The organism is Thiomicrorhabdus sp. ZW0627, from assembly GCF_029767005.1.
In the GTDB taxonomy this organism is placed as follows: domain Bacteria; phylum Pseudomonadota; class Gammaproteobacteria; order Thiomicrospirales; family Thiomicrospiraceae; genus Thiomicrorhabdus.
Genome location: NZ_JARUQR010000002.1, coordinates 61338 through 267229, shown reverse-complemented (window position 1 = coordinate 267229; position 205892 = coordinate 61338). Strand labels below are relative to the sequence as shown.

Annotated in this window: 183 protein-coding genes, 1 tRNA gene, 1 other RNA gene and 1 riboswitch (1 of these 186 only partly in view); of the genes, 50 read left to right on the top strand and 135 right to left on the bottom strand. The window is 47.8% G+C overall.

Features of this window, described 5'->3' with window-relative positions; genetic code table 11:
• Positions 1–66: 66 nt before the first annotated feature.
• Positions 67–384: a pyrimidine/purine nucleoside phosphorylase gene (locus QCB45_RS07505; RefSeq protein ID WP_279420268.1), complete on the bottom strand. Its 318-nt coding sequence runs from the start codon at positions 382–384 to the stop codon at positions 67–69.
• A 144-nt stretch (positions 385–528) separates the two neighbouring features.
• Between QCB45_RS07505 and QCB45_RS07500 the strand changes: the two genes are divergently transcribed.
• Positions 529–936, top strand: coding sequence for a hypothetical protein (locus tag QCB45_RS07500; RefSeq protein ID WP_279420267.1), 408 nt, complete (start codon positions 529–531; stop codon positions 934–936).
• On the opposite strand, the gene QCB45_RS07495 is transcribed toward QCB45_RS07500, so the two are convergent.
• The 8 genes from QCB45_RS07495 to QCB45_RS07460 form a co-directional block, all read right to left on the bottom strand.
• Positions 933–1589, bottom strand: coding sequence for a carbonic anhydrase (locus tag QCB45_RS07495; RefSeq protein WP_279420266.1), 657 nt, complete (start codon positions 1587–1589; stop codon positions 933–935). The genes QCB45_RS07500 and QCB45_RS07495 overlap by 4 nt on opposite strands.
• 98 nt (positions 1590–1687) lie before the next feature.
• Positions 1688–3952, bottom strand: coding sequence for a VWA domain-containing protein (locus QCB45_RS07490; protein WP_279420264.1), 2265 nt, complete (start codon positions 3950–3952; stop codon positions 1688–1690).
• Positions 3953–4136: 184 nt separating this feature from the next.
• Positions 4137–4937, bottom strand: a complete 801-nt coding sequence (locus tag QCB45_RS07485; protein WP_279420263.1) for a CbbQ/NirQ/NorQ/GpvN family protein — start codon at positions 4935–4937, stop codon at positions 4137–4139.
• A gap of 209 nt (positions 4938–5146) precedes the next feature.
• Positions 5147–6526, bottom strand: coding sequence for a ribulose-bisphosphate carboxylase (locus tag QCB45_RS07480; RefSeq protein WP_279420262.1), 1380 nt, complete (start codon positions 6524–6526; stop codon positions 5147–5149).
• Between the two features lie 191 nt (positions 6527–6717).
• Positions 6718–7662, bottom strand: coding sequence for a LysR substrate-binding domain-containing protein (locus QCB45_RS07475; protein ID WP_279420261.1), 945 nt, complete (start codon positions 7660–7662; stop codon positions 6718–6720).
• Positions 7663–7767: 105 nt separating this feature from the next.
• Positions 7768–8001, bottom strand: a complete 234-nt coding sequence (locus tag QCB45_RS07470; RefSeq protein WP_279420260.1) for a DUF2798 domain-containing protein — start codon at positions 7999–8001, stop codon at positions 7768–7770.
• 135 nt (positions 8002–8136) lie between these two features.
• Positions 8137–8715, bottom strand: coding sequence for a YceI family protein (locus QCB45_RS07465; RefSeq protein ID WP_279420259.1), 579 nt, complete (start codon positions 8713–8715; stop codon positions 8137–8139).
• Between the two features lie 46 nt (positions 8716–8761).
• Positions 8762–9316 carry a cytochrome b gene (locus tag QCB45_RS07460; RefSeq protein WP_279420258.1) on the bottom strand — a complete coding sequence of 185 codons (555 nt, stop codon included), beginning with the start codon at positions 9314–9316 and terminating at the stop codon, positions 8762–8764.
• A gap of 299 nt (positions 9317–9615) precedes the next feature.
• Here QCB45_RS07460 and QCB45_RS07455 point away from each other — a divergent pair, with 299 nt between their 5' ends.
• On the top strand, positions 9616–10545 hold the full coding sequence (locus QCB45_RS07455; RefSeq protein WP_279420257.1) for an MBL fold metallo-hydrolase: 930 nt from the start codon (positions 9616–9618) through the stop codon (positions 10543–10545).
• A gap of 181 nt (positions 10546–10726) precedes the next feature.
• Here the strand turns inward: QCB45_RS07455 and gloA are convergent, their stop codons facing one another.
• Genes gloA through aroC form a run of 4 tightly spaced genes read right to left on the bottom strand, consistent with a single transcriptional unit; the run spans position 10727 to position 13587 of the window.
• On the bottom strand, positions 10727–11122 hold the full coding sequence (gene gloA, locus QCB45_RS07450; protein ID WP_279420275.1) for a lactoylglutathione lyase: 396 nt from the start codon (positions 11120–11122) through the stop codon (positions 10727–10729).
• A gap of 23 nt (positions 11123–11145) precedes the next feature.
• A complete protein-coding gene (locus QCB45_RS07445; RefSeq protein ID WP_279420256.1) occupies positions 11146–11328 on the bottom strand; it encodes a hypothetical protein in 183 nt (60 codons plus the stop codon).
• Positions 11325–12530, bottom strand: a complete 1206-nt coding sequence (locus QCB45_RS07440; RefSeq protein WP_279420255.1) for an MFS transporter — start codon at positions 12528–12530, stop codon at positions 11325–11327. The genes QCB45_RS07445 and QCB45_RS07440 overlap by 4 nt, the downstream gene beginning before the upstream one ends.
• Positions 12487–13587 carry a chorismate synthase gene (gene aroC / locus QCB45_RS07435; RefSeq protein WP_279420253.1) on the bottom strand — a complete coding sequence of 367 codons (1101 nt, stop codon included), beginning with the start codon at positions 13585–13587 and terminating at the stop codon, positions 12487–12489. The genes QCB45_RS07440 and aroC overlap by 44 nt, the downstream gene beginning before the upstream one ends.
• Before the next feature lie 62 nt (positions 13588–13649).
• Between aroC and QCB45_RS07430 the strand changes: the two genes are divergently transcribed.
• Positions 13650–14126 (top strand): acyl-CoA thioesterase, encoded by a 477-nt coding sequence (locus QCB45_RS07430; RefSeq protein WP_279420252.1) that lies wholly within the window; start codon positions 13650–13652, stop codon positions 14124–14126.
• Positions 14127–14201: 75 nt separating this feature from the next.
• Here the strand turns inward: QCB45_RS07430 and QCB45_RS07425 are convergent, their stop codons facing one another.
• The 16 genes from QCB45_RS07425 to mog form a co-directional block, all read right to left on the bottom strand.
• Complete coding sequence (locus QCB45_RS07425; RefSeq protein ID WP_279420251.1) at positions 14202–14885, bottom strand: arginine N-succinyltransferase; 684 nt, start codon at positions 14883–14885, stop codon at positions 14202–14204.
• Between the two features lie 200 nt (positions 14886–15085).
• Positions 15086–15577: a DUF4411 family protein gene (locus tag QCB45_RS07420; protein WP_279420250.1), complete on the bottom strand. Its 492-nt coding sequence runs from the start codon at positions 15575–15577 to the stop codon at positions 15086–15088.
• Positions 15574–16707: an XRE family transcriptional regulator gene (locus QCB45_RS07415; RefSeq protein ID WP_279420249.1), complete on the bottom strand. Its 1134-nt coding sequence runs from the start codon at positions 16705–16707 to the stop codon at positions 15574–15576. The genes QCB45_RS07420 and QCB45_RS07415 overlap by 4 nt, the downstream gene beginning before the upstream one ends.
• A gap of 120 nt (positions 16708–16827) precedes the next feature.
• A complete protein-coding gene (gene hypF, locus QCB45_RS07410) occupies positions 16828–19131 on the bottom strand; it encodes a carbamoyltransferase HypF (protein ID WP_279420248.1) in 2304 nt (767 codons plus the stop codon).
• Positions 19132–19140: 9 nt separating this feature from the next.
• Entirely contained in the window at positions 19141–19716 is a 576-nt protein-coding gene (locus QCB45_RS07405) for a HyaD/HybD family hydrogenase maturation endopeptidase (protein ID WP_279420247.1), read from the bottom strand.
• Positions 19717–21417 (bottom strand): nickel-dependent hydrogenase large subunit, encoded by a 1701-nt coding sequence (locus QCB45_RS07400; RefSeq protein WP_279420246.1) that lies wholly within the window; start codon positions 21415–21417, stop codon positions 19717–19719. It lies immediately after the preceding gene.
• Positions 21414–23855 (bottom strand): hydrogenase small subunit, encoded by a 2442-nt coding sequence (locus QCB45_RS07395; RefSeq protein ID WP_279420244.1) that lies wholly within the window; start codon positions 23853–23855, stop codon positions 21414–21416. The genes QCB45_RS07400 and QCB45_RS07395 overlap by 4 nt, the downstream gene beginning before the upstream one ends.
• A 69-nt stretch (positions 23856–23924) precedes the next feature.
• Positions 23925–24269 (bottom strand): hydrogenase/urease nickel incorporation protein HypA, encoded by a 345-nt coding sequence (gene hypA / locus QCB45_RS07390; protein ID WP_279420243.1) that lies wholly within the window; start codon positions 24267–24269, stop codon positions 23925–23927.
• 25 nt (positions 24270–24294) lie between these two features.
• A complete protein-coding gene (gene hypE, locus QCB45_RS07385; protein ID WP_279420241.1) occupies positions 24295–25302 on the bottom strand; it encodes a hydrogenase expression/formation protein HypE in 1008 nt (335 codons plus the stop codon).
• Entirely contained in the window at positions 25299–26459 is a 1161-nt protein-coding gene (gene hypD / locus QCB45_RS07380) for a hydrogenase formation protein HypD (RefSeq protein ID WP_279420239.1), read from the bottom strand. Before hypD ends, hypE begins: the two co-directional genes overlap by 4 nt.
• Complete coding sequence (locus QCB45_RS07375) at positions 26456–26716, bottom strand: HypC/HybG/HupF family hydrogenase formation chaperone (protein ID WP_279420238.1); 261 nt, start codon at positions 26714–26716, stop codon at positions 26456–26458. The genes hypD and QCB45_RS07375 overlap by 4 nt, the downstream gene beginning before the upstream one ends.
• Before the next feature lie 24 nt (positions 26717–26740).
• A complete protein-coding gene (gene hypB / locus QCB45_RS07370; RefSeq protein WP_279420237.1) occupies positions 26741–27490 on the bottom strand; it encodes a hydrogenase nickel incorporation protein HypB in 750 nt (249 codons plus the stop codon).
• A gap of 34 nt (positions 27491–27524) precedes the next feature.
• Positions 27525–28166 (bottom strand): hypothetical protein, encoded by a 642-nt coding sequence (locus tag QCB45_RS07365; RefSeq protein WP_279420235.1) that lies wholly within the window; start codon positions 28164–28166, stop codon positions 27525–27527.
• A 249-nt stretch (positions 28167–28415) separates the two neighbouring features.
• Entirely contained in the window at positions 28416–29399 is a 984-nt protein-coding gene (locus QCB45_RS07360) for a carbonic anhydrase family protein (protein WP_279420233.1), read from the bottom strand.
• Positions 29400–29497: 98 nt separating this feature from the next.
• Entirely contained in the window at positions 29498–30430 is a 933-nt protein-coding gene (gene prmB / locus QCB45_RS07355) for a 50S ribosomal protein L3 N(5)-glutamine methyltransferase (RefSeq protein ID WP_279420231.1), read from the bottom strand.
• Positions 30431–30435: 5 nt separating this feature from the next.
• Complete coding sequence (mog, locus tag QCB45_RS07350; RefSeq protein ID WP_279420229.1) at positions 30436–30987, bottom strand: molybdopterin adenylyltransferase; 552 nt, start codon at positions 30985–30987, stop codon at positions 30436–30438.
• A gap of 77 nt (positions 30988–31064) precedes the next feature.
• Here mog and lon point away from each other — a divergent pair, with 77 nt between their 5' ends.
• On the top strand, positions 31065–33659 hold the full coding sequence (gene lon / locus QCB45_RS07345; RefSeq protein WP_279420227.1) for an endopeptidase La: 2595 nt from the start codon (positions 31065–31067) through the stop codon (positions 33657–33659).
• Positions 33660–33780: 121 nt separating this feature from the next.
• On the opposite strand, the gene QCB45_RS07340 is transcribed toward lon, so the two are convergent.
• On the bottom strand, positions 33781–34611 hold the full coding sequence (locus QCB45_RS07340; RefSeq protein WP_279420226.1) for an HDOD domain-containing protein: 831 nt from the start codon (positions 34609–34611) through the stop codon (positions 33781–33783).
• 222 nt (positions 34612–34833) lie between these two features.
• Here QCB45_RS07340 and QCB45_RS07335 point away from each other — a divergent pair, with 222 nt between their 5' ends.
• A complete protein-coding gene (locus tag QCB45_RS07335) occupies positions 34834–37443 on the top strand; it encodes a methyl-accepting chemotaxis protein (RefSeq protein ID WP_279420225.1) in 2610 nt (869 codons plus the stop codon).
• A 33-nt stretch (positions 37444–37476) separates the two neighbouring features.
• Here the strand turns inward: QCB45_RS07335 and QCB45_RS07330 are convergent, their stop codons facing one another.
• Positions 37477–38151, bottom strand: a complete 675-nt coding sequence (locus QCB45_RS07330) for an arylesterase (protein ID WP_279420224.1) — start codon at positions 38149–38151, stop codon at positions 37477–37479.
• Here QCB45_RS07330 and QCB45_RS07325 point away from each other — a divergent pair.
• Both QCB45_RS07325 and QCB45_RS07320 read left to right on the top strand, forming a co-directional pair.
• Positions 38140–38856: an ABC transporter ATP-binding protein gene (locus tag QCB45_RS07325; protein WP_279420223.1), complete on the top strand. Its 717-nt coding sequence runs from the start codon at positions 38140–38142 to the stop codon at positions 38854–38856. The two genes, QCB45_RS07330 and QCB45_RS07325, sit on opposite strands and share 12 nt — an antisense overlap.
• Positions 38853–41345: an FtsX-like permease family protein gene (locus tag QCB45_RS07320; RefSeq protein WP_279420222.1), complete on the top strand. Its 2493-nt coding sequence runs from the start codon at positions 38853–38855 to the stop codon at positions 41343–41345. Before QCB45_RS07325 ends, QCB45_RS07320 begins: the two co-directional genes overlap by 4 nt.
• A 49-nt stretch (positions 41346–41394) precedes the next feature.
• On the opposite strand, the gene QCB45_RS07315 is transcribed toward QCB45_RS07320, so the two are convergent.
• A complete protein-coding gene (locus QCB45_RS07315; RefSeq protein ID WP_279420221.1) occupies positions 41395–41925 on the bottom strand; it encodes a DUF3087 domain-containing protein in 531 nt (176 codons plus the stop codon).
• A gap of 245 nt (positions 41926–42170) precedes the next feature.
• On the opposite strand from QCB45_RS07315, the gene QCB45_RS07310 reads away from it, so the two are divergent.
• Entirely contained in the window at positions 42171–42503 is a 333-nt protein-coding gene (locus tag QCB45_RS07310) for a hypothetical protein (protein WP_279420220.1), read from the top strand.
• Between the two features lie 23 nt (positions 42504–42526).
• Here QCB45_RS07310 and QCB45_RS07305 read toward each other — a convergent pair whose 3' ends face one another.
• The 18 genes from QCB45_RS07305 to QCB45_RS07220 form a co-directional block, all read right to left on the bottom strand.
• Complete coding sequence (locus QCB45_RS07305) at positions 42527–42751, bottom strand: GDCCVxC domain-containing (seleno)protein (RefSeq protein ID WP_279420219.1); 225 nt, start codon at positions 42749–42751, stop codon at positions 42527–42529.
• Between the two features lie 76 nt (positions 42752–42827).
• Complete coding sequence (locus tag QCB45_RS07300; RefSeq protein WP_279420218.1) at positions 42828–43397, bottom strand: NTP transferase domain-containing protein; 570 nt, start codon at positions 43395–43397, stop codon at positions 42828–42830.
• The gene (locus QCB45_RS07295) at positions 43394–44620 is read right to left on the bottom strand and encodes a molybdopterin molybdotransferase MoeA (protein ID WP_279420217.1); all 1227 of its coding nucleotides are present in this window, start codon (positions 44618–44620) and stop codon (positions 43394–43396) included. Before QCB45_RS07295 ends, QCB45_RS07300 begins: the two co-directional genes overlap by 4 nt.
• Positions 44614–45639, bottom strand: coding sequence for a glycosyl transferase family protein (locus tag QCB45_RS07290; protein ID WP_279420215.1), 1026 nt, complete (start codon positions 45637–45639; stop codon positions 44614–44616). The genes QCB45_RS07295 and QCB45_RS07290 overlap by 7 nt, the downstream gene beginning before the upstream one ends.
• Positions 45636–47087: a siroheme synthase CysG gene (cysG, locus tag QCB45_RS07285; RefSeq protein WP_279420214.1), complete on the bottom strand. Its 1452-nt coding sequence runs from the start codon at positions 47085–47087 to the stop codon at positions 45636–45638. The genes QCB45_RS07290 and cysG overlap by 4 nt, the downstream gene beginning before the upstream one ends.
• Positions 47088–47127: 40 nt before the next feature.
• Positions 47128–49818 (bottom strand): nitrate reductase, encoded by a 2691-nt coding sequence (locus QCB45_RS07280; RefSeq protein ID WP_279420213.1) that lies wholly within the window; start codon positions 49816–49818, stop codon positions 47128–47130.
• Positions 49819–49835: 17 nt separating this feature from the next.
• Entirely contained in the window at positions 49836–50159 is a 324-nt protein-coding gene (nirD, locus tag QCB45_RS07275; protein ID WP_279420212.1) for a nitrite reductase small subunit NirD, read from the bottom strand.
• A 21-nt stretch (positions 50160–50180) separates the two neighbouring features.
• Positions 50181–52721 carry a nitrite reductase large subunit NirB gene (gene nirB / locus QCB45_RS07270; RefSeq protein ID WP_279420211.1) on the bottom strand — a complete coding sequence of 847 codons (2541 nt, stop codon included), beginning with the start codon at positions 52719–52721 and terminating at the stop codon, positions 50181–50183.
• Entirely contained in the window at positions 52718–53944 is a 1227-nt protein-coding gene (locus tag QCB45_RS07265) for an FAD-dependent oxidoreductase (protein WP_279420210.1), read from the bottom strand. The genes nirB and QCB45_RS07265 overlap by 4 nt, the downstream gene beginning before the upstream one ends.
• Before the next feature lie 251 nt (positions 53945–54195).
• Entirely contained in the window at positions 54196–54990 is a 795-nt protein-coding gene (locus tag QCB45_RS07260) for an ABC transporter ATP-binding protein (RefSeq protein ID WP_279420209.1), read from the bottom strand.
• Positions 54991–55022: 32 nt separating this feature from the next.
• Positions 55023–56021, bottom strand: a complete 999-nt coding sequence (locus QCB45_RS07255) for an ABC transporter permease (RefSeq protein ID WP_279420208.1) — start codon at positions 56019–56021, stop codon at positions 55023–55025.
• Between the two features lie 81 nt (positions 56022–56102).
• Positions 56103–57518, bottom strand: coding sequence for a CmpA/NrtA family ABC transporter substrate-binding protein (locus QCB45_RS07250; RefSeq protein WP_279420207.1), 1416 nt, complete (start codon positions 57516–57518; stop codon positions 56103–56105).
• Between the two features lie 303 nt (positions 57519–57821).
• Positions 57822–58991, bottom strand: a complete 1170-nt coding sequence (locus QCB45_RS07245) for a CmpA/NrtA family ABC transporter substrate-binding protein (protein WP_279420206.1) — start codon at positions 58989–58991, stop codon at positions 57822–57824.
• A gap of 9 nt (positions 58992–59000) precedes the next feature.
• Entirely contained in the window at positions 59001–59591 is a 591-nt protein-coding gene (locus QCB45_RS07240; protein ID WP_279420205.1) for a response regulator, read from the bottom strand.
• 158 nt (positions 59592–59749) lie between these two features.
• A tRNA-Pro gene (locus QCB45_RS07235) sits at positions 59750–59826 on the bottom strand.
• 139 nt (positions 59827–59965) lie between these two features.
• Positions 59966–61432 (bottom strand): efflux transporter outer membrane subunit, encoded by a 1467-nt coding sequence (locus QCB45_RS07230; protein WP_279420204.1) that lies wholly within the window; start codon positions 61430–61432, stop codon positions 59966–59968.
• Complete coding sequence (locus tag QCB45_RS07225; RefSeq protein ID WP_279420202.1) at positions 61429–64596, bottom strand: multidrug efflux RND transporter permease subunit; 3168 nt, start codon at positions 64594–64596, stop codon at positions 61429–61431. Before QCB45_RS07225 ends, QCB45_RS07230 begins: the two co-directional genes overlap by 4 nt.
• Positions 64597–64618: 22 nt before the next feature.
• On the bottom strand, positions 64619–65797 hold the full coding sequence (locus QCB45_RS07220) for an efflux RND transporter periplasmic adaptor subunit (RefSeq protein WP_279420201.1): 1179 nt from the start codon (positions 65795–65797) through the stop codon (positions 64619–64621).
• Between the two features lie 188 nt (positions 65798–65985).
• Between QCB45_RS07220 and QCB45_RS07215 the strand changes: the two genes are divergently transcribed.
• A complete protein-coding gene (locus QCB45_RS07215) occupies positions 65986–66633 on the top strand; it encodes a TetR/AcrR family transcriptional regulator (RefSeq protein ID WP_279420200.1) in 648 nt (215 codons plus the stop codon).
• A 58-nt stretch (positions 66634–66691) separates the two neighbouring features.
• Here QCB45_RS07215 and QCB45_RS07210 read toward each other — a convergent pair whose 3' ends face one another.
• The 9 genes from QCB45_RS07210 to QCB45_RS07170 all read right to left on the bottom strand — a co-directional run bounded on the left by QCB45_RS07210 (position 66692) and on the right by QCB45_RS07170 (position 75379).
• A complete protein-coding gene (locus tag QCB45_RS07210) occupies positions 66692–67081 on the bottom strand; it encodes a MerR family transcriptional regulator (RefSeq protein ID WP_279420199.1) in 390 nt (129 codons plus the stop codon).
• Complete coding sequence (locus tag QCB45_RS07205) at positions 67068–67364, bottom strand: integration host factor subunit alpha (protein ID WP_279420198.1); 297 nt, start codon at positions 67362–67364, stop codon at positions 67068–67070. Before QCB45_RS07205 ends, QCB45_RS07210 begins: the two co-directional genes overlap by 14 nt.
• A 24-nt stretch (positions 67365–67388) precedes the next feature.
• A complete protein-coding gene (gene pheT / locus QCB45_RS07200; RefSeq protein ID WP_279420197.1) occupies positions 67389–69779 on the bottom strand; it encodes a phenylalanine--tRNA ligase subunit beta in 2391 nt (796 codons plus the stop codon).
• A 24-nt stretch (positions 69780–69803) separates the two neighbouring features.
• Positions 69804–70802, bottom strand: coding sequence for a phenylalanine--tRNA ligase subunit alpha (gene pheS, locus QCB45_RS07195; protein ID WP_279420196.1), 999 nt, complete (start codon positions 70800–70802; stop codon positions 69804–69806).
• A 232-nt stretch (positions 70803–71034) separates the two neighbouring features.
• Entirely contained in the window at positions 71035–71391 is a 357-nt protein-coding gene (gene rplT, locus QCB45_RS07190; RefSeq protein WP_279420195.1) for a 50S ribosomal protein L20, read from the bottom strand.
• 14 nt (positions 71392–71405) lie between these two features.
• Complete coding sequence (rpmI, locus tag QCB45_RS07185) at positions 71406–71603, bottom strand: 50S ribosomal protein L35 (RefSeq protein WP_279420194.1); 198 nt, start codon at positions 71601–71603, stop codon at positions 71406–71408.
• A gap of 179 nt (positions 71604–71782) precedes the next feature.
• A complete protein-coding gene (gene infC, locus QCB45_RS07180) occupies positions 71783–72334 on the bottom strand; it encodes a translation initiation factor IF-3 (RefSeq protein ID WP_279420274.1) in 552 nt (183 codons plus the stop codon).
• Between the two features lie 54 nt (positions 72335–72388).
• Positions 72389–74314: a threonine--tRNA ligase gene (gene thrS, locus QCB45_RS07175; protein ID WP_279420193.1), complete on the bottom strand. Its 1926-nt coding sequence runs from the start codon at positions 74312–74314 to the stop codon at positions 72389–72391.
• Between the two features lie 180 nt (positions 74315–74494).
• Positions 74495–75379: an HDOD domain-containing protein gene (locus QCB45_RS07170; protein WP_279420192.1), complete on the bottom strand. Its 885-nt coding sequence runs from the start codon at positions 75377–75379 to the stop codon at positions 74495–74497.
• A 123-nt stretch (positions 75380–75502) separates the two neighbouring features.
• A riboswitch (TPP riboswitch) is annotated at positions 75503–75610 on the top strand.
• Between the two features lie 69 nt (positions 75611–75679).
• Between QCB45_RS07170 and QCB45_RS07165 the strand changes: the two genes are divergently transcribed.
• From QCB45_RS07165 to pnuC, 3 genes are all read left to right on the top strand, one after another.
• Positions 75680–77713 carry a TonB-dependent receptor gene (locus QCB45_RS07165; RefSeq protein WP_279420191.1) on the top strand — a complete coding sequence of 678 codons (2034 nt, stop codon included), beginning with the start codon at positions 75680–75682 and terminating at the stop codon, positions 77711–77713.
• 81 nt (positions 77714–77794) lie between these two features.
• Positions 77795–78064: a YkoF family thiamine/hydroxymethylpyrimidine-binding protein gene (locus QCB45_RS07160; RefSeq protein ID WP_279420189.1), complete on the top strand. Its 270-nt coding sequence runs from the start codon at positions 77795–77797 to the stop codon at positions 78062–78064.
• Positions 78051–78680, top strand: coding sequence for a nicotinamide riboside transporter PnuC (gene pnuC / locus QCB45_RS07155; RefSeq protein ID WP_279420188.1), 630 nt, complete (start codon positions 78051–78053; stop codon positions 78678–78680). Before QCB45_RS07160 ends, pnuC begins: the two co-directional genes overlap by 14 nt.
• A gap of 3 nt (positions 78681–78683) precedes the next feature.
• On the opposite strand, the gene QCB45_RS07150 is transcribed toward pnuC, so the two are convergent.
• Entirely contained in the window at positions 78684–79613 is a 930-nt protein-coding gene (locus tag QCB45_RS07150; RefSeq protein ID WP_279420187.1) for a phosphotransferase, read from the bottom strand.
• A gap of 219 nt (positions 79614–79832) precedes the next feature.
• On the opposite strand from QCB45_RS07150, the gene QCB45_RS07145 reads away from it, so the two are divergent.
• From QCB45_RS07145 to QCB45_RS07120, 6 genes are all read left to right on the top strand, one after another.
• Positions 79833–80480 carry a protein-L-isoaspartate O-methyltransferase gene (locus tag QCB45_RS07145; RefSeq protein WP_279420186.1) on the top strand — a complete coding sequence of 216 codons (648 nt, stop codon included), beginning with the start codon at positions 79833–79835 and terminating at the stop codon, positions 80478–80480.
• A 307-nt stretch (positions 80481–80787) separates the two neighbouring features.
• Complete coding sequence (locus QCB45_RS07140; protein ID WP_279420185.1) at positions 80788–82245, top strand: cytochrome c; 1458 nt, start codon at positions 80788–80790, stop codon at positions 82243–82245.
• Positions 82245–83492: a hypothetical protein gene (locus QCB45_RS07135; RefSeq protein WP_279420184.1), complete on the top strand. Its 1248-nt coding sequence runs from the start codon at positions 82245–82247 to the stop codon at positions 83490–83492. Before QCB45_RS07140 ends, QCB45_RS07135 begins: the two co-directional genes overlap by 1 nt.
• Before the next feature lie 13 nt (positions 83493–83505).
• Positions 83506–83913, top strand: coding sequence for a c-type cytochrome (locus QCB45_RS07130; protein WP_279420183.1), 408 nt, complete (start codon positions 83506–83508; stop codon positions 83911–83913).
• On the top strand, positions 83910–85208 hold the full coding sequence (locus QCB45_RS07125; protein ID WP_279420182.1) for an FCSD flavin-binding domain-containing protein: 1299 nt from the start codon (positions 83910–83912) through the stop codon (positions 85206–85208). Before QCB45_RS07130 ends, QCB45_RS07125 begins: the two co-directional genes overlap by 4 nt.
• A gap of 30 nt (positions 85209–85238) precedes the next feature.
• A complete protein-coding gene (locus QCB45_RS07120; RefSeq protein WP_279420181.1) occupies positions 85239–85919 on the top strand; it encodes a c-type cytochrome in 681 nt (226 codons plus the stop codon).
• A gap of 213 nt (positions 85920–86132) precedes the next feature.
• Here QCB45_RS07120 and hxpB read toward each other — a convergent pair whose 3' ends face one another.
• The 7 genes from hxpB to orn form a co-directional block, all read right to left on the bottom strand.
• On the bottom strand, positions 86133–86798 hold the full coding sequence (gene hxpB / locus QCB45_RS07115; RefSeq protein WP_279420180.1) for a hexitol phosphatase HxpB: 666 nt from the start codon (positions 86796–86798) through the stop codon (positions 86133–86135).
• Between the two features lie 77 nt (positions 86799–86875).
• Positions 86876–87355 carry a GNAT family N-acetyltransferase gene (locus QCB45_RS07110; RefSeq protein ID WP_279420179.1) on the bottom strand — a complete coding sequence of 160 codons (480 nt, stop codon included), beginning with the start codon at positions 87353–87355 and terminating at the stop codon, positions 86876–86878.
• 136 nt (positions 87356–87491) lie between these two features.
• On the bottom strand, positions 87492–88736 hold the full coding sequence (locus QCB45_RS07105; RefSeq protein WP_279420178.1) for an OFA family MFS transporter: 1245 nt from the start codon (positions 88734–88736) through the stop codon (positions 87492–87494).
• A 333-nt stretch (positions 88737–89069) separates the two neighbouring features.
• Complete coding sequence (ilvC, locus tag QCB45_RS07100) at positions 89070–90086, bottom strand: ketol-acid reductoisomerase (protein ID WP_279420177.1); 1017 nt, start codon at positions 90084–90086, stop codon at positions 89070–89072.
• Positions 90087–90212: 126 nt separating this feature from the next.
• Entirely contained in the window at positions 90213–90704 is a 492-nt protein-coding gene (ilvN, locus tag QCB45_RS07095) for an acetolactate synthase small subunit (protein WP_279420176.1), read from the bottom strand.
• Positions 90705–90714: 10 nt separating this feature from the next.
• Positions 90715–92418 (bottom strand): acetolactate synthase 3 large subunit, encoded by a 1704-nt coding sequence (locus tag QCB45_RS07090; protein ID WP_279420174.1) that lies wholly within the window; start codon positions 92416–92418, stop codon positions 90715–90717.
• Between the two features lie 237 nt (positions 92419–92655).
• Positions 92656–93204 carry an oligoribonuclease gene (gene orn, locus QCB45_RS07085; protein WP_279420173.1) on the bottom strand — a complete coding sequence of 183 codons (549 nt, stop codon included), beginning with the start codon at positions 93202–93204 and terminating at the stop codon, positions 92656–92658.
• 62 nt (positions 93205–93266) lie between these two features.
• On the opposite strand from orn, the gene QCB45_RS07080 reads away from it, so the two are divergent.
• Genes QCB45_RS07080 through rsgA form a run of 3 tightly spaced genes read left to right on the top strand, consistent with a single transcriptional unit; the run spans position 93267 to position 95956 of the window.
• Positions 93267–94544, top strand: coding sequence for a M48 family metallopeptidase (locus tag QCB45_RS07080; RefSeq protein ID WP_279420172.1), 1278 nt, complete (start codon positions 93267–93269; stop codon positions 94542–94544).
• Positions 94544–94897: a 4a-hydroxytetrahydrobiopterin dehydratase gene (locus QCB45_RS07075; RefSeq protein ID WP_279420171.1), complete on the top strand. Its 354-nt coding sequence runs from the start codon at positions 94544–94546 to the stop codon at positions 94895–94897. The genes QCB45_RS07080 and QCB45_RS07075 overlap by 1 nt, the downstream gene beginning before the upstream one ends.
• A gap of 9 nt (positions 94898–94906) precedes the next feature.
• Complete coding sequence (gene rsgA / locus QCB45_RS07070) at positions 94907–95956, top strand: ribosome small subunit-dependent GTPase A (protein ID WP_279420170.1); 1050 nt, start codon at positions 94907–94909, stop codon at positions 95954–95956.
• A 27-nt stretch (positions 95957–95983) separates the two neighbouring features.
• Here the strand turns inward: rsgA and QCB45_RS07065 are convergent, their stop codons facing one another.
• A complete protein-coding gene (locus QCB45_RS07065; RefSeq protein ID WP_279420168.1) occupies positions 95984–96157 on the bottom strand; it encodes a hypothetical protein in 174 nt (57 codons plus the stop codon).
• A gap of 256 nt (positions 96158–96413) precedes the next feature.
• On the opposite strand from QCB45_RS07065, the gene QCB45_RS07060 reads away from it, so the two are divergent.
• Positions 96414–96719, top strand: coding sequence for a c-type cytochrome (locus tag QCB45_RS07060; protein ID WP_279420167.1), 306 nt, complete (start codon positions 96414–96416; stop codon positions 96717–96719).
• 157 nt (positions 96720–96876) lie between these two features.
• A complete protein-coding gene (locus QCB45_RS07055) occupies positions 96877–97176 on the top strand; it encodes a cytochrome c (RefSeq protein ID WP_279420166.1) in 300 nt (99 codons plus the stop codon).
• Between the two features lie 112 nt (positions 97177–97288).
• Here QCB45_RS07055 and QCB45_RS07050 read toward each other — a convergent pair whose 3' ends face one another.
• The 12 genes from QCB45_RS07050 to QCB45_RS06995 all read right to left on the bottom strand — a co-directional run bounded on the left by QCB45_RS07050 (position 97289) and on the right by QCB45_RS06995 (position 110533).
• Positions 97289–101149, bottom strand: a complete 3861-nt coding sequence (locus tag QCB45_RS07050) for a DUF3683 domain-containing protein (RefSeq protein ID WP_279420165.1) — start codon at positions 101147–101149, stop codon at positions 97289–97291.
• Positions 101150–101226: 77 nt separating this feature from the next.
• Positions 101227–102654, bottom strand: a complete 1428-nt coding sequence (gene der / locus QCB45_RS07045) for a ribosome biogenesis GTPase Der (RefSeq protein WP_279420164.1) — start codon at positions 102652–102654, stop codon at positions 101227–101229.
• Between the two features lie 3 nt (positions 102655–102657).
• On the bottom strand, positions 102658–103881 hold the full coding sequence (bamB, locus tag QCB45_RS07040) for an outer membrane protein assembly factor BamB (RefSeq protein ID WP_279420163.1): 1224 nt from the start codon (positions 103879–103881) through the stop codon (positions 102658–102660).
• A gap of 50 nt (positions 103882–103931) precedes the next feature.
• Positions 103932–104573 carry a tetratricopeptide repeat protein gene (locus tag QCB45_RS07035; RefSeq protein WP_279420161.1) on the bottom strand — a complete coding sequence of 214 codons (642 nt, stop codon included), beginning with the start codon at positions 104571–104573 and terminating at the stop codon, positions 103932–103934.
• A 47-nt stretch (positions 104574–104620) separates the two neighbouring features.
• Positions 104621–105892, bottom strand: a complete 1272-nt coding sequence (gene hisS / locus QCB45_RS07030) for a histidine--tRNA ligase (RefSeq protein WP_279420160.1) — start codon at positions 105890–105892, stop codon at positions 104621–104623.
• 68 nt (positions 105893–105960) lie between these two features.
• The gene (locus QCB45_RS07025; RefSeq protein ID WP_279420159.1) at positions 105961–106356 is read right to left on the bottom strand and encodes a helix-turn-helix domain-containing protein; all 396 of its coding nucleotides are present in this window, start codon (positions 106354–106356) and stop codon (positions 105961–105963) included.
• Positions 106357–106385: 29 nt separating this feature from the next.
• On the bottom strand, positions 106386–107483 hold the full coding sequence (gene rlmN, locus QCB45_RS07020; RefSeq protein ID WP_279420273.1) for a 23S rRNA (adenine(2503)-C(2))-methyltransferase RlmN: 1098 nt from the start codon (positions 107481–107483) through the stop codon (positions 106386–106388).
• A 21-nt stretch (positions 107484–107504) separates the two neighbouring features.
• Positions 107505–107927, bottom strand: coding sequence for a nucleoside-diphosphate kinase (gene ndk, locus QCB45_RS07015; RefSeq protein ID WP_279420158.1), 423 nt, complete (start codon positions 107925–107927; stop codon positions 107505–107507).
• 124 nt (positions 107928–108051) lie between these two features.
• Positions 108052–108378 carry an iron-sulfur cluster assembly accessory protein gene (locus tag QCB45_RS07010; RefSeq protein ID WP_279420157.1) on the bottom strand — a complete coding sequence of 109 codons (327 nt, stop codon included), beginning with the start codon at positions 108376–108378 and terminating at the stop codon, positions 108052–108054.
• Between the two features lie 23 nt (positions 108379–108401).
• Positions 108402–108842, bottom strand: coding sequence for an Rrf2 family transcriptional regulator (locus tag QCB45_RS07005; protein WP_279420155.1), 441 nt, complete (start codon positions 108840–108842; stop codon positions 108402–108404).
• 123 nt (positions 108843–108965) lie between these two features.
• Entirely contained in the window at positions 108966–109769 is an 804-nt protein-coding gene (gene cysE / locus QCB45_RS07000) for a serine O-acetyltransferase (protein ID WP_279420272.1), read from the bottom strand.
• Positions 109770–109771: 2 nt separating this feature from the next.
• Entirely contained in the window at positions 109772–110533 is a 762-nt protein-coding gene (locus QCB45_RS06995; protein WP_279420154.1) for an RNA methyltransferase, read from the bottom strand.
• A gap of 108 nt (positions 110534–110641) precedes the next feature.
• Here QCB45_RS06995 and QCB45_RS06990 point away from each other — a divergent pair, with 108 nt between their 5' ends.
• Complete coding sequence (locus QCB45_RS06990) at positions 110642–111448, top strand: inositol monophosphatase family protein (protein ID WP_279420153.1); 807 nt, start codon at positions 110642–110644, stop codon at positions 111446–111448.
• 21 nt (positions 111449–111469) lie between these two features.
• Here the strand turns inward: QCB45_RS06990 and rimI are convergent, their stop codons facing one another.
• The 9 genes from rimI to QCB45_RS06945 form a co-directional block, all read right to left on the bottom strand.
• Positions 111470–111949 carry a ribosomal protein S18-alanine N-acetyltransferase gene (gene rimI, locus QCB45_RS06985; protein ID WP_279420152.1) on the bottom strand — a complete coding sequence of 160 codons (480 nt, stop codon included), beginning with the start codon at positions 111947–111949 and terminating at the stop codon, positions 111470–111472.
• 10 nt (positions 111950–111959) lie between these two features.
• Positions 111960–112562, bottom strand: coding sequence for a hypothetical protein (locus QCB45_RS06980; protein WP_279420151.1), 603 nt, complete (start codon positions 112560–112562; stop codon positions 111960–111962).
• A 17-nt stretch (positions 112563–112579) separates the two neighbouring features.
• Positions 112580–114124, bottom strand: coding sequence for a 2-isopropylmalate synthase (locus tag QCB45_RS06975; RefSeq protein ID WP_279420150.1), 1545 nt, complete (start codon positions 114122–114124; stop codon positions 112580–112582).
• Positions 114121–114921 (bottom strand): CDP-diacylglycerol--serine O-phosphatidyltransferase, encoded by an 801-nt coding sequence (gene pssA / locus QCB45_RS06970; RefSeq protein WP_279420149.1) that lies wholly within the window; start codon positions 114919–114921, stop codon positions 114121–114123. Before pssA ends, QCB45_RS06975 begins: the two co-directional genes overlap by 4 nt.
• A gap of 89 nt (positions 114922–115010) precedes the next feature.
• The gene (locus QCB45_RS06965) at positions 115011–116321 is read right to left on the bottom strand and encodes a UDP-glucose/GDP-mannose dehydrogenase family protein (protein ID WP_279420148.1); all 1311 of its coding nucleotides are present in this window, start codon (positions 116319–116321) and stop codon (positions 115011–115013) included.
• Positions 116318–117949: a glucose-6-phosphate isomerase gene (pgi, locus tag QCB45_RS06960; RefSeq protein WP_279420147.1), complete on the bottom strand. Its 1632-nt coding sequence runs from the start codon at positions 117947–117949 to the stop codon at positions 116318–116320. Before pgi ends, QCB45_RS06965 begins: the two co-directional genes overlap by 4 nt.
• Before the next feature lie 47 nt (positions 117950–117996).
• Positions 117997–118881 (bottom strand): UTP--glucose-1-phosphate uridylyltransferase GalU, encoded by an 885-nt coding sequence (gene galU / locus QCB45_RS06955; protein WP_279420146.1) that lies wholly within the window; start codon positions 118879–118881, stop codon positions 117997–117999.
• A 41-nt stretch (positions 118882–118922) separates the two neighbouring features.
• Positions 118923–119447, bottom strand: a complete 525-nt coding sequence (locus QCB45_RS06950; protein WP_279420145.1) for a DsrE/DsrF/DrsH-like family protein — start codon at positions 119445–119447, stop codon at positions 118923–118925.
• The gene (locus tag QCB45_RS06945) at positions 119440–119673 is read right to left on the bottom strand and encodes a sulfurtransferase TusA family protein (protein WP_279420144.1); all 234 of its coding nucleotides are present in this window, start codon (positions 119671–119673) and stop codon (positions 119440–119442) included. Before QCB45_RS06945 ends, QCB45_RS06950 begins: the two co-directional genes overlap by 8 nt.
• Positions 119674–119856: 183 nt before the next feature.
• Between QCB45_RS06945 and QCB45_RS06940 the strand changes: the two genes are divergently transcribed.
• The 5 genes from QCB45_RS06940 (at position 119857) to soxA (ending at position 123698) form a co-directional block, all read left to right on the top strand.
• The gene (locus tag QCB45_RS06940; protein WP_279420143.1) at positions 119857–121329 is read left to right on the top strand and encodes a M48 family metalloprotease; all 1473 of its coding nucleotides are present in this window, start codon (positions 119857–119859) and stop codon (positions 121327–121329) included.
• Between the two features lie 187 nt (positions 121330–121516).
• A complete protein-coding gene (soxX, locus tag QCB45_RS06935) occupies positions 121517–121894 on the top strand; it encodes a sulfur oxidation c-type cytochrome SoxX (RefSeq protein ID WP_279420142.1) in 378 nt (125 codons plus the stop codon).
• A 41-nt stretch (positions 121895–121935) separates the two neighbouring features.
• Positions 121936–122403 (top strand): thiosulfate oxidation carrier protein SoxY, encoded by a 468-nt coding sequence (gene soxY, locus QCB45_RS06930; RefSeq protein WP_279420141.1) that lies wholly within the window; start codon positions 121936–121938, stop codon positions 122401–122403.
• A gap of 60 nt (positions 122404–122463) precedes the next feature.
• Entirely contained in the window at positions 122464–122775 is a 312-nt protein-coding gene (gene soxZ / locus QCB45_RS06925; protein WP_279420140.1) for a thiosulfate oxidation carrier complex protein SoxZ, read from the top strand.
• A gap of 92 nt (positions 122776–122867) precedes the next feature.
• Positions 122868–123698 carry a sulfur oxidation c-type cytochrome SoxA gene (gene soxA / locus QCB45_RS06920; protein WP_279420139.1) on the top strand — a complete coding sequence of 277 codons (831 nt, stop codon included), beginning with the start codon at positions 122868–122870 and terminating at the stop codon, positions 123696–123698.
• A gap of 179 nt (positions 123699–123877) precedes the next feature.
• On the opposite strand, the gene QCB45_RS06915 is transcribed toward soxA, so the two are convergent.
• Together QCB45_RS06915 and ilvD are read right to left on the bottom strand one after the other, a co-directional pair.
• The gene (locus tag QCB45_RS06915) at positions 123878–124279 is read right to left on the bottom strand and encodes a TerB family tellurite resistance protein (RefSeq protein ID WP_279420138.1); all 402 of its coding nucleotides are present in this window, start codon (positions 124277–124279) and stop codon (positions 123878–123880) included.
• Between the two features lie 22 nt (positions 124280–124301).
• Positions 124302–126158, bottom strand: coding sequence for a dihydroxy-acid dehydratase (gene ilvD / locus QCB45_RS06910; protein ID WP_279420137.1), 1857 nt, complete (start codon positions 126156–126158; stop codon positions 124302–124304).
• A gap of 227 nt (positions 126159–126385) precedes the next feature.
• Here ilvD and argA point away from each other — a divergent pair, with 227 nt between their 5' ends.
• Together argA and rnt are read left to right on the top strand one after the other, a co-directional pair.
• The gene (gene argA, locus QCB45_RS06905; RefSeq protein ID WP_279420136.1) at positions 126386–127675 is read left to right on the top strand and encodes an amino-acid N-acetyltransferase; all 1290 of its coding nucleotides are present in this window, start codon (positions 126386–126388) and stop codon (positions 127673–127675) included.
• Positions 127676–127723: 48 nt separating this feature from the next.
• A complete protein-coding gene (rnt, locus tag QCB45_RS06900; RefSeq protein WP_279420135.1) occupies positions 127724–128338 on the top strand; it encodes a ribonuclease T in 615 nt (204 codons plus the stop codon).
• A gap of 161 nt (positions 128339–128499) precedes the next feature.
• On the opposite strand, the gene grxD is transcribed toward rnt, so the two are convergent.
• Both grxD and QCB45_RS06890 read right to left on the bottom strand, forming a co-directional pair.
• Positions 128500–128859 carry a Grx4 family monothiol glutaredoxin gene (grxD, locus tag QCB45_RS06895; protein WP_279420134.1) on the bottom strand — a complete coding sequence of 120 codons (360 nt, stop codon included), beginning with the start codon at positions 128857–128859 and terminating at the stop codon, positions 128500–128502.
• Between the two features lie 98 nt (positions 128860–128957).
• Positions 128958–130778, bottom strand: coding sequence for an N-acetylglutaminylglutamine amidotransferase (locus QCB45_RS06890; protein WP_279420133.1), 1821 nt, complete (start codon positions 130776–130778; stop codon positions 128958–128960).
• A 235-nt stretch (positions 130779–131013) separates the two neighbouring features.
• On the opposite strand from QCB45_RS06890, the gene QCB45_RS06885 reads away from it, so the two are divergent.
• The 3 genes from QCB45_RS06885 to coaE are packed head-to-tail and all read left to right on the top strand — an operon-like array spanning position 131014 to position 134800.
• Complete coding sequence (locus QCB45_RS06885; RefSeq protein ID WP_279420132.1) at positions 131014–131892, top strand: alpha/beta hydrolase; 879 nt, start codon at positions 131014–131016, stop codon at positions 131890–131892.
• 8 nt (positions 131893–131900) lie between these two features.
• The gene (locus QCB45_RS06880; RefSeq protein WP_279420131.1) at positions 131901–134138 is read left to right on the top strand and encodes a GGDEF domain-containing phosphodiesterase; all 2238 of its coding nucleotides are present in this window, start codon (positions 131901–131903) and stop codon (positions 134136–134138) included.
• Positions 134139–134152: 14 nt separating this feature from the next.
• The gene (coaE, locus tag QCB45_RS06875; RefSeq protein ID WP_279420130.1) at positions 134153–134800 is read left to right on the top strand and encodes a dephospho-CoA kinase; all 648 of its coding nucleotides are present in this window, start codon (positions 134153–134155) and stop codon (positions 134798–134800) included.
• Here the strand turns inward: coaE and QCB45_RS06870 are convergent.
• A complete protein-coding gene (locus tag QCB45_RS06870) occupies positions 134793–135761 on the bottom strand; it encodes a Nudix family hydrolase (protein WP_279420129.1) in 969 nt (322 codons plus the stop codon). The two genes, coaE and QCB45_RS06870, sit on opposite strands and share 8 nt — an antisense overlap.
• Before the next feature lie 125 nt (positions 135762–135886).
• On the opposite strand from QCB45_RS06870, the gene hisC reads away from it, so the two are divergent.
• A complete protein-coding gene (hisC, locus tag QCB45_RS06865) occupies positions 135887–136951 on the top strand; it encodes a histidinol-phosphate transaminase (protein WP_279420128.1) in 1065 nt (354 codons plus the stop codon).
• Between the two features lie 155 nt (positions 136952–137106).
• Here the strand turns inward: hisC and argJ are convergent, their stop codons facing one another.
• The gene (gene argJ / locus QCB45_RS06860; protein ID WP_279420127.1) at positions 137107–138315 is read right to left on the bottom strand and encodes a bifunctional glutamate N-acetyltransferase/amino-acid acetyltransferase ArgJ; all 1209 of its coding nucleotides are present in this window, start codon (positions 138313–138315) and stop codon (positions 137107–137109) included.
• Positions 138316–138441: 126 nt separating this feature from the next.
• Positions 138442–141177, bottom strand: a complete 2736-nt coding sequence (gene secA, locus QCB45_RS06855; protein ID WP_279420126.1) for a preprotein translocase subunit SecA — start codon at positions 141175–141177, stop codon at positions 138442–138444.
• Positions 141178–141323: 146 nt separating this feature from the next.
• On the opposite strand from secA, the gene QCB45_RS06850 reads away from it, so the two are divergent.
• Entirely contained in the window at positions 141324–141755 is a 432-nt protein-coding gene (locus QCB45_RS06850; RefSeq protein WP_279420125.1) for a DUF721 domain-containing protein, read from the top strand.
• A gap of 56 nt (positions 141756–141811) precedes the next feature.
• Here QCB45_RS06850 and lpxC read toward each other — a convergent pair whose 3' ends face one another.
• The 12 genes from lpxC to QCB45_RS06790 all read right to left on the bottom strand — a co-directional run bounded on the left by lpxC (position 141812) and on the right by QCB45_RS06790 (position 154543).
• Positions 141812–142732 carry a UDP-3-O-acyl-N-acetylglucosamine deacetylase gene (gene lpxC / locus QCB45_RS06845; protein ID WP_279420124.1) on the bottom strand — a complete coding sequence of 307 codons (921 nt, stop codon included), beginning with the start codon at positions 142730–142732 and terminating at the stop codon, positions 141812–141814.
• A 235-nt stretch (positions 142733–142967) separates the two neighbouring features.
• Positions 142968–144215, bottom strand: coding sequence for a cell division protein FtsA (gene ftsA / locus QCB45_RS06840; protein WP_279420123.1), 1248 nt, complete (start codon positions 144213–144215; stop codon positions 142968–142970).
• An 8-nt stretch (positions 144216–144223) separates the two neighbouring features.
• Positions 144224–144973: an FtsQ-type POTRA domain-containing protein gene (locus QCB45_RS06835; protein ID WP_279420122.1), complete on the bottom strand. Its 750-nt coding sequence runs from the start codon at positions 144971–144973 to the stop codon at positions 144224–144226.
• Positions 144974–145009: 36 nt separating this feature from the next.
• Positions 145010–145912, bottom strand: coding sequence for a D-alanine--D-alanine ligase (locus tag QCB45_RS06830; protein WP_279420121.1), 903 nt, complete (start codon positions 145910–145912; stop codon positions 145010–145012).
• On the bottom strand, positions 145912–147306 hold the full coding sequence (gene murC, locus QCB45_RS06825; protein ID WP_279420120.1) for a UDP-N-acetylmuramate--L-alanine ligase: 1395 nt from the start codon (positions 147304–147306) through the stop codon (positions 145912–145914). Before murC ends, QCB45_RS06830 begins: the two co-directional genes overlap by 1 nt.
• A 144-nt stretch (positions 147307–147450) precedes the next feature.
• Positions 147451–147795 (bottom strand): hypothetical protein, encoded by a 345-nt coding sequence (locus tag QCB45_RS06820; protein ID WP_279420119.1) that lies wholly within the window; start codon positions 147793–147795, stop codon positions 147451–147453.
• Positions 147796–147818: 23 nt separating this feature from the next.
• Positions 147819–149048, bottom strand: a complete 1230-nt coding sequence (locus QCB45_RS06815) for a cysteine desulfurase (RefSeq protein WP_279420118.1) — start codon at positions 149046–149048, stop codon at positions 147819–147821.
• A 5-nt stretch (positions 149049–149053) separates the two neighbouring features.
• On the bottom strand, positions 149054–150418 hold the full coding sequence (gene sufD / locus QCB45_RS06810; protein ID WP_279420117.1) for a Fe-S cluster assembly protein SufD: 1365 nt from the start codon (positions 150416–150418) through the stop codon (positions 149054–149056).
• The gene (gene sufC, locus QCB45_RS06805) at positions 150384–151142 is read right to left on the bottom strand and encodes a Fe-S cluster assembly ATPase SufC (protein WP_279420116.1); all 759 of its coding nucleotides are present in this window, start codon (positions 151140–151142) and stop codon (positions 150384–150386) included. Before sufC ends, sufD begins: the two co-directional genes overlap by 35 nt.
• Positions 151143–151199: 57 nt before the next feature.
• The gene (sufB, locus tag QCB45_RS06800; RefSeq protein ID WP_279420115.1) at positions 151200–152687 is read right to left on the bottom strand and encodes a Fe-S cluster assembly protein SufB; all 1488 of its coding nucleotides are present in this window, start codon (positions 152685–152687) and stop codon (positions 151200–151202) included.
• 118 nt (positions 152688–152805) lie between these two features.
• A complete protein-coding gene (locus QCB45_RS06795; RefSeq protein ID WP_279420114.1) occupies positions 152806–153549 on the bottom strand; it encodes a hypothetical protein in 744 nt (247 codons plus the stop codon).
• A 4-nt stretch (positions 153550–153553) separates the two neighbouring features.
• On the bottom strand, positions 153554–154543 hold the full coding sequence (locus tag QCB45_RS06790; RefSeq protein ID WP_279420113.1) for a zinc ABC transporter substrate-binding protein: 990 nt from the start codon (positions 154541–154543) through the stop codon (positions 153554–153556).
• Between the two features lie 93 nt (positions 154544–154636).
• Between QCB45_RS06790 and QCB45_RS06785 the strand changes: the two genes are divergently transcribed.
• Positions 154637–155446, top strand: coding sequence for an ATP-binding cassette domain-containing protein (locus QCB45_RS06785; protein ID WP_279420112.1), 810 nt, complete (start codon positions 154637–154639; stop codon positions 155444–155446).
• 5 nt (positions 155447–155451) lie between these two features.
• Complete coding sequence (locus QCB45_RS06780; RefSeq protein WP_279420111.1) at positions 155452–156246, top strand: iron chelate uptake ABC transporter family permease subunit; 795 nt, start codon at positions 155452–155454, stop codon at positions 156244–156246.
• Between the two features lie 73 nt (positions 156247–156319).
• On the opposite strand, the gene QCB45_RS06775 is transcribed toward QCB45_RS06780, so the two are convergent.
• The 18 genes from QCB45_RS06775 to rnpB form a co-directional block, all read right to left on the bottom strand.
• Positions 156320–158500, bottom strand: a complete 2181-nt coding sequence (locus QCB45_RS06775) for a methyl-accepting chemotaxis protein (protein ID WP_279420110.1) — start codon at positions 158498–158500, stop codon at positions 156320–156322.
• A gap of 122 nt (positions 158501–158622) precedes the next feature.
• The gene (folA, locus tag QCB45_RS06770) at positions 158623–159111 is read right to left on the bottom strand and encodes a type 3 dihydrofolate reductase (protein ID WP_279420109.1); all 489 of its coding nucleotides are present in this window, start codon (positions 159109–159111) and stop codon (positions 158623–158625) included.
• Complete coding sequence (locus tag QCB45_RS06765; RefSeq protein ID WP_279420108.1) at positions 159108–159941, bottom strand: thymidylate synthase; 834 nt, start codon at positions 159939–159941, stop codon at positions 159108–159110. Before QCB45_RS06765 ends, folA begins: the two co-directional genes overlap by 4 nt.
• A gap of 17 nt (positions 159942–159958) precedes the next feature.
• On the bottom strand, positions 159959–160768 hold the full coding sequence (gene lgt, locus QCB45_RS06760; RefSeq protein WP_279420107.1) for a prolipoprotein diacylglyceryl transferase: 810 nt from the start codon (positions 160766–160768) through the stop codon (positions 159959–159961).
• 161 nt (positions 160769–160929) lie between these two features.
• Positions 160930–162960, bottom strand: coding sequence for a methyl-accepting chemotaxis protein (locus QCB45_RS06755; protein ID WP_279420106.1), 2031 nt, complete (start codon positions 162958–162960; stop codon positions 160930–160932).
• 178 nt (positions 162961–163138) lie between these two features.
• Positions 163139–163918: an SDR family NAD(P)-dependent oxidoreductase gene (locus QCB45_RS06750; RefSeq protein WP_279420105.1), complete on the bottom strand. Its 780-nt coding sequence runs from the start codon at positions 163916–163918 to the stop codon at positions 163139–163141.
• Positions 163919–163967: 49 nt separating this feature from the next.
• Positions 163968–165047 carry an undecaprenyldiphospho-muramoylpentapeptide beta-N-acetylglucosaminyltransferase gene (murG, locus tag QCB45_RS06745; RefSeq protein WP_279420104.1) on the bottom strand — a complete coding sequence of 360 codons (1080 nt, stop codon included), beginning with the start codon at positions 165045–165047 and terminating at the stop codon, positions 163968–163970.
• Positions 165044–166216 (bottom strand): putative lipid II flippase FtsW, encoded by a 1173-nt coding sequence (gene ftsW / locus QCB45_RS06740; protein WP_279420103.1) that lies wholly within the window; start codon positions 166214–166216, stop codon positions 165044–165046. Before ftsW ends, murG begins: the two co-directional genes overlap by 4 nt.
• A gap of 2 nt (positions 166217–166218) precedes the next feature.
• Positions 166219–167571: a UDP-N-acetylmuramoyl-L-alanine--D-glutamate ligase gene (gene murD, locus QCB45_RS06735; protein WP_279420102.1), complete on the bottom strand. Its 1353-nt coding sequence runs from the start codon at positions 167569–167571 to the stop codon at positions 166219–166221.
• Between the two features lie 70 nt (positions 167572–167641).
• A complete protein-coding gene (mraY, locus tag QCB45_RS06730; RefSeq protein WP_279420101.1) occupies positions 167642–168724 on the bottom strand; it encodes a phospho-N-acetylmuramoyl-pentapeptide-transferase in 1083 nt (360 codons plus the stop codon).
• 29 nt (positions 168725–168753) lie between these two features.
• The gene (murF, locus tag QCB45_RS06725; RefSeq protein WP_279420100.1) at positions 168754–170247 is read right to left on the bottom strand and encodes a UDP-N-acetylmuramoyl-tripeptide--D-alanyl-D-alanine ligase; all 1494 of its coding nucleotides are present in this window, start codon (positions 170245–170247) and stop codon (positions 168754–168756) included.
• Positions 170244–171839, bottom strand: a complete 1596-nt coding sequence (locus QCB45_RS06720; protein WP_279420099.1) for a UDP-N-acetylmuramoyl-L-alanyl-D-glutamate--2,6-diaminopimelate ligase — start codon at positions 171837–171839, stop codon at positions 170244–170246. The genes murF and QCB45_RS06720 overlap by 4 nt, the downstream gene beginning before the upstream one ends.
• Before the next feature lie 24 nt (positions 171840–171863).
• A complete protein-coding gene (locus tag QCB45_RS06715) occupies positions 171864–173813 on the bottom strand; it encodes a penicillin-binding protein 2 (RefSeq protein WP_279420098.1) in 1950 nt (649 codons plus the stop codon).
• Positions 173803–174141, bottom strand: coding sequence for a cell division protein FtsL (gene ftsL / locus QCB45_RS06710; protein ID WP_279420097.1), 339 nt, complete (start codon positions 174139–174141; stop codon positions 173803–173805). Before ftsL ends, QCB45_RS06715 begins: the two co-directional genes overlap by 11 nt.
• Before the next feature lie 94 nt (positions 174142–174235).
• Positions 174236–175468 (bottom strand): cell division protein FtsZ, encoded by a 1233-nt coding sequence (ftsZ, locus tag QCB45_RS06705; RefSeq protein ID WP_279420096.1) that lies wholly within the window; start codon positions 175466–175468, stop codon positions 174236–174238.
• Between the two features lie 87 nt (positions 175469–175555).
• Complete coding sequence (rsmH, locus tag QCB45_RS06700; RefSeq protein ID WP_279420271.1) at positions 175556–176488, bottom strand: 16S rRNA (cytosine(1402)-N(4))-methyltransferase RsmH; 933 nt, start codon at positions 176486–176488, stop codon at positions 175556–175558.
• Positions 176489–176515: 27 nt separating this feature from the next.
• Entirely contained in the window at positions 176516–176974 is a 459-nt protein-coding gene (gene mraZ, locus QCB45_RS06695; protein WP_279420095.1) for a division/cell wall cluster transcriptional repressor MraZ, read from the bottom strand.
• Positions 176975–177600: 626 nt separating this feature from the next.
• Positions 177601–177983: RNase P RNA component class A (rnpB, locus tag QCB45_RS06690), an RNA gene on the bottom strand.
• A 103-nt stretch (positions 177984–178086) separates the two neighbouring features.
• Between rnpB and QCB45_RS06685 the strand changes: the two genes are divergently transcribed.
• Entirely contained in the window at positions 178087–178293 is a 207-nt protein-coding gene (locus QCB45_RS06685; protein ID WP_279420094.1) for a YjfB family protein, read from the top strand.
• Positions 178294–178351: 58 nt separating this feature from the next.
• Here QCB45_RS06685 and QCB45_RS06680 read toward each other — a convergent pair whose 3' ends face one another.
• Positions 178352–179623, bottom strand: a complete 1272-nt coding sequence (locus tag QCB45_RS06680) for a D-alanyl-D-alanine carboxypeptidase (RefSeq protein ID WP_279420093.1) — start codon at positions 179621–179623, stop codon at positions 178352–178354.
• A 223-nt stretch (positions 179624–179846) separates the two neighbouring features.
• Here QCB45_RS06680 and QCB45_RS06675 point away from each other — a divergent pair, with 223 nt between their 5' ends.
• Complete coding sequence (locus tag QCB45_RS06675) at positions 179847–180659, top strand: class I SAM-dependent methyltransferase (protein ID WP_279420092.1); 813 nt, start codon at positions 179847–179849, stop codon at positions 180657–180659.
• A gap of 12 nt (positions 180660–180671) precedes the next feature.
• On the opposite strand, the gene recQ is transcribed toward QCB45_RS06675, so the two are convergent.
• The 3 genes from recQ to QCB45_RS06660 all read right to left on the bottom strand — a co-directional run bounded on the left by recQ (position 180672) and on the right by QCB45_RS06660 (position 185325).
• Positions 180672–182510: a DNA helicase RecQ gene (gene recQ / locus QCB45_RS06670; protein WP_279420091.1), complete on the bottom strand. Its 1839-nt coding sequence runs from the start codon at positions 182508–182510 to the stop codon at positions 180672–180674.
• A gap of 132 nt (positions 182511–182642) precedes the next feature.
• On the bottom strand, positions 182643–183554 hold the full coding sequence (locus tag QCB45_RS06665; protein WP_279420090.1) for a LysR family transcriptional regulator: 912 nt from the start codon (positions 183552–183554) through the stop codon (positions 182643–182645).
• A gap of 172 nt (positions 183555–183726) precedes the next feature.
• A complete protein-coding gene (locus QCB45_RS06660; protein WP_279420089.1) occupies positions 183727–185325 on the bottom strand; it encodes a hypothetical protein in 1599 nt (532 codons plus the stop codon).
• A gap of 439 nt (positions 185326–185764) precedes the next feature.
• Between QCB45_RS06660 and QCB45_RS06655 the strand changes: the two genes are divergently transcribed.
• The 6 genes from QCB45_RS06655 to QCB45_RS06630 all read left to right on the top strand — a co-directional run bounded on the left by QCB45_RS06655 (position 185765) and on the right by QCB45_RS06630 (position 190373).
• Positions 185765–186613, top strand: a complete 849-nt coding sequence (locus QCB45_RS06655) for a pirin family protein (RefSeq protein ID WP_279420088.1) — start codon at positions 185765–185767, stop codon at positions 186611–186613.
• 42 nt (positions 186614–186655) lie between these two features.
• The gene (locus QCB45_RS06650) at positions 186656–187636 is read left to right on the top strand and encodes a glutathione S-transferase family protein (protein ID WP_279420087.1); all 981 of its coding nucleotides are present in this window, start codon (positions 186656–186658) and stop codon (positions 187634–187636) included.
• A 48-nt stretch (positions 187637–187684) separates the two neighbouring features.
• Complete coding sequence (locus tag QCB45_RS06645; RefSeq protein ID WP_279420086.1) at positions 187685–188395, top strand: pirin family protein; 711 nt, start codon at positions 187685–187687, stop codon at positions 188393–188395.
• Between the two features lie 121 nt (positions 188396–188516).
• A complete protein-coding gene (locus QCB45_RS06640) occupies positions 188517–189020 on the top strand; it encodes a hypothetical protein (RefSeq protein ID WP_279420085.1) in 504 nt (167 codons plus the stop codon).
• A gap of 42 nt (positions 189021–189062) precedes the next feature.
• Positions 189063–189599, top strand: coding sequence for a hypothetical protein (locus QCB45_RS06635; RefSeq protein WP_279420084.1), 537 nt, complete (start codon positions 189063–189065; stop codon positions 189597–189599).
• A gap of 210 nt (positions 189600–189809) precedes the next feature.
• Positions 189810–190373: an HPF/RaiA family ribosome-associated protein gene (locus QCB45_RS06630; RefSeq protein ID WP_279420083.1), complete on the top strand. Its 564-nt coding sequence runs from the start codon at positions 189810–189812 to the stop codon at positions 190371–190373.
• 130 nt (positions 190374–190503) lie between these two features.
• Here QCB45_RS06630 and rsmI read toward each other — a convergent pair whose 3' ends face one another.
• Positions 190504–191367, bottom strand: coding sequence for a 16S rRNA (cytidine(1402)-2'-O)-methyltransferase (gene rsmI, locus QCB45_RS06625; RefSeq protein ID WP_279420082.1), 864 nt, complete (start codon positions 191365–191367; stop codon positions 190504–190506).
• Between the two features lie 72 nt (positions 191368–191439).
• On the opposite strand from rsmI, the gene QCB45_RS06620 reads away from it, so the two are divergent.
• Both QCB45_RS06620 and QCB45_RS06615 read left to right on the top strand, forming a co-directional pair.
• The gene (locus tag QCB45_RS06620) at positions 191440–193143 is read left to right on the top strand and encodes a penicillin-binding protein activator (protein ID WP_279420081.1); all 1704 of its coding nucleotides are present in this window, start codon (positions 191440–191442) and stop codon (positions 193141–193143) included.
• Positions 193121–193498 (top strand): YraN family protein, encoded by a 378-nt coding sequence (locus QCB45_RS06615; RefSeq protein ID WP_279420080.1) that lies wholly within the window; start codon positions 193121–193123, stop codon positions 193496–193498. The genes QCB45_RS06620 and QCB45_RS06615 overlap by 23 nt, the downstream gene beginning before the upstream one ends.
• A gap of 17 nt (positions 193499–193515) precedes the next feature.
• Here QCB45_RS06615 and ppsA read toward each other — a convergent pair whose 3' ends face one another.
• Together ppsA and QCB45_RS06605 are read right to left on the bottom strand one after the other, a co-directional pair.
• Positions 193516–195996 carry a phosphoenolpyruvate synthase gene (gene ppsA, locus QCB45_RS06610; protein WP_279420079.1) on the bottom strand — a complete coding sequence of 827 codons (2481 nt, stop codon included), beginning with the start codon at positions 195994–195996 and terminating at the stop codon, positions 193516–193518.
• Positions 195997–196247: 251 nt separating this feature from the next.
• A complete protein-coding gene (locus QCB45_RS06605) occupies positions 196248–196931 on the bottom strand; it encodes a class I SAM-dependent methyltransferase (protein ID WP_279420078.1) in 684 nt (227 codons plus the stop codon).
• Between the two features lie 299 nt (positions 196932–197230).
• Between QCB45_RS06605 and QCB45_RS06600 the strand changes: the two genes are divergently transcribed.
• Positions 197231–198142 carry a phosphate/phosphite/phosphonate ABC transporter substrate-binding protein gene (locus QCB45_RS06600; RefSeq protein WP_279420077.1) on the top strand — a complete coding sequence of 304 codons (912 nt, stop codon included), beginning with the start codon at positions 197231–197233 and terminating at the stop codon, positions 198140–198142.
• Positions 198142–201300, top strand: a complete 3159-nt coding sequence (locus tag QCB45_RS06595; RefSeq protein WP_279420076.1) for an EAL domain-containing protein — start codon at positions 198142–198144, stop codon at positions 201298–201300. The genes QCB45_RS06600 and QCB45_RS06595 overlap by 1 nt, the downstream gene beginning before the upstream one ends.
• Before the next feature lie 39 nt (positions 201301–201339).
• Here QCB45_RS06595 and QCB45_RS06590 read toward each other — a convergent pair whose 3' ends face one another.
• Positions 201340–204933 (bottom strand): UvrD-helicase domain-containing protein, encoded by a 3594-nt coding sequence (locus tag QCB45_RS06590; RefSeq protein ID WP_279420075.1) that lies wholly within the window; start codon positions 204931–204933, stop codon positions 201340–201342.
• Positions 204930–205892: the end of a PD-(D/E)XK nuclease family protein gene (locus QCB45_RS06585; protein ID WP_279420074.1), read on the bottom strand. The gene runs 1788 nt beyond the window's last position; the window shows 963 of its 2751 coding nt (coding positions 1789–2751); its start codon lies off the right edge, out of view; it ends in the stop codon at positions 204930–204932. The genes QCB45_RS06590 and QCB45_RS06585 overlap by 4 nt, the downstream gene beginning before the upstream one ends.

Genomic DNA, 205892 nt, shown 5'->3' with positions numbered 1-205892 from the left:
CCCGAAATGGACAGGCCTGTCCATTTCGGGCTTTTTTAGTTGTTACCGGAAATTTCCGGTCATGGATTAGCAGGTAAGGTAAGAACAGCAGTAATCCGCAATCGAATGCACCTTGATACCGAATTTCGATTTTGCAGGTACCTGGAAACTCTCACCGTTCGGAATCGCTTTCCATTCGGTCTCACCCGGCAACAAGACTTCCACGTCACCAGACATCATTTCCATGATTTCAGCCGCATCCGTACCAAACTCATATTCACCCGGCATCATGATACCCAAAGTCTTCTTAGAGCCGTCCGCAAACAGAACCGTACGACTGGTCACCTTACCGTCGAAATAAACGGAAGCTTCTTTCAGAACGGTTACATTTTCAAATTTTGACATCTTATTTCCTTGTGAAATTATGTAGGGTTATTCGTTTGGCAATTATAACGACAAACCAGTCAAGATACACTGACTATTCAACCGCTTTTCTCACTGAGATATAATAGCCAACTTCAAATTAAGTAAATGCCATCGGAAAACACATTGAAAAATACGATCATTGTCAAAATCCCGTTCCATTTCAAAGGTGAATTACAGGAACCTTCTACCCTATTCGATCTGGACGACTGGGTAATGCGCCATGAAAACGAACTGCCGGATTTCCCTGTGGCTGTTGCCAAAGCCAACAATATCAGCAGCTATTCCTACGAACTGGAAGTAATGGAGATGTCGGAAGTCCTGTTTGAGCAGCCGACCGGCATAGCGGCCGACTTCTATTCTGAGGAAGATTCAAGCTTCGACTTTGAAGGCTTCAAACAACACTGGTTGGCCGAACAGTCATTCGACACCCTCAAACAGATCGCCAAACAGTATTTAGGGGAAGATCTACAAAAAAATTCCCCTATGCATCAGGCATTGACGGCCGCCTATATCGCCGGCAAACAGAGTTAAAGGTCGTTTGCCCGTAACACGGCGTTTTCTGCAGATTCCAGGTCGCTGACACTGACGTTCAGGTTTTTCAAACGTCCATCACGGATATTGTAGATAAATCCGTGGATCGATAGCTCCTGGCCTTTTTTCCAAGCGTTGCGAACAGCAGGAACATGACAGATGTTGCGTACCTGCTCCGTCACATTGATTTCGCACAGGCGGTTAACCTTCTCCTCGTAAGGCAACTGATCCAATTCCGTCTGCATACGCTGATAGTATTTACGAATCGGTCGCACCCAGTGGTCTATCAGATCCGGGTTATTCTCTTCCATCGAAGCCATGACGCCACCGCAACCGTAATGGCCGTTGACGATGATGTGCTTGACCTTCAACACCTCAACGGCGTATTGGATGACGGTCAAGACATTCATATCACTGGAGTTCACCAGATTAGCGATATTACGATGCACAAAAATCGTACCCGGATCCATCTTCACCAGTTCGTTGGCGGGAACGCGACTATCCGAACATCCTATCCATAGGTATTCAGGCTTCTGCTGGTGGGACAGGGTTTCAAAGAAATTGGGACGGTTGGCGTTGACTTCGTCAACCCAAGCTTGGTTGTTTTGCAATAACTGTTCAATCGACTTATCGCATTCGCACTGCTGGCACATATTCATCCTTTTTGAGTATATTCTGCGGATACAAAAATGCCCTTAAACAAGGGCATTTTCATTAAAGGCCTACCTCAAAATGAGAATTATACACAAATTTAGTGCGTTAGCTTCATAAAGACTTGAGGTAACTGCTCCGGCAGCTTGTCGACATGATCGATCACCGTATATTGGTGACCGAAAATATCGGAAACATACTCGTCCGCTTTCGGATCCAGCGTGATGCAGTAAGAGAAGATACCTTTACCTTGTAACTCATCCACCGCTTTACGCGTATCCTGAATCAACATCTGAGGATCTTTGGTGTCGATGTCCGCAGGCTCACCGTCGGTAAGAATCAACATCAGCTTCTTCTCGGCCTTCTGAGCTTCCAGATAATGCGCCGCGTGACGCATAGCCGCACCCATTCGGGTCGAGTAGGAAGCTTCCATCGCCGCGATACGCGCCTTGACCTCGTCACCGTAACTCTCCGAATAGCCTTTGATGTGCTGATAACGCACTTCATGTCGGGTATCCGAACAGAAACCGGCAATGGCAAACTTGTCGCCTAACTGCTCGACCGTCCAGGCGGTAATCGCCAAAGCTTCTTCGGACAATTCCAATAAGGTCTGACCGGTTTCGTCATTACGTTCGTTCAACGACTGCGAGGTGTCTACCAACAGCATCACCGCGATGTTACGGCTGTCCGTTGTGTGGCTGTAATTGATTCGTGGATCGGGTGCCTGCCCGCTTCGGAAATCGATTACGGAACGCAACGCGATATCCAAATCAAGTTCCTCACCCTCTTCCTGGAAGCGAATACGCTTCTTGTTTTGAGGTTTAAGCATCTCGATCATCTTCTTCAACCGTTTCGCCAGACCGTCATGCTTCTCCATCAAACGATCGATCTTGCCCGCATCTCCGGACGGATGAAGCCGCTCATACACCGTTGCCCAATCCGGACGATAGGTTTCGGAGATATAATCCCACTCATCGTAATGACGCGGCGGCAAACTGTCAGCATCATCAACAACCTTCTCTTCCGACTCGTATTCGTTGTTATGGAAGTCTTCGGATTCGTCGTTTTCTTCGTAATGGAACCAGATGTAACGGTTATCGTCGCGGTAACTGACTTCGGTATCGTCGAAGAAAATATCCGGCAAGCTGTCCGAAGATTGCTTACGCGACTTCACATAGAAACCGGTTCCCAATTTCGCCATATCCTGAGTGGTTGAATTCTCGCCCTTTTCCGCCATCACGGCATGGAACTGCTCGCGGAAGTCCTCAATCAACGGGTTTTCAGAATCAAAATTCGGATCCAACAAGGCACGAGACAATCGGGTCGCACGGTAGCGCAGACAAGATTGTTTACTGTCGTCACAAGCACCCTTTTCAGGGTAAGGGTGCAACGCCATGAACAATTTTCTCAAGCCCGGATAACGCTGCATCGCCAGATATTCAACACGGCTATCTTCGAAAACGGAAATAAACAGCTGCATATGCGGGGCGAAGTTGTCCGCCATCAATTTGGTCGACCACTCCTTGTGTGCCATCATATGCGACAACATCGCACGGTAACGATCAACGCCCGATACGCCATTTTCAATGTCGTAGACGTCAGGAATCGCAATCAATTCCTCATCCAGATAAGGAACCGGCTTTCGAAGCTGATCAAACGCGGTCGAGAAGACCGAGAACGGCAGGTCGCAGTTCCACATACAATCCTTCAACATATCCAAATGACGTTCAACGTCTTTGAACACGGTACCTTCTCGCTCACGCTGAATGATGCTCTTGGCGTCATGCGAACTCAAAGAGAAGTATTCGATCTGCTGATCCGGAGAATCCTTGTAGTTGCGTGCACCGTAATCCACGAAGTTACGGATACCCGACAAGGTCAACTTGGAAATTAACTGCGGTACGCTTTCCATAAACGGAATCATACCTGGGCTTTCATGGATCGAATGGTGACCATGAATCACGGTCTGGGTCTTATCGACGTAGTCGTCGATGATATCGAAGTAACGCTGTAGATCCTCGATGGTGTCGATTCGACGACATACGCTACTCAAAGATTCAAGGAACGGAATCATCGCCTTCTTGTTCGGGCTTCGCGCAATCGTATAGGCGTAGTCCGACACCATCTTCATGGTGCCCTTACCGATATGCGAAGCGATTTCCGGCATTACTTCCAGATAAACCAGCACAGGCTCAACGCCCATACCGATCTTACACAGGAAGTTTGCGCCATCCAGATACGCCTGAACACCTTCGGGCGAAAGGATCTGGTGCGCTTCCTCAATACATGCCGGAAAAACATCCTTGGCCTTTTCGAACCCACAGGTAAACTGCGTTTGATATTCGGCTAGTAATTCTGCATCCATAATGATTTCAACTCGGTTTTAACGGATAAAAAATTGAACGTCTTTGTTCAATCACATCAATAAAATCATGAGATTGATTCATCTGATTTTGGCGCTAATCAAGGCTGGAAAAAGGGAGTGTACAACTAGTACACGACCGTTTCCAACGAAGAGTAGCGCCTAAAGCGGGTGAATCAGCTCGTGATTAGCCGAAAATCATTTCGATTGCGTTGTCTAGAGTCTGGCGGATATCTGCATCATCGGTAATCGGACGAACCAACGCCATCTTACATGCTTCAATCGGAGTGATACCGTTGTTGATCAAAGTCGCTGCATACACCATCAAACGGGTAGAGATACCTTCATCCAAACCGTGACCTTTCAGGTTACGAGCGGTTTCACCGATCTGAACCAGCTTCTTGGCGGTATCAGCATCGACACCACCTTCCTTCTGAAGGATGTGGGCTTCGACTTCCGGCTCTGCGTAATCGAAATCCAACGCACAGAAACGCTGCTTGGTTGACTGCTTAAGGTCTTTCATCAGAGACTGGTAACCAGGGTTATAAGAGATAACCAACTGGAAGTCCGGATGTGCTTTGATCAATTCACCTTTCTTGTCCAGAGACAATTCACGACGGTGGTCAGTCAAAGCGTGGATAACAACCATGGTATCCTGACGCGCTTCAACGATCTCATCCAAGTAACAGATTGCGCCGTAACGGGCTGCCATAGTCAAAGGACCGTCTACCCAACGCGTTCCGTTAGCATCCAAAAGATAACGGCCAACCAAGTCGGAAGCGGTGATGTCTTCGTTACAGGAAACAGTGATGATCGGCTTGCCTAATTTCCACGCCATGTGCTCGACGAAACGTGATTTACCGCAACCGGTAGGCCCTTTGACCATAACCGGCAAACGTGCTGCGTAAGCTGCTTCGTAAAGTTCTACCTCATTAGACTGCGCATCATAAAATGGCTCGTTATCAATTTTGTATTGTGTAATATCCATATCAGTCCCCGTAACATTTATGGTAATTATATATATAAGAAAGTTCTTAAGTGATTTAACACTGTATTCCCGCCGGTTTCAAGACAAAAACAGAGTATTAAATAACCTAGAAAACAGGTAGGTAATAAATTTTGGATTTAAAAAAACCCCTGCCCGAAAGCAGAGGTTTTTTCTTAGGTTCTTCAAATAAACATTCGTAAACGAATATCTTATTTGTGAGCACCCAATTGATCTCTCCAGCCTGGGAAGATCTTGTCTGCATCGCCTGGGAAAGACTCGAACGCACGCGCGAATTCTTTGTGTTCTTTCGCGAATTCGATTGGGTCTGCACCAGACTTCCAGCACTCGTACGACTGGCGTAGAGAGATCGCACCAGCAGCAGGAGAATCGATGTGACCGTAAGATCCACCACCAGAAGTGTTGATAACGTTACCGTGACCTAGGTTCTCGAAGAAACCAGGTAGACGTAGAGCGTTCATACCACCAGAGATGATAGGAGTAGTAGGCTTCATACCGTTCCACTTCTGGTAGAAGACTGGTCCTTGACACTCGTCACGTTCGATCATGTATGCGATGTTCTTATCAGAAGCATCACCTTCCATCTTACCGTAACCCATTGTACCCACGTGGATACCAGAAGCACCCTGTAGACGAGAGATCTTAGCAAGAACGAAAGCAGTGTAACCACGCTTAGAAGACGGAGAAGTAATCGCTCCGTGACCTGCACGGTGATAGTGTAGGTACTGAGAAGCATACTCACGACGAGCAGTAGTGATCATACCTGGACCACCAACGTAACCGTCAACTAGGAATGCAACCTTAGGTGCATCTTCACCGAAAGTTTCTAGGATGTAGTCAGCACGGTAGCACATTTCGTGGTGGTCATCAGCAGTGATGTTCGCAGAGAACAACTTAGCTTCACCAGTTTCGTCCTGTGCACGCTTCATAGCGTCTGCAACTAGAGGAATAACTTTCTTCATTGGGCAGAAAACCTGGTTACCTTGTGGCTCATCGTTCTTGATGAAGTCACCACCTAGCCAGAACTGGTATGCAGCGTCAGCGAATGGCTCAGGACGTAGACCTAGTTTAGGCTTGATGATCGTACCAGCGATGTAACCACCGTTCTCAACAGGACGGCCAAGCATGCGCCACATGTCAGAGATATCAACAGATGGACCGTCGTATAGGTATAGCTTAGATTCTGGAACCCAGAAATCGATCATCTGAAGGTTCTTAACGTCACCCATACCTTGGTTGTTACCGATAGCCAAAGTTAGGAAAGAAACCAACATTGTCTTACCATCAGTTCCGTTACGGTCGAACAGATCAAATGGGTAAGCGATCTTGATCATTTGGTTAGCTTCGTCGATTTCATAAACCAATGCATCAACACCACGAGTGAAGTCATCAGTTGTACAAACTTCAACGTTAGTACCAGTAGAAGATTCAGCAGCGATGTGAGCCGCAACTTCTAGGTAACCGTAACCTGCAGCAGGTTCCATTTTGTAAGCAACCAAAATGTGGTTTTGACCTGCAATCAGATCTTCTTCTTTCAAAGACAAGTCAGCATAACGATTAGACTGATCCATTTTTCTTACCTCAATTTTAGGGACGCTTCAGCGATGAAGTAATCGCCCTTATTTTTTTGTCAAACCAAACTAAGATTTTGATTTGACCCCGAAATTTATTTAACGGAGCCTATTATAGAGATATGATCGATAACTTCAAATCAATAATTCTTATTTCTTTGATAGACTATCGTCTATTGAAAATCGAGAAATCAATTTAGCTTATTAAATGCTTGTTCGCTAAGAGACTCGCCTTCCAACTTGAGAAGCTCAATCAACTTCTCTGCGGCGATCGATAGGATTTTTCCGTTGGGATAGGTTAGATACCAATGACGGTTGATTGGAAAACCGCGGACATTCAAAATCGCGATTTCCCCTCGGTTGATCTCATTCATCAAGGTCGGAACAGAGGTGACGGTGATACCGAGATTTTGCAACAGACCGAGACGCAATGCCTCGTTTCCGCCCAGTACCATCTTGACGCTCGGCTGGAAATCAAACTGGTCAAACACCTTCTCGACTTGGGCACGAATACCCGAACCGGTCTCCCTCATCAAGAAAGGTTCGTCCTTCAAATCCTCTACCGTCAGAGATTTGCCCACCAGAGGATGGTTGGCGTTGGCCACAAAAGCCAATGGATTGACTGCCACTGGTTCAGAGGTAACGTTCAACCCCTCCGGAGGTTGTCCCAACAGGTAGAAATCGTCTTTGTTCTTTGCAATTCGATCTAATAAAGTTTCTTTATTACCTACACGCATGACAACCGTCACATCCGGATAGGCCTGATTGAATTCATGAATCACTTTGGGAACAAAATACTGCGCCGTCGAAATAACCGATAATTTCACACTACCGCCGGAAAACCCTTTCAAATGATTGATTTTCTGCTCCGCCGTATTCAGTTTTCTCAGAATCGCCTCGGCCGCTTCATACAAGGCCTCACCTGCGCTGGTCAGAAACACCTTACGCCCGATCTGTTCGAATAACGGCGCTTCCAGTACGTCCACCAACTTCTTCACCTGCATCGATACCGTAGGCTGCGTCAGATGCAATTCCTTCGCGGCTTTGGTAAAACTCTGATTGCGGGCAATGCTCTCAAACACTTGCAACTGGCGTAAAGTGGCATTCCTCGCAAGGATGGAATCTTTTTCAGGCATACTCAATTCCTAAAGTAGCTACAACAAAACGCGCCGGATAGACGCGAACATATATAAATATTACACCATCAAGCCCTAGTAAGCAGGCCTGTCGAATTTAAAAACTTAAACCTCGTCGGTACGAATCAATTTAGCAACAATCCGTCCAACCATCGGCCCAACAAAGATGACAATCGGAAAGGCGATCACAAATGCGCTTAACCAGGCATGCATCCAGATATGAATGAAGTTTTCAGGAATTCCGACATTGATGATGCTGATAGCGGCGGACATCAGAAAAGACATGAAAAACGACATAAAAAACGCAAAGATAATGTGTCTGTATTTTGGATGGAACATTTGCGCACCTTAATTAACTACAAATAACAATAACAAAAAAGCCGGACTGGTCAGGCCTGCTGACTATCCGGCTGTATAAAAAACTAAGTAAGTGGATATAGTGTAATGGATATTACACTAGATTATAACCATTCCTTATTTTTTTATTCCTTCGATATTCAAGTCCAAAAACACTTCCGTAGAAGCAGGCCCTAAATCATAGGTGATGCCATAATCGGCCAGTTTGATTTTAGTGGTGCCGCTGAATCCACTACGGTAACCACCCCAAGGGTCTTTTCCTTCCCCGATCTTATGCGCGTCGATAACAATCTCTTTGGTCACACCGTTCAAAGTGAACTTTCCTTTAACCTGCATGGCCTTATCAGAACCGCTGATTGAATCACTGACAAACGTCGCTTCCGGGAACTTCTTGGCATTCAGAAAATCCGCACTGCGAAGATGCTTGTCACGCTCCGCGTGGTTTGTATTTATGCTGTCCGTGTCGATCTTGACCGAAATTTTACTGTTCGCCAACTTCTCGGGATCATAACTGAAATCCCCTGAAAAATTATTGAAACGTCCCGTCAACCAACTGTAACCCAAGTGCTGGATCTTAAAGTTGATCGACGCATGCATTCCTTGAGTGTCGACCACATACTTGGAAGGCGATGCGAACGCCACGGAAGACACCAACATAATGCCGGCTGCCAACCATAATTGCTGTAATTTTTTCATGATAAATCTCCTGTTCAATTTAAGGTGTAAGTGTGTAAAAACTTCATTATTTCCCGCTTGGCTTCAACATGCGTTTCAGCGTGTTGTCCCGATTGATGAAATGGTGTTTCAAAGCCGCCAAAGCATGCAGAACAACCAAGCCGATCAATACAAACGCCAACAACTCGTGAATTTCACCGGCCAGATCCGCCTGATCTTCAAAAGGTTCGATCAAGGCGGGCACGGTAAACCAATCAAATACACTAATGCCGTGCCCTTCCGCCGTTGAAATCAAATAGCCGCTAACGCCCAATAGAAAAACCAATAGATACAAAACCGCGTGCATTGCACTAATCAAAAAAGCGACTGCGCGGCTAGAAACAGAAGCCGGTGCCGGTTTTGGATTAACAAGCGTCCAAACCCAGCGAAACAGCATCAGCCCCACCAGCAGAACGCCGACCGACTTATGAATAAACGGTGCATCGTGATACCAGTCCGAGTAATAACTCAGATCCACCATCCAAATCCCCAGCGCAAACAATCCCAGTACGGCGACGGCAACCAGCCAGTGCATCACGATGGTGATCCATCCATAACCTCTGGCGCTATTAGTCAAATTCATTAAACGTCCCCATTGATTCGTTTTAAAAACTTAAGGACATCTTACAAATCTCGAAGTGACAGAAAAATAGGCAAAAATTCAAAATACTGTTGCCAATAGGAGAACAATTAGCGGAACTGAAGACATAAAAAAACCAGCAGGCCTAGTAGGTTTGATTCTTTACTCGATTACCTTTACTAGGGAATCGCCATTATTATTTTTTATAATATTTGCCTACACGAATATTATAATTAAATCTTAACTGGAGTCGCTTAGCGCATTCCGCCGAATAAACGGATTTTGCATAAAGAGGATAATCTATGAAAAATCTACTGAAACTTTTGGTGACCTTTATCGTTACAGTGTCGTCATGGAATGCCTTTGCATTGGAATTCAAAGCACAAAAAGTGACCGATGGTGTCTATGCCTATGTAGGCCCTCTTACAGACCGCACGCCGGAGAACTTAGGCCTTAACAACAATATCGGCTTCATCGACACCAAAGCCGGTTGGGTGTTGGTTGATTCCGGTGCTGGTGATGCCGCCGCTCAAAAACTCGAAGCCATCGCCAAAGGCATCAAAGATCAGCCGATTGTCGCCGTCATTAATATAGGAAGCCAAGACCACCGCTGGCTGGGAAATGACTATTTTTCAAAACATGGTGCCAAAATCTACGCTTACAAAAAAAGCGTTAAAACCCAATCTTCCATGTTCAATCAAGAGGTAGACAACCTTGTGTCTAAAGTCCCTGCACTAAAGGGCGTAAAGATGAAAACCGCAGATGTCGTATTGGAAAAGGATTCCAACACTCTGACGATTGGCGGTGTGGAAATGCAGCTTAACTTCTACGGCGACGCCCACTTCCCCGGCGATTCCGTGCTTTGGTTGCCAAAACAAAAAGTGCTGTTTACCGGAGACATTGTTTATTTGGACAGAATGCTAGGTGTTCACCCTTGGTCAAACCCTGTTTCTTGGAACCAAGCTTATCAGAAGATGCGTGAACTACCTGCTCAATATATCGTTCCAGGTCACGGTCGGGTTTCGGACTGGAAGCAAGCGGATGCAGAAACCGGCGACTATTTGAAAAAACTGGTTGAAACAATGAATGCGGAAGCCGAAGAATTTTCAGGTGTTGATACAGCGGTTCAAAAGAATAAGGACTGGCCGGAATTTAAACATCTAAAACACTATGATTCCTGGCATAAACGAAACCTCAATCAGACCTACTTGAAGCTTGAAGCATCCATGTAATGACACAAAGGTCTAAATANTTTAAACATCTAAAACACTATGATTCCTGGCATAAACGAAACCTCAATCAGACCTACTTGAAGCTTGAAGCATCCATGTAATGACACAAAGGTCTAAATAACAGACATAAAAAAACCAGCAGGCCTGCTGGTTTTTTTAAAGGTGAAAACCGAGCGATCAATTAACCGCGATCGTGGCCTTCGCCAATAAATTCGATCTGATATCCGTCCGGATCTTCCGCAAATGCGATGATGGTGGTTCCCGCATTCATAGGACCGGCTTCACGGATGATCTTACCACCCTGCTCTTTAACTGCTTCTGCCGCTTTATAAACGTCCGGCACTTCAACCGCAATGTGACCGTAACCGGTTCCCAAGTCGTAAGAATCCACGCCCCAGTTGTAAGTCAGTTCAAGCACCGTGTTTTCATCTTCGTTCCCGTAGCCCAAAAACGCCAATGTGAACTCGCCCTGCGGATAATCTTTACGGCGCAACAGTTCCATTCCCAGAACCTTGGTATAAAACTCGATCGACTTGTCCAAGTCGCCCACGCGCAACATGGTATGCAACATTCTCATCATGACTCTCCTAATACTATGATTTATTCCGATTCCGGCTTTTCATCAATGCGTTTCAAAAACATCAAAACGATCAATGCAAACGGCCCGAACAATATGCCCATCGTACCCCAAAATACCGCGGGTCGATGCTTGGATTGTGCCATTTTATGACAATAAATCGCACTGACAACCCCTATCAATAACGAAACCCAAATAAACGTCATTCGCGCACTCCTCTCCAAGCGAAAAACAAGGCAATCGCCACCGCAAACGCACACAGGCCGTAAGCCAATTCAGCCTGACCCCAGGACCACGCATACCCGGCCATCAACATTCCCAAAGCGCCACCCAAACCGTGGCTGCTGGCCGCGAAGATCGCCTGCCCTTTACCGTGATGCCTTCCGCGGAAATAGTGGTCGATCAGGTGGATCGCTGCAGCATGGAACAAACCGAAACTCGCCGCATGCAGTATCTGAGCAAGAATCATCCACTCCAAGCTAGCCGCCAGATAAGCGTTCATCAACCAGCGAATCAGCGTAAGAACGACACTGATCAGAATCAGATTACGCACCGAATACGACTTGAACAACCAAGCCATGAAAAAGAACACGCCGATTTCGGAGATGACACCCAACGCCCACAACCAGGCGATGACGGTTTTCTCGTAACCCAGATCACTCAACTGAATGGTGAAGAACGCATAATAGACGCCATGCGACAATTGAACCAGAAACGCCACCACCAGCAGGTGCCAAACCGGAGATTGTTTGAGGATAGCTACAAACCCGACATCCTTATCCAGATGCACGCGCGGCGAGCGGTCGCTGACCAGATAAGCTGTTAGCCACACGGCGCCCAACATCGCTAACAGGTTCCACGGCAACACCCATATGCCGAAATGCTCCACCTGCCAACCGATTGCCAACACCGCCGCGATAAAACCGACCGATCCCCACAACCGAATCTGGCCGTAACGATGTTTTTCGTCACCTAAACAACCAAAGGTATAGGATTCAAATTGCGGTAAGGAAGCGTGCCAGAAAAAACTGAAAAATAGAATCGTCAGCAGCAACGGCCAATAGGTGTCGAATGCAATCAAGCCGACACCGCCAACCAGCGTTAAAGCCGTCGCCAGCCGCACCCACTTGATTGACACCCCCGAGCGATCCGCCAGCCATCCCCACAAATTCGGAGCCACCACTTTAGTTGCCAGCAACACACCCATCAACTGACCGATTTCCACCGGCGTAAACGACAGCGATTGGAAATAAAGGCCTAGGTATGGAAGCAATCCGCCAAGAACGGCGAAGTAGAAGAAATAATGGCTAGACAGCCGGTAATAGGCTGTCTGATAGGAAGGATGTTCCGAGGAATGTTCCCCGTTATTCGCCTGCATGAGCCAGGTCAACGATCGGTGCCACCACATCGCCGTTCTGGGCACGGTTACGCATGAAATGATCCAACAGCACAATCGCCATCTGCGCTTCGGCGATCGGGGTGGCGCGAATGCCCACGCAAGGATCGTGACGGCCTTTGGTGACCATTTCAATCGCTTCACCTTGAGTGTTGATGCTACGGCCCGGCGTCATGATGCTTGAAGTCGGTTTCAAAGCAATGTGCGCAACAATGTCCTGACCGGTTGAGATACCGCCCAAAATCCCGCCCGAATGGTTCGATACGAATCCTTCCGGCGTCATTTCGTCACGGTGTTCGGTTCCCAATTGCCCCGCTACCGCGAAACCGTCACCGATTTCCACACCCTTAACCGCGTTGATGCTCATCAAAGCATGCGCCAAATCCGCGTCCAAACGGTCGAAAACAGGCTCACCCAAACCGACCGGAACGTTCTTGGCGACGATGCTGATCTTCGCACCAACCGAATCTTTCTGCTTCAACAGATTGTCCATGTAAACGCGAATCTCTTCGCGCTTGGCTTCGTCAGGGCAGAAATATTCGTTATCGTTATCAAACGGCCAGCTCACGTTTTCAACCGTGATCGGACCCAACTGAGAAAGGTAACCTTTCACTTCCACGCCCAAACGCTCTTTCAGATATTTTTTGGCAATCGCCCCCGCCGCAACACGCATCGCGGTTTCACGTGCCGAAGAACGTCCGCCGCCACGATAGTCGCGTAGGCCGTACTTCTGGGTGTAAGTATAGTCGGCGTGAGAAGGACGGAACGTTTCCGCCACTTTTGAGTAATCTTTTGAACGCTGATCTTTGTTATGGATGATCATGCCGATCGGCGTACCGGTAGTTTTGCCTTCGAACACGCCCGAAAGAATCTGAACTTCGTCGTCTTCACGACGTGCCGTGGCGTGCTTGGAAGTACCCGGCTTACGACGGTCCAATTCGATCTGGATATCCGCTTCGCTCAATTCCAACCCCGGAGGACATCCGTCCACAATGCAACCTAATGCGATACCGTGACTCTCTCCAAAGGTGGTGACGCGAAAATTTTGTCCAATCGTATTGCCCGACATAAGTGTACTTCTCTAAGATTCGTTATAATCGGTGTATTCTACCTAAAAACCCTTTAAAAGTAATGACCCAAAACAACGATTCCACCCCACTTTCAAAGAGTTCGCCGGACTGGCAGGCATTCGATTGGCAAGCGCCCGACCCGTTCATCCACAAACATGTGGTGAGTGAAGACGAACTGGACTTTCTCAACCACGTCAACAACAAGAGCTACGTGGCGTGGATGGAACAGGTTGCGTGGATGCACAGTCTGGCGGTCGGCATCAATCACGATACCCAAAAAGAACTCAACCGAATCATGGCGGTGTACGAGAACTGCATGCAATACAAAGCGAGTTGTTATTTGGGAGACGAACTGCTGATTGGAACCTGGGTGGGAGAACAAAAAGGTTGCTGCCTGAGAACGCGGGAGTTTCAGATCATTCGGCCGCGTGACGGCAAAACCGTGTTCACCGCACAAGCCACTTACGTCTGCATTGACCTGAAAAACCATAAACCACGGCCGATTCCCAAAGAGTTCATCGAACCCTATCGGAAATGACCGCAAAAACATTCTCAACAGGCCTGTTGAGAATTGAAAACTGGAGAAAACTCGAGGGAAAAGCGCTAAAAAACGTTACTCCTTGAGCTTAACGCTCAACTCGCCCTCTTTGACGGTGATGTTCTCAACGCCTTCGGCAAAATTCTTCCAGAAACCGGGATCGGCTCCGAACTCGTTCACCAGATCAACGTTCTTGAGATTACCCAGCCAGGCATTCGGAATCGGCACCCCCATCAGGCTCACCCCTTTAAGCTTCACAATCGGCTTGCCGTCTCGATAAGCCAACTCCGCACCGGCGTTGATACGCAACGTCTTACCGCCCATCACCGGAAAATCCTCTTCCAACGGAACCAGCACTTTCACGCTCAACAGGTCGTCGGATAAATCCACCGCCACTTTCTTCGCCAGATCGGTGTTCTTGGCAAGCAACGCATTCAATTCACGTTCACTGAACAGCACCTCACGCTTGGCACCCACCTCAGTGTACGCTTCCGGTTTCAGGTTGCCCTGCGCATCGTACTCACTGACCTCAACACCAATCACCTTCAACTTGGCGTTAAGCACTTGTTCCTCTTTCGGCTTCAATTCCACCGGAGTGAACGCTTTCAGGAAAAGCGTCTGGCTCAGAATCCAATAGGTCAAACCGATGGTCACCAGAATGGTAGCCAGAACAATCCAAACCACCTTAATGCCACTAACACCGTTACTCACCTGTTGCTTCGTTGCTTCCATCGGTTCGTTTTTAGATTCTTGGTTCATGCAGTTTCCTGTTTTGACTCGATTAAGAAAATTGAAAAATCACTCACACACGGATTTCTAAATTTAAGCCATTGCAAAAACATGACGGCATCTTTTTAAAGTCAAAAAAGAACTATTATTCAATATCTTAACCATTTATAAAATCAACATTTGAATGCAGACTATGCCAACAAATGAAGGAACTTAACGACCTTAAATAACTAGTTATCCAAAATAAATGCGGCGTTCAGCCCATCAATCATATCGTAAGTGTCGCAATATGGAACTCCAAAGTACTGACAGACATTTGGGATTTTTATTTTTTTAGAACCTGGAGGATCGAGAACTTCATGCGTCGTTAGAATTGTCCCTGTGGTTTTTGCTTTTGCTATAAGCCAAGGATCCGCGCCAGAAAAAAACCTTACCTTTTCATCTTCTCGCTTGTCTAATGAATTCACATAATCAGCAATCTCTATAAACGCGTTTTGAGTTTCTTCATCTGATTCATCTTGAAAAAAACTTTGATTTTGGAGAGCCCATGTAGATAAATCATCCTTAGCTTGCTTTAGCTCTTCTAAGACAGTTTTAATGCTTAAAACTCCCCCATTTATAAACTCTTGTTCTAAAAAACTCCAATAAGCCGGACAAAAACTCATACGATAATGAAAGTTTTTAGCTTGGATAAATGTATTTGAATCAAGCAAATAACTCAAACTATAACCTCTTTGTAAACGCGCTTAATTTGATTAGGACTAATATCTAATAAGTTAGAAGCATCTCTCAACAGCATACGGCCACTTAACGCTTCAGAAGTTACAGCTTGTGCAAAGCGAACACTTAGCCTAGATCTTTGAGTTTTCCAAAAATCTCCGCGGCCTTCTCGCTTTGCATATTCGTCTTTTAAATCTTGAATGTATCGCTCGTAATCTTGTTGGCTAATTAACGCAAACGTAAGTGCCCTTCTAGCTACAACCCAGTGGCTTACTTTAAAATAAGAAGCCAATTTTGCAGTATTCTCTATAAAATTTACGTTGCTATCCCACTGCTCAAAAAACTCTTGTTCAGGCACAAGAAATTCACCAGCAACCTGATTACACAATTGCTCACTTTTAACATGAGCTTTCAGTGTGCCATTAGAAATACCAGTACTACCAATCCAGATATGAGCTAACTCATGAATAAGAGTGAATAATTTTGGTTGAGATCCGTCTTTTCCATTGATAAAAATCAATGGGGCTTGAGCATCAGAGATAGCGAACCCTCTAAACTCCTCAACAGATAACGGACGATGGGTATTATTTCCAACAACACCATTGGACATCACCAATATCCCTATATTTTCTATAGCTCTTGTTAAATCTCTTAAATAGTTTTCAGCATTGCCTCTCAAAGGCCTAATTGGCAAACCAAGAGACGTCTTCATATCTTTTACTATAGAGCGCGCATCTTTTATACCTTGAGCTCTTCCTACATAAGGATTCTCATCTACCCCTTGCTCATTTAAATACTCTTTATACCACTGCACTCTCGTAAGGCACGTTTGAATCGTATCCCTTAGCTCAAGGCTAATACTCCTTGGCTGAGAGCTATCTAAGGTTCTTAAATCAGGTATCGGCACTTCTTCCTCTGGCGGGGTTGCAAGAAACAAATACCCAAAAGGAATATATAACTTTTCTGACAATTTTTGGGCTTGTTTAAATGTAGGCCTAGCCTCGCCATCTTCCCATGAAGCTAAACGCTCTTCACTAACATTCAATTTTTTTGCAAGCACACTTAATCCTAGGCCTGCCCTATCTCTCGCCCAAGGAAGTATTTCGTGATTGATCAATGCTTGCTGTGCCATTAAGACGTACGCCTTAAAACTTAATTTCTAAAAACTCGTACAGTTTATAACATAAATACAAATACGTAGAAAAAACAAATGCGTATTTTAATATGTGATACAAAATATTTTACAGAAAATCTAAATACATTCCCAACTAACCTGTCCCAAAGCAATCGAACCGTCATTGATCGGTGCTTGCTGTTGGAAATACAGTGTTTGTCTTTTGTTTTCAAAACCTTGCGATAGCAACTTCAACAGCGTCTTATTCTGGAACACGCCGCCGGTGACAATCACAGGCAGGTTTTGATTCTGATCCGAGACCTGTTCAATCAAGTTCACGAGCATGTTGAAGAAGCGGCTAACTATGACCGACAGCTCAACACCTTGTTGATGGTCTTTGAGTATCTGTTCAATCATCGGGGCGACGTCGATCAGGCCGTCTTTGATTTCAAATCCGTAGGCCTCGGTGATTTTCGGATCGTAATGCTTTTCCAATAACAGTCCGCTTTGGCCTTCGTAATCCAGATTCTGTTTCAAGTCCAACAAACTTGCCACGGCATCGAACAGTCTTCCCATTGAACTGCTCGACGGACTGTTTAGGCTCTTGTGGCAGATAAGATGCAGTTGTTCGATTTCCGCTTCGCTGAACGCTTTGACGGTCGGCGAATCCAGTTCCAAAACTTCATCCAAAGAGAAAGAATCGAACAACAAAGCCAAAGCGATTCGGCGCGGTTGTTGGTTGGCAAGATCGCCGCCCAACAATTTGAAGGGTTTCAGGTGCAGCAGGCGTTCGTAACCGCTTGCATCGGCCAGCATGACTTCCCCGCCCCACAGGTTGCCGTCTTCGCCAAAGCCGGTACCATCCCAACTGAACGCCAGGACTTTTTCGCTCAGCCCGAACTCGGCCATACAGGCCAGAACATGCGCATAATGATGCTGGACTTTGGTCAATTCCAAACCGCTTTGCATCGCCTGTTTTTCCGCCCATCGGCTACTGAAATATTGTGGATGCAGATCACTTACCAAACATTTTGGTCTAATTCGACAAAGCGTTTTCATGCGATCAATGACTTTTTGAAACCGTTGCTGCGACGCCAACGAATAGAGGTCTCCAATATAGGGAGACAGAACAATTTGCCCGTTTCCAGCTAACGCCACGGCACTTTTTTGTTGTGCGCCGACCGCCAGCGTTTCCGAACAGGCCTGTTGGGTTTTATTACTATCTTTTTTCAAGGGCAGATAAAACGGCGCCAAACCACGCGCCAAGCGCAAAGTAACGGTCTTTCCGTCAATGCTTTGCACAATACTGTCGTCACACGGATTGACGATCTCGCGGTCGTAATCCAGAACATAATCCACCACAGGCTGATCGTTACGACACAGTTTGGCGAACACTTCTTCGGCCTGATAGATAATCGGCTCACCCGAAAGGTTGGCGCTGGTGGCGATCAGAGGACGGTCGAAATATTCGAACAGCAGATGCTGTAACGGCGAATAAGCCAAAAACAGACCCAAACGGTCGATGTCCGGCGCCACCTGATCGCTCAGTTCATTCCCTTGTTTCGGCTGAACCAACACGATCGGTCTGGCATCGGAAGTCAGCAGTTCGATTTCGTGTTCGGTCAAATCCGCCAAGGATTTCGCCATTTCCAAATCCCTGCACAATACGGCAAACGGTTTGGCCGGACGGTGCTTGCGTTGGCGAAGCGTTGCAACCGCTTGCGTATCGGTGGCGTCACACAAAATATGAAAACCGCCCACGCCTTTGAAAGCCAACAGGCCTGCTTGATCCAAAGTTTCCGCGGCCTGTTGAATCGCTTCCCCGCATTCAGCCACCTCTTTTTTACGGCAGTCCAGCAAACGGGGTTTAGGGCCACATTCAGGGCAACAAATGCCTTGGGTATGAAAACGCCGGTTGGCGGGGTCGTGGTATTCACTCTCACAGGATTCGCACAGTTCGAACGCCGCCATGGCCGAATTGGAACGGTCGTAAGCAGGCCTGTTCAGAATCGAAAAACGTGGCCCGCAATCCGAACAGTTGATGAACGGATCGTGATAACGGCGGCTACTTGGGTCATGAAACTCTTGCAGACAGTTTTCGCATACCGCGATGTCCGGCGTAATCTGGTTGTTCGCTTGAGTAGACGTACCGGATTCGCTTTCCAAGATATTGAAATCCGCATAATCGGAAAGCGGTAAGGATTCGGTCTCCATGGATAGAATCTGTGCCTGTTTTGGCGCTTCGGACTGCAAACGCTGCTGAAACCGCTCTAGTGCTTCCGCTTCGCCTTGCAGATGAATGGTTACACCCTGAACATCATTGCAGACCGAGCCTTTAAGTTGCATCGCCTGCGCTAACTGGAAAATGAAAGGCCGGAAACCAACACCCTGAACCCGACCTGAAACCTGTATACGAAGATGCTGCGGATGCTTTATCTGCACAATTTCCCCTTAAGACACATTATGAAAAGGCGCTTGCTGTTGATCGTAACGCCGGAGGATCTGCTCCAGTGAAACCGGGCTGATTTTCTGTTTGACTTCCACCCCCAACTTTTCAAGTTGTTCAAGCGTGGTTTGAATCAATAACGGCAAGGTCTGTTTAACGGTGTCAGTCAGGGAGATGGAAACCGAATCCATGTCTTCCGGCACCATCGCAATCACCTGAATGTCGGCCACGTCTCCCGCCAAAGCGCCCAACTCCAAAGTTTGTAACACTTCAACTTCATGCGCGGTGCGTCGATAGTTCCCCATACCTTGAAGCACCTCTGAGGGCAAACAATAGACACTGCCGGGTTCGCCCTCTTCGTCTACACTGATGGTATCCAACAGCAGAAGATGGTCGTAACTCTGATAATAATGGATCAGGTTCATGCCGATGGTGCCGCCGTCAATCAGGTCGATTGGCGGCGAGAAATCGTAATTGTCTTTCAGGAATTGCGTCGCGTAGATGCCAAGACCTTCGTCCCGGAACAGAATATTGCCAACGCCGAGCACGGCGATGTTCGGTGTGTTTTCGGCTTCTGTCACTTACAGCCCACCGATTGGATGAACCCGATGTTCCGCCAGAGTTTTACCCTTGGCGTCGATGACATGCACCGCACACGCCAGACACGGATCGAACGAATGCACCGCGCGCAACACTTCCAACGGCTGTTTCGGATCGGCAAGTGTTAATCCCACAATCGCTTCTTCATACGGCCCGCGTCGCCCTTTAGCGTCTTTGGGCGAGGCGTTCCAAGTGGTCGGCACCACCGCTTGATAGTTCTGTACCTTGGCCTCGTCGATACGCACGAAGTGGCTCAAAGTCCCGCGCGGCACTTCCACCACGGCGCACCCTTTGGTGTTCATAGGAAGGGATTCGAAATCGTATTTCGTCCAGGTCTCTTCGTCGTAATATTTGATGTTCTCAATCAGCTCGCTGACGAAACCGAAAATCATGTCGCACACCACTTCGGCCTCGACGGCACGCGCCGCATTACGCCCGACCGAACTTGAAAAGTCGATCAATTCCATGCCGGTGTCGTCCATGAAATGCTGCATATACGGCTTCACGTACTTTCCACCTTTCAGGTAGCCGATTAGCATCCGCGCAGCCGGCCCCACTTCCATCGGCTCGCCTTGATAACGCGGTGCTTTGATCCAGCTGTATTTGCCTTCGGTTTTCAAGGTGCCGTCGGTATTCAAATCGGTGTAGAACGGTTCGGTGGTTTCGTCGAACGGGCTGGTCGGCGCTTCGTCTGCATACCAGGAACGCGCCGCCTCTTCGGTAATGTGGGTGACATCGAACTCATCAAGTTTGTCGAAGTCGTGCGCCCAAATCACACCGCTTTCAAACAACGGTTCGTCATCGCCCAACGGGAAACCGCCGGAGGTCATGAAGTTACCGCGGCCGCGGCCGAATCCAGCTTTGATGTCGTCGTTATAAGCAGCCACCACCATTTTCATATCCGGCAGATAAGCGCGCTTGAGGAATTCCTGCGTGTCTTTGATGATGAACAGATAATCGTTCAACCGCTGAGGGTTCAGCATATCCATGACACTGGTGACACCGCCGACCACCAGATTCTGCGGGTGCGGCGTCTTACCTGCGAAAATCGCAATCGCCTTGCTGACCTCGCGCTGGATGCGCAGGGCTTCCAGATAGTGGTTCATATGAATCAGGTTCTCTTCCGGCGACAGTTTGTACTGTTGGTGCCCCCAGTAACCGTTGGCGAACAGACCCAAGCGCCCCGCCTTGACGAAGCTGCTGAGTTTTTCCTGCACCGCCTCTAAATCACCCTGCGAACAATTGTACGGCTGTTTGTGCCACTGATGAGCGACCTTACTGGCCTGCTCACAATCGGCGCTCAAAGCGGCGACCACATCGACGTAATCCAACGAGTGCAGATGATAATAATGGACGATATGATCCTGAACGAACAACGCCAGAGAGACCAAATTACGGACGATTTCGGCGTTTCTCGGCGGCACGATCCCATAGGCGTTTTCCACCGCCGTGATCGAGGCGCGGTAATGCGAGTTGGTACAGACACCGCAGATACGCTGCGCGATCAATCCGGTATCGCGCGGGTCACGTCCTTTGAGGATGGTTTCGATGCCTCGAAACAACTGCCCCGATGCCCAGGCTTCGGTGACCGTGTTGTTTTCATCCACCTCGATCTCGACCCGCAAGTGGCCTTCGATGCGCGTAACCGGATCGATGACGATTTTCTGTTTTGTCTGTGTCATGACTTTAACTCGTATGGAACATTGATGACTTTTCGGTTATTGGCCAGTTCGTCGAAGGCGACCTTGCCTTTTCCACAGGCGATGCAACCGTGCCCGACCTGAACCGGCCAGGAGGTGCCTTCGTTGAATTTAACCTGCGAACAGTTGATGTCGGCGTAAGGCCCTTTACAGCCCATCTCGAACAGACACCAACCTTTCTTGGCGCCCTCATCGCCCCATTCGCGGACGAACTCGCCCGCGTCATAATGGCCTCGGCGTTCGCAGTTGTCATGCACGCGCGGCGCATAAGCCCAAACCGGTTTATTGTTCTCGCCCAGCTCAGGGAATTCACCGAACATGACGTAATGCAGTAAAGTGCCAACGATGTTGATTGGGTTCACCGGACAGCCCGGCAGGTTGATAATGTCTTTACGCCCCAAAGCTTCGCTCACGCCCACCGCTCCGGTCGGGTTCGGCGCAGCGGCCACCACCCCACCGTCATAAGCGCAGGAACCCACTGCAAAAATGGCGGCGGCTTTATCGGCCACACGTTTCAGCAAGGCCTCTCCGGTTTCGCCTTTGGGGCCGATGCGCAGGAACTTACCTTCCATGCCCAACGGCACGGCGCCTTCGACGATGAGAATGTATTCGCCACCGTCTTCCTCAATTAACTGATCGAGTCGGGTTTCGGAATGCGGACCGGAAGCGGCCATCAGCAATTCGTGGTAATCGAGCGAGATGAATTTCAGGATCAGTTCGTCCACCGTCGGATTGACCGACTTGATGAAGCCTTCCGAGTTCCCGGTACAGTCGGCCAGCTCCAGCCAGATGACCGGCACCTTGTTCAAATGCTGAATCCCCTGATACACCAAATCGTCGAATTCCGGCGGCAAGTCCAGATTCAAGGTCATCATCGACACCCAACCGTTAAACTCGTTGACCTTGTCGAATGACTTCAATGCCTCTTCCAGATTGCTGCTGTCGATCTGGTTGCTCGGATGCAGGCGGTTGTATTTTTCCAGTCGATGTTTAACCTTGTCCAACTGCTTCTGTTTCTCAGCCGCTTCACGCTCGGCTCTCTTACGTTCGACTTCGGCCTTGTCCACATGCGCCGTCGCCACCAAATTGGCGACGTCTTTCTTACAGCGTCCGCAAACCCGGCCGGCCTGTGTGTAATCCTTGAGTTCGGCGAAACTTGTGACCGCGTTCGCCTCGATGATGTCGACCAAGTCTTTTTGGTAGGCGCCGACGCAAGTACATATCAAAGGCCCGCGTTCGCTTTCGTGGCGGTTGTTGTAGAGATAAGAAGCGTCGATGTCCTGATTCTCGATGATCAGTTGCTTGAGATAAAGTGCATCGACATTGGAGTTGACGCCGATGAAGCGCATCAACTTCTCGTTATTTAGAATGTACTGATCGATACGTTCCTCTTTCTTGGAACGCAACAGTACCACTTCGTTGTCTTCGTCGCGCATATTGTAGTCGGGCGAAGAAACGTCGGTGAAATGGAACGAACCGACCTTGAGGCCGTCGATGGCCACCTCACGCTCAAAGCTTTTAGGCTCGACCTTGAGGATATTGCTCACCGCAACGTCGGCCTGCAAACGGCAGTCTTTGGCGTGCCCGGCGGTGAAACCGGTTGCGTCGATTTGCGCCGCCTCGCCCACCGCATAGATGAACAGATCGGATGTACGCTGTGTGTTATCGACCAGAATCCCGCGGTCGCATTCGAGTGCGTCACGCGCGAAATCGACGTTTGGCTTAATGCCGATCCCGAAAATCAGAAACGGGTCTTCAATGGTGTGTTTGACGGTTTTCAGGCTCGTGATATGACCGTTCTCAACGACCTTGTCGGTGATCTGGTCGTTGAACGAGATGGTGATGCGCGGATCGGCTTCGAAAGTCTTCTGAATCAAGCTCACGCTTGAAGGGTCCAGATCTGGCGAATACAGACTCTCGTCGATGACGATCATATAGATTTTTTTCGGCGCAGGCATGCGCATCAAGGTGTCGAGCAGTTCCAGACCGATCGGCCCGGCTCCAATAATCACCACGTTACGGTCGTTCAGATTACCAGCAATCTTGAAACTGTCGTCCGCGCTGCGGAAGGTCACCGCATTGTCGATCTGGGAGATGTCGAACAGCGTCTTCGGTTGGGAGCCGCTGGCAATAATAAGGTAGTCGTAGTCGAAACGCTGATCGTGACTGATGACCTGTTTGGCCTTGCGGTCGATCGCGGTGACTTCCTGATTGAGCTTGACCTGTACACCCGGATGCAGATCGAGCGTGATGTCATGGATATCCGCCACGCCTTCGACAAGATCGCACAGATGGATTCGGTCATAAGGTGCGTAACACTCTTTGGAGAGGATCAGCACTTCGACATTCGGGTCTTTTTCCAGGATGGTGTTGGCGAGATAATCCGCCGCAATACCACCCCCAATGATCACTATTCGCATGACAACGCTCCCGGAAAAATGCCTGTTGGAGGAAAGGTTCTATTTCCCCTAAATTCATTGGTATTAATACTACTTCATTTCAAGTTGCATTAAAAACATCTCTTCGCCATCTGTAACAGAAATTTCAACACTCTGACACAAAGGACAGACGTAACGGTGTTCGTCCAGTGTGCTGTGTTCGCCGCAGCCGCGGCAAAAAATCTTAACCGGCTGGATCTGCATGTCCAGTTCGGCGGTTCGGCAAACCGGACTGGCTTCCCTGAAAGTATCGAATGCGGTCGCCAAAAGGTCGGGTTCCACGCCACTGAGTTTGCCTATTTTAATGACCACCTTGCTGACTTCCGTGGCCTGATTATCCGAAGCGAGGTGCTCGCACTGTTCGATCAGGTCACGGACGATGGAATATTCATGCATGGCAACCGGGTTCCTTAACAACTTATCAACAAATTCTCGGCAGAAGTTCGCCCTTCGGCAACTCCAGAACCCGTTGACTGCCCCAAGGGGTTTGCAAAACCACCAGGCCTGCCTGAAAATCGGTCACCTTTCCGATGACCGCCGCCTTTTGTGTGAAGTCGAATTGACTCAAAACCTGCAAGGCCTGTTCAACTTGTGAACAGGGTAAGGCAATCGCAAACGTGCCTTCGTTGGCGAAGTCGTAAGCTTCAAATCCCAACAGTTCACACAATCCTCTGACCGACTCGCTGACCGGAATCTTTTCCTCTTCGATTTCAATGCAGACTTCGGAACTGTTGGCCCATTCGTTCAGTAAAGCCGCCAACCCTCCACGGGTGGCGTCACGTAAAGCGTGCAACTCCAATCCCGCATCCAACAAGGCTTTGACCGCTGGCCACAATACTTGGCAATCGCTTTTAAAATCACCATGCAAGTTGATGCTTTCACGCTCGGCCATCACCACCGCGCCGTGACGGCCGATGTCGCCGGAAACAATGACGGCGTCCCCCATCTGCAAATTATGCGCCGAAGGTTTGACGATTTGACCGGTAGAAATCTCACCGATACCGCTTGTGTTTATAAACAACTTATCCACAGCCCCCCTGGGGACAACTTTTGTATCGCCGCAGACGATTTTGGCATCACTGTTCTGCAATTCGTCCGCCATGCTCTGCACCACCTTTTCCAAAGTGTCGAACGGCAGACCTTCTTCAATGATAAACGCGCAACTCAAATACAGCGGTTTTGCCCCCATCATCGACAGATCGTTCAGAGTTCCGGCGATTGCCAGGTTACCGATGTTCCCGCCACTGAAAAACAACGGGCTGACAGTGAAACTGTCGGTGGTGAACGCGGTTTGTCCCTGCAAAGACAACACGGCGGCGTCTTCAGATTTCAACAGAACGTCGTTGGCGAAATGGCGGTAGAACAACTGTTGAATCAGTTGCTGGGTTTCCGCTCCGCCGCCGCCATGACTGAGTTCAACCACCTTCATGCACTCGCCCTCTTCTGCTTCGTGGACGGCGGTAAAGAAATTTCCGCATAACGGTAATAGGCGTTGCACGCCCCTTCGTCGGACACCATACAACTTCCCAGCGGACGTGTCGGATCGCAGCCGCGGCCGAAGACCTTGCAGTCCTGAGGTTTGGCGAGTCCTTTAAGGATGTCGCCACAGATACACATCTTATGGTCGTCGATCGGTTCATCGGAAAGCCGGTCAGCAAACACAACTTCCGCATCCAGTTGTCGATATTCATCTTTCAACTGCAACGCACTGTGAGCGATGTCGCCCAACCCGCGCCAACGGAAATGGCTACGCGGTTGCAGGTAGGTGTCGATTAATTGCTGCGCCTTGAGATTGCCTTCGAGACTGACCGCCCGCGTGTATTGGATTTCCACCTCGTGGCGCTGTTCAAGCACCTGTTCGACAATCATCAGAATGCCTTGCATCACGTCCACCGGCTCGAATCCGCTGACCACAACCGGCATCTCATAGTTCTCCGCCAAAGGAAGATAAATCTTGGCACCGCTGATGACGCTGACATGCGACGGCCCGATCAAAGCGTCGATTCGACAGGCCGGATCGGAAAGGATCACTTCCACCGCGGGCGGCACCAGAACGTGATTGATATGAAAATAGAGGTTGTCCAATCCTGAATCGATTGTCTTTTGAATCACCGCTGCGGTCATCGGCGTGGTGGTTTCAAAACCGATGGCGAAGAACACCACTTGCTTATCCGGATTTTCCCTTGCGATCTGAATCGCGTCCAATGGTGAATTCAACGCGCGGATGTCACAACCCAACGCTCGCTGTTTCGCCAAGCTGCTTTTGGAACCGGGAACACGAATCATGTCACCTAATGTCAGTAAAATGGTGTTTTCCATTTGCGCCAGCGAAATCGCATGGTCGATGCGCTCTTTGGGCATGATGCAGACCGGGCAGCCCGGACCATGAATGAATTCGATGTTGTCCGGCAGAATCTGATTCAGGCCGTACTTCATGATGGTGTGGGTATGACCGCCGCAGACCTCCATGATATGAAGCGGCGCTTTTAATGAAGACGAGGCCTGCCGGATTTTTTCGGCGAGCACACGGATCGTCTGCGGCTCTCGAAAACCTTGATAAAGGTCTTGAAGCTGCAATCCACTCATGACGATACCTGTCTGAGATTGGCGTCTTCGGCGTCGATGAGATCGGCCATTTCTCGATAGAGTTTCAGACTTTCGAGCGCGTCTTCCTGGTCGATCTTGTTCATCGCGAATCCGACATGAATCAACACATAGTCACCGATATCAACCGCTTCCGGCATCAAATCGAGACTGACCTGACGCTGCACACCCATGGTATCGACCGTGGCGATATTGGCGTCGTCTATTTGAATCACTTTGGAGGGAATCGACAGGCACATAATGGAATCACTCGAATGAATTAATCAGGCGCGCATTTTGCGTTTGAATTCGACCCACTCAACCACCCGTTGAATCGACTCCGGGTCTTTACCGGAAATCTCCAGAATATCGACATTCGGTTTAAGCTGTCTGGCCATGGCCTTCGCCGCCTGCATATCGAAATCGAAATGCGGCAACAGATCGACCTTGCTGATCAGCACCAGATCGGCCTTGTGGAACATGACCGGATACTTCTCGATTTTATCGTCACCTTCCGGCACCGACACCAGCACCACGTTCAAATGACTGCCGACGTCGTAACTGGCCGGACAGACCAAATTACCGACGTTCTCGATGAAGCAGACATCGATGTCGTTCAATGGCATGGCGTGCAAACCTTTATGCACCATGAAGGCATCAAGATGGCAGGCGGAACCGGTTTGGATCTGATAAGCAGGAATGCCTTTGGCTTGAATACGCTCTGCATCGCGGGAGGTTTGTAGATCGCCTTCGATGACACCGAACTCAAATGGACGATCCGACAGTTCCGCTAAACTTTCCAACAGACTGGTCTTACCACTGCCCGGACTGCTCATCAGATTGACCGCCAATACGCCGGCTTTGTCGAAGTGGGCACGGTTATGTGCGGCTTCATGGTCGTTCTTATGCAAAATCTTGCTGATGACGTCCACGGTTTTGGCGTCGTTGAGCTGAGGGTTATCGTGAACCGGAACGAATCGGGTCGGAGCTTTCAGCGCCGAATCCGTTATTGAACAACCGCAATCTTCACACATAAGACCTCCTTTGAATCCTAAAATCGACTAACGTTCAGCCTAACAGTATCCGGCCGCCCACTGCAATCGAAACCACTCCCAGTACGCCGAAGATACGGCGGACATTCGAAAGTGAATTCAACCAATAGCGGTTCACAGCCAGAATCAAAAGACCGAAGAAGACAAACACCAGCATCACGCCCAAAGCAAACAGGGCGATCATATTCCAAGTCACTTCCTGACTACCGACCAGACTCAAAGTCACCAGCATGCCGCGCACGCCCCCAATACCCATCAATACCCCCAGACTCAAAGCTGGCATGGTGCCGCTGAAACGGGAGTGGCTATGATGTTTGGAAAAACTGATATGAACGTGTTCGCGGCCTTCATGGATGTGTTTATGCAATAAAATACGATCGGCGGCCACCAGATAGAGCAGATAAACGCCCATCATCAGAATCACGCTGGCGGAAATCACATCGCCGTAATCGGTAAACGCTTCCGATGCAGGAAAACTTTGCAGGATTTTGGCAAAAACGAATAGAGTCAGGCCGTGCCCCAAGGCAAACAAAAGGGTAACGGCTGCGGTTTTGCGGACATTCTTTCCGATTGAGAAATCGGCGATGGCAACCAGATGGTCGGGCCCCATCGCGTGCAATACGCCATACCAGAAAATGATAAACAGTCCGACTTCCATTCTCGCTACCCTTTTCTATGTCTCCGTTTCAAACATCCCGGAGAGACCACACTCATTGAAATGAAAAGTGTATCACCTAGATTGCACGACGGGTTCTTAAATTTCAACCTGTTTACGCATTTTTTCAATTCCCGAAACGATTCGCAGCCAATAAAAAAGGCCTGGAAACCCCAGTGGGATTTCAACAGGCCTGTTCATTTCAAAAAGAAGATCGAAAATTGAAATTAACCGATTACCGGTTAGTAAGGGTTAATAGAACTCATATAAGGGCGTTTCGTAATCCTGTTCCATCCAGGACTTCAAAATGCTACGCGCAAACTTCGGCTGAACCGGACGAGCGTTGTCACCCATCAATTCGTTCATCTGCTGGATCTGCTCCGCAGAGGCTTCGATCGGATGCTTGAACACCATCCAGTAAACCCCTTCGGAACACGGCGGCGTCGTCAAAGAACCGCTGTACTTATAGAACTCGGGATTCGGCGGAATGAAATGCGCCGGATTAAGTTTAAGATCTTTATGAATCTCCTCTTTCCCCATCACTTTTGGCAGACGCTTCAACAATCCGTTCAGATAAGGGTTCTCTTCCCCTTCCTGGAACAACACACCCAACACCGCCAGATTGCCGTCGCCGTCTTTGTGCACCAAGTGCATTTCCATTGGATAGGCAAACCCTTCCTTGTGATGTTCGCTCGGAGTGTGGAAGTGATACTGCATCAATTCGAAACGGTGTCCGCCAACCTTGATGTAACTTCCCAACGGGAAATTAATCTGGATGCTGTGACCGTTATTGATGATCTTTAAAGGTACTTCACGATAGACGATGTCAAGGTTTGGAAGCCCTTGGGTACCCAGTGCGGCTTTGTCACGCAGGTCAATTGGAGACTGATTACGGCCGGTATTACAGGTTGCAAAATCCGAAGATAAATCGCCCCACTTTTCTGGTCGGCCCTCGCCCGAATAACCCCAATGAACTACATGGTTCTGCTTGGCGGCTTCGGCTGGATGTTCGGTTTTCGGAGTTTTTTCAGCGGCAACGGTCTCGGCATGCTTAACGGCAGGAGCGGCCGCTTTATTTGCCGCTTCCTTTTCTTGTTTCAGTTTTTCCGCTTCCGCATTCAAATCGACCAACGGCTTGGTCAACTGAACGTCCGCCGCCGTAACCGGCGCGCCAATACTGATCAGCAATGAAAACAGCAGACTTGAAACAACCGTTAACGAGAAGTTCGGTCTCATGTAAAACTCCAAATAATTGACATATGAATGAATATACCGAGACCTATAGCAAAATCGTTGCCATTTACTTCACAAACGGCTTTTTACTGTTTTGCCCGCTATGGTTTAACTCGTTCGTTGAGAATATCCTGAAACACATCAAGCTCGGATTTATGAATGGCAAAAATCCCCTCGCCACCATGTTCGAATTCAAACCAGTAGAACGGCAGTTCCGGATAGGCCTGTTCCAAATAGTATTGCGAGACACCTACCTCGACAATCAGCACGCCATCTTCGGTCAAATGTTCGGACGCTTCCGCCAGAATGCGACGCACGATATCCAATCCATCCTGCCCTGCCGCCAAGCCCAGACTCGGCTCCTGCTGGAATTCTTCCGGCAAGTGGTCCATTTCGATCTGGTCGACATAAGGCGGATTCGACAGAATCAAATCGTACTTTTTGCCGTCCAAGTTATTGAACAAATCGGACTGAATGGCGTGTGCAACCTCATTCAACCCATACATATCAATGTTCTTTTGCGCCACTTCCAAAGCCGCCGACGAGATATCTGCCAGATCGACTTCGGCGCATGGAAGGGTTTGCAAGGAAGCAATCCCAATGCATCCGCTTCCGGTACACAAATCCAAAACACGCGTCACCTTCTCAACGTCTACCCAGTTATGGAACTGTTTGGCGATCAGTTCGGCGATTGGTGAACGTGGTACCAAAGTCGATTCGTTAACGATGAAACGCATTCCGGCAAACCACGCTTCTCCCGTGATGTAGGCGGATGGCTTACGGGTTTCGATACGGTGCTTGAACAGTTCCGTAACCTGCTGTTTTTCAGGCTGAGACAAACGTGCCTGCCAATAACTCTCAGGCACTTCCTGTGGCAAATGTAAAGCATGGAAGACCAGTACTCGCGCATCGTCAAACGCATTATCGGTGCCGTGACCGAAGAAGAGATTAGCGCGTGTAAATAGAGAACCACCCCAACGAATGAAATCGATGACCGTTTCCAACCCTTCAAACTGATAATTGATATTGGTCACAAGTTTTACCCTTTCTTAACCGCATGCTTTGGACGGAATGCTTTGACGAACGTTTCATCCGTCTCCAAATATGGCCCTTCAATCAGGTCGACACAATAAGGTACCGCCGGGAAGACCGCTTCCAAGCACTCACCGATTGCAGACGGTTTCCCCGGTAGGTTGATGATCAAACTGGAACCACGCGTTCCGGCAATCTGTCGCGACAAAATCGCGGTCGGCACATACTGCAAAGAGACCGCACGCATCTGCTCAGCAAACCCGTCCAGAATCTTATCGCACACCGCTTCGGTCGCTTCCGGGGTCACATCGCGTTTCGCCGGACCGGTTCCGCCGGTGGTCAGAATCAGACAACAGCCGTGCTCGTCGGCCATTTCCTTCAAAGTTGATTCAATCAATGCCTGGTCGTCTTCAATCACTTTGGCGACCGCTGTCCATTTCGAAGTTAAAGCTCGGTCAATCCATTCCTGCATGGCCGGACCGCCCAAATCTTCATACTCACCTCGACTTGCACGATCCGAAACCGTTACGAACCCGATTTTAATTTCGTCTTTTTGCATTTTGAATCCTTGAATCTGACAACATTAATCCGCATATAATACCCTAATTTCCAAGATTATTACGAATAAGAGCAGCGATGACCGACACGAATCACACGCCAGAATTTCCGACCGAAAACGACCCACAGACTTCCGAAAACGAAAACGTCCATGCCGAAGAAGTGATGCAGGGTGAGGAAGAAACCGTCGAAGCGGAATTCGACTCCCAAGTGCTGGATGGTGAACACATCGCCAGCGATGGTTCCGGTGAAACCCGCCAGCTTGCCAAGCCAGGCTTGAACCTGCCTCAGGAGATTTTCCTGTTGCCGGTCAAAGACCGCCCTTTCTTCCCTGGACAGCAGTTGCCGGTTCTGTTGAGCAAAGAACTCTGGCAAGAAACCTTCGACGCCATCAAAAGCGGCGACCACAAATACATCGGTATGATCTTCGTCGACTATGAGGATCATGAAAAAGCGCCACCGGAAGCATTCTCGGCCATCGGAACGCTGGTTCGCGTCCACGAACCGAAAGAGCGCGACGACTTCATCCAGTTGATTGCCGAAGGCGTTCAGCGCTTCAAGATTGAGCATTGGGTTTCGAGCGCCGCGCCTTATAAAGCGCAGGTGAGCTATCCGACCGACATTAAGAACGGCACCGACAAAGAATTCAAAGCCTACGGTTTGGCAATCATGAACGCCTTCCGTGAACTGTTGCCGTTAAATCCGCTGTACAGCGAAGAGTTGAAATACTTCCTTAACCGCTACAGCCCGAGCGAGCCGTCTCATCTGGCCGATTTTGCCGCCAGCCTGACAACAGCGGACAACCACAAACTGCAAGATGTATTGGAAACGCTTGACTTGGTCGACCGTCTGGAAAAGGTGTTGAACCTGTTCAAACAGGAAATCGAGGTCACCAAACTTCAATACAACATCCGCGAGCGCGTTGAAGAGAATCTAAGCGATCAACAGCGTGAGTTCTTCCTGCGCCAACAGTTGAGCGAAATCCAGAAAGAACTCGGCATCGTCAAAGACGACCAGACACTGGATACCGACCGTTTTCTGGAACGCATGGAAGCCCTGCAGCTCAGCGAAGAAGCACACAAGAAAGCCGAGGAAGAACTGAGCAAACTGTCAATGCTCGATCCGCAGTCGCCTGAATACAATGTAGCGCGCAACTGGCTCGACTGGCTTACGTTGCTCCCTTGGGGCAAACACAGTACCGATATTCTCGACCTGAAACGTGCCAAGAAAATTCTGGACAAAAAACACGACGGCTTGGAAGACGTCAAAGACCGCATCAGCGAGTTCTTGGCCGTGGGTGCCCTCAAAGGCGAGATTTCAGGTTCCATCATCTGTCTGGTTGGTCCTCCTGGGGTCGGTAAGACTTCAATCGGTCGCTCCATCGCCGACGCTTTGGGACGCAAGTTCTACCGTTTCTCGGTCGGCGGCATGCGTGACGAAGCGGAGATCAAGGGACACCGTCGTACCTACATCGGTGCCATGCCGGGGAAATTCATCCAGGCACTGAAAGATTGCGAAACGTCCAACCCGGTCATCATGTTGGACGAAGTCGACAAGATCGGCGCGTCCTATCACGGTGATCCGGCGTCGGCGTTGCTTGAAGTATTGGACCCGGAACAGAACCACGAGTTCATGGATCATTTCATGGATGTACGCTTTGATCTTTCAAAAGCGTTGTTCGTCTGTACCGCCAATACGCTCGACACCATTCCGGGACCTTTACTCGACCGTATGGAAGTAATTCGTCTTTCCGGTTACATCACAGAAGAGAAAATCCAGATCGCCAAACACCACCTCTGGCCAAAGCTGCTTGAAGAGGCCGGCTTGAGCAAAGAACAAGTGCAGATTACCGCGCCGGCGATCCGTCATGTCATCGAAGGCTACGCCCGTGAAGCAGGTGTACGTAACCTGCAGAAACAACTGGCAAAGCTGGTGCGTAAACTGGCTCTGAAATTCGTGACCGGCGAAATCGACAGCGCGCGTATCCACGTCAACGAACTCGAAGAGATGCTGGGACAACCGCGCTTCACGCTCGAGAAAATGAACCAACAGATCGGTACCGTGACCGGACTGGCCTGGACGTCAATGGGCGGCGCGACCCTGACCATCGAAGCGAGTCGTGTCCACACATTCAACCGGGGCTTCAAACTATCGGGGCAGTTGGGCGACGTCATGCAGGAGTCGGCCGGAATCGCCTACAGCTTCATTTCGTCCAACCTGGATAAATACAAGGCCGATCCGGAATTCTTCGACAAGGCGTTTGTCCACCTTCACGTGCCGGACGGTGCCACACCGAAAGACGGACCAAGCGCGGGCGTTACCATGGCGACCGCCCTGCTTTCGCTGGCGCGTGACGAAGCGATCAAGTCGCCATTGGCTATGACGGGCGAGCTGAGTTTGACGGGACAAGTGCTTCCGGTCGGAGGCATCCGTGAAAAAGTGATTGCGGCCAGACGCATCGGCATCAAAGAACTGATCCTGCCGTTTGAAAACAAAAAGGATTATCAGGAATTGCCGGACTATCTACAGGAAGGCATGACGGTACATTTCGCCAAACATTTTGACGACGTGGCAAAACTGACGTTCAACATCCGCGCGAAATCGCTGGCGCTGAAAGTCTACAAAGCCAAACGCAAAGAACATGACGAAGAAACCGAATCTTCACACCATTAACTGAAAGTTAACCAAAAACGGTCTTCAGAAACACAACAGGCCTGGTCGGAAAACCGACCAGGCCTGTTCATTTTCATACTGGATAAAACCGTTAGCCGAACCAAAATTCGGCCGACCGGTCTTACTTGTAAGAGTAAGACATCAATGCAGTACGGATCTCCTTGACCGTTTCAGCCGGAATCATCAACTCGTCGATACCGTCTTTCTCGTAACGACGCATCTCGTCACCACGATACGCGCCCAACGACACTTCGGAAACAATCGAATTGGCGATTTTAATCATCGCTACCATCGCACGAACCTTATCGTTCTGGATGCGTTCGCACGACTCGTTATGATGCAACATGATCGCATTGATCATCTCCATCGGCAGATGCCACTTCTTGGCAATCAGTACACCGACCATGGCATGGTTGGTTCCGAAAAGCTGTTCTTCTTTAGCGATGATAGAAACCGGCAGCGACATAGAGTTACTGAAAAGCTGAGCATACATCTCTTCATTCTTAGAAGCTAACATCATCGCCCCTGAATTGTGGAACAATCCAAGCATGTACGCCTCATCACGGCTGACGTCATCTACCCATTCGGCAATGTCAGCCATACAGAAAGCGACATCGACACTGTGATCCATAATGTCTTTGAAAAGACCTTTCTGCCCGAAAATATTCTTAACGGCTGCAGAAACCACCAAGTGATAGATATTATCCAATCCCATCACGTTCACGGCATCACGAATCGATTTACACGGTTCTTTCAATTTCATGATTGGCGAGTTAACAATCTTCATCAATTCGCCGGACAAAGTCGTGTTCTTTTCAATGATTTCCGCTACGGTGGAGATGTTGGCAAATTTACTTTTGATCTCTTTTTCCAAAAGCAAAACTTCATCCGGAAGCTCTGGGATTTTGACTCCGCGGATCGCTTCCACCGCGTTCTTTAGTTTCTGCTGCATAATAGATTTGTTTCAATTCAATAAAATAAGGTGATTTTGAATTATAAATGAATTTTTTATTTACACCACACAAAACCTCATCAAAACAATAGATTTTCCAATCCATTCAGAGTCCTAGCATAAGAATCACAATCCGAACTTCACGCCGTGCTATTTCATTTTACTGTCATAAAATAGGATTAAACTGTGCGGGACTAACACATTGATACAAGGAAATGCGGAATGCGCTTATTAGAGAATCTTTCCATTCAGAAAAGATTATGGATCAACCTATTTATCGGTCTATTATTTCTCACCGCCGTGTTCATCTCAGCGCGCCTGGCTTTTACGGAAGTCAACGTTGGCGCACACAACCTATCTGAAATTCAGCGTACACAAACCGCTAAAATTGCCCAGTTCCAGACAAAGTTTTCAACGACATCACTGCAAATGAATAAATACATTCGCAGCATGAGCAAGGAAGACAACGAAAGCTTTAACCTCCAAATCGACGAACTGAAAGCCCTTAACCTATCGCTTAAGAATCTTGGCGAAGCAACCGAGGAAGCTACACCTGTCGAAGCGACAGACGCAGGACAAGCCCAGCCGCAAAATGCTCCAACGGAAACCAACCAAGGTGAAGTGCAACCGGCAGCCGATAACGCACAGCCAACCGAAGCGTCATCGGAACAACCTGTCGAACAGACCGCCAGTGTACTCGACGTCGATGCAATGGACGTGCTATTGATGAATTTGAAAAAGTCCGCTAACTCCTCAGTATTCCTGAAACAGCAGATTCAGGAAACCCTGGAATACGGTATCGAACCAAGTGCTGAAAAAATCCAGAACAACATCAAAACACTTCTGGCCATCGAAGACCTGGAAGAAGAAACTAAAGATCAGCTAAAAGAGATTCTGAAACGCTTGAACATCTCGCAATCGACATTGTTCAAAATGATCTCATCAGGAGACACATCCCTTAAAAAGAACTTCGACGATAAAGGCTTGGGAGATTCCAGTAGCGAATTGTTCGAAGATCTTGGCGACCACTTCTCTTCGGATTTCATTAACCAGGATACCTTCTCGGAAGTCAGTTCCGGCTGGGACGGCTACTACGAGTCTTTTAATGACATGAAAGACTATATCCAGACCGAATCGAAAAACAATCAGACCATCAGCGAACTATCTGCCAAAACAAACGAGTTGTTGCATGAAGCAACCCAAAAAACCGACCAGCAGACCAATGACCTGATTAATGCCTTAAGCCTTCTCAGCGATTCCAAAACCGCACAGATGACTATCGGGAGTGCCATGGCATTGTTGTTCATGCTGATTTTGAACTTCTTCCTGGTCAAATCTATCACCACCCCGCTTTCACGCATGAAGCAGCAAGTCATGGACATCGCCGAGAACGGTACATATCAAAACTGGGAAGTGCCTTACGGCCGCAACGAATTAACAGAGATGGGTGCCAGCATCCAGACCCTGCTGGATTCGGTTGTCAAAGCCACCAGCGAAATCACCCAAGTCAGTCAGGCGTTGGCCGAAGGCCAGTTCTCAGCCAGAATGGTCGGTGAATACCAAGGTGATCTGGACAGCTTGGAAAAATCGTTCAACGGCAGTTTAAAGCGTATTGTTTCGACCTTCCAAGCGATCGATGAAGCCAGTACCGACCTGGCACAAGGAAAACTGGATGCCGAAATCCAACTTCAGGATTTCCACGGAGACTATCACAACGTGATGGCGAATATGCAACAGGCGATTCAAGTTCAAAAAGAGTCGATCGGTTCTGTCATTCAGGTCATGCAGGCCATGACGCACGGTGACTTCAGTCAGCGTATCACTCTGGAACTTCCGGGTGAATACACCTACCTGAAACAATACTTGAACGAATCCTTGGATAGCTTGGAACACTCCATCGAAACCAAAAACAGCATTCTGGACAATTACCGCCAAGGGGATTTCTCATTCACCACTGACGTCCAGTTCAACGGTAAGTTGAACGAACTGAAAAACAATATGGACCGAATGGCGGGAAGCATCAGCAACATGCTGCAAACCGTCAAACAGGCGTCAATCGACGCGGTTTCCGGGGTAGAGGAAATCAGTGCCGGTAACCAGGATCTGAACCAACGCGTTCAAGACCAGGCCGTCGCCCTTCAGAGCACCGCCCAGAACATGGAACAGATGGCTCAAAGTGTCACCCAATCGTTGCAACAGGCGGTAGAAGTGAACAAAGTGAGTCACGGCGTGCAACAGACCATCCAACAAGGTAGTGAAGTGGTTGTTGAAATGGATCAGGCGATGCAATCCATCTTCAGCGCCAGTTCCGAAATCGCCAACATCACCAGTGTCATCGACAGCATTGCTTTCCAGACCAACCTGTTGGCCCTGAACGCAGCGGTGGAAGCGGCGCGCGCCGGTGAAGCCGGTCGAGGTTTTGCAGTCGTAGCCAGCGAAGTTCGTTCACTGGCACAGAAGTCGGCCGAAGCGGCCAAACAAATCCGTCAGGTATCGGAATCAAGCATGAGCAAGATCGAAACCGGGTTGAAGTTGAGTCAATTGACCACTCAGGCTTTCGAAGAGAACCTGAACGCGGTCGCCGAGGTATCCAAAATGGTTGAGGAAATGAACCAAAGCCTGCAGAAGCAGAATCACGGCATTCAAGAGGTCAGCCACGCACTCAACAACATCGACAATGCGACGCAACAGAACGCCGCGCTCGTCGAACAAATCGCCAGCACCTCGACCAATATCATCGATCAGGTCAAAGGACTGGAAAACACAGTTAATGCCTTCAAGGTTCTGGAAGAAGGGGAAATCAAACTGCTTCCGAACCAGGCTGTCGCTTAGTCACATCACTCAGTCTTACGCGCTTTTAAAGGTTTAGGAGGCCGTCCGGTTCTTTCGGGCGGCCTCCTGCAAAGCCTGTTCGATCAAAGGCCACACTCTTTTCAAAATTTCAGGTTGGGCTTCGGCATTCGGATGCAGGCCGTCCCATTGCATCAGATCCGGATCCAAAGCGACGTCTTCAATAAAGAACGGATCAAACCGGATTCCATCCGTTTCTTTTGACAAGCTCTCGTACATCTTCTGTAACTGCAGATCGTAGGCAGGCCCATAGTTGGTCGGCAAACGAATTCCCAACAGCACCACTTCACAATTTCCCGAACGGGTCTTACAAGCATCAATCATCGTTTGCAAATTACGTTTGGTCGAGTTCAAATCCTGCCCTCTCAGTGCATCATTGGCACCAAGCTCCAATACCAACACGTCCGGGCTGTATTGCTTCATCAGAGCAGGAAGGCGCTGTTTTCCGCCGGAAGTGGTTTCACCGCTGATGCTGGCATTGACCACCTGAAGGCCTTTGTGTTCTTGCTGCAATAAAGACACCCAACCCCGTTCCGACTCCATGCCGTAAGCCGCGCTGAGACTGTCCCCCAGAACCAAAACTATCGGCTTGGAATCTGCCTGATTGACTGCTTGCGGTTGCGCTACGGTTAGACTAGGATAGAGACAGATTCCCACAACCCAGAACAGCCAACCAAAATGAACACGCAAAGCCCTTCCGAGCCGATTATCGAATTGCAAAATGTGCACTATCAAATTCCTTCTGATCAAGAGTTACTCGATATCATAAAAGCCTGCTCATTGAGTGTCCAGCCGGAAGAAACGCTGGCCATCGTCGGCCGCTCGGGATCGGGAAAATCCACTTTATTGGCTTTAATGGCCGGTCTCGAACTGCCTACCGGCGGTAGCATCCATCTTTTAGGCAAACCGCTGGAAAGCTGTTCCGAAGATCAGCGCGCGCAAATCCGCGCCCAACAGGTCGGTTTTATCTTCCAGAACTTCCAGTTGATGCCAAGCATGACCGCTTTGGAAAACATCCTCATGCCGCTTGAACTGTTCCAGATCGACGACGCCAAACAAAAAGCCATGCAGGCGCTGGAAAAAGTCGGTTTGAGTCATCGCGCCCATCACCGCCCCGCCGAACTTTCCGGCGGTGAACAGCAACGTGTCGCCATCGCCCGCGCCTTTGTCACAGAACCGAAAGTACTGTTCGCCGACGAACCGACCGGCAACCTGGATGAAGAGACCGCACTGCAAATCCAAAACTTGCTGTTCGAACTCAACAACGATCTGAAAACCACACTGGTTCTGGTCACTCACGACATGAGTTTCGCTCGTAAATGCCGGAGAGTCATGCACCTTACCCACGGTCATTTGGACGAACAAACAACCGAACCGTCGGATGTGTCGTCATGAAACAGCTCTGGCTTGAAAGCCTCACCGCCTCCAAGTGGTTTCTGAGAAGCCTCAAAAAAGGCGATTGGGTATGGCTGATTCTGGCCGTCGTCATCGCCAGTATGACCGTCACCTTGGTCAAGCAGCTCGGTGAAACCGTTCAACAAAGTATGTTGCGCAAAGCATCCGAATCGCTGGGCGCGGATCTGGTGATCCGCAGTAGCCGACCGATTGACGCCAAATGGAAATCTCAAGCGGAAGGTATGGGGCTTAAAACCGCCCAATCCACATCTGTGGTCACCATGGCCTTAAGTAACGACCGTTTTCAACTGGTCAATCTGAAAGGCGTCACGGACAACTACCCGCTTAGAGGCGAAATCAAACAGACCGACGACCTACCGTTCCATGCTCTACAAGAAAATCGTGTCTGGGTGGAACCGAAACTGATCGGCCTGATGGGACTGACTCCCGACAGCGAAATTACATTAGGGCAAATCAAAACCCGTCTGGCGGGTAGCGTGCTTAATCAACAGACTCTGGCGCCGATGGGCGGTTTCGCACCTCAAGTGCTGATACCGATCGACACGTTCAATCAAACCAAACTGATCGGCCCCGGCAGCCGTGCCAGCTATGAGCTGTACGTCATCGGAGACCAAAAGCAAATCAAGCGTTTTTCCAAGCTGCTCTCTCAACAGGAAAACCCGCACTGGCAGATTCTTTCGGCACAATCGCCGACCGAGGATCTGGAACAATCGATGCAGACCGCCTGGCTGTTCCTTGACCTGTCCGCCCTTTCCGCCGTTCTGGTAGCTGGTATGTCGATTCTGATCGCCAGCCGCTTCTATCTCAACCGCTGGCAAAACAGTATGGCGTTGCTTCGCGCACTGGGCGCCGACAACGCCAAGATGCAACGTTTGTTTGCAATGCAACTAAGTTGGATCGCCCTTTCCAGCAGTTTGATTGGTGTTCTGTTAGGTTATGGACTGTCAGTATTACTGCACCCGCTTGTCGGACACTACTTTCAACCGCTGGTGGTTGCCGATGCCTGGCCGGCGATGCTGAGCGGATTCATCAGCGGCATGCTGGTGCTGTGGAGTTTTGCCTGGCAGGCATTCCAAACCGCGGTGCAGACCGCTCCGATGCAGATACTAAAATCGGTTCCGAGAACCCCGAACGGCATCCATTGGTTCATCAGTTTTGCCTTATTGCTGGTTCTGATCAGCCTGATGTTGGGGCTAAAGTCCATTACTTGGATTCTGCTTGGTCTTGTGGCCATCAGCGTCGCTCTGCTTGGGGTGGCTTTCGGACTTCTGAAAGTCATGGCCGCCTTGCAGACCAACAGCAAGGGCTGGTTCCGCATTGCACTTTCCAACCTGCTCAAAGAACCAGGCCTGGTGAAAATCCAATTGGTATCGGTCGGCATGGTGCTGTTTGTACTGATGCTGATGACCTTCGTGCGCCAGGACTTGTTGCAAAACTGGCAGGCCTCCTTACCGGCCAATACGCCCAACACCTTTGTGATGAACATCCAACCCGACCAGGAACAACAGGTTACCGACATTCTGGCGAGCGAGAAACTTTATCCCGAACTGGTGCCGATGGCGCGTGGACGGGTAACGGCCGTCAACCATAAACCGCTTCTGGCTTCCGAGCAGCAGGAAGACCGGGCGCGCCGTTTGCTGGAACGCGAATCCAACGTCGCCATTCTTGAAAAAATCCCGAGTCACAACGAGGTGGTCAAAGCGATTGATTCGTCAAAACTGACCCTGCCAACCGTTTCGGTCGAAGAAGGCATTGCAGAACTGTTCCATATTCAGCCGGGTGATATTCTGACATTCAACTTTGCCGGGCAGAACTTTGATTATCAAGTCAGCAGTCTTAGAAAAGTCGAGTGGCAGAGCTTTCAGTTGAACTTCTTTTTCATTCTGGAACCGGTCGCTCAACGCTACCTGCCCATCTCCTACATCGGCAACTTCCACCTGAACGGTACTGACGAAACAACCCATGCTAATCCGGTGAGCGAACTGACCAAGACCTTTGCGGAAAAAACGCCGGGCGTGCTGTTAATCGATGTGCGTCAGATCATGAAACAGATTCAAGACATCATGCGCCAGGCGAGCTGGGCGGTGACCGGACTTTACGGTTTTACCCTGCTGGCGAGCATCGGCGTGCTGTTCACCGCCACTCTGGCAAGCCAGCAGGCACGGGTTCAAAGCTGGCTGCTGCTTCGAACTCTCGGTGCGAGAACCAACCAGATCGTCAAAATCGGTTTAACGGAGTTTGTACTTCTAGGAGGTTTAGCAGGTGTGTTGGCCGCCAGTTTTGCACAAGTGGCCAGCCTGCTGATCAGCCATTTCATGCTCAAGACCGAACCGACTTTGAATCCGGATCTATGGTTATTGAGTATTGTTCTTGGAAGTGGATTACTGCTGGTCATCGGGCTTCTAACCCAGTACAGCTTCTTGAGGAAAAGCCCGCAACAACTCAAACTCTACTTGAATCAGCTCTAGGCTTTAAAAACAAACCGGACAGGCCTGTCCGGTTTTTGAAAGTCGTAAATCAGTGCTGTGTTTCGTTAGGATACGGCGCCACCCACTCAGGATCGAAACGAGTCTGGTTCAGGTCAAGATCCAACGCTTTCATCTTCTCTTCCAGCTCGCGTTTTTCCGCCAAAAGGTCGATCAGAGCGTGGCTGTTGTCTTCCAGACGGTGCATCTGCTCCAGACCTAAATGATAAAAACGTAGGATTTTCATCGCTTCCACATCGCCGTTCTCTGCCGCTTCCTTAAGTGGTCGCAAACGGTTGGTGACGTGCATCAGACTGCGCTTTAAACGCCAGCCGTACATCGCCTCACGCATCCACGGACTGTTGACGAAAAACCACTTCACGACAAACCCGGTAATCACCAGTCCCACGAATGCGCCGATGAAATTCAAGACCAGATGATTGTTCGAATATTCACCGAACCACTCCACAAACGAGGTCGCCATAACCAAACCGATAACAATGAAAATCGCCATGATAATCAAAGTCGATTTACGCGTCTGGCGGCGATAGACTTCCGGCTCCATCTCTTCGATTTCAAACATCCAACACTCCCTATAGCACTGATCTTTATAGCTAAACGATTAAACGGCAGATATATTAACATTGAAACGGCCTGTTAGTCAGAGAACTACTATAGAGGAGTTGTTCTTGCTCGTATTGGTATAACAATCGCTGGTGTCTATAGCTTTAATCAAGTTGATACTTATCTACTATTGATTCTATACTACTATCTAATAGACGTCCTATTAGCTCCCTCATAGCGAACAGCACATAAGGAGATTTAGTAATGAAATTTTACATAGATCACCTAGGCGAACCTTACAGCCTGCATGAAAGCCAAGCTCACCTTGCTCTTGCTAAATGGCAGGAAGTCGCCTATGAAGAATGGGAAGTAATTTATCGTAAATATAAGACAAAGTCTTCAAGTACTCCCAGCGCTTCCGGCACTCAAAATAGAGCCGAAATCATAAAAGATAGACTACATCAAATTGATCACGAATCCATTCGACCGCTAAGGGCAATTATTCTTAATCATGCATCAGAAGGTGATTACCAAAAGCTTGAAGATCTTGAGAATGAACGGACAACTTTAGTTGAAGAGTTAGGTAAGTTTCTCTAGTTTCCAGTCATCCTGCATTGTAATTAAGTGCCATGTCCCGAACAGCATGGCGTATCGTTCTGAATGGGAGGACACGGGACAGAACCGTAAGAACAAAAGACACAGCAATCTCCTTTTTTAGGTTTCAATAGAGAACCGCAGGCCTTACACTCATAAAACCACTGGCAAGCATCCGTGGGCATCCGCTCGTTTTCTTGATGCCTGCACTCAGGGCAAGTTACCGTAGATTCCAGGATCACATTACTCATATCGCACTCCTAATAGGGGCCTTCATAAGGTTTCCAAGGTCCATGAATTTCTATTTCCATGATTCTTTCACGAATACTATAACGATAAAGATTGTTGAGTTGAATTAACATTGAACGCATGGGTCAAAGGTTTATTCCACTCCCGAATCAACGACTTTTCCTCTTTCAACCACCCTCGAATGGAGCGGTTGCTATGATTCAAGTATTCGGATAACGAGTCTAATTTATTCACGCTCACGGAAAGATGGGCGAACTCCAGCTTTTCCTGCTTTGACAGCACGGCGGTTTGGTCACCTGAAATTTCCCCCATCAAGCCCGGATAATCGCAATCCAGCGCCAAACAATCTACCGGCCAGGTAATCCAGCGTTCAATATTGTGCTCCACACCAAAAGACAACGCCGCCTCCAATCCGGCCAAAGGACCGTAATAGCCTTCACGAAGATCAGAGATCACCGGAACCCCCAACTTACGATACTGCTCCAAATTACGGTTCGCGCTGATAACGACCTTCACCGGAATCGAAGACCGCTCAACTTCATCCAATACGCATTCAATAAACGGTTTACCGTTATATCGACACCAGCCCTTATCCTGGCCGCCCATGCGCTTACCTTCTCCCCCGGCCAAAATCACCAGACCAATCATGAATAACTCCAGAATTCGATCCAATCACCAACCTGACAGGTCTGTTTAGGATTGACCCGGATATAACCGTCCGCCCGGGTTAAACAAACCAGTTGGCCAAGTTCTCTGGCGTTAAGGATTTCCAACCCCTGATCTGAAATCGCCACTTGCAGCCATTCCACTTTCTCGGACAAATTCTTAAACGGGCTTATCAGACGCATTTTTTGCGATGGCGACTGCCACTTCAGTCCCGAAAGTTTGTAAAAAAAAGGCTTAACCAGAAGCTGAAAACTCATAAACGCCGCCAAAGGATTACCCGGCAGGGCAATGAGTCGAGCGCGTTTCAGTTGAGTCGTTGAAAACGGTTTGGCGGGTTTCATATTCAATTGCCAAACACGTGAATTTGGCTGCCGTTTTAAAAAACTTTTAATCTGGTCTTTTTCCCCTTTCGACGCTCCCCCTATGGTTAAAACGGCATCGACCCTATCGCCCCAATGCTCGATCTTTTCCCGTGTGGTCGCTTCATCATCGGCAAGATGCTCAACCGCAAGCATTTCTACCGGCAACGATTGGCACAGAGCAGAAATCAACCAGGAATTGGATTCATGAATTTGCCCGGCGCTTAAGCTGTCACCAACGGCAACCAATTCATTCCCTGTGGTTAACAAAACCACTTTCATTAAAGACGACACCTTAACTTCCGTCACCCCCACGGAAGCCAATAAAGCCAATTCCCTTGCGCCTATTTTCTGCCCCTTTGGCAATAAAAGCTGCTCCTTGGCAATCTCCGAACCGGCTTCGCGAATATGTTTCCCCACCTGGGTTTGTTCCGGCTTTAATAAAAATTCCCGGGATTCACCCTGGCTGAGAATCCGGCGTTGTACGAAAGATTTTTCAACCGGCAAAATGGCATCCAAATGATCAGGAACCGGGGCGCCGGTCATAATCGCGACCGCCTCGTTCAAACCTTCATCGCCGATATCATTCAACACATCGCCTGCATAGACATGACGATTTATACCCAACCATTCTTCATCGCTTCCCGTCGCATACGCATAGCCGTCCATGGCAGCCTGACGCCAAGGTGGCATTGCCATAGGAGAATAAACCGGCTCGGCCAACACTCTGCCCAAAGCTTTGCTCAAAGCGACGCTTTCGGTTTCCGTCCTCGTTTGTGCCTGAGCCATCAGCCAGTCGAAAACCTCGTCAAATTCCGCGAAGGATTCCAAGTTTCTTTTCAACATTTCAAGCTTCTCCTTTCCCACAATTCCCGGGCTTTCTGCACTCCTTCCCCATAGGAGACATCCTCCAACAGCATCAGAGCCGCTCCGGCCGAACCGATCACGGCATGATATCCATAAGTATCCTCCAGCTCGCCCTGCCACAAGGCCAATAAATCCTGTTGCAGCCACTGTTTAGGACGCTCCTGCCTATCTATCAAAGCGCCTGCTGTCAGGTCGGATAACTGAGCTTTTCCCTTCTCGGTAAAATACAAATGCGTCAAGGCATCGGGGCGTATCTCCGCCTCCCCACCTTCGCCTTTAAACACCAGGTTCTTCGGCGTTTTCATGCTCTCGGCCGCCGCGTGATGCAAATCTTCAACCCCTTTATGAAATATCCCTTGAATCGAGGCCTGTGCATTCAGAGGGTTCAATAACTTCACGGCCGTGTTGAAGACCGTTCTGACGCCCAATTCCGCTTTGAGGTGCAAAATCTCCTTCAATTTTGGCGAAATCACACTTAACGGCAGATAAACCAAATTCGGTTCTTGTAATAAATCCCGAGCTTCGTTCAAAGACGCAGCGGATGAAAAACCCAATGGCTGCAGAAAAGATTCCACATATTGGCGATTTTGGAACTGCCCCATATCGCCGTGCAGCAAAATACGATACCCGGCTTCGGCCAACAGCTTTATCGACAGCAGAAAATAAGGCGGATAACGCCACTTGCCGGCATAAGCCGACCAATCCAAATCGATACGGTCATCGGTAATCCGGTTCATGCCTAAAGACTCACGCAACTGGCTCACGATGCCGACCAGCTCCTCCTGCGATTCCCCGTTGGCGCGCATCAACAATAGAAAAGCGCCCAATTGCTTATCGGTCACAGTTCCCTGCAAAATATGCTGCACGGCACCGCGCGTTTCTTCCTCGGTTAAAGAACGGCGTGACTTAGGCCCTTTACCCAAGATTCGCAAATACTCGCTGAAAGGATGATCTTCAGCCGAACCGACCAAAGGGGTTAATCGCGCGGAATCGTTCATACCGCAACCCGCTGCTTTAAATAATCGTCCTTCCCGGTTGCGGCGATTTCGGCCTGTTCTTGTAAATGACGGATTCTTTCTCTGACCTTGATGACTTCACCCACCACAATCAAAGCCGGCGGCTGGATTTTCTGTTGCTCGATGGTCGACGCCAGATCGGCCAAACTAATCACCGTCACCTTTTGATCCGGACGGGTTCCCTTCTCAATAATCGCTGCCGGGGTGTCTGAAGCCATACCGGCGGTCAACAACCCATTCTGAATGTCTTTCGCCTTTTTCACCCCCATATAAAACACCATGGTGTCACCTGATTGCGCCAAACGCGCATAATCGATTTCGGCGTCGCCCGACTTCTGATGTCCGGTTACAAAACTGACCGAATGCGCATAGTCCCTATGCGTCAGAGGGAAATCGGCGTAAGCAGCACAACCAGCCGCCGCGGTGATGCCCGGCACGACGGTAAAAGGCACATTGTGTTCCGCCAACAGTTCCACTTCTTCGGCACCACGCCCGAAGATATAAGGGTCGCCGCCTTTCAAGCGCGCCACCCTTTTACCCTGCTGTGCCAGCTCCAACAACATTTGGCTAATACGGTGCTGCGGCACGGCATGCCAGCGGTCTTTTTTACCGACATAAATACGTTCCGCTTCACGACGCGCCATATCCAGGATTTCCGGAGCCACCAGACGGTCATAGACCACCACGTCCGCCTGTTGCAATAAACGCAATCCTTTAAAAGTCATCAGATCCGGATCCCCCGGACCGGCGCCGATCAAATAAACTTCACCTTGCGAAGGCATGCCTTCATCTGCTTTTTGTAACGCTTGCTGCAATTGTTTTTCAGCGACCTCGACTTCACCTCTTGCCGCCTGGTCAACAAAACTGCTTTGCAACACATTTTCCCAAAAGGCTTTGCGGTCGTCCGCTTTGGCAAAAGCCGCCTTCACCTTGTCGCGATAACGCCCTACCAGGTCGGTTAAACCTCCGATTCCCGCAGGAATCAATGTTTCCAAACGCGCTTTCATCACCCTCGATAAAATGGGTGAACGCCCCCCGGTGGAGACCGCAATCGTCATTGGAGAACGATCCACAATCGCCGGTAAAATGAATTCGCAGTATTCCGTTTGATCCGCCACATTCAATGGAATTTGCGCTTGCTGACAGTAGGCATGAACCGCCTGGTTCACAGCTTGATCATCTGTCGCCGCAATCACGTATTTAGGCTGAGGCAACATGCTCATCCGATCCGGTGAAAAGGTTTCCTGCAACCAGGTCACTTTGCCCTGCGCCAAATGGCGCTTCATTTCATTCTTCAACTCGGGGGCAATCACGGTCACTTCGGCACCCGCCTGGATAAACAGATCTGCCTTACGCGCCGCCACGACACCGCCGCCAACGACCAAACAAGGTTGATTTTGAATCTTGACGAAAATCGGTAAATAATCCATAACTTTTTCCTCCATCCCCGACCCCGTCGGGCGAACGTGATTAATGCAATTCCACATGCAGCTCTTGATCTAAAATCTCGGTTAATTCCGGTATGCAGCTTCCGCAATTCGTACCCGCTTTCAAGGCTTGGCCGATCGCTTCCACATTGGAGAGCCTTTGTGAATGAATGGCCTCCACCAATGTATTCAAACCGACACTGAAACAAGAACAAATGGTGCGTCCTTCATCTTTGGCACCCGATGCTTGTCCCGCCAACAAATAAAATCTTTCTCTCGCTTCCAACGTTTGCTTAGAAAACAAGCCGCCCAACCAGTGACGTCCGGGCAAAGCCTGTTGTTCACTGACGAACACCACCAACTCCAATTGACCGTCTTTCAACCAGGCCACACGTCTGGTGCCGGTGGCTTCGTCTTGATATTCGACCTTTTCCAAACCCTCTAAATTCTGATCAAAATTCGCCAATTTCGACCAGGCCTGGTCATTTTTTAGAAGGTTTTTACCGGCCAATTCATAATGGAAATACGATTTGCCTTTGATTTTGATCCAGTAATCGAAATCCGACGTTTCCAATTCAGCCCGACTCAATGCAAATCCCTGCCACTGCACATCGTAAGCCTCAAGGGCGACTGGGCTGTGCTTGGATTCCGGCTGACCGGACAAAGGATCGGTCGTCGCATTCACCAATACATCCGCTCGCGCCTGACTGGCGTATTGCGCCGTCCAGTGCATCGGCACAAACAGACTGCCTTGTCTTTGCCCTGCATCGACAACCACCCGTCCGACAAAAGCGCCTAGATCGTTATGAACTCTTGCCAGGCATCCCTCTGTTACGCCATATTTTTCTGCATCCAACGGATGCACTTGAATGAAAGGTTCGTCGATATGCGCCATTAATTTTGCGGTTTTCGCCGTCCGCGTCATGGTGTGCCACTGATCGCGAATGCGCCCGGTATTTAAAATCAGTGGATAAGTTTCGGAAGTCGGGTTTTGTGGCAGTCTCGGCTGTATCGCGATAAATCTTGCCTTGCGATTCGGGGTATAAAATTGCCCATCGGCAAACATTCGTTTACAGCCTTTGGGGAACCGTTCATTGATCGGCCAAGCCATTGGACTGAATGCGCCGTACTCTTCATTGGAAATCATTGCCAGGGCAGAAATATCAAAGTCGCGTTTACCGTCGTTTTCGAAACCGGACAGCTCAGCATGTTCCCGAAAAATATCCGCCGGAGTTTGATAGTCAAAAGCGTCTGCGAACCCTAATTTTTTAGCGACCTGTGTCAGCATCCACCAATCGGAACGCGCCAATTCGGGCCCGTCGATGAAACGTCTTTGTCGTGAAATTGTTCTATCCGAATTGGTTACCATGCCGTCCGTTTCTCCCCAGGTTAATGCGGGAAGAAGTACATCCGCGACTTCGGTTGTATCCGTGTTCTGCATGCAATCCGACACCACCACCAAACCGCAAGCCTGTAACGCGGCTTTCACCTTGTCCGCTTCCGGCATGGATACGACCGGATTGGTATTGATAATCCAAATAGCCTTGATCTTGCCTTCGGCAACCGCCTGAAACATATCTACCGCTTTCAGGCCGTTTTGTTGAGCCATATTTCGTGCTTGCCAAAAACGTGCTACACGGTCGATGTCTTCCGCAGAAGAGAAATCCATATGGGCTGCCAGCTGGTTCGCCAGGCCGCCCACTTCGCGCCCGCCCATGGCGTTCGGCTGCCCGGTGATCGAAAAAGGTCCCATACCCGGACGACCGATTCGGCCGGTCGCCAAATGGCAGTTAATAATGGCATTGGATTTATCCACGCCGGAAGAAGACTGGTTCACGCCTTGCGAATAAAGCGTCACCATCCTGTCGAGCTGTACCGTCCATTGAAAAAAGGTTAATAGATCGGCTTCATCCAATTCACAGGTGGCCGCAACCGCCGACAAGGTACCCAATTCAGCTTGTGCCATCTCACAGGCTTCTTTAAAGCCTTCGGTATGTTCGGCGATAAAATCGGAATCGACAGAGCCCGAGGCAACCAAATAAGACAAAAGACCGTTGAATAAAGCGGCATCGGTTCCCGGTTTTAACGGCAAATGTAAATCGGCCAAATCACAGGTCGCGGTACGGCGAGGATCGATAACCACCACTTTCATCTGAGGACGTTCTTTTTTGGCGGCAACCAAACGCTGGTAAACGATGGGATGAGCCCACGCCGCATTGGAGCCCACCAACACCACCAAATCCGCCAGTTCCAAATCTTCATAGGAACAAGGCACGGCATCGGCACCGAAAGCACGCTTGTAGCCCACGACCGCAGACGCCATGCATAGACGGGAGTTGGTATCGATATTCGCCGTACCGATAAACCCCTTTAGCAGCTTGTTGGCGACATAATAATCCTCGGTCAATAATTGACCGGATACATAAAAAGCCACCGCATCAGGACCATGCTCGGCAATCACCTTACGAAACCCATCGGCAACGAAAGTAATTGCCTCTTCCCAATCCACCGCTTTGCCGTGAACCTGCGGGGCCAGCATGCGCCCTGAAAAGCTGAGCGTCTCGCCTACCGAAGACCCTTTCACACAGAGCTTGCCGTAATTCGCAGGATGAACCTTATCCCCCAAAGCTTGCCAAACGATTTCATTCTTTTGCGTTTTCGGCTGCATCTCGATACCACAACCGACACCGCAATAAGGGCAAGTGGTTTTGATTGGGCTGATTTGTTCACTCATAGCTGTCTCCCGGTTGATCACTCAACGCTCACCCAAACATTCCCGTCTTCGATCTTGGCGTCAAACACCTCAACCGAAAGTTCCGGTTTCTCCAGACACTGTCCTGTCTGTAAATTGAAATGATCTTTATACAACGGTGAAGCCACCACTAATGCTTCGCCCAAGCTGCCTAGCATGCCGCGTGACAAAACGTAAGCCTTACCGGCCGGGTCATAGTTATCCAGGGCGTAGACTTGATCGTCCAAATAAAACAAGGCGATCTGACGACCTTTAACCAAAGCGGCCACACCGGAATTTGCAACCAGTTCATTTAGTGAACAGACTTTTTCAAATGCTTGCATCTGCAACTCTCCCAAATATTCTTATGCGATTTCTCTGATTTCAACGGCAATCCCGTCCAGCTTTTCCTGCTCCGTCGCCGGACGGATTTGTCCGCGTTCCTGAACGAAAAGTTGCGGTGCCGGCGAATCGACATTGACGAAAGAACGGAATCTTTGACGATACTCGGGCTGACTGATCGCTCTCTGCCAATCGCATTGGTAAGATTCGCGGATAGAGGCCATTTGAGATTCCAGTTCATCGCCGATTCCCAAACTGTCTTCAATCACCACCTGTTGTAAATAACTCAAACCTCCCTCCAGGTTATCCAGCCAAGTGGCGGTTCTTTGCAGACGGTCAGCGGTTTTGATATAGAACATCAATAAACGGTCAACATATCGGAAGACCTCTTCTTGAGTCAGTTCCGTGGCAAACAGGTCGGCATGACGAGGTTTCATACCACCGTTACCGCAAACATAAAGATTCCAGCCACTTTCTGTGGAAATCAATCCGATATCCTTGGCTTGAGCCTCTGCACATTCGCGTGTACAGCCCGAAACCCCCATTTTGATTTTGTGCGGTGCGCGCAGCCCCTTATAGCGATTTTCCATATCGATCGCCATGGTGACCGAATCGTCCAGACCATAACGGCACCATGTTGAACCGACACAGGATTTAACCGTACGCAAGGCTTTGGCATAGGCCTGTCCGGATTCGAAACCGGCATCCAGCAACTTCTGCCAAATGGCCGGTAAATCGTTCATTTGCGCTCCGAAAAGTACGATACGCTGCCCGCCGTTGACCTTGGTATACAGTTTGTATTCCTTGGCCACTTCTCCCAACACGATCAATTTGTCCGGTGTAATCTCACCTCCCGGCACTCGCGGAATGACCGAATAGGTGCCGTCTTTCTGCATGTTGCCGAGGTAGTTGTCGTTGGTATCCTGTAACGGGATTTTGTCTTTTTCCAAGGCGTAGCTGTTCCACAAAGAAGCGAAGATATTCCCGGAAGCCTGTTTACAGATTTCACAGCCATGACCTTTGCCGTGACTGTGAAGGAGTTCGTCAAACGTTTTGATTTCTTCGACCTGACAGATATGGAAAAGCTCTTGGCGGGTATGGGCGAAATGCTCACAGATATCGGTATTGACCTCATGACCGCGCTTTGACAATTCATGATTCAGGACATTGGAAACCAACTGGGCGCAACCGCCACAACCGGTTGCCGCTTGGGTACAAGACTTGATATCGGCCATGGTGCAGCAACCACTTTCAACCGCTTGAATCACATCGCCCTTGGAGACGTCATAGCAAGAACAAAGCTGTGCCGTTTCCGGCAAAGCTTCCGGGCCGAATAAACTAGAAGCCTCACCGTCCCGACTTGGCAGGATCAGGCTATCCGGATGATCCGGCAATTCCATGTCATTCAACTTCAACTGCAATAGATTGCCGTAATCTTCGGCATCGCCGACAAGGACGGCGCCCAGCAGTTTTTTGCCGTCCGGACTGACAACCAATTTTTTGTAAACCTCTTCCGGCCCGTTCTCGTAGACATAACAGAGTGCGTTTTCATCCGTCCCGTGCGGATCACCGATCGATGCGACATCCACTCCCATTAACTTGAGTTTGGTGCTCATGTCCGCACCGGTAAATTCCGCACTGTCATCGTTTAACTGATCGACCACTGCCTGAGCCATGGCATAGCCAGGCGCCACCAAACCATAGATCATGCCGTCATGTAACGCACACTCTCCTATGGCAAAAATGTCCTGGATCGAAGTACGGCATTGATTGTCTATGACAATCCCGCCTCTCGGACCTAATTCCAAGCCCATCTCTTTTGCCAGATCGTCCCTTGGACGTATCCCGGCGGAGAAGAGCACAATATCCGTTTCCAGTTCTTCACCGTCGGCAAACACCATCTTGTTCAAACAGTTTTCGCCATCGATAATTTCGGTGGTCGCTTTTGAGCAGTGAACCTTTACACCCAATTTTTCAATTTTTCGTTTCAACAACGCCGCACCGCCGTCGTCCAACTGCACAGGCATCAGGCGAGGGGCAAATTCAACGACATGAGTTTCCAGTCCCAGATCGTTCAAAGCTTTCGCCGCTTCCAGTCCCAGCAAACCGCCGCCGACCACTACGCCTACACGTCCCCTCTCGGCAGAAGCTTGAATGGCTTGCAAATCTTCAATCGTGCGATAGACCAGACAGCCTGAACGGTCGTTGCCCTTGATCGGTGGTACAAAAGGATAAGAACCGGTTGCCATGATCAATTGATCATAGGCCACGACTTTTCCTTTGGCTGAAGTCACCTGTTTCAGATCCGTATCCACTGAAACGGCTTTGTCACCAAGATAGACCTGTATTTGGTTTTGTTCATAAAATCCGGGTTTTACCAGAGACAGATCTTCCGCGGTTTTACCTGAAAAATAAGACGACAAATAAACGCGGTCATAAGCCAGTCGAGGTTCTTCACAAAAAGTATGAATTTCAAAATCCTGACCTTGCGGACTAGCGACCAATTTTTCGATAAAGCTGTGCCCTACCATGCCATTGCCGATGACGACGATACGTTGTTTCATGCTTTTGCTCCTATAGTTTCGACTGCCGCAAACCCTTCACCGAAAGCCAAAGTACTGCGAAAAGGGCCAACGTCCTTTTTCTGCTCCAATTGCTCAAACAACCACTTGGAACCCGTGACATTGCCATAGGCGATCAACCCTTGTATGCGGTTATTCAAAAGCACAATCTTGCGATAGACTTGACGACTTAAATCTTTGAAGACGATAGATTCGGTTTGCTCGGTTTCCTGGAAGTTACCGGCGGAAAATAATTCGATACCACTCACCTTGAGTTTGGTTGCTGTTTCGCTCAAACGGTAAGCGGCTTTTTTGCCTGCTAAATGGGCGGCTAGAACCTCAGCCTGTTCGTATAGAGGTGCTACCAGACCGAAAGTCTGGCCGGAAAATTCGACACATTCCCCCAAGGCATAGATATTCGGTGATGAAGTTTGCAACTGTTCGTTCACTACCAAAGCACGTTGACTTTGTAGACCGATTTTTTGTCCCAAACGAATATTAGGACGAATGCCGACTGCCATCACGACCAGATCGGCCGGCAATAAACGGCCGTTCTCCAATAAAACACCGGACACCGATTTATGACCTAAGATGCAACGGGTATTCGCCCCCAACTCAAAACACAGACCTTTATCTTGCAGGGATTCCAACAATAGCTGACCCGCCACCTCATCAAGCTGAGTATTCATCAACACTGGATTACGGTGCACAACGGTAACGTCCATACCTTGCTGTAAAAGGCCGTTGGCGGCTTCCAAGCCTAAAAGCCCTCCTCCAATCACCACGGCACGACGGTGAGACTGGGATAAAGACATCAAACGATTAACATCGGAGATACTGCGAAAGCCGGTTACGCCATTCAATTCAGCTCCCGGAACAGGCAGAATGGCGGCTTCCGAACCGGTCGCCATGACTAATTTGTCATAAGGATAGGATTCGCCGTCAGTGGTATAAACCTGCTGGGCTTCCGTGTCTATTTCAACGATTTCACAATTAGTATGCAGTTGAATTTGATGCGCATGAAACCACTCAGGTCCATGGGTCATAATATCGGAAAGTTGCGTTTCGCCCGCCAATACAGGAGAAAGCATAATGCGATTGTATCCCCCATACGGTTCTTTATTGAAGACGCGAATGTCATATTGACCGGGGGCTTGCTGCAGAAGACGCTCGAGAAAACGGGCGCCGACCATGCCTGAACCAATTAAAACGAGTTTTTGACTCATTTTGCACTTCCTTAGATTGAAGATGCAGGGTCCAGACAGTCGATTAGGCCTAGCTTCCCATAAAAATACTTTTATGGAAATATCCGGACCCAACAACAGATCAAATTAAATTGTAAGTTTGTTATAACAATTTGAATGCCAACTTTTAAAAAATAATTTTCACTTACTTTTCAATAAGTTAATGCATTCCGATTAAATCAGTAAAATTAAAATTGCACCAAAAGTTATAAAAAAGAGGCAAACAAGTGCAATTAGTGATCCACCTTGCGCTGCTTTTCATATAGGAAACGCAACACCTCAGACCGGTAATGGTTATATTGAGGATCATCGGCCAGAGCCAAACGGTCACGCGGATGCGGCAGTTCGACTTTCAGAATCTCGCCGATCGTCGCGGCCGGGCCGTTCGTCATCATGACGATACGGTCAGACAAAAGCACTGCCTCATCCACATCGTGCGTGATCATAATGACCGTGTTATTCAATTCTTTTTGAATTTCCATCAATGAATCCTGCAAGTGCGCACGAGTCAGAGCATCCAAAGCGCCAAACGGCTCATCCATCAACATCACTTCCGGTTGCATGGCCAAGGCTCTGGCAATCCCCACCCTTTGTTTCATACCACCGGAAATTTCGTCCGGACGCTTATGCATGGCATGATCCATATGCACCAATTTCAAATTGTGCTCGATCCATTCCCTTTTCTCTGCAGAGGATTTCTGCTTTTTGAATACCTGATCCACCGCCAACTCGACATTTTCATAAGCGGTCAGCCAAGGTAACAACGAATGGTTTTGAAAGACGACCGCTCTTTCCGGACCTGGAGAACTGACTTCCTTACCGTTTAACAAGACACCGCCCTCAGTCGCTTCATACAAACCCGCCACGATGTTCAAAACAGTCGATTTCCCGCATCCAGAGTGGCCAATTAAGGAAATGAATTCCCCTTTATCGATCTTTAAATCCACTTCTCTCAGAGCTCGAAACGGCCCTTTCGGCGTCGGAAATTCAATACCGACATTGGTTAATTCTAAATGGCATTCTGACATGAATTTTACTCCCAAAATTTTAGTTAATACGGCTAGCGAATATCCGCCGTTTTATCCCAAGATACGACTTTTTGCAGTAGCATCATGCCTCGATCCAATAAGAACCCAACAATCCCGATAACGATGACCGCTACCATTATGCGCCCTAAAGAATCCGAGCTTCCATTTTGAAATTCATCCCAAACGAATTTCCCCAAACCGGGATTTTGCGCCAACATTTCCGCCGCAATCAAAACCATCCAGGCAATACCCAAAGAGATTCTCAATCCGGTAAACATCATAGGGATAGAGCAAGGCAAAACGATCTTACGAACATGCGTCCACCAATTAAGGTTTAAAACACGGCTGACGTTTTTCAAGTCTTGAGTCACTGTCGCCACACCCGCAGCGGTGTTGATAATGGTCGGCCATAAACAACACAACATGACAGTAAACATGGAGTTTAAAAAGGCTTTGTCGAACATAGGGTCATCCGTCACATAAAGTGCCGAAACCACCATAGTCACCAAGGGCAACCAGGCCAAAGGCGAAACAGGTTTAAAAATCTGAATCAATGGATTGAACGCAGCATAAGCGCTGTTACTCAAACCGATCAAAATACCCAAAGGAATCGCAATCACCGAGGCCAAAATAAAGCCACTCATCACCGTAACCAAACTACGCCCGATCTGATCAAAGAAGGTAGGAGGCCCGACATAATCACGCACCCTGATTTCCGCGTCCGGATCTCTTTCCAGTTTACGTGCATTACGTTCTTCCTGACGCTTATAAAAACGCTCTTCTTTGACCGCAGCTTCTTCCGCTTCGGCTTCCAGATTCTGGAACTGTTCAAAGGTTTGAACCGGCCCCGGAAACTGTCCGAGCGATGTATTTATATTAGACGCCGCCCCCTGCCATAAGAGCAGAAAAACCAGGATACCGGCTAAAGGCAAACCAATTGCGCGAATCAATAAATTGATCTGCCCCTTTCGGTCTTCGCCGATAGCCAACTTATAAAAAGGCTCGATAAAAGCCCACTTTAAAGGATTCATACAAACTTCCTTCCATTTCCATTCAAATTTCACAAAGGCCTGGCCGAGCCCGAAGGGCTCGAACCAGACATGAGTGAAAAGTTATAATTCCTGATTGCCTTTCAAACCGATTTTCATACTATCAATATAGTCATTCGGATGTTGTCCGTCATAAGGGATTCCATCCATGAAGTCGTTCTGCACACCACGGAAACCGTCAGTGTTGTAAACTTCGGCAAAATCGGATTTCTTAAAAGTACCGTCGGCAATCAATGCTTCAACCGCTTGCTTATAAATGTCCGGACGATACACTTTTTTCGCCATGTTTTTATACCAGTCATCCGATTGACCCTGAGAGATTTGTCCCCATCGACGCATTTGAGTCATGTACCAAATCGCATCCGAATAATATGGGTAGGTTGCGTTGTAACGGAAGAAAACGTTGAAATCCGGTTCCGAACGCTTATCCCCCTTCTCATATTCGAAAGTACCAGTCATGGAATTGGCAATAACCTTATAATCAGCGCCGACATAATTAGGCTTGGATAGAATTTTCACCGCATCCGAGCGGTTCTTGTTGTTTTGCTCATCCAACCAATAAGCGGCACGGATCATAGCCTTTACGATACGAATGGTCGTATTTGGATATTTCTCGTAAAAATCTTCACGCAACCCGAAAACTTTTTCCGGATTGTTTTTTTGGATCGAGTTATCGGAAATGACCGGCACACCGATACCTTTGAAAACCGCTTGTTGGTTCCAAGGTTCACCCACACAATAACCTTCGATGGTTCCGGCTTCCATGGTTGCCGGCATTTGTGGAGGAGGCGTGACAGACAAAAGAACATCCGCATCGATTGTTCCCGCCGTATCCCCTTTATCCGGTGCATAGTACCCAGGATTCAAACCACCGGCCGCCAACCAGTAGCGCAGTTCATAGTTATGAGTCGAAACCGGAAAAACCATTCCCATCTTGAAAGGCTTTCCGTTGTTTTTGTACTCTTGGATCACCGGCTTCAAAGCCGCTGCACTAATCGGATGCTTAGGCTTGCCGTCACTCATTTCAACGTGGGATTTCATTTGTTCCCAGGTTTTATTGGAAACCGTGATTGCATTACCATTTAAATCCATTGAAATCGGAGTAATGACATTCGCTTTGGTACCATAGCCGATGGTCGCGGCGATCGGCTGTCCGGCCAGCATATGTGCGCCGTCCAACTGACCGTCAATCACTCTATCCAACAAGACTTTCCAGTTTGCTTGTGCTTCAAGCTGAACATATAGCCCTTCATCTTCGAAGTAACCTTTCTCGTAGGCAATGGCTAGAGGCGCCATATCTGTCAATTTGATAAAACCGAATTTTAGATCTTCTTTTTCCGGATAGCCTAATTCGCTAGCGGAATAAACAACGGGAGCATAACTCGCCATAGATAGGGACAAACTGGTTGCCAATGCCAGACTCGTTTTTCTAAAAAAATTTCGTCTGCTTAATTTTTTGGTTACAGGATTTGACGACATAGGTTTTTCCTTCATTTTTTGGAGACACATTGCTGATAAATACCCTTATTCCATCCTCATCCCTGCCAGAGCGTAAATTGCAGGCAAAAAAAAACGCCCACAAAGCCCCCTGACTAAGGACTCTGTGAGCGTCTACACTCTATATGGAATTTAGCAAATATAAAGAAAATACCATTCCAAAAAATTAATTTTGATTAAAAATCATAATGTTAAATAAAAACATACCATTTCATAAAAGCATTTTTTCTCTAAACACGCACAACATAAAAACAATATCGCACCAAAAATGAGCATTAATGCTTTTTAATTTTCCGTCAAAGGCGCAATAAATTGATCTGCCCCCAGCTCAATCCCTTCCAGTAACCAAGGTTCTGAATGCTGACCTTCTACCTTTTTATTTACGCTTGGCAATTGAACCCCGTAAGCGGTTAAAACCGAACGGTACACGTCCGTTAGGTACACGGCCTCAGCCGTCTCGGCGATGTCCACCTCATCCGGAATTTGTCCCCAACGCTTCATTTGCGACAAAACCCACTCCGCGTGTGACTGCCAAGGGAAATTAGCCAGGTTATTGAAAGGCAAAGCAAAGTTTGGAATCTTTCGGCAGGTTGAACAACTCGGGTTGCACACCTCACCGTTAATTGCATTCTGGATAGATTCAATCGGCGCGCCGACATATTCCGGCAACGACAGATATTCAGTTAAACGTTCACGATTTTCTACCCGGCTGATCCATTCACTCGCCTGATAAAGCGACAGAATCAATCGTTCGTGAGTTTGTTGATTTGTGTCCGCCCATTCTTTACGCACACCCAGAACTTTTTCCGGGGCATTGTTCCATATCTCATAACCGGTAATCAGAGTGACCCCAACCTCACGTTTTACGGCATGCGTATTCCAGGGCTCTCCCACACAATAGGCATCAATCAGATCTTCTTCCAAAGCTTGAACCATTCTGGAAGGCGGCACCACGGTTATTTGTACATCCTGATCCGGATCGATACCGCCGGTGGCCAACCAATAACGCAACAGATACTGGTGCATTGAAAAAGGAAACACGACCGCAAAGCGAATCATCGGCAAACCTTGCTGTTTTCTTTGCTCGACGACCTGCTTCAAAGTCCAGGCACTTTTTTCCGGCTTTAGCACTAATTGTGACTCAAATTGACTCAACTCGGCATAAAGCGCATTGGACACACTGACCGCATTTCCGTTAAGGCCGAAAGAATAGGCTGTGACCAAAGGTCTTTTTACCCCTCCTACTCCCAGAGCCGATGTCATCAGCATCGGTGCCAGCATATGTGCGGCTTCAAACTCACCAAATGCAAGCTTGTCGCGTATGTTTGACCAGGAAACTTCACGATGCAAAGTCACATCCAAATCATTCTTGGCAAAAAAGCCCTCTTCCTTGGCAACGATTAAGGGAGCCGCATCTGTTAAAGGAGTAAACCCGATATTTAATTTTTCAGTCACCCGTCTCTCCTACAACTGGATTTCCAATACTTGAATAATATTTTTTGCGATTTCCGCGACCGGCTTATTTTGCTCCATAGACATACGTAGAATAGCCTGATGCGCTTCCTGTTCAGTCGCACCCTTATGTTCCACCAATAAAGCCTTGGCTTTTTGTAGCGCTTTATTCCCTTCCAGTTCGGATTTGGCTTTATGCAATTCTTCTTTTAATGCCTGGTACTCTTTAAAACGCGCTATCGCCACTTTCATAATCGAGCGTACGCGGTCAGGATTGGTGTCGCGTGCAACATAACCGCTCACACCGGAACGAATCGCCTCACTTACCGTATGATCGTCATCTTCTTCGGAAAACATCACTACCGGCATCGGATTATGCTGATTTAACAAAGACATGCTCTCCAATATATCCCGGTCTGGACAGGCCGTGTCTATCACGATGACGTCAGGCATATATTGCGCAACCTTTGCCAACAAATTCGGCCCGGGCTCAACCCTGGCAATGACTTCATAGCCATGATCCTGCAAAGACCGACGCAATAAAGCCGAACGAGCCAAGTCCTCATCAATCAACAAGACCTTTAAAAAATCAAATTGTCCCACTGCAAAAAAACCTTAGAAAATCATGAATGCATTTATTAAACCATCTATATGGTACAAGAAATAATCAAACATTAAATAAATATCAAGCTTCGAACAAGTAAGTTAATCCAAATAGAAGCCGTTCAGATTGACAGGTGGTTGGATTGCAAGAAATAAGATGGTCGGAGTGACAGGATTTGAACCTGCGACCACCACACCCCCAGTGTGGTGCGCTACCAAACTGCGCTACACCCCGATATAAGAAAGATTGAATTATAGGGAGTTTGAGTGACAAATCAACCAGGCCTATTCGTTTTGCCCGGTTTTTTTCATGTTCTTGATTCTGCGTTAGCAAACGGCAGAATCAAGACACCCCCTATAATGTTTGAGTTATATCAAGACTTTTGTTCCGGTTTTACCCAGCTACCGCCCAAAGCCTTATACAGGCTGACCAAGGCACTGGAATGATTCAGCTTCATGGTCACCTCGGCCAGTTCGGCATTGAACAGGTTGCGTTGCGCATCCAGCACTTCAAGATAACTTGAATAACCGGCATCAAAACGACTCTGGGCCAAGTCCAAAGTCTGCATCAAGGCTGTAACCTGGCGTTTCTGGGCTTCAAGCTGCTTACTGCTGCCTTCAAGCTGCGTCAAAGCATCAAGAACTTCTCTGAACGCGTTGCGAACCGTTTGCTGATAATTGATAACCATCGCCTTCTTGTCCGCTTCGCTGTAGCGAACCATGGCTTTACGGCGACCGTAGTCGAAGATCGGTGCGGTGATTCCGGCCGATGCATTCCAAGTAACCGCATCGTCGTCAAACAGATGGCTCAAAGCTTCACTTTGGAAACCTAGCAGACCTGTCAGACTGATCGACGGGAACAAGGCTGCTTTGGCGACACCGATATTGGCGTTCGCGGCAATCAAGCGCTGTTCGGCTGCATAGATATCCGGACGTCGATTCAACAGATCCGACGGCAGACTTTTCGGTATCGGCAAGCTGTGTGTGAACGCCAAGGATTCCGTTGGCATCGTTTCACCAGACATCTCGACCAGAACTTTCGGTGAACGCCCAACCAAAACGCCAAGCGCATGCAACTGCAGGTCACGCTGTTCCTCAAGCTGGTGAAGCGAAATCTGCACCGCAGCCAATTCGGATTCGGCCTGATAAACCGTCAGAGGCGTAACACTTCCATATTCCAACTGAGTCTGGCGTAGTTCAAGAGTCTCTTTTCTAGATTGCACCGTGTTCTGCGCCAACTTCAAGCTCTGGTTCAGAGCCATCAGATTTAGATAAGCCTTGGCGACCGCGGCACTGATACTTAATTTCAAAGTATGCTCATCGGCTTGTGTGGCCTTAAGCGTCGCTTCAGACTGTTTGACCGAAGCGTCAACCTTGCCCCACAAGTCGATTTCATAACTCAACAAAGCGCCCAATGAGAAATCACCAAACGTCGTCCCCTGATTTAGGGGATAAGCCTGGTCACTGCTCTGGGTACGGGCAAGTCCGGCGTTAGCATCCAACGATGGATACTGACCCGACTGACTCTGACGTAATACTGAAACCGCTTTTTCAAGATTCACACGTGCCAGAGCGATATTCTGGTTGTTTTCCAGCGCTTCGGCAATCAGCTTGTCCAAGGTCGAGTCACCACATAACTGCTTCCACCAGACCGATTCGTCTGCTGCGACACTTTTCAGCTGCTGAGACTGTGTCAGTTGCCACTGATCAGGCAGTTCGGTTTTCGGTTTTTCATAAACCGGAATCTGACTACATCCTGTCAGAAACAGGACGGGAATCAGTGTAGACCACGGCTTCAACACCGCACGATTCATCGCTTTACTCAACGTGAACTGTTTCATCTTTCTGACTCCTGTGTGATTGCAGCTTTCTCTATTTTATCTTCTTTCTTAGCGCCGGTTTTGACGGAAATACGTTCCGAAAATTCAGCAATCCAACGGAAGAACATTGGAACAAACAACGGTGCAAATACAGTCGCTGCAATCATACCGCCCACCAATCCGGTTCCCACTGCCTCACGGGCGGCGGCACCGGCACCGGTACTCAACATCAAAGGCACAGCAGCGATGGTGAACGCCAAAGAGGTCATCACAATCGGACGGAAACGCAGTCTGGCAGCATGTTGTGCGGCTTCCACCAAAGGCGTGCCTTTCTTGCGTTCCTGCATCGCCACTTCGACAATCAGAATGGCATTCTTAGCCGAGAGTCCTATCAAGGTCAGTAGCCCCAGTTCAAAATAGATGTCGTTACTCAAACCACTTAACCAGACAGCAATCGAAGCACCCAGTACCGCAAACGGTACCGCTGTGATAACCGCAAGCGGAATCGACCAGCGCTCATACTGAGCAGCCAAAATCAGGAAGACAAATAGCAAACCGAACAGGAACGCTTGGTTACCGGCACTGGCCGACTGTTTTTGCTGATAGGCTTCACCAACCCAGCCAAGTGAGTAACCTTCCGGCATCACCTCGTTAGCCACCTCTTCAAATGCGGCAATCGCCTGACCGGAACTATAGCCTGGAGCCGGCTCACCCATCAGTTTAGCGGCTGGGAACAGGTTGAAACGATCGACAACGTCAGCCCCCGTCAAACGATTGAAAGTTACCAAACTGCTCAACGGAATCATCTCACCGGTTTGCGAACGCACGAACACTTGAGACAGGTCTTCCGGTTTCTCACGGTAATCGGCTTCCGACTGCAGGTTTACCTTATAGGTGCGTCCGTACAGGTTGAAATCGTTGACGTACAAGCTTCCGAAAGTCGCCTGCATGGCGGCAAACACTTCCTTGGCAGAAACCTGCATGCTCTGCGCTTTTTCACGGTCCAGAACCACTTCATACTGTGGAACCTTCGTCGAGAAGGTCGTACGCACTTGCTTCAACTCAGGACGCGCCGCCGCTTTGGCAATCAATTCATCAGTCACTTTACTCAAAGCAAGAGACCCCTGGCCTGTTCGGTTTTGCAGATAGGCTTCAAAACCACCCGTCATACTCATACCCATGATGGTCGGCATACCGATTGGAATACTGAACGCATCCGGAATCATCATCAACTGACCGAATAGCTGACCGACAATCGCAGGTGATGACAATTCAGGAGATTGGCGCTCATCCCAGTGCTTTAGTTTCACGAACGAAACAGCCGAATCGGTTTTTTGAGTGAACGTCTGCAAATCGAAACCGGCGAAACTGATGGAGTGTTCAACACCTGGATGCGCCAACAAGGTATTGCTGACCTGATCACGCACCACTTCCATTCTCGACAAAGAAGAAGCCGGCGGCAAATAACTCAATACAAACAAAGTCCCTTTATCTTCTTGAGGTAACAAGCTTTTAGGCAAGTGATTCAGAGACTGGTAAGTCAAAGCAATCAAACCACCGAATAGGATGACACTGATCAAACTGTATCGCATGATCATTCGAACGCCGGCGCTGAAACCGGAAGTCAACCAACTGAAGAAGCGGTTGAAAGCACCGAAGAATCGACCTTCTTCCAGATGACCTGATTTCAACATGTTTGCACAAAGCGCCGGAGTCAAAGTCAAAGCGACAATACCGGAGATCGTGACCGAGATAACAATGGTAATGGCGAACTGCTTATACATCTGCCCAGTCAGACCGCCGATGAAGGCTACCGGCAGAAATACCGCCGCCAACACCAATACGATAGCGATGATCGGACCGGTGATCTCACTCATCGCCTTAATCGTCGCCTCTCGTGCGGACATTTTATAGGTTCGCATGATGCGTTCCACGTTCTCGACCACGATAATCGCATCATCTACCACGATCCCGATCGCCAGAATCATACCGAACAGTGTCAGCTGGTTGATTGAGAATCCAAGCAGATACATTCCGATGAAGGTACCGATAATCGAAACCGGAATCGCCAGAACCGGAATCAACGTTGCACGGAAGTTCTGCAGGAACAGGAACACCACAAGAACAACTAGAACCAACGCTTCAAGCAAGGTATAAATAACCTTGTTGATGGAGATTTCAACGAACTCGGTTGTATCGTAAGGCACGGCATAAGACAGGCCTTTCGGGAATTTAGCTCCAAGCTCTTCAAGCTTTTCATCAATCAATTTGGAGGTTTCAAGCGCATTCGCACCCGGCTGAAGGAATACCCCCATAGGCACAGTCGGTTTACCGTCGTAGGTCGCGTTGAAGTTATACGCCTGTGCGCCTAACTCGACTCTGGCCACATCTTTCAGACGCAACATCGCACCGTCTTTTTCCGCGCGCAGAATGATATTCTCAAACTGGGAAACATCGGACAAGCGCCCTTCGGTCGTCACCGTATAAGTGAAGGCCTGTGCTTTTTCCATCGGCTGCTGACCGAAACGACCCGCCGCAAACTGTGAGTTTTGAGCCCTAATCGCCGAAGAAATATCACTCGGTGTCAGGTTGTATTTCGCCAGCTTGTTCGGATCCAGCCAGATACGCATGGAATAATCCTTGGAACCGAACTGTCTGACCTCACCCACGCCCGGAATACGGGACAAATCGTCCAAAACATTGATTAGACCGTAGTTGGCGATAAAAACCGTATCCAGACTTGAGTCTTCGGAATAAAGTGCAATAACCTTAAGGATGCTGGAAGACTTTTTGTTAACCTTCACACCAGCCTGTTGAACTTCAGCAGGCAGGCGGCTCAAAGCTCCCTGCACCTTGTTGTTGACGTTGATGTTAGCCTGATCGACATCGGTACCGATGTCGAAAGTGACCGTCAAGGTCAAAGTACCTGACGAGGATGTGACACTATTGATGTACAACATATTGTCAATCCCGTTGATGGCCTGTTCCAGAGGCGCCGCAACCGTGTCGGCGATGGTTTCGGCACTGGCACCCGGATAGGTCGCGACCACACTCACCTGAGGCGGCACGATTTCGGGGTATTCGGCGATAGGCAACGATTTCATTCCCATGTAACCGGCGATTACGATGATGAATGAAAAAACCGTGGCCATTACCGGTCGATCTATAAAGAATCTCGAAAACATGATTTATCCTTTTCCGCTTAGGTTATTGCGCTTTCTGAGCCGGTTTTCCGGCTGAAGCTGCAGCTGGCAAAATCTGAACTGGTGATTTAGGTCTCAACTTGATCAGGTTGCTGACGATGACCTTGTCATCGTTCTTAAGACCCGCTTCAACCAACCAGTTGTCTCCGTACTGAGCCGCCAGAACAACTGGGGTCAACTCTGCCAACCCTTGGTTGACGACATAGACAAAGGCTTGCTGACCCATTTGCAAAACTGCTTTTTGCGGAATCGCAAACACGTTTTTACGTGTTGCGGAATACACTCTCAGGCGAACGAATTCTCCCGGTAGAAACTGCGAGTTCGAATTATCGAAAATTGCACGTGCCTGAACACTTCCGGTTTCGGCATCGATTTTACTATCGGTAAAATCGACAGTTCCTTTCGCCAAGACTTGTTGCTTGTCGTTAATGATTTCTGCAGTTAACTTATCGTCGCTTACAACTTGAACTTTGCCTTCAACAATTTCTTTATGCAAAGAAAGGCGCTGACTATCAGGAATCGCATAAACGACATAAATTGAATCCAACTGGGTAATGGTGGTCAGTTGGCTGTTTTTCGCATCCGTACCGACCAGGTTACCCACATCTTGCTGTTTGATGCCAGTCACACCGGAAATTTCCGCTTTGACCTTGGTGTAATCCAAATCGATTTGGGCATCGTTCAGAGCCGCTTTAGCCCCTTCCAATGAAGCCTTGGCAAGTTCTAGGTTGGAGATGGCCGTATCGCGCTCCTGCTCACTAACGGCTTTCTTCTTGAAAAGACCACTGACACGGTTATATTCCCTTTCCGCCTGGTTCAAACTTGCTTGTGCAACCTGAACCTGAGCTTTGGCTTTATTCACCAGAGCTTGGTAACGACGGTCATCAATCTGATACAGCATCTGACCCGCTTTAACGACCTGTCCGTCTTCATAAAATTTCTTCTGAAGAATCCCATTTACGCGCGCATAGACCGTAGCTTGCTGAACTGCTTGAGTTCGGCCCGGATATTCAAAAAAGACGGGCTTATCTTCGCTTTTGACTTCCAGCACACTGACCGGCATTGCTGGGCGTGCAGCGGCCCCGCTTTTTTCCTGAGAGGAATAAGCTTCGACAGGTAACAACATGGATGCAGCAAATAGTAATGAGCTCACTTGAGCCAAAGTTCTGGAAACAGCGAACATAGGATTTCCCTCAAATTGTATTTGACATAAAAATGAAGTGTAACATACACTACACTTTATTCTCAATCAGAGAATGACACTTTTTAGGTATAATATCCACATTAATATAAACACAAATAGAAATGTAGTATATTGAATTCAAGTAATATATTGAATTCGATTTATCAAGCGAGATTAAGAGTAAATCAATGTCCCAGACAGCCTCCAATAAAACCGCCACAGCCCCTGCAACCACGAAAAGAGGCTTGGCTCGACAACAAAAAATATTGGAAGTAGCAGAAACCGTTTTTCTGGCTCAAGGCTATGAAGGCAGCAGCGTCAATGAAATCGTCCGCCTCTCCGGTGGCTCCTTGGGAACGCTCTATCGAATTTTCGGGAATAAACTTGGATTGTTCGAAGCCGTCTTCAAAAAGAAATCAAAAGAGATCTTCACTCAGTTTGACGACGAAACTTTCTGGACGGATGATATAGCCGAAAGCCTATTCCAGTTCGGACGTACATTACAGAACGTCGCCCTTTCTTCGGATGGCTTAGCCATCTATCGATTAGTCATTACCGAAAATAACCTTGACCAAGGGGAAATCCAGAAAATCTTCTATAAATACGGCCCTCAAACTGCAACGACCATGCTTGAAAACTACCTGAAAAAACAGATGGCAAGCGGAAGAATCGAATTGATGGACTGTAAACTTGCCGCAACCCAATTTCTGGAAATGATCAAAGGGCCATTCATCTTGCGTTCACTTTTCTGCGAAGAAGTTCCAGAAGAGGAAATCATTCTGGCACTGAACCAGGCAATCAAAATTTTCTTAAAAGGCTGCAGCGTAGAAAAATAACGCTGAAAATAAAACAATTAAAACGAATTGTGAATAATAAAGCGAGTTGCCTAGAGAACTAGTAACGCTTTTGAAGGTAGGCTCTGAACTCTTGCAACTCAGCCTTAATGGTTTGAAGCTGTTGAAGCACGTCTTTTTTCTCTTCCGGAATGTCTTCCGAACTCAAGTTGACGCGACTTTTCGCCAAACGCGCTTTTGCACCTGGAATGGTGAATCCCTGATCATGCAGAAGACTCTTGATCTCAAGAATCAATTCCACATCATTACGCTGATAATATCTTCGGCCACTGCGCTTACTGGGTTCCAATTGAGGAAAAACCTGCTCCCAATAGCGCAGAACGTGTGACTTCAAGTCACACAGGTCTGCCACCTCACCAATGGTAAAGTACTTTTTATCAGGTAACTCTATCTCGATTTGAGTAGGAGTTGTCGATTTAGACTTCGGCATTGTTATTATCGATCTGCGCACGCAGTTTTTGTCCAGGCTTAAATGTTACCACTCTTCTTGCGGAAATTGGAACATCTTCCCCGGTTCTCGGGTTGCGGCCAGGACGTGAGGATTTATCGCGAAGCTCAAAGTTTCCGAAACCGGATAACTTGATCTGTTCACCAGAAATAAGTACTTCGCTAATCTGATCATAGAACTGCTCTACAATCTCTTTGGATTCGCGTTTATTGAACCCAAAAGTGTCAGATAAGGTTTGTGCAATATCCGCTTTTGTAAGAGTCATTATTATTATCCTTATTATTTAAGCTTATCTTAAAACAGCGTTAACCGCCTGTTTCGCCGAGGCTAGGACTTCATCGACCAAAGCATCAACCTCTTCATCCTGAAGGGTTCTTTCGGCGTGCTGGATTTTAAGTGTCAAAGCCACACTCTTCTGGCTAGGTTCAATCCCCTGGCCACGATAAATATCGAAGATGTCCACCGATTGCAGAATATCGGATTCCACAGCCGAAACAGCATCAAGCAACGCCTGAACACTGACGTTTTCATCCACGACAAAAGCCAAGTCACGTTGAACTTCAGGGAACTTGGAAATCGCCTTAGCGGCTGGCACTTCCATTGTCATCAACGCATCTTGACGAATTTGGAAAAGATAGACGTCATCGCTGACACCCATCGGCTTAACCCACTGAGGGTGTAATTTACCCATGATTCCGACTTCCTTGCCGTCTTTAATCAAGGCGGCAGACTGCCCCGGATGCAGCGCTGGATGGTTACACGCTTCAAAACGTACATTGCCAAGCTGATGGCTCATGCGTAGTAGCGTTTCAACATCGCCTTTAAGGTCGAAAAAGTCCACCTTACGGGTCACTTCATCCCAACCGGAATCGGCAACCGATCCTACTACAGCACCACCAATCATAGGTACCTGGGTAGCACCGGTCGAATCACTGTCGTTCTTATAGAAAACAAGACCGGTTTCGAAAACACGTACGCGTGGCTGCTGACGGTTCTGGTTATAGGAAACAGTTTGCAACAAACCTGGGAACAACGTCGTTCGCATCGCTTTCATGTCGTCAGAAATAGGATTCTGCAACAACACATACGGTAAATCAGGAGCCAACATCTGCTGCTTGCCCTCTTCTACGAAACTGTATGTGATGACTTCGTTGTATCCGCGCTGAACCAATGATACTTTCAGTGCATTCAATTCTTGTTCTGATTCAGGCAGCTCGTTCAGAGTCATCGGAGCAAGCACTGGGGTTTCAGGCAGGTTGTTGTATCCGAAAATACGTCCCACTTCCTCAATCAGGTCCATCTCGATGGCCATGTCAAAACGGTAAGTAGGCGCTGTTACAGACCAACCGTCAGCCGTCGTTTCAATACCGAAACCAAGCCCGTTGAAAATGCTTTCGACTTTTGCATCGTCAATCTCAAGACCCAAGCGTTTAGAAATTGTCTGACGACGCAATTCAATCGTGACCGGCTTCGCCAAATGCGCTTCAGACACAACAGACTGGATTTCGCTGACCTTGCCACCGGCAATTTCGGTAAATAACTGCAATGCACGGTTCAATGCGCGCTCAGGCAACATTGGATCCACGCCTCGTTCGAAACGGTGCGACGAATCAGTGTGCAGACCGTATTGACGAGCTTTTCCGACTACAGCCAAAGGCGTGAAGTGTGCGCACTCAAAGAAAATTGTTTTGGTTTCATCCGTTACAGAGGTACTCAAACCACCCATAATACCAGCCAAGGCAATGGCTCCGGAATCGTCTGCGATCACCAAGGTATCGTTCTTAAGTGTTAATTCTTTTTCATCCAACGTTACCAACAATTCGTCAGCCTGCGCCTTACGGACCTGAACTTCACCCTGCAACTTATCAAAATCGAAAGCATGCATCGGCTGCCCTAGCTCCAACAACACATAATTTGTGATGTCTACAACCAAGCTCAAAGGACGTACACCACCTCTTTCTAACTTCTGCTTCATCCACAGTGGCGTTTTTGCATTAGTATCGAAGTCACTGACAACACAACCCAAGTATTTTGGACAGGCCTCGGTCTCTGCAACAACAACCTTTTGCGAGCAAGAACCGCTGCATTCGATAGCAGCCATGTCGAAAGGTACCTTGAATTCCGCACCACTGATTGCCGCCACATCGCGGGCAATCCCTTCGATGCTTAGACAGTCCGCACGGTTCGGCGTCAGGTCGACATCGATGACAACGTCGTTCAAATCCAGATATTCACGTACGTCCATACCGACCGGCGCGTCTTCAGGCAAGACAAACAAACCGTCTACACCATCATCCGGCAAACCGATTTCCGTGGCACCACACAGCATACCATTTGAAGGTACGCCACGAAGCTTAGCTTTTTTGATTTTGAAATCACCCGGCAAGACAGCACCGACTTTCGCGCAACAGGCTTTCATACCAACAACAACGTTCTTGGCACCGCAAACTATCTGCAAAGGCTCGTCTTCACCGACTTCCACCTGGGTCACGTTCAACTTGTCGGCATCCGGGTGTTTCTCACAAGCAATGACTTGCCCTACAACCACGTTACTGAATTCACCAGCAACAGGCTCAACGTCATCTACTTCCAGACCGGCCAGGCTTAACGATTCTGATAATGTATTGGTATCCCACTCAGGGTTTGTCCACTCTCTTAACCAATTTTCACTAAATTTCATATTTCTTTCTCAACAGGCCTGGTCTTATTTAAATTGCTTCAAAAAACGTAGATCGTTTTCAAAAAATTGACGTAAGTCCTTAACGTTGTAACGTAACATCGCTAAACGTTCGACCCCCAATCCAAAGGCTAGACCGGTATATTCATCCGGATCGACACCCACGTTTTTCAATACGTTCGGATGCACCATCCCGCAACCCAATACTTCGATCCAACGCCCTTCACCAAACAAGTTCGTGGCAATATCCACTTCCGCAGAGGGTTCCGTAAACGGAAAATAAGACGGTCTGAAGCGAACCTTGAGGTCCTTGTCTTCAAAGAATTGACGTAAAAACTCAATCAGCAACGCACGTAACTGAGCGAAGCTGGCGTCTTTTTCGATAATCAGACCCTCTACCTGATGGAACATCGGCGTGTGTGTCTGGTCGGAATCGCAACGGTAAACACGGCCCGGAGCAATGATACGCATTGGAGGCTGCTTCGCTTCCATCGTACGGATTTGAACACCAGAAGTGTGTGTTCTCAATACGGTATTTTCGTTGATATAGAACGTATCGTGCATCGCTCGTGCAGGATGAGTTTCAGGGATGTTCAACGCTTCGAAGTTATGCCAGTCGTCTTCAATCTCAGGACCGGTTTCAACGTCAAATCCAGCTTTTGAAAACAGGGTTTCAATACGACGCAATGTACGTGAGACAGGGTGTAGGCTCCCCAAATCGACTCCACGGCCCGGCAAAGTGACGTCAATGGTTTCTTCAGCCAGTTGTTTCGCCAGTTTGGCGTCGTCCAACTCTTTCTTTTTGCTATTCAACAGGCCTTGTACAGTCTGCTTTGCCTGGTTAATCATCTGACCGGCTTGAGGACGTTCCTCTGCGCTCAGTTGACCAAGGGTTTTCATGATGTCTGTCAGTTGCCCTTTTTTACCCAGAAATTGAACTCGAAGCTCATCAAGCTGTGGCAGTTCACTCACAGCATCGATGGCTTCCTGAGCTTGAGAAATAATGGCTTGAAGTTTTTCTTGCATAATACTGGAATGCCTTAAACGAACCTATTAAAGAGAATCTATAAATGAATTGGATATAAGACAGGGCACTTATCCTCGGTTGATCAAAATTATTTAATCTTGGATAAATACACTCTTTTATACCCAAAAGGGTCAAAAAAATAGGGGACAAAAGTTAAGTTTCTAACTCATGCCCCCTATCTATTGGACGCTGTAGATCAGGCCAGGCCTGATCTACAAACAACTCAAGCGATTAAGCTAGTGCTGCTTTTGCCTTCTCAGCAATTGCGCTGAACGCAGCTGCATCATGGATAGCGATATCAGAAAGCACCTTACGGTCAACCGCAATACCTGCTTTATTCATGCCATCGATTAAACGGCTGTATGTCATTCCGTTCATACGAGCTGCAGCGTTGATACGTGCAATCCATAGACGACGGAATTGACGCTTACGCTGACGACGGTCACGGTAAGCATATTGTCCAGCTTTGATTACCGCTTGCTTAGCTACGCGGAAAACTTTTCTGCGTGCGCCATAGTAACCTTTTGCTTGTTTTAAAACCTTGTTGTGTCTACGACGTGCGATGACACCTCTTTTAACTCTTGCCATTTTTCAATCTCCTATTAAGCGTACGGTAACATACGGCGAACCATCGCCACATCGTGATCGTGAATCATACTAGCTGCACGCAACTGACGCTTACGCTTAGTCGATTTTTTAGTCAAAATATGACGTAGGTGAGATTGTTTGCATTTAAAACGGCCAGAACCGGTTTTTTTGAAGCGCTTTGAAGCACTACTGTTTGATTTAATTTTTGGCATTTGAATCCAAACTCCGCATTTAAGTGGCTCCGTTTGAAAGGTCCACTTCATTTTCTAACAACAATAACCCAAGGGTTATCTTTCGGAACAACGAACAGCACTGAGGGAGCTGCACCGGTAACCTTTTCATTAAAAACGAAAAAATCCCAGTTGTTGTGTGGAAGCAGTTACTTAATGAACTACTTTCCTTTTTTGCTGGGAGCAACCATCATTTGCATCTGACGGCCTTCCATTTTCGGCATTTGTTCAACGGTCGCAACCTCTTGAATGTCATCCCGAATACGCTCCAGCATTTTCAATCCCAGTTCCTTATGAGTGATTTCACGGCCTCGGAACCAAATGGTTACCTTGACGCGATCTCCCTTATCTAGGAATTTCATCAGGTTGCGTAGTTTGACCTGATAATCTCCCTCCTCAGTTCCTGGGCGAAACTTGACTTCTTTTACTTGCACTTGCTTCTGTTTTTTCTTAGCTTCGTGCTGTTTTTTCTGTTGCTGGTACAGATATTTACCGTAATCCATGATCCGACAAACGGGTGGAACGGTCTTGCCTGAAATTTCGACGAGGTCTAATTCCGCGTCCCTTGCAGCCTCTAGAGCGTCTTGAATGGAAACAACTCCCATCTGCTCTCCATCCGCCGCGATTAAGCGAACTTCAGAAGCAGTAATAGCTCCGTTAATATTATCCTTAGGTGCTTCAGGTTGCTGTGGTCTTCCACGGCCTCTTCTAATTGCGATGGCAATATCCTCCAGTTATTAAATTACGTAATGCAACAGGCCAATTCATCATTCTACGATTCGGCCAAGGTTGGCGATGTCTCGATTCAACAGATCAACCAACTCATCCAAGGCGAAACTTCCTAGGTTTTCTCCGCCTCGGGCACGAACATTGACAGTACCGTTTTCCATTTCCTGATCACCTACGACCAAAATGTACGGCACTCGTTGCATGGTATGTTCGCGAATTTTAAACCCAACCTTCTCATTTCTCAAGTCTGTTTCGACTCTAAACCCATGTTTTTTCAATTTATTAGCAAAATCGGCCACATATTCGTTGTGAACTTCCGAAATCGAAGCCATCACCATTTGTACCGGTGCCAACCAAGTTGGGAACTTACCTTCGTAGTGCTCAACCAAAATACCGACGAAACGTTCCAAAGACCCAAGAATCGCACGGTGAATCATAACAGGATGATGTTTCTCGTTATCCGCACCGACGTAAACCGCGTTCAAACGCTCCGCCTGAGTCATTGAGAAGTCCAACTGAATGGTACCGCACTGCCAGACACGACCGATGCAGTCCTTCAACTGAAATTCGATCTTAGGACCGTAGAACGCACCCTCTCCCGGCTGCAATGCATAATCCAAACCAGCGTTCTTCAGGGTCGCTTCCAAAGCGTTTTCCGCCAAATCCCAAACTGCATCCGAACCAACTCGTTGTTCCGGGCGGGTTGAGAACTTAACCGCAATATTTTCAAAACCGAAATCCGCATAGGTCTGGAAAACCAAATCGATACATGACTGAACTTCTTCTTGAATCTGCTCTTCAGTACAGAAGATATGAGCGTCATCCTGAGTGAACGAACGCACACGCATCAAACCGTGAAGTGTTCCGGACGCTTCGTTACGGTGAACCAAACCGAATTCCGCAATACGGATCGGCAGATCACGGTAACTGTTCAAATGACGGTTATAGACCTGAATGTGTCCCGGACAGTTCATCGGCTTAACCGCATAGTCACGGTTTTCGGTTTCCGTAGTAAACATGTTGTCCTGGAACTTGTCCCAGTGACCTGACTTCTCCCACAAGGAACGGTCCATGATCAATGGCGTACGAATCTCTTCATAATCGTTCATCACCAACTGCTCACGCATGTAATCTTCAACGATGCGGTAAAGAGTGGTTCCTTTCGGATGCCAGAAGGCCATACCTGGAGCGATGTCTTCAAGATGGAACAGATCCAACGTCTTACCAAGCTTACGATGGTCACGCTTCTCAGCCTCTTCCATCATATGCAGATATTCTTTCAATTCGTCTTTGCTGGCGAACGCCACACCGTAAATACGTTGCAACATCTTGTTGCCAGAATCACCGCGCCAGTAAGCACCAGCCACATGCGTCAACTTGAATGCTTTGATAAAGCCCATGTTCGGGACGTGCGGTCCGCGACACATATCAATGTATTCTTCGTGGTGATAGAAACCGAACTCGGTTTCGTCAGGCAAGTCGGCAATCAATTCCAACTTATAATCTTCACCGCGCGACTTGAAGGTCTCGATTGCTTCATTGCGCGGTGTCATCTTCTTGATGACCTGGTATTTGGTTTTCGCCAATTCCTGCATGCGCTTTTCGATGACCTTAAGATCATCGGGTCCGATCTTGGCTTCCATATCGATATCGTAGTAGAAACCGTTCTCGATCACCGGCCCGATCGCCATTTTGACGTCAGGATAAAGCTGCTTCAACGCATGACCCAACAAGTGGGCACAAGAGTGGCGCATAATATGTACACCATCATCATCTTTCAAGGTGACGATTTCCAAAGAGGCATCTTCCGTAATCAGATCACACGCGTCTTTAAGCTGACCGTTTACACGCCCGGCAACCGTCGCTTTCGCTAATCCAGCCCCAATACTTTCAGCCACTTGCATGACTGAAACCGCTTCATCAAATGTCTTAGTAGAACCGTCAGGTAACGTAATGATTGGCATCGATAATTCTCTTTGATGTACAAATTAAAAAACAAGCTGATTATTTTAGCATTTTCTTATTTGATCATGTAGGGATTAAGAGAATTTTTTATTGAAAAAATTCAACAGGACAACCACTTGCAAACGTGACTGAGTAAGACCATCAGGCCTGTTGAATTTCAAAGCAACCGTATAAATAGGTTAGAGCATTCCTGCTTGCTCAGCCGTCTCGTAAGCGTTACGACTAAGATCGTCAAACTCCTCTACGGATAAACCGAAATATTTCAAAGCGCCCAACAAGGCTTCCGAAGGAGCCTGATGCTCCTCTTCAGGAAGGTCCGCCACACCATTGTCGATTCCCAAACGCAGAGCAGCCTGTTCTGAAAGGAATGTAATGTAAGCAAACGGCTTGAACTGATCGCCTGCTTTAGCCGGGGTATGGTGGTTCGCCACCCCCATGATGATTTCCTGCGGGAATTTCCACTGCTGCAACAGTCGGGCACTCATCAAGGCATGATTGGTCCCGTACACTTTATTTTCCGCCGCTGGGAGTTTAGTAATATCGTAGTCGGTCAAACGCATGACCTCCAAGTACTTGTCACGATCCTCGACCGATAGCAGATAGATACCGATATCGTGCATCAACCCACTCAAAAAAGCTTCACCGGTATTTACATGCAACGCTTTCCCAAGGGCTTGAGCGACAAACGCGGACAACAATGCATGACGTAAAAAGTGTTTTTCACTGAAAGGCGGCTTCGACTTAAACGTCGACTTATAGTTGATGGCGTGTGCCATCATACGAACATCCTGAGTACCGATACGAATGACCGCATCAGATAGATCGGTAACCTTCTCACCCATCCAATACTTGGCGGTATTGACCACACCAATCAAACCAGCTGCCAAGCGCGGGTCTTGAGCGATCAACTGAACAATATCATCGACATGGATATCCTCACCGCTCGCCAACAAACGTTCCAACTTCATCAAAGCATCCGGAAAATGCGGCAAATCATCCAACGCATGAAGACGCTCAATGATAACCTTACTTACACTGGGCTTATTAGTTGATTCTGTTGACATATTCCTTTTCCTTGTTACGCTAATGTCCGTATAAACAATATGTTATTTGCATAGGGCGTTAATTTTTACACAAAAATGAGATAAAATCCGCCCAGTTTTTACTTTTGATAAAAAAATCTCTAACTATTCGCCTAGGGGTGGCTTCATCAGCCTGAGATCTTCCACTTGAGAAGGAACCCTAAGAACCTGATCCAGTTAATACTGGCGTAGGGACAGGCAGCGCACCACGCCTTCAATGACCCCAGGCGGGTTCATTACAATGTTCGCCCTGTCCTTTTAAGCTTTTTAAAAGGAACTCACATGAAAATCAAACCATTGGCTATTGCTATTGCCACTGCTCTAAGTGCCACAAACGTAGCTGCAGAAGAACTGGCTCCAGTTGTCGTCAACGCCGATCTGCGCGAAACGACAGAACAAGACATTCCAACCAGCGTGGACATTAAAGACAGTGCCGACCTTCAGGATCAAGGCGCGGTTCACTTTGACGACATCCTTCTCAAAACACCGAACGTCAATTTTTCAGGTCAAAGCTCCCGTCCACGCCATATCCAAATTCGAGGCATCGGTCAACGCGACGAATACACCGGCGCGCCAAATGCCAGCGTCGGTTTTGCAATAGACGACATTGATTTCAGCGGTATCGGAATGGTCGGCAATCTGTTCGACGTCCAGCAGGTGGAAGTTCTGCGTGGTCCACAGAACACCCGTTACGGGCAAAGCGCCATCGGCGGCCTGATCAACATCGAAACCAACGATTCGACCCCTTACCGCGAGAGCATGATCGAAGCCAGTGCCGGTCAAGACAATCTTAAAGAATTCGGCCTAATGACCAGTGGCCCTGTCAGCTCCGAAGAAGATGCGGCCCAATACCGCATTGCCGTCTTCAAACACTCCAGCGACGGTTTCCGTGACAACGACACGCTAAACCGCACCGACACCAACGGACGTGATGAATTGACAGTTCGCGGAAAAGTGCGTCTATTCCCTAACAAAAATACAACTGTAGACGTTTCAATGCTTCATGCCGACCTTAACAACGGTTATGACGCATGGTCGCGCGACAACAGCTTCACCACCCTTTCCAACCAACCAGGTAAGGACAGCCAGCTTTCCAATGCCGGTTCGATCAAAGCCGAATGGAAAGGTAACCCGAACTACGTCTTGACCAGTAAGACCACCCTGGCCAACTCCGACATGACCTACAGTTATGACGAAGATTGGACGGCGGACAGCGCCGGAACCTACCTGAACAACAAACACCGTAGAACCATGAGTCAGGAATTACGCTGGACTTCCACGCCGGAATCCCGCATCAACGGCAACACCGACTGGCTATTCGGTCTTTATGGCTCGAAGCTGGACGAAACCAACAAAACCGAATACTGGGGCAGCAGCAGTTCCGATTTCACTCTAAGCAAACTGGCCGGATTCGGGCAACTTGATTACGCCATGACTCCAAAGGCGACCATCACCGCAGGCCTGCGCATCGAACAGAACAGCAGCGACTTCACCAACAGCGCCGGTGAACACTATACGCCGGATGACGGACTCTGGGGTGCTAACCTAACGTATCGCTACAAATACAATGACACTCACACGGCTTTCACCGGCATCACACGTGGTTACAAAGCAGGCGGCTTCAACGCCGGACAACCTTCCGGTACGCCAAGCCAATATATAACCTACGATGCCGAAACCCTGATGAACTACGAAATCGGTTTGAAATCCAACTACGCGGCCTTAGGTTTGAAAACCAATATTACCGCTTTCTACATGGATCGCCAGAATCCACAGTTTGACGGTTACACTTACGACCCTAATTCATCCACAGCCTGGGTTTTCTACACTGAAAACTTCGATGGTGCTCAGAACTACGGTCTTGAAGGTGATTTTGAATGGCAAGCGAACTCGAACTGGAACTTGTACGGAAGCCTTGGCCTGCTTCAAACCAAGGTCGAAGGTACGGCTTTAAACACCGGCTTTACCATCAGTGACCGCGAACAGGCCCACGCACCGAACTATCAGTTCAACCTTGGTGTCAAATACCGCGCCAGCAACGGATTCTATGCACAGGGTGACGTAACGGCGGTAGACAAGTTCTACTTCGACAACACCCACAACATCGAATCCGATCCGTACCACTTGGTGAACGCGCGAATCGGTTATGAAACCGAAAATTACGAAATCTACCTTTGGGGCAAGAACCTGACGGACGAAACTTATGCGACACGAGGTTACTACTTCGACTTCAACGCTCCTTACACCAACCCTTCGGAATACATCCGTCTGGGTGACCTTAGACAGTTAGGAGTCACGGCTCGCGTATTCTTTTAATGTTTCATAAAACAAACGGACTTTTACAGTCCGTTTTTTTATAATCAAAACAAATAGATAAAACCATCATTGGAAAACAAAATGAAAATTTCAGTCGATATCAGCATGTACCCTCTTCAGGAGGATTACTGCCAACCTATTCTGGATTTCATCGCCCGCTTGGAACAAAATCCCGACCTGACGATTGCCCGAAACAGTCTCAGCACCCAGGTGTTTGGAGATTTTGACAGCGTCATGAAAGAAATGAACCAGGACATGAAAGAAGTCCTGGAAAAGATTCCACACAGTGTATTCGTACTCAAAATTGTCGGTGTAGACCGATCAGCGGCGGTGATCGATGCCTGCAAATGACAGCCTCCTACAAACCATCTTCGATAGCTTTCTCGCCTTATCGGGTTGGGAAACATTAGCTGCGTCGCTCGGTATTCTCTACGTGATTCTGGCGGCCAGAGAATCGATCTGGTGCTGGCCCGCCGCTTTCATCAGTACCGTAATTTATACGGTACTTTTTTGGGAAGGCCAGCTGCCGATGCAAGCACTGCTTAACTTCTACTATATGGCCATGGCGGTTTATGGTTTTATGCTTTGGCGCCGTCACGACGATAAAAAAGACGACCTGGCGATTTCCACCAGGCCTGTTCAGTTTCACATTCGCTTCATTCTGGCAGGTGCCGTACTCAGTGTATTGACCGGTCTCTATCTGGAGAACGTCGTGCAGTCCCGCTTGCCTTATCTGGATGCAGTGGTGACCGTCTTCTCGGTCATGAACACCTATCTAATGGCCCGCAAGGTACTGGAGAACTGGTTGTACTGGCTGGTGATCGATACTGCGGCTATTGCGCTATACTGGCAGACCGGATACTACGTCACAATCGTCATGTTTGCCGTCTATCTTGTTCTGGCTGTGGTGGGGTACTTAAGCTGGATAAAACTGCACAGCGAAGAGAGTCGTAAAACGACAACCTAACTCTTAAAGTCGTCTTGGAGCAGACATCCATGCTTCAAGCGACTCCTCCCCCAATACGTTCATAAAAAACAACAAAAGACGGTAAGCCGTTCTCACCGAATCCAGTTCCGGCAAATCCCTGTATTCCGAATATGCCTCCGCGAACGCCTGCCACAATGACTCATCCAACAGGTATTCCAACAACACAAATTCCAATTCACGGGCGCCCCACACCATGGCATCCAAATCAACCAAGGCATGTAGCCGCTGCCGATGCAACAGAAACTGGTCCCAACGCAAGTCAGGCATGATCGGAACGAATTCATCTGCATCGCTATACGGAAAATATTTCGCGTTTTTCAGCTCGGGCAGATAACTTTCAATGGAGATCCCTTCGCGTTTCGCCAACCCCACAACCGTATCAAACAACAACTCTCCCCACTTGTCGGCAGAGCTCCGCGGATTGAACAACGGCCCAAACCATTCAGAACTGTTTCGGTGAAGGCTTCCCAAGTGATGTCCGAGCTGCTCTGCAATTGCCTGCGTGACCTGTTCACCCAGCAACTCAGAGCCCGGTAGTTTTTTCGTCAACAAACAACCTGCGTAGCCTTCATGACTGGAACGCGCAGCAACCAACCCCGGAACTTGCAGCGGACTCCATTCGGAAACCCTCTCATACACCTTGACATAATCGGCCATTCTCTCAGGAAAAGACAAACCGAACAGGCTTGTCATTCCCAACCAGAATGCAGAATCTTTAACATCCTGAGGAAAGCAAAGCTTGAGTATCGCCTCTTCGATTCGACCCTCCGCTTCATAATGAACCGACCACAAACGATTGGTACTGTCCTCAAACTTGGCTGGCAAGGCTTCACAGACTTTCAACTCTGGCAGATCAACCCGCTGAGTCTCGGAGAGGTGGAGATATGGATGAAGGGAATTCGGTGTATTCATCCCGTAATCATAACACCGCACCCAAAGCCGCAGAAACAACAATGTTTGTAAGAACAACAAAACCAACCGGATATTAAATAAGCGTTTTCCGATATTTTTAAATATTTTTTAGATATAATGAGCGGCTGAATTATAAATATTGAACACCCGAGCAGGCATCGTCATCCACATTGAAACGCGCCGCTTGTTGTAGAAATAGCTTATTTAAAGGAACCTGTTATGAATTTTGATCAAGCTCGCTTTTTCATGGTAGAACAACAAATTCGTCCGTGGGATGTACTTGACCAAAAAGTTCTTGATCTGTTTCTTGAAGTGCCTCGCCACCAATTTGTCGAGGAATCAAAACAGTCTTTGGCTTACAGCGATATCGAACTGCCGATCGGTCACGACGAAGTAATGATGGCTCCAAAAGTGGAAGCCAAACTATTACAGGCTCTGGACATCGACGGAACCGACAGCGTTCTTGAAATCGGAACCGGAAGCGGCTTCATGACCGCTTTGATCGCAAGCTTGGGTGAATCGGTTACGACGGTTGAAATCCATGAAGACCTTCAGCAAGTTGCCAAAGAGCGCCTGAAGGATTACAACAACATCGAATTCCAAATCGGTGATGCCAGTCAGGACTGGGACGACGGCAAGCAATACGACGTCATCATATTGACCGGCTCGGTTGCAACAATCCCTACCGCTTATAAAGAAAAATTAAAACTAGGCGGACGCTTGGCGGTAATCAGCGGAAACTCTCCAGCCATGACGGCTCAGACACTGACCCGCATCAGCGAAGTTGAATGGGAAACCGAAAGCCTTTTCGAAACCGACCTTAAACCTCTGGTCAATGCGGAAGCCCCTGAAGTTTTCAGCCTGTAATACCTCATTTTCATTCGCTTGTTCCGTAAGCGAAAAATAATTAAAAACGGCCGGTTCTTCCCGGCCGTTTTTGTATCTGAAATCCCCCATTCCCCCTGACCGCCACACAGCAGGCCTGCTAACTTTAAAATTTCACTGTAATTTGAATGGATATATTGATACGATCAGGTGCATAAAAGATCATAAGTATTTTCATGTATCCAAAATAAATTTTTTTGAATACCAATTTCCAGTCACTTTCCTACAATACACAACACATAACTTAGATTTATGCTTCATAAAACAAACTAATTGCAAGGAAGACCCTATGGATCTGATTAGCCTTTATCCAACCTGGTACGAACCGACTGTAGGCTCGGGCTGGGTAGTTGCGCTGATTGCAACCTTTCACGTGCTTGCCTCTCATACTTCGGTTGGTGCCGCACTGCTATTCGCATACCTCTCTAACAAGGCTTACCGGGAAGATCGGGATGACCTGCTCGATTTCGTCAAGAAATACGGCCTCTTCCTTTTGGTCTTTACCTACGTGGCCGGTTCGATCACCGGACCGGGAATCTGGTACTCCACCACCGTTGCCAGCCCGAACGGCATCGGCGCATTAATCCACTCCTTCGTCTGGAAGTGGGCGACCGAATGGGTTTTCTTCGTGATCGAAGTGGTCGGCGTTTACATGATCGTTTATCTGGTAGGACGTGTCGATAAAAAGACCCACATGAAAATATCCGTGATCTTCGGTATGGCCTCCCTTGCGACCATGCTGATTATCGTAGGGATTCTCTCTTTCATGATGTTACCGGGTAAAGAGGCTTGGTTTGAGGAAGGTGGCTATCTTAATGGATTCTATGGCACCAACACCTTTATCCAGATGGGAATGCGCATGGCATTCATGTTCACCATGACGGCGGTGGTCGGCGGCATTGTCGTCGCAGGCATCAAAGACCCGGCCTTCAAAAAAGAGATGGCTCGCAAACTTGGCTGGCTCGGAATCGTTTCCACCCTCATAGGTGCCGCTTTGTTCCAGTGGTACTTGAAGTCGGTTCCGGATCAAGCACTGCTAGTCATGGAAAACCGCTTACCGGATTATTTCGTGCCAAGCATCGTCGCCGTTCTATCCGGCACCCTAGCTTACTTCATCATCACCATGATTCAACCCAAAACCCTTGTTGCCGGTTTCGCAGGATTCATGTCGGTCACCATTCTGGTCGCCGGTTTATGGCCTGAGGAAACGGCACGCGAATCCATGCGTAAGCCTTGGGTGGCCGGACAATACGTCTACTCAAACCAAGTCATAGGCCGCGATGTTCCCGGCATGGGCATCCAATCCCAACTACCGCTCCTCGAAAAAGTCGGAATACTGAAGGCACACCCGTTCACACCGCCGGAACTAAAAAAGGTCAATGACCACAACATGATTCAAGCCGGTCAATTTATTGCGATGGTCTACTGTTCTAACTGCCACTCTCCGAGCAAAACCGGCATCCGTCCTCTGCACCGCTATTTCCCGGATAACATCACCCGGGAACGTATGGAGAAATACGTCAAAGGTGTGCTGACTTCCGGGAACATCGCCTACATGCCAAAAATGCCGATGTTGGATTCGGAAGTCAAAGCCCTGTCGGCTTACCTACTGATGAACAAAAAAGGCGGTCAACCTGCCGTAGCCGAAGCCATCAAACAAGAAGTGGATGCCCGAAACCGAGCCCTTGCTGAAAAACAGGCGCAAGATAAAGTCGCGGCTCTGACCATTCCACAGGAGGAGAAATAATGGACGCCTCTCAAATTTCACAAGTAACTGAAATGATGTATGCCCTGCGCAATCCCGCAGGCATCCCGACCTATCCAATCATCTTCATCGGGTTGGGCGTATTGACCTTTGCCCTGCATATTTTGTTCGTGCAACTTATGCTTGGCACGTCGGCCATCACCCTATACGGTGCTTTCAGCCAAAACTTTTATTGGCGCCGTTTAGGTGCGGCTATGTTGGAAATCGCCAAGGTGTCGGTTTCGGTTGCCATCGTTGTCGGTGTCGCGCCGTTACTGTTCGTACAAGTCGTGTACGATCCGCACTGGTATACATCGAACGTACTTTCCGCTCAATGGGTAATCGGCTTTATCGTGATTCTAATCCTCGCCTATTGGGCCATGTACTTCTACTATTTCCGCAACAGCAAGAATGCAGACAAAACCGTACAGCCAAAATCCCGTTGGTCGATGGTTGTAAGCTTGGTTCTTATGCTGATTGTCGGGTTCATCATGCACAGTTTGACCAGTGCGATCCTGCATCCGGAGCTGTGGAAAGAGTGGTACATCCAAAACGGTGTCGTCGATTATTCCGGTTCAAAACTGCATGCCTACAACATCTGGCGCTTCGCGTTCTTCATCAGCATGGCGATTCCGGTTACCGGTGGCATGCTAGTCACTTACCGCCGCTTCAAGTCAGTGCGTGAAGACGCAGACCACGACTACCTGAACTGGGCAGCCGAACTGGGTAAGAAATGGATCAAAATCGGCTCCGTCATCTCCGCCATACTTTATGTCGCCTGGATGATGACAATTCCGGAAACTGCCGGAGATTTCGCAACCTCTTTCTGGGGCATTGCAGGTGGCATTGCGGTACTGCTCTATGCACCATGGGCCATGTGGCGCCTGAAAGGTGAAGCGCGTATCTGTAGTTACATGGCGCTTCCGGTCGCGTTGGTGATCGGACTGGTTGTAGCGATTTCTCGCGAGATGCTTCGCTACGGCATTCTCAACGACTTCTTCCACTACAACTTCCTGGACTACAAAGTCGTCATGGACTGGTACTCAACAGGCCTGTTCTTCTTGACCTTCGCCATTGTCGGTGGCGTGGTATTAAGTTACTTCCTGACCATCGCATGGAAGACCGGACAAACCGTCGGCGTCTACACACCGAGTGCCGCGGTCGATCGCCTGGGAACGATCTCTATCTGGATCGTCGCCCTATGGATCGTGCAATTCTTTGTCGTCGGTTTCTATATTTGGGCAAGATAAGGGAGAACGGAAAATGAAAAAACGACTATTAATGAGCGTTGGTCTGGCTTGCCTTCTGAACACATCCGTAAGCTATGCCATCACAGGCGGCACAACCGCTGAAGAGAACGCTAAACTGCGTGGCGAATACCCAATGCCTTCGGGTGAAATGCTCGGCGACAACTGTTCGGCCTGCCACGGTACCAAAGGCGCAGAATTCAACGAAGCCATGCCGCCATTGGCGGGCATGAAAAAAGAGAACTTCATTAAATTGATGAAAGCGTATCGAGAAAACGAATTCCCGTCCATCGTCATGCACGACGTCGCGTGGGTCTTCTCCGATGAGGAAATCGAAGCCATGGCCGATTTCTTCTCAGCACAAAAACCGGAGGAATGGACCCAGGCCGACTGGAACGCTTCAATCAAGGAGAACCGCCAATGAAAACCATGACAAGACGCGAATTAATCAAACTTTTCGGTAATGCCGCAATCGGCACCGGACTGTTGGGCGCCTCAAACCTGGCATTTGCCAAACAGAGCGCGCACATCGTCATCGTCGGCGGAGGTGTCGGCGGCGCTGCGGCAGCCAAATACATGCGCCTGCTGAATTCCGACGTACGCATCACCATCATCGAACCACAACCGCAATACATTTTCTGCCCGGGCAGTAATGAAGTCGTGGCTGATTTCGATACATTGGAAACCCTGACCGTTGATTACAACACCCTAAAATCTCGCTATGCGGTCAACGTCATCCAGGACTACGCCCAAGAGATCGACTACACAGGCAAAAGCCTGATTCTTGCCAAGGGTGACGTAATCCATTACGACAAACTCATCGTCTCCCCCGGCCCGGACTTCAAATACAATGCAGTAGAAGGTTACAGTAAAGAATTGGCCGAAGGCGACTTCCCTGCGGCGTGGCATGCGGGCCCTCAGACATTGACATTGCGCGACCAGATCAAATCGATGCCGCAAGGCGGAACCGTGCTGATTTCTTCACCGGTTGATCCATATCGCTGCCCGCCCGCGCCTTACGAGCGCGCATCGTTTATCGCCAACAAGCTAAAGCACACCAACCCAACCGCCAAAATCCTCATTCTGGATTCCAAGGACGATTTCATTTTTCATGACGTCTATATGGACTTCTGGAAGAAAGAGCATGGACTGGGGACGGACAACGCACGCATCGAATGGGTTCCAGCCAAAAACGGCGGACACGTCACCAAACTGGACACCAATAACCGCACCCTGACGACTGCAAGCGGCCAGACATTAAGAGGTGATGTCATCAACATCATCCCACCTGAAATGGCAGGAAGCTTCGTGCGCATGAACGGTCTGGTTAAAGGCGATTGGGCACCCATCAACTCAAAAGACTTCTCGAGTAAACGTGACAAAGACGTCTATGTCATCGGCGACTCGGCAGCCGCCGATCCAATGCCAAAAACCGGCTACATCGCCAGCAACCAGGCCAAAGTGGTCACCAAAGCGATTCAGGCGGAACTGACCGGCAAAGAGATCGGCACACCATTCATCACTAACAATTGCGTGGCCATGGCCGCAGAAGACTGGGGTATGACCGTTGCCGAAACCTTCCGCTACGCTGGTAACGACCGTGCTTACGAAGAGAGTTACGTGATGTCCAATCCGACGGAAAACCCATACCACCGCCATATCCGAGCGGAAGTCGCGAAGAACTGGCAACGTACTTTCCGTAAAGACATTTTCAGCTAAGCGGCTAAGGAGAAATAGAGAATGAAAAAATTGATTTTACTCAGCCTGGTCTCCCTAAGCGCTAACGCTTTCGCTTCGGGACATAACCTGCCGGAAGCAACCGCCTGGACTCAGATTGAATGGGATAGAACCGCATCGGAAATGCCACAAGGCGATATAACCCGCGGAGCCGAACTGCATAAGACAGGCCTGTGCATTACCTGCCACGGTGAACATGGCATTGCGCCATCGCGCAATGCACCAAGTCTGGCGGGAAATACGCCGACTTACATCTACAAAACGCTGTTAGACTACCAGTCCGGCTTGCGTAACGAAGGCGACGGCAAGGCCTCGGTCATGTTCGCCGCCACCCAGCCGATGAGCAAACAGGACATGGCTGATCTCGCCACCTATTACGCGACCAAGACGGTTCCGGCAAAACCTTCTGCGGGCATGGACGCGCAGATTGATCGCCTGGTACGCAAAGGCGACGTCAGCCGCATGATTACACCTTGTGCTTCCTGTCATGGCGCACACGGTGAGGGTCACGACGAAGTACCCGCTCTTGCCGGACAGACCGCACATTACTTCGTGCGCACCATGCATGCCTATAAAAACGGACATCGTAAAAACGACATCAACGAAGGCATGTCACAGTTCACCCACGATCTGACCGAGGCCGAAATCGAGGCACTTGCCGAATATTACGCGTCGCTCAAATCAGCAAAATAAGGAGACGGACATGAACGGAATCAAAGCGATCATCTGGGGACTCATCCTCACCTTCGGCTCCATACTTCTCATGTGGTGGTTGAGCACTTTGACGGTGGTGAGTTTGTAATTCACACAACCTAAACAAGAAAGCCGCTCAATAGCGGCTTTTTTATTACTTTTCAAACTGAACAGGCCTGTTCAGTTCTACTTCCACTCAATTTAAGAACAGAACTAGAGGTTGCTAGCCAGCATTTTTAAATGCGAATCTTTAAATGCCAACAAACTCTCAAGCTTCAAATGTGAAACGTCAAATTTTGAATGCGCAAATTCTAATTTGGAAGGAACGGCGACGGTTTTAATGTTCGCCTCTTTCGCCGCCAAAATGCCGGAAAGCGAATCTTCAAACGCAATGCATTTTTCAGGTGCAACCTGAAGTTTTTTGACGGTCGATAAATAGACGGCCGGATGTGGCTTCCCTTTCTCTTCATGCTCGGAAGAGGAGATGGCTTGAAAGCAATCTGAGATGCCCAACTTTTTCAAAACGACAGGGATAAGTCGGTGAGGTGAATTGGTGGACAGGCCAACTTTTAAGTTGTTCTTATGAAAGAGTTCCAATATCTCATTAACCCCTTCCATCGGCTCACCCTTTTCGGAGATTAAGGACTCAACACACTCAACCACTTCATTTTCAACTTGCTCCAAGCTCTTACCCGTCCAGGGAAAATGACCGTACCAAAACCGTGTGACTTCATCGGTTGTCATCGATGCCGTCTTGGCTGAAAGCTCCTCTTTAACATCGACACCGACAGCTGAAAAAACCTGCTCTTCCGCCTCTTTCCACATAGGCTCCGAATCAATCAGCGTTCCGTCCATATCAAAAATCACGGCTTGTATCATGTGTAACCTACTCCAAGAAAAGACAGGGGGATTATCTTCTCATAATCGATTGATTCATTGTAACCGAGCAGGCCTGGTTATCGCTCATACACCCAAAAGACAATCTCGTTTTTAACCATCTCACCTTTTCGTGTAAAACCAAACGACTCGTACAGGTGCTGAGCTTCCACCATGGGTTTCTGAGTCCATAAGACAATCTTTGACCATTCATTCTGTTCAGCCGTTTCTATTACCTTAGAAACCAACTCTCGCCCCAAACCCACACCTCTGAATTTTGCCTTAACGCCCAACAAATGCACTTCACATTCATTTTCCTTCGCCCTGACAATCATGTCTGAACCCGGCGGAACGAGGACAACCATCCCTGCGAATTCTTTTGTTTTGAGTTCACGAGCCGCAAACAATACTCCTCGGTTTTTGACCGATAAAGGATTAAATACCGATTCCGCAACGTCTGCTGAAACAAAGCCGCCTTGTACGTAAACCTCGAATAACAGATCAAATATTTCCTCATCTGTTATTTCCAACTTTTCGTAACTGTCGATTAAAAAATTCAACGAACCATCCCCATTACTTTCAGACCCACTTCATACTATTCCTAAACATGCAAAATATCCATGCATAAAAAAAGCCGAGTCATTTCCGACTCGGCTTTCTCAAAACTTCCGTTTTGAATGAAGCGCTAATATTTGTTTATTGCGCTACGTTCTGATTTTTCTGAATGGATTTGATGTTGACCAACATGGCGATGGAGATCACCAATGCAACCACAAAGAATCCTGAGAATACATACAGTGTTTCAGCATAGGAACCGGTGGCGTCTTTGACCATGGAAATAATCAGCGGCCCTACCAAACCGGCTGCGGCCCAAGCGGTCAGGATATAACCGTGAATCGCACCCAACTCTTTGGTTCCGAAAATGTCTCCAATATAGGCCGGGATGGAAGCAAACCCTCCGCCGTAACACGACATGATGAAATACAAGATCACTTGGAAAATAATGATTTCGGTAATCGACGGCAAGACGTAAAACGCAACTGCCTGAGTGGCGAAGAACGTGATATAGACAACCGGTCTGGTTAGATAATCCGATAACGACGCCCAGAAAATTCGACCTGCACCGTTGAAAATCCCCATCAGACCAACCGCGGCAGCGGCGGCGATTGCGGACACACCTAGCACTTCCTGCAACAATGGTGACGCCACACCGATGATTGCGATACCGCAGGTGACGTTAATGAACAGCATCAACCATAAGCCGTAAAATCTTGGGGTTTTAACCGCTTCATGAAGCCCTAGAGAAGCAAGGTCTTGTTTGATAGTCTTGTGACCGGCTTCCACCTTTTTCTTGAACCCTTCAGGTAAGTATCCCTCTTCCGGTTTTTCCAAATAAAGTGCCGATGCGAACATGATGACAAAATAGGTCGCACCCAACAAAATGAAGGTTAAAGAAACGCCCATCGTTGAGATTAACACTTTAATCGTTGGCCCCCATACGGCAGATGCAAACCCGAATCCCATAATGGCCAGGCCTGTCGCCAGACCTCTTTTATCAGGGAACCATTTCACAAGCGTTGACACCGGAGCGATGTATCCGATTCCGAGTCCGCATCCTCCTAATACACCGTAGAAGAAATACAGAAGCAGCTTGGATTCCATAAAGATGGCAAGACCCGATCCTGCGGTACCTAAACCAAACAGTACGGCAGCAATAATGGCAGAGACTTTTGGACCGTTTCTTTCAACGAATTTACCCATCAACGCCGCGGATAAACCTAAGAAGAAAATCGCGATACTGAATGCGATGGTGACATCGGTTAACGTCCAATTCATACTGTCCTTGATCGGATTAACGTATACACTCCACGCGTATACGGAACCGATACAAATATGAACCCCTACTGCGGCTAAGGCCATAAGCCATCTATTTTTTCCCATATAAAACCTCTTAAAATTACTCGTCACGGACATCAAAATTTAGAGAGGCTAATATCGTAGAAAACGGGCTAATTGTCCATGATTGTAATCAATTATCAGAACCAAAGATTCTTACGGCCATATAAAAAATTACAATTTGCCTGCCGGAACAGAACTAAAAGCTAGAAGCCAAAAACAAAAAAAGCCGAGTCATTTCTGACTCGGCTTTTCCATAACTAATATATAAAAGGAGATAGTTTGTTCGAGTTCAAGGCGCTTTTCGAGGAAGTGTACAATGAGTACACGACTCGGAAAGCAACACAGAAATCGGACCAACTAGACCTTTTAGAAAAATTAGTTTTTCTCTTGGTCAACGATCTTGTTAGACGCGATCCAAGGCATCATAGCACGTAGCTTCTTACCAACTACTTCAATACCGTGCTCTGCGTTGTTACGACGCGCAGCAGTCATTGATGGGTAACCAGCTTGTCCTTCTAGGATGAACTGCTTAGCGTACTCACCAGTTTGAATGTTGTAAAGTGCTTCACGCATTGCTTGACGAGACTCTTCGTTGATTACGCGAGGACCAGTAACGTATTCACCGTACTCAGCGTTGTTTGAGATTGAGTAGTTCATGTCGGCGATACCACCTTCGAACATCAAGTCAACGATCAACTTAAGCTCGTGCAAACACTCGAAGTATGCCATTTCAGGCTCGTAACCCGCTTCAACCAAAGTGTCGAAACCAGCTTTAACAAGCTCAACCGCACCACCACAAAGAACAGCTTGCTCACCGAATAGGTCTGTTTCACACTCATCACGGAAAGTTGTTTCGATGATACCAGTACGACCACCACCTACACCAGAAGCGTAAGATAGAGCGATTGCTTTAGCGTTACCGGAAGCGTCTTGCTCAACCGCGATTAGGTCAGGAATACCACCACCACGAACGAACTCAGAACGTACTGTGTGACCAGGTGCCTTAGGAGCGATCATGATAACGTCAAGATCTTTACGAGGCTGGATCTGGTTGTAGATGATTGCGAAACCGTGAGCGAATGCCAATACAGCACCCTGCTTGATGTTCGGCTCGATCTCTTCTTTATAAAGCTGGCCCTGGAACTCGTCAGGAGTCAACATCATAACAACATCAGCGTTTGCAACTGCAGTTGCAACGTCAGCTGTCTTAAGACCGTAACCTTCCGCTTTCTTGATTGAAGAAGAACCGGCACGTAGACCAACTGTTACGTCAACACCAGAATCCTGAAGGTTAGCCGCGTGAGCGTGACCTTGAGAACCGAAACCGATGATGGCTACTTTCTTACCTTGGATGATTGAAAGATCACAATCTTTATCGTAATAAACTTGCATTTATCTATTCCTATCTTTTACTTTTAGAATTCTTAATTGATGGCGCCTGATACGTTCCCTTCGAAACCCTTTACCAAACGCCAAATTAACCGCTTAATTTAATTGTGGGAATTATCTACAAACCGTTTAAATGTGTAAACACTTTTCTCCGCGCATCACACCGACGGTGCCTGAACGGACGGTTTCCAAAATAAGACCTGGATCCAACGCGTCGATGAACGCGTCCAACTTCTTGCTTTCGCCAACCATCTGCACGGTATAGGTCGTCGCGGTGACATCAATGATGTCCCCACGGAAGATCTCTGTCAGACGCTTGTATTCGTCACGTGCTTCACCGACTGCGTGTAGCTTGATCAACATCAGCTCACGTTCGATGTGCGCACCTTCGGTCAGGTCAAGTACCTTGACCACGTCGATTAGACGGTTAAGGTGCTTCACGATCTGTTCGATCTGTTGCTCGGTACCACTGGTGACCAACGTCAGACGAGACAAAGACTCGTCTTCAGTCGGTGCAACCGTCAAAGCGTGGATGTTGTATCCTCGAGCAGAAAACAAACCGGACACGCGTGATAAGGCACCCGATTCATTTTCTATTAACATTGAAATTACATGTTTCATCGAGACACCCCTACACCAAAATCATTTCATTCAGACCAGCACCGGCTGGAATCATCGGATAAACGTTTTCCTGCTGATCCGTAATGATGTCGATAAACACCAAACGGTTCTTGTTCTCTTCGGAGAACGCTTCTTCCAGTTGTGACTTAAGCGTCTTAGGGTCTTCGATGCGAATACCGACGTGACCATAGGACTCCGCCAATTTGACGAAATCCGGCAAAGATTCCATATAAGACATCGAATAACGACGCTCATAGAAGAATTCCTGCCACTGACGAACCATACCCAGGAAACCGTTGTTCAAACAGACGATTTTCACCGGCAAGCCGTATTGCAAACAGGTCGATAGTTCCTGAATGTTCATCTGGATCGAACCTTCACCGGTCACACAGACAACCGTTGCATCAGGGAATGCCATTTGCGCACCCATAGCCGCCGGCAGACCGAATCCCATGGTACCCAGACCACCGGAGTTGATCCAACGACGCGGCTTGTCGAACGGATAGTACTGGGCGGCGAACATCTGGTGCTGACCTACGTCAGACGCCACGTACGCATCCCCTTTAGTCACTTCCCAGACGGCTTCCATCGCAGCTTGCGGCTTGATTTTGGCACCCGCCGTGTCGTAACGCAGACACTTGGTCGCACGCCACTCTTCGATCTGTTCCCACCAGTCCGCCAAGGCCTGTTCGTCGATCTTAAGTTTGGTTTTGTCCAAAATGGCGTTCATTTCGGTCAATACTTGCTTAACCGGTCCGACGATTGGAATGTCGACGATAACGTTTTTCGAAATCGAAGCCGGATCGATGTCCACGTGAATGATCTTTGCATCCGGACAGAACTTTTCCAAGTTACCGGTTACACGGTCATCAAAACGCGCACCGATCGCGATGATCACATCACTGTTATGCATCGAAAGGTTCGCTTCGTAAGTACCGTGCATCCCCAACATGCCCACAGACTGCTTGTCTGAGGCCGGGAAAGCGCCCAAGCCCATCAATGTCTGGGTGATCGGGAAGCCCAACTTACGAGTTAATTCGGTTAATTCCTCAGAAGCGTCGCCCAAAATGACACCACCACCGGTGTACAGAATTGGTCGCTTAGCTGAAAGCATCATCTCCACGGCTTTCTTAATTTGTCCACTATGGCCCTTAGTTACAGGCAGATAGGAGCGCATATCAACTTCTTGTGGATAAACATAGGTGCTTTTGGCGTTTTGGATATCTTTTGGAATATCGACGACAACAGGGCCAGGTCGGCCCGTTGTGGCTAGATAAAATGCTTTTTTGAGCGTACTAGCAAGTTCGTCGACACTCTTGACCAAGAAGTTGTGTTTTACGATCGGTCTTGTAATCCCAACGGTATCGATTTCCTGGAATGCATCCAAACCGATCAGTGCGGTTGGCACCTGACCTGTGATACATACCATAGGGATCGAATCCATATAGGCGGTTGCGATTCCGGTCACGGCATTGGTTGCACCGGGACCCGACGTTACAAGCACCACTCCTGGTTTACCTGTAGAGCGCGCATAGCCGTCTGCAGCGTGTACTGCAGCCTGTTCGTGACGCACAAGAATATGGTTCAGTTTCTTGGCGTCCGTATCTAGGGCATCGTAAATCGGCAGAACAGCTCCACCAGGATACCCCCATATATGCTCTACTCCCTCGTCCTCGAGATAATTTACAAGGATCTGGGCACCAGTCATTTCCACAACAATGGTCCTCCAATATAACCTAGACCGGGATATCGAAATATTTCCCTTAAAAAACAAAGGGAAAAATCAAATCCGGGTCTGGTATTAACGTTTCAAATACCCGCCAGGTTTTGGCGACGGGAAAAGGGGGAATTATATAAAATTTTCAACGCTTTTAGAACTCCAAGCGGCGCTTTTTTGGCGATTAGTTGCAAAATAAATCGGCTTGGAGTAGGAGAGGAAAAAACTGGGGGGTTAAATTTCGGATTTAAACAGGTGTTCGCGGTAATGTTTCAGCTCGTCGATCGACTCCATGATGTCTGCCAGAGCCAGATGTGCACCGCTTTTTTTATGGGATTGATAAACCGTCGGCGCCCAGCGACGTGCAAGTTCTTTCAGAGTACTGACATCCAGGTTTCGATAATGGAAGAATTCTTCCAGTGCCGGCATCTGTTCGACCATGAAACGGCGATCCTGACAAATACTGTTACCGCACATCGGCGATTTTCCGGCAGGGACATATTGTTTTAAAAAGTCGATGGTTTCCTGTTCGGCCTGCTCCATGGTGACCGTACTTTCCTGAACCCGCTTGGTCAAGCCGGAATTTCCGTGATGAGTAACGCACCAGCTGTCCATCAAGTCCAAATCGGCCTGCTCAGTCTGCACAGCAATAACAGGCCCTTCCGCCAACACATTTAATTCGCTGTCAGTGACGACGGTTGCAATTTCGATAATTCGGTGCGTTTTGGGATCCAGTCCAGTCATTTCCAAATCGATCCAAATTAAATTCTTATCCGACTTCATAAATCTTTCTCTTATCACTTACAATATGGCTTTATCTTAACCGAAAAAACAAGAAATAAAACATGAACTGGATCACACAACTGTTTCTTACCGCCTTGATTCTGAACCTGCTGATCGAGGTCTGGCTGAACATCAAAAACCAATTCCACATCCGTCAACACCGTGACAAAGTTCCGGAAGAATTCAGTGAAGTGGTCACACTGGACGCACACCAAAAAGCGGCGGATTACAGTCGAGCCAAACTGCAACTCGGGCGCATGGGATTGTTTTATGATGCGGCTATTCTGGCATTCATGACGCTCGGAGGTGGTTTCCAAGACATCTACAACCTATGGCTAAACACCGGGTTGGAACCGATTTGGCACGATGTTGGTTTCCTGCTTTCAACCCTTTGGTTCTTATCATTGTTGCACCTGCCGTTCTCGATCATCAGCACCTTCAAGATTGAAGCGGATTTTGGCTTCAATAAAACCACTCCGGGTAAATTCCTCAGCGATTTGGTCAAACAGTGGGTACTGATGCTTGCTCTGGGCCTTCCTCTTGTCTGGGTGATTCTTTCAATCATGAACAACTATTTTGAACAGGCCTGGTGGCTTTACACATGGATTGTCTGGATGGCTTTCCAGCTGGTAATCATGTGGGCTTATCCGAAATGGATCGCGCCGATCTTCAACAAATTCACACCGCTTGAAGATGTGTCCATGAAAACCCGAATCAATAACCTGTTGGAGCGAACCGGATTCGAATCGAACGGGATTTTCGTCATGGATGGTTCGTCACGTTCCGGTCATGGTAACGCCTATTTCACCGGTTTCGGTAAGAACAAGCGCATCGTGTTCTTCGACACACTGCTTGAAAAACTGACCCCGGAAGAAGTCGAAGCGGTCTTGGCGCATGAGCTGGGGCACTTCAAACACGGACACATCAAGCAACGCCTAATCGAAAGCACCGTTTTGAGCTTGGCTGGGTTGGCTTTACTGGGCTGGCTGGCGCAACTGCCTGAATTCTATACCGGCCTGGGGCTGCAAACCCAAACGCCGGCGGCAGCCCTATTGCTGTTCATGACGGCCGTTCCAACAATGTTCTTTTTCCTTGGGCCGGTCATGGCGATCAAAAGCCGCAAACACGAATTTGAAGCGGATGCCTTTGCAGCCGAACACGTCGGCTCTAAGTATTTGGTCTCTGCCCTATTGAAAATGTACCGTGACAACGCCAGTACTCTTACACCGGATCCAAGCTATTCGGCCTATCACGACAGTCACCCGCCGGCTAAGATTCGTATCGATCACTTGAACTCATTGCCGAGCAACGCCCAAGAAGTCTCATTGGAGGTAAAATAATGACAACGGCTAACTCTCTAGTTAATGAACTGTTAAATCAACACTGTGAAGACATCCCAAAAGGCAGCAAGCCTTTAATCATCCCGAGCATCGAAAGCAACCTGAGCCAACTTCAGGGCTGGGAAGCGCCGCTGGACTATGCATCAATCAAAAAACAGTTTCAGTTCAAGAACTATCATCAAACCATCGCGTTCGTAAATGCAGTAACCTGGATTGCCAATAAAGAGGACCACCACCCGGAAATCTGCTTCGGTTATAACCAGTGCACCATCACCTTGACCACGCATAACGCTAAAGGTTTGACCATGAACGATATGATCATGGCCGCCAAGATCGACGCTCTACTGGACTAAGTACACTTCATGGCCAAACGCAAACTCACTACCCAGCAAAAACGCCGCGTCAGCGGCAAACGTCAGAAATCCGCACTGGAAAACACTGCGGCCAAAGAAACTGACGATAAAAGCTTATTGGGTGAAGAGCAAACCGGATTGGTGATCACGAGTTTCGGTAAACGCGTTCTGGTCGAATCCGAAAGCGGAGAAGCCTACAACTGTGCGATTCGCCAGCATCTGGGGAAACTGGTAGCGGGTGACCGGGTAATTTGGCAAACCGACGTCGAACCACAAAGTGGTGTGGTCGTCAGTGTCCTGCCCCGCACTCATGAACTGAGCCGTCCCGGCTTCCGTGGTCAAACCCGGATGGTGGCGGCCAACATCGACTTTATCGGAGTAGTTACTCCGGTGGTTCCCGGAATCCATCCCGACATGATCGACCGTTATCTGGTTGCAGCGAAACAACTCGACATCCCGGTGGTCATCATCATTAACAAGGTAGACCTTCTGGAATCAGAAGCCGACTGGGACTCGATAGCGGAACTTTTAGAGCCCTATGATGAGATGGGAATCGAACTACTCCCCGCTTCAACTGTCTCAAATGAGGGACTGGAGGTTCTACGCGAATTCATGTCCAACAAAAACTCGGTATTCGTTGGCCCGTCCGGCGCTGGCAAGTCCTCTTTGATTAATGCTCTGATCCCGGATTTGGAAATTCGCGTCGGCCAGCTTTCAGAAGCTTCCGGACTGGGCAAACATACGACGACCAACAGCATCCTGTACCATTTACCGGAATCCGAACCCGGTGCCAACGACGGTGGAAACCTGATCGATTCCCCCGGGGTGCGCCAGTTCAGTCCGGCTCCTTGCAGTTTGAGCGACCTCGAGGCAATGTACCCTGATTTCGCACCGTTTTTGGGACTATGTAAATTCAGCAACTGTACCCATACGATCGAGCCGAAATGCGCCATCAAACAAGCCGTTGAGGATGGTGAAATCGCCTACTCGCGATACCAGAGCTTCCAGCGACTAAGGCAAGAGTTCAAAGAGATGGAGCAATCCGAGATTCCTTCCTGAACCGTCCGGAATCTCTTGTAAGATAAGTCAGGCGTGACTGGTGAACCACACCGATACGAGGTAAAGCAGCAAGGTCGTTCCCATGATTGCCACAACCCAAAACAAAAACACCAAACCGATATGGGTCGGTTTATTGATCAGCTTGAGTACAAACCAACTGATGACGGTCATTGCAATGACCAAAATCCACAATCTAAACAATTCCGAACCTCCAATAAATTTACAATAACCGTTCCAAAATTCAGCGACTCATAGTACTGGACAACAAAACTCTACAGAACTTTCCGTATAACTTTATCAAAGGTTTTACACAAAGCTTATGGTTTTGTTCACAATTTAGGTTTTTTTTAAGGGTTACTCAAGGTTTCAACCTTGACTCAACCCCCCTTTTCGTTTGTAATTGCTTCCAGGGAAAAAACCCGAACTTTTTATCACGTGCTTTTTAGGAGAGTACATTATGAAAAAATTAACTATCGCACTAGCAACTGCTGGTCTTATCTCTTTTGGTGCAGCTGCTCAAGCTGGTGACGCTGCAGCTGGTCAAGGTGCTTTCGCAACTTGTGTTGGTTGTCACGGTGCTGCTGGTGAAGGCGGAGTTGGTCCAAAACTAGCTGGTCAGCCAGCTGCGGACATCGCTGCTAAGCTTCACAAGTATAAAGCTGGTGAGCAAATCGGTCCTATGACTTCTATGATGGCTCCTATGGCTGCTGGTCTTTCTGACGCAGACATCGAAAACATCGCTGCTTACGTTGCTACTCTATAATTTTTAGAGTTTATGCGGAAAACCGCCCACTGGTTCTTAACCATGGGCGGTTTTTTTTTGCCTAAACAACGCCAATTCATTCTACACGGCTTGACCCCGGGGTCATCTTAGCTTTTAATGTGTGCGATTCACTTAAACAAATTACGGGAACAGAATTATGAAGAAATTACTCGTTGCAACTCTAACGACAGGACTATTGTTCGCAGCTTCCGCCCAGGCTCAAGAAGCGCCTGCCAAAGCCAATACCTGTGTCGGCTGTCACGGAGCCAATGGTAACAGCGTTGTTCCAAACTTTCCTAAACTAGCCGGTCAACACGCAAACTACCTGGAAAAACAGTTGAAAGACTTCCGCGACGGTTTCCGTAAAGACGCAACCATGGCCGCTTTCGCCAAAGGTCTGACGGATCAGGAAATCAAAGACCTAGCCGCTTATTACGCTGCACAGAAGCCTCAATAATCGCTTCTGAAAACCGAACAGGCCTGTTGATAACAACAGCCTGCTTAACGGTCATAGATATAAAAAAGGCCTCATTTGAGTGCCTTTTTTATTGTCTGATCGAAAATTGACTTTATAACAGCACTTTTTCGATACCACCCGCTTCCAGCTTCTTTAGGAACTCTTTGTTCCAACCTTCACCGTAACGGTTCTTCATCAACTCGACCACAATGTAATCGGTATCCAAACCGGTGTTGTCCGAATAACGTCCCAGACCCTGCTGACAAGCAGGACACGAGGTCAACACCTTAACACTGCCGTCAGTGACCTTATCCTTACCGGTCAAGTCAATCAACCCCTTCTTCAGCTCCGCTTCTTTTCTGAAACGTAACTGAGTGGCGATATCAGGACGCGCAGTCGCCATGGTTCCCGCCTCACTACAACAACGATCGCTGAACTGAACTTCCGACTGCAACAAGTCTTTCGCCACTTGAGTACCATCCATCATTTTCATCGGGTCGTGACACGGAGCATGGTAAAGATATTGTTTACCGGTTGCACCTTCGAGCCCCATGCCCTTCTCGGTTAGGAACTCATGGATATCCATCAGACGGCATCCAGGGAAGATACGCTCGAACTCATACTTGGTCAACTGATCATAACAAGTTCCGCAGGAAACAATGACCGTCTTGATGTCCAAGTAGTTCAAAGTATTGGCGACACGGTGGAACAAAGCTCGGTTTTCGGTCGTAATCTGCGAGCTCTTGGCCTCCAGACCAGCCGCAGCTTGCGGATAACCACAACACAGGTAACCTGGCGGCAGCACGGTTTGAACACCGGCATCATAAAGCGAGGAAATCGTCGCCAGACCGATATCACTGAACAAACGCTCCGAACCACAACCCGGGAAATAGAACACCGCTTCCGAGTCTTCCGTGGTTTTCATAGGATCGCGCACAATCGGCACTTGGGTGGCGTCTTCCATACCCAAGACGTTACGGTAGCTGCTCTTGTTCGGACCGGTATGCAACGGCTTACGCACAAAGTTAATTACATGCTGCTGAACGGGTGCCGGATTAGTCGAGCTTGCCGGCAAGGTCTTCTTACGATCTACCAGGCCTGTCCATTTTGCCAGTTTGTGACCCATTGTTATGAAATTCGATCCCCAGCCAATCATGGTCTTACGCAATACCTTAATCGTGAGAGGGTTCGTGGTATTAAGGAACAACAATGCCGCTTTCACCATCAAACTGCTCTTTTTCTGTCCCATATTGGTCAGAATCGTGCGCATTCGGATCGATACGTCACCGAAGTCGATATCCACCGGACAAGGCGTCGCACACTTGTGACAGGTCGTACAGTGGTCTGCCACATCGTTCATCGCGTCGAAGTGATGCAGAGAAATGCCTCGGCGGGTCTGCTCTTCATACAAGAAGGCCTCGATCACCTGCCCGGTTGCAAGAATCTTGTTACGCGGGGAATACAACAAGTTCGCACGTGGAATATGGGTCTGACAAACCGGCTTACACTTACCGCAACGCAAACAGTCTTTGATGTCCTTATTGAGTTCGTCCAGTTCGGTTGCCTCAAGAATCAAGGCTTCCTGCTGAACCAACTGCAACGAAGGTGTATAGGCTTTATCCAAACCGGAACCCGGCATCAGTTTGCCTTTGTTGAAACGCCCTTCCGGATCGACTTGGTTCTTGTATTTGACGAAGGCTTCAATCTTCTCTTCTTCAAGATACTGGAACTTGGTCAGACCGATCCCGTGCTCACCGGAAATAACACCTCCCAAACGGTGGGCGATCTCCATAATACGATCCACCACCTTATCCGCCAGGTGAATCATGGCGTAATTGTCGGAATGAACCGGAAGATTAGTATGGATGTTCCCGTCACCGGCGTGCATGTGCAGGGCCACAAACAGGCGGGCATTGCGCAGTTCAAAATGCAATTCTTTGACTTTCTTCAGCAATGGCTCGAAATCGTGCCCCATAAATGTCTCTTTCAGGAACGACAGAATCTCTTGGCGGTAGGAGATGACTAGATCGCGTCTCAGCAACAGGTTAAGCACCTTGTCGCCATCACGAATTTTTTCGGTCACGCCTTCCGGATACAGGTTCAAGTGATCTTTAGCCGGCTCGTCCAGATGATCCAACACCGAAGACCAGCGCTGGCGTACCTGACTCAGGTGAGCCTTGCTTGCATCGACTTTGCCCTTGAAGTAGGTTGCCGGGCCTTTGCTGTCTTCAAAATCGTCCGCTTGGCTGAACTCTTTGATCGGCTCGGAGAAATAGGCGCTCAACGAATCAATAATTTCAAGCTTGTTCTTGATCGATAATTCGATATTGATGCGCTCGATCTCGTTATTGTAATCATTCAAACGTTCCAGTGGAATGACCACATCTTCGTTGATTTTAAAGGCATTGGTGTGCGCCGAAATCGCTGCGGTACGCGAACGATCCGACCAAAAACGCTTACGCGCTTCTTCACTAACCGCGATAAAACCTTCCGCATCACGCTTGTTAGCCAACTCGACGATTTCTGTACAAGTATTGGCGACCTCAAATCCGTTCTCACCGCAAACGTCGGCCAGCAAAATCATTTTCGGCAAGCCTTTACGGTTAGCCTTGGTATTGTATTTGACCGCCTTGATATAACGTTCGTCCAGATGTTCCAATCCTGCCAGCAGGATACCTTCCTGCTTCTTGCTTTCGATGTATTCGGTGATCTCGACAATCGCCGGAACCGCCAGACTTAAATCAGTTCCGAAAAATTCAAGACAAACGGTACGTGTATGGCTCGGCATACGATGTACAACGAAACGCGCCGACGTAATGATTCCGTCGCACCCTTCTTTCTGCACTCCCGGCAAACCACTGAGGAATTTATCGGTAACATCTTTACCCAAACCGGCTTTACGGAAAGCAGAACCCGGCATCTCCAAACGAGTCGGAGCATCGATTTCAGTTTTGCCGTCAATTTCGTAGCGTTGCATTTCGAAAACAACTGTTTTCTGATCCTGCAATTTACCAAGGTTGTGATTAATGCGGCGAATTTCCAACCAGGTCGCATCCGGCATGACCATTTTCCAAGAAGCCAGGTTGTCTAGCGTGGTTCCCCATAAAACCGCTTTCTTACCACCGGCGTTCATCGCGATGTTACCACCGATACAGGAAGCATCCTGAGAAGTCGGGTCAACTGCAAAAACATAACCGAAACGTTCCGCCTGCTCCGATACGCGACGGGTCACAACCCCTGCGCCTGTCTGAATAGTCGCAACCTTACCGATTCCCGGTAACTCGACCTGTTCAACTAAACCAAGGTATTCCAGTTTTTCGGTATTGATGACCACGGATTCCTGATGCAACGGAATCGCACCACCTGTGTAACCGGTCCCGCCCCCACGAGGAATCATGGTCAAGCCCAGTTCGATACACGCTTGAACCACATAGGCCACTTCTTCTTCCGTATCCGGCGATACCACTACCAACGGTAGCTCAACACGCCAGTCGGTAGCATCTGTCGCATGAGAAACACGTGCCAAACCACCGAAGTCGATGTTATCAGCACGGGTAAATTTGGACAATTTTCGTCGGACAAGCGTTCTCAATTCAATCTGTTTCGGGAACCAGCCTGAAAACTCCGCCACGGCGTTGCGAACGGAAACCAGCAGGTCTTCGGCCAATTCATTACCGTTCAAACGTTGCTCGACCTGTTTCAATCTGTGATTCAAGGCATCGATCAGGGCATCGCGGCGTTTCGGGTTTTCAATCAAATCATCTTGAATGTAAGGATTGCGCGTCACGACCCAGATATCACCCAACACCTCAAACAACATTCTCGCGGAACGGCCGGTATTACGAGAATCACGCAAGGACTCGATCGTTTTCCAACCTGATTCACCCAAAAATTTCAAAACGATCTCTTTATCCGAGAACGAAGTATAGTTATAGGGTATTTCACGAATGCGTTTAGCCGGATTTGGACTCATAATGCTGTCTAAACTCTTTGTATTATCAGAATGATGCTTAATTAAATCGGTTTCTCAAAAGGTGGATTACCGCGCTTTTAAGTTCTGCGTTTCTGCTGGGTACGCTTTTTCTTTTTCTTAGCTGCGACCGGTTCATCTTTTTTACGTTTGATCCGGTCGGACAATTTGTTCTTTCTGCCTTCAAACGGATTGCTCGTCACCTTGTATTCGACTGTGACTGGCGTGCCAATCCATTTAAAAGCTTTACGGAATACGTTGGTCAGATATTTGGTATAAGCCTGCGGAAGTTTATCCACCTGGGTTCCGTGGACGATGACTCGAGGTGGATTCAAACCACCCAAATGGGCATAACGTAGTTTCACTCGACGGCCGGCAATCAAAGGCGGCTGATGTTCAAGAACGGCTTGTTCCAGAACACGGTTCAAATCGGATGTTGAAACACGTTTCATCGAGGCCTGATAAACACTCTTGACCGTTTTGAACAGATCTCCCACCCCTGTGCCGTGCAGTGCGGAAATCAAATGCTGCTTCGCATAATCGGCAAACTGCAAACGGAAGCTTAATTCATGGCGTACTTTCTGGCGCTGATCACTATCCAGATTATCCCATTTATTCACAGCCAAGACCAAACCACGACCGGACTCGATCGCCAGTCCAAGAAGAGTAAGATCCTGATCGGTCAACCCTTCCGAGCCGTCGATCACCAAGATGACCACATGGGAATCTTCCATGGCCTCAATGGCTTTGACGATACTGAACTTTTCGATTTTCTCAGAAATGTTTTTACGACGGCGCACCCCTGCCGTGTCGATCAGGGTATATTCCTGTCCATCACGTTCAAAAGGTACATAAATACTGTCTCGAGTGGTTCCGGGCATATCGAATGCAACCACACGCTGCTCACCGATCATTCGGTTGATCAAAGTCGACTTTCCGACGTTTGGACGACCTATGACCGCAACACGAATCCCCGGATGATCGTCAAGATTTTTGTCCGATTCGTCCTCTTTAGGAGGAATCATATCCAGTACATGGTTGACACAGTTGGCGACGTTATCTCCGTGTGCGGATGAAACCGGCATCGGCTCTCCCAATCCCAACTGGAAGAAATCAGCCTTGATCATTTCGTAATCACAGCCTTCCGCCTTGTTCACCAATAACTGGACGGTCTTGTCGAATTGACGCACATAATTGGCGATGACTTCATCACCATGCGTTAAGCCCTGACGTCCGTCCACCAAGAACAAAACCGCATCAGCCTCTTCCAGTGCGGCTTGAACCTGACTTGCCATCAAAGGATCCACACCATCCGTTTCACCACTCAGTCCACCAGTATCCACAACAATATAAGGTGAATGGCCGATACGTCCTGTCCCATATTGGCGATCTCGCGTTAACCCGGGGTAATCCGCGACAATAGCATCTCGTGAACGCGTCAGACGGTTAAAAAGGGTAGATTTCCCGACATTCGGGCGCCCAACTAGGGCAATAACAGGCTTACTCATTTCTTATTTGCCTTGCTCAGCGGTTTCAACGACCGCTGTTTGGTGTTCCATTAAATCCGACGGTTTTAGCTGGTAACTATTAACTGTCCCTTGACTATCCAGCATGTACAACGTATCACCATCCACCATCGCGTCTATGACAATATTTTCATCGCCGTAATCGTTACTGTGCTTGGCTCGGGCAACGATCGTTCCATGTAATTTGTCCAGCCAATGAACGTAACCATATCCGTCAACCGCCAGGATCATATTCTTATAGCTAAGAAGATCCCCAAGATTGCGGAATTTCAAACCAACTTGATTCCATAATTCAGTACCGTTGGAAATATCATAGGCATGAATGACATCATCCTCATCAACCATATATATTGCTTGATCGTCCACGATGAAATCACGATAGCCCGAAACATCTTGGGCGTAATATAGATTTCCGCTTTCCAAACTGATAGCCGCCAACTTCCCATGATAGCCCAGCGCAATCAAACGATCGCTTTTCAAGACCAATGCGGATTGCACATCCACCATACGTTCCAAGTCGGTACGACCGCTCGGAATGGCAATTCTAGCTTCCCAAATCGTATTTCCCGTCTCCGCAGAAACCGCCTCGACCTTGCCGGTTTCCCAGCCAACATAAAGCACCTTGTTATCGTAAAGGACAGGAGAAGCACCTCGTAAGGAAAGGTTTGGAACCTGGTATCCTTTTACCCAGACAACCTCGCCCGACCCAAGATTCAACTCGTACAATTTACCGTCAACCGTGCGGGTATAAATCTTATCACCAGCAATAGTTGCCTTACTCAATACTTCACTTGATAGCTGCGTCTGCCATTCAACCTGTCCATCCATAGCAGAGAGTGAAATCACTTTACCTTTCGAAGTCCCGATAATTAAACGGCCTTGTGCAAGAACAGGTCCCGAGACAATTTTTTCGGAAAGGTGGTTTTGCCAAATAACTTGATCTGTCCAACGCGACTGGTTGAGCTTCTTAAATGCGGACACCATGCCTTCCGAATCCGCCACAAACACAGCTTGTGTATCTTGAGCGATATCCAGACCCTGCTCTTCCGAATTACGCATAGCGCTCAACTGAACCTGCCAATTCCTTTCAATCTGTATGGAAGAATCCAAAGGCGTTAAAGCGGTCGGCACTCTTACTACTTTTGAAGAGGAGCACGCGGTCAACCCTAGTGCCAATAAAATCAATGAAACGGTACGAAACAAGTTCACTTACATGCGTCCTATTATAAAACTCAACCAATTAATCCAATAACTCTGACTTAATGAGGTAAGTCATCCAATTGAATTTGCGCAATACCTTTAAGACTCTTAGAGGCTTCGGCATTATCAATTACGCGTTTGAATGCATCCTTAGCGCCTGGGACATCAGACTCAGCCAGTGCAAGCAAACCGGAAGTATAATCGTAATTACCGCGCTCCGCAGGCAACAATGCATTCTCATCCACCCCATCCAATGCCGACTTGGCTTGAGCGTATTCTTTTTTATCTGCAAGCATTCTGGCCAAGCGAATGGTGGCAACATGTTGCAAAGCTTTATCTGTTGAATTTGAAATCACCCACTTAAGATGATCTTGTGCTTCATCCAACTCGCCTTTATCAAAACTGTACTTAGCCGCCATCAAAGCTGCCGCCGCCGCATAAGGGCTTTCAGGCTGTTCTTGCATCAACTTCAATGCATCACGCGAAACCTCACCAAACGTTCCGTTCTGCATATTCATCTGTAACACTTCAAAGGTGGCCGAAGCATTACTGGCTTCAGCTGTTTTAGTTTGATCCCAATAGCGCCAACCGGAAAAAGAGATTGCGATCACTAACAGGCCGCTTAAAAGCGCCGTACCGTTTTTCTTCCACCAAGTTTTGATCGCTTCGATCTGTTCTTCTTCTGTTTCATAACGGCTCATAATTATGAATCCTTCGTTAACTGATTAGTTATGTAAAAAATATCGGTTTAATTAAACAATGTCTTTAAGTGATTAGTCAGTTCATCCCAACTTACTGTCAGCTGATCCGAATTGTCGCGCAGAGGTTTGATTGCCACCACCTTATCTTCGACCTCTTGGTCGCCCAATACTACGGCATAGCTAGCACCGGATTTGTCTGCCTTTTTGAATTGGCTTTTGAAGCTTCCGCCCCCGCAATTCATCTGAACATTCAAGTTCGGCAAATCGTCTCGAATCTTTTCAGAAATGACCAGGCCTGGTCGTTGTACATTCTCGCCAACCAAAACGACGTAAATATCGGGGGTTGCATGTGCTGGCACCAAAAGCTTATCCATCAAAAGTGCTGTCAGACGTTCGATTCCCATCGCAAATCCAACGGCTGGCGTTGGCTTGCCGCCAATCTGCTCGACCAGGCCATCATAGCGGCCGCCGGCACAAACAGTACCCTGAGCGCCCAACTCGGTGGTAATCCATTCAAATACGGTACGGTTGTAGTAATCCAACCCTCTTACCAAATTCGGATTCACAACGTATTCGATTCCCAAATCATCCAAAGACACCTTTAAGGCTTCGAAATGCACCTGTGACTCTTCATCCAAATGCTCGAGTAATTTCGGAGCCCCTTCCACAACTTCTTTCATATCCGGATTTTTGCTATCCAAAATACGCAAAGGGTTCGACTCTAGACGTCGCAAACTGTCTTCATCCAGTTTCTCTTTGTGTTTGGAAAGGTAGGAGACCAGCTTATCGCGGTAAGCCGCTCTAGCTTCCTTGCTGCCCAAAGAATTGATTTGTAGCTCAAGGTTTTCCAAACCAAGCTTCTCCCACAAACGGGCACTCAATGCAATCAATTCCGCATCAATATCGGCATCGGCGAGTCCAAACACCTCCACACCAAACTGGTGAAACTGGCGGTAACGTCCTTTCTGAGGACGTTCGTAACGGAACATCGGACCACTGTAGTAAAGTTTTTGAATCTGGTTATGAGTCAAACCATTCTGAATCATCGCTCTCACACAACCGGCCGTCCCCTCCGGGCGAAGGGTCAAACTGTCTCCATTACGGTCCGCAAAAGTGTACATCTCTTTTTCTACGATGTCGGTCACTTCCCCGATTGAACGTGCAAACAGTTCAGTCTTTTCAACTACAGGTAAGCGTATAGACTGAAAGCCATACTGCTGCAAGGTATTTTGTGCCTGGGCAAGCAAATAATCGAATGCCTCAACTTCCGAACCATAAAGGTCATTCATGCCACGAATGGCTGAAATCTGTTTTCCCATATAATTTTTAAACTCTTTCTTAATGCTTTTTATATTTAATTAATATCTGGTGTTAAGCCCAAAAACACTTATTGTTGCACTACAGCCCAAACAGAAATACCCAATAAAACCAAAACCAGCAATAACATCAAAACACGAATCAGGCCGCCGCGAATCAGAGGCTTAGGGGCTGGGTATTGATAACGCTGCATGGATTCCAAATTACTAACTATCCCTTCGGCATCCGGGAAATAGGATTCATAAACCCTTTCATCGATGCCCAAAAAATGAGCGTAGTTTCGCACATAACCTCTCTCAAAAGGAGTCATGGCTGACAAATTCAACTCAGCTTGCTCGAATTTTTCTAGCTGAGATTCCTGCAAATTAAGCTTCTGAGCTGCCTCGACAAGTGTGATTTTTTTATCTTCTCTCGTCTTAAGAAGCAATTCATTTAATGGTAATTCCACACTTTCTTGATCTGCCATCACATTTCCCTTTGCCGGTTTTTTTAAATCTAGCCTTCGAATTCAACTCTATGTATTGTACGTTTGGTACGATCTTTCACCTTACCAGCCAACTGTCCACAGGCCGCATCGATGTCATCTCCCCGGGTTTTTCGAACCGTGCAGTTCAATCCCGCATCCATCAATTTTTGCTGGAAGCGATGAATTGCATTATTGGATGAACGCTTATAATCCGTATTAGGGAATGGATTGAAAGGTATTAGGTTAATTTTGCAAGGAAGATCACCCAAGATAGCGATCAACTGATCCGCATGCTCAGGCAAATCATTGACCTTATCCAACATGACATATTCAATAGTCACGTGCTTCTTACTATGACCACCCTCGACAAATCGGTGCAAAGCAGGCATCAATACCTCAAGCGGATACTTTTGATTGATAGGCACCAGGATGTCACGAAGCTCATTATTCGGAGCATGAAGCGAGATCGCCAAACTAACATCAACCTCGTCCTTGATTTTATCAATAGCTGGGACGACACCAGCTGTACTGATGGTGACACGTCTCTTGGACAAACCATAAGCATAGTCATCCATCAGAATACGTGCGGCAGGAAACACATGAGTCACGTTCAACAACGGTTCACCCATTCCCATGAAGACGACGTTAGATATGCGACGTTCTTCTTTAGGCTTGCAGCCAAGCGCCTTATTGGCAACCCACATCTGAGCAATAATTTCCCAGTTTTCTAAATTACGGTTAAACCCTTGCTGCCCTGTAGAACAGAAACTGCATTCCAAAGCACAGCCGACCTGAGAAGAAATACACAAAGTCCCCCGGCTCTTCTCAGGAATGAAAACCGCCTCAATACAGTTATGATTGTCCACTTCCAACAACCACTTGATGGTTCCATCGTCAGAGTGCTGTTCGGCTACAATCTTAGGCGTTCGGATTTGAGCTACTGATTTCAATTTCTCCCGCAAGGCCTTGCTTAAATTGGTCATTTCGTCAAATTCACTAACACCATGCTGATGAATCCACTTCATAACCTGCGATGCACGAAAAGGCTTCTCCCCAATTTCTTTAAAATAGGCCTCCATAGCGGCTCTATCCATTCCAAGCAGGTCTACCTTACCAGTCAATTCCATTGTCACCGTTAAATACTCTTCTTAGTCTCTCGGACACAATTCTGTCTGACTGAAAAAATAGTCAATTTCACGCGCCGCACTTTCAACCGAGTCAGAACCATGAACGGAGTTTTCACGAACGCAGCGAGCAAAATCTGCTCGAATCGTTCCTGGTGCCGCTTTAGTTGGATCGGTCACCCCCATGATCTCACGGTTCTTCAGAATGGCGTCTTCACCTTCCAAAACTTGTACGATCAATGGAGCAGAAATCATATACTCGATTAGTGGCTCATAAAAATCACGCCCTTTATGCTCGGCGTAAAACCCTTCTGCCTGTTCACGAGTCAAGCGCAGCATTTTGGACGCAACCACACGCAAACCGGCATCTTCGAAACGCTGAAGAATGGTGCCAATCAAGTTTCTTTCTACCGCATCCGGCTTAATAATTGAAAAAGTACGTTGCATTTGCTTTTCCTTAATAAAAATAGTTGCATTATTCTATCAATTATTCACCGCGGCTGCATAAAAACAAAGCCCCAGCAATAAGCTGGGGCCTCTATATTTTTGAAAAAAACACATCTAGAGAAAATTACACGGTAAAAGACTCTCCGCAACCGCAACTTTCTTTAACTTTCGGGTTTTTGAAATCGAACCCTTCGTTCAGCAAGCTTTCTTTAACATAGTCGATTTCCATCCCGTCAATATTCTCTAAACTCTTGGCATCCACTACAACTTGTGTACCAAAACTTTCAAAAATGGAATCATCACCATGAATTTCATCCGCGTAATCCACCACATAAGAAAAACCGGCACAACCACTTACTTTGGTCGCCACTCTCAGACCAATACCTGAGCCTCGCTTGGCGATCATGCTCTTCACACGCTGCGCTGCAGCTTCTGTTAAGGTAACGGCCATAATTTCTCCTTTAGACTGCCTTCTTATCCAAACTTAATTTCTTTCATTTCTTTTGCACTGCCGTGCTCTTTATCCAACAAAGATTGTAGCGAAATACCTTTCAAAAAGGAATCCATCAATGCACTCAGGTCTCGCCAAAGTTCATGCGACAAACACTTTTCTCCAGCCTGGCAATTCACCTTACCGCCACATTTCTGCGCATCAATGATTTCATCCACCGCATGGATGATTTGACTGATTGATATCTCATCCGCTGAACGACTTAGGCGATAACCTCCACCTGGTCCTCTTGCACTGGATACCAAGTCAGCCTTCTTTAATTTCGCAAACAACTGCTCGAGGTACGATAATGAAATTCCCTGTCGCTCAGAGATCAGAGACAAGGTGATTGGACCATTATTTTGATTTAAGGCAATATCAATCATCGCTGTTACGGCATAGCGCCCTTTAGAAGTCAATTTCATCACACATTTCCCATTCTTAAACTATCGATAGATTATACAATAACCATGTAAATTACTCAAGTATTGAACTACGCGAATCGGAATCACAATACGTAAAACTTACACCATTAATGTAATTCTAACCTAATCAATAACCTTTTTTCCAGCAGAACTTTTTAAATGCGCTGCCTGCTCGGGATCACTCGGTTCCAACACCGCATCATCCAATTTCGGGAAATGCATATCAATCGATTCCCCACCAAGCTTCTGCAACTCCATAGCCATTTTCTCAAGCTTTTCATCCTGAACCTGAATATGGTCCAAAAGACTGTAAATCGCTTTTTCCACCGGATCGGCAATATCTTGCCTAACACCGTAGGCATCAAAACCAATCTTCTCGGCCATCTTAGCCCGACGCTTCTTAACATCCGACTTCTCTTGCTCAACAATTCTACCGGGAATACCAACAACCGTTCTTCCCTCGGGAACCCCCTTTAGAACAACTGCGTTCGAACCGATACGTGCATCGTTTCCAATCTCAATCGGACCCAACACTTTCGCTCCAGCCCCCACAACGACCCGATCACCCAAAGTTGGGTGTCGCTTACCTTTCTGCCACGTCGTACCACCCAAAGTCACTCCGTGATACAAGGTACAATCATCACCAATCTGAGCGGTTTCACCAATCACCACACCCATACCATGGTCGATAAAAAAGCGCTCACCAATCACACAGGCCGGATGAATCTCAATTCCGGTAAACCAGCGGGCCGCGGTGGATATAAAACGAGCCAGCCATTTCAACCGTTTTTTCCATAAAAAGTGCGCTACTCGATACCATAAAATGGCATGCAATCCTGGATAAGTCGTAAGTACTTCAAATGTATTACGAGCGGCAGGATCACGCTCAAATACACAATTAATATCGGATCTTAGTCGTTTAAACACCATTAAACCTCGTTATGGTTTTTGTTCACTTGACGTTGAGCGGCTGTCAAAACCCCTCGTAAAATATCAATTTCTTTTACATCCAACTGGGCACGGTTGAACAATCTGCGCATTCTTCGCATAAAACGTGCGTTCTTCGCAGGATCCAGAAACTCAATGTCCTGCAGTGCCTGATACAAATGATCGTAAAACCCTTCCAGCTGTTCAGAAGAAGCCAGCTTATGACGATACCCTTTACTGTACTGCCTTTCAATATCGGTTGCCATCAGACACTCATACGCAAAGACTTGCACCGCAGCTCCTAGATTCAACGAGCTGTACGCTGGATTGGTCGGAATGTGAGCCAAATAATGGCACTTATCCAATTCAGCATTACTCAAACCAGAATCTTCCCGCCCGAATACCAAGGCAACATCACCCTCTTCTACGGTACTCAATGCCATCTGAGCCGTTTCACGTACATCCAACTGAGGCCACGACACTTTTCTTAGTCGGGCACTTGCACCAACGACCAACTTCGCATCTTTGATTGCTTCATCCAAACTATCCACCACCTTGGCAGAATTTAAAACATCGGCAGCACTGGATGCCCTGACCGAAGCGACCTGACTTGGGAACTCTTTAGGACTCACCAAGACCAGCTGGCTCAATCCCATATTTTTCATGGCACGAGCAACACTTCCTATGTTCCCTGGGTGGGAGGTTTCAATCAGTACAATTCGGATTCTTGACAATCCCTTATGCAGCGCATAATCTTCAATCATTATATTTTTCCGTTATAATTCGCATCCACTTACATTTTAGCGTTTAGCTAATCACTTTATCGCTCGTAGTGCACAGATTAGAAATAAAAACCAACATAGGAATTTACCATGCACCCTTTACTCAATGTCGCTAGCATTGCCGCCCGCAGCGCAGGTAACAACATCATGCACCACTTAGCCAACATCGATCGTCTGCATATTGAACATAAAGGCAAAAATGACTATGTCAGCGAAGTCGATAAAGAAGCTGAACAGACTATTATACAGACCATCCAAAAATATTACCCGGACCACACGATTATTGCCGAAGAAAGCGGTAAGACTTCCGGCAACAAAAAATCCGATATCGAATGGATTATCGACCCTTTGGATGGCACGACCAATTTCCTACATCAATTTCCGTCGTTTTCAGTTTCCATTGCCGTCAAGGAAAAAGGAAAACTCATGCATGGTGTCATCTTCGATCCGCTTCGAGATGAAATGTTCAGCGCAACCAGAGGCAGCGGTGCAAAACTGAACAACTTCCGCATCCGCACAAGCGAGCAGAAAGGATTGGAAAACGCTCTACTGGCAACCGGCTTTCCTTATCACGATTTCAGCTATCTGGACAGCTACATGGCAAGCCTGAAAAGCTTCATGCAATCCACTGCAGGAATCCGCCGAGCTGGCTCGGCAGCTTTAGATCTGGCTTACGTGGCGTGCGGACGAGTTGACGGTTTCTGGGAATTCAACTTGAAGCCTTGGGATATTGCGGCAGGCGCGCTGATTGCACAGGAAGCGGGAGCACTGGTGACTGACTTCACCGGTGCCGAAAATTATATGGAAAGCGGTAACATCATGGTTGCGAATCCGAAACTGTATAAGGAAATGGCCCAGACAATCGCCAAAACAATCCCCGAAGAATTAAGACGTTAAACCCAAACAACAACCAAACTTTTAGAGGGTGCAGGACATCAACACCGCATCCTCTTTCCCTTCCAACAACTCCATACTTTTCTCATCCCAAAGCTGGCAACGATAATAGTTCGCACGCACACCATCACGATGAAAATCACATTTCTGATAAAGTTTTTGCCCAGACAGATTGGAAGCTCTTACCTCCAACAGAATCAAATTAAAACCACTTTCCCGAAGCTTCATTTTCAAAGCATCCATCGCAGCTTTGCCAACACCTTTCTTTTGGTGATTGGGCGCGACACAGAAATTCAACAACTGCACCTCATCCAAAACCGTAAGCATGCATACGTAACCTAACAACTCACCTTCTTCACTACAAAAAATGTAGTTCAACCCCTGATCCAGACTATTCTCAAAGCCTTTTTGCGACCAAGGGTAATCATAGGATTTCTGCTCAACGGACAAAACCCATTCAAGATCACTCTCATCCATGGAACGAAGGTAGCTAAATCTGGACATATTCTGGAATTTAAACTTGGTTACGGACAACCATTACGGATTGATAAAAAGACTGCTTGGCATATGGGTCGAACAGCATATCCTGCAAACTCGGCACCTCAATAACCTGAAGACCTTCGGACAATTGCTCTGACAACTCGCTATACGGTTGCATACTCAAGACACGCTCCACACCCGACTCAACAATCTCTTCAATAGTAGAAAACAGCATCTCCTCGGAGATCAAGGCATCAGTATCGTAATAAGCGACCTGATCTTCCGGCCAACCAAGTGCTTCACAGATATTAAGCCACAACTGCCATTCGAGACGATTTTCATCTTCCCAAATAGAATTGAGACCAGAACCAATCAAAACCAAACCATTCAAAGTCTGGCCTTGAGCGGACTGCCCTTCGGGGGTAAAAGACACTTCGGCTACACACGAAGGTTCAGCCTGAACTTCGTCAGGAGCAATGATGGTTGATGCTGTATCACAGTGTTCGACAGTTTCAACGTCCAGAGAAGCCGGGGACTGTTTAATGTCGGTTTGATTTTCAAAATAGTCAGGCCTGGCCACCCAGATGGTACCTCCCATCTCCTCGAACAGGCCTGCTGAAAACTTAGGATTTGCCATCTGACAAAAAGAAACCTTTAAACCGGAGCTTGTGGATGCTCTTTAACACCCACAGCTTGCAGCTTATTCAATGCATTAATATAGGCTTTCGCGGAAGCGGTAACAATGTCGGTATCCGCCCCCTGCCCATTGACGATACGACCTGCCAACTCCAAACGAACCGAAGTTTCACCCATCGAATCCGTTCCGTTAGTCACATTGCTTACAGAATAGAGCTCCAAAGTAGAGCCGGAAGAAACCAGGTTTTCAATCGCCTTGAAAGTAGCATCAACCACACCACCACCACTAGCCGCTGCGGTTTCCTCTTTACCGCCGATCCATAACGTCACTTCGGCGTTAGGGTTTTCACCGGTTTCTGTCGCAACCTTAAGTGATACCAGTCGATAGATCTCATTCTCGACACGCTGGGCAGAGTTATCCGTCACAAGCGCTTGCAGATCCTCGTCATAAATCTCGTGCTTGCGATCGGCCAACTCTTTAAAACGAACAAAGGCTTCATTCAGTTCTTGCTCGGTTTCAAAAGTAATGCCCAACTCTTCCAAACGGGAACGGAAAGCGTTACGCCCAGAATGCTTACCCAACACCATCTTGTTGGTTGACCAGCCCACATCTTCAGCACGCATGATCTCGTAGGTTTCACGATGCTTCAGTACGCCGTCTTGGTGAATTCCAGATTCATGAGAGAACGCATTGGCACCGACAATCGCCTTGTTCGGCTGAACAGCGAAACCGGTAATATTAGAAACCAAACGGGATGCCGCAAGGATTTCGGTAGTATTAACCCTTGTATCAACTTCGAAAATATCCTGTCGCGTTTTGACGGCCATTACAACTTCTTCCAAAGCGGTGTTTCCGGCGCGCTCTCCCAAACCGTTAATCGTACATTCGATCTGGCGTGCACCGTTACGAACAGCCGCTAACGAGTTAGCCGCTGCCAACCCTAGATCGTTATGACAGTGCGCAGAGAAAATCGCTTTATCGGAGTTCGGAATACGCTCAATCAAGTTTTTGAACAGCAACCCAAATTGATGAGGTACGTTATACCCGACCGTATCTGGGATATTAATGGTCGTTGCTCCGGCATCAATCGCCGCTTCAATCACACGACACAAGAAATCCAACTCGGAACGCCCCGCATCTTCTGGAGAAAACTCAACGTTATCAGTAAAATTTCGCGCTTTTTTGACTGCCCATACCGCTCGTTCCACCACTTCGTCCGGTGACATTCGCAACTTTTTCTCCATATGAATCGGGGAGGTCGCGATGAAAGTATGAATTCTTCCCGAATTCGCCGGCTTGATTGCTTCACCTGCTCGAACGATATCATTTTCAACCGCTCGCGCCAAACCACAAATCGTGCTATCTTTGACAACCGAAGCTACGGCCTTAACCGACTCAAAGTCCCCTTCGCTAGCGGCTGGAAAACCGGCCTCGATTACATCCACACGAAGCTTTTCCAATTGCTTGGCAATACGAACCTTCTCTTCTTTAGTCATAGATGCGCCAGGACTTTGTTCGCCGTCACGCAAAGTAGTATCGAAAATAACTAAATGATCTTTCATGAATCTTCTCTATCTTTTAACTCTGTTTCTGTCTCGACCTTTTCAACAGACTGTCCGACATCGTCTTTTTTATTCTGTTTTCGCATACTGCGGGTTTTTTTCAACGCCATCAAAGTCAGTACCGGCCCGGAAATGGCATAGGCCAAGAAAATCAGAAAGAGAATCATCGCCGGTTTCAAAGTGACGACCACAAACAACAACACCATCACTAAAAGTGTAACGAAAGGCACCTTGCCTTTCATATCCAACTCTTTAAATGAACTAAAGCGAATATTGCTTACCATCATCAATCCCGCAAGTATGGTAAGCAACATAGCAAAAAGTGCCTCCCCACCGGTTTCGATATGATTACTCTCAACCATCCAGACCATACCGGCCAGCAGAGCAGCGGCTGCTGGGCTAGGCAATCCTTGAAAATAACGTTTGTCGGCTTTTCCAACCTGGGTATTAAACCGAGCTAGTCTCAAAGCCGCCCCGACAGTATAAATAAATGCGACCAACCAACCGAGTTTATCAAAATCGTGCAAAGCCCACTGATACACCAACAAAGCAGGGGCTAAACCAAATGAGATCATATCCGCTAAACTGTCATATTCGGCACCAAAAGCACTGCATGAATTGGTCATACGTGCCACACGGCCGTCCAAGCCATCAAAAATCATCGCAACGAATATCGCAATCGCACCCGCCTCATAATGCCCCTGCATTCCAGCGATTACTGCATAAAAACCGGCAAACAACGCTGCGGTGGTCATCAAATTAGGCAACAAGTAGATGCCGCGTTCAAATGGTTTCATAAACTACACTTCAAAATTTGTTTAAGTAGAGACGCTATTTTAGCAAGTTGTTGCCGTCACCAGCCACAACTTAATCAAGAAGCTGGCTTTTATACCGTTTCGCCTCGACCAACACCAAAATAACGGAACCCTTGTGCCCTGATCACTTCCGGATCGTAAATATTTCGTCCATCGAAAATGACCGCCGTTTTCATACGTTCCTTCATCAATGCATAGTCAGGGTTCCAGAATGCTTTCCACTCAGTAAGAATAAACAATGCATCAGCCCCCTCCAATGCATCGTACATATCATCCGAATAATCCACACCTGAACCGTCTTGCCAATTTGCCTTAAAATCAGGAACTGCCTTGGGATCATAAGCGCATACTGAAGCACCTTGTGCAACCAGAGCCTCAATTGTATTGATACTCGGAGCATTTTCGACCGTGGAAGTATTCGGTTTGAACGACAATCCCCACACTGCGATTTTTTTCCCCTTAAGATCAGTATTAAAGAATCGCCAAGCCTTACGGAACAATATCTCTTTCTGAGACTCGTTATTGCTCAATACAGCCTTCAGCAGATCAGCATCATACCCTTTGCTTCGCAAAGTTCCCACCAGGCTTTTTACATCGGCCGCAAAGCTCGGTCCACCAAAACCACAACCTGGATACAAATAACTGAAGCCAATCCGGCTATCGGAACCCAACCCCTGACGAACCTCCTCCATATCAATCTCAAAGTGCTCGGCGTTATTCGCTAACTCGTTGATCAAACTGATTCGAGTAGCAAGCAAGGCGTTGACAGCAAATTTAGTGTACTCTGCCGCTCTCGTACTCATGACCTTAACCTGGTCGGTCACCCTGTTAAACGGACGCATCAAATCCCGAATTTTTTTAATAGCCTCTTCATCTCCACTGCCCAGAACGATTCGATCGGGACGTGTAAAATCACCGATTGCAGAACCTTCACTAATGAACTCCGGCATGGCCACAACCGACACCTCGGCACTCAAACCACGCCGCGCAAAAGCCTGTTTTACCTGGTTTTCAAACCGATCTGCGGTTCCTATCGGGAAAGAGCTTTGATTCACGACCAGAACATCCCTTGTCGCGCTCTCACCAATCACCTTAACCACCTCTTCCGCGCGATCCAAGCGCCAAGAAGGCATGCTTAAAATCAAGACTTCACCGTGTTCAACACCTGTTTCCCACTCCGACTCAAAAACTAAACCACCCTCCTCAATCTGGGATTTGACCAACTGACTCAGTCCAGGCTCTTCACGAGGTAACACGCCGTCACGCAAGTCTTCAACTTTGGCCACCCCTATCGGCATTGCAACGACCTGGTTACCCGTCTGTGCCAAAGCGCCTGCCGTAACCAAACCGCTCAATTCACAACCGAAAACAGATACTTTCATTTCACAAGCCTCTTAATCAAATTCTGGGTGGAAGAATCAAACGTACAGATACTCTCATCCCCTTTTATTGCCGCATGAGCCTCCTTGGCTATCAGCTTGCCAAGCTCAACTCCCCACTGATCAAATGGATTGATTTCCCAAATCACCGATTCAACAAATGTCTTATGCTCATACAATGCAACTAACATCCCCAGAGTTTTCGGAGAAATCGTTTTCAACAAGATCGTATTTGAGGGTTGGTTGCCGGGATAATGTTTGAATGGAGAATTAAACTTTTCTTTGATTGAATCCGGAATCGCCGCATCCCCCAACATCAACACTCGGGACTGTGCAAAACAGTTCGCCATCGCCAACTCATGCTGGTTGCGCAGACTTCCATCCTTATCGGATACCGAATTACGATCGAAATCGTCCCGTTCAATTGGTGCGATAAAGTCACACATGACAGGTTGAGTGCCCTGATGAAGTAACTGGTAAAAAGCATGCTGGGCATTCGGCCCTACTTCTCCCCACAAAATAGGACAAGTCTTATAGGAGACTTTCTCTCCAGACCGGTTAACCGATTTTCCGTTACTTTCCATCACTAACTGTTCGAAGTAAGAAGGCAGATACTTCAAACGCGCATCATAGGGCAAAATTGCCTTTGCCTGGATATTCAAAAAATTTATATTCCAAACATCAATCAAGCCCATCAAAACAGGTATATTCTTGTTCAATTCTGCCGTACCGAAATGATGGTCCATAAGATGGGCTCCCGCCAACATCTCTTTGAAACCACTCATCCCGACCTTTAAGGCAATGGGCAACCCGATGACCGACCACATAGAATATCGACCACCGACCCAATCCCAAAACAACAACTGATTCTCTTCCGGAATACCCCATTTAGTCATCATATCCGGCTTGGTCGAAACCCCCAAAAAATGCTGTGAAAGCAAGGTTTTCGAATCGGAAATTGCTTCTTCCAACCAATCTCGGGCGGTTTCTGCATTTGAAAGCGTATCAATCGTCGTAAATGATTTCGATGCCAATACAAACAGAGTCGTTTCTCTGTTTAGAGATTTCAGTAAATTGGAAGTCTGAGTGCCATCAATTGACGAAATAAAATGTAAGTTAATTGGGGAGTTAATCGTTTGTAATGCATGAGTGACCATCAAAGGTCCCAAATCGGAACCACCAACACCAATATTCACCACGTCAGTAATCGGCTTCCCGCTGTAACCACGCCATTGACCAGAACGAATCTTATTGACGATATGCTCCATCTTATCGAACTGCACACCAATCTCAGCTTGGACATTTAACGCCTCGCCCTCAACATCTGCACCACTAGCACGTAGAGCACTATGCATCGCTGGCCGATCTTCGGTGTCATTCACATTATCACCAGTTAAGAGTCGATTAATCCACTCTGGAAGTTCCTGCTGCTTAGCCAAGCTCACTAAGAGTCCTATCGTCTCTTCCGTTATCCTGTTTTTAGAAAAATCCAAAAACAACTCATCCAACTCGATCGAGAAACTATTTGCACGACCACAATCTTCAAACAAAGTTTTCAAATGAACATCACCAACCCCCTGTTGGCAATGAGACTTCAAGGCCTGCCATGCTTCAGAATTTTCCACACCCATGCTTTTCAACTTCCTTAGTTGCTTGTGATAAATAAACGCATCTCAATTTAAATACTGGAAAGATCCGTTCCTTCCAAGTACTCTCTAAAGTCGTGGCCTAATTTAGGGTCCCGTAATGCATACTCGACATTTGCCTGAAGATACCCCAACTTATCTCCACAGTCGTAACTCTTTCCGCCCTTGAATTCAAAACCAAACATAACCTCTTCTTTCAAAAGATCATCCATAGCATCCGTCAATTGAATTTCTCCACCCGCTCCCGGCTTGGTTTCTTTCAACAACTGCATCAACCTAGGTGTAAAGATATAACGACCAACAACTGACAGATTCGAAGGTGCCTCTTCAATAGAAGGTTTCTCCACCAATTCCGAAATCCTCAAGTCAGGTCCCTGAACCTCAGCGATACCATACTTTTCAACCTGATCCTCAGGAACTTCTTCTAACGCGACAACACTGGTATGAACTTTTTTATATGTCTCCGTCATTTGGGCCAAACACCCTTTCTTTGGATGGTACATCAACACGTCAGGCAACAGTACGGCAAAGGGTTCGTTCTCCCCAATAATAGGTTCCGCGCACAGGATTGCATGCCCTAACCCCAAAGCCTCTGGCTGGCGAACACTGACTAAGCGCACACCTTCAGGTGTAATTTCTTTCAAAGGAGCCATTCGATCCTGCTTTCCACGCAACTCCAACTCTTTCTCTAACTCGTAATGTTTATCGAAATGATTTTCGATTGCACCTTTACTAGAATGCGTCACTAAAATAATATCGGTAATCCCTGCCTCAGCCGCTTCGTGAACAATATATTGAATCAAAGGCTTATCCACTACCGTCAACATTTCTTTAGGAATGGCTTTAGTAGCTGGCAAAAAACGGGTACCCAGACCCGCGACGGGTAAAATCGCTTTGGTTAACGGCTTGTATGACATATTTCCACTCTTAAACTTTATTAATTCGAAAAAATAAAAAATTAAATAAATAGACTCTGTGTAGCAGGCGTTTGTACAAAATAACTTGGTGCACCAGCAAACTCGATCCCTTCTATAAAGTCAGAAGCCTCAAACCCCATTAAATCGACCGTCATCTGACAAGCCGTAACTTTAACTCCCAGCTCCAAACACATCTCTCTCAACTCATCAAACGGCAACTGCCCCTGTTTTTGCAATTGTTTCTTGAAGCCTTTTGTTGCTAGCGAAGACATTCCCGGCAAGGTCCACACCAGTCCTGGCAACTTTTGATTCCAGTCTATTTTTTGCAGCCATTCCGGTCCGATCGGACTTTTTACAACCATATCCGGACGCCCCAACGGAGTAATTTTTAAACCATTCGAATCTTTAAGAAGACACTTTAATCCATAAAAGGTAAAGAACAGTTCCACTTCCTTATCCATCACAGCTGCTGTGCTGGCTAAAATAAAAGAAGCGTAAGCCCAATCCAAAGTGCCTTTAGACTGAATCACACTGAATTGGTCTGGGAAAAAGGCCGTCTCACTCATTGGCACCGACAACTCTTTGAATTTGGAAAACAAAAAAAGGTTCAGTCTTTTTAAGCTCGCAAAAAAGTTTCTGCTGCTGACAAAAAGCCGGAATGTCCTTCAAGCCGCCTTTGTCTGAAAGAACAACAATAAAAGGCTCCCGCAAGCCAGAAGACTCCGCGAGGAACTTTTTCAATTTAATGATAGGCATCGGACAAGCAAGCCCTGTAAAATCTAATTCCTGCATTATTTAATCACTGACGATTCCTAATTAAATTCCCTACAGAAACGAAAAGCAAAAAACATTTAATCTGCAAGCCAACCCCGCCCTGAAAGGCGAAGATTTTTATTTCATTGTACACAACTTACAATAAGAGTAGTCTTATAATAATTAAAAAAACTTCTGACATTAGTAGAATTGATTAACCACATGCTAGCAGCCAGACACCGCACATACAAGCCAATCAAAAAATTCGGAATTTTTCTGTTTTTTTCACTCTGTATATTCCAATCAGCTCTACTGACAGCAAGCGCCAACGAACTGCCCAATCTTGGCTCCTCTGACTTAATAGAATATACAAAAGAAAAAGAACAAGTGCTTGGAAGAGCATTTAAAACCGCTCTGCATAACGAGTACAGCGTTATAACAGATCCAGATATTTCAAACTATATCCGTAGAATCGGACTCCAAATATCCCGTCATACAGAAGATAAACGAAATTTCTCTTTTTACATCATACAAAATCCTGACATCAATGCTTTTGCCGGGCCAGATGGTATAATAGGCATACACACAGGACTGATCAGAGCCGTCAACAACGAAGCTGAACTAGCATCGGTCATTGCCCATGAAATTGCCCATGTAACACAAAATCACTTATCGAGAAGCTTTGAACTGCAATCCAATAGCAATGTGAGCAACATCGCATCAATCATAGCGGCAATTCTGATTGGAATGCATGATTCCTCAGCCGGAATGGCTACTCTTATGGGCAGCATGGGAGCCAAAGCCCAACAGCAGCTAAAATATTCCAGGGCTCACGAATCCGAAGCAGACTCTACAGGAATTTCATATCTATATAAAAGCGGCTACAACCCCTTTGCAATGGGGGATTTCTTCGCACGACTATCACAGGAATACCAAAACAGCGAATTCAAACCAATTGAAATACTTCAGACACACCCAGTCACTGAACACCGACTAGCTGAAGCCAAAAACCGTGCTGAAAATTACCCTCCATTAATTTTCAAGCATGAAAATGAAACACTGACGTTAATAAAGCTGAGACTACAAGATTTAACAGGACTCAATGACGAAACACTAAATACGACCGAATTAAACCAATCCGAAAAATGCTACATGAATACTCTCAATCTATTAAAACAGACACCTGTCACATTTAAACACAAGGAACTTTCCTGCCTAAAAAAAGCCATCAAGGAACGACCTACACAACGCCTCTACCAAACACTATTATTCGATTCATACCTAAACCCAGACATCAAAAATATACCTCCAGAAATTATCAAACAAGCCGAGCTGTCCCACGACCTATACCCTCAAGACCCGTCGATTCTCCTGAGGTACACAAGCCTATTAATTAAGGCAGGACAAAGCTTAAAAGCAGAGCAGATATTGATTAATGAGACACCAAAACACCAGTACCAGTCACAACTATACAAACTACTAAGCGGCACATATGCTCAAAAAGGCAAATTGGCTGAAGCCTATTTCTACGAAGCATTAAGTTACTTTAATATCGGCGATATTCAACGTACAAACATTTTTATTAACAAGGCAAAATCCCTTGTAAAAAGGGATGGAAGCACTTTGCAGGCTAAAATCAGACACTTTGAAACTAATTACGCCAACCTATTGAAAGACAACAACAAAGACAAATAATATCAATCAGGTCATAAGTTTTTATTAAGAAGAGATTAAATAAAACAATACCTTTTCATTCTCAAAACACTTGCGTTTGTAATTTTAGTGAGTAAGCTTACGTCCAAGAGCAAATTTTGTTCAAAATAATAAATCCCAAGTAAAAATAAAACGGGAAAGTTATAAAAGACTCTTTAGGAGGAGAAGAATGTTCAATTCTAACATGAAGAAGTTGTTGACCGCTTTGGCGATCTCGTCTGCTGTAATGGTACAGCCAGTAGCATCATTTGCTGCGGATAAAGGTGCATCATCAGTAGAAGAGGGTAAAAAGCTCGCTTTCAGTCGATCAAAAGGTAACTGTCTTGCATGCCACATGGTAGGTGACGGTGCAATGCCTGGTAATATTGGTCCTGCACTGATTGCTATGAAGATTCGTTACCCAGATAAGCAAAAGCTGTACAACAAAGTTTGGGGAACGCCTGAAACTCAGAATGTTCCGAACAGCATGATGCCTCCATTTGGACAAAATGGAATCCTTACAGATGAAGAAATCAGCAAGATCGTTGATTACATCTATACTCTGTAACCTTAATGTTTATTAAACCTTAACCGGGAGTTTAAAACCTTATGAAACGTAGATCTTTCCTTAAAGGTACCCTAGCAACTGGCGCAGCGGCTGTAGCTGTTAACGCTGGTCTATTAACGCCAAGCACAGTATTGGCTGACTGGAACAAGGCTGCATTCGCTGCTAAGAAAACTGACGATGCACTTAACAGTGTTTACGGTTCAGCATCTGCAACTGCTTCTGGTGACGTCAAACTTAAAGCCCCTGCAATCGCAGAGAACGGTGCAGTAACTCCTGTAACTGTTGACGCTTCTGGCATGAGCGGTGTTGAGTCTATCTCAATCATGGCTAGCAAAAACCCAATGCCTCTAGTTTGTACTTATGACTTTGCAAGTTCTGCAATTGGTTATGTTTCTACTCGTATCAAAATGGGTGAAACAATGAATGTTATTGCCGTTGTTAAAGCTGGTGGAAAACTTTTCAAAGCTGAACAAGAAGTTAAAGTAACTATCGGTGGATGTGGTGGTTAATCCCCACCTTTAAACTTTGAAAGTTTATTGACACACTGAAAATTATTAAAAGGAAATAACATGTCTATTAAAATCAGAATGCGTGGAAAATCAAAAGGCGGCGTTGCAGAAGTTAAGGCGCTAATCAAGCACCCTATGGAATCTGGTGCTCGTATGAACAAGAAAACTGGTAAGCCATATCCAGCTAAGTTCATCGATACTGTTAAAGTATTGGTAAACGGTACTGAAGCTGTAAACGCGCAATGGTCTGGTGCGGTTTCTGCAAACCCATACATGGCTGTTCAACTAAAAGCTAACGCTGGTGACGAAGTTAAAATTGTTTTGACTGACAACACTGGTGAAGCTGGTGAAGAAACTCTTAAATTGAAGTAATTTAAGAGTCGGTGCCTGCCCTCTTGGGCAGGTACACCCCATAATAATAATAGAAATAGAAAATAACAGAGCTCTCGGACGGAGGATTGGGAATGAAAAAAACGCTACTAATCGCCTTAACACTAGGTGTTTCAGTAGGTGCCACCTCAGTAATGGCATCCAATGTGGACCCTGAAACAGATCACCAGCAACTGGTCGACTATTTCAAAGCAAAAAGTCCAAATATTAAATTTGAAGAGTATGCAAACGGTGCATACATTTATTCAGCAGACAAATACGCTCAATGGGAAGCGGCTGAAGAATTCCCTCCATATTTAGACGCGGTTGATGCAGGTGAAGCTGCATGGAATAAAGACAAGGCAGTCTTTGAAAAATGCTTTGGTTCTGACGTTTCAAAAATTCGACCAAAATATCCTTACTTTGATGAAGCAACCCAGCAGGTTGTTACACTAGAAGGTGCAATTAACCAATGTCGTACTGACGCTGGCCTGAAACCATACAAATGGAAGAAAGGAACAATCGCACAAGTTAGCGGTTACCTTGCTTACAATGCTCGTGGCCAAAAAATCGATGTTAAAATCGAAAGTGAAGGTGCAAAAAAAGCATTCAATGCAGGTAGAGAGATTTACCTTACTCCTCGCGGCCAATTGAACCTTTCTTGTGCAAAATGTCACACTTACAATGCTGGACGTCTAGCACGTTCTAACATTCTATCTCCGATCGTAGGTCACACTACACACTTCCCAGTGTTCAGAGCTAAGTGGCAAGCACTAGGTACGCTGCACCGTCGTTATGATGGTTGTATGAAAAACATGCGTGCAACCCCATTCAAAACTCAAGGTGAAGAATTCCGTAACCTAGAGTTCTTTGAAGCTTATATGTCAAACGGTCTTGAAATCAACGGACCTGGTTACCGCGAATAATAGGTAATTCTGACTCAATAAAAAACCCGGCTAAGCCGGGTTTTTTATTGCCTTTAATTTGGCTATTGTCATCATTAAGAATAAACAAACACAACTTTTATTACGTACAAAAAAACCGGCTAAGTTGCCGGCTTTAAGAACTAAGTAAGTAAAACTTTACTAACAGATAGAAGAGATGCTTAAGCTAACTCAAGCATCTGCTCCCCTTCATAAATCCAGTCAAATCCTTGACGAACCCACTTCTCAATTCTCATCAACAATTCCGGATCATTAAGGCCCATCTTCTGAGCAATCAAGAAGACCTTATCTTGCTCTTCTTCACCGAAATGCCCATCCTTATAGGAGATCTTAATAATTTCCTGAAGGGTGATAATCCGTGCCTGCTTGGTATCCAACAACTGAATCAACGCCGGAATATCAATATCCGCCTTGTCCAAGTCATACTCAATACCGTAAGCTTCACTGAAATCCTTAAGATACTGAACCTCTTCATCGGATACATCATTATCAGCGGCAGCAATATGAGCTGTCAGATCAAAAACAACTTGACGCTGTTCCTGGGTCAGTCTATCTGCAAACATGATTCAAAACTCCTAAAATAAATTATCTGTGTTCGATTTGTTCTACGTCACGCACTGCACCAAAAGCAGCACTGGTCGTCATAGCCGCATAGGCACGCAATGCCGCACTAACTTTTCGAGCTCTCTTCTCGACAGGCTTCCAGGCATCACGTCCCTTAGCAACCATTGCTTGCCTTCTCTCAGCCAACTCTTCATCCGTCAATTGGACATTGATTTTACGTTCCGGGATATCGATTTCAATAATATCGCCGTTTTCAACCAATCCAATGTTTCCACCTTCAGCCGCTTCAGGTGAAGCATGCCCAATGGACAAACCTGAAGTACCACCTGAAAAACGCCCATCGGTCAACAAAGCACACTCTTTACCAAGCCCTTTAGATTTTAGGTAACTGGTTGGATAAAGCATTTCCTGCATACCAGGGCCACCCTTAGGCCCTTCATAACGAATAATCACAACTTCACCGGATTTGACTTCATCACCCAAGATGCCTGCTACAGCGGCATCCTGGCTTTCGTAGATACGCGCCTTACCGGTAAACTTGAATATCTCTTCATCCACACCAGCCGTTTTAACGACACAGCCATCTAATGCAATATTTCCATAAAGAACGGCCAATCCGCCATCTTTCGTGTAAGCATTCTCTACACTACGAATACAGCCGGATTTTTCATCCTTATCCAACGTCTTCCAACGCTTGTCTTGGCTGAAAGCCACAGTAGTACGAACGTTTCCTGGAGCAGCCTTAAAAAACTTTTCTACAGCCGGATCTTCGGTACGGCGGATATCCCATAGCTCAAGTGCCGCCCCCATTGTCGAAGCATGAACGGTTGATACATCGGTATGCAACAGCCCACCTCTTTCCAGCTCACCAAGAATTCGCATGATACCGCCCGCTCTATGGACATCTTCCATGTGGTAAATTTTAGAGTTTGGTGCGACCTTTGACAGACATGGAACACGACGTGAAATATGATCTATATCCGCCATGGTGAATTTCACTTCCGCTTCACGAGCGATTGCCAGCAAATGCAAAATTGTATTGGTTGAACCGCCCATTGCCACATCAAGAGACATGGCATTTTCAAAAGCTTCCATTGTCGCAATTGAACGCGGTAAAACGGAATCATCATCCTGCTCGTAATATTGTTTAGTGATCTCTACAATGCGGCGACCTGCTTCTTCAAACAGATGTTTGCGGTCAGCATGAGTAGCCAAAGTCGTTCCGTTTCCAGGAAGCGCTATTCCAAGCGCTTCCGCCAAACAGTTCATCGAGTTCGCAGTAAACATACCAGAACATGAACCACAAGTAGGACATGCAGAGCGTTCAACTTCATCCACATCGGAGTCAGAACAACGGTCATCCGCAGCCATTACCATCGCATCAACAAGATCCAATTTAATCCCTTCTCCACCCAATACGGTCTTACCGGATTCCATCGGTCCACCCGTAACGAAAATGGTTGGAATATTAAGTCGCATTGCGGCCATCATCATACCCGGAGTGATCTTGTCGCAGTTTGAGATACATACCAATGCATCGGCACAATGTGCATTACACATGTACTCGACGGAATCCGCAATCAAGTCACGTGAAGGCAAAGAGTACAACATACCGTCATGCCCCATTGCAATCCCGTCGTCTACCGCGATGGTATTGAACTCTTTGGCAACACCGCCATTCTCTTCAATAACCCTTGCCACCAGCTGTCCCATATCTTTCAAGTGCACATGCCCAGGAACAAACTGCGTAAACGAGTTTGCAATCGCGATAATCGGCTTGCCGAAATCCTGCGTTTCCATTCCTGTCGCACGCCATAAAGCACGTGCACCGGCCATATTTCTACCATGTGTGCTGGTTCTTGAACGATATTGTGGCATCTAAAACTCCTTAACGCTTTGCAATGATTCAACAATCACTGATTGGCTGTTATACTTATTTATATTTATTAAGTTATTTTCTCACATCTGTCGTTCAGATATGACAAAATCCAATCGGTTTTTTACGAAAAATCGAATCGTTTCAAACAAGCGGAACCTACTTGCCAGATTCGGCCAAGCATTTTCCTGAAATGACCAACTATTTCATTGATTTTAACGGCTAACGAATGCAACAATCAGACCTCGATTTTATAAACTCTTTGCGGCAGTCTTCACGCTATATCGAACAACACCGTGGAAAGACCTGTGTCATTTACCTTCCAGGAGAGCTATTGCTCACAGAATCGAGTCGCAAACAACTCTCTCAGGATGTTGGGCTTTTGCACAACCTTGGATTGAAAATCGTCCTGGTCATGGGTGCAACGGAGCAAATTGACCAAGCCTTTGAAACAGCCAATATCAAATGGCAGAGCCATCAACAGTTCCGCATTACAACGACTGAAATGCTACCGATTTTCCAGCAAACCATCGGGACAGTTAGAAGCCAGTTAGAAGCCAGTTTTAGCCAAGCTAACTGCATGCAGCCAAGCCCGCTAACAATCACATCGGGTAACTGGGTGATTGCGCAACCAAAAGGAGTCATCGACGGCGTCGATTTCCAACACACGGGTAACCTACGAAAAATAAACCACCAAGCCATTTCTGCTAACCTGGAAGCCGGCCAGATCGCCCTGCTCACGCCTCTTGCTTACTCCTTAACCGGAGAGCTATTTAACCTAAACACCCTTGAGCAGGCCTGTGAGGTTGCGTCTGCTATCCAAGCCGATAAACTGATGATTTTTACGACCGAAGCCGAAATCCAAGACCTGCCTAAACAACTAAGTATTCCTGAACTCGACGCTGCTCTAAAACAATCCTCAAGTTCGGAACAGGTTCGTCTATTGACCCAAATTCGCAAAACCAGTCAGAATGTGAAACGCATCCACCTGATGGACAAACACGACCCAAGCACGATATTGATCGAACTTTTCACGCGAGACGGATCCGGAACCTTAATTTTCAGTGATCGCTATCATCAAGTACGTCAAGCGAATATTGATGACGTCGGCGGCATTCTCGACCTGATTGCCCCGCTGGAACAACAAGGAGTTCTGGTGAAGCGTTCGCGTGAACTGCTCGAACTGGAAATTGATAACTTTATGGTAATCGAACGCGATCAACTTATTATCGGCTGTGCGGCTCTCTACCAACATGAAGAAGAGTACGCCGAACTCGCCTGCCTGGCAGTCAACCCTCATTACCAGGGGCAAGAGCTTGGTAGCGAACTGCTTAATGCCATCGAAGCAAAAGCGAAATCCATTAGCGTGAAGTCACTGTTTTTATTGACGACTCACACACATCACTGGTTTATCGAACATGGCTTTGAAATCGGTAAAGTTGAAGATTTGCCCGAAAAGAAACAGACGCTGTATAACTTTCAGCGCAACTCCAAAGTATTAGTCAAACAATTAAGTTAGAAACCCTTTTCACCCTTAATCGCCGACAACAGTTGGCTAAAGAAAAACATGTCACGAGTTACCCAGATAAAAGACCGCTTCCGTGGATTCCTACCGGTAGTTGTCGATGTTGAAACTGCCGGCTTCAACGCCGACAGTGATGCCCTGATTGAAATGGCGGTTGTCACTTTAAGAATGGATTCGGACGGGATGTTGCAACGCGATGCAACCTATTCCAAAAACATCCTCCCTTTCGAAGGTGCAAACCTAGACAAGAGTGCACTTAAATTCATAGGTGTAGAAGACCCTTTTCACCCATTCCGAGGTGCCATATCCGAAAAAGAGGCCCTGCGCGCGCTCTTCAACCCAATCAACCAACAGGTAAAAGAGACGGGATGCAGCCGTGCAATCCTAGTCGGGCACAACGCCTTCTTCGATTTAGGCTTTGTCAAGAAAGCGGCCGAGCGCACCAACGTAAAATCCCCATTCCACGAGTTCAGTACCTTCGATACTGTTTCTCTTGCCGGACTCGCCTACGGACAGACTGTGCTCGCCAAAGCGGCGGAGTATGCCGGAATGGACTGGGACAATGGTAAAGCACATTCCGCAGCATACGATACGGAACAAACGGCGGACCTATTTTGCCAGATTGTCAACCAATGGCCCCTGTACAAATCTGAGTAACGCTAAATCAGGACAAAAGAGACGAATTCAGGATCCCAACAGGCCTGCTGGATTTTTGATCACCATAAAAAAAGCCCCCGCCGAATCTTCATCCAGCAGGGGCTTTTAAAAACAACTTAGTCCGTTTCCAAAAAACTTAGCAGGTTTCAGAAGTCATTATTTCAACCTTGCTGTTCCTCTGCTTTACTATTGGCTTCCGCCATCATCTTCTTAAGTTCACCGGATTCGGCCAACTCAAGCGTGATATCACAACCGCCCTGTAACTCACCATTAATGTAGAGTTGAGGAAAGGTCGGCCAATCCTGATATTTAGGAAGGTGTTCGAAAATAGCGGCATCCGCTAAAATGTTTACAAACGCAAATTTTTCGCCGGTCTCAACCAATGCTTGAGCTGCACGGCTTGAAAAACCGCAAGAAGGCATCTGTGGCGTGCCCTTCATATACAGAACAACCGGGTTATTGGTAACCTGATCGTGAATTCGTTGCAATGTCTCTTTTTCAAGTGAGTCTTGTGTAGACATACTGATTCCTTATACAAACTTAAAATTTAATGTCGGAGTATTTTACTAGGTTATAGCCCAAAAATACACCGATGAATAAAATGGAAATTCCAATACACCTAAAGGGTCTTATCGACGTGCTTCTGCAACCAGAATTCCAATAAAGCCGCGTGCCATAATTTGCTGCCCTGAATCGCAGTGAAACTCTCAGGCGCTTCCGGATTATCCAGCAGGCGCTGCAAAGCCAGCTCATTGAAAATGCCGCGTGCTTTGGCTTGGGGGGAAGTCAGTATTTTTTTCATAAACTCGAAGAATTCGCCGCGCACGTACTTCAATGCCGGCATAGGAAACGCAACCTTAGGGCGGTCAATAACTTCATCGGGCAACAAACCTCTGGCAATCTGCTTCAGAATAAACTTACCATCGTCAATCAATTTCAATTCCGATGGCGCCGACATCGTCAACTCCACCAGCTTATGGTCTAGAAACGGCACCCGCGCCTCCAGCCCCCAAGCCATAGTCATATTATCGACACGCTTGACCGGATCATCGACCACTAGAGTCGTCACATCCAATCGTAATACCTGATCCAGAAAAGTATCCGCTCCCGGTTCCGTCAGACGGTGCCCAATATAATCGGAAGTGACATCTTCCACATGATATTCTGGATTAATCACCTCCAACCACTCTTGGTGCGAGCGATCGAAATAGTAAGGTCTGAAAGCGTCCAAAACAGCGTGATGGTCTTTGAGATCGATTCCTTCAGCTGCCTGCGCCATTTTCGCGTACCAGAAATAACCTCCAAAAACTTCGTCTGCTCCCTGACCAGACATGACCACCTTGACATCCTGAGCCACCTGCTCGGATAGCAAATAGAAAGCAATCGCGTCCTGGCCGACCATCGGCTCGGCCATCGCATCAACCGCTTCGTGTAACCTAGGCAAGACATCGCTGTTGGAGATCAAATACTGCTTATGGTCAGTATTGAAACGTTCAACCACCTTATCGGAATATTCGAATTCACTGCCCTTCTCCTCCGGTGCATCTTCAAACCCGATCGAAAAGGTCTTGATATTCTCCACCCCTGCTTCATGCAGCAACCCAACAATCAGACTCGAATCCAAACCACCCGAAAGCAGAACACCTACAGGCACATCCGAAGCCGTCAAACGCTTATGCACAGCCTCTTTCAACGACTCATGGATCGCATCGATCCAGGCCTGTTGAGTTTGTGGGGTCGACTTTTCCGATGGGTCTGGTCGCTTCGCCTCCAAAAACCAATAGCGTTTCTTATAAATCTGACCATCAGGGTTCACAATCATCCAATGCCCGGGTTCCAATTTGCGAACCCCCTTCAAAATCGTATGAGGAGCGGGAATCACGGCATGCAATGTCAACTGGTGATGCAACCCAATAGGGTCAATGGAAGTATCGACGTCGTCAGCCGTCAACAAGGCTTGCGGATTGGAAGCGAAACGCACACCGCCTTCAACCGGAGAATAGTAAAGCGGTTTGATTCCCATACGATCACGAGCCAGCAATAATTGATGGGTATCGTCATCCCAGATCGCAAAGGCGAACATTCCTTCAAAACGGTTGACGCACTCCATTCCCCACTGTCGGTAAGCCTTAAGAATCACTTCGGTATCGGAATGCGACGTAAACTCATGACCAAACTCTTCGAGTTCCGCTTTCAACTGCTGATAATTATAGATGCAACCGTTGAATACCAGGCTCAACGCCTGATCACGCATCGGTTGATGTCCGCCATCGGTCAAGTCTATGATAGAAAGTCGACGATGCCCCAAGCCAACATGATCCTGAACCCAGCTACCACCATCGTCAGGGCCGCGCTTTTCCAAAGCCGCCAACATCGGTTTCAGACGAGTTTCGCTCGCCAATTGTCCATCCCAGTAGATTTCGCCGCAAATTCCGCACATATTTTTTGCCAGTTGTGTATGAATATCCAACTATTGTATCAATTCAAACGCTCTAAGTAATGATTCAAAACCGATTCCCAATAAACTTAACAAGCCCAATAAAGCCACTCAGCCTAGCATTTGAACATCCTGCCAAAATTAGAATATTAGTAATAACTACTCGTTGTTTACCGTAAAACAATCTTTTGATAATCTACATTCATTTCAACCAATGTTTACGCTTCGGAGATTCTTCATGTACAAACGATTTACAGCGATATGTTTTAGCATAGGGCTGTTACTAAGTTACTCCTTAGCTTATGCCGGTGTCGTTACGCATCACTTTAAAACACTCGACCTGACTGCCGAAGCCGAATATCAGACAGGCAATCCCGACAAACCGGCTGTACTCATCATGCATGGTTTTTTAACGACAAACCAATTCCATACCATCAAAGCAACCGTTCAAGCATTTCACGATGCCGGCTACACAACCCTAGCCCCTACATTGACTCTTAACATCAATAAGCGAAGACAATCGGTTAAATGCAATGCCATTCATACCCACACTTTGGAGCAAGACCAGCTTGAAATTTCGGAATGGATTGACTGGCTTGAAAAAAAGGGACATAAACAAATTATTTTAGTCGGCCACTCCAGTGGTAGTCAGGAATTACTTGCCCTTTTGGCTAGCCGAAAAGACCCATTTATCAAGCTTGCTATATTTACCAGCCTGTTCTATTTAAATGGTGAAGAACTTGGAACAAACCCGGCGGAACTCGATTATTCGAAAAAAGCGTTGGAAGCCAAGAACAACCAACCGCACAAATACTCTTTTCTGTTCTGCCATAATAACTACTACGCCACCCCTGAAAGCTTCTTGTCCTACCAGAAGCTAGACCGTCAGTACATCCTGGAGCAACTCAGAAATCTAGAGGTTCCAAACTATACAATAATGGGCAGTGAAGACAAACGCTATAAGAGTGTTGGCAACAATTGGCTAGACGAACTCAAACAAACCGGAACCAATTTAGTCATCATCGAGGGAGCAAATCATTTCTTTTCCAGTGAATATGAATTTGATCTGCAAGACCAACTGGTTCAAATTACAAACAACCATTTCAATCAACCATAGGCCACTGAGTGAGTAACCATTCCAAATTCATACGTCCCATCCAATTCTATTTCGCGTTTTTCATCAGCATTGGACTAATCCTACTCGCCGCGCTGATTTGGTCTTTTTACTCGGAAGGGAACCGTCTTCAACAAACCGTAAACGAACAGACTCGCGAAGAAGCCAAAAAGGAATTGACGATCGCCGTAAACAATGTCCTTCTAAGCACCCAAAACCAACTTCAAAAACTCGCAAAATGGGACGAAGTCCATCAGCAATACCATGATCCGAGCTACTACTTTTTCTGGCATGACGACCGGCTCAAAGAAAGCCACTTTTATCAGCCCTACTACGACCAGTTAGAGCTGTATACCAAACAAGGCAAACTATTGATGCCGCCATCCAAAAAACCAAAAACCGGACTGCCACACCGAAACCTGCCAAACACTGTCACGACTACGGAACCTAAAGTGATTCTCAAATCGAACCAGGAGGCGCACATGAATGTCTTCGCCCCAATTTTCGACAGAAGTAGCCATGATGTGTTGGGTTACGTCGGCGTATCACTCGATATCTACCCCGCGATCCTGACCCACAACCAATTCTACTATCTGGACAAAACGTCTTTGAGGTTTCCCGGTGACGGCGTCCTTTCACCTCAGGAACTGATTGACCACATAGAGTTCAAACCCATCTCGAACCCAATTAACAGTTACTTATGGGAGCTGATTGAGCGTTTTATTGCCGAACTTATCGTTACTCTCATTTTACTTGCCCTGACTCTGCCGCTTCTTTTCAAAGAGTTCATTCATACCCCTTTGACCCTGCTTTCCGAATATCTGCAGCGTTTGCGCGCAACACCCTACAAAAAACAGAAACCACCTAAAAGAACTTTTTGGATTAAAGAGTTTGAAGAATTAAAAAACGCGATTTACCAGTACCATCACAACCTGCAGAAAACCCAGCTTGAACTCGATGAACAGAATCTGATTGTCTGGGAACAGGCCCGCAGGGATGCGCTGACCAATATCTACAATCGCCGTGCGTTTGATGAAACCTGGAACGAGGTAATGGTCAACTTCCAGAACGAACCGATTCCCACAGCCTTCATGCTGTTCGATTGCGATTTCTTCAAAGCCCTGAACGATACCTACGGTCATGAAGTAGGAGATAAAGTAATTCAAGCCGCCGCCAAGGTCATACAGCAAACTTTGCCGATGGAAAATCCGGCTTACCGTATAGGAGGCGACGAATTTGCAGTGATACTCCAACACCGGACACAGGAAGAAATTGAACAGATCGCCCAGCAGTGCCTTGACGCACTAAGCCAATACCCTTATCAAACGCTTGGTATCCGTGAAAAACTGCCGTTCAGCGTTGGTATCAGCAGCATCGCATCTTCGCATGACGACAATCTAGGCGCACTACCAAGACAGGCCGATATCGCCATGTACAAAGCCAAACAGTCGCACCATAGCAAAATACAGGTATACAACCAAACGCTCGAAAGCGTCTCCAGCGCACTGGTTTCAAACCAGATCCTGAACAAAGTCGTCAACAGTATCCACACCGGAAAACACATGCAAATGCACTTCCAACCGATTCTGGCAACCGACAAATCCAATTGCTATTACGAAGCACTGGTGCGTGTCCAGAATGGAGAAGAACTGGTCTATCCAGACAAGATCTTTGCGGTCGTCGAGCGGAGACGCTTAGAAGTGGAACTTGATCGTCAGGTCATCCAGAAAACACTCGAACTACTGGATCAAAACAAAATCCCGAAAGGAACTGGCGTCTCCATCAATATTTCTGGAAAAACACTGCTACAACCGGATTTGATCGAACTATTCAAACCCTTCAGAGAATGGCTTCCGGACTATAAAATCGTCATCGAAGTGACCGAAAACTTTTTGATTGATCATATGGATTACGCGCAAACCGTCTTAAATCAATTACGTTATCAAGGTTTCCTCATCGCTTTAGACGATTTCGGAAGTGGCTATTCATCGATCCGTTACCTTGCTCACATGCCGGTAGACATCATTAAATTCGATATGTCGATGCTTAAAGCCTTAAAATCGGACAATAAAACCCGAAAAATCATTTTGGCGACGGCGGAAATGATCAGACAAGCCGGATTCGACTTGGTCATGGAAGGAATCGAAGACAATGAAATGTTTGAAGAAGCTAAGGACGCCGGCGCTACTCACGTACAAGGCTATTTATTCGGCAAACCCAAGCCCGAGTTCTCTAAATCCTGTGTTTAATTCGCGACTCATAAATGACTGAAATGAATTCCAATAAGCGCCATGTAATCGGTTTAACGGGCGGCATCGGCTCAGGCAAAAGCCTAGTTTGTCGTCTGCTTGCCGAGCGCGGTGTGCCAATTATCGACACCGATCTGATCGCGCGCGATGTCGTGGCGCCGGGAACTCAGGGCCTTCAAACAGTCATCGATAACTTTGGAAAGGATTATCTGCTTGATAACGGGGAACTGAACCGCAAGAAACTGCGCAATTTGATTTTCGAACAGCCCGAAAAGAAACGCCTGCTCGAATCCATCCTTCACCCCTTGATCCACCAGGAAATGCTCAGACAGATCCGACAGTATCAATCAATAGCAAATTCTTCAGGCGATCCTTCGATTATCGTCGTGGCCATCCCACTATTGACGGAAAAACTGAAAGATGGCGACCAACCCGATTATTTGGATGAAATCTGGGTGGTCGACTGTTCAGAAGCGACTCAACAACAAAGAGCCGCCTCCAGAGACGGCCAAAGCCCTGAACAAATCCAAGCGATCATGAAACAGCAATCATCACGGCAACACCGTTTGAAATGGGCTGACCGGACTATCCATAACGACGGTACACGGAAAGACCTTGAACGGCAAATTGATCAATTACTTGGCGGGTTTCAAACTAACTGAGGCGATCCGGCCAAAGACCTTTCGTCACAACCACACCTTGTGCACCATGAAGCCTGGCTTCCTGAGCATCTGACACCTTCATTCCGCCCAAAGCATAAACCGGAATAGCCACTTCATCAATGAAGGTTTTCATGCCCTGCCAGCCGATTGGTTCGATGTCCGGGTGTGCCGAAGTGTATTTGATCGGCGACAATTGCAGAATATCAGCTCCCATCTCCATCGCAGCCAGCATGCCTTCCAGATTATGGGTCGATACAGACAACAGCTTGTCAGACGAAATCGGCCGCTCTTTGTATGCATTTGCTTGCTTGGAAGAGAGTTGAATTCCGTCGGCATCCGGCAACAATGACAACACTTCCGGTTGTGCATTGAGCAACAATTTAGCGCCGTGGTTATGTGCCAACGTAATCAACTTTTCCCCAAGCGCCACAAATTCCGCTTCAGACAATCCTTTTGATTTGAACTGAGCCAGCTTCACACCACTTTCCAGCGCTTTTTCAAAACGCTTTAGACAATCTTCATCGCTCTCGAAGCTTCCAATAGTGAGATACAGATCCGGTAAAGACAAGGCCGCCAGAATCCCTCGGTTCGCTTCAGGAAACGATCGTTCCCGCAGCTGGCTCATCGGACACCACTCAACCGACTGCCCTTCCTTACCATGTGGTTCACCATTAAAACTTTGAGTCGTAAATACATGCAACCGTACCGAAACCTTTTCATAATGCCACGGCACGGTCATCAACTTTTTCCAATTTTCAGTCTTAACGCCCACCTCTTCATGGAATTCTCTGACCAGAGCTTGCTCCGGCAACTCGTTAGGTTCGATTTTCCCACCCGGAAATTCCCACAAGTCCGCCAAATGCTGATGTTTTTGTCTCAGACTCAGACAGACCTCCCCGTCACGCTGTAAAATCCCGATTGCAACCTCAATCCAAGGTGTCTTTTGTGCGTTTTGTGCCATTTAAAATCCTTTTTACAATCTGAACAGGCCTGTTCGGTTTCTTTTTGCATTATTTTAGCGTTTCTGAAAATAGGCTTAAGGTAAAATAAGCGCTTATTGCTTTAATCAAGATGGATGAAATCCTTATGAGTCAATTCTGGAGTCCGATTGTTCACACGTTAACGCCGTATGTGCCTGGAGAACAGCCGAAGGTCAACAACCTCATCAAACTGAACACGAATGAAAATCCTTACCCGCCTTCCCCTAAGGTATTGGAAGCAATTCGTTCGGCCACCAACGAGGCACTGAGACTCTACCCGGATCCGAATTCAGATCTTCTGAAGCAAACCATCGCTAAATATCATCATCTTAACCCGAACCAGATCTTTGTCGGCAACGGTTCGGATGAAGTGCTGGCACACACTTTCCAAGCGCTGTTGAAACAGTCAAAGCCGTTACTGTTCCCGGACATCACTTACAGTTTCTATCCGGTCTATTGCGGCCTATATGAAGTCGACTTTGAAAAGGTGCCATTGACGGATGAATTTGAAATCAACGTGGACGACTATCAGCAAGCATGTGGCGGAATCATCTTCCCGAACCCGAATGCCCCAACCGGAAGTTTGCTTGCATTAGAGGCTGTCGAAAAACTACTGAAAACCCAACCGGATGTAGTTGTGGTTGTGGACGAAGCCTACATCGACTTCGGCGGTGACAGTGCGGCGACATTGATTGACCAATACCCTAATCTGCTCGTCATCCAGACCCTATCCAAGTCACGCTCACTGGCAGGTATCCGTGTCGGTTTCGCATTGGGACAGGCGCACCTGATCGAGGCATTGGAACGAGTCAAGAACAGCTTCAACTCCTACCCATTGGATCGTTTGGCGATTCCGGCTGCTGCCGCTGCGTTTGAAGACGAAGAATATTTCCAGCAAGCTCGTAAGAAAATCATCAATACCCGCGATGCGTTGACGACGACCATGCAAAATCTTGGCTTCAAAGTTCTGCCGTCGGCAGCAAATTTCATCTTTGCCAGCCACCCTGAGCTGGACGCCGAAGATATTGCTCAAAAACTGCGTGACCAAGCCATCATCGTCCGTTTCTTCAAACAACCGAGAATCGACCAATTCTTACGCATCACTATCGGAACGGATGAAGAAAACAAACGTCTGTGTGAAGTATTAAGCGAGATTGTTGAAGGCAAATAAAATCCACTGCATTCAAAACTCGCCCTGAAAATTAACGGCAGGTATGAAAAAGGCCCTAACTGCAAAAGCGGTTAAGGCCTTTTTTATCGCCCCGGAACCTTCAGCATAGTAAAAGCTTGTTTAGATATCCCGGTTACAATTTATTAAGTACGGTATCAGGTACGGTACTCGGCATTGATTTTGACGTAATCGTATGAGAAGTCAGTCGTCCATACAGTTTCCGCCGCATCGCCACGGTGCAACTTGATCAAGATCGTAATGTCTTCCTGATCCATAACCGCCTGCCCGGCTTCTTCGGTATAGGTTTGCGCTCTCCCACCCTTTTCAACAATGCAAACGTCACCAAGATAGATCTCAATGGCATCAATATCCAAAGACTGAACGCCAGCACGCCCGACCGCGGCTAAGATACGGCCCCAGTTCGGATCCGAAGCGAATAGAGCGGTTTTGACTAGCGGAGATAATGCAACGGCATGCGCAACCTGCAAACATTCCTTCTCGTCCATACCACCTTCGACCTCAACACTAACGAATTTGGTCGCACCCTCACCGTCTCGCACAATCATCTGCGCCAATTCAACCATGACCTCTTTCACAGCACGCGAGAACTGATCGTATTCGTTCGATTCCATCGAATCGATAACCGGCATATCCGCTTGTTGTGTTGCCGTCAGGGTACAGGCATCGTTGGTTGAAGTATCGCCGTCGACGGTAATACGGTTAAAGGATTTTTTCACCGCATCGGACAAACAAGCCTGTAGGCATTCCTTAGAAATCTTAGCATCCGTAGCAACAAAGCCCAACATTGTCGCCATATTAGGATGGATCATCCCGGAACCTTTCGACATTCCGGTGAGTGTGACGGTACTCTCACCGACCTGAATTTGCTTGCTGATCATTTTCGGCACAGTGTCAGTGGTCATGATACCGGCACACGCCTCTTCCCAACCCGTAATCGCCAAATTCGCACAGGCCTGTGCAATGCCCAGATGGATTTTTTCCATCGGCAGGTTTTGACCGATAACTCCGGTCGAAAACGGCAGCACCTGTTCACGGCTGCATCCCAGCTCATCCGCGACCCATTGGCAACTTTCCAAAGCGTCCTTCAAACCTTGTTCACCGGTACCGGCATTCGCATTCCCACTATTAATCAGCAATGCTCTAGGCATGACTTTCTGCAAATGCTGTTTAGCTACGGTCACAGGAGCCGCACAGAAAGCATTCAAGGTAAAGGTTGCCGCAGTCACAGCTTCCGGCGCTAATTCGATCACCACAAGGTCGGTTTTACCGTTCTTCTTGATTTTGGCTTGCGTAGCGCCTAAATAAAATCCCGCTACCGGATGAATTTCGAGTTGTTTTGGCATCAGTTATTCCTCGTCAAATTCCATAACTCTGTTTATAAGCGAATCATATCGCGAATGTTGCATAGCGTAAAACTAAAAAAGCCCACCAAGGGTGGGCTTTAAAATAAAACCGAATTGCGGTCTAGATTACACTAACTTACCACAACACTGCTTGTATTTTTTGCCCGAACCACAAGGACAAGGATCGTTACGACCCACTTTAGGCATTTCACGGCGAAACGTTTGATCCCCACCGGCTTCGTCCTCAGATTCCGCATCACTCTTGGAAACGGCATCCGCAATACCTGCCGCTGCCGGATGCGTTGCTTCAAGCTGAGTTGGACGTTCAGCAACCTGCTGCTCTTCAAATTCCGCAACATCTTGAGAGCCTTCAATCTGAACCAGAGAAAGCACTTTAATGGTTTCCAGCATCACTTCATTCAAGAAGCGACGGAACAGCTCGCCCGACTCTCTACGGTATTCCTGAAACGGATCTTTTTGAGCGTATCCGCGCAAGTGGATTCCGCGACGTAAGTAATCCATTTCCGCCAAGTGCTCACGCCACTGCTTGTCGATGGTACGCAGCAACACCTCTTTCTCGAAGTGGTGAAGAGTCTGAGGATCAAGCATCTCCATCTTCTTAACATAGATCGCTTTAATTTCCTCGACCAGTTTTTCACGCAACTTCTCTTCATACAGCTCTTTATCTTCATCCAGCCAAGACTGAATTGGCAACTGCACTCCCATTTCCTCGTGTAACGCTTTTTCCAGACCGGCTATATCCCACTGCTCTTCCAAAGAACCTCTCGGAATATACATGTCGGTAATATCATTAATAACCTCTTCACGAAGCGAATCGATGGTTTCTGTGACGTCATCCGACTCCATCAGCTCGTTACGCTGTGCGTAGACCACCTTTCGCTGTTCGTTTGAGATATCGTCAAACTTCAACAAATTGGCACGTTCGTCCTGATGCATTCGCTCGACCTGCTTCTGGGCACGTTCAATCGACTTGGTCACCATTTTGTGTTCGATCGCTTCGTCAGACTTCATACCCAAACGCTTCATCATCGACTTGACCTTATCGGAAGCGAAACGTCTCATCAAATCGTCATCCAAGGACAAGTAGAAACGAGTCACACCGACATCCCCCTGACGACCAGAACGACCACGTAGCTGGTTATCGATACGACGCGATTCATGTCGCTCGGAACCGATTACTTTCAAACCACCAACGCTTAAAACGAAATTATGGCGCTCCTGCCAATCGGCCTTGACCTTCTCGATCTGCTCCGGTGTCGGATTTTCAAGATTCTGAAGTTCAAGTTCCAAATTACCGCCCAAGACAATATCCGTACCACGGCCCGCCATGTTAGTGGCGATTGTAACAGCGCCAGGCATACCCGCCATTGCAATGATCGAGGCTTCTTTTTCGTGCTGTTTCGCGTTCAAAACACTATGTTTAATGCCTTGCTTCTGCAACAAACGTGAAAGTAATTCAGACATCTCAATCGACGCCGTTCCCACCAAAATAGGCTGCTGGGTTTTCTGAGTCTCGCGGATGTCTTCGACAATCGCCGCAAACTTACCTTCCATATCCAAGAAAACCAGATCCGAAAGATCCTGACGCAAAGGAGTTTTATTCGGCGGAACGACGACAACTTCCAAACCGTAAGTCGACAGAAATTCACCCGCTTCCGTATCCGCCGTCCCCGTCATACCGGACAAGGTCTCATACTGACGGAAATAGTTCTGAAACGTGATAGATGCGAATGTTTGACTTTCCTGCTGGATCTGAACATTCTCTTTCGCTTCAACCGCTTGGTGCAGGCCGTCACCCCAGCGACGCCCTTCCATCTTACGACCGGTAAATTCATCGATAATCACGACCTGCCCGTCCTGAACAATATAGTCACGATCATTTTCAAACAGCAAATTCGCTCTCAAAGCCGCATTGACGTGAATCATCAAACTGATATTGGTCGCGTCATATAGACTTTCTCCCTCTTCAATCAGACCGACCTCGGCCAACATCTGTTCGACCTTTTCATGCCCCTGATCTGTTAGATAAACCTGTTTAGATTTTTCATCGATCGTAAAATCACCCGTTGAGGTTTTGGTTTCGACATCCTCTTCACCTTGCTCAAGTCTTGAAATCAAAGGATTGATCTTACGATAGATCTCTGACTTGTCTTCAGCCGGTCCGGAAATGATTAACGGCGTTCTTGCCTCGTCGATCAAAATCGAATCTACCTCATCGACCACAGCGAAATACTGGTCACGCATAACCTTCTCAGCGGAGAAAATGGCCATGTTGTCACGCAGGTAATCGAAACCGAACTCATTGTTGGTTCCGTAAGTGATGTCCATCGCATAAGCCAGCTGCTTTTCCTGCTGTGACTGACCACTCAAAATCACACCAGTCGAGAGGCCAAGGAATTCAAACAACTGTCCCATCCATTCGGCATCACGCTTAGCCAAGTAATCATTTACCGTAATGACGTGCACACCCTTTCCGACCAAAGCCCGCAAATAGACAGGCAATGTCGCGACTAGCGTCTTACCTTCACCGGTACGCATTTCCGGAATCTTCCCTTCATGCAGTGCCATACCACCAATCAACTGCACATCGTAATGACGCATGCCGAACACACGCTTACCGGCTTCACGGACAACCGCGAACGCTTCAGGTAGAATATCATCCAATGTCTTACCGTTTGTCAGCGCCGCCTTGAATTCATCCGTCTTGAGCTTAATCTGCTCGTCACTCATCTGAGAATACGACTCTTCCAAGGCGTTGATTACATTAACGTTCTTTTGATAGCGTTTCAGGATACGATCATTGCGGCTACCGAAGATTTTTTTGAAGATATTTAGGGCCATGTGGTCTGGTTTCCGATTTAACTTTAAGCTTGGTTGTATTCTTAAGCCTGGACTGAAAGAAAGCGAATTTCCATCAAATTACCAAGCCGTAATTTAGAATGCTGTAAAATGCAAAATATTCTAACACATCTGTTTGTTATAACATTATGAAACCCTTATTAAATAAACAAAGCGGTACCTTAGGAAACTTAATCCAGGAAGCTCAGCTTTTCCAGGCCCTGTTAGAGGTTGGTCAGGATTGCTTGCCTGAAGAGCTAAAACCGCATTTAGTAGGTGTCAGTTTCGAACAAAATACTCTAATCCTACAGATCGACGATAACATCTGGGCAACCCAGCTTCGCTTTTACGAGCCGAATCTACTCGGAATCTACCAATCCCACTTTCCGCACTTACAACTCAATAAAACCAAAATACAAGTCATACCGATCGCAGTGGCTCCAACACCACGCAGAAAAGTCTCAACCACACCATCCTCAGAGGATGCTGAAGAAATGCGCAAAATAGGTGAAAAGGTCAAATCAGAAGGACTCAAAGCCGCACTTGAAAAATTAAGTCAAAGAGCCGCTGAGTCGGAATAAGAATATTTAAAAAAATGCAAGAAGAAATCAATTTTGGGCAGGCCTGCCCAAATCGATCAGACTAAAATTTTGCTACTGCCGTACTGGATAGGGGAAGCTTCGTTTTCATAAGTGACAATTTCATAAGCCTCCGGTGCAGCCTTCAAGGCTCTCAACAACTGGTTGTTCAAGGCATGCCCCGATTTGTGGGCGGTGAACTCGCCGACAATCGGATAACCAACCATATATAAATCGCCGACCGCATCCAGAATCTTGTGACGAACGAACTCATCCTTGTTTCTCAAACCTTCAACGTTCATAACGCCTTGGTCATCCAAACCAATCGCATTCTCAAGACTGGCCCCTAAAGCCAAGTTCTTCTGACGCAACATTTCCATATCTTTCATAAAACCGAAAGTACGGGCGCGACTCACCTCTTTGAAATAAGAAGTTGATGAAAATTCCAACGTCATCTTTTCAGCGGTGGTACTGAACGCAGGATGGTCAAAATCAATCGAAAACTTCAGTCGGAAACCGTTATACGGATGAAATTCAGCCCAGCCACCCTTATCATTCTCGACTCGAATCGTTTTTAGAATGCGAATGAACTTTTTAGGCGCATCTTGAAGTTTAATGCCTGCCGATTGCAGTAAGAAGATGAAATGAGAAGAACTGCCGTCCATGATCGGCACCTCGTCCGAGTTGATATCGATATAGACATTATCGATCCCGACACCCGCCAAGGCAGACATCAAATGCTCAATGGTCGCGATTTTGATTCGTCCTTGCGGACGGTCGTTGACAACTGTTGTACACAACATCGTCTCTCCGACGATTTCCGGACTGACCTTGAATTCAATTGCCGGCTCGAAATCTACACGGCGGAATACGATACCGGTATCAACCGGGGCAGGTCTTAACGTCATAATCGACTCATGACCTGTATGAAGCCCAATTCCTTTAGCTTTAATTGGGTTGGCAAGGGTTCTTTGATTCACTTACAGCTCGTTTTTTACTATTTTTTGTCAACGACAGCATTGATTAAGGCTAACGATCTTTTTCTGAATTTTCCGAAAAAGATCGTTATTAAAATTTTGAAAATTTTAACACAACTGTCATTCAAAGCTCGGTGAAAATTTCCATCTCATTCGCTTTATGACTTTAGGAATCAGCGAACAGAACTTTGGAATCCGACGGATATCGAACCCAATACGCATTACTCTCAGACATCAATCAGAAACTTTTCTTAAACCAATTCTTCATTCGATTAAAAACATCTTCCGTCCCAATTCCGGATTTTGAAGGAGAGTCTTCAAACGCCACATCACCAACATGCTCTTTTGCATACATCAACAAACCGACAGTCGTCGCATAAGACGGACTGTTAACTTCTTCCGCCAGGCCAGTGACGCCTTGAGGGTACCCCAAACGAACCGGCATATGGAAGACCTCTTCAGCCAACTCGACCGCACCTTCCACCAGAGAACTACCTCCGGTCAATACCACACCAGCCGCCAGCATGTCTTCAAAACCAGAACGGCGAAGTTCCGCCTGGATTAATTGGAACAACTCTTCATAGCGCGGTTCAATCACCTCAACCAGTGTGCGACGTGACAAACAACGTGACGGACGGTCACCGACACTTGCAACTTCAATCTCCTCATCCTGATCGATCAACTGAGGCAAAGCGCATGCATATTTGCGTTTAATGTTTTCTGCCGCCTGGGTAGGCGTTCTTAAAGCGACTGCGATATCGTTAGTGACCTGGTCTCCGGCTACTGAGATAACCGCTGTATGACGAATGGCTCCATTATGGAAAATAGCGATGTCGGTTGTACCACCACCGATATCCACCAAACAAACACCTAACTCTTTCTCGTCTTCGGAAAGCACCGATTCACTAGAAGCCAGCTGTTCGAGAATAATATCCGCCACGCCCAAATTACAGCGTTCGACACATTTAATGATATTTTGAGCCGCACTGACTGAGGCCGTCACCATATGCACCTTCGCCTCAAGACGAACGCCGGACATACCGACAGGCTCTCTGATACCGCCCTGATTGTCAATCATGTATTCCTGGGAAAGAATATGCAAGACACGCTGATCACCTGGAATCGCGATGGTCTGGGCAGCATCCATGACGCGTTCAATATCGTCCGGTTGAACATCCTGGTTACGGATTGCGACCATTCCATTTGAATTAAAGCTCTTGATATGACTGCCGGCAATGCCGACGTACACCGACTCAGCCGTGTAGCCGGACATGCGTTCCGCTTCATCGATCGCTCTTTGAATGGATTCCACCGTAGCGTCGATGTTGACTACCACACCTTTTTTCAACCCTCGAGAAGGGTAAGTTCCCATGCCAACAACTTCAATTTCACCGTCCGGCTTAATCTTGCCAATAATGGCAGCTATTTTTGAAGTACCAATATCCAAACCCACGACTGTGTTTGAAGCTTGCTGTTTACGAGCCATGTTCTACTTTACCTTTTCCCAATTAAACTATTTTTATCGACCGCTGACGAAGACGAAGACGCTTCTTTTACCTTAATCGCAAAACCATTACTATAGCGTAAATCATAAACTTGTGCTGATTTTCTAAACTTATCGAACAAATGCGGGTACGCCTCTACAAATCGTTTCAACTTATGCTGTTCATCCTGATGGTCCAGAATCAATTTCGGGCCATTCAATATATGAATCTCCCACACTCCGTTTGCAGTTTCCTGTAGACGCGAAATCGACCAGTCCAGTTTTGTAAACTCTTTCTGAAGTTCCGCCAGCGTCAGAAGTAATTGTTTCGAATTTTCAAGCTTTCCATCCAGGCGTACAAAATGTTCAAAATCCTCTATGTGGTTTGGAAAGAACACCTCTCCCTTGTAGTTCAACAGTCCTGTCTCTCCCCAGCGGGCCACAGGGGACTGCTCCTCAATCGATATCTCCAACTGGTTTGGCCAACTGCGCTTGACGACGGCTTGATTGACCCAATCCAAACGCATCAAATCCGCCTGAATCTTATCGAGTTCAACGCCCCAGAACGATTCACCGAGATAAGGTTTCAATACCTTCTCAACTTCCTTCTGGCTGAGTTGTTTCAATTCTGATGTGATATGAAATTCTTGAATCGGCCTATCGCTGTTCACCTCCTGATGAAACAGAAACCAAACTGCCCCCCCAATGGCGGCCAACAATACAAACCCGAGAATGATGGATTTACGACTTGTCATAGCCATCCGGTTATATAAACCTCAATTTCAAAGTGTATCCAATCACAAAGTACTCGCCAATATTTCAACAACCAACTGCTCAAACGAACGTCCCGCCTGCTTAGCCGCCATTGGAACCAAACTGTGATCCGTCATGCCCGGTACCGAATTCAACTCGATCAACCAAGGCTGGTTGGATTCATCCAACATCACGTCAATTCGCCCCCAGGTCTTAGCTCCGATTACATCAAACGCCTGTAATGCCATTTTCTGAATACTGACTTCCAACTCTTCAGGCAAACCACATGGACAGATATACTGGGTGTCATTGGACTTGTATTTCGCTTCGAAATCGTAAAAATCGTGGGATGTCTTCAACTGGATCAAAGGCAGGGCTTCACCGTTTAGGATACCAGCGGTAAACTCGGAACCGGTCACCCACTGTTCGATCAATACTTCGGAATCGAACTGTTGAGCGTAAATCACGGCCTTCTCCAGCTCGGCCAGACTATCGACTTTGCGCATGCCGATACTGGAACCTTCATGACTCGGTTTGACGATGACAGGAAAAGGGATTGAAAATGCATTACGGTCAAACGGATTATTATCCGAGATCCAAACAAAGTCTGGAGTCGGAAGGCCGGCACCTCGCCACATCCATTTGCTTCGCAACTTATCCATCGCAATGGCGGATGCCGCCATACCGCTTCCAGTGTAAGGAATTCCTAAATCTTCCAGTGCTGCTTGGACTTTTCCGTCTTCACCCCAACGACCATGAAGAGCTATAAACGCACGATCATACTGTTTGGCGATTTCCTGTAGATCCTCCAAAGTCGATACATCACAAGCCGTCGCATCAATCTGCTGGCGTTGCAGTGCCTGTGTCACTGCCGTTCCGCTTTTCAAAGAAATTTCTCTTTCTGCGGCTTTACCACCCATCAAAACCGCGACTTTACCGAATTCCACTAACTTTCACCTTCTGCAGTATTTTGCCATTTTTTTGCCAGTTGTCCGACGTTCCCTGCTCCCATAACCAACAGTAAATCATCGTCCTGCAACACCTCTTCGGCAATCGATTCCAACTGTTCGAAATCTTCCGCATAAATGCCTTGCTGGCCCCCTCTCAAACGCATTGCCTGAAGCAACGCCTTGGAGTCGAACGTTGGGATGACCGCCTCGCCTGCGGCGTAGATTTCGGTCAATATCACCACGTCCGGTTCCAATAAGGATTGGACAAAATCGTCGAATAAATCACGTGTTCGAGAATAACGATGCGGCTGAAATACTAAGACCAGTCGCTTGTCCGGAAAAGCCTTTCGGGCAGTTTGAATCGTTGCCGTTAGCTCAGTCGGATGGTGGCCGTAATCATCGACCAAAGTAACCTTATGACCGGCCACCAGACAGTTTGGATAAACCTCAAAACGTCGACCGACTCCACCGAATTGGCTAAGCGCCTGCTGTATGGCATCTATGGCGACATTCAATTCCAGGCCGACTGCGATTGCAGCTAAAGCATTCTGAACGTTGTGCAATCCCGGAATATTCAGGGTTACGTCAAAACTCTGCTCACGACCAACCAAAACCTGGAACTTCATCTTCAAGCCTTCTGACCGAACGTTAATTGCCCGAATATCGGCATCCTCATGAAAACCGTATGTCATCAGTTTTCTCGTCAGCTTGGGCAACATATTGCGGACATTCTCATCATCCAGGCAGACAATCGCTAGCCCATAAAATGGTAGCTGTTGAATGAATTCAATAAAAGTGTTTTCAAGGTTTTGATAATCACCTTGATAAGTCTCCATGTGATCTTCATCAATATTGGTCACCACGGACACCATCGGCGCTAGGTGCAAAAAGGAAGCGTCCGATTCATCGGCTTCCGCAACCAAATATTGACTGGAACCCAAACGAGCATTAGCTCCGACCTGGTTCAGACGCCCTCCGATCACAAATGTAGGATCAAGTCCGCCTTGGGTCAATACGGCTGCTGTCAGACTGGTCGTGGTGGTTTTTCCATGGGTTCCGGCAATGGCAATTCCGAAACGCATACGCATCAATTCCGCCAACATTTCAGCGCGAGGAATGACTGGAATTCGAGCCTCTTTGGCCCAGGAGACTTCCGGATTATCAATAGGAATCGCGGTGGAGACTACCACCACATCAGATTGTTTTACATGTTCGGCATTATGCCCTAACTGAATCAATGCCCCAAGATCTGCCAGACGCGCTACAGTTGGATTGTGCTTTAAATCCGAACCGCTTACGATGTAACCAAGGTTTAAACAGACTTCCGCTATACCGGCCATACCGACACCACCGATGCCGACAAAATGTATCTGTTTAACTTTTTCTTTCATTCGATACCACTACTCTGATTTTGTTTTTATTGGACGTTTGTACAATATGATACCGTGGTTTTTTATAGGAATAGAGCGATTCTTTACAATAAAAATAAATTTATTGACGATATATTGAAAATCAAGAAGATACACAATCCATAATCACTGCAACAAATGATCTAAATCTTTCTGATTGGAATCATTCACCTGGCCAGGTGATTCAACAGGCTGAGGGATAACCCAATAGTATTGGGCGAGAATTGCAGCTAATTCAGACGCTTTCCTCAACGGGTCAGTGACTTCAAAATGCCCACCCGACGAGCTACATAAAGCATGTGCCTGGCTGGCTTCGTCAATCAGTTGCAAAACGAACTCGGAGCCTTCGCCCAATAGAACCCCTTCTTCTGGATTCCACCAAAGCATGAGCGCATTAAACTCCTCCTCAAAAACCGGAAGAGGCAGAAGTTCCAACTGGATCCAATGTAGAGGGGCATGTTCGGTTGTCATAAGACAACCTTACATCAATTGAATTAAAGAAGCATCTCTTTTGCATCTTCGATCGATGCGACAAGACGATCAATGTCTTCTTTATTGTTATACATTCCCAAAGAGGCGCGAATGGTCGCTGGGACATTGAAATGTTGCATGACAGGCATGGCACAGTGGTGGCTGGCACGAACCGCTACCCCATCCTGGTCCATCAAAGTCGCCATATCGTGTGGGTGAACCCCTTCAAGCACAAATGAAACAACGCCACCTTTATGCTCGGCTTCGCCAATAATACGCACGCCTTCGACTTTCTTGAGTTGCGCCGTTGCATACTCAAGCAACTCCGCTTCATACTCAGCGATACGTTGCAATCCGACAGACTGCATGTACTTCATAGCGGCTCCCAAACCGATCGCACCGGCAATGTTAGGTGTACCGGCTTCGAATTTGTATGGCAGAACATTGTACTCTGTCTTCTCGAAAGTCACTGAATAAATCATATCCCCACCACCTTGATACGGCGGCATGGCTTCCAACAATGCTTCTTTCGCATATAGAACGCCGATTCCGGTAGGACCATACATCTTGTGTCCGGACAATGCATAGAAATCACAATCTATATCCTGAACATCGACCTGCATATGCGGCGTCGCCTGAGCACCGTCAACAAGTACTTTAGCGCCTACGGAATGCGCGATTTCGGTCATTTCCTTGACGGGGTTAATGGTTCCCAGAGCATTCGACATATGAGTAATCGCCAGCAATTTAGTTTTTGCCGAAACCAATCCTTGCAAAGCATTCAAACAGACTTCACCTAAATCGTTCATACGCAACACCGTCAGACGGATACCCAACTGGTCACGCAAAAGCTGCCAAGGAACAATATTGGAGTGATGCTCCATTTCAGTCACGATGACCTCGTCTCCCGCCTTAAGGTTCGCACGCCCCCAACTATGGGCAACCAGGTTAATCGCTTCGGTCGTACCTCGGACAAACACAATCTCCTTGGTAGATCTTGCATTCAAGAATTGACGGCTCGTCTCACGTGCACCTTCATACAATTCGGTTGCACGCTCGCTTAAACCGTAAACCCCACGATGAACGTTAGCGTTCTGTTCACGGTAATAACGGTCAATCGCTTCGATGACCGGCAATGGCTTTTGAGAAGTCGCGCCACCATCAAGATATACCAAAGGCTGACCGTTTTCAGTCTGCTTCAAAATAGGGAACTGCTCTCGAATCTGAGCGAAATCTAATGCTTTTTCACTCATGGCGATTATCCGTTCAGTTTCTGTGACAAGATAGCGGAAACCCACTTTCCGATTTCCGGATTGCGGATATCCTCGACCGGCTCCAACAGAAACGCTTCGGTGATCATTCGTATCGCCTGCGCTTTAGGAATTCCTCGTGCCTGCAAATAGAACACTTGATCCTTGTTGATCTGCCCCGTTGCCGAACCGTGCGAACACTTTACGTCATCTGCATAAATCTCAAGCTGTGGCTTGGTATCCATCTGCGCCGAATTTGAAAGCAACAAGTTCTTGTTATCCATCTGCCCGTCGGTTTTCTGGGCGGCACGGGCAACCTTGATCATACCGTTGAAAACACCAATTGCCGAATCGTCCAACACATACTTGTGCAACTGCTGACTCACGCCGTTAACCTCGTTGTGCTCCGTATAGGTGCGCGAATCCATTATCTGTTCGCCACTTGCATAACATGCACTGTTCTGAATGCTTTCAATATGCTCACCATCCATCTGAAGATGATTTTGATGACGTGAAGTCAGACTTCCTGTACCGGAGTAGAGAGTATTGAAGACACTGCGGGAAGCCTGATAAACAAACTGGTTGGCAAAATAATAGCTACGCTCTGCCTGTGCTTGAACAACGACTTGATTAAAGCGCGCGTCTTGCCCGACTTCGATCTCACTAACCACATTGGTCAAACCGGAAAACTCTTCGTTCTGCTCTGGCGTCAAGCTGACGTAGGATTCAACCACAGTCGCTTCGGCATTCTGTTCGATAATGATACGGTTGCGCAGATTAGAAACGTGCTGATTCTGCGTCTGAACATTCAATACGAAGATTGGAAGCTCCACCGTTGTATTCCGGGAAACCTGTAAAAAATAACCGTCGGACAGTAACATCGTGTTCAAGACACCAAAAGGTTCTTTGTCGATTTGGGTTTGCGGACCAATCAACTTATCCATCGAAGCCGGAATTTCCAGAATATCGTCAATCGATTCAACCGAAACCCCTTTTGGCAAAACAGAAAGATCATCCGACAGACTTTCACTGAACCAACCGTCTACCATCACAATACGCGTGGCAGGATAAGACGGCAGAAATTTCTGGATATCCGCTAAGGTGATCTGACTCAAACCTTCCAGACGATAATGAGTCTGAACGAAGTTCGTTAGCTTGGTGTAGCCCCAGTCTTCGTCCCGACGCGTCGGAAAACCTTCCTGCAAGAATAACTGCTTCGCCTTCTGGCGCAAAGAAACAACATTCTCATGATCGGAAGCTTTGTTAAGATCATCGGACAACTGAGCATAATGCTCCATCGCAGCCTTGACGACAGGTGAGAATTTCTTAACCAATGGCTTACTCTCCCTGGTACTGCTGGATAATGTCGTCATAACCGTTCTCCTCCAACTCATGAACCAGTTCAAAACCACCGGATTTCACAATTCGGCCATTGTAGAGAACGTGTACATGATCAGGTTTGATGTAATCCAACAAACGCTGATAATGGGTAACAACGATAAAACTTCTCTCTTCGGAGCGCAACGCATTCACACCGTTAGCGACCACGCGCAATGCATCAATATCCAATCCGGAATCGGTCTCGTCTAAAATGCACAATTTCGGTTCCAACAGCGCCATTTGGAAAATATCGTTACGTTTCTTCTCACCGCCGGAGAAACCGACGTTCACAGAACGTTCCAGAAGATCCGGACGCATGTTCAGCAATTCAATCTTTTCCTGGGCATATTCGTCGAAATCGAACATATCAAAAGGCGGCAAGCCCTTCTCTTCACGCACGGCGTTCACGGCTGTCTGCATGAATAGCTTGTTACTGACACCAGGAATCTCCACTGGATATTGGAAAGCCAAAAACACACCTTTTCTGGCACGTTCTTCCGTATCCATCTCAAGCAAATCTTCACCATCAAACTCAACCGAACCTTCGGTGACCTCGTAATCCTCACGTCCAGCCAGAACGCTGGCAAACGTACTTTTACCGGAACCGTTCGGCCCCATGATAGCGTGTACTTCCCCTGGCTTAACTTCCAGATTCAATCCTTTCAGGATCTGTTTTTCTTCGATTTGCGCTTGCAGATTTTCGACTTTTAATAACATGGTTTTAAATTCTTTTAGTTAATACTTTAAATTCTTTCCGATTGCTGACCGCTGAAGTTATCCAACGGATCCCTCTAAGCTGATAGCGAGTAACTCTTCGGCCTCTTGTGCAAATTCCAGCGGCAGCTCGCTGAACACTTCTTTACAGAAACCGTTGACGATCATCGAAATCGCATCTTGTTCGCTGATTCCCCTCTGCTGGCAATAGAACAGTTGATCCTCACCGATTCTCGATGTCGTCGCTTCGTGCTCCACTTGTGCACTGGCATTCTCAACCTCGATATAAGGAAAAGTGTGCGCTCCACACTGATCTCCGATCAACATCGAATCACACTGAGTGAAGTTTCTGGCGCCTTCTGCCGAAGGCGCGATTTTGACCAGGCCACGATAGGTGTTATCGCTTTTACCGGCAGACAACCCTTTGGAAATAATCGTACTACGTGTGTTTTTACCAATATGGATCATCTTGGTTCCGGTATCCGCTTGCTGGCGTCGGTTCGTCAAGGCCACGGAGTAGAACTCACCGATCGAGTTATCCCCTTTCAATACACAGCTCGGATATTTCCAGGTAATTGCGGACCCCGTTTCGGCCTGCGTCCAGGATAATTTTGAATTCTTGCCTTCACAGATCCCACGCTTGGTCACAAAGTTCAAGATACCACCTTCGCAATCTTCATCTCCCGGATACCAGTTCTGTACGGTGGAATATTTCACTTCCGCATCTTCATGAACAATGACCTCAACCACGGCAGCGTGAAGCTGGTAAGTATCGCGCACAGGGGCGGAACAACCTTCCAGATAACTGACGTAACTGCCTTTCTCCGCAATCAAGATGGTGCGCTCGAACTGACCGGTTTTGGCTTCATTGATACGGAAATACGTCGACAGGTCGATAGGGCTTCGGACACCTTCCGGAATATAAACAAAGGTTCCGTCTGAAGCAACTGCGGAATTCAGCGCTGCAAAATAGTTGTCGTGATACGGCACCACGGTTCCCAGATATTTCTGTACCAATTCCGGATAATCCTGAACCGCTTCCGAAAACGAACAGAAAATGATTCCCAGCTTCGCCAACTCTTCACGTTTAGTGGTCGATACCGAGATCGAATCGAAAATCGCGTCCACCGCAACATTGGAGTCTTCACCTTGAATCGGCACACCCAAAGCTGCAAACGCCTTCGCCACTTCCGGATCGATTGTCTCTTCGGATTCGGTACTGCAGGCTCCTTCACTACAAGCTCCGCATTCCGGTGCGGAATAGTAGCTGTAATCCTGGTAATCCAACGGCTCGTATTCCGCTTTGGCCCAATGCGGCTCTTCCAGCGTCTGCCAATGCGCAAACGCCTTAAGACGGAAATCCAGCATCCACTGTGGCTCATTTTTTTTGGCCGAAATGGCACGAATCACAGCTTCGTTTAACCCTTTTTCAAAGGTTTCTACCGCCGTGGTAGTCACAAACCCTTCCTTATAATGCTTGTTCTTGCTTAACAAGTCATTGATCTCTTGGTACTGGGTTGTTTCCTGTGTAACTTGTGCTTCTGACATCAATCTGTTCACCTAAACTTTAATTCAGAGTATTTTAGTTGGTTATTAGTTAAATGTCCATATCATGGCCATCAAGAAGCAGGATTATTCCACTTCTTTTTCATTACAATTCAAGTGGTTATGACGAAAGCAAACTGGCCTGAACAATTTCATCCAACCAGGCCTGCTGCAAATCAATTCCTTGAATTCGAATCCATCCAGACTTTGCACCCGGATCCGCCGCAAACGTATCCCAGCGGAATGGTGTTGCCTCAATTGCAACCAGATTTTCATATTCAAACGTATCAACCACTGCCTGAACACGCCAAATCTGCATCCCCAGGTTTTCCCTGGAACTATCCAATCCCATCATCAAGTGATCCAGACAGACTCGACCAACGTTAAATTCATAAGACCGAACAGCCACATTCCGGTCTTCCGAAACGGCAACTTCTTCTTGTAAGGGAATCCTATCCGTCCTCTGCTCAAACCCGCACCAGCCATTGGGCAACTGCTGATTCAATATACGAACGATGGGCAACGCTTTCGACTTCTGCTTTACCCAACGACTCCAAAAAGCCTGCGTATCGAGTTCCGATGCTTCCGTAAAATTGAAAATCACGCCATCCGATGCATTCAACAAAGCTTCCAAACGCTGCATGGCCAAATCATCTCGACCAGAGCGAGTGACCGAACGGATATCGATCACACACCAGGCCTGCTGAAAATCACCAAGTCGATCAGCCGACACTTCTTCAGGAAAAATTCCGACCTTTTCGGGCTGACAGCCTAACTGATCGACCAGAATGTGTTTCAACCGATGTTTGCCTGAGCCCGGTAAACCGAGCAGCACGATCGTAGCCTGACTCCATTCGCACGCCATCGATTCACTTACCCTTGGCCGTCAGACAATCGCTCATGGCATCCGCCATTTGAATCAGAAAACGATCATAAGGAAGATACTGCGACTTAAGAAGTGCACCAGTCTTATCGTAAACACCCATCGGATCCAAACTACCAACCTTTACGTTCAAACCGGAGACCACTGCGGTAATTCGTTTTGCCGGAAACTGAGGTTCCTTGAAAACACAACGTATTCCCTGTTCACTAATCCTTTCTCGCACCGACTGAATTCGCTTCAAACTTGGAGCGATCTCGGGATTCAAGCGAATCGAACCAACCCCTCTCAAGCCGTAATGTTTTTCAAAATACTGGTAAGCATCGTGCAATACCACAAATGGCTGCATCCTATACGGTTCGAGTTGGGTTTTGATTTGGCTGTCCACCTCGTCCAGAAGCTTTAACCAAGCCTCTGTTTTGCGCTGGATTTCAGCAGCGCTTTCAGGCTTCATTCGTTGAAGTTGATCACTGACTTGAACGATAAGCAATCGTGCATTCTTCAACGACAACCATAAATGCCCGTCACTATTAAAAGCCACGTGTTCATCGTGAACAGAATTCGCTTCATCGGCATGATCCGCCGCATGCCCAGCATGTTCTTCGTGCTCATCCTCGTGACCGTGATCAGACTTTTCCCACAATCCGCCTTGACGTACAGGCAAAGACTGTATACCTGGCAGTGCGCTCATCTCAACCACTTGTGCATCAAAACGCGATAATGCCTTTTCCAACCAAGCGTCGACTGGCGTACCGACCGAAATCACCAGGTCACTTTCATGCAGCATTTTCAAGTGTGAAGGCTTTAACTGAAATCCGTGCGGTGAAACCCCCGGTTTCAATAAGACATGCAACTCATCCCCTTCATCTAGAAGTGGGGCAACGATGCCTGCCAAAGGCGGAATACTAACCGTTATCTGAGCCGAGTAAACAGGCATTACAGCCAATAGAAAAACCGCGCCGAATAGTTTTTGAATCATTTGTTTCTTCATAGCTTTTAACTGCCGATTAAAATAAGCATCTTAATCGAATTACCTATAGAATAACCCTATTATTTACCAACGAACTTTCTTATGTCTTTACTGATTAAAGCCGAACACATTTCCCACCAGTTCGCTCAAACAGAAGTCTTAAACAATGTCTCACTGGAAATTCATTCCGGGGAAATCGTTACATTGATCGGACCAAACGGTGCGGGAAAATCCACACTCTTAAAAATCTTGCTTAACCTGCTCCAACCCACCGCCGGAAAAGTCACTCGAAGATCCGACTTAAATATTGGCTTCATGCCGCAAAAAATCCAGATCGATCCAACATTTCCTATGACGGTCGGGAATTTTCTGAACCTGGGCCGGCCAAAACGGAACAATGATACAAACGGTTGGAAGCGGTTCTTTAATTTCAGCGCGCATGATACCACAGAGATCCAAGAAGTGATCGACGAACTCAATATCCGCCACTTGCTCAACCAACCGATTCAAAAGGTATCAGGCGGTCAGATGCAGCGCATTCTATTGGCGCGAGCTCTGATCCGAGAACCCAATCTTCTAGTCCTTGACGAGCCGGTACAGGGTGTCGATCTGCAAGGACAGACCGAACTTTACCACTATATAAACGAATTACGAAAGCGCCGTAACCTCGGCATCCTCATGGTTAGTCATGATCTGCATATTGTCATGAGAAACACCGACCAAGTACTGTGTCTGAATCAGCACCTCTGCTGCTCGGGCACCCCGCAAACCGTCAGCCAAACACCCGAATTCATTGCCATATTCGGACAGGCCGGAAACGAACTTGCGCTTTACGAACATCATCATGACCATGACCAATGCGACATGGCGCATGGTCACCACCACGCACACTCAACCAGCGACAAGGAATAAATTAGATGGATTGGTTTCCCGACTTTCTACTATTCGCCCTATTTGGCGGCTTAGGCATCGCCATCATTTCAGCCCCGCTTGGTGTTTTCATGGTTTGGCAACGTCAATCTTATTTCGGCGCGACACTTGCGCACTCGGCCCTGCTTGGCGTCAGCATGGGACTATTCCTGGAAATGGACCTCAGTTTCAGCGTAATCCTGTTCGCACTCATCATCGCCTTCGGTATCCACCAACTGTCCCAAAAAACCCAGCTCTCTTCCGACACCTTGCTCGGCATACTCGCACACAGCAGTCTGGCACTAGGACTTGCATTACTTAGTCTTCAAAATACCGTCCAGATCGACATCATGGGCTATTTATTCGGCGACATCCTCAGTGTAACCTCCACCGACTTAATGCTGATCTCAATGGTCGGACTGATCACGTTGGTTTTCTATCTATTTCATTGGCGCGACCTGCTGAACATCACCCTCAACCCGGAGCTTGCTCAGGTTGAAGGAGTTCACGTCAAAGCAATTCAATTACAGTATGTGTTACTTTTGGCATTGATGATCGCTCTTTCCATGAAAATCGTTGGCGTCTTGCTGGTTACATCACTGTTGATCATTCCGGCAGCGGCCGCTAGGCGCTTTGCCCAAACTCCGGAAGCGATGTTGCTGTACAGCATGATCTTGGGAATCGTTTCCGTCGTTCTAGGGCTTGGCACTTCGATGACTTGGGACATTCCCACCGGGCCAGCCATCGTGTTAGTCGCTACAGCACTTTTCCTGTTGATGTTAATCAAAAAAGCCCCGAACTAGCGGGGCTTTTAAAAACAGTATAATGCTTTAGGATTCGCCGGCCAAAACCGACTTGAAGCTTACATACCTTTAACTAAGACTCATGCTCTGAACCTTCTTTCTTAGATTCGTCAGCAATCAAATATTGATGCTCTCGCTCGGAATGGGTCAACGATAACGTCTGATGTTGGGCATTGGAATCCACGATGAAACTAGATACCTGTTCACGCAGCATTTGCGCATCGCTAAGCAACTCTGCACTACCTTCAGCCGCGCGCTGGACCACTACCGCATTATCTTGCGTCATCTGATCCATAGAAACCACTGTCGAGCTCACCTGCTCGATGCCTTGTGCCTGCTCAATACTGGCCTGACTGATTTCTGCCATCATCTTCCCGACAGTCTGAAGACTTTCGTTAACTTGAGTCATGACATCACTGGTTTGCTGGACATATCGCCCTGTTTCATCACTGACATGAACACTGTTCTCGATCAGCTTCTTAATGTCACCCGCCGCTTCAGCGGACTTTCCAGCCAGATTTCTGACTTCGGATGCAACCACAGCAAAACCACGACCGTGTTCACCCGCTCGTGCGGCTTCAACTGCCGCATTCAAAGCCAATAGATTCGTCTGGAAGGCAATTGCATCGATCAAAGTAATGATGTCACTGATCTTCTGACTGGCCTCCGTCATTTTAGACATGGAATCCAAAGCATCCTTCATGGTCGCCAAGCCGTCTGCAAGTTGCTCCTGAACCTGTCCGGTCACCTGATTCACTTGCTGCGCGTTATCCGCATTCTGGCGCACAGTTGAAGTCATTTGTTCCATCGTGGCAGATGTTTCTTCCAACGCCGCTGCCTGCTCATGAATTCGAGAGGATACACTTTCATTCCCTTTGGCAATCTCACCGGCACCATCCGCTACATCCGAAGCAATAACGCCAACTTTGCCAACCATCACGGCAATATTGGAAACCGAATCGTTCATGTATTCTTTCAATTCCGCCATCTTGCCCTGATACGAACCCTCCACCTTATTCGTCAAGTCACCCTTGCTGATCTCACCTTGAACATGTGCTACCTCTTCAACAAAGCGCTCCAAATCATTCAACGTCAGGTTGATTGACTCCTTCAACGCAACGAAATCTCCACTCGCATCGGCATCAGAGCGTACTGAAAAGTCCCCCTGTGAAAGCGCATGCAATGTTTCCGCAATAGAATCCACGGTAATCTTAATCAACTCAGCCGAGCGTGTGAAGTCATGGATCACAGTAGAAAAACTCCCTTTAAGCTCCACCGAATTGTCTTCAGCAACCTTCAGCTCTCCCGCCCGGAAATTCTTGGCCGTCTCCTGCATCATTCCCATCATTGCATTTATTTGGCCAAGCGAATTATTCACACCGTCTCTCAAACGCATGAACTGGCCTCTCTTACCAACTTCAACGCGACGATCGAACTTACCTTCGGCCACTTCTTCCATCACTTCTACCACATCTTCAATCACGCGATTCATACGATCAAACAACGTATTCATTGCGGCGGAAATCAAGGCTAACTCATCCTTACCTCTCACATCAACACGGTGGCTTAAATCACCGGTTTGAGCTATCTTATCGACCGTTTCCGCAATCGCATTGATCGGTCTCAGGAAGCTTCTGGCTACTAACCAGCCAACAATACTAAATAGAACCAAACTGATCGCCAACCAGGACCAGATCATAATTGCGCCGTTCTGCTGACTGTTAAACAAGCTTTCGATCGCTTGATCGTTTTGCTCGACTTCATACGTCTTAAGTGCATCCACGATCTCTGTAAAACCTTGATACTTGACCTGGAACTCGTTCATCAGAATCGAAACCGCTTCCTCGGTAAACTCTTCGTCAACCGCCAGCATAAAGCTGCCGAAAACAGTATTGGCACTGGAAACGTTGGCCTTCAGTGACTCGTATAATTCGGCCTCTTTCGGATCAAGCTCCATCTTGTTAAGCGCTTCGAAAATCTCAAAAATCTTTTCCGCACTGACCTTCAATTCCTTTTTAACTTCCTCTCTCTGCTCAGGTTCTTCAACCAGAACCAGATTGCGTTGCTGCACCGCCCTTTCGTCGGAAACACTCTTCAAATCGTTCAACAAAGCGAGTTTTACACCATTTACCTGGATAATCCGGTCCATGGTTTTATTCGTTTCATTAATTAAAAACTGGGTGACGAGGTTACTAGCCAATAAAAAGAAAATAGCGCCTGCAATCCCGATGATCATCCGAATTTTTATTGTCATATCCTTCCCTTTTTCCTTCATTAACCTTCTTCCTTGAAGGCAAAAATTGCTTGTTTCATTGCACCTTTGTATACACACCATTGTATACACGCAAACTTAAGAGGGTAATCAATTGTTTTTGGCTATGCTTTATCTAAAGTTATAAACTCAAATGCATATTCATGTCGCTCATCCGTCGAATGAGGAATGGATTCCACTGTTTTCCAGTCAAATTGAGTCCAATCCGGAAACAGGGTATCCCCTTCAATCTCCGCATCGATCAAAGTCAAGTAAAGACGGTCGGCACGAGGCAGCATCTGCTTGTAAAGCTGGCCACCGCCCATAATGATTACCTCTTCGCTATCTTTGAAAGCTTCCAAGGCGTCGTCCACGGAGTTATAGACAGAAACACCTTCAAGCTGAAGTTCCGGGTTACGACTAATCACTACGTTAGGGCGGTTCGGCAAAGGGCGGGAACCGATTGATTCAAAGGTTTTACGTCCCATGACCACCGGTTTACCCGTTGTCTTGGCTTTGAAAAACTTCAAATCATCCGGTAAATGCCATGGCATATCATTATCCATACCAATCACTCGATTTTTGGCCATCGCAGCAATCATCGCAATTCTCATACAGACACCGTCGCCTTGATGTGAGGATGGGATTCGTAACCAACGATTTCGAAATCTTCAAAACGGTAATCGAAAATGCTTTCCGGCTTACGCTTGATCTCAAGCTTAGGTAAAGGATACGGTTCACGCTCCAACTGGATTTTAGCCTGTTCCATCGTGTTGTTATACAGATGGACATCACCGCCGGTCCAGACAAAATCTCCAACGTCATAGCCGGTCTGCTGAGCCACCATATGAACCAGCAAAGCATAGCTGGCGATATTGAATGGAACCCCTAAAAAGGTATCTGCACTGCGCTGGTAAAGTTGACACGACAATTTACCGTCAGCAACATAGAACTGGAAAAACGCATGACAAGCTGCCAGCGCCATCTTGCCGTCTTTGACATTTTCCTGCGGGCTTTTAGTTTCGTCAGGCAGATCGGAGGGATTCCAGGCTGAAACGATCATACGGCGGCTATTCGGATTGGTTTTCAGGATTTCGATTACCTCGGCAATCTGATTGATGGTATCACCGTGCGGTGTCTGCCATGCCACCCACTGTTTACCGTAAAGCGGACCTAAATCCCCTTCTTCCGTCGCCCATTCGTCCCAGATACGAACACCGTTATCCTTAAGGTATTTAATATTGGTGTCACCCGATAAGAACCACAACAACTCGTGGACAATCGAACGGATATGTAATTTTTTGGTCGTGACTAGAGGAAATCCTTCCTGCAAATCAAAACGCATCTGATATCCGAATACCGAACGGGTTCCTGTACCGGTTCTGTCCCCTTTATCCGTTCCCTGTTCAATTATGTGGTCAAGCAACTCTAAATACTGTTTCATACCAAATGTTCTTTTAATTAATTTAACGAAGCGGCACCTTTAGCCGTCTTTTGATAACTCCAAACCATCAGGCCGATTCCTATCACTACCATAGGTAAAGACAACACCTGCCCCATCGTCAGCCATCCCCATGCCAAATACCCCAACTGAACATCCGGCAGGCGGTAAAACTCAACGATAAAACGGAATACACCATAACCAACAAGGAAAAGACCGGCAACCGATCCGGAAGGACGCGGTTTATTTGAATAGAAAGCTAACAGAACGAACAAGACAATCCCTTCCAAGAAAGCTTCCAAAAGCTGTGTCGGATACTTATGAACAACTTCTTGAAGTGTAGGATCGTACACCGCCATACCAAGCGGCGAATCGGTGACTTTTCCCCAAAGCTCGCCGTTGATAAAGTTCCCGATACGCCCAGTGAACAAACCGATTGGAACCAGCGGCGCCACAAAATCCGCCACCTGAAACAGAGACAATTTGACTTTACGTGCGTAAAGCCACATAGCCAATGACACGCCGATCAAACCACCGTGGAACGACATACCACCGTGCCAGACCTGAAACACCGTCAACGGGTGTTCGATATAATAAGCCAAGTCATAAAAGAGGATATAACCGATACGGCCACCGAGAATGACCCCCATCGCGATATAGAACAAGAGATCACCGACTTTCTCGGCATTCCACGCTTCCCGACTGCGCGCACGCCAAACACCGTACCACCAGCCCAAACCGAAGGCGAGTAGATACATAAGGCCATACCAATGAATTTTAAAAAAACCTAAATCCAGTGCGACCGGATCAATATTGGGATATTGCCACATGAGCTTTCTCGGTAATTTTTGATTTGAGCATGATAACAGAAGTACCGGGCATCAGAAACAGCAATAGTACGGGAAACAAACAACAAAGAAAGATTTTAAAAAAACAAACAGGCCTATATTCGAACAGGCCTGTTCGGTTTTCTTAGATCCGTTGAGATAAATCAGATCTTGAACTGATGAACCAGACTTTCCAACTTATCCGCCAGAGCCTGCATATTATGACCTGCGGACTCGGTATTCTGTGCACCCAGCGCCGCTTTTTCAGTGACTTCGTAGATCTGGCTAATATTACGATTAATCTCTTGTGCCAACTCACTTTGAGAGTGGGCCGCATCAAACATCTGCTCACTCATCTTATTAATGTCGTCCATCAAAATCGTCACCGGATTCAATGCGCGCTCCGAAGTGTAAACCGCATCGCAACTCGCTGCTGTAGCGTCCTGGCTACGTTGGACCATCTCAACCGTCGACAAGGTCGCCTGACGGATTTTATCGATAATTCTTTCGATTTGAAGTGTCGATTCCTGAGTTCGTTGCGCCAAACCACGAACCTCATCGGCCACCACGGCAAAGCCTCGTCCATGTTCACCGGCACGTGCCGCTTCAATTGCCGCGTTCAATGACAGCAAGTTGGTCTGCTCTGCGATTTCACGGATGACGTTAACCACCGTTCCGATCTGTTCACTGTCTTCTCTTAACAGGGAAACCGCTTCGGTCATCGCCTTCATACCATCAGACAAGTTCTGAATCTCACTGGCCGTACTCTTAACCAGCTCACCACCTTCTTTGACTCGGGAAGCCGCCTGTTGTGTCGCTCTTGATGTATTGTGCGAATGATCCTCAACGCTCTTAGCCTTATTCGTCATATCCACCATCACCGAAGTCAACTGACGCGACGATTCCAATTGTTGCTGGGTTCCCGACTTGGTTTCATGAGTGATTTCCAACAGGCCTTTTGAAGAAACTTCCAATTCCTCAATCGTATTGGAAACTTCCTTAAGCATCGACTGGATCTTTTCAATGAACTGATTAAAGTAGTTGGATAGATCCGCCAGTTCGTCTTTTCCGATCACCGGCAAGCGCTGAGTCAAATCCCCGTCTTCTTCGGCAATGGCCTTCATCGCCCCGGTTGCCTGCTGAATCGGGGTTACCACCGCACGAGTAACACGACTGGAAACCATCATTCCAAGAATCTGACCGATGATCGAGACCGATAACACGAACACGATATTATAGAAACTCGATTCGACGACGGAATCACTCACTTCCACCATCTCCTGGGTCGCCGCTTCCGCGATATCACCCAACTCCATGTCCAATGTATTGAAAAGAGGTTCGATCTGGGTTTTCATCAACCAGGTATCGATACGCCACTTCTCGCCTTGGTGAATGCTTTTCAACTGCATGAAATGTTCACGGTAAGCCTGATAAACATCCCAAACCTTCTCCAGCCCGGTCTCTTCTTCAAGCGTCAATTCAACCTGATCCTGATTACGAAGACGATTGATCGTCTGCTCGGTAGTATCCAGATAATTTTCCGTCAACTCCGCCATCGAGTCGGTTCTAAACGCCACATAACCGCGGACATTGGAAATCACACTCAACCAGCTCTTCTGTAAATTCAACAAGTCGGTCAAAACGCCCTGACGCGACTGTTCTAAGGATGACAATTCGGATGAGATCATGATATTGATCTCATTCTGCATGCTGTTTGCCAGACTCAACATATTCTTGTTCAAATATTGAAACGCAGGAAAGTTCTTACTACGATCTTCCTGCAAGACTTTTAACATTCCCGCCAACTCAGGCAACTGCTCCAGATTTTTCTGTATCTGAGTGTAAGATTCCAATAAAGCTTCATCCGGCGTTTCACTCTCCTGAATCTCGCGCTTGGTCTTGGCCACTTCTTCCGATACATGAGCAAACCCTTGCTCGTATGACTCCAACAACGACTTGTCATGGGTCGACATATAAAGGCTCAACGCATTCATACTCTTTTCAAGCGACAGCGCAAGCTCGGAAGCTCCGATGGCGACCGGCTGCTTCTCATTCACCACAACGGAAACATTCTGACGTACCAAATAAAGGTTAATGACCGCCTGCAGGGTAATAATCGCCAGCACCGTCCAGATAACGCCGAAACCGAAGCGCATTTTCTGTTTGATTGTGAGATTCTGTAAAAACGAACGCATAATTCTTATTCACTATTTTTTGACAGTTGAAAATATATAGATAGAACCAAGCAACTTAAATGCCAACATGAATTGTCAAAACTTAAGCACTGGCCGTACGATCAAGCTCTAAGCCAAGAATGTCTCTCGGAACGAGAGTGTAAAAAGACAGAGAAACAATCATCAATCCTTAACCGGATCAGCGTAAAGGGTAATTGCCGCGTGCAATCAAACCGCCGTCAATCGTTAGAATCGATCCTGTCATCCAAAGAGTCGCATCGGAAAGCAAGTAAGCGGTAGCCTCCCCCATCTCCTCGGTGGTTCCATAGCGCCCTGCCGGCATACGGTCACACCATTTTTTCTCCATATCGGGTTTCAACAGTATGGCTTCAGTACGTTCAACCGGAACCACGCCCGGCGCCAAACCATTGACTCGGATTCCATACCGTCCCCACTCGACTGCCTGTGCCTTTGTAATGGCATCCAAACCAGCCTTGGACGCCGCATAAGCGGAAAACCACTCACAGGTCGCCTGACCATGAATGCTGGTGTTGTTAACGATGGCACCCGGTTTTTCGGCGGCAATACACGCCTGTGCAAATGCCGTACTTAACTGATAGGGTGCCTGCAAATTGACTGTCAGCGTATCGGCAAACTGCTTACCGAAAGGATCATTGATGGAAGTACTCTTGGTAACGATTCCTGCATTATTAACCAAACCGTCCAGACCATCGAAAACCGACCAGGCCTGTTCTAAAAAATCACTCAGCTCATCGAGCTGTCGAAAATCACACTGTAGGACATCCGCTTTTGCCCCTAGAGCCTGAACCTCGGCGAACGTATCCTGAATACCTTTAGCGTTGGTATTGTAATGCAAAACAAGATGACACCCTTCGCGTGCCAATACTTTGGCCATTCCGGCGCCGATTCCGCTGGAAGCCCCTGTAATCAGAACTCGTTTTCCTTTCAACCCCTTCATCTCGCTACACCTTACCGTTGTTGCTCGCTCTTCGATTTCAAATTTGGAATTATTTTTCCGACATCAACGCCATCAGAATATCGATGATTTTTTCCGTTGCCTGAACATTGGCACCGGCACGAATCGCCGCCGATGCGGCCACTCGCTTATCCGAATTGCCGCACCAGGTTTTTAATGCCTCAGCAAGATGTTCGGGGGTCAATTCGCTCTGCTGAATGACGATTCCGCCCCCCAAATCAACCAATGCCTGTGCGTTGGCCGTTTGGTGATCATCCACTGCATAAGGGTAAGGCACCATAATTGCCGGTCTGGCCGTCGCCATCAACTCACTGACAGTGAGCGCACCCGATCGACAGAGCACCATATCCGCAGCCGCATAAGCCTGATTCATATCGTGAATAAAAGGCACCACCTCGGCTTCCACACCCGCCATACGGTAAGCGCTCTGGGCCTGCTGTAACGTTTTTTGACCGGTCTGATGCGTCACCTTAGGACGCTCGTTTGCTTTCAACAACGCCAATGCCTTAGGCAAGGTTTCGTTCAAAGCCAAAGCGCCGCGGCTTCCACCGAGAACCAATAGATGGCATTCAGCCTGCGGTTGGACCGTTTCGATCTGCTCCAACCCTGCTCTAACCGGATTACCGATGGTGACGACCTGTTTACCTCGCAAAACCGTCTGTGGAAACGCAGCAATGACCTTATCGGCCAATGGCGTCAACAACTTGTTAGTCAATCCCGGAATGGCGTTCTGCTCATGCAACACTAAGCTGATTCCCAAAGATTTAGCAGCCAATCCACCGGGGCCGCAGACAAATCCGCCCATACCCAGAACCAAATCCGGCTGCTGTGCTTTCATGACTCGACGCGCCTGCCACCAGGCACGGGTCACGTTGATCGGCGCTTTCAGCCAACCTGCCAAACCGTTGCCACGCAATCCTTTAATGGAGATTGCCTCAAACGGAATACCCGCTTCTTCCACCCACTCGGTCTCCATACCGCCTTGAGTTCCGAGCCAACTGACCTCTACACCTTTCTGCTGCAATGCATGAGCGATAGCGATACCTGGAAACACATGCCCTCCGGTACCGCCAGCCATGATCAAAACCTTTTTCAATTTCGTTTCACTCATTCCGCTTCCTTCTCGGCAACAGGTTGCACGGCTTTTTCTCCTGGCGGGATGCGTCGGGTTTCAAAATCGACCCTGAATACTAGCGCCATGGCCGAAATTAACAGCAGAACACTACTCCCCCCATAACTCATGAACGGCAACGTCAACCCTTTGGTCGGAAAAGCTCCAAGATTTACCCCCATGTTGATCATGGCCTGTAGGATGATCCAGATACCAATTCCATAGGCGATCATACCGCCGAAAAACATATCTTTCTCTAAAGCCTTTCGGCCGATCCGGAACAGACGGTAAAGAATGAACAGATAGAGCAAAATCAAGAAGAACACCCCTATCAAACCGAACTCTTCGGCATAGATCGAGAACAGAAAATCCGTGTGGGCATCCGGCAGGAAAAGTAATTTCTGAACACTGCCACCCAGACCCACACCAGTCCACTCACCACGTCCCAATGCAATAAGAGCCTGAGTCAACTGATAACCGGTACCGTACGGATCCTGCCACGGATCCAAAAAGCTACTGACACGCGCCATCCGGTAAGGAGAGATGATGACCAATACGGCCAGCAGACTCGCCATCGGCAAAACCGTCAGAACGAAATAACGCCATGGCGCGCCGGCAATCAACAGCATTCCGGTAATCATTACCGCGATTACGAATGTACTGCCGTAGTCAGGCTCCATCAATAACAGTATTGCCATGATCCCGAATGGCAGGGCCAAACGGATTACTGCCTCAAAGCTCTCCTTGACCGCCGACGCGTGACGGTTCAGGTAGCCGGCCATAAATACTACGATCACCAGCTTCATAAACTCCGAAGGCTGAAAATTCATGATCAGTAATGGCAGCCAACGTTTACTACCATTAATTTCGCGTCCTAAAAGTAACACCATTACCAACAGGAACAGAGCAAACAGAAACAGTTTTCCCCGGTGTTTTTCCCAAAAGGAAAGCGGGACTTGGAAAAGGATATAAGCGGCGGTAAGGCCAAGCCCCATGGAAAGGAACTGGCGAATGAAGTAATGAGTAGTGTCTCCGAAACGTTTTTCACTGATAGCAACTGAACTCGACGCCACCATGGTCAAACCGATCACCGCCAGCGTAATCAGCAATCCCAATAGCCAGAAATCAACCGGCCACTCCCGGCTCTTTTCGCGCCAGCTTTGCAACATGGTCAATCTTGCTCCTGCGCTGCGATCAATTCGCCGACGTAACTTTCAAACACCTTGCCGCGCTCTTCATAATTCGAGAACTGGTCAAAACTGGCGCACGCAGGTGACAGCAGAACACAGTCATAGGGCTGGGCAACCTCACCTGCAATCTCCACAGCCTCTTTCAAAGTCTCGACCAATCGTACCTGTTCGTGAGGCAATACTTCGGCAATCAGGTTTCGATCACGGCCAAACAAAATCACTTCCCGGCAATATTGATGGACGGCCGGCTGCAACGGACTGAAATCGGCCTCTTTACCGACACCGCCGGCCAGAAGAATCACTTTGCCGTTATGCTGGTAAGCCTGTTGCCCAATGCTCTCAATCGCCGTCAAAGTCGCACCGACATTGGTACCCTTCGAATCGTTGATCCATTCCACATCTCGGTAATTCACCACTAATTGAGTACGATGTGGTAAACCTTTGAATTCCTTAAGCACGTCACGGAACACTTCGACAGGCAATTTATACGGCTGGCACAGAGCGATCATCGCCAATGCATTCAACAAATGGTGCCTGCCCTGCAACGCCATATCTTCGACTTTTACCAGACAGTTACTGCCATTTGCCAAACACAAATGTCCATTTTCTTCCTGCAAGCCGTAATCACTGTCCGACTTGATGAAATCCGGCGAAATCCCGAAATGGACCACCGGACAATGATGGATGACACCCTGCTCGCTAAAACCTTCAGGCAACACAGCAAGATCTGTGGTTTCAAACAACTTTGTCTTGGCCTGAATATAGTCTTCCAGACCGTCGTAACGATCCATGTGATCTTCGGAAATATTCAAGACCGTTGAAGAGACGGTTTGCAAAGAATAGGTAGTCTCAAGCTGAAAACTGGAAAGCTCAAGCACATAAAGATCGTATTCGTTCTCGTCCATCAATAGGTCCAGAACAGGCTCTCCCAGGTTTCCGCCGACGGCGACGTTATATCCGGCTTTCTGAAATGCCAATCCGGTCAAGGTGGTCACTGAACTTTTCCCATTGGAACCGGTAATTCCAATGACCGGAACACCGACAGAGCGAGCGAAGAGTTCGACATCTCCGATCACCTGTTTACCCAATTTTCTTAGGTTGTTTACCCACGGTTCGGACTGCGCGATTCCAGGGCTTAGCACAATGGTGTCGAACTGTTGAATCCAACTAGTCGGAAGGTGGCCTGTCGCAAACTCGACTTCCGGAAACGCTTTTGCCAGCTTGGAGACATCCAGCTCATCACGCGTATCATAGGCGAAGCAGTGTTCGCCCTGAGCCTGAAAATATCTTAATACCGACTGTCCGGTAATGCCTAAACCCGCAACTAAATACATCTTCTTCCAGTTTTCCTTTCAATAAAAGTCAAACGATTCTCACTCGTCCATAGAGTGTGACCGGAAAAGTCTATCGAATCTTCAAACTTGCCAAACCGATCAATACCAAAATAATGGTAATGACCCAAAAACGCACGATAACTTGAGACTCGTGCCAGCCTTTCTGTTCAAAGTGGTGGTGTAAAGGTGCCATCAGGAAAATTCGCTTGCCGCGCAATTTATAAGAACCAACCTGCAAAATCACCGAAACGGTTTCGGCAACAAAGATACCGCCCATTACAAACAACACCAATTCTTGCTTAACTGCGATGGCCATTCCACCTAATGCCGCACCGATCGCCAAAGAACCCACATCCCCCATAAACACTTGTGCCGGATGCGCATTAAACCAAAGAAAACCAAGCCCTGCGCCTACTAATGCGGCAGACAGGATCGTCAATTCACCCACGCCTGGAATGTAAGGAATATTCAGGTAGTCCGAGAAATACACGTGTCCGGACAAGTAGGCGAAAACGCCTAATGCACCGGAAATCATGACAGTTGGCATAATCGCCAAACCATCCAGACCATCCGTGAGATTCACGGCATTCGACGTTCCCACAATCACGAAATATCCCAGCAGAACGGTCCACATTCCCAATTCGATTACCGTGTCTTTCATATACGGAATCAGTAATTGGGTTTCCGCCGGCACCGTCGCTAGACTGAACAGGGCATAGGCCGTGATAAAACCGATGATCGACTGCCATAGATATTTGGTACGTGCCCGCATTCCGTTCGGGTCTTTGTAAACCACTTTCTTATAGTCATCGATAAACCCGATGACTCCGAACCCCAACATTGAAAGCGTAATTACAAGCAGATAGTGATTGGTCAGATTACCCCACAAAATGACCGCCATGGAAATTGAGAATAAAATCATGGTGCCGCCCATAGTCGGCGTACCCGATTTGACCAAGTGTGTTTGAGGGCCGTCCTGCCGAATACTCTGCCCCACTTTCAGACGCGTCAACCAACGAATCAGGCCCGGGCCGATCAGGAATGAAATCACCAAGGCGGTCAATACGCTCATAATGGCCCGCATGGTAATGTAACTGAACACCCCAAACCCTGAAATGTATTGTTGGAGGTATTCGGTTAAATAAATCAGCATAAGAAATCCTTCGATGTTTTCATTCCGTTTTAAACATTATTCCCGTCATCGACATTCAGCACTTGCTCAACACCTTGGACGACTTTTTCCATTCGGGCGCTTCGCGATCCTTTTACCAAGACATTGCAGACATTACCTTCGGCCATCTCGGCCAGAAGCGTATCCACCATTGTCTGATGGCTTTCGAACCAACGAGCCCCTTCGCCGAAAACTTCCGGCATGGTTGCGGCCGCATCGCCCAACACATAAAGCCTTTCAAGGCCTTTCTGTCGGGCATATTCCGCAACCGCTTCATGTGCCTGTTGAGTGGATTCACCCAATTCGGCCATGGCTCCCAGACATAATGCCGATGCCCCCGGTAAGGCACTCAGCGTATCAATCGCCGCCTTAACCGATTCGGGGTTGGCATTATAACTGTCATCAATCAGCCATCCTTGGCCAATTTTTGTTTTTTGCAAACGCCCTGCCACACCGGTAAAACCGGACAGGCCTGGCTGAATTTCAGACCAGGACAGGCCGGCCGCCAGACAAACCGCCACACAAGCCGCTGCATTCAGCGCATTGTGTTTGCCCATTATCGGCATGCCAACCTTGTGCAACTCCCCTTTTACGGAAAGTTCAAATTCAACCTGATCCTGATAACTGGAAAACCCTTGTAACCGCACATCCGCTTCAGGCGCTTCCCCGAATTTCAAAACCTGTTCAATCCCAAGGCGCTCCAATTCTTCCTGCCAATACTCGAAACCTGGTGAATCGGTATTGATTATGGCGGTTCCAGGTGAATTTAGTCGATTCAACCCCAGAAAAATCTCACCTTTTGTCTCTATGACGCCTTGCAGACTTCCAAAACCTTCAAGATGTGCTCCGGAAGCATTATTCAACAGCGCAATATCCGGCTCCGCCATCAACGTTAGGTATTCAATCTCCTTTGGATGGTTCGCGCCCATTTCAATAATGGCGTACTCGTGTTCGGGACGTAGTTTAAGTAGTGTTCTCGGCACCCCGTAATCATTATTCAGGTTGCCTTCGGTCGCCATGGTATTACCAACGCCGGAAAACAGATTCAGTAACATCGCCTTGGTCGTTGTTTTACCGTTACTGCCCGTGATCGCCACCAGTTTCTTGACCGGCATATTTCTACGGTGCCATCGGGCAAACCGACCCAAGGCAATTCGCGTGTCTTCAACAAGCACGCCGGGAACCGATGTTTCTACCGAACGCGATACCAATACCGCAGCCGCGCCCTGCTTCACAGCCTCCGCAACGAAATCATGACCGTCAAAATTCTCACCCTTTAAAGCGATGTAAAGCGCTCCGGGTTCAATCGTACGGGTATCGGTACTAATACTGTTAAAACGGATATCTTCCTCGGACGCCAAGGGCCCGATCCATTCACCGTCAACACTCTCAGCCAATTCGGCGAGCGTCCAATAAAACATTTGATCTTGCATTGGTTCCTGTTTCATATTGATTTGCTGCTGCAGGCGGTTAACCATAACCTGAGGATCCGTAGTCTGTTTCACTTACGGCCACCATTTCGGTTACCTGCCTGCTCAAACCATTCCGACACTGTTAGCTGGTCGCTAAATGGCCATCGTTTTCCTTTAATATCCTGATAGGCTTCATGTCCCTTACCGGCAATCACGACCACATCGCCCGCATCCGCAGATTGCAATGCCCAATGAATCGCCTCAGCTCGATCTTCAATCACCTTAACCTCTGACGGACGTTCAAATCCGACCAAAGTATCTTCGATAATCTGCTGCGGTGACTCGTAACGTGGATTGTCACTGGTCAATACCACTTCATCCGCTAGACGTTCAGCCGCTTTTGCCATCATAGGTCGCTTTCCACTGTCCCGGTCACCGCCACATCCGAACACAATCCAAAGACGCCCGACGGGAGCTGCCTCATCTGGCATAGAATGTAAATGTTCACGCACCGCACTCAATACTTTTTCCAATGCATCGGGCGTATGAGCAAAATCCACGATTGCAGTCGGTTGACCCGAAATAACCTGCATTCGGCCATTAACGGCAGACAGTTTCGGTAGCGCTTGACAACAGGCGGCCCAATCAAAACAGCAAGCCATCATAATACCGACGGCACAAAGCGCATTCTCGATATTGAATGCACCCATCAACGGTAAACTTGTCTTGCAATGCGCCATGGCAAAATTCAAATCCAGATTCATGCCCTGTGCATTCAAAACCCGTTCTGAACAGTACAAGTGAGGATGGCCGTTTTCGTCTACATCCTGGGTATCAACATGATAGATCAAGGCATGAGGAAGTTGAGGCATCAACTCTTGTCCCAGCGCGTCCTGCCCATTGATGACCTGAACACGACTTTCATACTCCAGGAACAGCTTAGACTTCGCAGCTCTGTAGGCTTGTTCGGTCTGGTGAAAATCCAAATGGTCGCGCGTGACCTGTGTCAGTGCAACACACTCAAATTGCAACTGATCAATCCGACCCAACTCAAGCGCGTGGGAAGAAACCTCCATCACCACCCAATTAGCACCTTGCTCGTTAAACTCATTCAACAAGCGATGTACGCTCACGACATCAGGTGTGGTATTCAATCCTGGAGACAACTTATCTGTATGCTTCTTGAGTACGCCGTTACCAAGCGTTCCGATCAGGGCCGGTTTCTGCCCTAAAGCCAGTAAAAGCTGTGATACATAATGCGCGGTGGAAGTTTTACCGTTGGTGCCGGTGATACCGACAACCTTAATTTTAAGGCTTGGACGGTCATAAAACCAATCCGCGAATTTACCCAATCGTGTGTTTAAATCGTCAACTACGATCACCACACAGGTTGAATTCTGCTTCAGAAACCAGGCCTGCTCGGTTTCCGTCAATGGCCTGTCGGACAGCACACAGCTCACCCCGGCATCAACAGCCTGCTGCAGATAGACCAATCCATGCTGGCTATACCCTTGAATTCCGATAAAGCCATCCTCGCTTTCCAGATTTCTGGAATCCAAAGACAGGTTTTTCACCCTAATCGATTCGGCTAACCCTTCCGGCAATGAAGACAAAAGCGACACGCCGCTTTCTCCACAGCTCTCATGTATGCCGAAGAATTCATAAATCTGCTGCAAGGTTTTCATAGCGAGCCTCACCCACCCTATTGTTTAATTAGGCGATTCCAACATCTCATCGTGCGGTACGTTTCTCAAACGCAACGCTTGCTGCATTACTTCCTTAAAAGCCGGCGCCGCCACCGCACCGCCGTAATAGACACCTCGACTCGGTTCGTCTACGACCACCACCATCACCATATCGGGATCGGAAACCGGTACAATTCCTGCAAACAACGAATAATATTCGTTCTGCTCGTAACCGCCTTGTTTGGTTTTGTGGACCGTACCGGTCTTCCCGGCAACTCGGTAACCCGCTATCTGAGCTTTAGGAGCAGTACCACCTCTGGCCACTACCTTCTCCATCATCAACAGAGTGTCGTCTGCCGCTTTGGCTCCGACCACCCGTGATTTCTGGGGTGGCTTGTCCAACCTAAACAAACTCAACGGCATAATTTCACCATGATTGGCCAACATCAGGTACGCATGCGCCAAGTTCAAGAGGTTTATATTAAAACCGTAACCGTATGAAGCCGAAACCTGATCGATAGTCTGCCATTGTGCTACAGGCTTTAAATACCCGGTCGCTTCACCGGGCAGATACAATCCACTGTCACGCGTAAATCCGATATCACTCCACAACTGCCATTCCTGTTCCGGTGTCATTCGCATTGCAATTTTAGAGGCACCAACGTTACTCGACTTCTGAATGATTCCTTCCGGCTTTAGCTTCCCATGGTTATGAGTATCAGTAATACGGTAACCTTGTACACGGATTGCCCCTGGACTTGTATTGATCTCTTCATCCAACCCCACCACACCTAAGTCCAGCGCCTTGGCAATGACAAAAGGCTTAACCGTTGAACCGGGTTCAATCAAATCCGTGACCACACGGTTTCGAATCGCATCTCCACTTAACTGAGAACGGTCGTTGGGGTTATAGCCCGGCAAACTCACCATAGCCAGAACCTCACCGGTCTTGGCATCCAGGATCACAGAACTGGCCGACTTTGCCTGGTGTTCTATCATTACGCTTTTCAATGCACGGTAAGCAAAGAACTGAATATTCTTGTCGATGCTCAATGTCATATCCGAACCAGGCTTCGCCGGAACCACGTCTTTAACAAAATCGATCACCCGTCCGGCACGGTCTTTAATGACCTGTTTTCGACCCGACTTACCTTTCAGCCAGTCCTCATAGGCCAGTTCCAAACCTTCCTGGCCGTGGTCGTCTATATTGGTAAAACCAACCAGATGCCCACTGATCTCTCCAGACGGATAATAGCGTTTGTATTCGTCTTCAATGTAAACGCCAAACAGATTCAAATCATCGATTTTATCAGCTAGCTTCGGCTCTACGGAACGCTCCAGATAAACAAACCGTCTATTCGAAAATTTCTTTACCTTTTCACGAATTTCCGTTGCGGACATATCCAACCGCTTCGCTAGCTTTTCAAACACATTCTGATAACCCGACATCTGCTGACTGTCCACCCAGATCGAAGGTAAATCACTGCTGATTGCTATCGGACTGCCATCTCGACCATCGGCCATGTGTGGCGTCAGGGTCATCTTTACTTTTTTTAGATAAATCCCAGGCAATTCAAGCTTTTCGATTGCCTCAACGACCTTAGGATTGTTTTCCTGTCGAATAAAGCTTAAACGCTTATGCTTCTGTTTCCGCGCCGCGCTATTCAGCTCCTGCTCGGTCATCCCAAGCAGATTCAGAAACTTTCTGTATTCGGTTTGATAACCGTACATCACTTTAGCGTCGACCCAGACCGAAGCCATAGGTGTACTCAAAGCCAACACGTCACCGTGACGATCATAAATCACACCTCTCGGCGCGGGGATTTCAATCGTACGAACTTGACGCTTATTTCCCTCCTCCTGAAGAAAGTCAGACTGTACAACTTGTACATAAAACGCTCGTGATAGCACGGCTAAAAAGCCCATGACAATCAGGGCGAATACCACCTTATCCCGGCGAAATTTAATGGCCATCTGTCTGTTCTTGCAAGTAGATAGTTTGTAGGTTATGACTTTCTGTCGATTTTTCCAAAACCATGTTCAATTTGGTCTGAGCAATCTGTTCAATGCGAGCCGGAGCGCTTAAATGCATTTTTTCAAGCATTAAACGCCCCCACTCTTCCTTGGCCTGAATGTTTTTCTGTAAAGCCATGTAGTATTGAGTCTCTGTATGGCGGATCTGATGTTGTACCAAAATGATCGCAACCAGCGTAATCAATACGGAAATGACTAGACCGAAAAGAAAAAACCCACGCCACTTAAAAACCTTTAAGTGGGTGGGTTTGGGGAATCTTCTTAACATGTCTGTTACAAACCAGCATTCAAGCTCGCATTACCAGGCCTGCCCATTCACCATTTCGTTATGGCAAACGGCATCGGCCTGGTCGGCTGAGCTATTAGTCCGCTTGACGACGTAAGAAAGCTGGAATGTCTAGATAGTTTGAATTCGGAAGACTTCCGGCAAGTCCACCATTCGCAACCATCTTAGGGCGTTCCACTTCAGCTTCTTTAGCAGGAGTCTTAACCGATTCCAGTTTAACTTCTTGCTGAACAGCCTTTTGTGGCTCTTCCACTTTCGCAGCGGGAGCAGGCTGTTCCGAAACACTTTCCTTGTTCGCTTGTACCGCAGTCAGATTTGGCTTAACCATTTCCGGCTTCTGAGCAGCCGCACCGGCTTCTTCCAAACCAGTCGCTACTACAGTAACGCGGATTTCATCCTGCATGGTTTCATCGATAGAAGTACCGATAATCACCTTCGCTTCCGGAGCGGCAACCTGATCGATTACGTCACCTACCTCGTTGAATTCACCCAATGTGAAATCCAATCCACTGGTGATATTAACCAACAGACCACGTGCTCCAGATACTGAAATATCTTCTAGCAATGGGTTGGCAATCGCTTTTTCCGCTGCTTTGATCGCACGATCTTCACCAGTCGCATGACCAACCCCCATCATCGCCATGCCACGCTCGGTCATGACAGTACGTAAATCTTCAAAATCCACGTTGATCATACCTGGACGCGTGACCAGCTCAGAAATACCCTGAACCGCTCCGTGCAGAACTTCGTTAGCGTAATCAAATGCTTTTGCCAATACGAAATCACGGCCTAGAACCTTCAACAACTTGTCGTTAGGAACCGTAATCAATGAATCAACATGTTGAGAAAGCGCCTCAATACCGGAATCGGCAATCTTGTTACGGCGCTCAAAACTGAATGGTCGACTGACAACACCGACCGTCAAGATGCCCATTTCACGCGCAGCTTGCGCGACAACAGGTGCAGAACCGGTACCTGTTCCACCACCCATACCGGCTGTGATGAATACCATGTCCGCATCCTTCAACTGTTCTTTCACCTGATCGATGTCTTCTTTAGCGGCTTGTGCACCGCGCTCCGGATCCGCTCCGGCTCCCAATCCGCCATCGCCCAGCTGAATACAGGTCGAAACCTGTGAATTAGCCAAAGCTTGCGCATCGGTGTTAGCGCACATAAACTCAACGCCTTCGACGTTTGAGCGCACCATATAATCAACGGCGTTACCACCGCCACCGCCTAAGCCGATGACCTTGATAACAGGCATGCCAGGTGTCCGGACTGGCGTAGTTTCTTTTCCAACAAATTTCATGACGACGATTCCCCTTAATCAGCATGACAATTAAAAATGTTGTAATCGACACTGAAGAATCATCCTCAGCGAAAACTCCAACATGTACTACAAACGTTCTGCAATGCGTAATACGGCACTGCGTGATCGACTATTCACGCGACACTCCTCCTCGGATGGAAAAATCGGTTTACCAATCTTTTTTAAGACCGGTTCGATTACTTCCAGTTGTATCGGTGAATCTGGAAAGAGATCCTTCATCGTTGACTGATCCCGTATAAACTGTTTTACGATTCTGTCTTCCAATGAGTGGAAGCTGATGACGGCCAACCGACCGCCCGGTGCCAGAATGGCCACCGCCGCTTCCAGCACATTCTTCAACACATCCAACTCTTGGTTCACGGCAATGCGTATCGCCTGAAAGGTACGCGTTGCCGGATGTTTATTCTTTTCGGTTTTCGGAGAGGCTTTTCTTACCAACTCCGCCAGATCCAATGTGGTCTGCAACTCATCCTTGGCACTGGCTTCTTTAATCACTCGCGCGATTCGTCCTGCAAATCGCTCTTCACCATATTGTTTGAGCACTTTAACCAGAGTTTTCTCGTCTACCTGCTTAAGCCACTCTTTCGCACTCAACCCTTCCTCAGGGTTCATTCTCATATCCAGTGGCCCAGAACGCATAAAGCTGAACCCTCGTTCAGCTTCGTCTAATTGCGGTGATGAAACCCCCAGATCCAATAACAAACCGTTTATCTTTCCGGTCAGACCTCGGGCTTCGCAGTATTCGGCCACCCTGTCGAAACTGCCGTGCTGTATTTCGAACCGCGGGTCGTCGAAATGCGTCCTGGCATATTCGACCGCTTCCGGGTCCTGATCAATTCCTATCAGACGACCCTCCGGACCCAACCTGTCCAATATGACTCGGCTGTGTCCGCCTCGACCGAATGTGCCATCTATATAGATGCCATCCGCTTGAATATTCAGGCCATCGATCGATTCATTTAAAAGAACCGAATAATGTACCTGCTGGCTGTCTTGCATCATTGCTTTCTCTTCGCCTTCCGGCATTTACAGACTCAAACTCGCAAGCGATTCGGAAACTTCTCCGGAAAGCGCTGTATCCAGCATGTCTGGTCGACTGGCATCCCATGCCTCTTGCGACCAAAGCTCAAATTTATTCCCCTGCCCCAACAAGATCGCCGACTTTTCCAATTTAGCGTGCTCACGCAGCAGGCTCGGCAACAACACTCTTCCCTGGGAGTCCATTTCCATCTCCGAAGCGTGCCCCAACAGCAAGCGCTGGTATAAACGAGCCTGAGGATCGACGTTCGGTAACGACATCAATTTACGCTCGATGACTTCCCATTCGTCCAGGGTATAAATCAACAAGCAAGGGCTGTGAAGGTCAATCGTGGCGACCAATTGGTTATCACTGGCTTCGGAAATCGACTCACGATAGCGTTTAGGAACGGCAAGACGTCCCTTCGCATCGATATTGATTGAATTGATTCCACGAAAAAACAACATTTCAAAATTCCACTTTTCGCCACCTTTCCCCACTTAGCGCCACTATATTGCTCTTACTCTCCACTGTCAACCCTGTAAAAAGTAAAGAAAGATAAATTTCCATTACAGGACAACAACTTACGCGCACACCCACATAAGAATTCACACATATTAGAAAGCTCTAATAAAACTTATAATTCAATCAGTTAGGACTACAAAGAAAAGCTATGCATTAAGTAATATTCCCAACAGTTTGTATAAAAAAAGACTTTATTAATCCGCCATGTCACCCTACCAACGATCACCATATATTGATTACAGAAAAAAATAAGACACAACATATAGCATCCAGATCACATCAAACAACGATTTTTAGACACCAGGGGAGTTTTTTCCCTAAAAATTTAAAAAAAATATAAAAAAATGGTTTTTTTTTGTAAAAAAGAAAGGAATTTTCAAACAAAAGATCTCTACATTCGGTTCTAACAGCGAAGTTGAGAAACAGGTTTTAGTCAGTGAAAAATGAATCGTTTTATTTCAAAAATGAAACTTAAATTCACAAAATAGAAAGGAGTGATCCGATTAAGGATTCGAAAGAAATCAACGGCCACCAAGAAATGGCAACCCATTGAAACAAAAGGAAAAAGGGCAAAAGCGAGTCTATAAGCCGGGTTCTGTACTCAAAAGAGCGACAACCATTCATCTGGGAGAAACATCACTGCCTTCCTCAAGCGACCTACCCGGAAACCCGTGCGAGCAACACGGTGTCACTGGCAAGCCAGTGGCGTTGTTTCCCTATTTGGTCTTGCACCGGATGGGGTTTTCACTGCCACTTCTGTTACCAGAAGCGCGGTGCGCTCTTACCGCACCATTTCAACCTTACCTGTTCGCGCAAGCGCGTCATCGGCGGTGTATTTTCTGCTGCACTGTCCGTCGGCTCACGCCGCCCAGCCGTTAGCTGGCATCCCGCTCTATGGTGCCCGGACTTTCCTCCGAAGCCAGAAGCTTCCGCGATTGTCCGACCCACTTTTGCGTGGCGTACAGTACCCGAAATCGACGTTAAAGTCCATTAAATTAAAGTTTGTTATACAATGGCCGATAACTAATTAAATTAAACTAAAAGGTTAAATTTCATGGAAATTTCTGCCAATTCTGCTGTTACATCAGCCTACTATCAACAGCAGGCCAATACCCAGGAACAGGTTCAGGTTTCGATGCTAAAAAAAGCCATTGACACCCAAGCGGCCAACGCACTAACCCTGATCGCAAGTTTGCCAACTCCACCGGCCAATGCCGGACTGCCAAGCAATCTGGGCAACAACATCAATACTACAGCCTAAAAAGCAACAAAGTTCATCTGGACAGAAACTCAACAGGCCTGTCCAGATTAGAATTGACTCATTTCTGAGCCCAAATTTCCCGACTCAACACACCTGCCACATCATTACGATAATGATAATAGGGAACCTGCTGGTTGATCATCACCACAAACGGTAACCAACTCTTTCGGTGTTCGATATAACCCGCCAAAGCACTGACGCCGATCAAAGACCCCGACTTCGCATACACATGTTCTTCCACTTCGGGCAACAAATGCTTCCACGCACGAAACTTTTCCAAAACCTCAATCAACTGCTCCGGACTTAAACGATTATTGCGCGACAAACCAGCGCCGTCTTCAATCACCGCCCCCTGCCAGTCAAAATAGTGTTGCAACTGCGCTGCGAACATTTTCGCTACCTTACTCTCGTCCGCCGGTGCTCCATACATTTCGGCCGCCAACTTTAAAGCCAACTGGTTGGCGATGAAATTTGTCGAATACTTCATCATCGGCCGAATCATATCCGCCAGTTCCCGGCTGTTTAAATGACTGTAAAACAACGGGGACTCTTCCTTGACCGTGCCGTGAATGACCTGCTTGCCAACCTTCACCCCCTGCTGGCGCAAAAACGCCGCCAACAGCTCCGCGAAATACGTTTGTCCCACCTGAGGATCGCTTCCCGTATTGAAACGTAACTCCTCGAGCGACATCGACGCACCCAAGCGTCTCGCGGTTTCAGTCAAAGGCGTTTGCTCTTCGGCAGAAACCACCTTTCCATCCACTTTTTTCAGAAACAGCGTATTGAAATTTGCGGCGATAGCAGACGGAATCGCATCATAAGGGTTGTCACTCGACTCCGTTCCCGGCAAAACCAAGTGATCGACGAAGTAGCCCGTATCCAACCCAATCACATCGATTTTTCCAATGTCTTCCGTAACCAAACGACGTTGTAACTGTACCGCCACCTGTTGAAGTTCTTCGGAAATCAGAAATGGATCGCCATAGCCTTTGACCCATAAGATCGTTTTACCGGCTTGGCGTTCAAGATAAAAATCGGTTTTGAAACGATGATGCTCCCCCCAATGAGAAAGCGCCAGAAACGCCGTCACCAGCTTGGTGGTCGAAGCGGGTACGAAAAGCCGCTTCCGATCCTTGTACTTCCAAGGTTGGTTTGCTGAATCCATCAGCAACAGGCCTGCCGAATCCATTTTCGCCAATTCCGGAAGTCGCTCCAAACCAACCGTTTGCGATTCCGCTCTAACGGAAATGCTGAACACACCACTTAATAGTAGTGTCAGCACCAAGTGACGAAACAAAGAAGCTCGGAGAGACTTTAGAAATACCATCATATCTTTTTAAATTCACGCAAAAATAAGAAAATCATAAGGACACTATGTTACTTGAAGACGGAATATTTTGGCGGTCAATCTCATCACCTTCAATGCAAACAAGCGCTTTCCAAATCGTCAAATGTTGCAACCTACACGGTCAAATCGGCTATATTAAGCCCATATTAAAGAAGCACTTACAAATACAACCTTTTCATTTGAAACAAATGCCGTAACCAACCCTATGCTTAAAGTCTGCTCCGAAATCGAATCTCACAAGGCGAAACAATTAAGTGACCGGCTGACACTGCCGTTGGTCGATTCTTTGCCTGCATCCAAAGAACTGGGCGAACAGATGGTATTGAGTTGGTATCGGGAAAAGAACCAATCCGAGGATGATGCCGCCAAACTCGGTTTATTCTCCTCCCACAGCGGGCCTGTATCCATTGACTTCACCAGCGGCAAAAAGAACCACCGCCGCCAGTTTGGTGGCGGCAAAGGCCAACCCCTAGCCCGCGCCATCGGAATAAGCGGAGACAAAGTGCCATCGGTACTTGACGCCACAGCGGGAATGGGCGGTGACGCTTTCGTATTCGCAACACTCGGTTGCAAAGTACAAATGGTTGAACGCTCTCCCATCGTCGCCGCCCTTTTGGAAGACGCCCTACAACGCGCAAAAACAATAAACGAAATCGACCCCGAAGTCAGCGAAATCGTCCAACGTCTATCACTGGTGAATTCCGATGCGGCAGAATACCTGCTAAACGAAAAACCGGAAGTGGATGTAATCTACATGGATCCAATGTATCCGGAAAAGAAAAAAGCGGCTTCCGCCAAAAAAGAGATGAAAGTATTACAGCACCTGCTTGGCCCGGACATGGACAGCGAAAAACTGCTGGACGCGGCATTGAAAACCGCCAAAAAACGTGTCGTCGTCAAACGCCCGGCCAAAGCACCGACAATCGAAGGCATCCAACCCAACGCCGAAATCAAAAGCCCCAATACCCGCTACGACATCTACTCAATCAAAGCCCTCAAAGCGGCTGGCAAGCTGTAACTTTTCGAGCCATTACCCGTAGCGGCGCAACAACGCCAGAAATTCGAAGCCGTAACGCGCCAGTTTGCTTTCGCCAACACCGTTAATTTTCAGCAGTTCGCCGTCGTTTTGCGGTTTGTGTTTAGCCATTTCAACCAACGCGGCATCGCCGAAGACCACATAAGCAGGCACCTCTTCACTTTCGGCAATCTCCTTACGCAAGGCACGCAGCTCATCAAACACTTCTCGGTCGGCATCGGAAAGATTATCTCGCAGGGATTTTCCAGCAGGCCTGTTGGTTTTTGAAAGTGTCTTTTTCGGCAACGCCAACTGCAATTCAACCTGACCTTTAAGCACCGGCCCGGCCGATTCGGTCAGACGAAGCACCGAAAAGTTCTGCACGTCCTGAAACAAATAGCCCATATGAATCAACTGACGGATAAGACTCGACCATTCGTCCACACTATATTCTTTACCAATGCCGTAGGTGCTGACTTGTTCGTGCTGCAAGGAACGGATGCGTTCGGTATCGGCACCGCGCAACACGTCTATGACATGACGCACGCCAAATCCCTGATTCAAACGATAGACGCACGACAACGCCTTTTGCGCCACCACCTTGCCGTCGAACAGGGTTGGTGGATTCAGACAAATGTCGCAGTTTCCGCACGGCTTCTGGCTCGGCTCGCCGAAATAATTCAATAGAACATTACGACGGCATGTCAGAGATTCGGCAAAGGCCACCATACTGGAGAGCTTGAAGTTTTCGATTCGCTTCTGCTCTTCGTTCGGCACCTGCTCCACAAAATGTTTAGCAGTCGCCACATCTTGCATGCCGAACAACAACAAGGCTTCGGAATCCAAACCGTCGCGTCCTGCACGACCGGTTTCCTGATAATAACCTTCGATGTTTTTAGGCAGGTCGTAATGCACGACAAAACGCACGTTTGATTTATCGATTCCCATACCAAACGCCACCGTTGCCACCACGATTTCGATCTCATCACGCAGGAACTGTTGGTGTACCTGCTGACGCACCTCGCCCGGCAAGCCTGCATGATAGGCTTTGGCGTTATAGCCTTCTTCTGCCAGTTTCAGCGCCACCTCTTCAACACGTTTTCGGCTCAATGCGTAGACGATACCACTCTCTTTCTGGCTCTTCTGACCGCGCGCTTCGAGAAAGCCCAGTAACTGTTTCAACGGCTGGCGTTTTTCCAATACCGTATAGCGGATGTTCGGGCGGTCGAAACTGCTGATGTGTACCTGCGGCTGATGCAGATGCAGGCGTTGGAGGATATCGTGTCGGGTCGCGTGGTCTGCAGTGGCGGTCAAGGCGATGAACGGCACCTGCGGAAAACGTTCTCGCAGACTGCCCATCTGACTGTATTCCGGCCTAAAATCGTGGCCCCATTGCGAGATACAGTGCGCCTCGTCAATGGCAAACAAAGCAATCGGCAGGCTTTGCAGAGTTTGCAGAAAATGGGCATTCAGAAGACGTTCCGGGGAGACATACAACAAATCCAACTGCCCAGTATGCAACTGCATCATCACCTGTTCGGCCGCTTCGTAATCCAACGAGGAATTATAGTAGGCAGCGTTAACGCCGTTAGCCTTCAAGGCGGTGACCTGATCCTGCATCAGCGCGATCAGCGGCGACACCACAATCGCGGTGCCTGAACGTATCAAGGCCGGAATCTGATAACAGAGTGATTTTCCTCCACCCGTCGGCATCAGAACAAAACAGTCCAGGCCGGATACCAGATCTTCGATGATAGATGCCTGCTGAGGACGAAAACTTTCATAACCGTAAACGGTCTGTAAGACTCGATTAGCCTGATCTTTAATGGATTCCTGAGTGGAAGGATTGGTCATGTACTGAAAGCCAAGGGCGATGAAACGGGACGCAAAGATAGTCGATTGAACGCCAAATTACAAGTGAAGGAATTTCTTATCAGCAATCCGAACAGGCCTGTTCGGAATTTGAATGCCCGAGAAAAAGGATGCTTAAAACAAGCCTTCATCCCAATAAGCCTTGTCACCGAAATATTCGACCAGAAAATCAATAAATACCCGCGCTTTTTGCGATAAGTAACGGTTCTGGGGATAAACCGCGTAAGCGTGCATCTTAGGCAGTTGATACTCTTTAAGAACCTGCACCAATTCGCCTTCATGCAATGACTTCCAAGCGATGAACGTCGGTGACAAAACAATGCCGTGACCGCTAACTGCCATCTTGCATAGAAAATCGCCGTTATTCGCGTAAATCTGTCCGGAAGCCTGAACGGGATGAGCGTAACCTTCGCTGTCAGTCAAATGCCAGACCCCTGTTTTGTCTCCGGTATAGTGCAAAATCTTATGCTCTTTCAGGTCTTCCGGAACTTCCGGAACGCCGTGTTCTTTCAGATAATCGGGGCTGGCGCACAAAATGAGTCGCACAGGAACGAGTTTTCTTGCCTGAATTAACGCATCCTTAAGCTGGCCGATTCGGAATGCCAGATCAAACCCCTCTTCGACCATATCCACTTCGCGGTCGGACAGATCGATCTGCAAGGTCAGTTCCGGGTGCTGTTTGGCAAATTGGTCGAATACGTCGGTCATGTGTGCCAGACCAAACGACAAAGGAACCGCCACACGTAAGGTACCGCGCAATTGCTGCTCGTCGTTTCGAATCGCCGAGTTCATGTCTTCCACCGACTCCAACACCTTGAGCGCGCGTTCATAATAGACCTTGCCCGCCTCCGTCAGACTGGACGTTCGGGTCGTACGTTGAATCAACTTGCAAGACAAACGTGACTCCAAATCGGAGAGTCTTCGGCTCACCGCCGATTTTGCAAGATTAAGCTGTTCCGCAGCCTTACCGATACCTCCGGCTTCGACCACACGAATGAAAATTTGCATCTCTTCCAACTGTCCCATTCGGCTTTCTCCAATTCTCTTTTGTTCTTAAAATAAGAACAGTTCAAGCTATTTTGGCGACTTTTTATTGTTTAATCAATCATTAATAGACAGCATTTAAATTACTAGCATAAAAAAAGCGGAGCCAATGGCTCCGCCCAAATTCCCGACATTGAGTGCAAGGGATCACTCGTCAAGGTTGTACACAGACCTTACAGTTTGCAGTTGCCGGCTCTTCCGGTTCGACTGTACCGAAATCCAACACGGCATCGGCTTTAACCGTAATGGTGTTGGAGAAGGACGCCAATCCCGGATCGGATGCGGCACTGCTTGGATAGTAAGTACCGGCATAACCGTCACATTCGTTTGGCGTACCGGCTTTGCTTAGGCTGCCAGCAATCGGATCACTGAATGTGACTTCCGGAATTGATTCGATGACCCGGATATTGGTCAAACCGATATCCCCAGTGTTACACACCATACCGGAGAAATTCACACCCACAACCACTTGGCCGCCGGAGGAATCCAGGAAAGTCTCGCACGACTTGGTGATACTGATGTTCGGATCCTTATCAATTCGCGGACAGGTATCGCTTTGAGGATCGGAATGAACTGTTCTTTCCAACGCGTTCACAGACGATCTAGCATAAGCCTGAGCCGTATTAATCGCAGGATTTTCCGAAGATTCGAACGAACCGGAATAGGCTTGGCTGGCTCCCGCCGCCAATTCACCGATTGTGTGTTCTATATCATCATCCGTATTTCCAGGAGTACCGTTATTATCAATGACAATAACATCGTACAAAGTCCCGAAACCGTCGTTGGTCACCACACCATTGTAGTTATAAACAAATGCGGTTTCACCGGCATTGACACCACCGGTAGGACAGTTCTTGGTCAGACTCAATTTACAGGTTTCAAAACTGCCGACCACAAAGTCTTTCAACTGCGCGGTCAAAGAAGTGGAACTTCGGGATTGCACCATGAAACTCGAGAAACAAGGGATTTCAAAATTCAACTGTCTTGCCAGTTCCGAAATATTGAACACCCCTTCGAAAAAGCTGACGGGAGGGAACATACCACTTGTACCGGCTTTTGGAGTATAAGACCAAGGCGAAGTTTCCGTTGATGTATTGGTGATCGCACATCCGATATTGAAAGTACCGACTCCACATTTGGCTGAACTACCAATATCGATTTCGTTCAACTGGCTTTTATTACCTTGCATACCAGCCCATTCGTACAAAACGATATTGACGGTCTGTCCCCCGTTGGAAAATTCCGCAACCGCCAGAATATCCCCGATGGCATGTTCACCATTAAAGGTTCCGTCCGGATTCAACGAAATCTCGTTCTGGAACAGCCACAATCCCATAACAGCATCCCCGGTATTGGAATAACGGTCCGCACCGACATAGATAAGCAAGTCGTTATTGCTTGGCTCAAGATAAGCGGCCGCATAGGCATTGGTGATGTCATCCTTGTCCGGAACACTGCCATCTTTCCAGCGCCACTTAGGAATATCCTGGGTATCTTTCGATCCACCTTGTGTAAAAATGGAAGTGTCGGTCTGGTCCACGACGACTCCGGTCGTAGATATCGAAGAACCGCCTGAGCCCAACAATACCGTATCCCAATCGTCGCCCGGCGTTCCTGCGTCGTCGACGGCATTACCTTCCAACTCAAACAGCGTCAGCTCATTGGCCGCGTTACTGGAGAGAGGGGCCATCAACAACAACCCTCCCACTAATACCGATAACACGACCCTAATAATTTTAGAATCTTTTGTCATGATCGTATCCTCTTAAAAAAAACATCCAAGCGAAAAACCGGTATCGACCGTCCGCTTCATTAAGGAGATTCTTCACGACTTGTTGTTTTTTTGGTGAAGAATCCCTTCACCTACCCATAATGTTACGCCTGAAATTCATTAAAAAATACGACTAACCTCCACTTTCGTCATTCTAATAACCTATTGAAAAAAATAGTTTTTTTCTATATTAGGAAGCACTTCTATTTTTTATGCGCAATGCTGACACCAGCACTTTTACTCCTTAAATACGCCAATTGAATTAGCCACTAAAACCGTACTCCACTTCCTGAATTCAGACGACATAATGCCCCTACCAAGCATTCCCGTTCTTAAAACAAGAACAGTGTTTTGGCATTTTGGCGGTTTTTAATTGTCTGGCTAAACGTTAAGCTTACCCTCTATCAACAGGAGACAGACCATGGCAAACAATACTCGTCAACTGCAACAGATTTACCAAGGCATGCCCGCTTCAGACGGAGCCGGTGTCAAACTCACCCGCATCATCGGCCAACCGCAACTGAAAAACTTGGACCCATTCCTGATGCTTGACGCCTTCGGCACCGACGAACCGATGGACTACATCGGCGGGTTTCCGCCTCACCCACACCGCGGTTTTGAAACCGTCACCTACCTTCTGGCCGGAAAGATGCGTCATGCAGATAATCAGGGCAACGAAGGCGTAATTGAAACCGGTGGCGTGCAATGGATGACGGCTGGACGAGGCATTATCCATTCCGAGATGCCGGAACAGGAAGAAGGGTTATTGATGGGGTTCCAGCTCTGGGTCAACCTACCCGCCAAGGCGAAAATGACGCCACCGGCCTATCAGGAACATCCGCCCGAAAGCATACCGGAAGAAGTTTGGCCGGACGGTACCCGTATCAAGGTCATTGCCGGCCAAACCCAAGGTGGTACCAAAGGAATCATCAAAAACGACTATGTCGATCCAACATACCTCGACGTACAGCTCGTGAAAGACAGTCAGTTCATTCAGCCGCTGGAACATGATGAAACCGCTTTCGTCTACCTGCATGAAGGCCAGATCGAAATCGGAGAATCCAACCCTAGAGTGCTTAACGCCGGACAGCTCGGCGTACTTGAAACGGGCGATATGGTGAAGATTCGTTCCATCAGCGACCAAAGCCGCTTTATACTGGTAGCGGGCAGACCTCTGAACGAACCAATCGTACAGCGCGGACCATTTGTGATGAACACTCAAGAAGAAATCATGCAGGCGATCCACGACTATCAGGAAGGACGTTTTTAAACCAATCCAACCGACAGACCGGTGACAGAAAGGACAAACTTCATGGGATTTATGATTGACGGAAAATGGGACAATCACTGGTACGACACCGACTCGACCGGAGGAAGTTTCAAGCGCATGGAAGCCAAGTTTAGAAACTGGATCACGGCCGATGGTTCTCCTGGCCCGAGTGGCCAAGGCGGTTTCAAGGCCGAACCCGACCGTTATCACCTTTATGTCTCGCTAGCCTGTCCATGGGCGCACCGCACCCTTATTTTCAGAAAGCTTAAAGGTTTGGAAGAGATGATCACCGTCTCGGTGGTCAACTCCTATATGGGCGACGACGAAGGCTGGACTTTCTATCCCGGCCCCGGTGTCATTCCCGATTTCATCAACCACAAGACCCTGCTGCATGAAGTCTACTCGATTGCCGACCCCAACTACACCGGCATCGTAAGTGTGCCTACACTTTGGGATAAAAAGCTCAACACCATCGTCAGCAATGAATCGTCCGAAATCATCCGTATGTTGAATTCCGCATTCGACGGAATCGGCGCTCTTCCCGGCGACTATTACCCCAATAATTTGCGTGAAGAGATCGATCAAATCAACGAATTCGTCTATCACAATATCAACAACGGCGTTTACAAGGCCGGATTCGCCACCAACCAGAAAGTCTATGAAAAAGAAGCTAAAAACCTTTTCCAATCTCTGGATGAGTTGGAGAAACGCCTATCCAAACAGCGTTATCTGGTCGGGGATCAGCTCACAGAAGCCGACTGGCGCCTGTTCACCACCCTAATCCGGTTCGACTCCGTCTACGTCGGCCACTTCAAATGCAACCTGAGGCGTCTGGTCGATTATCCAAATTTGTGGAATTACACCTTGGAATTAGCGCAAATTGAGGGAATAATGGAGACGATTGATCTCGAATATACCAAAGCCCATTATTACGGTAGCCATGACACCATCAATCCAACCTTGATCGTGCCAATCGGCCCCGAACTGGATTTGAACACACCTCACAACCGAAACCGGTTCTGAACAGGCCTGCTCAACTCCCCCGCTTTGGATGCCAAGAGGATGATACCCATGAGTAGAGAATACCATCCCGCCGACGACCGTGGCGTTTACCATCACGGCTGGTTGCACAGTTACCACAGTTTCAGCTTCGGCAGTTACTACGACCCGGAACGCATGGGGTTTGGACTGTTGCGCGTCATCAATGACGACCGCGTAGCCCCGTCTATGGGCTTTGAAACCCACCCCCACAACAACATGGAGATCATCTCCATCCCATTGAAAGGTCGCCTTCGCCACGAAGACAGCATGGGCAACCGACACACTATCCAGGCTGGTGAAATTCAAGTCATGTCGGCCGGCACTGGTGTCTCTCACTCGGAATACAACGACTCCGACAGCGAAGAAGTCAATTTCCTTCAAATCTGGGTCATGCCCAAACAATTGAACATTGAACCCCGTTACGGCCAAAAAGCATTCGACGCTCATGGACGTAAAAACCGTTTTCAATTGATCGTCTCCCCCGACGAACAGGACGACTCTATCTGGATCAACCAGGACGCCTATTTTTCGCTCGCCGATATCGACGAACATCAGACCCTGTTCTACAAAAAATACCAACCTAAAAACGGCGTGTTTATTTTTCTTTTGGAAGGGAATGTCCAGATCGATCTGGACGAACTGAAACCAAGAGACGCATTGGCGATTCCCGAAGACGACAACCTAGAAGTCCGTGCCCATGAGAACAGCAAGATTTTATGTATCGAAGTGCCATTGGCTTGAAACCGGGCAGGCCTGTTAAATCCGCTCAAACTAAAAAGGCCCAAGATTTTTTAACCATCAATTGAATGCACTGGCGTTCTTAACGCAAGGACTGTTTCCTACTCAACGTAAGGAGAAAATCATGCTTAAGCTATTATTGATAGTGCCTCTCTTTGCTTTAACCGTAAGCTGTTCATCCAACCAAACCAAAGTGGAGGATGTTGATTCGGTTCTTATCGATCAGTCGGAGAGCGCCTATATGGTTTACGCAGGCATACCTAAAAACAAAGTCGACCAGGTCAAAGAAAAACTTTTAAATGCGCCGGCAGGCATCTATTTAGTCCCATGGACAGTATTCACTCAAAATAAAGACAAATACATACGGTCGCACATCGTCAAAAATGAATATCCGACATCAAACGTAGAAAAAGGCATTTCCGAGTTTCTCCTCAAATACCCGGGCACACCAATCGGATTAGCCTGGAATGGCGGAATCGCTTTCACGCGAAACGATTACGAACACACCAAACAAATCTTTAAGCAGTATCAAGCCGATGCAGAATCATACGAACAGAATAGAAATACCGATCCAAGAAGCGACCCTATCAATCCTCAAGGACATTTTGGCCCTCTTCTTGGTTGGTAAGGTCCAACGGACTTTCCAAAGGCTTAAAAGAAAACGATTCTAATGAAAATTTCAATTATCATACTTATCACAACCCTATTCCTTATGAGCGGCTGTGCGAACGTTTCCCGCTACCAAAAAAGCGACATCGTCGCATTTGGCGAAAACCTCAATCAGTCCAAACAACCTTTATATTATTTGATTCGGCTAAATGCAAAAGACGGAAGTGAAATTCATTCGCCCGATTTTCTCATCAAGTTCACAGACGAGGCGCCGCCGGTTCCGTTCAAAAACCTAACACCTGAGTTGGTTGCCAAATACTTACCCCCTTTTGTACCGCCCCCACAATGGCCACAGTACATCAGAGAAAAAGCGCTACGTGATCAAGGGTTTCAAGGCAATGGTTTCTACGTCGCGTTCAGACAAAACCAATTTCTAGCGTTTTCCGCTTGCTCTCTATGCGGTGGCAAAGATTACTCCCCGGTCGTTGGTAAGTCAGACGGAAGCGCCTTCTACCCCCTTCCGCTCACTCTCGAACAACTCACGGATGTTTTTGGTAAACCGGACAGGCTTTATAAAGTGGGGGAAGTCCGATACTGATTTCCAAAAATCCATACTAAAGACACTTGCTTTTTGAGTCGGTTTTCAGAAATAATGGAGGTTCGGCTCGACGGTTTTTCGACAAAGATGTTGACTGCTCTTTCCAGAATACCTTCCATTTTCCGTCGCTTCATTCACGCTAGTCAACTCGCCGATTTGTCGAATCAATATGTAATGTTTTACGCAAACCTTTTCCCCAAAGGAGAAAACATGCAAGTACCACTACAAATCACCTTTAAAGACATCAAACATTCCGATGCCGTTGAAGACAGAATCAAAGAAAAAGTTAAAAAGCTCGAACAGTTCGCCCGGGAAATCATCAGCTGCTCGGTCGTCATCGAAGCTCCGCACAGAAAGCACCAGCAAGGCAACCTATTCAGCATCAAAATCAACTTATCGGTGCCTGGACATGACCTTGTAGCCACCAAAAACTCCGACAATGACCATACCCACGAGAACATGTATATTGCACTCAGGGATGCGTTCGGCGCCATCCAGCGCCAGCTACAGGATTTGACCCGTAAACAGCGAGGCAAGGTCAAACTACATGAAACCGCACCGCACGGAACCGTCAAGGCTCTGTATCCTGAAATGGATTACGGTACCATCGAAACCACTTTCGGACGGGAAATCTATTTTCACCGCAACAGCATCGTTAATGCAGATTTCAACAACCTGAAAACAGGCGACAAGGTGCACTTTGCGGAAGAGATGGGGGAAGAAGGCCCTCAAGCCAGCAGTGTCGTGCTGGAAGGCAAACATCACGTGGTTTAATAATCGTCACCACCTGAACAGACATAAACAAGGGCTGAATCACCGAGGCATTAAGTTGCCCGGTGATTCAAGTATCACTACCGATTCAACAGGCCTGTTTATTTTTAAATTAGAAACTCAGAAGCTTATCTCAACGATCTTTCAATTCCTGTACCCGACTATAAATCGCCTTTTTCTTCTGACCGCTGTAATCAACAAGAATATCGGTAATCTGCTTGACTGGAAGATTCTGTTTCAACAGACTCAAAATCAGATCGTCGAAATCACCGACATCGGTCTCTTCTTCAATAACGTCTCCCATCACCATTAAAACGAACTCGCCGCGAACCTTATCGGAGTTTTCCGTGAAATAGGCCACCACTTCGGCAACCGAACCGGAAACGAACTGTTCGAATGTCTTAGTCATCTCACGTGCCGCGACCATCTGCCGGCTTTCTCCGAACACACTCTCCATGGCCGCTAAAGTGTCCATGAGACGATGAGGCGATTCATAAAACACCAGAGTGCGGGTATCGTTCTTCAAACCTTCCAACACATCCAACCGCTTTTGGTTTTTGGCTGGAAGAAACCCTTCGTAACTGAAACGATCTGTCGGCAGTCCGGCGGCGCACAAAGCAGTAATCACCGCTGACGGCCCCGGAATCGGCACCACTTCCACGCCCTGCTGACGCAGCAATTTAACCAAATGGAATCCCGGATCGTTGATCAGCGGCGTTCCGGCATCAGAAACCAAAGCACCGCTCTCCCCTTGCTGCAAACGTTCCAACAACTGAGTACTGCGCGCCTGTTCGTTATGATCGTGCAAACTGATCAAAGGCCGCTGGATCATCAGAGCCTGTAGCAACTTCTGGGTATGGCGGGTATCCTCGGCCGCAATCCAATCAACTGAAGACAAAATCTCAACCGCACGATGAGTAATGTCTTTTAAATTGCCGATTGGCGTCGCCACAATATAAAGCGTGCCGTTTTTTGCATTTGCCGTATTGTTTTCCATAAAATCCTTATCAATCACTCAATTCACTATATAATCTGCATTACGATTAATTGTGAACCATTCTATATAAAAATGCGCAAATCCACCGCTTTAATTGTCTCTTCTTCCGTGATGGCAATCTTCCTTGCCTCGCTTTCCGGATGTACCACTCCCGGCGTACAGAAAGACACACAAACGACGACCGACATCGTGCTGACTCCAGCCGAAACGAAATCGGCTGCGGAACTTGAGATTGCACAACTCGAACAACGAATTCGAGTTGCCGAGCAAGCACGCGACTGGTCACAATACCTCTCCCTGAGCGAACAGCTATGGCATAAGGCCGACGACGAAAACCAGGCTGCCATCGAATACATGGTCTGGCACACCTTGTCCCAGGCTTTCGACACCCCGGAGAAAATCGACGAACTCAGCCAAAATTCCGATCCGAAAATGCAGCAGTGGGGAAGTCTGCTGGATGCCATGCAACAGCCGGGGCTCTATGCGGTCCAGGCCCTTTCGGACGTCGCCAGCTTCGAAACCGGCGCACTCTACAACCATCACTTGATTCAAGCCTTGAAAGAGCGCCTGAAAACCAGTCAATCCGTGCGCCAAATCGCCGTATTACTGCCTTTCAAAGGCAAGTACCAGCACATCAGCGAAGAGATCCGCAACGGTCTGTTGAAAGCCTATATGATCTCCAACCGCTCTATCAGCCTGAAATTCTATGATTCAAGCAATGTGGACGAAGTCCTGCAACGTTATCAACAGGCCAAGGAAGACGGTGCCGATCTAGTGATTGGGCCTTTGACCAAAGGAGCGGTGGAAAAACTGGTCGGTCACAACATCACCGACGTGCTCGCCCTGAACAGTGCCGACAATGCGGAATTCAAAACCTTCAACTTCCGCTCCCAGAACGAAAGCATGCAGATCACCCATCAGCTTGAAGGAAACGCCTATCAGCGCATCGCGATTCTGAGCAGCGACAACAACCGTGACATCGAAACGGCTCGTACCTTGCAGTCTCAATGGCTGTCGAATCCGGACAATGCGGCGGTACTTCACCTCTATCCGGTCAAAAATCCGAATTTGCGACAGGCGCTTGGTAAAATCATCAACGAAGAAGCCAGCCAGGCCCGTTACAACAACCTGCGCTGGTTACTGAGCGAGAACATTGAGTTTTTCCCGCGTACCCGTCAGGACCTGCAAGCCATCGTTCTGATCGGTAACGAGCAGCAAGTTGCTGTTTTCCATCCGCAATTTGAATTCTTCCAGTTAAAACTGCCGGTTTACGCGACGTCGAACCTGACACCGAACGATTTGCAAAACATCAAACGCAATAAAGACCTGGAAAACGTCATCTTCCCGACCATTCCTGCCGTGTTTACACCACAAGCTTTAAACACGCCATTGGAAGCGTTCGGATGGGACAGCTTCATGCTCGCTACCCAACTCGACAAACTGGCACCCAACTTGTGTTTGACTCAAGGACAGAGTGGCATTCTCTACTTAAACGAAGACCAACAGATCGGCAAGAAACTGATCTGGGCGCAATACTCGCCCGAAGGCCTGTTGACGCCTTGGACCAAGCCGCAAGAACCGGAAATCCTTAACACGCCTGAAACACTCCAAACGGTTGAAACAATTGAAGGCGTCGAACCACCGAAGGCACCGGCGATTATAAGCAACCGGATTGAAAAAAACGCCGTCGACCTACCGGCAACGGATATCCAGTCGACCGACCTTCCGGCTCTTCCCGGACAAGCTGCTCCGAATGAAACTCCTGCAACGCCTTAAAAGCAAACGAATCGGACAGGAAAAGGAAAGACAAGCGGCCGATTGGTTACGCCGACAAGGATTTAAAATTCTGGAAAACAACTACCACTGCCGTGGTGGAGAGATCGACCTGATTGGTCTTGACCAGCAACAAAACACGCTGGTGTTTTTCGAAGTCAAATACCGCCGTTCAACCGATTACGGCCACCCGGCGGAATTCGTCACAGCGCAACAACAGCAACGCATCATACGGTGCGCCCAACACTACCTTCTCAAACACCCCGACCTGCAAAACGCCGCCATGCAATTCGACGTACTCACCCTATTGGAGAACCAAAACGATCCCGAACGCATCGAAAACGCCTTCGGAATTTGATTGCCTTTATTTGAGCTTTATCCACTTATCCCAAAGTTATCCACAGGAAGATTCAACTCTTCCTTAGCACTCTGATAACGTTGTTCCGCTCTCAATACCACCGGAAGTGTCTTCAAGACCGAATCAGGATTCAGGCTCATCGCGTCAATACCGGCTTTAACCAGAAACTCAGCAAATTCCGGGTAATCCGAAGGAGCCTGTCCGCAAATACTGATGTGCTTACCGTGACGATGAGCACCTTCGATCGCCATCAGTACCATTTTCTTGACGCCCGGATCACGCTCGTCATAGTCGAACGCTACCTTTTCGGAATCACGGTCCACACCTAACACCAACTGAGTCAGGTCGTTGGTTCCGATGGAGAAGCCATCAAAATAAGCCGCAAAGTCATCAATCAGCAAGACGTTGTTGGGGATTTCCACCATCATGTAAACCTTCAAACCGTTCACACCTCGCACCAGTCCGTTCTCCGCCAGATTGTCGATGACGCTTTTCGCCTCATCCAAACGGCGGCAGAAAGGTACCATGATGATGACGTTATCCAAGCCCATCACTTCACGTACCCGTTTGATCGCCTTACACTCCAAGGCAAAACTCGCTTTGTATTCAGCATCATTATAACGCGATGCACCACGGAACCCGATCATCGGGTTCTCTTCCTTGGCTTCGAAATCGCTCCCACCGATCAGGGCAGAATATTCATTGGATTTAAAGTCCGACAGACGCATCACCACCGGCTTGGGATAAAACCCGGAAGCGATGGTACCGATGCCTTCAGAAAGCTTCTGCACGAAATAATGTTCACCATCGTCAAAACCTTCAATTAACGCCTCAACTTTGCTTCGTTCTTTTTCACTGCTGACCAACTGCGGGTTCAATAGTGCCTGCGGGTGCGCCTGAATGCTGTTGTTGATGATGAATTCCATACGTGCCAGACCGATACCATCGTTGGGAATCGAATTCAACTGGAACGAAAGCTCCGGATTACCCAGATTCATCATCACTTCGGTTTTAGGGCGTTCCAGACTCTCCAGATCGGTCTGAATAATTTTGTAAGGAACTTCGCCTTCATAGACTCGGCCTTCATCCCCTTCTGCACAAGACACAGTCAGCAACTGCCCGGTTTTGATCAATTCGGTTCCCTTGCCGGTTCCCACGACAGCGGGAATCCCGAGTTCACGAGCAATGATGGCGGCGTGACAAGTTCGCCCTCCCCGGTTGGTGACCAAGGCAGCGGCCTTTTTCATCACCGGTTCCCAATCCGGAGTAGTGATGTCGGAAATTAAAATTTCCCCTTCCTGGAACTCATGCAAGAACTCAACCGACGAAATGACTCGAGCTCTTCCGCTAACCACTTTACTACCTACTGAACGCCCCACGGCAATCGGCGTCGATGGAGCGCCAGTCAATTCATAACGCTCAAGAATCGATCCCTTACGCTGCGAGGCTACCGTTTCCGGACGCGCTTGAACAACAAACAGATCTCCGGTCACGCCGTCCTTCGCCCATTCCATATCCATTGGACGCTCTGTTCCGGCCTTCTCGCTGTAATATTTTTCGATCTTGATAGCGTAATCGGCCAGGCTCAACGCTTCCTGATCGGTAATACAGAAACTCCTGCGTTCCGCCATGCTGGTCGGCACGTTTCGAACCGGCTGGCGGCGGTTGGTGTCGGTCGCATAAATCATCTTGATTTTCTTGGCACCCAGATGGCGTTTCACCACCCCTCTAAAACCTTTATTGAATGTCGGCTTATGCACGTAAAATTCATCCGGATCAACCGCACCCTGAACCACGTTCTCACCCAAACCATAGGCTCCGGTTATCAGAACCACGTCCTTGAAACCGGTTTCTGTGTCAATCGAGAACATGACGCCGGAAGCGGCGATATCGGAACGCACCATTAACTGCACCCCAATCGAAAGCGCCACATCGAAATGTCCGAATCCCTGATCAATACGGTAGTGAATCGCCCGGTCGGTAAAGAGACTGGCAAAACAGTGTTTGCACGCATCGACGTAGGCCGCCAAACCGGAGATGTTCAAATAGGTGTCCTGTTGGCCGGCAAAACTCGCGGTCGGTAAATCCTCCGCCGTCGCTGAACTGCGAACGGCCAGGGAGATATGTTGACCGTATTCGGAAATCAGCACCTCATAAGCCGACACCATCTCTTTATACAATTCATCAGGCAGTTTGGCGTTATAGATCAAATCTCTCGCCTGCGCACCACGACGTTGCAAATCCTGAGTGCTTTCGGCATCTAATGGATCCAACACCTCATGCAACTTCGTCCACAGATCATTCTCATCAAGGATGGCACGATAGGCTGCCGAGGTGATTGCAAAGCCGTTTGGAATCGGTACGCCTTGAGGTACCAGACTTTGGTACATTTCACCCAGAGAGGCATTTTTTCCGCCGACTAACGGAATATCTTCGATACCTAATTCACTGAAAAAACGGATGAAACTGCTTGAAGAAAAGGACATTTCGGTAGACATGGTTGCACTCCTGTCGAATCGGATTCCGGATCGTAAATTGAACAGTACGAAGCTGCATTGACTGCCAGTTAGCTTACGCTTATTAATGCGTTTTATCCAGACTGAAAGTGGTAATTTTTCGGAGAGAGTCATCATCACTCAATCATTCAAAAAATCAGGCCGTCAGGATTTTTCAAGTTGCCAAAAAACGAACAGGCCTGCCTGAATAATATCAAGCAGGCCTGTTCAAAATGTTCAAGATGAACTTAAGGTTACTTTTCCACCACGATACGTACAAAACGTCCGTCACGTTGCGGTGTACACTCCACAACCTTGAATCCGAGACTGGTTAACATGAACACGATGTCATCCGCGTGGTAACGATTGTGCTCCAGAAAATGGTCGAAGACATCTTCGATTTCATCGCGCCCTACGTCTTCATTCCACAAAGTCTTTTCAGGATAACGGTGCGTCAGATAATCCGCCAACGGCTGGCGAACCAGATCAATAATGCAAAAACGCCCGCCCGGCTTCAGCCAGCGATGAACCGCCTTGAACATCAATACCGGCTGCGGCAGCTCATGCACCAGCATGTTCGCCATCACGGTCGCCACTTTGCCTTCTCCAATATTGGCTTTCGGATCATTGAGGTCGTCTTGAAGCATACGACCGTTTTCAGCCAGTGGCAGTTGAGCCGTCAACATATAAGGCGCGGCTTCGATACCCACCACGGTATTGCGCGGATACCGCAGCGACAAATCGTTCATGAACTGCCCGATGCCCGCACCCAAATCCATTAACACATCGCCCGGCTGAATCACACCGTTCATCTGAGCATTCCAGAACTCCCAGAAATCGATATCGTGACGCCGCTCGTAAGTAGAGGTGATCATCTCTCGTGCGTGTTCGCCGTCACCACCATGGTGTTTCAAGATCTGCGCTTGCGTTTTTTCCATGTCTTTTCCCTTTCCCATGCTGTATTAATGTCGAACTATCTTAATCTGGATGTCACGCGTCCTCAACAGATCGACACGATTACGACACCAACTTTAGCCTGCCACGTTCAAATAACCTACACAATTTTGAATGAATGGATTGTAAAGAAAAAGCACAACTCCCTGTAATACCCCAGTAAAACACTCAAATATAAAAACCGTAAAATGCCCGATAAATACGAGAGAATACGAGTTCTCTATTCCCGTTTTTATGCTAGTATGGCTGATATTATTAAATACTAATTTCCGATACATAAAGAGTGCCGAACACGCAATTTTCAAAAAACAATGCGCTAACATCATTACGACAACGGATCGGCATTTTTTCCGTCGTTTTGCTGACGGCACTATTCAGCGTTAAAGGCTACGCGGACAACCAGCCCGATTCAGCATCAGCACTCTATTTTGCCCCCCTGCCGATGAGCAATGCCAAACGAAGCGTCGCCAAAAGCCAGGCACTCATTCAACTACTTCAAACCGCTTTAAACCGCCCAGTCATCCCAAAACTTTACGATGACAACAAATCCATTCTAAAAGCGTTTCAGAATGGAGAAATCGACTTTGTGGAAGCGGGTCCTCTCTTCTATCTTCAATTAAGCAAACGGGCGTCCTGGATTTCCCCCTTAGTTTCGGTCAACCAACAATTAGAATCGGGGCATCACCGATGCGTACTGGCGGCACCGGTGGACGGAATCAAAAGCATCAGGGAACTTGCTGAGATGCCCAACGTCAAAGTGGCTCTGACAGACCCTCTCTCAACCTGCGGTTGGCTCATGACAGAACACCTTTTAAAACAGCAAGGTTTAAAACTGTCTCAAATGGATTATCACTTTACCGGCTCCCACCAACGGGTTGCATTATCCTTAATGCGCAACGAATATCAGATAGGTGGTCTGGCAAAATTCATAGCCGAACGCTATTCAAACTTTGGCCTTAAAATACTCGCATCTTCCCAACCGCTGCCCCAGTTCATCATTGCCGGCAATCCAAAAACTCTGTCCGCACAACAGCTTGAACAGGCGAAAAAAGCCATGTTGGACTACGAACCTGACGTTTCATGGGGGTTGGGATCTACCGGCTTTAGCCCAGTTTCAATGAAGCTTTTTGAAGAACTTAAAGTGATTGAACGTAACAGCCACGTAGACTATGAAAGCCTGGGGCGTTCAAAATAATGATAAACAACTCGAAAAAACAGTATCACCTAAGAGACTGGGGAACGGCCATTGCGTTCAGTCTACTGGTCTGGATCGTCCTCTTCCAAGGACTTTATCAAGTATACAAAACCGATAACCAGACTTATCTGGATGAGCTCATCTCTAAACAAGAAATCGCCTGGCAAGCTGCAACCAAAATGTTCCAGCGCGGTGTAGAAGCTCGCTTCCAATCTGAAATCTACCAACCGGAAGTGCTCGAATTACTTGTAAAGGCGCAAAACCCAAGATTAGAGCAACAAGCGCGAATTGATCTCTACCGTCTTCTCTACCCTTATTACCAGAAACGACTTCGCCAAAATGACGGACATTTCCAGCTGCATTTTCATACCGCGGATAACCACAGTTTCCTGCGTTTTCACCAACCTGAGAAGTTCGGTGATGATCTGAGCCAGGCTCGCCCTACCGTCGTCAAAGCCAACCAGACCCTGCGCCCGGTATACGCCTACGAAAGCGGTAAAATCATATCCGGCCTGCGCCACGTCTTCCCGATCATCTACAAAGGACGTCACTTGGGAAGTGTCGAACTCAGCCAAAAATTCGAATCCTTGAGAAAAGAGATTGCGCTGTTCAATCCACAGCATGAATTCACCATTCTGTACAATCGAAAATTGTTGGAAGCCAAGAGTTTCAAACAGTTCTCCTACATCTACTCACCCAGCCCGATTTCATCCGAATGGCTGGAAGAGGATGCCTTTAGAATCCTTCCGCAAACACCTCTGCCACTATCGCAGACCATGCACGACATCTCGGAGATTGCTAAAAACGATCCTTCCCTGGATGCCGACCTCGATCATGGTGAAGAGTTTGCCAAGGTCTACCCGTTCGGAAAGACATATTACGCGTTGACGTTTACTCCGATCCACGACATCAATCAACAAAACATGGCCTACTTGATTTCCTTGAGCCAAGCCGACGAAATCACCGTTAATCACCAACGTTTGTGGACCTACGGAACGATCCTGACTCTGATCGTGATTCTGTTCGCATACGGTCTGTGGCGCATACTGGCGTCAAGAAGACAACAGTATCAATATCAAACTTACCTTGAGGGTATCAACAACACCATCGGAGAAGGTCTGTACGTCACCGATACAGACGGACTGATCTCAACCGCCAACGAATCCGCGCAGAAAATACTTGGCTATTCCGAAGAAGAGCTGCTTGGGCTCAACCCTCATGACTTATTCCATAAAGCGCTCGATACAGCAACGGGAGCACACCACTGCCCAATCGAAGAAGCCGCCAACAACGGGGAAACCTTCCAGGGCGAACTCGTCTTCATAAGAAAAAACCGGCATGAGATGCTGGCCTCTGTCTCCAGCCAGCCACTAATCATCAACAACCGTCTTAAAGGCTCGGTTGTCAGTTTCAAGGACATCACCGATCAAAAAGCCATCGACGAAGCGCTGCATATCGCAGCCACCGCTTTCGAAACCCAAGAAGGGATCATGATCACCGATCCGAAGGGAAACATTCTGAGAGCCAACAAAGCCTTCAGCAAGCTGACGGGCTTTAGCCAAGACGAAGTCATCGGCAAAACGCCGCGCATTTTGAATTCGGGCGTACAGGATAAAGAGTTCTATCGTCAGATGTGGCAGAACCTGTTGAAGAATCATTTTTGGCAAGGTGAGATCTGGAACCGACGCAAGAATGGCGACATCTATCTCGAATGGCTGACCATCACCGCCGTCGTCGACAAAACCGGCAAAATCACCCAATTCGTAGCCAATTTCTCAGACGTTACCGAACGCCACAAGGCACAGGAAGAGATTCAGCGACTCGCATTTTATGATCCGTTAACAAAACTTCCTAACCGACGCCTATTACTAGATCGTCTCGAACAAGCCATCCTCCACAGCCAGAGAACCCATCAGTGCGGAGCCCTGTTCTTCATCGATCTGGATAACTTCAAGACGCTGAACGACTCCAAAGGTCATATGGTCGGTGACCTACTGCTCAAGGAAGTCGCAAACCGTCTTTCCTCGGCGGTACGAGATGTGGATACGGTCTCCCGTATCGGTGGAGACGAGTTCGTTATCCTGATGGAAAACCTCGGCGAGAACAGTGAACAAGCCGCCACCCATGCGGAAGAGGTTGCCTTGAAGATTCTTGATATTTTCAGAAATCCGTTCACTGTCGGGCATCAAAGCCACCACACCAGTCCAAGTATCGGGGTGGAAATTATTCATTGCCGCCACAACCACTCGGACGAAATTCTGATGCATGCCGATCTGGCAATGTACCAGGCCAAGAAACATGGTCGCAATACGGTGCGCTTCTTTGATCCACAGATGCAGACCAACGTTGAGCAGCTCGCCAGCTTGCAGGCGGATTTACGTGCTGCCATCGACCAGAAGCAGTTTGAACTCTATTACCAGCCTCAGGTAAACCAGCACGCGGAAATCATCTACGCAGAAGGGTTGATTCGTTGGAATCATCCTGAAAAGGGGTTCATCTCCCCTGCCCAGTTCATCCCACTGGCGGAAGATTCCGGCTTGATCGTTCCAATCGGCGACTGGGTGCTGAAAACCGCCTGTGAAGCCCTGGTCAAATGGCGTAATGATCCTGAATTGAACCATATTAAACTGGCGGTTAACGTCAGTGCCAAGCAATTTGCTGAAAACGACTTTGTGGAGAAGGTCAAGAAGACTCTGGAAGAAACCGGCGCCAATCCGAATTACCTGAAACTGGAATTGACCGAATCGGTGGTGGTCAAAGACATCGAGAAAACCATCCTCACCATGAACGCCTTGCGCGACATCGGCGTGCGTTTCTCGATGGACGATTTCGGAACCGGACACTCATCACTGTCGAACCTGAAACGTCTGCCGCTGTCGCAGCTCAAGATCGACCAGTCCTTTATCCGCGACCTGACGGTGGACAATGACGACGCAATCATCGTCAAAACCATCATCGCCATGTCAAACACTTTGAAACTGGAAGTTATCGCGGAAGGTGTGGAGACGTACGACCAGAAAGACTTCCTGAACCAGAACCAGTGTTACGTCTATCAGGGCTACCTGTTCAGCCGCCCTATCGCACAGCCGGAATTCGAGAGTCTGGTGAAGAGCACCTCACAGATCAACGCTCTGGTTCTGGACGATTTCGAATTCTAAAACGGCCACTCGGACTTCCGTCCGGGCGGCAAATCGAGCCTAGTTCAACTCAACCCAGCGATCCAGATAACTGAAATACAACACCCACTTCTGCGCCTTTACACCATTCGGCTGCGTTGCATCCAACACATCGAACAAGCGGCCGTAACGGGCTAACTGAGGTTCATAGTGCGCCACCTGTTTTTCGATGAAGGCTTCAATCTTGTCAGCATCCCCTTCGAAGAAACTGGTTTTGTAATCCACGATCCAACGCGTTCCCGCTTCGTCCACGAAAGTACGGTCGACAATATGATTCGCCACGGCCTCTTCTTCCAGAGACGTCAACGGATATTCCGTCTGCGATTCAAGATGATCGGCTTGTAACGCCCAACACACCTTGTCGTTAGCCAATCCATTATTCAAAGACTTCATCACACGTCGATGCGCTTCCTGCAATAATTCACCTTGTAAGCCTTCCTGCTTGAGCCATTGCAGATAGAAATCACTGCACGCTTCAAGTTCGGCTTGCGACCATTGGCGGACATCGTCCTGCGCCATTAATTCAAACACCGCATGCACCAGGTTACCGACCGAGGTATTCAACAAGGCCTGATCGCTGCCCACCTCACTGTAACGTTCGGCAGTAACCTCTTCCGGTTCTAAAATCGCGTCCGAAATACTTTCCACCGCCGTTTCAAGCGTTGCGCTTTCAGCTTTGAACGGCTGAAAATCCAACTGCTCGGACAAACGGTTACGATCCATCGGCAAACGGCTCACCTTTGGCAGAATAGGTTCGACTTCCAACATAGTTTCCTCTTCGTCATAAGCCGCGGCCATTTGTTCGAATTCACTGCCGACACAACACCACAAAGGTTCCAACAAACTGCCTTTTACCGGAGTGATGACCTTGTCGGATTTTTCGGAAATCTTATACGACAAGGAACCGAATAAATGCAGCTGCGTCTTGGCACGCGTGGCCGCCACATACAACAGTCTTGCCAGCTCGTAATCCGCTTTTTCCTGTTCGAAACGTTTCAACAGGCCTGCCAGAAGTGAATCGCCTTGTCCTCGCTGATCCAACGGAGCTATCACCAACCATTCACGCATTGCACCCGACACTTCGACATCCGGTCCCAAAAACTGCAACCAGGACACCAACTCCTTGTCATTGGCGCGCGGTTTGCGCCCCAATCCCGGCAGAATCACAGTATCGAATTCCAACCCTTTGGATTTGTGCATAGTCATCAGCTCAATCTGCTGACTCTGCGGCGACGCATCCGGGCTGGCGTAAAGTGTTTCAATCAGGTCGTCCAACTTTTTGGCGTTCAACTCCTCGCTGTCGACCTGCGCCAACGTCTGCCAGAAAACCTCGACGTTATCCAAAGCGGTCGCATTTTCGACGGTTTGTGCGCCGTCCAGTTGCAGCCAGCATTCGCGCACCACCACCGAAAACGGCAGGCTTCCCAAACGCCTTATCGCTTCCTGCAACACCGGCAGAACCGACTGCAAACGCTGTTGCCCAATCTCGCTAAGCGAATTGTCCGACCAGCGGTCAGTCTGAATCAAGTCCCAGACCGGACGATAAAAATCACCGCCCAAAAGTGCATGCAGGTCATTCAAAGACAAACCGACCAACGGTGAACGCAACAACGCAATCCATGCAGGACGGTCGGCTAAATGCAATAACGCGCGACTTAACGCCAGGCAGTCCTGAATCTCTTGTCTGGCCTGCAACGACTCCAATTCCACCGCCCGGAAACCGATGCCCTGTTGTTTCAACAGACTGGCGATCACCATCAGGCTTGAACGGGTGCGCCCCAACAGCGCGATTTTCTTATCAGGCTGATCCTGCAATTCCGCCAGACGCTGTTTAATGAACTGCACCGCCTCAACCGCTTCGCTCTCGGCCGACTGATTCAAATTCCAGTGCGTGTAAACAGCAACATCATTGCGCTCCGAGAATGCTTCGGCGTGACTGTAACGTACCGCACCGGTTTCGATATTGTCCTGTTTCGGAAACACCTTATGGAACGTCTGATTGACCCATTCAACCACCGAACGGCTGGAACGGAAGTTCACCACCAGATTCAGCGGCGTCAGACTGACTTCGCCGATCTTGCCCTGCCACGCCTTGAGGAAGTTCCCGACTTCCGCTTCACGGAAACGGTAGATCGACTGCATCGGGTCACCGACGATGAACAGGGTACGGCCATCACCCGGCTGCCAACCCGCCACCAGTTTGCTGATCAACGCATACTGCTCGCTACTGGTATCCTGAAACTCATCCACCAACAAATGGTGAATCTGATAATCCAGTTGCTGCGCCAACTCGGTTGGCTCCAATTCAGTGCCCAACGCCTGACTTGCCGCCTGCGCCACTTCGATAAAATCGGCCTGCCCCTGTGAACGGAACACCACTTTCAGATAGCCCGCCGCCATGGTCAACAGTTGAATCAGCCATTGCAGGTTATCCCACTGATCCTGAGTGTATCGAGGATCCGGCAAGCCTTTAAGCACCACCAGACTCTGCAAAATCTGCTGTGATTGCGGCGCTTCCCGCAATCCGGCCAACGCATTCAGGAAACGGTCTTTATTATCTTTGGCTTCGCCTTTTCCGGCCGGAAACCCACTTCTTTTATCGACTGTTTTACGGACGCTCTTGTTGTCTTTGGTCACAATCCAGTCGGCGAGAATTCGCCACTTTTCCAAATCTTCAATGTCACCCTTGAGGTTCCAACCACACAAAGGCTGTAACCCTTCTTGATCGTTCTGCACCGCAAAGTCGGCCAGTTCACAAGCCTCACGCAACAGCGGCATCACCGCTTTAAGGTGCGCTAGCTGGGTTTCCAGCTCCTGCTCGACAATCAGGCTCAAAGCCTGTTCCAAGATTTCCCGCGCTTTTTCGCCCTGCATGGAAAGCAAACTGCCCATCCACTGGTCTCGTTTCTTGAGCATGTTGACCAACAGTGCTTCGGCACGGTTGTAACGGCCGTTCACCAGTCGCAACAGACTCGCCATCGCTTCGTTGCAGTTCGGGTCTTTCAACGCCAGACGAGCCGCCTCCAGATAATGCGGATCGGCGTTCTGGGAAACCTGAGGCTGCGCCCCCATCTTCGAGAGCAACGGCATCTGTCCGACCAGAAAGCCGTTCATGCCGTCGATAGTCTTGATTCTCAAACGGTTGGGGTTTTCCAGAAGTGACCAGGCCTGTTCGGAATCGCGCAACAACGCTTTGCGTGCCAGTTTCCAGGTATTGATTTCGTATAGTGAAGCATCCTCCGCCAAAGCGGTTTTCTGCCCCAATTTCAAAGCGCCGATGATACGTTCGCGCATCTCGGCGGCGGCCTTTTTAGTGAAGGTCATGGCGACGATCTTTTCCGGCTGGTCGACCTGCGACAGCAACGCCAGAAAACGCTGGGTCAGCAAGGCGGTCTTACCGGAACCTGCCGGAGCCTGAACGATAAACGACTCGAACGGGCTGATCGCCTCGAAACGCGCTCCGCCATCCGTTAATTCTCCGTCAGGCTGCAAACCGAACAGGGTTTCCAGGCTTGGCGCTACAGAAATGTCGGTTCCGGTTTCAAAATCCGGTTCAGCCTCTCCGAACAAATCCGTTTGCATGGCTGCATATTCTTCATAATCCGAACGGCTCATTCGATCTCCTCCGCTCTGATTCCGGCCTGCGCCAACTGCATCTCCACTTCCGGCAATCTCAACGCCAACAAGCTCGCAGCATAGGCGATATCCGCCGGTTTATCGAAACGCATATCCGCCACGCCCTGTTGAATCGAATGCGCCAAGTCCAATACCTCCTGCTTCAGACTCTCCAGAAAATCCGGCCACTGCACCTCATAAAAATCGCTGCCCTCTTTCTCGGCCATTTTCGCGAACACTTTCACCGAACGCCCGCCGCTCAGAACCTCGTCTTCCGCCGCCAGTGCATTCAGGCTGACGCCGTCATCGGAATGCAGCAACGCATAACCGATTCCGGCCACCGAATCTTCCAAGGTGTGCAGATACACCGCCAACTGCGGTGCCTTGACCGGCGACACCAACAGGTCGTTGATGCTGGCCTTACCGGTCTTGTAATCCAAAATCACTTTCTCGCCGCTGACTGTGTCGATGCGGTCAATGATGACTCTGAATTCAATGCCGGCCAATTTAATCAGGGTCTCGCGTTCGGTCTCTTCAACCGCAAACGACGGACGCTGTTTTTCCACGTCCATCCACTGCAACAGCAGTTCCAAAATGCGTGCCTGCTCTAACGCCAGATAATGTTCGTCGAAGGCGTTTTTCAAACCATCAAAACTGGTTTGGATCAGGTCGATCAGACGCTGTTGGATTTCTTCGTCGCTCAAGGTGAACAGATTGGCCTGCGTCTTGGTCTCCTGCCAGAAATGTTCCAGCACCTCATGAATCAAGGTTCCCTGATTGGTGCTTTGCAGGCCGTCTTCGACCTCTTGTAAATCGTTGCGCGCCCCCAGACGGAAATCCATGAACGCCATCAACGGACACTTGCTCTGCGCCTGAAGAATTCCGGTTCCGCCCGGTGCATGAGTGCCCTCTGGAATTTCCGGTCCTCGGTTATCCAACTCCCAGACCAAATCGCTGCG

What these genes read in the sequence shown, in the direction of transcription:
- QCB45_RS07505 (WP_279420268.1), bottom strand. Translation starts at nt 384, where the DNA reads ATGTCAAAATTTGAAAATGTAACCGTTCTGAAAGAAGCTTCCGTTTAT.
- QCB45_RS07495 (WP_279420266.1), bottom strand. Translation starts at nt 1,589, where the DNA reads ATGTGCCAGCAGTGCGAATGCGATAAGTCGATTGAACAGTTATTGCAA.
- QCB45_RS07490 (WP_279420264.1), bottom strand. Translation starts at nt 3,952, where the DNA reads ATGGATGCAGAATTACTAGCCGAATATCAAACGCAGTTTACCTGTGGG.
- QCB45_RS07485 (WP_279420263.1), bottom strand. Translation starts at nt 4,937, where the DNA reads ATGGATATTACACAATACAAAATTGATAACGAGCCATTTTATGATGCG.
- QCB45_RS07480 (WP_279420262.1), bottom strand. Translation starts at nt 6,526, where the DNA reads ATGGATCAGTCTAATCGTTATGCTGACTTGTCTTTGAAAGAAGAAGAT.
- QCB45_RS07475 (WP_279420261.1), bottom strand. Translation starts at nt 7,662, where the DNA reads ATGCCTGAAAAAGATTCCATCCTTGCGAGGAATGCCACTTTACGCCAG.
- QCB45_RS07470 (WP_279420260.1), bottom strand. Translation starts at nt 8,001, where the DNA reads ATGTTCCATCCAAAATACAGACACATTATCTTTGCGTTTTTTATGTCG.
- QCB45_RS07465 (WP_279420259.1), bottom strand. Translation starts at nt 8,715, where the DNA reads ATGAAAAAATTACAGCAATTATGGTTGGCAGCCGGCATTATGTTGGTG.
- QCB45_RS07460 (WP_279420258.1), bottom strand. Translation starts at nt 9,316, where the DNA reads ATGAATTTGACTAATAGCGCCAGAGGTTATGGATGGATCACCATCGTG.
- QCB45_RS07455 (WP_279420257.1), top strand. Translation starts at nt 9,616, where the DNA reads ATGAAAAATCTACTGAAACTTTTGGTGACCTTTATCGTTACAGTGTCG.
- gloA (WP_279420275.1), bottom strand. Translation starts at nt 11,122, where the DNA reads ATGAGAATGTTGCATACCATGTTGCGCGTGGGCGACTTGGACAAGTCG.
- QCB45_RS07445 (WP_279420256.1), bottom strand. Translation starts at nt 11,328, where the DNA reads ATGACGTTTATTTGGGTTTCGTTATTGATAGGGGTTGTCAGTGCGATT.
- QCB45_RS07440 (WP_279420255.1), bottom strand. Translation starts at nt 12,530, where the DNA reads ATGTGGTGGCACCGATCGTTGACCTGGCTCATGCAGGCGAATAACGGG.
- aroC (WP_279420253.1), bottom strand. Translation starts at nt 13,587, where the DNA reads ATGTCGGGCAATACGATTGGACAAAATTTTCGCGTCACCACCTTTGGA.
- QCB45_RS07430 (WP_279420252.1), top strand. Translation starts at nt 13,650, where the DNA reads ATGACCCAAAACAACGATTCCACCCCACTTTCAAAGAGTTCGCCGGAC.
- QCB45_RS07425 (WP_279420251.1), bottom strand. Translation starts at nt 14,885, where the DNA reads ATGAACCAAGAATCTAAAAACGAACCGATGGAAGCAACGAAGCAACAG.
- QCB45_RS07415 (WP_279420249.1), bottom strand. Translation starts at nt 16,707, where the DNA reads ATGGCACAGCAAGCATTGATCAATCACGAAATACTTCCTTGGGCGAGA.
- QCB45_RS07400 (WP_279420246.1), bottom strand. Translation starts at nt 21,417, where the DNA reads ATGACACAGACAAAACAGAAAATCGTCATCGATCCGGTTACGCGCATC.
- QCB45_RS07395 (WP_279420244.1), bottom strand. Translation starts at nt 23,855, where the DNA reads ATGCGAATAGTGATCATTGGGGGTGGTATTGCGGCGGATTATCTCGCC.
- hypA (WP_279420243.1), bottom strand. Translation starts at nt 24,269, where the DNA reads ATGCATGAATATTCCATCGTCCGTGACCTGATCGAACAGTGCGAGCAC.
- hypE (WP_279420241.1), bottom strand. Translation starts at nt 25,302, where the DNA reads ATGAAGGTGGTTGAACTCAGTCATGGCGGCGGCGGAGCGGAAACCCAG.
- hypD (WP_279420239.1), bottom strand. Translation starts at nt 26,459, where the DNA reads ATGAGTGGATTGCAGCTTCAAGACCTTTATCAAGGTTTTCGAGAGCCG.
- QCB45_RS07375 (WP_279420238.1), bottom strand. Translation starts at nt 26,716, where the DNA reads ATGTGCCTGTCGATTCCCTCCAAAGTGATTCAAATAGACGACGCCAAT.
- hypB (WP_279420237.1), bottom strand. Translation starts at nt 27,490, where the DNA reads ATGTGTGAAGATTGCGGTTGTTCAATAACGGATTCGGCGCTGAAAGCT.
- QCB45_RS07365 (WP_279420235.1), bottom strand. Translation starts at nt 28,166, where the DNA reads ATGGAAGTCGGACTGTTTATCATTTTCTGGTATGGCGTATTGCACGCG.
- QCB45_RS07360 (WP_279420233.1), bottom strand. Translation starts at nt 29,399, where the DNA reads ATGAGACCGAACTTCTCGTTAACGGTTGTTTCAAGTCTGCTGTTTTCA.
- mog (WP_279420229.1), bottom strand. Translation starts at nt 30,987, where the DNA reads ATGCAAAAAGACGAAATTAAAATCGGGTTCGTAACGGTTTCGGATCGT.
- lon (WP_279420227.1), top strand. Translation starts at nt 31,065, where the DNA reads ATGACCGACACGAATCACACGCCAGAATTTCCGACCGAAAACGACCCA.
- QCB45_RS07340 (WP_279420226.1), bottom strand. Translation starts at nt 34,611, where the DNA reads ATGCAGCAGAAACTAAAGAACGCGGTGGAAGCGATCCGCGGAGTCAAA.
- QCB45_RS07335 (WP_279420225.1), top strand. Translation starts at nt 34,834, where the DNA reads ATGCGCTTATTAGAGAATCTTTCCATTCAGAAAAGATTATGGATCAAC.
- QCB45_RS07325 (WP_279420223.1), top strand. Translation starts at nt 38,140, where the DNA reads ATGAACACGCAAAGCCCTTCCGAGCCGATTATCGAATTGCAAAATGTG.
- QCB45_RS07320 (WP_279420222.1), top strand. Translation starts at nt 38,853, where the DNA reads ATGAAACAGCTCTGGCTTGAAAGCCTCACCGCCTCCAAGTGGTTTCTG.
- QCB45_RS07315 (WP_279420221.1), bottom strand. Translation starts at nt 41,925, where the DNA reads ATGTTTGAAATCGAAGAGATGGAGCCGGAAGTCTATCGCCGCCAGACG.
- QCB45_RS07310 (WP_279420220.1), top strand. Translation starts at nt 42,171, where the DNA reads ATGAAATTTTACATAGATCACCTAGGCGAACCTTACAGCCTGCATGAA.
- QCB45_RS07305 (WP_279420219.1), bottom strand. Translation starts at nt 42,751, where the DNA reads ATGAGTAATGTGATCCTGGAATCTACGGTAACTTGCCCTGAGTGCAGG.
- QCB45_RS07300 (WP_279420218.1), bottom strand. Translation starts at nt 43,397, where the DNA reads ATGATTGGTCTGGTGATTTTGGCCGGGGGAGAAGGTAAGCGCATGGGC.
- QCB45_RS07295 (WP_279420217.1), bottom strand. Translation starts at nt 44,620, where the DNA reads ATGTTGAAAAGAAACTTGGAATCCTTCGCGGAATTTGACGAGGTTTTC.
- QCB45_RS07290 (WP_279420215.1), bottom strand. Translation starts at nt 45,639, where the DNA reads ATGAACGATTCCGCGCGATTAACCCCTTTGGTCGGTTCGGCTGAAGAT.
- cysG (WP_279420214.1), bottom strand. Translation starts at nt 47,087, where the DNA reads ATGGATTATTTACCGATTTTCGTCAAGATTCAAAATCAACCTTGTTTG.
- QCB45_RS07280 (WP_279420213.1), bottom strand. Translation starts at nt 49,818, where the DNA reads ATGAGTGAACAAATCAGCCCAATCAAAACCACTTGCCCTTATTGCGGT.
- nirD (WP_279420212.1), bottom strand. Translation starts at nt 50,159, where the DNA reads ATGCAAGCATTTGAAAAAGTCTGTTCACTAAATGAACTGGTTGCAAAT.
- nirB (WP_279420211.1), bottom strand. Translation starts at nt 52,721, where the DNA reads ATGAAACAACGTATCGTCGTCATCGGCAATGGCATGGTAGGGCACAGC.
- QCB45_RS07265 (WP_279420210.1), bottom strand. Translation starts at nt 53,944, where the DNA reads ATGAGTCAAAAACTCGTTTTAATTGGTTCAGGCATGGTCGGCGCCCGT.
- QCB45_RS07260 (WP_279420209.1), bottom strand. Translation starts at nt 54,990, where the DNA reads ATGTCAGAATGCCATTTAGAATTAACCAATGTCGGTATTGAATTTCCG.
- QCB45_RS07255 (WP_279420208.1), bottom strand. Translation starts at nt 56,021, where the DNA reads ATGAATCCTTTAAAGTGGGCTTTTATCGAGCCTTTTTATAAGTTGGCT.
- QCB45_RS07250 (WP_279420207.1), bottom strand. Translation starts at nt 57,518, where the DNA reads ATGTCGTCAAATCCTGTAACCAAAAAATTAAGCAGACGAAATTTTTTT.
- QCB45_RS07230 (WP_279420204.1), bottom strand. Translation starts at nt 61,432, where the DNA reads ATGAAACAGTTCACGTTGAGTAAAGCGATGAATCGTGCGGTGTTGAAG.
- QCB45_RS07225 (WP_279420202.1), bottom strand. Translation starts at nt 64,596, where the DNA reads ATGTTTTCGAGATTCTTTATAGATCGACCGGTAATGGCCACGGTTTTT.
- QCB45_RS07220 (WP_279420201.1), bottom strand. Translation starts at nt 65,797, where the DNA reads ATGTTCGCTGTTTCCAGAACTTTGGCTCAAGTGAGCTCATTACTATTT.
- QCB45_RS07215 (WP_279420200.1), top strand. Translation starts at nt 65,986, where the DNA reads ATGTCCCAGACAGCCTCCAATAAAACCGCCACAGCCCCTGCAACCACG.
- QCB45_RS07210 (WP_279420199.1), bottom strand. Translation starts at nt 67,081, where the DNA reads ATGCCGAAGTCTAAATCGACAACTCCTACTCAAATCGAGATAGAGTTA.
- QCB45_RS07205 (WP_279420198.1), bottom strand. Translation starts at nt 67,364, where the DNA reads ATGACTCTTACAAAAGCGGATATTGCACAAACCTTATCTGACACTTTT.
- pheT (WP_279420197.1), bottom strand. Translation starts at nt 69,779, where the DNA reads ATGAAATTTAGTGAAAATTGGTTAAGAGAGTGGACAAACCCTGAGTGG.
- pheS (WP_279420196.1), bottom strand. Translation starts at nt 70,802, where the DNA reads ATGCAAGAAAAACTTCAAGCCATTATTTCTCAAGCTCAGGAAGCCATC.
- rplT (WP_279420195.1), bottom strand. Translation starts at nt 71,391, where the DNA reads ATGGCAAGAGTTAAAAGAGGTGTCATCGCACGTCGTAGACACAACAAG.
- rpmI (WP_279420194.1), bottom strand. Translation starts at nt 71,603, where the DNA reads ATGCCAAAAATTAAATCAAACAGTAGTGCTTCAAAGCGCTTCAAAAAA.
- thrS (WP_279420193.1), bottom strand. Translation starts at nt 74,314, where the DNA reads ATGCCAATCATTACGTTACCTGACGGTTCTACTAAGACATTTGATGAA.
- QCB45_RS07170 (WP_279420192.1), bottom strand. Translation starts at nt 75,379, where the DNA reads ATGTCAACAGAATCAACTAATAAGCCCAGTGTAAGTAAGGTTATCATT.
- QCB45_RS07165 (WP_279420191.1), top strand. Translation starts at nt 75,680, where the DNA reads ATGAAAATCAAACCATTGGCTATTGCTATTGCCACTGCTCTAAGTGCC.
- QCB45_RS07160 (WP_279420189.1), top strand. Translation starts at nt 77,795, where the DNA reads ATGAAAATTTCAGTCGATATCAGCATGTACCCTCTTCAGGAGGATTAC.
- pnuC (WP_279420188.1), top strand. Translation starts at nt 78,051, where the DNA reads ATGCCTGCAAATGACAGCCTCCTACAAACCATCTTCGATAGCTTTCTC.
- QCB45_RS07150 (WP_279420187.1), bottom strand. Translation starts at nt 79,613, where the DNA reads ATGAATACACCGAATTCCCTTCATCCATATCTCCACCTCTCCGAGACT.
- QCB45_RS07145 (WP_279420186.1), top strand. Translation starts at nt 79,833, where the DNA reads ATGAATTTTGATCAAGCTCGCTTTTTCATGGTAGAACAACAAATTCGT.
- QCB45_RS07140 (WP_279420185.1), top strand. Translation starts at nt 80,788, where the DNA reads ATGGATCTGATTAGCCTTTATCCAACCTGGTACGAACCGACTGTAGGC.
- QCB45_RS07135 (WP_279420184.1), top strand. Translation starts at nt 82,245, where the DNA reads ATGGACGCCTCTCAAATTTCACAAGTAACTGAAATGATGTATGCCCTG.
- QCB45_RS07130 (WP_279420183.1), top strand. Translation starts at nt 83,506, where the DNA reads ATGAAAAAACGACTATTAATGAGCGTTGGTCTGGCTTGCCTTCTGAAC.
- QCB45_RS07125 (WP_279420182.1), top strand. Translation starts at nt 83,910, where the DNA reads ATGAAAACCATGACAAGACGCGAATTAATCAAACTTTTCGGTAATGCC.
- hxpB (WP_279420180.1), bottom strand. Translation starts at nt 86,798, where the DNA reads ATGATACAAGCCGTGATTTTTGATATGGACGGAACGCTGATTGATTCG.
- QCB45_RS07105 (WP_279420178.1), bottom strand. Translation starts at nt 88,736, where the DNA reads ATGGGAAAAAATAGATGGCTTATGGCCTTAGCCGCAGTAGGGGTTCAT.
- ilvC (WP_279420177.1), bottom strand. Translation starts at nt 90,086, where the DNA reads ATGCAAGTTTATTACGATAAAGATTGTGATCTTTCAATCATCCAAGGT.
- ilvN (WP_279420176.1), bottom strand. Translation starts at nt 90,704, where the DNA reads ATGAAACATGTAATTTCAATGTTAATAGAAAATGAATCGGGTGCCTTA.
- orn (WP_279420173.1), bottom strand. Translation starts at nt 93,204, where the DNA reads ATGAAGTCGGATAAGAATTTAATTTGGATCGATTTGGAAATGACTGGA.
- QCB45_RS07080 (WP_279420172.1), top strand. Translation starts at nt 93,267, where the DNA reads ATGAACTGGATCACACAACTGTTTCTTACCGCCTTGATTCTGAACCTG.
- QCB45_RS07075 (WP_279420171.1), top strand. Translation starts at nt 94,544, where the DNA reads ATGACAACGGCTAACTCTCTAGTTAATGAACTGTTAAATCAACACTGT.
- rsgA (WP_279420170.1), top strand. Translation starts at nt 94,907, where the DNA reads ATGGCCAAACGCAAACTCACTACCCAGCAAAAACGCCGCGTCAGCGGC.
- QCB45_RS07060 (WP_279420167.1), top strand. Translation starts at nt 96,414, where the DNA reads ATGAAAAAATTAACTATCGCACTAGCAACTGCTGGTCTTATCTCTTTT.
- QCB45_RS07055 (WP_279420166.1), top strand. Translation starts at nt 96,877, where the DNA reads ATGAAGAAATTACTCGTTGCAACTCTAACGACAGGACTATTGTTCGCA.
- QCB45_RS07050 (WP_279420165.1), bottom strand. Translation starts at nt 101,149, where the DNA reads ATGAGTCCAAATCCGGCTAAACGCATTCGTGAAATACCCTATAACTAT.
- der (WP_279420164.1), bottom strand. Translation starts at nt 102,654, where the DNA reads ATGAGTAAGCCTGTTATTGCCCTAGTTGGGCGCCCGAATGTCGGGAAA.
- QCB45_RS07035 (WP_279420161.1), bottom strand. Translation starts at nt 104,573, where the DNA reads ATGAGCCGTTATGAAACAGAAGAAGAACAGATCGAAGCGATCAAAACT.
- hisS (WP_279420160.1), bottom strand. Translation starts at nt 105,892, where the DNA reads ATGGGAAAACAGATTTCAGCCATTCGTGGCATGAATGACCTTTATGGT.
- QCB45_RS07025 (WP_279420159.1), bottom strand. Translation starts at nt 106,356, where the DNA reads ATGGCAGATCAAGAAAGTGTGGAATTACCATTAAATGAATTGCTTCTT.
- rlmN (WP_279420273.1), bottom strand. Translation starts at nt 107,483, where the DNA reads ATGGAATTGACTGGTAAGGTAGACCTGCTTGGAATGGATAGAGCCGCT.
- ndk (WP_279420158.1), bottom strand. Translation starts at nt 107,927, where the DNA reads ATGCAACGTACTTTTTCAATTATTAAGCCGGATGCGGTAGAAAGAAAC.
- QCB45_RS07010 (WP_279420157.1), bottom strand. Translation starts at nt 108,378, where the DNA reads ATGGCCGTTACCTTAACAGAAGCTGCAGCGCAGCGTGTGAAGAGCATG.
- QCB45_RS07005 (WP_279420155.1), bottom strand. Translation starts at nt 108,842, where the DNA reads ATGAAATTGACTTCTAAAGGGCGCTATGCCGTAACAGCGATGATTGAT.
- QCB45_RS06995 (WP_279420154.1), bottom strand. Translation starts at nt 110,533, where the DNA reads ATGATTGAAGATTATGCGCTGCATAAGGGATTGTCAAGAATCCGAATT.
- QCB45_RS06990 (WP_279420153.1), top strand. Translation starts at nt 110,642, where the DNA reads ATGCACCCTTTACTCAATGTCGCTAGCATTGCCGCCCGCAGCGCAGGT.
- rimI (WP_279420152.1), bottom strand. Translation starts at nt 111,949, where the DNA reads ATGTCCAGATTTAGCTACCTTCGTTCCATGGATGAGAGTGATCTTGAA.
- QCB45_RS06980 (WP_279420151.1), bottom strand. Translation starts at nt 112,562, where the DNA reads ATGGCAAATCCTAAGTTTTCAGCAGGCCTGTTCGAGGAGATGGGAGGT.
- QCB45_RS06975 (WP_279420150.1), bottom strand. Translation starts at nt 114,124, where the DNA reads ATGAAAGATCATTTAGTTATTTTCGATACTACTTTGCGTGACGGCGAA.
- pssA (WP_279420149.1), bottom strand. Translation starts at nt 114,921, where the DNA reads ATGAAACCATTTGAACGCGGCATCTACTTGTTGCCTAATTTGATGACC.
- QCB45_RS06965 (WP_279420148.1), bottom strand. Translation starts at nt 116,321, where the DNA reads ATGAAAGTATCTGTTTTCGGTTGTGAATTGAGCGGTTTGGTTACGGCA.
- pgi (WP_279420147.1), bottom strand. Translation starts at nt 117,949, where the DNA reads ATGGGTGTGGAAAATTCTGAAGCATGGCAGGCCTTGAAGTCTCATTGC.
- galU (WP_279420146.1), bottom strand. Translation starts at nt 118,881, where the DNA reads ATGTCATACAAGCCGTTAACCAAAGCGATTTTACCCGTCGCGGGTCTG.
- QCB45_RS06950 (WP_279420145.1), bottom strand. Translation starts at nt 119,447, where the DNA reads ATGAGTGAGACGGCCTTTTTCCCAGACCAATTCAGTGTGATTCAGTCT.
- QCB45_RS06945 (WP_279420144.1), bottom strand. Translation starts at nt 119,673, where the DNA reads ATGCAGGAATTAGATTTTACAGGGCTTGCTTGTCCGATGCCTATCATT.
- QCB45_RS06940 (WP_279420143.1), top strand. Translation starts at nt 119,857, where the DNA reads ATGCTAGCAGCCAGACACCGCACATACAAGCCAATCAAAAAATTCGGA.
- soxX (WP_279420142.1), top strand. Translation starts at nt 121,517, where the DNA reads ATGTTCAATTCTAACATGAAGAAGTTGTTGACCGCTTTGGCGATCTCG.
- soxY (WP_279420141.1), top strand. Translation starts at nt 121,936, where the DNA reads ATGAAACGTAGATCTTTCCTTAAAGGTACCCTAGCAACTGGCGCAGCG.
- soxZ (WP_279420140.1), top strand. Translation starts at nt 122,464, where the DNA reads ATGTCTATTAAAATCAGAATGCGTGGAAAATCAAAAGGCGGCGTTGCA.
- soxA (WP_279420139.1), top strand. Translation starts at nt 122,868, where the DNA reads ATGAAAAAAACGCTACTAATCGCCTTAACACTAGGTGTTTCAGTAGGT.
- QCB45_RS06915 (WP_279420138.1), bottom strand. Translation starts at nt 124,279, where the DNA reads ATGTTTGCAGATAGACTGACCCAGGAACAGCGTCAAGTTGTTTTTGAT.
- ilvD (WP_279420137.1), bottom strand. Translation starts at nt 126,158, where the DNA reads ATGCCACAATATCGTTCAAGAACCAGCACACATGGTAGAAATATGGCC.
- argA (WP_279420136.1), top strand. Translation starts at nt 126,386, where the DNA reads ATGCAACAATCAGACCTCGATTTTATAAACTCTTTGCGGCAGTCTTCA.
- rnt (WP_279420135.1), top strand. Translation starts at nt 127,724, where the DNA reads ATGTCACGAGTTACCCAGATAAAAGACCGCTTCCGTGGATTCCTACCG.
- grxD (WP_279420134.1), bottom strand. Translation starts at nt 128,859, where the DNA reads ATGTCTACACAAGACTCACTTGAAAAAGAGACATTGCAACGAATTCAC.
- QCB45_RS06890 (WP_279420133.1), bottom strand. Translation starts at nt 130,778, where the DNA reads ATGTGCGGAATTTGCGGCGAAATCTACTGGGATGGACAATTGGCGAGC.
- QCB45_RS06885 (WP_279420132.1), top strand. Translation starts at nt 131,014, where the DNA reads ATGTACAAACGATTTACAGCGATATGTTTTAGCATAGGGCTGTTACTA.
- coaE (WP_279420130.1), top strand. Translation starts at nt 134,153, where the DNA reads ATGACTGAAATGAATTCCAATAAGCGCCATGTAATCGGTTTAACGGGC.
- QCB45_RS06870 (WP_279420129.1), bottom strand. Translation starts at nt 135,761, where the DNA reads ATGGCACAAAACGCACAAAAGACACCTTGGATTGAGGTTGCAATCGGG.
- hisC (WP_279420128.1), top strand. Translation starts at nt 135,887, where the DNA reads ATGAGTCAATTCTGGAGTCCGATTGTTCACACGTTAACGCCGTATGTG.
- argJ (WP_279420127.1), bottom strand. Translation starts at nt 138,315, where the DNA reads ATGCCAAAACAACTCGAAATTCATCCGGTAGCGGGATTTTATTTAGGC.
- secA (WP_279420126.1), bottom strand. Translation starts at nt 141,177, where the DNA reads ATGGCCCTAAATATCTTCAAAAAAATCTTCGGTAGCCGCAATGATCGT.
- QCB45_RS06850 (WP_279420125.1), top strand. Translation starts at nt 141,324, where the DNA reads ATGAAACCCTTATTAAATAAACAAAGCGGTACCTTAGGAAACTTAATC.
- ftsA (WP_279420123.1), bottom strand. Translation starts at nt 144,215, where the DNA reads ATGGCTCGTAAACAGCAAGCTTCAAACACAGTCGTGGGTTTGGATATT.
- QCB45_RS06835 (WP_279420122.1), bottom strand. Translation starts at nt 144,973, where the DNA reads ATGGCTATGACAAGTCGTAAATCCATCATTCTCGGGTTTGTATTGTTG.
- murC (WP_279420120.1), bottom strand. Translation starts at nt 147,306, where the DNA reads ATGAAAGAAAAAGTTAAACAGATACATTTTGTCGGCATCGGTGGTGTC.
- QCB45_RS06820 (WP_279420119.1), bottom strand. Translation starts at nt 147,795, where the DNA reads ATGACAACCGAACATGCCCCTCTACATTGGATCCAGTTGGAACTTCTG.
- QCB45_RS06815 (WP_279420118.1), bottom strand. Translation starts at nt 149,048, where the DNA reads ATGAGTGAAAAAGCATTAGATTTCGCTCAGATTCGAGAGCAGTTCCCT.
- sufD (WP_279420117.1), bottom strand. Translation starts at nt 150,418, where the DNA reads ATGACGACATTATCCAGCAGTACCAGGGAGAGTAAGCCATTGGTTAAG.
- sufC (WP_279420116.1), bottom strand. Translation starts at nt 151,142, where the DNA reads ATGTTATTAAAAGTCGAAAATCTGCAAGCGCAAATCGAAGAAAAACAG.
- sufB (WP_279420115.1), bottom strand. Translation starts at nt 152,687, where the DNA reads ATGTCAGAAGCACAAGTTACACAGGAAACAACCCAGTACCAAGAGATC.
- QCB45_RS06795 (WP_279420114.1), bottom strand. Translation starts at nt 153,549, where the DNA reads ATGGCGTGCGAATGGAGTCAGGCTACGATCGTGCTGCTCGGTTTACCG.
- QCB45_RS06790 (WP_279420113.1), bottom strand. Translation starts at nt 154,543, where the DNA reads ATGATTCAAAAACTATTCGGCGCGGTTTTTCTATTGGCTGTAATGCCT.
- QCB45_RS06785 (WP_279420112.1), top strand. Translation starts at nt 154,637, where the DNA reads ATGTCTTTACTGATTAAAGCCGAACACATTTCCCACCAGTTCGCTCAA.
- QCB45_RS06780 (WP_279420111.1), top strand. Translation starts at nt 155,452, where the DNA reads ATGGATTGGTTTCCCGACTTTCTACTATTCGCCCTATTTGGCGGCTTA.
- QCB45_RS06775 (WP_279420110.1), bottom strand. Translation starts at nt 158,500, where the DNA reads ATGACAATAAAAATTCGGATGATCATCGGGATTGCAGGCGCTATTTTC.
- folA (WP_279420109.1), bottom strand. Translation starts at nt 159,111, where the DNA reads ATGAGAATTGCGATGATTGCTGCGATGGCCAAAAATCGAGTGATTGGT.
- QCB45_RS06765 (WP_279420108.1), bottom strand. Translation starts at nt 159,941, where the DNA reads ATGAAACAGTATTTAGAGTTGCTTGACCACATAATTGAACAGGGAACG.
- lgt (WP_279420107.1), bottom strand. Translation starts at nt 160,768, where the DNA reads ATGTGGCAATATCCCAATATTGATCCGGTCGCACTGGATTTAGGTTTT.
- QCB45_RS06755 (WP_279420106.1), bottom strand. Translation starts at nt 162,960, where the DNA reads ATGCGTTCGTTTTTACAGAATCTCACAATCAAACAGAAAATGCGCTTC.
- QCB45_RS06750 (WP_279420105.1), bottom strand. Translation starts at nt 163,918, where the DNA reads ATGAAGGGGTTGAAAGGAAAACGAGTTCTGATTACAGGGGCTTCCAGC.
- murG (WP_279420104.1), bottom strand. Translation starts at nt 165,047, where the DNA reads ATGAGTGAAACGAAATTGAAAAAGGTTTTGATCATGGCTGGCGGTACC.
- ftsW (WP_279420103.1), bottom strand. Translation starts at nt 166,216, where the DNA reads ATGTTGCAAAGCTGGCGCGAAAAGAGCCGGGAGTGGCCGGTTGATTTC.
- murD (WP_279420102.1), bottom strand. Translation starts at nt 167,571, where the DNA reads ATGTATTTAGTTGCGGGTTTAGGCATTACCGGACAGTCGGTATTAAGA.
- mraY (WP_279420101.1), bottom strand. Translation starts at nt 168,724, where the DNA reads ATGCTGATTTATTTAACCGAATACCTCCAACAATACATTTCAGGGTTT.
- QCB45_RS06720 (WP_279420099.1), bottom strand. Translation starts at nt 171,839, where the DNA reads ATGAAAACCTTGCAGCAGATTTATGAATTCTTCGGCATACATGAGAGC.
- QCB45_RS06715 (WP_279420098.1), bottom strand. Translation starts at nt 173,813, where the DNA reads ATGGCCATTAAATTTCGCCGGGATAAGGTGGTATTCGCCCTGATTGTC.
- ftsL (WP_279420097.1), bottom strand. Translation starts at nt 174,141, where the DNA reads ATGTTAAGAAGATTCCCCAAACCCACCCACTTAAAGGTTTTTAAGTGG.
- ftsZ (WP_279420096.1), bottom strand. Translation starts at nt 175,468, where the DNA reads ATGAAATTTGTTGGAAAAGAAACTACGCCAGTCCGGACACCTGGCATG.
- rsmH (WP_279420271.1), bottom strand. Translation starts at nt 176,488, where the DNA reads ATGCAAGACAGCCAGCAGGTACATTATTCGGTTCTTTTAAATGAATCG.
- mraZ (WP_279420095.1), bottom strand. Translation starts at nt 176,974, where the DNA reads ATGTTGTTTTTTCGTGGAATCAATTCAATCAATATCGATGCGAAGGGA.
- QCB45_RS06685 (WP_279420094.1), top strand. Translation starts at nt 178,087, where the DNA reads ATGGAAATTTCTGCCAATTCTGCTGTTACATCAGCCTACTATCAACAG.
- QCB45_RS06680 (WP_279420093.1), bottom strand. Translation starts at nt 179,623, where the DNA reads ATGATGGTATTTCTAAAGTCTCTCCGAGCTTCTTTGTTTCGTCACTTG.
- QCB45_RS06675 (WP_279420092.1), top strand. Translation starts at nt 179,847, where the DNA reads ATGCTTAAAGTCTGCTCCGAAATCGAATCTCACAAGGCGAAACAATTA.
- recQ (WP_279420091.1), bottom strand. Translation starts at nt 182,510, where the DNA reads ATGACCAATCCTTCCACTCAGGAATCCATTAAAGATCAGGCTAATCGA.
- QCB45_RS06665 (WP_279420090.1), bottom strand. Translation starts at nt 183,554, where the DNA reads ATGGGACAGTTGGAAGAGATGCAAATTTTCATTCGTGTGGTCGAAGCC.
- QCB45_RS06660 (WP_279420089.1), bottom strand. Translation starts at nt 185,325, where the DNA reads ATGACAAAAGATTCTAAAATTATTAGGGTCGTGTTATCGGTATTAGTG.
- QCB45_RS06655 (WP_279420088.1), top strand. Translation starts at nt 185,765, where the DNA reads ATGGCAAACAATACTCGTCAACTGCAACAGATTTACCAAGGCATGCCC.
- QCB45_RS06650 (WP_279420087.1), top strand. Translation starts at nt 186,656, where the DNA reads ATGGGATTTATGATTGACGGAAAATGGGACAATCACTGGTACGACACC.
- QCB45_RS06645 (WP_279420086.1), top strand. Translation starts at nt 187,685, where the DNA reads ATGAGTAGAGAATACCATCCCGCCGACGACCGTGGCGTTTACCATCAC.
- QCB45_RS06640 (WP_279420085.1), top strand. Translation starts at nt 188,517, where the DNA reads ATGCTTAAGCTATTATTGATAGTGCCTCTCTTTGCTTTAACCGTAAGC.
- QCB45_RS06635 (WP_279420084.1), top strand. Translation starts at nt 189,063, where the DNA reads ATGAAAATTTCAATTATCATACTTATCACAACCCTATTCCTTATGAGC.
- QCB45_RS06630 (WP_279420083.1), top strand. Translation starts at nt 189,810, where the DNA reads ATGCAAGTACCACTACAAATCACCTTTAAAGACATCAAACATTCCGAT.
- rsmI (WP_279420082.1), bottom strand. Translation starts at nt 191,367, where the DNA reads ATGGAAAACAATACGGCAAATGCAAAAAACGGCACGCTTTATATTGTG.
- QCB45_RS06620 (WP_279420081.1), top strand. Translation starts at nt 191,440, where the DNA reads ATGCGCAAATCCACCGCTTTAATTGTCTCTTCTTCCGTGATGGCAATC.
- QCB45_RS06615 (WP_279420080.1), top strand. Translation starts at nt 193,121, where the DNA reads ATGAAACTCCTGCAACGCCTTAAAAGCAAACGAATCGGACAGGAAAAG.
- ppsA (WP_279420079.1), bottom strand. Translation starts at nt 195,996, where the DNA reads ATGTCTACCGAAATGTCCTTTTCTTCAAGCAGTTTCATCCGTTTTTTC.
- QCB45_RS06605 (WP_279420078.1), bottom strand. Translation starts at nt 196,931, where the DNA reads ATGGAAAAAACGCAAGCGCAGATCTTGAAACACCATGGTGGTGACGGC.
- QCB45_RS06595 (WP_279420076.1), top strand. Translation starts at nt 198,142, where the DNA reads ATGATAAACAACTCGAAAAAACAGTATCACCTAAGAGACTGGGGAACG.
- QCB45_RS06590 (WP_279420075.1), bottom strand. Translation starts at nt 204,933, where the DNA reads ATGAGCCGTTCGGATTATGAAGAATATGCAGCCATGCAAACGGATTTG.